194 protein-coding genes, 1 tRNA gene and 1 pseudogene (2 of these 196 running past the window's edge) are annotated in these 230,686 nt (G+C 34.1%); 77 read left to right on the forward strand and 119 right to left on the reverse strand.

The window, feature by feature from the left end:
• A protein-coding gene (locus ABD940_RS07200; RefSeq protein ID WP_345201603.1) for a 5'-nucleotidase, lipoprotein e(P4) family crosses the window boundary here: on the forward strand, positions 1 to 459 show its 3' portion. It extends 381 nt beyond the left edge of the window; only the last 459 of its 840 coding nucleotides appear in the window; its start codon lies off the left edge, out of view; it ends in the stop codon at positions 457 to 459.
• Between the two features lie 57 nt (positions 460 to 516).
• On the opposite strand, the gene ABD940_RS07205 is transcribed toward ABD940_RS07200, so the two are convergent.
• A complete protein-coding gene (locus tag ABD940_RS07205) occupies positions 517 to 1,509 on the reverse strand; it encodes an SDR family oxidoreductase (RefSeq protein ID WP_345201605.1) in 993 nt (330 codons plus the stop codon).
• 167 nt (positions 1,510 to 1,676) lie between these two features.
• On the opposite strand from ABD940_RS07205, the gene ABD940_RS07210 reads away from it, so the two are divergent.
• On the forward strand, positions 1,677 to 2,135 hold the full coding sequence (locus ABD940_RS07210) for a VOC family protein (RefSeq protein WP_345201608.1): 459 nt from the start codon (positions 1,677 to 1,679) through the stop codon (positions 2,133 to 2,135).
• A 5-nt stretch (positions 2,136 to 2,140) separates the two neighbouring features.
• On the opposite strand, the gene ABD940_RS07215 is transcribed toward ABD940_RS07210, so the two are convergent.
• The 5 genes from ABD940_RS07215 to ABD940_RS07235 all read right to left on the reverse strand — a co-directional run bounded on the left by ABD940_RS07215 (position 2,141) and on the right by ABD940_RS07235 (position 6,933).
• Positions 2,141 to 2,464, reverse strand: coding sequence for a winged helix-turn-helix transcriptional regulator (locus tag ABD940_RS07215; RefSeq protein ID WP_345201610.1), 324 nt, complete (start codon positions 2,462 to 2,464; stop codon positions 2,141 to 2,143).
• A gap of 85 nt (positions 2,465 to 2,549) precedes the next feature.
• On the reverse strand, positions 2,550 to 2,777 hold the full coding sequence (locus tag ABD940_RS07220; protein ID WP_345201612.1) for a glutathione synthase: 228 nt from the start codon (positions 2,775 to 2,777) through the stop codon (positions 2,550 to 2,552).
• A gap of 301 nt (positions 2,778 to 3,078) precedes the next feature.
• The gene (locus tag ABD940_RS07225) at positions 3,079 to 3,297 is read right to left on the reverse strand and encodes a hypothetical protein (protein WP_345201614.1); all 219 of its coding nucleotides are present in this window, start codon (positions 3,295 to 3,297) and stop codon (positions 3,079 to 3,081) included.
• A 118-nt stretch (positions 3,298 to 3,415) separates the two neighbouring features.
• The gene (locus ABD940_RS07230) at positions 3,416 to 4,027 is read right to left on the reverse strand and encodes an alpha-ketoglutarate-dependent dioxygenase AlkB family protein (protein WP_345201616.1); all 612 of its coding nucleotides are present in this window, start codon (positions 4,025 to 4,027) and stop codon (positions 3,416 to 3,418) included.
• A gap of 14 nt (positions 4,028 to 4,041) precedes the next feature.
• Positions 4,042 to 6,933 (reverse strand): AsmA-like C-terminal region-containing protein, encoded by a 2,892-nt coding sequence (locus ABD940_RS07235; RefSeq protein ID WP_345201618.1) that lies wholly within the window; start codon positions 6,931 to 6,933, stop codon positions 4,042 to 4,044.
• Between the two features lie 163 nt (positions 6,934 to 7,096).
• Here ABD940_RS07235 and ABD940_RS07240 point away from each other — a divergent pair, with 163 nt between their 5' ends.
• On the forward strand, positions 7,097 to 7,333 hold the full coding sequence (locus ABD940_RS07240; protein WP_345201620.1) for a hypothetical protein: 237 nt from the start codon (positions 7,097 to 7,099) through the stop codon (positions 7,331 to 7,333).
• 3 nt (positions 7,334 to 7,336) lie between these two features.
• On the opposite strand, the gene ABD940_RS07245 is transcribed toward ABD940_RS07240, so the two are convergent.
• Together ABD940_RS07245 and ABD940_RS07250 are read right to left on the reverse strand one after the other, a co-directional pair.
• On the reverse strand, positions 7,337 to 7,798 hold the full coding sequence (locus ABD940_RS07245) for an NUDIX hydrolase (protein ID WP_345201623.1): 462 nt from the start codon (positions 7,796 to 7,798) through the stop codon (positions 7,337 to 7,339).
• A gap of 7 nt (positions 7,799 to 7,805) precedes the next feature.
• Positions 7,806 to 8,609 (reverse strand): NUDIX hydrolase, encoded by an 804-nt coding sequence (locus ABD940_RS07250; RefSeq protein ID WP_345201625.1) that lies wholly within the window; start codon positions 8,607 to 8,609, stop codon positions 7,806 to 7,808.
• A gap of 514 nt (positions 8,610 to 9,123) precedes the next feature.
• Here ABD940_RS07250 and ABD940_RS07255 point away from each other — a divergent pair.
• The 8 genes from ABD940_RS07255 to ABD940_RS07290 all read left to right on the forward strand — a co-directional run bounded on the left by ABD940_RS07255 (position 9,124) and on the right by ABD940_RS07290 (position 23,366).
• Positions 9,124 to 11,376 carry a TonB-dependent receptor gene (locus tag ABD940_RS07255; RefSeq protein ID WP_345201628.1) on the forward strand — a complete coding sequence of 751 codons (2,253 nt, stop codon included), beginning with the start codon at positions 9,124 to 9,126 and terminating at the stop codon, positions 11,374 to 11,376.
• 10 nt (positions 11,377 to 11,386) lie between these two features.
• Complete coding sequence (locus tag ABD940_RS07260) at positions 11,387 to 13,678, forward strand: glycoside hydrolase family 3 protein (protein ID WP_345201633.1); 2,292 nt, start codon at positions 11,387 to 11,389, stop codon at positions 13,676 to 13,678.
• A 265-nt stretch (positions 13,679 to 13,943) separates the two neighbouring features.
• A complete protein-coding gene (locus ABD940_RS07265) occupies positions 13,944 to 15,542 on the forward strand; it encodes a DUF1593 domain-containing protein (protein WP_345201636.1) in 1,599 nt (532 codons plus the stop codon).
• Between the two features lie 271 nt (positions 15,543 to 15,813).
• A complete protein-coding gene (locus ABD940_RS07270) occupies positions 15,814 to 16,980 on the forward strand; it encodes an esterase (protein ID WP_345201642.1) in 1,167 nt (388 codons plus the stop codon).
• Between the two features lie 202 nt (positions 16,981 to 17,182).
• Positions 17,183 to 18,061, forward strand: coding sequence for an alpha/beta hydrolase (locus ABD940_RS07275; protein ID WP_345201647.1), 879 nt, complete (start codon positions 17,183 to 17,185; stop codon positions 18,059 to 18,061).
• 186 nt (positions 18,062 to 18,247) lie between these two features.
• Complete coding sequence (locus tag ABD940_RS07280; protein WP_345201650.1) at positions 18,248 to 19,276, forward strand: nucleoside hydrolase; 1,029 nt, start codon at positions 18,248 to 18,250, stop codon at positions 19,274 to 19,276.
• 12 nt (positions 19,277 to 19,288) lie between these two features.
• Positions 19,289 to 21,745 (forward strand): glycoside hydrolase family 3 C-terminal domain-containing protein, encoded by a 2,457-nt coding sequence (locus ABD940_RS07285; RefSeq protein ID WP_345201654.1) that lies wholly within the window; start codon positions 19,289 to 19,291, stop codon positions 21,743 to 21,745.
• A 202-nt stretch (positions 21,746 to 21,947) separates the two neighbouring features.
• Positions 21,948 to 23,366 carry a sugar MFS transporter gene (locus tag ABD940_RS07290; protein WP_345201658.1) on the forward strand — a complete coding sequence of 473 codons (1,419 nt, stop codon included), beginning with the start codon at positions 21,948 to 21,950 and terminating at the stop codon, positions 23,364 to 23,366.
• A gap of 67 nt (positions 23,367 to 23,433) precedes the next feature.
• Here ABD940_RS07290 and ABD940_RS07295 read toward each other — a convergent pair whose 3' ends face one another.
• The gene (locus ABD940_RS07295) at positions 23,434 to 23,784 is read right to left on the reverse strand and encodes a hypothetical protein (protein WP_345201662.1); all 351 of its coding nucleotides are present in this window, start codon (positions 23,782 to 23,784) and stop codon (positions 23,434 to 23,436) included.
• Positions 23,785 to 23,882: 98 nt separating this feature from the next.
• Positions 23,883 to 24,518 (reverse strand): hypothetical protein, encoded by a 636-nt coding sequence (locus tag ABD940_RS07300; protein WP_345201666.1) that lies wholly within the window; start codon positions 24,516 to 24,518, stop codon positions 23,883 to 23,885.
• Positions 24,519 to 25,328: 810 nt separating this feature from the next.
• Between ABD940_RS07300 and ABD940_RS07305 the strand changes: the two genes are divergently transcribed.
• Positions 25,329 to 26,036 (forward strand): DUF6261 family protein, encoded by a 708-nt coding sequence (locus tag ABD940_RS07305; RefSeq protein WP_345201669.1) that lies wholly within the window; start codon positions 25,329 to 25,331, stop codon positions 26,034 to 26,036.
• A gap of 36 nt (positions 26,037 to 26,072) precedes the next feature.
• Here the strand turns inward: ABD940_RS07305 and ABD940_RS07310 are convergent, their stop codons facing one another.
• The 8 genes from ABD940_RS07310 to ABD940_RS07345 all read right to left on the reverse strand — a co-directional run bounded on the left by ABD940_RS07310 (position 26,073) and on the right by ABD940_RS07345 (position 32,836).
• Entirely contained in the window at positions 26,073 to 26,861 is a 789-nt protein-coding gene (locus ABD940_RS07310) for an SDR family oxidoreductase (protein ID WP_345201672.1), read from the reverse strand.
• A 182-nt stretch (positions 26,862 to 27,043) separates the two neighbouring features.
• Positions 27,044 to 27,424 carry a putative quinol monooxygenase gene (locus ABD940_RS07315; RefSeq protein ID WP_345201673.1) on the reverse strand — a complete coding sequence of 127 codons (381 nt, stop codon included), beginning with the start codon at positions 27,422 to 27,424 and terminating at the stop codon, positions 27,044 to 27,046.
• A gap of 68 nt (positions 27,425 to 27,492) precedes the next feature.
• Positions 27,493 to 28,125: a nitroreductase family protein gene (locus ABD940_RS07320; protein ID WP_345201674.1), complete on the reverse strand. Its 633-nt coding sequence runs from the start codon at positions 28,123 to 28,125 to the stop codon at positions 27,493 to 27,495.
• 65 nt (positions 28,126 to 28,190) lie between these two features.
• On the reverse strand, positions 28,191 to 28,634 hold the full coding sequence (locus ABD940_RS07325; RefSeq protein ID WP_345201675.1) for a nuclear transport factor 2 family protein: 444 nt from the start codon (positions 28,632 to 28,634) through the stop codon (positions 28,191 to 28,193).
• Between the two features lie 112 nt (positions 28,635 to 28,746).
• A complete protein-coding gene (locus ABD940_RS07330; RefSeq protein WP_345201676.1) occupies positions 28,747 to 29,751 on the reverse strand; it encodes a VOC family protein in 1,005 nt (334 codons plus the stop codon).
• 114 nt (positions 29,752 to 29,865) lie between these two features.
• Complete coding sequence (locus tag ABD940_RS07335; RefSeq protein ID WP_345201678.1) at positions 29,866 to 30,444, reverse strand: Crp/Fnr family transcriptional regulator; 579 nt, start codon at positions 30,442 to 30,444, stop codon at positions 29,866 to 29,868.
• 108 nt (positions 30,445 to 30,552) lie between these two features.
• Entirely contained in the window at positions 30,553 to 31,365 is an 813-nt protein-coding gene (locus tag ABD940_RS07340) for a helix-turn-helix domain-containing protein (protein ID WP_345201680.1), read from the reverse strand.
• Positions 31,366 to 31,420: 55 nt separating this feature from the next.
• Positions 31,421 to 32,836: an aldehyde dehydrogenase family protein gene (locus ABD940_RS07345; protein ID WP_345201682.1), complete on the reverse strand. Its 1,416-nt coding sequence runs from the start codon at positions 32,834 to 32,836 to the stop codon at positions 31,421 to 31,423.
• Between the two features lie 653 nt (positions 32,837 to 33,489).
• On the opposite strand from ABD940_RS07345, the gene ABD940_RS07350 reads away from it, so the two are divergent.
• The 13 genes from ABD940_RS07350 to ABD940_RS07410 all read left to right on the forward strand — a co-directional run bounded on the left by ABD940_RS07350 (position 33,490) and on the right by ABD940_RS07410 (position 60,633).
• Positions 33,490 to 40,494, forward strand: coding sequence for an SDR family NAD(P)-dependent oxidoreductase (locus tag ABD940_RS07350; RefSeq protein ID WP_345201684.1), 7,005 nt, complete (start codon positions 33,490 to 33,492; stop codon positions 40,492 to 40,494).
• Positions 40,495 to 40,512: 18 nt separating this feature from the next.
• Positions 40,513 to 44,757, forward strand: coding sequence for a type I polyketide synthase (locus tag ABD940_RS07355; RefSeq protein WP_345201686.1), 4,245 nt, complete (start codon positions 40,513 to 40,515; stop codon positions 44,755 to 44,757).
• A complete protein-coding gene (locus ABD940_RS07360; RefSeq protein WP_345201688.1) occupies positions 44,745 to 45,044 on the forward strand; it encodes an acyl carrier protein in 300 nt (99 codons plus the stop codon). Before ABD940_RS07355 ends, ABD940_RS07360 begins: the two co-directional genes overlap by 13 nt.
• A complete protein-coding gene (locus ABD940_RS07365) occupies positions 45,035 to 45,817 on the forward strand; it encodes an alpha/beta fold hydrolase (protein WP_345201690.1) in 783 nt (260 codons plus the stop codon). Before ABD940_RS07360 ends, ABD940_RS07365 begins: the two co-directional genes overlap by 10 nt.
• Positions 45,818 to 45,822: 5 nt before the next feature.
• On the forward strand, positions 45,823 to 48,222 hold the full coding sequence (locus tag ABD940_RS07370; RefSeq protein ID WP_345201693.1) for a glycosyltransferase: 2,400 nt from the start codon (positions 45,823 to 45,825) through the stop codon (positions 48,220 to 48,222).
• 3 nt (positions 48,223 to 48,225) lie between these two features.
• A complete protein-coding gene (locus ABD940_RS07375) occupies positions 48,226 to 49,494 on the forward strand; it encodes a condensation domain-containing protein (protein WP_345201695.1) in 1,269 nt (422 codons plus the stop codon).
• Entirely contained in the window at positions 49,491 to 50,729 is a 1,239-nt protein-coding gene (locus ABD940_RS07380) for a condensation domain-containing protein (protein WP_345201697.1), read from the forward strand. Before ABD940_RS07375 ends, ABD940_RS07380 begins: the two co-directional genes overlap by 4 nt.
• A complete protein-coding gene (locus tag ABD940_RS07385; protein WP_345201701.1) occupies positions 50,726 to 51,274 on the forward strand; it encodes a hypothetical protein in 549 nt (182 codons plus the stop codon). Before ABD940_RS07380 ends, ABD940_RS07385 begins: the two co-directional genes overlap by 4 nt.
• A 185-nt stretch (positions 51,275 to 51,459) precedes the next feature.
• Positions 51,460 to 52,863 carry a glycoside hydrolase family 28 protein gene (locus tag ABD940_RS07390; RefSeq protein ID WP_345201705.1) on the forward strand — a complete coding sequence of 468 codons (1,404 nt, stop codon included), beginning with the start codon at positions 51,460 to 51,462 and terminating at the stop codon, positions 52,861 to 52,863.
• Between the two features lies 1 nt (position 52,864).
• Positions 52,865 to 56,428 carry a DUF4450 domain-containing protein gene (locus ABD940_RS07395; RefSeq protein ID WP_345201710.1) on the forward strand — a complete coding sequence of 1,188 codons (3,564 nt, stop codon included), beginning with the start codon at positions 52,865 to 52,867 and terminating at the stop codon, positions 56,426 to 56,428.
• A gap of 130 nt (positions 56,429 to 56,558) precedes the next feature.
• The gene (locus ABD940_RS07400) at positions 56,559 to 58,694 is read left to right on the forward strand and encodes a hypothetical protein (protein WP_345201713.1); all 2,136 of its coding nucleotides are present in this window, start codon (positions 56,559 to 56,561) and stop codon (positions 58,692 to 58,694) included.
• A 348-nt stretch (positions 58,695 to 59,042) separates the two neighbouring features.
• On the forward strand, positions 59,043 to 60,089 hold the full coding sequence (locus tag ABD940_RS07405) for a GntR family transcriptional regulator (protein WP_345201716.1): 1,047 nt from the start codon (positions 59,043 to 59,045) through the stop codon (positions 60,087 to 60,089).
• Positions 60,090 to 60,213: 124 nt separating this feature from the next.
• Entirely contained in the window at positions 60,214 to 60,633 is a 420-nt protein-coding gene (locus tag ABD940_RS07410; protein ID WP_345201719.1) for a nuclear transport factor 2 family protein, read from the forward strand.
• Between the two features lie 148 nt (positions 60,634 to 60,781).
• Here ABD940_RS07410 and ABD940_RS07415 read toward each other — a convergent pair whose 3' ends face one another.
• The 20 genes from ABD940_RS07415 to ABD940_RS07510 form a co-directional block, all read right to left on the reverse strand.
• Positions 60,782 to 61,933 (reverse strand): alpha-hydroxy acid oxidase, encoded by a 1,152-nt coding sequence (locus tag ABD940_RS07415; RefSeq protein WP_345201722.1) that lies wholly within the window; start codon positions 61,931 to 61,933, stop codon positions 60,782 to 60,784.
• A 3-nt stretch (positions 61,934 to 61,936) separates the two neighbouring features.
• Positions 61,937 to 63,322 carry an FGGY-family carbohydrate kinase gene (locus tag ABD940_RS07420; protein ID WP_345201724.1) on the reverse strand — a complete coding sequence of 462 codons (1,386 nt, stop codon included), beginning with the start codon at positions 63,320 to 63,322 and terminating at the stop codon, positions 61,937 to 61,939.
• A gap of 264 nt (positions 63,323 to 63,586) precedes the next feature.
• Positions 63,587 to 64,867, reverse strand: a complete 1,281-nt coding sequence (locus ABD940_RS07425; RefSeq protein WP_345201728.1) for a sugar isomerase — start codon at positions 64,865 to 64,867, stop codon at positions 63,587 to 63,589.
• Between the two features lie 90 nt (positions 64,868 to 64,957).
• Entirely contained in the window at positions 64,958 to 67,060 is a 2,103-nt protein-coding gene (locus ABD940_RS07430; protein WP_345201735.1) for a bifunctional aldolase/short-chain dehydrogenase, read from the reverse strand.
• A 318-nt stretch (positions 67,061 to 67,378) separates the two neighbouring features.
• Positions 67,379 to 69,436, reverse strand: a complete 2,058-nt coding sequence (locus tag ABD940_RS07435) for a RagB/SusD family nutrient uptake outer membrane protein (RefSeq protein WP_345201739.1) — start codon at positions 69,434 to 69,436, stop codon at positions 67,379 to 67,381.
• A gap of 10 nt (positions 69,437 to 69,446) precedes the next feature.
• A complete protein-coding gene (locus ABD940_RS07440) occupies positions 69,447 to 72,485 on the reverse strand; it encodes a SusC/RagA family TonB-linked outer membrane protein (protein WP_345201741.1) in 3,039 nt (1,012 codons plus the stop codon).
• Between the two features lie 357 nt (positions 72,486 to 72,842).
• On the reverse strand, positions 72,843 to 73,931 hold the full coding sequence (gene rhaT / locus ABD940_RS07445) for an L-rhamnose/proton symporter RhaT (protein WP_345201743.1): 1,089 nt from the start codon (positions 73,929 to 73,931) through the stop codon (positions 72,843 to 72,845).
• A 576-nt stretch (positions 73,932 to 74,507) separates the two neighbouring features.
• The gene (locus tag ABD940_RS07450; RefSeq protein ID WP_345201746.1) at positions 74,508 to 75,665 is read right to left on the reverse strand and encodes a glycoside hydrolase family 88/105 protein; all 1,158 of its coding nucleotides are present in this window, start codon (positions 75,663 to 75,665) and stop codon (positions 74,508 to 74,510) included.
• Positions 75,666 to 75,670: 5 nt separating this feature from the next.
• Entirely contained in the window at positions 75,671 to 76,447 is a 777-nt protein-coding gene (locus ABD940_RS07455; protein ID WP_345201748.1) for a rhamnogalacturonan acetylesterase, read from the reverse strand.
• Between the two features lie 10 nt (positions 76,448 to 76,457).
• Entirely contained in the window at positions 76,458 to 78,338 is a 1,881-nt protein-coding gene (locus tag ABD940_RS07460) for a rhamnogalacturonan lyase (protein WP_345201751.1), read from the reverse strand.
• A gap of 307 nt (positions 78,339 to 78,645) precedes the next feature.
• Entirely contained in the window at positions 78,646 to 79,449 is an 804-nt protein-coding gene (locus ABD940_RS07465) for a DUF4350 domain-containing protein (protein ID WP_345201753.1), read from the reverse strand.
• Positions 79,450 to 79,589: 140 nt separating this feature from the next.
• Complete coding sequence (locus tag ABD940_RS07470; RefSeq protein ID WP_345201756.1) at positions 79,590 to 82,361, reverse strand: glycosyl hydrolase; 2,772 nt, start codon at positions 82,359 to 82,361, stop codon at positions 79,590 to 79,592.
• A 117-nt stretch (positions 82,362 to 82,478) separates the two neighbouring features.
• Positions 82,479 to 83,801 (reverse strand): rhamnogalacturonan acetylesterase, encoded by a 1,323-nt coding sequence (locus tag ABD940_RS07475; RefSeq protein ID WP_345201758.1) that lies wholly within the window; start codon positions 83,799 to 83,801, stop codon positions 82,479 to 82,481.
• Positions 83,802 to 83,804: 3 nt separating this feature from the next.
• The gene (locus ABD940_RS07480) at positions 83,805 to 86,660 is read right to left on the reverse strand and encodes a glycoside hydrolase family 2 protein (RefSeq protein ID WP_345201761.1); all 2,856 of its coding nucleotides are present in this window, start codon (positions 86,658 to 86,660) and stop codon (positions 83,805 to 83,807) included.
• A complete protein-coding gene (locus ABD940_RS07485) occupies positions 86,660 to 88,036 on the reverse strand; it encodes a rhamnogalacturonidase (RefSeq protein ID WP_345201765.1) in 1,377 nt (458 codons plus the stop codon). The genes ABD940_RS07480 and ABD940_RS07485 overlap by 1 nt, the downstream gene beginning before the upstream one ends.
• Before the next feature lie 213 nt (positions 88,037 to 88,249).
• Positions 88,250 to 88,960: a 6-phosphogluconolactonase gene (gene pgl / locus ABD940_RS07490; RefSeq protein ID WP_345201770.1), complete on the reverse strand. Its 711-nt coding sequence runs from the start codon at positions 88,958 to 88,960 to the stop codon at positions 88,250 to 88,252.
• 18 nt (positions 88,961 to 88,978) lie between these two features.
• On the reverse strand, positions 88,979 to 90,460 hold the full coding sequence (gene zwf, locus ABD940_RS07495; RefSeq protein WP_345201773.1) for a glucose-6-phosphate dehydrogenase: 1,482 nt from the start codon (positions 90,458 to 90,460) through the stop codon (positions 88,979 to 88,981).
• 11 nt (positions 90,461 to 90,471) lie between these two features.
• Positions 90,472 to 91,890, reverse strand: coding sequence for an NADP-dependent phosphogluconate dehydrogenase (gene gndA, locus ABD940_RS07500; protein ID WP_345201776.1), 1,419 nt, complete (start codon positions 91,888 to 91,890; stop codon positions 90,472 to 90,474).
• Positions 91,891 to 92,205: 315 nt separating this feature from the next.
• Positions 92,206 to 92,787, reverse strand: a complete 582-nt coding sequence (locus ABD940_RS07505; protein ID WP_345201780.1) for a TetR/AcrR family transcriptional regulator — start codon at positions 92,785 to 92,787, stop codon at positions 92,206 to 92,208.
• Positions 92,788 to 92,860: 73 nt separating this feature from the next.
• Positions 92,861 to 93,616 carry an SDR family oxidoreductase gene (locus ABD940_RS07510; RefSeq protein WP_345201784.1) on the reverse strand — a complete coding sequence of 252 codons (756 nt, stop codon included), beginning with the start codon at positions 93,614 to 93,616 and terminating at the stop codon, positions 92,861 to 92,863.
• A gap of 669 nt (positions 93,617 to 94,285) precedes the next feature.
• Between ABD940_RS07510 and ABD940_RS07515 the strand changes: the two genes are divergently transcribed.
• The 5 genes from ABD940_RS07515 to ABD940_RS07535 are packed head-to-tail and all read left to right on the forward strand — an operon-like array spanning position 94,286 to position 98,446.
• Positions 94,286 to 94,954, forward strand: coding sequence for a MarR family winged helix-turn-helix transcriptional regulator (locus tag ABD940_RS07515; RefSeq protein ID WP_345201788.1), 669 nt, complete (start codon positions 94,286 to 94,288; stop codon positions 94,952 to 94,954).
• Positions 94,955 to 94,957: 3 nt separating this feature from the next.
• A complete protein-coding gene (locus tag ABD940_RS07520; RefSeq protein WP_345201792.1) occupies positions 94,958 to 96,427 on the forward strand; it encodes a phytoene desaturase family protein in 1,470 nt (489 codons plus the stop codon).
• Positions 96,428 to 96,432: 5 nt separating this feature from the next.
• On the forward strand, positions 96,433 to 97,269 hold the full coding sequence (locus tag ABD940_RS07525; RefSeq protein ID WP_345201795.1) for a phytoene/squalene synthase family protein: 837 nt from the start codon (positions 96,433 to 96,435) through the stop codon (positions 97,267 to 97,269).
• A 28-nt stretch (positions 97,270 to 97,297) separates the two neighbouring features.
• Positions 97,298 to 97,756: a sterol desaturase family protein gene (locus tag ABD940_RS07530; protein WP_345201798.1), complete on the forward strand. Its 459-nt coding sequence runs from the start codon at positions 97,298 to 97,300 to the stop codon at positions 97,754 to 97,756.
• Positions 97,757 to 98,446 carry a lycopene cyclase domain-containing protein gene (locus tag ABD940_RS07535; RefSeq protein WP_345201801.1) on the forward strand — a complete coding sequence of 230 codons (690 nt, stop codon included), beginning with the start codon at positions 97,757 to 97,759 and terminating at the stop codon, positions 98,444 to 98,446.
• 55 nt (positions 98,447 to 98,501) lie between these two features.
• Here ABD940_RS07535 and ABD940_RS07540 read toward each other — a convergent pair whose 3' ends face one another.
• The 6 genes from ABD940_RS07540 to ABD940_RS07565 all read right to left on the reverse strand — a co-directional run bounded on the left by ABD940_RS07540 (position 98,502) and on the right by ABD940_RS07565 (position 105,249).
• On the reverse strand, positions 98,502 to 98,960 hold the full coding sequence (locus ABD940_RS07540; RefSeq protein WP_345201803.1) for a MaoC family dehydratase: 459 nt from the start codon (positions 98,958 to 98,960) through the stop codon (positions 98,502 to 98,504).
• Between the two features lie 238 nt (positions 98,961 to 99,198).
• Complete coding sequence (locus ABD940_RS07545; RefSeq protein ID WP_345201806.1) at positions 99,199 to 99,393, reverse strand: cold-shock protein; 195 nt, start codon at positions 99,391 to 99,393, stop codon at positions 99,199 to 99,201.
• 55 nt (positions 99,394 to 99,448) lie between these two features.
• Positions 99,449 to 100,564, reverse strand: coding sequence for a DEAD/DEAH box helicase (locus ABD940_RS07550; RefSeq protein ID WP_345201808.1), 1,116 nt, complete (start codon positions 100,562 to 100,564; stop codon positions 99,449 to 99,451).
• Positions 100,565 to 101,044: 480 nt separating this feature from the next.
• Entirely contained in the window at positions 101,045 to 101,200 is a 156-nt protein-coding gene (locus tag ABD940_RS07555) for a helix-turn-helix domain-containing protein (protein WP_345202624.1), read from the reverse strand.
• The gene (locus tag ABD940_RS07560) at positions 101,170 to 102,975 is read right to left on the reverse strand and encodes a sigma 54-interacting transcriptional regulator (RefSeq protein WP_345201810.1); all 1,806 of its coding nucleotides are present in this window, start codon (positions 102,973 to 102,975) and stop codon (positions 101,170 to 101,172) included. The genes ABD940_RS07555 and ABD940_RS07560 overlap by 31 nt, the downstream gene beginning before the upstream one ends.
• Before the next feature lie 3 nt (positions 102,976 to 102,978).
• Positions 102,979 to 105,249: a histidine kinase dimerization/phosphoacceptor domain -containing protein gene (locus ABD940_RS07565; RefSeq protein WP_345201813.1), complete on the reverse strand. Its 2,271-nt coding sequence runs from the start codon at positions 105,247 to 105,249 to the stop codon at positions 102,979 to 102,981.
• A gap of 226 nt (positions 105,250 to 105,475) precedes the next feature.
• Between ABD940_RS07565 and ABD940_RS07570 the strand changes: the two genes are divergently transcribed.
• From ABD940_RS07570 to ABD940_RS07620, 11 genes are all read left to right on the forward strand, one after another.
• Positions 105,476 to 106,261 carry an alpha/beta hydrolase gene (locus ABD940_RS07570; protein WP_345201815.1) on the forward strand — a complete coding sequence of 262 codons (786 nt, stop codon included), beginning with the start codon at positions 105,476 to 105,478 and terminating at the stop codon, positions 106,259 to 106,261.
• A 31-nt stretch (positions 106,262 to 106,292) separates the two neighbouring features.
• Positions 106,293 to 107,303: an alpha/beta fold hydrolase gene (locus tag ABD940_RS07575; RefSeq protein WP_345201818.1), complete on the forward strand. Its 1,011-nt coding sequence runs from the start codon at positions 106,293 to 106,295 to the stop codon at positions 107,301 to 107,303.
• 274 nt (positions 107,304 to 107,577) lie between these two features.
• Complete coding sequence (locus tag ABD940_RS07580; RefSeq protein ID WP_345201821.1) at positions 107,578 to 109,347, forward strand: amidohydrolase; 1,770 nt, start codon at positions 107,578 to 107,580, stop codon at positions 109,345 to 109,347.
• Positions 109,348 to 109,372: 25 nt separating this feature from the next.
• A complete protein-coding gene (locus tag ABD940_RS07585; protein WP_345201823.1) occupies positions 109,373 to 110,380 on the forward strand; it encodes an MBL fold metallo-hydrolase in 1,008 nt (335 codons plus the stop codon).
• A 247-nt stretch (positions 110,381 to 110,627) separates the two neighbouring features.
• Positions 110,628 to 112,001 carry an alginate export family protein gene (locus ABD940_RS07590; protein ID WP_345201827.1) on the forward strand — a complete coding sequence of 458 codons (1,374 nt, stop codon included), beginning with the start codon at positions 110,628 to 110,630 and terminating at the stop codon, positions 111,999 to 112,001.
• A 41-nt stretch (positions 112,002 to 112,042) separates the two neighbouring features.
• A complete protein-coding gene (locus tag ABD940_RS07595; RefSeq protein WP_345201831.1) occupies positions 112,043 to 112,522 on the forward strand; it encodes a nuclear transport factor 2 family protein in 480 nt (159 codons plus the stop codon).
• Positions 112,523 to 112,625: 103 nt separating this feature from the next.
• The gene (locus ABD940_RS07600; protein WP_345201835.1) at positions 112,626 to 113,546 is read left to right on the forward strand and encodes a polysaccharide deacetylase family protein; all 921 of its coding nucleotides are present in this window, start codon (positions 112,626 to 112,628) and stop codon (positions 113,544 to 113,546) included.
• Positions 113,547 to 114,764: 1,218 nt separating this feature from the next.
• A complete protein-coding gene (locus ABD940_RS07605; RefSeq protein ID WP_345201838.1) occupies positions 114,765 to 116,006 on the forward strand; it encodes a porin in 1,242 nt (413 codons plus the stop codon).
• A 50-nt stretch (positions 116,007 to 116,056) separates the two neighbouring features.
• Positions 116,057 to 117,469 carry an inorganic phosphate transporter gene (locus ABD940_RS07610; RefSeq protein WP_345201841.1) on the forward strand — a complete coding sequence of 471 codons (1,413 nt, stop codon included), beginning with the start codon at positions 116,057 to 116,059 and terminating at the stop codon, positions 117,467 to 117,469.
• Between the two features lie 47 nt (positions 117,470 to 117,516).
• Positions 117,517 to 118,347: a universal stress protein gene (locus ABD940_RS07615; protein ID WP_345201843.1), complete on the forward strand. Its 831-nt coding sequence runs from the start codon at positions 117,517 to 117,519 to the stop codon at positions 118,345 to 118,347.
• 296 nt (positions 118,348 to 118,643) lie between these two features.
• Complete coding sequence (locus ABD940_RS07620; protein WP_486303706.1) at positions 118,644 to 118,832, forward strand: YWFCY domain-containing protein; 189 nt, start codon at positions 118,644 to 118,646, stop codon at positions 118,830 to 118,832.
• Positions 118,833 to 119,289: 457 nt separating this feature from the next.
• On the opposite strand, the gene ABD940_RS07625 is transcribed toward ABD940_RS07620, so the two are convergent.
• The 11 genes and pseudogenes from ABD940_RS07625 to ABD940_RS07675 form a co-directional block, all read right to left on the reverse strand.
• The gene (locus ABD940_RS07625; protein ID WP_345201846.1) at positions 119,290 to 120,228 is read right to left on the reverse strand and encodes an NADP-dependent oxidoreductase; all 939 of its coding nucleotides are present in this window, start codon (positions 120,226 to 120,228) and stop codon (positions 119,290 to 119,292) included.
• A gap of 4 nt (positions 120,229 to 120,232) precedes the next feature.
• Positions 120,233 to 121,036, reverse strand: a complete 804-nt coding sequence (locus tag ABD940_RS07630) for an enoyl-CoA hydratase/isomerase family protein (protein WP_345201850.1) — start codon at positions 121,034 to 121,036, stop codon at positions 120,233 to 120,235.
• Between the two features lie 33 nt (positions 121,037 to 121,069).
• Entirely contained in the window at positions 121,070 to 121,912 is an 843-nt protein-coding gene (locus ABD940_RS07635) for an alpha/beta fold hydrolase (RefSeq protein WP_345201854.1), read from the reverse strand.
• A gap of 69 nt (positions 121,913 to 121,981) precedes the next feature.
• Complete coding sequence (locus tag ABD940_RS07640) at positions 121,982 to 122,878, reverse strand: helix-turn-helix domain-containing protein (protein ID WP_345201858.1); 897 nt, start codon at positions 122,876 to 122,878, stop codon at positions 121,982 to 121,984.
• Between the two features lie 399 nt (positions 122,879 to 123,277).
• The gene (locus ABD940_RS07645; protein WP_345202626.1) at positions 123,278 to 123,742 is read right to left on the reverse strand and encodes an MFS transporter; all 465 of its coding nucleotides are present in this window, start codon (positions 123,740 to 123,742) and stop codon (positions 123,278 to 123,280) included.
• Positions 123,693 to 124,037 (reverse strand): annotated as a pseudogene (locus ABD940_RS07650) (MFS transporter); the annotation flags it as partial. The pseudogene ABD940_RS07650 and the gene ABD940_RS07645, both read right to left, overlap by 50 nt.
• 18 nt (positions 124,038 to 124,055) lie before the next feature.
• Positions 124,056 to 124,313: a hypothetical protein gene (locus ABD940_RS07655; RefSeq protein ID WP_345201862.1), complete on the reverse strand. Its 258-nt coding sequence runs from the start codon at positions 124,311 to 124,313 to the stop codon at positions 124,056 to 124,058.
• Between the two features lie 11 nt (positions 124,314 to 124,324).
• A complete protein-coding gene (locus ABD940_RS07660; RefSeq protein ID WP_345201865.1) occupies positions 124,325 to 125,164 on the reverse strand; it encodes an SDR family oxidoreductase in 840 nt (279 codons plus the stop codon).
• 75 nt (positions 125,165 to 125,239) lie between these two features.
• Positions 125,240 to 125,620 carry a nuclear transport factor 2 family protein gene (locus tag ABD940_RS07665; RefSeq protein WP_345201867.1) on the reverse strand — a complete coding sequence of 127 codons (381 nt, stop codon included), beginning with the start codon at positions 125,618 to 125,620 and terminating at the stop codon, positions 125,240 to 125,242.
• A 144-nt stretch (positions 125,621 to 125,764) separates the two neighbouring features.
• Positions 125,765 to 126,406: an aldo/keto reductase gene (locus ABD940_RS07670; protein ID WP_345202628.1), complete on the reverse strand. Its 642-nt coding sequence runs from the start codon at positions 126,404 to 126,406 to the stop codon at positions 125,765 to 125,767.
• Positions 126,357 to 126,746, reverse strand: a complete 390-nt coding sequence (locus tag ABD940_RS07675) for an aldo/keto reductase (RefSeq protein WP_345201870.1) — start codon at positions 126,744 to 126,746, stop codon at positions 126,357 to 126,359. Before ABD940_RS07675 ends, ABD940_RS07670 begins: the two co-directional genes overlap by 50 nt.
• A gap of 185 nt (positions 126,747 to 126,931) precedes the next feature.
• Here ABD940_RS07675 and ABD940_RS07680 point away from each other — a divergent pair, with 185 nt between their 5' ends.
• Entirely contained in the window at positions 126,932 to 127,828 is an 897-nt protein-coding gene (locus ABD940_RS07680) for a helix-turn-helix domain-containing protein (RefSeq protein ID WP_345201872.1), read from the forward strand.
• A gap of 209 nt (positions 127,829 to 128,037) precedes the next feature.
• On the opposite strand, the gene ABD940_RS07685 is transcribed toward ABD940_RS07680, so the two are convergent.
• Entirely contained in the window at positions 128,038 to 128,337 is a 300-nt protein-coding gene (locus ABD940_RS07685; protein ID WP_345201875.1) for an MFS transporter, read from the reverse strand.
• Between the two features lie 161 nt (positions 128,338 to 128,498).
• A tRNA-Ser gene (locus tag ABD940_RS07690) sits at positions 128,499 to 128,586 on the reverse strand.
• 298 nt (positions 128,587 to 128,884) lie between these two features.
• Between ABD940_RS07690 and ABD940_RS07695 the strand changes: the two genes are divergently transcribed.
• Positions 128,885 to 129,802: an IS1595 family transposase gene (locus ABD940_RS07695; RefSeq protein ID WP_345201877.1), complete on the forward strand. Its 918-nt coding sequence runs from the start codon at positions 128,885 to 128,887 to the stop codon at positions 129,800 to 129,802.
• A gap of 143 nt (positions 129,803 to 129,945) precedes the next feature.
• On the opposite strand, the gene ABD940_RS07700 is transcribed toward ABD940_RS07695, so the two are convergent.
• The 5 genes from ABD940_RS07700 to holA form a co-directional block, all read right to left on the reverse strand.
• Positions 129,946 to 130,281, reverse strand: coding sequence for a hypothetical protein (locus ABD940_RS07700; RefSeq protein ID WP_345201879.1), 336 nt, complete (start codon positions 130,279 to 130,281; stop codon positions 129,946 to 129,948).
• 115 nt (positions 130,282 to 130,396) lie between these two features.
• Positions 130,397 to 130,525: a hypothetical protein gene (locus ABD940_RS07705; protein ID WP_345201882.1), complete on the reverse strand. Its 129-nt coding sequence runs from the start codon at positions 130,523 to 130,525 to the stop codon at positions 130,397 to 130,399.
• Positions 130,526 to 130,594: 69 nt separating this feature from the next.
• Positions 130,595 to 131,491: a hypothetical protein gene (locus ABD940_RS07710; protein ID WP_345201885.1), complete on the reverse strand. Its 897-nt coding sequence runs from the start codon at positions 131,489 to 131,491 to the stop codon at positions 130,595 to 130,597.
• Positions 131,492 to 131,962: 471 nt separating this feature from the next.
• Positions 131,963 to 132,904, reverse strand: a complete 942-nt coding sequence (gene trxB / locus ABD940_RS07715; RefSeq protein ID WP_345201887.1) for a thioredoxin-disulfide reductase — start codon at positions 132,902 to 132,904, stop codon at positions 131,963 to 131,965.
• A gap of 150 nt (positions 132,905 to 133,054) precedes the next feature.
• The gene (gene holA / locus ABD940_RS07720) at positions 133,055 to 134,092 is read right to left on the reverse strand and encodes a DNA polymerase III subunit delta (protein WP_345201891.1); all 1,038 of its coding nucleotides are present in this window, start codon (positions 134,090 to 134,092) and stop codon (positions 133,055 to 133,057) included.
• Between the two features lie 7 nt (positions 134,093 to 134,099).
• Between holA and ABD940_RS07725 the strand changes: the two genes are divergently transcribed.
• Together ABD940_RS07725 and ABD940_RS07730 are read left to right on the forward strand one after the other, a co-directional pair.
• Positions 134,100 to 134,528 (forward strand): type I restriction enzyme HsdR N-terminal domain-containing protein, encoded by a 429-nt coding sequence (locus ABD940_RS07725; protein WP_345201894.1) that lies wholly within the window; start codon positions 134,100 to 134,102, stop codon positions 134,526 to 134,528.
• A 343-nt stretch (positions 134,529 to 134,871) separates the two neighbouring features.
• Complete coding sequence (locus ABD940_RS07730) at positions 134,872 to 135,615, forward strand: dienelactone hydrolase family protein (protein WP_345201898.1); 744 nt, start codon at positions 134,872 to 134,874, stop codon at positions 135,613 to 135,615.
• Positions 135,616 to 135,665: 50 nt separating this feature from the next.
• Here ABD940_RS07730 and ABD940_RS07735 read toward each other — a convergent pair whose 3' ends face one another.
• The 6 genes from ABD940_RS07735 to ABD940_RS07760 all read right to left on the reverse strand — a co-directional run bounded on the left by ABD940_RS07735 (position 135,666) and on the right by ABD940_RS07760 (position 140,706).
• Positions 135,666 to 135,896 (reverse strand): hypothetical protein, encoded by a 231-nt coding sequence (locus tag ABD940_RS07735; RefSeq protein ID WP_345201902.1) that lies wholly within the window; start codon positions 135,894 to 135,896, stop codon positions 135,666 to 135,668.
• 2 nt (positions 135,897 to 135,898) lie between these two features.
• Positions 135,899 to 136,267, reverse strand: coding sequence for a cupin domain-containing protein (locus tag ABD940_RS07740; RefSeq protein ID WP_345201906.1), 369 nt, complete (start codon positions 136,265 to 136,267; stop codon positions 135,899 to 135,901).
• Between the two features lies 1 nt (position 136,268).
• Entirely contained in the window at positions 136,269 to 136,793 is a 525-nt protein-coding gene (locus ABD940_RS07745; protein WP_345201910.1) for a GNAT family N-acetyltransferase, read from the reverse strand.
• Positions 136,794 to 136,796: 3 nt separating this feature from the next.
• A complete protein-coding gene (locus tag ABD940_RS07750; protein WP_345201915.1) occupies positions 136,797 to 137,402 on the reverse strand; it encodes a DUF2911 domain-containing protein in 606 nt (201 codons plus the stop codon).
• 233 nt (positions 137,403 to 137,635) lie between these two features.
• Positions 137,636 to 139,534 carry a hypothetical protein gene (locus ABD940_RS07755; protein WP_345201919.1) on the reverse strand — a complete coding sequence of 633 codons (1,899 nt, stop codon included), beginning with the start codon at positions 139,532 to 139,534 and terminating at the stop codon, positions 137,636 to 137,638.
• 20 nt (positions 139,535 to 139,554) lie between these two features.
• Positions 139,555 to 140,706, reverse strand: a complete 1,152-nt coding sequence (locus ABD940_RS07760; RefSeq protein WP_345201922.1) for an ABC transporter ATP-binding protein — start codon at positions 140,704 to 140,706, stop codon at positions 139,555 to 139,557.
• A gap of 118 nt (positions 140,707 to 140,824) precedes the next feature.
• On the opposite strand from ABD940_RS07760, the gene ABD940_RS07765 reads away from it, so the two are divergent.
• The gene (locus ABD940_RS07765) at positions 140,825 to 141,670 is read left to right on the forward strand and encodes a hypothetical protein (RefSeq protein ID WP_345201925.1); all 846 of its coding nucleotides are present in this window, start codon (positions 140,825 to 140,827) and stop codon (positions 141,668 to 141,670) included.
• Here the strand turns inward: ABD940_RS07765 and ABD940_RS07770 are convergent, their stop codons facing one another.
• From ABD940_RS07770 to egtD, 18 genes are all read right to left on the reverse strand, one after another.
• Positions 141,671 to 142,213 (reverse strand): hypothetical protein, encoded by a 543-nt coding sequence (locus ABD940_RS07770; RefSeq protein WP_345201928.1) that lies wholly within the window; start codon positions 142,211 to 142,213, stop codon positions 141,671 to 141,673.
• Between the two features lie 14 nt (positions 142,214 to 142,227).
• Entirely contained in the window at positions 142,228 to 142,656 is a 429-nt protein-coding gene (locus ABD940_RS07775; protein WP_345201930.1) for an SRPBCC family protein, read from the reverse strand.
• Between the two features lie 13 nt (positions 142,657 to 142,669).
• On the reverse strand, positions 142,670 to 143,218 hold the full coding sequence (locus ABD940_RS07780) for a hypothetical protein (RefSeq protein ID WP_345201932.1): 549 nt from the start codon (positions 143,216 to 143,218) through the stop codon (positions 142,670 to 142,672).
• 36 nt (positions 143,219 to 143,254) lie between these two features.
• A complete protein-coding gene (locus tag ABD940_RS07785) occupies positions 143,255 to 144,064 on the reverse strand; it encodes a tetratricopeptide repeat protein (protein WP_345201934.1) in 810 nt (269 codons plus the stop codon).
• Between the two features lie 113 nt (positions 144,065 to 144,177).
• A complete protein-coding gene (locus ABD940_RS07790; protein ID WP_345201935.1) occupies positions 144,178 to 144,663 on the reverse strand; it encodes a hypothetical protein in 486 nt (161 codons plus the stop codon).
• Between the two features lie 127 nt (positions 144,664 to 144,790).
• On the reverse strand, positions 144,791 to 147,970 hold the full coding sequence (carB, locus tag ABD940_RS07795) for a carbamoyl-phosphate synthase large subunit (protein ID WP_345201936.1): 3,180 nt from the start codon (positions 147,968 to 147,970) through the stop codon (positions 144,791 to 144,793).
• Positions 147,971 to 148,148: 178 nt separating this feature from the next.
• The gene (gene tnpA, locus ABD940_RS07800) at positions 148,149 to 148,595 is read right to left on the reverse strand and encodes an IS200/IS605 family transposase (protein WP_345201937.1); all 447 of its coding nucleotides are present in this window, start codon (positions 148,593 to 148,595) and stop codon (positions 148,149 to 148,151) included.
• A 14-nt stretch (positions 148,596 to 148,609) separates the two neighbouring features.
• Complete coding sequence (locus tag ABD940_RS07805) at positions 148,610 to 149,695, reverse strand: carbamoyl phosphate synthase small subunit (RefSeq protein ID WP_345201939.1); 1,086 nt, start codon at positions 149,693 to 149,695, stop codon at positions 148,610 to 148,612.
• Positions 149,696 to 149,786: 91 nt separating this feature from the next.
• Entirely contained in the window at positions 149,787 to 150,677 is an 891-nt protein-coding gene (locus ABD940_RS07810; RefSeq protein ID WP_345201941.1) for an aspartate carbamoyltransferase catalytic subunit, read from the reverse strand.
• 183 nt (positions 150,678 to 150,860) lie between these two features.
• On the reverse strand, positions 150,861 to 151,238 hold the full coding sequence (locus tag ABD940_RS07815; RefSeq protein WP_345201943.1) for a DNA-3-methyladenine glycosylase family protein: 378 nt from the start codon (positions 151,236 to 151,238) through the stop codon (positions 150,861 to 150,863).
• Between the two features lie 43 nt (positions 151,239 to 151,281).
• On the reverse strand, positions 151,282 to 151,527 hold the full coding sequence (locus ABD940_RS07820) for a DNA glycosylase family protein (protein WP_345201947.1): 246 nt from the start codon (positions 151,525 to 151,527) through the stop codon (positions 151,282 to 151,284).
• 17 nt (positions 151,528 to 151,544) lie between these two features.
• On the reverse strand, positions 151,545 to 152,057 hold the full coding sequence (locus ABD940_RS07825) for a methylated-DNA--[protein]-cysteine S-methyltransferase (protein WP_345201950.1): 513 nt from the start codon (positions 152,055 to 152,057) through the stop codon (positions 151,545 to 151,547).
• Positions 152,029 to 153,462 (reverse strand): MFS transporter, encoded by a 1,434-nt coding sequence (locus ABD940_RS07830; RefSeq protein ID WP_345201955.1) that lies wholly within the window; start codon positions 153,460 to 153,462, stop codon positions 152,029 to 152,031. Before ABD940_RS07830 ends, ABD940_RS07825 begins: the two co-directional genes overlap by 29 nt.
• Before the next feature lies 1 nt (position 153,463).
• Positions 153,464 to 154,027 carry a TetR/AcrR family transcriptional regulator gene (locus tag ABD940_RS07835; protein WP_345201959.1) on the reverse strand — a complete coding sequence of 188 codons (564 nt, stop codon included), beginning with the start codon at positions 154,025 to 154,027 and terminating at the stop codon, positions 153,464 to 153,466.
• 202 nt (positions 154,028 to 154,229) lie between these two features.
• Positions 154,230 to 155,792, reverse strand: coding sequence for an ABC transporter permease/substrate-binding protein (locus ABD940_RS07840; RefSeq protein WP_345201964.1), 1,563 nt, complete (start codon positions 155,790 to 155,792; stop codon positions 154,230 to 154,232).
• On the reverse strand, positions 155,792 to 156,691 hold the full coding sequence (locus ABD940_RS07845; protein WP_345201968.1) for an ABC transporter ATP-binding protein: 900 nt from the start codon (positions 156,689 to 156,691) through the stop codon (positions 155,792 to 155,794). Before ABD940_RS07845 ends, ABD940_RS07840 begins: the two co-directional genes overlap by 1 nt.
• A gap of 5 nt (positions 156,692 to 156,696) precedes the next feature.
• On the reverse strand, positions 156,697 to 157,878 hold the full coding sequence (gene egtB, locus ABD940_RS07850) for an ergothioneine biosynthesis protein EgtB (RefSeq protein WP_345201973.1): 1,182 nt from the start codon (positions 157,876 to 157,878) through the stop codon (positions 156,697 to 156,699).
• A 15-nt stretch (positions 157,879 to 157,893) separates the two neighbouring features.
• Positions 157,894 to 158,877 (reverse strand): L-histidine N(alpha)-methyltransferase, encoded by a 984-nt coding sequence (gene egtD / locus ABD940_RS07855; protein ID WP_345201976.1) that lies wholly within the window; start codon positions 158,875 to 158,877, stop codon positions 157,894 to 157,896.
• A gap of 344 nt (positions 158,878 to 159,221) precedes the next feature.
• On the opposite strand from egtD, the gene ABD940_RS07860 reads away from it, so the two are divergent.
• On the forward strand, positions 159,222 to 159,683 hold the full coding sequence (locus ABD940_RS07860; protein ID WP_345201980.1) for an Lrp/AsnC family transcriptional regulator: 462 nt from the start codon (positions 159,222 to 159,224) through the stop codon (positions 159,681 to 159,683).
• Positions 159,684 to 159,843: 160 nt separating this feature from the next.
• Here ABD940_RS07860 and argH read toward each other — a convergent pair whose 3' ends face one another.
• From argH to ABD940_RS07900, 8 genes are all read right to left on the reverse strand, one after another.
• On the reverse strand, positions 159,844 to 161,148 hold the full coding sequence (gene argH / locus ABD940_RS07865; protein ID WP_345201984.1) for an argininosuccinate lyase: 1,305 nt from the start codon (positions 161,146 to 161,148) through the stop codon (positions 159,844 to 159,846).
• A 388-nt stretch (positions 161,149 to 161,536) separates the two neighbouring features.
• Positions 161,537 to 162,619: a M20 family metallo-hydrolase gene (locus ABD940_RS07870; RefSeq protein ID WP_345201987.1), complete on the reverse strand. Its 1,083-nt coding sequence runs from the start codon at positions 162,617 to 162,619 to the stop codon at positions 161,537 to 161,539.
• Positions 162,594 to 163,388 (reverse strand): acetylglutamate kinase, encoded by a 795-nt coding sequence (gene argB, locus ABD940_RS07875; RefSeq protein WP_345201989.1) that lies wholly within the window; start codon positions 163,386 to 163,388, stop codon positions 162,594 to 162,596. The genes ABD940_RS07870 and argB overlap by 26 nt, the downstream gene beginning before the upstream one ends.
• A gap of 7 nt (positions 163,389 to 163,395) precedes the next feature.
• Positions 163,396 to 164,355 carry an N-acetylornithine carbamoyltransferase gene (locus ABD940_RS07880; protein WP_345201992.1) on the reverse strand — a complete coding sequence of 320 codons (960 nt, stop codon included), beginning with the start codon at positions 164,353 to 164,355 and terminating at the stop codon, positions 163,396 to 163,398.
• A gap of 196 nt (positions 164,356 to 164,551) precedes the next feature.
• The gene (locus ABD940_RS07885) at positions 164,552 to 165,691 is read right to left on the reverse strand and encodes an aspartate aminotransferase family protein (RefSeq protein WP_345201995.1); all 1,140 of its coding nucleotides are present in this window, start codon (positions 165,689 to 165,691) and stop codon (positions 164,552 to 164,554) included.
• A gap of 313 nt (positions 165,692 to 166,004) precedes the next feature.
• On the reverse strand, positions 166,005 to 166,985 hold the full coding sequence (gene argC / locus ABD940_RS07890; protein WP_345201997.1) for an N-acetyl-gamma-glutamyl-phosphate reductase: 981 nt from the start codon (positions 166,983 to 166,985) through the stop codon (positions 166,005 to 166,007).
• Between the two features lie 176 nt (positions 166,986 to 167,161).
• Positions 167,162 to 168,349 (reverse strand): argininosuccinate synthase, encoded by a 1,188-nt coding sequence (gene argG, locus ABD940_RS07895; RefSeq protein ID WP_345202000.1) that lies wholly within the window; start codon positions 168,347 to 168,349, stop codon positions 167,162 to 167,164.
• A complete protein-coding gene (locus tag ABD940_RS07900; RefSeq protein WP_345202003.1) occupies positions 168,321 to 168,920 on the reverse strand; it encodes a GNAT family N-acetyltransferase in 600 nt (199 codons plus the stop codon). Before ABD940_RS07900 ends, argG begins: the two co-directional genes overlap by 29 nt.
• A 160-nt stretch (positions 168,921 to 169,080) precedes the next feature.
• On the opposite strand from ABD940_RS07900, the gene ABD940_RS07905 reads away from it, so the two are divergent.
• The 13 genes from ABD940_RS07905 to nhaA all read left to right on the forward strand — a co-directional run bounded on the left by ABD940_RS07905 (position 169,081) and on the right by nhaA (position 185,357).
• Positions 169,081 to 169,497, forward strand: a complete 417-nt coding sequence (locus tag ABD940_RS07905) for an IS1/IS1595 family N-terminal zinc-binding domain-containing protein (protein ID WP_345202008.1) — start codon at positions 169,081 to 169,083, stop codon at positions 169,495 to 169,497.
• A gap of 137 nt (positions 169,498 to 169,634) precedes the next feature.
• Positions 169,635 to 171,014, forward strand: a complete 1,380-nt coding sequence (locus ABD940_RS07910; RefSeq protein WP_345202012.1) for a porin — start codon at positions 169,635 to 169,637, stop codon at positions 171,012 to 171,014.
• Positions 171,015 to 171,273: 259 nt separating this feature from the next.
• Positions 171,274 to 172,854, forward strand: coding sequence for an MFS transporter (locus tag ABD940_RS07915; protein ID WP_345202015.1), 1,581 nt, complete (start codon positions 171,274 to 171,276; stop codon positions 172,852 to 172,854).
• 43 nt (positions 172,855 to 172,897) lie between these two features.
• Positions 172,898 to 173,125 (forward strand): DUF6814 family protein, encoded by a 228-nt coding sequence (locus ABD940_RS07920; protein WP_345202019.1) that lies wholly within the window; start codon positions 172,898 to 172,900, stop codon positions 173,123 to 173,125.
• An 82-nt stretch (positions 173,126 to 173,207) separates the two neighbouring features.
• A complete protein-coding gene (locus ABD940_RS07925) occupies positions 173,208 to 173,402 on the forward strand; it encodes a hypothetical protein (protein WP_345202023.1) in 195 nt (64 codons plus the stop codon).
• The gene (locus tag ABD940_RS07930) at positions 173,395 to 176,094 is read left to right on the forward strand and encodes an ATP-binding protein (RefSeq protein ID WP_345202630.1); all 2,700 of its coding nucleotides are present in this window, start codon (positions 173,395 to 173,397) and stop codon (positions 176,092 to 176,094) included. The genes ABD940_RS07925 and ABD940_RS07930 overlap by 8 nt, the downstream gene beginning before the upstream one ends.
• Positions 176,095 to 176,103: 9 nt before the next feature.
• Entirely contained in the window at positions 176,104 to 176,463 is a 360-nt protein-coding gene (locus ABD940_RS07935; RefSeq protein ID WP_345202026.1) for a response regulator transcription factor, read from the forward strand.
• Between the two features lie 79 nt (positions 176,464 to 176,542).
• Positions 176,543 to 178,516 (forward strand): acetate--CoA ligase, encoded by a 1,974-nt coding sequence (locus ABD940_RS07940; protein ID WP_345202029.1) that lies wholly within the window; start codon positions 176,543 to 176,545, stop codon positions 178,514 to 178,516.
• A complete protein-coding gene (locus ABD940_RS07945; RefSeq protein ID WP_345202033.1) occupies positions 178,516 to 179,313 on the forward strand; it encodes a hypothetical protein in 798 nt (265 codons plus the stop codon). Before ABD940_RS07940 ends, ABD940_RS07945 begins: the two co-directional genes overlap by 1 nt.
• Positions 179,314 to 179,367: 54 nt before the next feature.
• Positions 179,368 to 181,275 carry an acetate--CoA ligase gene (gene acs / locus ABD940_RS07950; RefSeq protein ID WP_345202036.1) on the forward strand — a complete coding sequence of 636 codons (1,908 nt, stop codon included), beginning with the start codon at positions 179,368 to 179,370 and terminating at the stop codon, positions 181,273 to 181,275.
• Between the two features lie 212 nt (positions 181,276 to 181,487).
• Complete coding sequence (locus ABD940_RS07955; RefSeq protein ID WP_345202039.1) at positions 181,488 to 181,853, forward strand: hypothetical protein; 366 nt, start codon at positions 181,488 to 181,490, stop codon at positions 181,851 to 181,853.
• A 116-nt stretch (positions 181,854 to 181,969) separates the two neighbouring features.
• Complete coding sequence (locus tag ABD940_RS07960) at positions 181,970 to 184,180, forward strand: RelA/SpoT family protein (protein ID WP_345202042.1); 2,211 nt, start codon at positions 181,970 to 181,972, stop codon at positions 184,178 to 184,180.
• A gap of 1 nt (position 184,181) precedes the next feature.
• Positions 184,182 to 185,357, forward strand: coding sequence for a Na+/H+ antiporter NhaA (gene nhaA, locus ABD940_RS07965; protein WP_345202046.1), 1,176 nt, complete (start codon positions 184,182 to 184,184; stop codon positions 185,355 to 185,357).
• Here the strand turns inward: nhaA and ABD940_RS07970 are convergent.
• On the reverse strand, positions 185,354 to 186,370 hold the full coding sequence (locus ABD940_RS07970) for a YihY/virulence factor BrkB family protein (RefSeq protein ID WP_345202049.1): 1,017 nt from the start codon (positions 186,368 to 186,370) through the stop codon (positions 185,354 to 185,356). The two genes, nhaA and ABD940_RS07970, sit on opposite strands and share 4 nt — an antisense overlap.
• Position 186,371: 1 nt before the next feature.
• The gene (locus ABD940_RS07975; protein ID WP_345202052.1) at positions 186,372 to 187,394 is read right to left on the reverse strand and encodes a DUF4421 family protein; all 1,023 of its coding nucleotides are present in this window, start codon (positions 187,392 to 187,394) and stop codon (positions 186,372 to 186,374) included.
• A gap of 121 nt (positions 187,395 to 187,515) precedes the next feature.
• Between ABD940_RS07975 and ABD940_RS07980 the strand changes: the two genes are divergently transcribed.
• Positions 187,516 to 187,989 (forward strand): 23S rRNA (pseudouridine(1915)-N(3))-methyltransferase RlmH, encoded by a 474-nt coding sequence (locus ABD940_RS07980; protein WP_345202055.1) that lies wholly within the window; start codon positions 187,516 to 187,518, stop codon positions 187,987 to 187,989.
• A gap of 1 nt (position 187,990) precedes the next feature.
• On the opposite strand, the gene ABD940_RS07985 is transcribed toward ABD940_RS07980, so the two are convergent.
• From ABD940_RS07985 to secD, 10 genes are all read right to left on the reverse strand, one after another.
• On the reverse strand, positions 187,991 to 188,452 hold the full coding sequence (locus ABD940_RS07985; RefSeq protein WP_345202057.1) for a tRNA (cytidine(34)-2'-O)-methyltransferase: 462 nt from the start codon (positions 188,450 to 188,452) through the stop codon (positions 187,991 to 187,993).
• A gap of 36 nt (positions 188,453 to 188,488) precedes the next feature.
• On the reverse strand, positions 188,489 to 188,800 hold the full coding sequence (locus tag ABD940_RS07990) for a hypothetical protein (RefSeq protein WP_345202059.1): 312 nt from the start codon (positions 188,798 to 188,800) through the stop codon (positions 188,489 to 188,491).
• A 13-nt stretch (positions 188,801 to 188,813) separates the two neighbouring features.
• Positions 188,814 to 189,626: a tetratricopeptide repeat protein gene (locus ABD940_RS07995; protein ID WP_345202061.1), complete on the reverse strand. Its 813-nt coding sequence runs from the start codon at positions 189,624 to 189,626 to the stop codon at positions 188,814 to 188,816.
• The gene (locus ABD940_RS08000) at positions 189,623 to 190,189 is read right to left on the reverse strand and encodes a phosphatase PAP2 family protein (protein ID WP_345202064.1); all 567 of its coding nucleotides are present in this window, start codon (positions 190,187 to 190,189) and stop codon (positions 189,623 to 189,625) included. The genes ABD940_RS07995 and ABD940_RS08000 overlap by 4 nt, the downstream gene beginning before the upstream one ends.
• 1 nt (position 190,190) lies before the next feature.
• On the reverse strand, positions 190,191 to 190,526 hold the full coding sequence (locus ABD940_RS08005) for a Sec-independent protein translocase subunit TatA/TatB (protein ID WP_345202066.1): 336 nt from the start codon (positions 190,524 to 190,526) through the stop codon (positions 190,191 to 190,193).
• Positions 190,527 to 190,603: 77 nt separating this feature from the next.
• Positions 190,604 to 191,248 (reverse strand): SCO family protein, encoded by a 645-nt coding sequence (locus ABD940_RS08010; protein ID WP_345202069.1) that lies wholly within the window; start codon positions 191,246 to 191,248, stop codon positions 190,604 to 190,606.
• The gene (locus ABD940_RS08015; protein WP_345202071.1) at positions 191,220 to 191,750 is read right to left on the reverse strand and encodes a toxin-antitoxin system YwqK family antitoxin; all 531 of its coding nucleotides are present in this window, start codon (positions 191,748 to 191,750) and stop codon (positions 191,220 to 191,222) included. The genes ABD940_RS08010 and ABD940_RS08015 overlap by 29 nt, the downstream gene beginning before the upstream one ends.
• Before the next feature lie 16 nt (positions 191,751 to 191,766).
• On the reverse strand, positions 191,767 to 192,534 hold the full coding sequence (locus ABD940_RS08020; RefSeq protein WP_345202074.1) for a YHYH protein: 768 nt from the start codon (positions 192,532 to 192,534) through the stop codon (positions 191,767 to 191,769).
• A 138-nt stretch (positions 192,535 to 192,672) separates the two neighbouring features.
• The gene (locus ABD940_RS08025) at positions 192,673 to 193,905 is read right to left on the reverse strand and encodes a TCR/Tet family MFS transporter (RefSeq protein ID WP_345202077.1); all 1,233 of its coding nucleotides are present in this window, start codon (positions 193,903 to 193,905) and stop codon (positions 192,673 to 192,675) included.
• Positions 193,906 to 194,063: 158 nt separating this feature from the next.
• A complete protein-coding gene (secD, locus tag ABD940_RS08030; RefSeq protein ID WP_345202079.1) occupies positions 194,064 to 196,973 on the reverse strand; it encodes a protein translocase subunit SecD in 2,910 nt (969 codons plus the stop codon).
• Between the two features lie 215 nt (positions 196,974 to 197,188).
• On the opposite strand from secD, the gene ABD940_RS08035 reads away from it, so the two are divergent.
• Complete coding sequence (locus ABD940_RS08035; protein WP_345202081.1) at positions 197,189 to 198,553, forward strand: PQQ-dependent sugar dehydrogenase; 1,365 nt, start codon at positions 197,189 to 197,191, stop codon at positions 198,551 to 198,553.
• 82 nt (positions 198,554 to 198,635) lie between these two features.
• Here the strand turns inward: ABD940_RS08035 and hemN are convergent, their stop codons facing one another.
• A complete protein-coding gene (hemN, locus tag ABD940_RS08040) occupies positions 198,636 to 199,994 on the reverse strand; it encodes an oxygen-independent coproporphyrinogen III oxidase (protein ID WP_345202083.1) in 1,359 nt (452 codons plus the stop codon).
• An 89-nt stretch (positions 199,995 to 200,083) separates the two neighbouring features.
• A complete protein-coding gene (locus tag ABD940_RS08045) occupies positions 200,084 to 200,995 on the reverse strand; it encodes a sialate O-acetylesterase (RefSeq protein ID WP_345202086.1) in 912 nt (303 codons plus the stop codon).
• A gap of 390 nt (positions 200,996 to 201,385) precedes the next feature.
• Between ABD940_RS08045 and ABD940_RS08050 the strand changes: the two genes are divergently transcribed.
• Together ABD940_RS08050 and ABD940_RS08055 are read left to right on the forward strand one after the other, a co-directional pair.
• Complete coding sequence (locus ABD940_RS08050) at positions 201,386 to 202,564, forward strand: hypothetical protein (protein WP_345202088.1); 1,179 nt, start codon at positions 201,386 to 201,388, stop codon at positions 202,562 to 202,564.
• Positions 202,561 to 203,775 (forward strand): hypothetical protein, encoded by a 1,215-nt coding sequence (locus tag ABD940_RS08055; protein ID WP_345202091.1) that lies wholly within the window; start codon positions 202,561 to 202,563, stop codon positions 203,773 to 203,775. The genes ABD940_RS08050 and ABD940_RS08055 overlap by 4 nt, the downstream gene beginning before the upstream one ends.
• A 26-nt stretch (positions 203,776 to 203,801) precedes the next feature.
• Here the strand turns inward: ABD940_RS08055 and ABD940_RS08060 are convergent, their stop codons facing one another.
• The 4 genes from ABD940_RS08060 to ABD940_RS08075 all read right to left on the reverse strand — a co-directional run bounded on the left by ABD940_RS08060 (position 203,802) and on the right by ABD940_RS08075 (position 209,268).
• A complete protein-coding gene (locus ABD940_RS08060; protein WP_345202093.1) occupies positions 203,802 to 206,303 on the reverse strand; it encodes an Hsp70 family protein in 2,502 nt (833 codons plus the stop codon).
• A gap of 3 nt (positions 206,304 to 206,306) precedes the next feature.
• Positions 206,307 to 206,597, reverse strand: coding sequence for a hypothetical protein (locus ABD940_RS08065; RefSeq protein WP_345202096.1), 291 nt, complete (start codon positions 206,595 to 206,597; stop codon positions 206,307 to 206,309).
• A 42-nt stretch (positions 206,598 to 206,639) separates the two neighbouring features.
• Positions 206,640 to 207,611 (reverse strand): WD40/YVTN/BNR-like repeat-containing protein, encoded by a 972-nt coding sequence (locus ABD940_RS08070; RefSeq protein WP_345202098.1) that lies wholly within the window; start codon positions 207,609 to 207,611, stop codon positions 206,640 to 206,642.
• 130 nt (positions 207,612 to 207,741) lie between these two features.
• Positions 207,742 to 209,268, reverse strand: a complete 1,527-nt coding sequence (locus tag ABD940_RS08075) for an APC family permease (protein WP_345202101.1) — start codon at positions 209,266 to 209,268, stop codon at positions 207,742 to 207,744.
• A 165-nt stretch (positions 209,269 to 209,433) separates the two neighbouring features.
• On the opposite strand from ABD940_RS08075, the gene pnuC reads away from it, so the two are divergent.
• The 5 genes from pnuC to ABD940_RS08100 all read left to right on the forward strand — a co-directional run bounded on the left by pnuC (position 209,434) and on the right by ABD940_RS08100 (position 215,634).
• Positions 209,434 to 210,105: a nicotinamide riboside transporter PnuC gene (gene pnuC / locus ABD940_RS08080; protein WP_345202104.1), complete on the forward strand. Its 672-nt coding sequence runs from the start codon at positions 209,434 to 209,436 to the stop codon at positions 210,103 to 210,105.
• 4 nt (positions 210,106 to 210,109) lie between these two features.
• On the forward strand, positions 210,110 to 210,787 hold the full coding sequence (locus tag ABD940_RS08085) for a hypothetical protein (protein WP_345202110.1): 678 nt from the start codon (positions 210,110 to 210,112) through the stop codon (positions 210,785 to 210,787).
• Positions 210,788 to 211,090: 303 nt separating this feature from the next.
• Complete coding sequence (gene dapF, locus ABD940_RS08090; protein WP_345202113.1) at positions 211,091 to 211,858, forward strand: diaminopimelate epimerase; 768 nt, start codon at positions 211,091 to 211,093, stop codon at positions 211,856 to 211,858.
• Between the two features lie 26 nt (positions 211,859 to 211,884).
• Positions 211,885 to 212,910 carry an endolytic transglycosylase MltG gene (gene mltG, locus ABD940_RS08095; RefSeq protein ID WP_345202116.1) on the forward strand — a complete coding sequence of 342 codons (1,026 nt, stop codon included), beginning with the start codon at positions 211,885 to 211,887 and terminating at the stop codon, positions 212,908 to 212,910.
• A 168-nt stretch (positions 212,911 to 213,078) separates the two neighbouring features.
• Positions 213,079 to 215,634, forward strand: coding sequence for a TonB-dependent receptor domain-containing protein (locus tag ABD940_RS08100; protein WP_345202119.1), 2,556 nt, complete (start codon positions 213,079 to 213,081; stop codon positions 215,632 to 215,634).
• A 47-nt stretch (positions 215,635 to 215,681) separates the two neighbouring features.
• Here the strand turns inward: ABD940_RS08100 and ABD940_RS08105 are convergent, their stop codons facing one another.
• Genes ABD940_RS08105 through ABD940_RS08120 form a run of 4 tightly spaced genes read right to left on the reverse strand, consistent with a single transcriptional unit; the run spans position 215,682 to position 218,786 of the window.
• Positions 215,682 to 216,140 (reverse strand): adenylyltransferase/cytidyltransferase family protein, encoded by a 459-nt coding sequence (locus ABD940_RS08105; protein WP_345202121.1) that lies wholly within the window; start codon positions 216,138 to 216,140, stop codon positions 215,682 to 215,684.
• Between the two features lie 31 nt (positions 216,141 to 216,171).
• A complete protein-coding gene (gene galE, locus ABD940_RS08110) occupies positions 216,172 to 217,194 on the reverse strand; it encodes a UDP-glucose 4-epimerase GalE (RefSeq protein ID WP_345202123.1) in 1,023 nt (340 codons plus the stop codon).
• 19 nt (positions 217,195 to 217,213) lie between these two features.
• Complete coding sequence (locus ABD940_RS08115; RefSeq protein ID WP_345202125.1) at positions 217,214 to 217,657, reverse strand: hypothetical protein; 444 nt, start codon at positions 217,655 to 217,657, stop codon at positions 217,214 to 217,216.
• Positions 217,658 to 217,661: 4 nt separating this feature from the next.
• The gene (locus ABD940_RS08120; protein ID WP_345202127.1) at positions 217,662 to 218,786 is read right to left on the reverse strand and encodes a DegT/DnrJ/EryC1/StrS family aminotransferase; all 1,125 of its coding nucleotides are present in this window, start codon (positions 218,784 to 218,786) and stop codon (positions 217,662 to 217,664) included.
• Between the two features lie 86 nt (positions 218,787 to 218,872).
• Between ABD940_RS08120 and ABD940_RS08125 the strand changes: the two genes are divergently transcribed.
• On the forward strand, positions 218,873 to 220,483 hold the full coding sequence (locus tag ABD940_RS08125; protein WP_345202129.1) for a S8/S53 family peptidase: 1,611 nt from the start codon (positions 218,873 to 218,875) through the stop codon (positions 220,481 to 220,483).
• A gap of 47 nt (positions 220,484 to 220,530) precedes the next feature.
• On the opposite strand, the gene ABD940_RS08130 is transcribed toward ABD940_RS08125, so the two are convergent.
• Together ABD940_RS08130 and ABD940_RS08135 are read right to left on the reverse strand one after the other, a co-directional pair.
• Complete coding sequence (locus ABD940_RS08130) at positions 220,531 to 221,286, reverse strand: hypothetical protein (protein WP_345202132.1); 756 nt, start codon at positions 221,284 to 221,286, stop codon at positions 220,531 to 220,533.
• 26 nt (positions 221,287 to 221,312) lie between these two features.
• Positions 221,313 to 223,847: a phosphoenolpyruvate carboxylase gene (locus ABD940_RS08135; RefSeq protein ID WP_345202136.1), complete on the reverse strand. Its 2,535-nt coding sequence runs from the start codon at positions 223,845 to 223,847 to the stop codon at positions 221,313 to 221,315.
• 134 nt (positions 223,848 to 223,981) lie between these two features.
• On the opposite strand from ABD940_RS08135, the gene ABD940_RS08140 reads away from it, so the two are divergent.
• From ABD940_RS08140 to ABD940_RS08170, 7 genes are all read left to right on the forward strand, one after another.
• Complete coding sequence (locus ABD940_RS08140) at positions 223,982 to 224,647, forward strand: hypothetical protein (protein ID WP_345202141.1); 666 nt, start codon at positions 223,982 to 223,984, stop codon at positions 224,645 to 224,647.
• A 53-nt stretch (positions 224,648 to 224,700) separates the two neighbouring features.
• Complete coding sequence (locus ABD940_RS08145; RefSeq protein ID WP_345202143.1) at positions 224,701 to 225,105, forward strand: hypothetical protein; 405 nt, start codon at positions 224,701 to 224,703, stop codon at positions 225,103 to 225,105.
• Between the two features lie 33 nt (positions 225,106 to 225,138).
• Positions 225,139 to 225,717 carry a hypothetical protein gene (locus ABD940_RS08150; RefSeq protein ID WP_345202146.1) on the forward strand — a complete coding sequence of 193 codons (579 nt, stop codon included), beginning with the start codon at positions 225,139 to 225,141 and terminating at the stop codon, positions 225,715 to 225,717.
• Positions 225,718 to 225,935: 218 nt separating this feature from the next.
• Complete coding sequence (locus ABD940_RS08155; RefSeq protein WP_345202148.1) at positions 225,936 to 227,099, forward strand: iron-containing alcohol dehydrogenase; 1,164 nt, start codon at positions 225,936 to 225,938, stop codon at positions 227,097 to 227,099.
• 193 nt (positions 227,100 to 227,292) lie between these two features.
• Positions 227,293 to 227,757 carry a lipocalin-like domain-containing protein gene (locus tag ABD940_RS08160; RefSeq protein WP_345202151.1) on the forward strand — a complete coding sequence of 155 codons (465 nt, stop codon included), beginning with the start codon at positions 227,293 to 227,295 and terminating at the stop codon, positions 227,755 to 227,757.
• Positions 227,758 to 227,833: 76 nt separating this feature from the next.
• A complete protein-coding gene (locus ABD940_RS08165) occupies positions 227,834 to 228,490 on the forward strand; it encodes a GDSL-type esterase/lipase family protein (protein ID WP_345202154.1) in 657 nt (218 codons plus the stop codon).
• 11 nt (positions 228,491 to 228,501) lie between these two features.
• Positions 228,502 to 229,476, forward strand: a complete 975-nt coding sequence (locus tag ABD940_RS08170) for a tetratricopeptide repeat protein (protein WP_345202157.1) — start codon at positions 228,502 to 228,504, stop codon at positions 229,474 to 229,476.
• 31 nt (positions 229,477 to 229,507) lie between these two features.
• Here ABD940_RS08170 and ABD940_RS08175 read toward each other — a convergent pair whose 3' ends face one another.
• Positions 229,508 to 230,686 carry the 3' portion of a DEAD/DEAH box helicase gene (locus ABD940_RS08175; protein WP_345202160.1) on the reverse strand. The gene runs 174 nt beyond the window's last position, so 1,179 of the gene's 1,353 nt are visible here — the last part of the coding sequence; the start codon falls outside the window, past its right edge — the gene reads right to left on this strand; the stop codon is at positions 229,508 to 229,510.

Raw genomic sequence — 230,686 nt, forward strand, 5'->3', positions numbered from 1 at the left:
GCAAAGCCATTAAGTGGTTCTCAGGAATTTTATCAATATGCAGCGAGTAAAGGGGTTCAGGTTTTTTATATAACGAATCGTAAGGAGGAGGAACGTTCAGGAACTACAAAAAACTTAAAAAAATATGGTTTTCCACTTCAAAATGAGAACAACCTTATTCTTCGTCAAGATAGCAATAATAGTAAGGAAGATCGACGAAAAAAAGTTGCTAAAAATTATAACATAGTTTTATTCTTAGGTGATAATTTAGCAGATTTTTCAAGTTTATTTGATGATGATGCGAAAGAATTACAAAGATCTAAAGCCGTGAAAACTTTAGCAAATGATTTTGGTAAAAAATTTATAGTTCTTCCTAATACAGGTTATGGAGATTGGGAAAATTCATTTTTTAATTACGATAAGCTTTCAGACAGTCTAAAATCTTCTATGATTTACGATGCGGTTAAAACAACTCCTTAAAAATAAAAAGGCTGTCTTAAAATAAAGACAGCCTATATTTTATTAATAAATTTCAAATTATTTTTTTGATGAGCTTGTTTTCAGTAACATATAAGCTAATCCAAGTCCTACTCCTGCAAGAACAGCCATTTTCGTTTTTCTGGAAGGAACCGGAAGTATCGTTTCACCATAAATTCTGTGAGGTTCTGAGGAAGGTTCTAATACATTTCCTGAATCTGAAGGTGCATTTTTAACTTTCATTAATAACCTCATTGCTGCAGAAGCTGTATTAATAATCGGTTTTGGAAATAATCCGTACAGATTTTTCATCATCATGGAAGTAAAGTCCGGGAACAAATCTTTTCTTGGATTTTTTGCCAATTCAACCATTTTTGCTGCGGTATCTCTTGGATCGGCTGCAAAAGGCGGAATTTTAAAATCCAGTCCCGAATATTTTGCTGAATGCATATTTCCCGTAGAACGCTGAATTTGCGGATAAAGATTACAAATATGAATTTCCGGAAAATCTGAAATCTCGCCATGAAGACATTCCATCAATCCACGGATTCCGAATTTTGTTGAAGAATAAACGGCACTGTAAGGTGCAGGCATAAAGCCGCCAATCGAAACATTATTAATTAAAATTCCTTCATTTTGTTTTTTAAAGATCGGCAAAACACTGTAAGCTCCATGCATATAACCGAAAAGATTGGTCTTAATCACCTGTTCGTTCAGATCCATTGGGATTTCTTCGAATTTTCCGCTTGCCATTACTCCTGCATTATTTACCCAAATATCGATTCTTCCGTTAAATTGCAATGCTTTATTCGCCAGATTCTGAACATCAGAAGCAATTGAAACATCCGTCGGAACAGCCAATGCAGAAACATCTAAATCTCTGCATAAAGCAACCGTTTCGTCCAAGCCTTCTTTTCCTCGTGCTGCAACGACAATATTACATCCTTCCAATGCAAAGGCTTCTGCTACGGCTCTTCCTACTCCACTACTTCCTCCGGTAATAACGACAGTTTTTCCTTTCAGGCTCTTTTTTAATATAATATTTGATTTCATTTCGTGAATGGTTTTGGTTAATTACATACAATCAACCTATTATTATGCCATAAAGAATATTTTAAAGTTTAATTTCAAAAACTAAGAAATATTTTCATCAACTAACAATTTTGTAAGTTCTTTCTTTTCCACACAATGAATTTTACCTTTGAATAAAAGAAATTATAATGGAATTAACGGAAAATATTACAGCGTTTCACCACGTCTCAATAAAAGCACAGGATTTTGATACAACCATTTCATTTTATCAGAAATTAGGATTTGAAATAGTTCACGATTGGTCTTTGCCGGATTTTAACTTAGAAAAATGTGCGATGCTTTACAATAAAAACATCAATTATTATCTTGAAATATGTGATAAAAATTCAGACATTCCAACTCAGGGAAGAAAGCGTAAAAATGATGATGAATATATCGAAAATGCTTTACTTCACATTTGTTTCACAGTAAAAAATGCAGAAGAAGCAAGAAAAAAAGCAATTGAATACGGAGCAAAAGATCTAAGTGAAGGAGTTTTTCAACTGGATTTAATTAATAAAACTAAAAGCGTAACTGTAAAAAACAGCCTCGTTTATAGTCCGAATGGCGAAGTGATTGAATTTCTTGAAAATGTAAATTTTGATTAAAAATTTTAATCCTGAAAATCTGATAGCGAAGATAAAATATAATTCATTCTTCTGCCTTTTGCCGTCAAAGAATAAATAGAGGAAATTTTATCTTTTTCTTTGGAAATCAAACCATCAGTTTGCAATTCTTTTAATTGTTTTGAAAGAGTTCTATCACTCACTTCAGGCAAAAGAATTTTAAAATCTGAATAATTCGTATCCTTTTCAATCAGCTTAAATAAAATGGATAGTTTCCAACGACCGCTGATCATCATTAATGTTTTTGAAGCATTACAAAAATCTTTCAACACTTTTTCGTTGATTGAATTGGTAGAATTTTCCTTGCGCATGAGAATTTTGGATTAAATTATTGCGAATATAATAACCATCGTCTGATAAAACAAAATTCCCCACTGATAATAAGTGGGGAAATTTTTATTCGTCAAAAATGACTCTTCCGTCGAACGGTTCGCTCCAAAAAATAAAAATATTTTCTTCATGTCGCTTGATCTCGGCTTGTAAGGTTTCGTATTCTCCATCTTCTTTTTGTCTCTCTACAATCAGATCGGAGCCTTCTCCAATATTTCCTTTCTGAAATTCAATTTTATATTGTCCTGATTCGTCTTGTACGAAATCTTCTTTCTTAAAATTTCTGTGTGCCATGATTTTATTTTTAATATTACTAAAGCAACAGAATAAATTGTGCCAAGATCTAATATTATTATTTTTTCTTAAAAAATCTTAAATAACCTTAAAATTTTTTGTTCAGAAATGTAATGGCATAATATTTTAATACAATAAAGTAACTCATGTTTAATTTGAGTTTTCATGGTTATTAGTTTTTATCCTCAGATTCTCTCTGGGGATTTTTTGTTTTATAATTATCCAAATTTTAAAAAATTTTGCAATAAAAAAAGAACAACTAAAAAAGCTGTTCTCTTGTTATATCGATAAATAATGATTTCTAAATTGCATATGCTCCTCTATTTTGATAAACATTGATGCCCTCAATTTTATCATTCAAAGTATTATAAATGACTTCCACAGAAAAGTGTGAAACTTCATAAAGAACATATTTTATGGTGTTGACGGTTCTTTCATTCATTACACGTCCTTCATTGATCACAAAACTGCATTGCGCCTGATTTGGCATATTTTTAAAATCGTAATAAGAAATATTCATAGCCGCTGTTTTTTTAATAGTTCAATTATATATACACAATTTCTTTGCCAAATATTGTTAATTTTTTATATTTTCTTATAATGTGGTATATTTAATTTATTTTTAAGAATTATGTATACTATAATTCACGAATCAGACGAAAAGTAAGATTGATTCTGGGCTTCATCAGCTTTGTAGATTTTGCAATTCTATGTTCCCAATTTACCTGCAAATCGCCTTTCATTATTAATAATGAACCATTTTTCAAGGCTAAACTATATTTTCGCTGATGATCTTCAACATTCCGAAAATCAAAATTTCTGACTTGTCCTAAACTCACAGATGCAATGACGGGACGTTTTCCTAATTCGGTATCTTTATCACGATGCCAAGCAACAGAATCGTTTCCGTCACGATACAGATTCAACAAAACTGAATTGAATTTGTAACCAGAAAATTTTTCTATTTTAAGTTTCAAATTGAGTAATTCCGGCGACCACTGATTGACGCTGAATTCATTTCCGCCTAAATGATAAGCCTTACTGTTATTTCCGTACCAAGCCGTTAAACGCGGTGTGAGAACAGTTTTATCATACATTTTCTGTGTATTTTGCTTCCAGGGAGTTTCATTCAGTAATTTTTCTTCGAGTCTAGAAGCTTCTTTTTCAGATAAAAAATGCGGCGTATATTCCAACAGCTCTTCCGGAAACTGGTAATATTCATCGGAATTAAATAAACTTAACTGACTCACGTTTTCGACTGAATTTATTTTTCTTTAAGGTCTTTATTAATTTGTTTTTCAGCATTTTTTGCTTTCTGTTCCTGAGCTTCTTTTTCCTTTCGTTGCTGTCTTCTCGTTTTTTTCTCGGCACGTCGTTCTTCACGGATCACTTTGTTGGATTTTTTGTTATACAAAGCATCAATAATTCCCTGTCCTGTTTTACTGAAAATTTTAATTTTCGGCTTTTCGTGTGTTCCTGTGACAACAACCGGGAAACCAATCAAACCTCCGGGAAGAATTCCGACTCTGATTCTAAGATCAAGCAATCCATTAAAACTTGTCGTTCCGCTGATCGTTGGTCTTAAAATCGAAACTTTAAAAGTAAACTTATCAACATGAATCAAATTATTTTTGATGTGTGTTTCAATATTTACCCCTTTCATATTCGGATCGTTGAATGCTTTTGCTCCGATATTATCACCAACTGCGGAAAGCATTTTCAGATTCTTAACTTCTACGTCGCGAAGATTCACCACTCCTCCACCTTCTAAAGACGGATAGATCGGCTTCATATTCTGGTCGAAATCTCCTTTTAATTTATAGTCCAAAGATACGATTCCTTTTACATTTTTTGCCGCGGTTGCCATTTCACGAACCATATCAATTTCTTTATATGCTCTCTGAACATCAAAATCAAGAACTTTCAAAGCAACGTCATAATTCGCAGTCAATGGTGATTCATCCTGATAACGGGCATCAATATTCATGCGGCTTCCAACAATATCAAACGAAGTATTTTTAAGGTAAACCTGACCGGAATTTACAGATGCAAGTCCTTTTAAATGATTCAGATCTAAACCTTTAAATTCAACTTTTTTAGCATTCGCTTCCAAAGAAACATCCAGATTTTTCGGAATAATCACGACTCCGCTGCTCTTCGGATTTTCAACCTTTGCATATTCAACTTCTATTGATTTATCAGTATTATCACCATTTTTCAATGCCATAAATTCATCAATCAGAATATAATTTGAATTTAAAACAAATTTTCCGTGAAGTGTTCCTTTTCTTTCTATGAAATAATTAATTGTATTTAAAAGATAACCATTTAAAGCAAAATCAGACTTTCCATACGTTGCAAAAAACTTCCTGAACCACATTTTTTCATTTTCAAACTGAAAATTTCCTTCTTTAATGTAAAATGATTTCGGAAGATATTCTGTCGTTGCTTTTATATTTTTTAAAATTAAATTCCCTTTGTTATCCAATTTGCTATATTGTCCTGTAGTTGCATAACTTTGTCGACCGTTCAACGATAAATCCGCCATAATTAGACCACTCACATCGAATCCTTTTTTAGCAAAAACTTTATAAATTCTTCCGACATTTAGCACTCCTTTTGCCCGAACTTTATACAAAACATCTTCAAAATTCTGCAGATCTGCATTGATGAAAACAGGATTTCCTTCAAAATCGAATTTAAACGGATCAAGTTTTACTCCTAAACTCTTAAAAGTCCCATCAGTATTCACAATATTGGCAACAATATTAATATTTTGAATAGGATTAGGATAATATTTTGTTTTCAGCCAGCCATTTTTCAGATTGAGATAACCATTAGTTTTGGGGAATAATTTTTTATCTAAACTAAAAATTCCGTTTGCTTTAATATTGGTGTCCATCAAACCACGCACATCAATATCTTTCAAGCCTAAAGCCTGGCTCAAGGTTTGTAGATTCACAGCGCCTTTCACATCTGCATTGATCTGCATTACTTCTAAACCTTTGGTTTTCACGACCGCTTTGAAATTATTATTTGGACCAAGATCAAAACTTAAATTTTTCAAATCAAGACCTAATTGTTCTGTATTAAGATCAGGCAAATCCACATTTAAATCCATATTAAAATTATTCATCGGAACCGGTGCTTTTCCATTGGAAACAAATCCATCTTTTACTAATAATCTGGCTTTTAATCGAGGTTTTAGGTTTTTCGGTTCGCTAAATCTACCCTTTAAACTAAAAAATAAATCACTGTTTCCTTCAATTTTGGTATCTTTTGCCCAATCCAGATATTGCGGCGGGAGAACGGAAATCATATCACGGATCGTCGTTTTTTCTGAAGCCGCATTAATATCTAAATTATATCCATCTTTTAAAATACTTACAAAACCTGTAAATTTTAATGGTAATTCATTAATTCTCAGCTCATTTTTCCTCAAAACAAAGGTTAAGGCATTTGTATTAATTCTTGTAATTAAATCTGCATGTAATGTTTTCTGTTTTGCGTAATAGATTCTGTTTAAACTGAAATCCAGCTTATTAATATCAAGATTGGTTTCAAGATCGAAAATATCTTCGCTTAAACCACCTTTTCCTGTATAATTTAATCCTTTTGCATCAACTAAAACTCTGGCAGAATGGTCATTATATTTTATATTCCAGTTTCTTAATTTTATCAGATCAAGCTTAATTGAAGCTCCTATACTTGTTGTATCTTTCGGTTTATCAGATGGTTTTGCTATATAAACGTTGTAATTTGCTTCCCCTTTACTGTTTACAAAAACATTTCCATAAGCATCTGTCACGTAGATTTCATCAATCTTTACTTGACGGTCAAAAATCAAATTTTTCAAATTAATTCCTACTGCAACCTCTTTTGCAGCCAGTAAAGTATCATTTTCAAAAGGTTTTGATCCTTTCAACAAGAAATCATCGACAGCAACCGTAAGCGAAGGAAAGTGTCTGAAAAATGTAAGATGGGTTCTTTTATAATCGAGTTTCCCGGCAAGATGTTTATTCGCAAAGAGTTTTACCTGTTCAGAAATCGTTCCCGGAAATAAAATCGGAATGATAAACATTAGAAAAAGAATGGAAGCAATTGAAATTCCTGTCCATTTCAGAATTTTCAAAACTATTTTTTTAAGCCTTTCCATGATCCGATAATTTTGAGATTAATAAATTAAGAGTTATCTAAAATCAAGCCATTACGGATAAATTTTTCATAGAGGATCTCCAAAAATATTGATTATTACACTAATAATATATTTTATGGCATAGTTTATTCATTAACTCAAATAACTATTAAAAAATACTTTTATGAATTTTAAAGAAGCCAAAGCACACAAAAAAGATGCTGTAAAAAATGCAGATGAGTCTGTCTCAAATCTTTTCCACATCATTATAACACCTTCAAATACGGATGAAAGTGCAAAATTTATAACCGATTTTTTAAGATCTCCGGAAACTTTTAATGACGAAAGTTGTAAAGATTATTGTTCAGATGATGATTATGAAGTGGTGAGTTTTAAGAAGGAACCAACTGATGTTGATTAAAAACTATTTTGATTTCATTAATTTTTCAATTTCATTGATAAATTCGACTTGTGCGGGATTTATTCTTTTCTTAGCTTCTTCAGTTTCAAACCATTCCCATTGATCAACCTCTGGAATTTCGATTGTTTTTCCCGATTTCGGTGGCCATTGAAAACTAATGATATTACTTTGGAAATCTGACATTTCTAAATCGCCTTCCAAAGCCCATGCAAAAACGGTTTTTCCTCCTTTTTGTTTTATTGGTTTTAATTTAATAAAATCTCCGTCTACTTTTTTACCTGTTTCTTCATTGAATTCAATTAAGGCTCTGTCAATCAATTTTTCTCCTTCTAAAGCTTCACCTTTGGGAATTGACCAAGTGCCTAAATTTTTATTTTTCCAAAAAGGTCCGCCTGGATGAACAAGAAAATATAAATATTTTTCATTTTCCTTCTTAAATAATAATATTCCTGCGCTTATTTTCATGGTTATTTTACCAGCTATTTAAGCCATTTTCCAAAGCCTTAGTATAATTTTCTTTATCAAAAGAATAAAGATCAGGAGCTTTATGGGCACCTCCCATTCTTCGTTCATCCAGTTTTTTCAAAATTCCTAAATTTTTAATTTTTCTGTAAAAATTACCTCGGTTCAATTCTTTTCCGAGAATAACTTCATATAATTTCTGAAGTTCGGAAAGAGTAAACTTTTCAGGCAAAAGATTGTAGCCTATCGGTTTATGCGAAATAGTTTCTCTTAAAGTCAACAATGCTTTTTCTATAATTTCACGATGATCCATTGCCAATTCAATTTCGGGAAGCTTGCTTAAATAGATCCATTCACAAGCTTCACTGAATTCGTCAGTGATCAGATTAAATTTATCGGGATTATACAAAGCATAATATCCTATAGAAACAAATCTTTGTTTATGAAAAAGTGTTTCATCAAAATCTTCAAAATAAAATTCACTTCTGTTTTTTTTACCAAAAACCCCAAATTCCTGCAAATAAACATCTGCAACTACTCCTGCCCTGTCTTTCAGAATTCTCACAACTGCTTCATCAAGATCTTCGTCTTTTCTCACGTATCCTCCGGGTAAAAGCCACATTTTTCTGTAATTCATCTTTATAAGAAGTACTTTCAGCTCATTTTGATCAAAACCGAAAATTACGGGATCAGCAGATAAATGAGGCAAAAATATTTCTTTTGCTTCATTCGATTTGTTTATTAATTGTTGTTTAGAATCCATTTCAGAATTAGAAAAATCTTGATAATACAAATTTAATGATAAAATTCTCATAGAAGTTTAAAAAAGGCTTCTTGAGATACTTTTTGGGGGAAATTCTAAATGATTTTTATCATTGTTTCTATAAGAATCAATGAAATTTATATTTCAAACCTAAAAATATAAAACTGATTATCAATAATTTAATTCAATTATTAAATTTTATTAACATTTTTTTTGGTAAATCAAATGAAAGAATGTAGTATTGTAATGTTTCATATTGAAGCAATGAAATTAAACACTTTCTGGGATCAAATTACTTCTGATAAATGCTCTTTTCCAGAGCCAAATCGATTGAAAGACAACTAGTTTTAAATCGAAATATCGTAAAGTATTGTAAGAGTAAACTTACAGGTACATGACGATAAAATTAATGCTGATGATAAACCGGCTGTAAATAATCATTCCGGTATTGAGAAATAAAGTTTCATCCAACGATTTTTTGGATGCAGGATATTTTGTGTCTTTTTCAGGCGTCAAATATTAAAAAATTGATAAACAAGAAATTAAAATTATAACTAACTGTACGATGAGAAAATCAACTTTAAAAATTTCAGCATTAGGCTTAATGCTTTCCTTTGCCACAGCTTTTGGGCAGGAAACCGACAGCTTAACTGTGAAAAATGCTTTGAAAGAAGCTTCAAAAACTCAGGAAGGCGTGAAAACTGTTACTTCTAAAGAAGACAACAACAGAAATGTGATGCTTAATGCAGCCAACAACACGAGTCCAAGAGACGTGAATATCGGTTTACCGGCAACTGTTGGAGGTATTACAATCCTTGAAAACGATTTACCTTCTGTTTACTTTTTCTGGCCGGAACTTCCAAACAAAACATGGAGACAAAGTGTAAGTTTAGAAAGAACCGGACTTTTGAAAATGGACCAATTAGCAAACACAATGGGTGACCTTGGTTTTGCAGTTAATTCTTATTCTCAAACGGGAACCAAAGATTTTAAATTAAAAGGAAAGTTCACGACGAGTACTTTTGGTTGGTTGCAAGGTGATGTAAATGTTTCGGGACCAATTTCTAAAAATGGTTGGACTTATACGGTTGGTGCTTTTGCTAATTATGACCCAAGTACTTTCAAGTTAGGATTCAACAGAAATGTGGATGAAACCAAGATTTTCAGAGCGGGAGTTACTAAATATTTCAATGATGATAAAGGTAAAATCTCAATTTTATATAAATACGCAGATTCTTTCAACGTAGGAAACTACGCGGTTTTCCAATATGGAGCTGAAGGAAAAGTAACTGAGCTAGACAATTTCAGAATCGGTAGAGATTCTTACGTTGTAAATGACGGACAAATCAGAATGAAAGATATCCTTTCAGGACAGGATTATTGGGCTGGAATGAGCGGAAAAAACAACAGAACTTCTTCTCATAACATCGATATTTTCGGTAATTATTTATTGAACAACGGCTGGAATTTCAAATTCTCAACAAGAGCGCATTTTGCAACAGCTAGAATGTCAACCATTATTCCTTTGAGTATTTTCAATGCTGATGCTTCGGCGGGTTATACTTTACAAAACGGTCAGGCTTACTCAGGTCCGGTTGGAACTCAGTTGGCGATGCACACGCCTGAAACTCCGATTACCAATATCGCTGGTCGTTTTTCATTAAACAAACAAATCGGAAATCACAACGTAACGGTTGGTTTGTTGGAACAATATTATAACATCGATAAATTCACTTCAAACCGTTCATTCTTCTTCCAGACTGTTGGAGCGCAGCCTCAAAGATTAATTGGTCCAAATACAGACAGCTACGGATTCTACAATTACAACGTTGGTGGAGAATTCCACAGCGGAACAGAAAACAAACTTTCAGTGTATGCGAATGACGAATGGAAAGTTTCTGATAACTTCAACTTAAGCTACGGTTTACATTTAAGAAATCAAATCATTGACGGGCAATATTCTACGACACCAAGGTCTCCGAATTTCGTTTTCGGAGTTAATGATTTCCAGAATATCAAAGAAAACTGGTTCCACGTTGCAGGTAGTTTGAATGCAACTTATAACATCAACAAAAACTTCGGACTTTTAGCAAACTTCTTATATACCGAGGAAAACAGAAGATTAGAGAGTTATTCTCAGCCATTCACGCCGAATACAGGAAAAATCAAAAGTCCGCTGGGTGCGTTCGGCGTTTTCTGGAATACCAACTTTATTCAGTTGATTTCTCAGGCAACCTGGTTGACGAAAAACGGATATTTAGGAAGATACAACCTTGTAAATCCTAGTAACACAACACAAGTAAGCGTTGCACAAGTAGATTACAGCATCGAAACTTTGGGTTGGACAACTGATTTTGTTTTAAAGCCATTCAAAGGATTTAATTTACATTATTTATTGACGTTCCAAAATCCGGTTTACAAAGATTTTGCATTTGATGCATTTGGTGGAAATTACAATTACAGTGATAAAAACGTAGTTGGAGTTTCTAAAGTTTTAATGGAAATCGACCCTAGTTATACGATTGATAAATGGAGATTCTGGGCAAGTTTCAGATATTTCTCTAAGCAATATGCGAGTATTACCAACGCATTGTATTTCGCTCCAAGGTGGGAAACTTTCGGTGGTGTGAGTTATACAGTTAATAAGAATATCAACCTTGGCGCAACGGTTATCAACTTCCTGAACCAAAGAGGTGCAAGTGGAACGATTAACGGTGCCGAATTGATTACAGACGCAAGCCAATATTACGGAAGATTGTTGACAGGAACGTACATTATGCCATTAACAGGTCAATTCTCAGTAAGCTTTAATTTCTAAAATATATACAATGAAAAGAACGGTTTTAAATGTTGCTGCATTATTTTTTGGAGTAACAGCATTTTCGCAAAATATTCAGACAGTTACGAATTCTAAAGGTCCTGTTTTGGGATATTCCTCAGATTCAGGTATTAAAATTCTGACGGTTGGCGGAAATAAATTTAAAGATTTAAACAAAAACGGAAAACTCGATAAATACGAAGACTGGAGACTTCCTGTTGACGAAAGAGCGAAAGATTTAGCTTCAAAAATGTCTATCGAGCAGATTGCAGGTTTGATGTTGTACAGCGGTCATCAATCGGTTCCGGCTCCTGCAGACGGTTTCAGAGCAGGAAAATATAACGGAATGTTATACAAAGAAAGTGGTGCAAAAGCTTCTGACTTAACAGACCAGCAAAAGAAATTTTTAAAGGAAGACAACCTTCGTCACGTTTTGGTAACAACGGTAGAATCTCCTGCAATCGCAGCTCAATGGAGCAATAATATTCAGGCTTATATTGAAGGTTTAGGATTGGGAATTCCTGCGAATAACAGTACAGACCCACGACATTCTGCAACCGTAACTGCTGAATTCAATGAAGGAGCAGGCGGACAAATTTCGCTTTGGCCGGATGGTTTGGCAATGGGCGCAACTTTCGACCCTGAATTGGTTAAAAAATTCGGAAATATTGCTGCTCAGGAATACAGAGCATTGGGAATTTCAACAGCTTTATCACCACAAATCGATTTAGGAACAGAACCTCGTTGGTACAGAATCGCTTATGTTTTTTCTGAAAGTCCGGAGTTAACGGCTGATTTAGGAAGAGGATATATTGATGGATTTCAAACTTCAATCGGAAATAAAAACGGTTGGGGAAACAAAAGTGTGAATGCAATGGTAAAACACTGGCCTGGAGGCGGACCTGAAGAAGGCGGTCGAGACGGTCACTGGGCAATGGGAAAATTTGCGGTTTATCCTGGGAATAATTTCCAAAATCACGTAAAACCATTTACTGAAGGTGCTTTCAAATTAAATGGAGGGACTAAAGAAGCTTCTGCGGTAATGCCTTATTACACGATTAGTTTTAATCAGAACACGAAAAACGGCGAAAACGTTGGAAATGGTTACAGTAAATATTTAATCACAGATTTGCTTCGTGGAAAATACAAATATGACGGTGTAGTTTGTACTGACTGGCTCATTACAGCAGACGAACCAAAAACTCCGGGCGGATTTGCCGGAAAACCTTGGGGTGCTGAAAAATTAAACATCGCTCAGCGTCATTACAAAGTTTTGGAAGCCGGTGTTGACCAGTTTGGAGGAAACAATGATAAAGGACCTATTTTAGAAGCTTATCAAATGGGCGTAAAAGAACACGGCGAAAAAGCGTATCGTGCAAAATTTGAGCAGTCGGCAGTTCGTTTGTTGAGAAATTTCTTCAGAACAGGATTGTTTGAAAATCCTTACGTCAACGTTGAAGAAACAAAAAAAATCGTAGGTAATCCTGAGTTTATGAAAGCGGGTTACGAAGCTCAGGTAAAATCTATCGTGATGTTGAAAAACAAAGCGAATATTCTTCCTATTAAAGAAAGAAAAACGGTTTACATTCCGAAGAGATATTCTCCGGCAACGTTCAACTTGTGGGGGATTTACACCGCTCCGTCTTTGGATTTCCCTGTTGATATTAATCAAATTAAAAAACATTTCGATGTAACCGAAGACCCGACAAAAGCTGATTTCGCATTGGTTTTTGTGAAAAGTCCGCACAGTGAAGAAGGTGGTTACAGCGATATCGATGCTAAAGAAGGAGGAAACGGATATCTTCCGATTTCTCTTCAATATCAAACGTACACAGCGACAGAAGCTCGTGAGAAAAGTATTGCTGCAGGCGACCCGGTTGTTGCGCCAAATGTACACGACAGAACTTTCAAAAATAAAACTTCAACCGTTACCAACTTCACAGATTTGTTGACGATTGAAAACACCTACAAAGCAATGAACGGAAAACCTGTTATTGTTTCTGTAACGGCTTCAAAACCGATGATTTTCAACGAATTTGAAGGTCACGCTGATGCGATTTTGATGAATTTCAATGTGTCAAATCAGGCTGTTGTGGATATCGTGACAGGAAAATACGAACCTTCAGGATTGCTTCCTTTACAAATGCCTGCAAATATGGCAACTGTTGAAAAGCAGAAAGAAGACGTGCCTTACGATATGGAAACGCACAAAGATTCCGAAGGTCACAACTATGATTTCGGATACGGAATGAATTGGTCTGGTGTAATCAAAGACGCAAGAACAGAGAAATATAAAAAGTAATTGAAAAGATTCTGAGTCTGTATTGTACAGGCTCAGAATTTTATTTTTTGAATTAAAAACTGTTTGATTTTTAAACCACTAAAGTCACAAAAGATTAAAAGCTACAAATAATACTTTAAAAAAGCTCACAAAACTGAAAATCTTTGATTTTCAAACTAATGTGTTCTAATATTTTCAAAGCTTTTAAACTTAAATCTAATATGACTAATGTGTTAAAAAACTTTTTTGGTTAAGATTTAACAGTTATCAAACTAAAAGAAAAACAATGAAAATTAATTTCAAAACCTATAAAAAAGTTCAGAATCTTGCCGTTGGTTTCCTGATGATGAGTTCAGTTTTTGGACAGACTCAAACCGTTTCCAATCAGGAAAGGCCTAGAATTATCATCACAGCAGACCCGGAATTGGACGACAGCAATTCGATGATTCGTTTTTTGCTGTACAGTTCAGATTTGGATATTGACGGATTGGTTTACGCAAGCAGCGCATTTCACTGGAAAGGCGACGGAAAAGGCACCAAATGGTTTGTTCCGAGCAGAGAATATTCAAGATTTGGAACAGGGATTTGCCCTTGTGAATCCTGGAGATGGGGCGAAGATGAAAAATTCATTCACGATGCGGTGGATGCTTATGCTAAGTCTTATTCCAATTTAAAAATTCACAACCCGAATTATCCTTCTCCGAAAGTTTTAAAATCAAAAATCAAATACGGAAATATTGAGTTTGATGGCGATATTTCCAAAGATTCCGAAGGTTCCAAATTAATTAAAGCAGCCATTCTCGATGACAAACCCGGAAAATTGTACGTTACAGCTTGGGGTGGATTGAGCACAATCGCAAGAGCGTTAAAATCGATTCAGGAAGAATTTGAAAATACGACAGATTGGGAGAAAATTCAGACTAAAGTTGCTAGGAAACTAGTCATTTTACCTTCGGGCGACCAAGATGATACGTATGCTTCTTACATCAAACCGAATTGGCCAAAACTGGATTACAGAGAATTTGTGGATGGACCAAACTATGGTTACACTGCTCCTTTGAAAGCAAGTCTGGAAAATGCAAAGTATTTCTCAGCCGATTGGATGAAGAAAAATATTTCTAACAAAGGCGCTTTTGGTGAATTGTACAGAGTTTGGGGCGATGGAAAACAGATGGTGAAAAATGACATCGTAGATTTCTTCGGATTTTCAGGCGTAACTGCCGAAGAACTGAAAAAGCAAGGTTACAAAGTCTGGATGCCTTTACAACCGAAAGGTTCGTTCTTAAGTGAAGGCGACAATTTTACCTTTATGAATATGCTCGGAAATGGATTGCGTTCTTACGAGTCCGGTTCTTACGGCGGTTGGGGAGGAATTGAACCAGCGTCAAAAGCCAACTCCAATATGTTTTTCGACAATGCAGCTGACGGAAATAACAGCGCCGAAGCAATGGCCAATTTAATGGCTTCAAAAGAAAAATCGGAGAAAGAATTGGCTTTCCCAAACTTTTTACCACAAGCTATGAATGATTTTGCAGCAAGATTAACCTGGTCTACTACACCGACTTTTTCCAAAGCGAATCACGAACCAATTGTGAAAATTGCAGGTCCAACAAATATTCGTTCTTCAGCAGGTGAAAAAGTTCCTTTATACGGTTCTGTAACCGACCCGGATGGAAATAAAGTGACTGTAAAATGGTGGCAATCCAAACAAGCCGGAACCTATAACGGTGATGTTGAAATTTCAAAATCAGACAGTTTAAATCCTGAAATCATTGTTCCAAAAACAGTAAAAAGCGGACAAACCATTCATTTGATTTTGGAAGCAACCGACAACGGAACTCCTGCATTGACAAGATATCAACGTGTTATAATTACAGTAAGATAATCTCAAATCTTATTTAGAATTAAAGAAAAAATGATTCATAATTGATACTAATGAATGTCTTAAAACCGGACATTTTATTTAACTAAACCACAAAAGTCACAAAAGTATAGTAATGAAAATTTGAAATGCTTAAAAGTTCACAAAACTGAAAATCAAAGATTTTCAAACTGATGTGTTCTATTATTTTCAAGCTTTTAAAACTTAAATCTAATGTGACTAATGTGTTAAAAGCAAAAACTTTTGTGTCTTTTGTGGTTAAAAAAAATTTAATATGAAAATCAAATACACAATCTATTCATTAATGCTTGGTTCATTAACGTTTGCTCAAGAAAGCCTCGATTTCAGCGGAAAGAAAAATTTAGTTTCGCCGGAAATCGATGGAAAGAATGTTACGTTTCGTTTGCTCGCTCCCAATGCGAACAGCGTAAAATTGCAGGGAAACTGGTTCCCATCAAAAGGAATGGAACCGGGTTCTGTGGATTTACAAAAAGACAAAGACGGCGTTTGGAGTTTTTCAAAAAATGATTTCAATCCAGATTTATATACTTATTCATTCATTGTTGATGGCGTAAAAGCCAACGACCCGAATAATTCTTATCAGGTTCGTGATGTTTCGTCGGTGATGAGTATGATTTTAATTGATGGAAAACAATCTGAAAATTACAAAGTTCAGAACGTCCAACACGGAACGGTTTCCAAAAGATGGTACAAATCAAACGGACTGAAAGAAGACCGTAGATTAACCGTTTATACACCTCCGAATTACGAAAGTTCCAAAGAAAAATTTCCAGTTTTATATCTGTTGCACGGAATGGGCGGCGACGAGGAAGCTTGGATGACTTTGGGAAGAGCTTCGCAGATTTTGGATAATCTGATTGCTCAGGGAAAAGCAAAACCAATGATTGTCGTAATGCCAAACGGTCACACCAGCAATTCCGCTGCACCAGGCGAATCTTCAAAAGGTTTATACAAAATCGATATGAAAACTCCTGATATTTTCTCTGGCGATATGGAAACGTATTTCAAAGAAATTATGGATTTCACCGAATCAAATTACCGAGTAAAAGCAGATGCTAAAAACCGCGCGATTGCCGGACTTTCAATGGGTGGTTTTCATTCGTTGTATATTTCTGCCAATCAGCCGAAAACATTTGATTATGTAGGGCTATTTTCTCCTGCAATTTTTCCACCAGACGAAAAGAAAAGTCCGATTTATCAGAATCTTGACCAAAAACTGAAAACCCAGCAAACCAATTCATACAAACTCTATTGGATTGCTATCGGAAAGACAGATTTTCTTTACAAAAATGTAGAAGAATACCGTCAGAAACTCGACAAAATGAATTTCAAATATCAATACGTAGAATCTGAAGGCGGTCACACTTGGAGCAATTGGAGAACTTATCTGAATGAGTTTGTTCCGCAGTTGTTCAAATAAAATTTAAACAAAATAATAAACCACAAAAGTCACAAAAGCGTCAAGTTTAAAATAGTTCTGTTTAGAAGTTCACAAAATTGAAAATCTTTGATTTTCAAACTAATGTGTTCTATTGTTTTCAAAGTAGGAAACTTAAAACTAATGTGACTAATGTGTCAAAAAACTTTTGTGTCTTTTGTGGTTAAACCTAAAATTAGAATCAATGAAAAAATTCATTATAGCAAGTTTATTTCTTGCAGGATTAGCGAGCATCAATGCTCAAAAATCAATTCCACTATACAAAGGAAAAGCACCGGGAACAGAAAACTGGACACAGAAAGAAGCTCAACAATTCAATGGATTGTTTAAAACGGAAGTCGTTTTCAATGTAGCGCAACCTTCAATGTTATTGTTCGAAGCAGATAAAGCAAAAGCCAACGGAACGGTAATCTTAATTGCTCCGGGTGGCGGTTTCCAAAGCTTATCAATCAACCGGGAAGGAATTGATATGGCGAAAAAACTCGCAGAAAACGGAATCACAACAGTGGTTTTAAAATACAGATTATTGGAAACAAAATCCAATGACCCCGCGAAAGAAATGATGGAAAACATCAAAGACAGACCAGCTTTCGACAAGAGAACTGCGCCAATTAAAGTAATGGCAGGAGAAGATATCAAAACAGCAATTTCCTATATCAGAACTCACGCAAAAGAATTAAACATCAATCCAGAAAAATTAGGTGTAATCGGATTTTCGGCTGGTGCAAGTGTAATTCTGGAAAGCGTTCTTCACAGCAAAGATGCTTCAACATTACCGAATTTCGCAGCTTCCATTTACGGCGGACCAAGTCAGGAAATTTTAGATACAGAAATTCCAAAATCTCCGCTTCCGTTATTTATTTGTGCAGCAAGTGATGACCAGTTGAAACTCGCACCAAAATCAGTTTTATTGTACAGTAAATGGCTTGAAGCAGGACAACCAACCGAACTTCATATCTACGAAAAAGGTGGTCACGGTTTCGGAATGGGTGTACAAAATTCTCCGGTTGATAAATGGTCTGATGTGTATTTGGATTGGTTAAGATTCCACAAATTTTTATAAACCTTAAAATTCAAACCGCAAAAGTCACAAAAGATTAAAGTTATAATTAATGTTTTTGAAAGCTCACAAAAATGAAAATCAAAGATTTTCAAAACTTATGTGTACTTCTAAAAAGTAGAGTATTCAACTTAAAATTACTAAAGTGTTAAAAAACTTTTGTGCCTTTTGTGGTTAAACATAAAAACAATGAAATCAATTTTTAATATAGTTTCTTTTTTTGCAGCAATAGCTTTGCCCGCACAGTCTACTGCAGTGATTACAGAAATGGATAAATATGTAAAACCACGTTATCGTGTCATTGTTGACAATGATTTCGGTGGCGACCCGGACGGACTTTTTCAGCTCGTTCATCAGATTCTTTCACCTTCCGCGGAAATCAAAGGAATTATCGGTTCACATTTAAAACCGAATGACCCTTTTGATAAATCAAATATTACGGCTGAAAATGCTGTGAAAAGAGTCAACGAAACTTTAGAAGTAATGAATCTTAAAAATAAATTCAATGTTTTTCAAGGTTCAAATGAACAATTAAAAGATTTAGAGACTCCAAATATTTCCGAAGGTGCAAAGGCCATCGTTGCCGAAGCAATGAAAGCCGATGAAAAAAATCCTCTGTTCGTAGTTTGTGGTGCTGGTTTGACGGAAGTTGCAAGTGCTTATCTGATGGAACCCAAAATCGCTGACAAAATCGTTGTCGTTTGGATTGGTGGCCCCGAATATCTGGATTTATCAACTCCGCCTCCCGGATTTACACCTTTAGAATATAATCTTGGAATCGACATCAAAGCCGGAAAAGTTGTTTTCAACGAATCAAATTTAAACATTTGGCAAATCCCGAGAAATGCTTACAGACAGACTTTGATGTCTTATGGAGAATTGATTACCAAAGTAAAACCTGAAGGAAAAACCGGTGTTTATTTAACCAAGAAAATCGAAGATTTAATGGAAAGAGTGCAGAAACTTAATTTCCATATCGGTGAAACTTACATTATGGGAGATTCGCCTTTGGTTTTGGTGACGGCTTTACAGTCTTCGTTTGAAGCAGATTCTTCATCAAGTTCTTATGTTCTGAAAAATGCTCCGAAAATCGATGATAATGGTTTGTATCAATACAATTCTAAAGGAAGAAACATCAGAGTCTATACACAACTCGACACAAGATTGATGTTCGAAGATTTCTACACAAAACTAAAATTATTCAACAAAAAAAATTAAAAATATAGTATTATGAACAAGAACGAAACTACCTTGCTGATGCTTTCAAAAAAAGCAAAGTTCACAGGATTGTTCCTTGCATTATTAGCAGCTTCGCCTTTTGCAAAGGCTCAAAATAATCCGACCATTACAGTTGGCGGAAAAACATTCAAAGACCTCAATAAAAACGGAAAATTGGATGTTTGGGAAGACACAAGACTTTCGGTGGACAAAAGAATTAATGCCATCATCAAACAAATGACCAACGAAGAAAAAGTAAATCTTCTTATCGGGACAGGAATGCCCGGAATTGAAGTTCTGACAGGTCCTGTTGGAGATTCAAAACAAGGTTTGGTTCCCGGAGCCGCTGGTGGAACGGATTCTTTTGACAGATTCGGAATTCCTGCAACGATTGTTGCGGATGGACCTGCAGGTTTGAGAATTCAACCAACGAGAGATAATGATTCGAAAACCTATTATGCAACGGCATTTCCTGTGGGAACAGCTTTAGCGTCAACCTGGAATAAAACTTTGTTAGAGCAAGTTGGAAAAGCAATGGGAAATGAAGTGAAAGAATATGGTGTTGACGTACTTTTAGCACCAGCTTTAAATATTCAGAGAAATCCATTGAACGGAAGAAACTTTGAATATTATTCTGAAGACCCATTAATTTCTGGTAAAACTGCAGCTGCGGTCGTGAACGGAATTCAGTCTCAAGGTGTGGGAACTTCTATCAAACATTTCGCTGCAAATAACGAAGAAACAAACCGTTTGACAATCAATGCTCACGTTTCTGAAAGAGCAATGAGAGAATTGTATCTTAGAAATTTCGAAATTACGGTTAAAGAATCTCAACCTTGGACTGTGATGTCTTCTTATAACAAAGTGAACGGCGTTTATACCTCAGATTCAAAAGATTTGTTAACTCAAGTTTTGAGAAACGAATGGGGTTTCAAAGGAATTGTGATGACCGACTGGTTCGGCGGTTTCCCAGGATTTGAATCCATCAGAGACGGCGGAATTTCTGATGTTGTAAAACAAATGAACGCAGGAAACGACCTTTTGATGCCGGGAATTCCAGCGCAGAAAAAAGTGTTGTTGGAAGCTTTAAACTCAGGGAAATTATCTCAGGAAGTTGCCAATATTAATGCAAAAAGAATCCTGGAATATATTTTCAAAACACCAACTTTTGCACAATACAAATACAGCAACAATCCGAATTCTGTTCAAAACGCTGAAACGACAAGAAACGCAGCAGCAGAAGGAATGGTTTTGCTTAAAAACGAACAAAACGCTTTGCCTTTTGCCAACAAACAGAAAGAAGTTTCATTATTCGGAGTAACTTCTTATGCTTGGATTACAGGTGGAACGGGAAGTGGAAGTGTGAACAACAAGCACACAGTTTCTCTTCTGGAAGGTTTGAATTCTGCTGGCTACAAATTGGACAAAGAACTGGTTGATTTGTACAAACCTCACGCAGAAAAAGAAGCAGCTGCAGAATTAATTGAAAGAAAGAAAAAAGGAATTCTTGGACTTCCGGGAAGATTGTCTGAAATGAAAATGGACGATGCTTTCTTAGCTAAAAAAGCGGAAACTTCAGAAATTGCTTTCGTGACTTTGGGAAGAAACTCCGGTGAAGGCGGTGATAGAGTAGTGAATGAAGATTTCAATTTGGCAACAGAAGAAATCGAAATGCTGGATAAAATCTCAAAAGCTTTCCACGCAAAAGGGAAGAAAGTGGTTGTGATTTTAAATATCGGTGGAGTAATCGAAACCGCTTCTTGGAAAGATAAAGTTGATGGAATTCTTTTGGCTTGGCAACCAGGTCAGGAAGGTGGACATTCTGTTGCAGACGTGATTTCCGGAAAAGTAAATCCTTCCGGAAAATTGACGATGACTTTCCCAGTGAATTACGCAGACCACGCTTCAGCAAAGAATTTCCCTGGAATTCCTGCGGATAATCCGAAAGATGTAACTTATCAGGAAGGCGTTTATGTTGGTTATCGTTATTTCAATACGTTTGGTGTGAAACCTTCCTATGAATTCGGTTATGGTAAGTCTTATACGGATTTTGTGTATTCAAATATTAAAACAAATTCTAAAACTTTTAACAACAAATTAGAAGTTACGGTTGATGTAAAAAACACTGGAAAAGTTGCTGGAAAAGAAGTGGTAGAATTGTACGTTTCAGCTCCGGGAAAAAATATCGACAAACCAAAATCTGAGTTGAAAGCTTATGCAAAAACCAAAGATTTGAAACCAGGAGAATCTCAAACCATTACTTTGACTTTGAATCCAAAAGATTTAGCATCATTTGAAACGGCAAAATCAGCGTGGATTGCAGAGGCAGGAAATTATAAAGTTTCTGTCGGAGCATCTTCTTTAGACATCAAACAAACGGCAGAATTCTCTGTTCCTAGAGAATTGGTAGTGGAGAAAGTTCAACATATTTTGCCTGCGGATGAGAAGTTTGAGGATTTGAAACCGTAAGATGAGACACTTCGACGGGCTCAGTGTGACATCTCTAATACTAAATGTTTTTTAGAAATGTCACACTGAGGCTATCGAATCATTTTAAATGAGTTAAAAACTTATGTATTTAAATAATATGATAAGTAACAATAAATTTATTATCTCAATTTGAGATTTTATCAATAAAAGACTATCTTTAGGCACTTTTAAATGAATGATTATGACGAATGACGTACAATCGAAAAGGAATTACACTGTTCCGCTGATTACTATCACACTTTTATTTTTTATGTGGGGATTCATCACATGTATGAATGATATCCTTATTCCCTATCTGAAACAGCTTTTTAATCTGACATTTTTTAAATCGATGTTGGTACAGTTCTGTTTCTTCGGAGCTTATTTTATAGGTTCATTAATTTACTTTTTAATTTCTACCACACAAGGTGACCCGATCGATAAAGTCGGTTATAAAAAAGGAATTCTTTTCGGGATTTTCCTTGCTGCATTGGGTTGTGTACTGTTCTACCCTGCTGCGAGTTTTTCTTCTTATCCTTTGTTTTTAGGAGCATTATTTATCTTAGGTTTAGGATTTACCGTATTGCAAATTACTGCAAATGCGTATGTTTCTTTGCTCGGACCGGAAGATTCAGCATCCAGCCGATTGAATATGACTCAGGCTTTCAACGCTTTCGGAACAACGATTGCGCCGGTTTTGGGAGGACATTTGATTTTCGAATTATTCTCTTCTCCTGACGGATCTTTCTCTGCATCTGCAACTAAAATTCCTTATCTGATTTTTGCAGGAATTTTATTGTTGGTTGCTTTGTTGATTTCAAGAGTTAAGCTTCCTGATTTTCAGGTGAAAGGTGAAGAATTGGTAAAAGGTTTCGGAGCTTTACAGCACAATCATCTGAAATTTGGAGTTCTGGCGATGTTCTGTTATGTAGGTGGAGAAGTTGCGGTAGGAAGCTTTATCATTAGCTTTTTGGAGCAGCCACAGGTTATGAATCTTTCTGAAGTTGTAAGCAAAAACTATCTCTCGTTATATTGGGGAGGTGCGATGATCGGGCGTTTCTTAGGTGCGATTTCATTGAATCATTCAATTAGTCAGGGGAAGAAAGCTTTGTATATGTTAGGAGCGGCTGCGGCTGTTTTCCTTGTCATTTTCAGTATTGTTGATCTTACGTTTTCACAGATCAGTTTCTTCTTAGTATTTATTGCTTTGAATTTTGTGGCATTCTTCATCGGAAAATCAGCTCCGGCAAGAACGTTATCTATCTTTGCAGGAATCAATGTTTTGTTATTGATCTCAGCAATGTTGAATCATGGTGAAATGGCAATGTACAGCATCTTAGGAATCGGAATTTTCAATTCTATCATGTTCTCTAATATTTATACGTTGGCGATTTCAGGATTAGGAAAATATACGAGTCAGGGTTCGTCATTGGTTGTAATGGCAATTTTAGGAGGAGCGATTGTTCCTATTTTCCAGGGATATTTGGCGGATCATTTTGGTGTTCAGCATTCTTTTATTATTCCTGTGTTCTGTTATCTTTTGATTTTGATTTTTGGCGCGTATTGTACTAAATATTTAGGTCATGTGAAACAAGATTCTGATGCAAAATCGGGACATTAAAATATTTCAATCTTAAAATATAAAACCTGCTGTTGAGCAGGTTTTTTTTGTTTTATTCTTTATTAAACTACATTGATAGTGTTTTAGTTTTGGTATTATAAATAATCATATCCTCTTCATTCTTTTTCCCTGTTTTTTCTAAAGCATTAAGATGAATGATTTTTAAATTCTTTGGCTTATAAATTTTCACTTCGTTTGTTGCTTCTTCCACAATTACTTTTTCTGCATTTTCAAAAGTAAAAGCCTTTGAAACCAAAGAAACATTTCCTGTATAGATTACGGTTTTTTTCTGAAGATCTCTTTTTGCGTTTTCGCCTTTCAATTCAAATATATCATCATTCGATTTTTGTTGCGAGAAGATTGACTGTGAGCAAAGCATTAATAAAAACACTCCCAAAACTTTTAAATTTTTTCCCATTTTATATTATTTATATAGTTCAAGTTTGATTATTTAAGTTATACAAAAGAACAAATAAATTTAGTAGGGATTGAAAAAATAACATTTTTTAACTTTACTTATTCAACTACTTCAGAATCTTTCGGTGAGTCAATTTTATAATAAGTATATTCATCTTCACCTTTGTACCATCGGTAATTTATCTGTTTAAAACGAAGACTTGTTAACATCTCATTTAAAGTTTCCTGAGTATCCTTTATATTTTTATTTGCTGCAAAATAACCTGCAGTAAGATTTAAAATTGTATTTCTTTTTCCTCCAACAGTAACAGAGATATCATGTTCCCACAATTTACTTTCCATTAATTTATAATAGATTGCTCTTAATTTAGGGAAATTTTGTACTTGAGAATCTGATACTTTATTTTCCAACTGCTTTGCAAGATCTTTTTCTTCCTTATTTTTGCTTTCTTTACCTTTCGTAATAGTTATATGATATGATTTGTACAGAGCTAGAACAATTACAATTCCATCAATAGACTGTACATTTTCTGTTAAGTCATTACCTTTTTCTAAACCTTTTATACTATTTTGTAATTGTGTTTTTAGCGGTATTTCTGAAGTTTTAGTAGTTTCTATATCTTTTAAAGCTGAACTTTTATCTGATTCATTTTTATTATTATCATCACTTCCATATGCTATAATAAGAAAAAATGCAACTGCAATGACAGATAATAAATGTTTAATTTTTTTCATAGTATTTAAATTTTAAATTTTCACGTGTGAATATTAATGGCAGAATAAAGCCAAGAGCGTAAAATAATAAATCCAAAAAATCGAAAGTCCCTCTAATAATTTTCAATCCCTGACCTATTTCTGATATGATTGATATGGAAGGAACGATTAGAATCCAAATTAGACTTTGGAAATTTATTTTAAAATTCCAGATCAGCAATATCAGATTAACATAAGAAAAAATCCACAATCCGTCTGGAAGAGAAAATACAAACCAATCAGGAAACATATCTATTTTCGATATCATAAATTTTCTTAAATAAAAATTTGTAAAATCAATATTCAATATATCTATCCAAGAAAAAACATTTAGTGTTGAAACTCTAAACAATAAATAAATTATTGTCCCAAAACTTAAAGATAATATACTGCTGAAAAGCAATCTTAATTTCATTTTCTAATTTATTAACCAAAAGTATAATGTATTAAAATACTATTATTACGGTTTCCCATAATCTCAAAAATAAATATTCGGTAATTGAAATCTTTACGTATTTCTACGGAAAATTAAAACCTTCAAAACACCCGTTCTCAAACCTCACAACTTTGGCAGAAGTCACAAAACAAGTGTTTTGTAACCAAACAACTTTTACTTTTGTTTCAAATCAATTGTTTTTTCACAAAATACAATTGGTGGAGGTTTCCCACAGTTCGATTGAGACAAAACACAAATATGTTTTGTTTCCCACAAAATATTTGGAACAAATCAATAATTTATTTACATTTAAAACCTGTAATAAATGAATTATTAATAATTAAAACACATCTTGTATGAAAATTACATTATCAAAACTGAGTACCAGAGATCTGGCTACTTTTTCTCAGAGAATCATTAATTCTTCAGAATCTGGAAATTTTCCTGTAATCAGCAATCATCCCTTGCTCACAGAATTTAAAGCGATTTATGCAGATTATGATGAGGTCTATACCAAACAAATTTATAGTGGTAAAGGTGTAAATGTTGCCGATGCAGACAAAGAAAGAGATAACGCTTTTAGAGTGCTTAAAAACTTCCTGAATGCTTACCGAAAAATGACGACTTTATCCAACTATCAGTTTGCAGAAGATTTATATTTGATTTTCAAGCTTTACGGATTGGATATGGATAAAGAAAGTTATTCTACACAAACTGCCCAAATGAAAAAGCTAATCGAAGATCTGGAAAAGTCAGAAAATATTCAGAAACTCAATGCACTTTCCTTATCTCCGGCTTTTAATGAAATGAAGTCTAAGCAAAATATTTTTGAACAGATCTTTTCAGAACAGGCAAATGCAAACGCCAATCTTCGCCAGATGAAAAGCGCATCTGGAATTCGTAGAGATTTAGAGAAAATTTTAAAGTCTTTCCTTAATCTTATTACTGCTATGAAAGACATCACAGACTGGAAATTATTGTATGCAGATATTAATGAACTGGTAAAAGCGGCAAAAAATTCTACCAATACGGGTAGAGAAAAAAATAATGTAAGTCAGAACTAAGAAAAGAAAAAAGAGGTGAAAATTTTCACCTCTTTTTTAATATGTATTATTCAAACCACCATCCAAAGGAATGCTTGTTCCTGTAATATAAGAAGCATAATCTGAAGCAAGGAAAGAAACCAGATGACCGTATTCTTCAGGTTTTCCGAGTCTTTTCATCGGGATTTTATCTTCTCTACCTTTTTTTATTTCTTCAACAGATTTGTTGGTTTGTTGAGATTCGTGATCAATAAGATTTTTAATTCTTTCCGTATCAAAATAGCCCGTTAAAATATTGTTGATGGTCACATTATGTTTTGCCACTTCAATGGAAAGTGTTTTCGACCACGCAATGACCGCAGAACGGATAGAATTGGAAAGCGCAAGATTCGGAATCGGCTCTTTTACAGACAAGGAAGAAACGTTGATAATGCGACCTCTACCCTTTTTTATCATGTTGGGCAACGCAAGATTTGTTGTCTCGCAAACTGTTTTGAAAAGCAGATCAAATGCTTTCTGATAATCTTCAACGGTTTTATCGAAAGCCAGTCCCGGTTGTGGACCGTTCGTATTATTGACAAGAATATCAACTTCATTATGGCTGAAATATTCTGTAATGGTCTTTTTAAAACTTTCAAAATCCGAAAAATCTGCAACAAGGTATTGATGCTTTTGATTTTCATTAATTACAGGAAGTGAAGCCACAAAATCTTTTAATTTTTCTTCATTTCGAGCCATTACGGTTACGTTTGCTCCGCATTTTGCCAGTTCTGTGGCAATCCCCGCTCCTATTCCCTGTGTTGCAGCTCCTACTAAAGCATTTTTTGAATTCAGTTGAATATTCATGAATCTGGTATTTATTACAATTAATTGAGATAGATAAATTTAAGCAAAACAATCTTAACTATTGAATTTCATTAGGATGAATTAAATTTTAAAGATTATTGTATGGCAAAAAAATCCTTCAAACAATTTTAAAGGATTTCCATTTATTTTATTTAAAAATTATGTTGTAGAATTAATTTCACTTAAGAAACTTTTCCTCGGGGATCATCAATATATATTTTGGAAACATCATAACGAACGCCTTGTCTGTCAATTATTCTCACGTTTTTTACCACAGTACTTAAAGCTGTTAAAAATGTTTCCGAGTTTTCGTGACGTTCGTAAGCTTCCTGATTTTTCCATCCTTCCAACAAATGAAAAGTATTCTCATCCGTCAGATCCTGTGAAAAAGCGTAATAAATACAACCTTCCAATTTGTTAGCCGCAATCATTTCAGGAACAACGGCATCAATAAAAATCTGTCTGTCATCGGGATGAACGCGATAATAAGCACTCACAGTAATTTCTGTTGTCTGAGTTTTGTCATGACTTGTTGAGGTTGCTGTTTTTATAGAATTTTCCATATTTTTAATTATTAATTATGAAGATTTTGAAGATTTAAGATTTTTTTAATTCAAAATAAATTCACACTTTATAAAAAAGTCACGAATTCTTCGATTGGTTTTCTTACTTTTTCATTCTTCAGATTCCAGTCGTTTTCTGCATCACGATAACCAACCGCTAATAACATGGAACTTCTCAAACCTTTAGAAGGCAATTCCAGAAATTCATCAAGACCAGCAGGATCGAAGCCTTCCATTGGTGTCGTATCGATTCCTTCCGATGCAGCGGCAACAATGGCTAAACCTAAAGCTATATTTGCCTGTTTTGCAGCATGATGAAAATTTTCTTCAATGCTCATATTTCCAAAAAACTGTTTGGCGAAATTTCTTTGTCTCTCGTAAGATGCTGATTCTGAATTTCGTTTTGAAATCAAATGATCAAAAACATGATCAATTCTTTCTGTTGTATATTCATCCCAAACTGCAAACACAAAAAGGTGTGACGATTCTACAATCGGAGCCTGATTCATTGCAATCGGAAGAATCTGTTTTTTTATTTCCGGATCGCTGATAACAATTATTTCATAAGGCTGCAAACCGATTCCTGAAGGAGCCAAATGTGCCGCTTTCAAAATAGTATCGATTTTTTCCTCAGGAATTTTCTCACCGGTCATTCTTTTTACGGCGTATCTCCAGTTCAGAATGTCTATTATATTTTCCATTTTTTATATAAATTATTAAAAATCAGGGGTGAATGAAAATTTTTCTTCCCCTGATTTATTTTAAATTAAAAAATACCAAGCTGACCTAAAAGTATAGTTCCCGCACTGTAACAGTGGAATGATTTTATCTTACCATTTTCGATCTTGAAAACGTCACAACAAGGAACTTCTATTGTTTTTCCGGTAGGTTCTATCGTTCCGGAAGGCATTTGGAGAGGACCTTTATGTGTTCCGTTCAATGATAATTCTACAACAACTGTATTTTCGTCATCCAAAACATATAAGTCATACAATTCTCTGTGCATATCCGGAAAAGCCGTTGCATAAACATCTACCGTTTTACCAATATCTTCGCCGTAATATTTAGTTCCTGCAGAAACATCCCAAAAGTAGCCATCTTCTGCAAAAAGTTCTACAAATCCTTTTGCATCCTGTATTTCTGCAACTCTGTATAATTCACGGATTAATTTTTCGTTTTCTGAATTTAAATTGATTACTGAAGCTTTCATAATGATTTTTTATTTTAATTGTTATTGAAATATAAAGTTGAGGTTATGCTTTATGAACATTGATTTGCTCATAATTTTAGATTAACCGATAAATTTTAGTAAAAGTTTTGTATTATTTTTTGTCGTCTACAAAAACATATAATTTTTTCACTTTTCCGTTCTCGAAAACGAAAAGATCCATTCCTGTTGTAGCATCGGGTTTTTCAGAAGGTCCGTTTTGCCAGAAGAGACGGGCAATATTATGATGGATTTCAGCAGGCTTGATATGAGTAAATTTAGCTTTCGGGTTTCTGGATTGCAATACATCCACAAATCCGCTGATTTCTTTGTAACCATTTAAAATATCGTGTCTGTCGATCATTTCGATGTCATCTGCATAGACTTTTTTCATTAAAGCTTCGCGCTTTTTCAGATCGCTTTCATTCCATGTTGCAAAGTGTGTATCAATCAGTGAACGCATATCTGCTTCAGATAATATTTTTGAATTAACATCCGTTTTTGATGGGTTGATATTTTTTGGCGACCATAAAATTGTTGCGGGATTATTTTTTTCGTAACCTTTTCCATTGGGATAGGAAACCAATTCCATTTTAGAACCCCAAGGTGTTACAAAATATACCCAGCTTTCACCTTCAGTGTCTCCGGAAGGCATCAGAAACGGTTCTCCCAAAAACTCAACACCTTTGCTTTTTAAATATTCAACGCTTTGTTTGATATCATTTGTATAAAAAGCAATATGACTTGCTCCGATATCATCTCCACCTGGTTGCTGAGTACTGCCTTTATTATCTTTATATTCAAATAATTCGATGTTTGCTCCAGTTCCTGCTTTTATCATTTTTATAGTTACAGGTCCGGTTGCAGATTGCATGTGATTTGCTTTTTTCCAGACATCATCCAATGGAATCGGTCCCAAAGTTGTCACGGGAGAAAACCCTAATACATTTGTAAAAAATCCTACCGCCTGATTCATATCCGGAACATTAATTCCGACATGATCCACTCCTAGAATCCCTGCCTTTTGCTGTGCATCCATCTGAGAAACAGAAGTTGATAATAATATTGCACTGGCTACTGCGGTTGCATTTGCTTTAATTTGTTTTTTTAAATTGCTCATCTTTTTAAATTTTGTTGTTGTTTTGATGAAGCAAATTTCAAACATTTAGGAGCCTTTTTCCATTGATAAAAGCTTGAAAAAAAAGCAAACAAATGTCAATAGAAATGATGGTTTTTATTTCTTTACCATATTTCTACGCAGTCTGGTAAGTGTTTCCGGCGTAATTCCGATGTAGGAAGCAATCATATGCTGAGGAATACGATTTACAATGTGAGGATATTTTTCAAGGAAATTCTGATATTTTTCTTCTGCCGTAAAGCTTATATTAGCCAAAATTCTACCCTGCGAAACAATAAAGCTTTTCTGGATGATCTGATTAACCAATTGATTCAACGAAGGAATTTCTGCGCATATTCTTTCAAAATCCGTTTTCTCAATTAAAATTAACTCCGTCGGTTCTATGGCATCAATATTTAAACGTGATGGTGTTCCGTTAATAAGGCTTTCACGATCGCCTGTCCAATAATTTTCGGGAGCAAAATTGATAATATGTTCGGAGCCATTTTCTGCAATAGAAAAAGTTTTGACCAATCCTCTACAAATAAATGCATTGTAATACCAGATTTCGCCTTCCTGCATGAGGAATTGCTTTTTGCGAAGCTTTTTTAGTTTGCATACAGATTGTATTAATTGGATTTCCTGATCAGAAAGTTCTATTTTGTCGGTAAGATATTTTTGGAAAATCTCGAACATTTATTTCATATATATTATGGCAAATGTATGAATTTCAGGGAAAAATTGATTAAAAATCAATACCAAAAAAGCTTTTCATTAAGAGAATATTTTTAATATTTAAATATTTTAAACTTTTTCATCCCTTTCAATTTTTGTAGGACTGTAGCCAAATTGCTTTTTAAAAGTATAGGAAAAATGCGAAAGATCTTCAAAACCAAGGTCTACATAAATATCGGAAGCTGTTTTTTCTCTTTCTTTGATCAGAAAATGCGCTTCTGTCAGACGCTTCTGTAATATCCATTTGTGTGGTGAAGTGTGAAAAATCTTTTCAAAATCACGCTTAAAGGTAGCCAAACTTCTTCCTGTAAGATAGGCAAAACGCTCCAAATTAACATTATATCGATAATTTTGAATCATAAAAGCTTCAAGATCAATTTTATGAGGTTCCGAAAAGTCGAAAAGAATATTTTTTAATTCCGGCTGTGACTGTAATAGGATTAACAGAAGTTCTTTTATTTTTAAATCTGTTAATAATTTATTATTCAAACCATCATTTTCAATCATTCCCTGTAAAGAAGTTATATAATTTTTAAGCAAAATATTTACTTCAATAGGAATAAGCGGTTTGGTAGCGACAAAATGATCTGCATAAAAATCATATTCTTTGGCAATATTAAGTAAGTTTTCTTCACTTAAATAAATATTCATGCTTTCAAAAACTCCATTTTCAGGTGGATGCTTTGCAAACTTTACCAGCTGATTTTTTCTGATCAGATTAAAATCCCCTTCTTCTGCCCTATATTTTTCTTCACCATCCGACAACACAAAACTTCCCGACAATTGATACGAAAGTGTATGTTGGGGAACAAAATTTTCACCTTTCCGGCTCATCTCATGATAACATGAATAAACGATTGCCGATGTCTCTGTTTTCGCCATAGAATAAATACAAAGCGTCATCTTTATGACAACGCTTTATCAAATTTACAAATTATTATTTCAGAATTGCTTTTGGTTCAAGATAAGCCTGTAAACCGTAAGCTCCATATTCTCTGCCTATTCCGGAATGTTTAAATCCGCCAAAAGGAACCATCGGATCATGACTGAATCCGTTTATACAAACTCTTCCTGCGTCAATCTGCGATCCTACACGAAGTGCATGATTTTCATCTGTAGAACTTACATAAGCTGCTAAACCATAAGGAGTATCATTCGCAATCTGTATAGCTTCTTCTTCATTTTTATAAGGAATAATGGACAAAACGGGACCAAAAATTTCTTCCTGAGCAATTCTCATATCGTTTCGGACATTCGTAAAAATCGTAGCTTTTACAAAATTTCCGGCTTCCAGACCTTCTGGTTTTCCAATTCCTCCTGCTAATAAAGTTGCCCCTTCTTCCAAACCTAGTTTAATATAACTCTGAACTCTTTCAAACTGCTTTACACTAACCATAGGTCCTACATTTGTTTCTTCATTTTCAGGCAATCCAACTATAATTTTCTCAGCTACAGATTTTGCGATTGCATTTACCTCATCTATTTTATTTTCAGGAACCAAGAGTCTCGTTGGTGCGATACAAGCTTGTCCACTATTCATGTAAGCTCCGTAAACAGCTATTGGGATTGCTTTTTCCAAATCTGTATCCTCCAGAATAATATTCGGTGATTTTCCGCCTAATTCTAAAGTAACGCGTTTCATGGTATCGACAGCATTTTTAGCAATTAATTTTCCGACAGCCGTAGAACCTGTGAAAGAAATTTTAACGATGTCGGGATTATTGGTAAGTTCTGTTCCCACAATATTTCCAAGACCCGTCACAAAATTAACAACACCCTTGGGAAGATCAGCTTCATGAAAGGCTTCCATAAGAATTTGCGTCTGCAAACTGCTCATTTCACTGGGCTTTATAACAACCGTACATCCAGCTGCAATTGCTGTTGCTACTTTACTGGAAATCGAACTGTTACTCGCATTCCATGGAGTGATAATCGCCACAACCCCAACAGGCTGTAATTTTACGATAGAAGAATTAATATTTCTTTCAAATTCAAAATTTCGAAGAACTTCTATCATGCTGTCGAACCAGCTTCCTGTATGTTTACTGCTTAAAGTAACAAATTGTCGCGTTCCTCCATATTCTTCGATCATAACATCAATAAGATCTTTTTCTCTTTTCTGCATTGCATTTTTTAGCCTTTCTAAATATTGAATACGTTCTGAAATTGATGTTTTTGAAAATGTTTTAAAAGCTTCTTTTGCCGCAGTAACAGCATTTCTTGTATCGGTTTCATCAGCAAGAGTGACTTCACCAATCTTGATATTGTTTGATGGGTTGATCAAATCAAAAGTTTCTGTTCCGTGTGGCGTTACGAATTCGCCATTAATGTAAATTTTATTTACCTTTTTCATTTTATTTAATTTTAATGAGACAAAGGTAGATCAGTAAAAAGCAACAAACTTTGTAAAAAAGCTCAATGTACTTTGCAAAAAAGTTCACAATTTGTAAATATTAGAAAAACGGAAAATAAAAATATAAATTTATATCCTGTATTAGGGTAATAGAAAAAGTTGAGGAAAATCCTTAGATATCCCCATCAATTTTGTAGAATAATTTCTACGTGTACTTTAATTCCCAATACGTTAGAGTTATTATCAAAAAACATACCGCTTTCATTTCTTAAATTAACATAAATTATTTTTTGAACCAATATGCTTCAACAGAGATATTATATTTTTGTAATATTGAAAAATAAATCTCATATTATTGAAGTATTTTATTTTTATTTATATATTTGCTAAACATTACCTAATTATAAACATTTATAATTGTAATTTTTCATATTGTACCAATTTGTTTTTAAAAAAGGAAAAATAAATTATTTATTTTTAATAATAAATTAATATTTAATCATTTCTATTAAAAAATAGTTAAAAAATTAAACTTTAATTTATTAATAATTTAATTATTTTTATTTTTATTCTCTCATAATAAATGAAAATTTATCATTTAAATTTTAACATTTATTATGAAATTCCAGCTATCATTTGAATATATGAATGTTATGAAAAACTTGACAATTATTGGATTAACTCCATTTGAAAAACCGGATGTCAACCTTATGCCTAAGTTGCATCAGGCTGGCGCATTTCCTATTTTAAGCTTAGGATATGATGTAGCAATTGCCCAAAAAGCTTTGAATCAACTTGATCAAACCGACCTTCCTTCGTATGGCGTATATATACCAAACGATAAATTTGAATCAATTCAACTTTCAGAAAAGGTAAATTTTGCCATTTTACCGTTTAGTGTTTCGATTAATCCCTCTTCAGATTTATCTATTATTTATCAGGTAACTAATCTTGAAGAAGCTAAACAGGCCGAACAATCAGGCGCAAAAGGCATTATCATAAAAGGCAATGAAGCCGGAGGTTTAGTCGGCTATGAATCGACATTTGTATTGTTTCAGCGCGTCATTAAAGAAATTACCAATATTCCAATTTGGGTACAGGGAGGAATAGGACTTCATACCGCAGCTGCAGTGAAGGCTTTGGGAGCAACAGGTATCGTTTTGGATAGTCAATTTGCATTATTTCCTGAAAACAATATCCCTCAGGAAATAAAAGATCTATGCTCAAAATTAAACGGAACTGAAACCAAAATCATCACCGATTGTCGTGTATTAGTAAGACCAAACTCTCCTTCATTACCAGAAAATATAACGACAGAAGATCTTCAACAATATTTTACAGATCTTGACATCAGTAAGAGTTATATTCCTATGGGACAAGACATTTCATTAGCAATTGATTTGTATGAAGATTTTAAAACTCTGAAAAAATTAATCTTTGGATTTAAAGAAGCAATGTATGGTCACCTGAGACAGGCAAAAACGATACAGGTAATCGATCAGGATAATATTTTAGCTAAAGAATTAGGCATAAAATATCCAATTGCACAAGGACCTATGACCCGCGTAAGTGATGTTCCTTTATTTGCCAATGCGGTTGCAGAAGCTGGAGCTCTACCTTTCGTTGCCTTATCTTTATTAAAAGGCGAATCGGCAAAATCTTTAGTAATGGATACTAAAAAATTAGCCGGTGAAAAAACCTGGGGAGTGGGAATTTTAGGTTTTGCACCTCAGGAATTAAGAGAAGAACAGACATCTTATATATTAGAAGCCAAACCTCCCGTTGTTTTAATTGCCGGAGGAAGACCAGCACAGGCAAAAGTATTTGAAAAAGCCGGAATTACAACTTTTCTACACGTTCCTTCTCCTGCCCTTTTAGATATTTTTCTAAAAGAAGGAGCTAAAAACTTCATATTCGAAGGACGAGAGTGTGGTGGTCACGTTGGTCCGCTTTCAAGTATGGTTCTTTGGGAAAAACAAATTGAAAGAATTTTAAAAGAAGACCATCCTGAAAACATCAGCGTATTTTTCGCAGGAGGAATTCATAATGATTTTTCGACAGCATTTGTTTCCATTATGGCTGCTCCATTGGCTGCAAGAGGCGTAAAAGTCGGAGTTTTAATGGGAACCGCTTATTTGTATACGGAAGAAGCCGTTTCTTGTGGAGCAATTCAGGACGAATTCCAATTGCAGGCGATGCAGGCAAAAGAAACCGTATTACTGGAAACCGCTCCGGGACACGAAACACGTTGTTTAGACACATCATTCGCAAAATATTTCAATACAGAAAAAGCAAAACTTTTAGAAGCAGGAACAGATAAAAAAGAAGTTTGGGAAAAACTGGAAAAATTAAATGTAGGTCGTTTAAGAATCGCAGCAAAAGGCGTTGAACGTCAAGGAGATCATTTAGTTAATATTCCGAAAGAAAATCAATTGGATTTGGGAATGTACATGATCGGTCAGGTTGCAACGATGCATGACAAAGTAATTTCCATGGCAGAACTTCATGAAAATGTAGCAGTTAACAATTTTGAATATATCCAAAATGCATCATTGCCGGAAGAACCAACTTCGGTCGAAAAACCATTAGATATTGCTATTATCGGTATGGAATGTATTTTTCCTGAGGCAAAAAATCTTGAAGAATACTGGAGAAATATTATTACAGGAAAAGATAGCGTAACAGAAGTTCCGGACGAAAGATGGAATAAAGATCTTTATTATAAACCAGATTCTAACGAAGCCGATATGTCTCATTCAAAATGGGGAGGATTCATTCCGAAAATTGATTTTGATCCTTTAACATTTGGAATACCACCACAATCTCTTGCGGCGATTGAACCAACACAGCTGTTGACTTTATTGGTTGCAAAACGCGCAATGGAAGACGCGGGTTATGGCGAAAAACATATTAACAGAGAAAATATTTCTGTAATCATTGGTGCTGAAGGTGGTAATGATCTTGCCAACAGCTACAGCTTCAGAGGATATTACAAACAGGTTTTCGGTGAGCTTCATGAAGAAGTAAAAGAAGCTTTCCCTCATACAACAGAAGATTCTTTCCCTGGAATTTTAGCGAATGTTATCGCAGGAAGAATTACCAATCGTTTGGATCTTGGGGGAAGAAATTTCACTGTAGATGCAGCTTGTGCTTCTTCTTTAGCAGCCATCGAACTGGCTTGTCAGGAATTGATTTTAAATAAATCCGACATGGTTCTTGCCGGAGGAGCAGATTTACATAACGGTATTAATGATTATTTAATGTTTTCCAGCACACACGCGCTTTCCCGAAAAGGACGTTGTGCGACATTTGATAACGAAGCCGACGGAATTGCTCTTGGAGAAGGTGTTGCTATTTTAGTCTTAAAAAGATATGAAGACGCTTTGCGTGATGGCGACCGTATTTATTCTGTTATCAAAGGTGTTGGAGGATCCAGTGACGGTAAAGCTTTAGGACTTACCGCACCAAGAAAAATCGGACAAGTTCGCGCATTGGAAAGAGCCTATACCCAAGCAGGAATCAGTCCTGCATCCGTTGGGTTGGTTGAAGCTCACGGTACAGGAACTGTAGTCGGAGATAAAACGGAATTAAGCGCATTAACCAATTTATTCAGCCGTTCAGGAGCTTTGCCGGGACAGACTCATTTAGGTTCTGTAAAAACTCAGATCGGGCATACAAAATGTGCAGCCGGATTGGCTGGATTGATTAAAGCTTCTTTAGCAGTTTATCACGGCGTAAAACCTCCAACTCTTCATCTTCAGAAGCCTAATGCTTATTATAATTCACAAACAAGTCCTTTTGCTTTCTATGCAGAAACAGGATTGTGGAATGAGAAAAACCGTTACGCAGGAATCAGTGCTTTTGGGTTTGGAGGAACAAATTTTCATACAGTAATTGCCAATCATCCTAAAGAAGACGATTCTGCAGTATTACAGTCTTGGCCTTCAGAATTATTCGTATTCCGCGGAAATACTTATGATGAAGCAAAAATTCAATTGAATCAGATTAAATCTTTACTTGAAATCAATGACAGCATTTCATTAAAAGATATTGCATACAGTTTGGCAATCAGCTCAGAAAAACTAGTTCAGCTAAGTATCGTTGCAGACACTGCAGAACATTTGATGATGAACATCGAACTGGCTTTATCCGGAATCGAAAGCAAAGACACCTTCACAATCAATAAAAAAGAAGGAAAAGTAGCATTTTTATTCCCGGGACAAGGTAGCCAAAGAATTAACATGGCTCGTGAATTGTTTGTAGCCTTCCCAGAAATGCGAAAACTGATAGATTCACACCCCGAATTAGAAAAAGTAGTTTTCCCTTCAAAAACTTTTGATGAATCAGCTTTAAAACAGCAAAAAGAAACCATAAGAGATACACGTCTGGCTCAACCACTTTTAGGAATCGTTGATCTTGCTTTGGCTAAATTTTTACAATCCATAGGAATTGTTCCGGATATGTTGGCTGGTCACAGTTACGGAGAATTGCCTGCATTATGTTTTTCAGGTGTATTTGAGGAAGAAAAATTGGTTGAATTAAGCATCAAACGGGCACATTCAATTTTGAATTCCGTAGAAGGCGGAGATCCCGGATCAATGATTGCGGTAAGTTCTACAAAAGAAATTTTAAAGCCAATTTTAGATCAAACAGAAGGCTGTTATCCTGTTAATTACAACGCTCCGACTCAGTGTGTGGTTGCAGGAAGCACTGAAGCTATTAATAAATTAATGGAAGTTCTTAAACAAGAAAGAATTTCAGCCAAAAAACTGGAGGTTGCATGTGCATTCCACAGTCCTTTATTAGCAAAATCAAAAGGTTTGTATGCTGAAGTTTTAAAAGATGTTCCTTTCCAAGAAATGCAGATTCCGGTTTGGTCAAACACAACAGCCGAAGCATATCCTACGAAAGTTTCAGAAATAAAAGAAAGACTGACCGATCATTTGGTACAGCCTGTAAGATTCGTTGAAGAACTTCAGGCAATGTATGAAGATGGCGCAAGAATTTTTATTGAAGTAGGTCCTGGAAAAGTTTTGACAGGATTAACAAAATCTTGTTTAGAAAAAGACCAGTTAACATTATTTGTTGAAGATAATAATGGCAACAAACTTACACATCTTCTTTCTATGCTTGCTCAATATTTAGGTACAGGTAGAAGTTTTAATATTGATAAACTTTTCAACGGACGTAATGCTAAGTTAATTCAAATCGACCAGCCTGAACTTTACAAGAAAAATCCTGCAATTTGGCGTGTGAACGGACAAACAGCACATCCAACTACGGGTACACTTCCAAACAATGGTGCTTTACCAATCATAAATCCAATCCAAATGAACAATTTTACAAATAATACTCAAGCTCCTGCCATTGAAAGCCAATCTACTACGGAACGTATGTTGCAGGAATATTTAAACAGTATGAAAATGATGATACAGGCGCAACGTGATGTGATGCTTTCCTTCCTCGGACAGAATCCTCAGGTGAATCCTGCACCTGTTGTTTATGCTTCATCAGTTCCGGTACATTCAAACAATCAGGCTTCTGTCATCTCAACTCCACAAGGTGATGGCGCAGAAAAAAATATTATTATTTCTACGAAGCCTGTTGCTCCTGTAAAAGACATTAAGTCATTATTAATGCAGGTTGTAAGTGATAAGACAGGTTATCCTCAGGAAATGTTGGGCATGGAAATGGATCTTGAAGCCGACCTGAGTATTGATTCTATTAAAAGAGTCGAAATCATTGGAACGCTTAAAAACGAACTTGGAGGATTAAAAATCGATCAGGCAAACGAAGATACAATTATGGAACAATTAGCCGCTATAAAAACTTTAAGCGGGTTAGTTAATTGGTTTACAGAATATACTGGAGCTTCAACGGCTTCTCAAAAAAATACTATAGAAGAGGTTAAAACTTCAAATTCTCAAGATGAATCTAAAACTTTATTTCTTGAAGAACTTCAAACAGCAATTCTAGATATCGTAAGCGAAAAAACAGGCTATCCGAAAGAAATGTTAGGATTGGATCTTGATATGGAAGCTGATTTAAGCATCGATTCTATCAAAAGAATGGAAATTATCGCAGATCTAAAGACAAAGATCGGTTTCGGACAGGATTTGGAGCAAGCCGATGATCTGATGGAAAAATTAGCTGCCATAAAAACATTAAACGGATTAGCATCATGGATCAATGAAATGAGTGGAAACAACACGCCGGAACCACTTCAGAACAATTTATCCCGTCTTCGTTTTGATTTAACGCCCAATGAAATTTCTTCAACAGAAAATACGGAAACTTTAAAAGGAAAGCGTTTTGCGATTACCAAAAACAATTGCAAGCAAACTTCGGCTATTAAAAACGAACTTGAAAAATATGGAGCTATTGCAGAATTAGTCGATGAAACCAACGACCTTATAGAATTTGACGGATTGATTATTTTAGATATTTTCTCTTCTGAAATTAAAAACAGCATTATCGATCACGTCGATATGATCAAAAAAATGGATCTTGAAAAAGCAAAATGGATTTATCTGATATCAGATATTCCTGCAAATATTCAAGAACTTACAGATACTACCCTTTTGCGTCACTATAAAGGTCATCCCGGTCTTTTCAAAAGTCTGGCTCGTGAATTTGAACAGACAAATTGCAGGTTGATCAGCTTAAGCACTTCAGAAGAATTGGATCAAATCGCTGAAATTACTTTAAAAGAAATCTTAACAACCGATAAACCTTCCGAAATTATTTATAAAAATAATAGAAGACATAAAGTCGATATCATCCCTTCTCCTTTATCAAATAGTCTACAAGAATCTAATATTCAACTAGATAAAGAATCTGTTGTTTTAGTTTTGGGAGGCGCGCAAGGAATTACTTCTGAACTGGTGAAACATATGTCACAGACTTATCCGTGCAACTATATTTTGGTGGGACGTTCAAAAGATCCGAAAAATGAAATTTCTGAGTTTAAAGAACTTGAAATGATGAAAACAAAAGAGGAAATCAGAACTTTTCTTATTAAATCAGGAAAATTCACTTCGCCATCTGACATCGAAAAAGAAACGATTAAAGTTTTCAAAAACAATCAGATCTTAGGAACGATCCGAGATATGGAAAAATTAGGTAATACGGTTGTTTATCAATCATTGGATCTTTGTGATGAAGATGGTTTATCAGATTTAATTAATTCCATTTACGAAAAATACAATCGTTTAGACGGAGTTATCCATGGAGCAGGATTATTGGAAGATAAATTATTCAAGCAAAAAACAACAACTTCTTTCGGACGTGTTTTCGATACAAAAGTAAAGCCGCTTCGTGTTTTAGCTGAAAAACTTCATACGGACTGTCAGTTTGTAGTATTATTCTCGAGTATTGCTTCTGTTTACGGAAATAAAGGACAGACAGATTATGCAGCAGCAAACAGCGTTTTAGACGACTATGCGAATGCTTTGAATAAAAAATTAAAAGGAAAAGTAATTTCAATCAACTGGGGTCCTTGGAAAGGTGCAGGAATGGTTTCATCATCATTGGAATCAGAATACGAAAGAAGAGGGATTTCCCTTATTCCATTGGAGCAAGGAAAGGAAATTTTCCTTAACGAAATAAAATACGGAACAGAAAGTCAAGTACTTATTATGTCCGGAAATAACTGGTAATCTCTGTTTAAATTAAATATGAAAAAAACAGATGTTGCAGTAGTTGGTTTATCTTGTGTCTTTCCGGGGGCACAAGATGCCCAAACTTTTTGGCAGAATATTGTCAATAAAGTAGATTCTACCCAATTGGCTCCTGCCGATCGTATTGATCCTGTTCACTTTAGTGATCATACAGGTTCGGTCGACAGATTTTATTGCCAACGCGGCGGATTTATCCCTGATTATGAGTTCGATCCTACGGCTTTTGGAATTTTACCATTGGCTGTTGAAGGTACAGAACCTGATCATTTATTAACCCTTGATTTAGTACAAAAAGCCTTAGAAGATGCAGGAGTTTTCAAGAAAAATATTTCTTTAGAAAAAGCAGGAATCATCATCGGAAAAGGAAATTATACCGGGCCGGGCGCAACAAGAGCCATCGAAATTGTAAGAACAGGTGAACAAATTTCTTCTATATTAAAAGAATTATTACCCGAAGTTTCTTCCGCAGATATTGAAAAAGTAAAACATGCTTTTCAGGAAAAAAAAGGACGTTTTGCAGCCGATACAGCAATGGGATTAATTCCTAATTTAGTTGCTTCTTTAGTTGCTAATAGATTCAATTTAGGGGGTGTAGCTTTTACAGTTGATGCCGCTTGTGCAAGTGCTTTATTAGCAGTTGATCATGCCGTTCAGGAACTTCAGAGAGGTCGTTCCGATATTATGATCGCAGGTGGAGTTCATACCGGGCAAAATGCTGCATTTTGGAGTATTTTCTCACAACTAGGAGCCTTGTCTAAACAACAGCAAATCAAACCTTTCAGTAATGATGCCGATGGATTATTGATCGGTGAAGGATGTGGATTTGTTGTACTAAAACGATTGGAAGACGCCATAAAAGATCAGGATAAAATTTATGCTGTAGTTAAAGGTGTCGGAATCAGCAGTGATGGTAACGGAACCAGTGTAATGAGTCCTTCTGTAAAAGGTCAGCTAAAAGCTTTACAACAAGCCTGGAACAATGCAGATCTGGATGAAAAACAGATCGGCTATCTTGAAGCTCACGGGACAGGAACTCCGCTTGGAGATAAAACCGAATTGCAGACTCTAGCTCAGTTTTTCGGAAAAGAAGAAACAGCTCAGATTGCAGGAATCGGTTCTGTAAAATCAAATATTGGTCACGCAATGCCCGCTGCTGGAATTGCAGGTTTAATCAAAACCTGTCTGGCTTTGCATCATGATATGTTACCTCCAACTTTATATTGTGAAAATCCTACTTTAGATATGCAATCTACGAGATTCGAACCTGTACAGGAAGCAAAAAACTGGTCAAAAACCGGCTTACCAAAAATTGCAGCAGTGAATGCTTTCGGATTTGGAGGAATTAACGCTCATGTTGTTTTAGAAGGTTATGATATGCCTAAAAAAGACAAAGTTCTGATCTTGGCAAGACCAACACATGAAGAATTATTATCAGCTTTAAAAAATAATGAAACTACGGTAGGAGAAGGAAATTTCCGTGTTGCGATATTCGAACCAACCAAAGAAAGAATAGAAAAAGCGACAAAAATTGTTGCTAAAAATAACCCGTGGCGCAACAAACAGGATATTTGGTACACTAACACACCCTTACTTCAAAATGGAGAAAAAGTTGCCTTTGTATTTCCGGGATTAGACGGATTAGCGAAAGGCGAAATCGAAAGTGTAAGTCGTTATTTTAACCTTACAGCTCCAATAGAAACGGAAGGTGAAGGATTATTAAATGACGCTTTAAATATCTTTAATAAATGCAGCATTCTCGATAATTCATTAAAAAAGCTGGGAATTATTCCTGATATGAATGCAGGACACAGCTTAGGAGAATGGTTGGCTGGTTATTCTTCAGAATTGGCAGAAGTGAATTCCGTAAAAGCTTTAATTGATGTTTTAAATCCTGAAACTTTCGAATTAAAAGATTCAAAATTCATCGCCATCGGCTCCGGAATTGAGATTATTAAACCAATTATTGAAGAAATTCCGAACGTTTATATTTCTAATGACAATTGTCCGAATCAGGTAATTCTTTGCGGAAGTAATGCAGCGTTGGATGAATTGGTTCCGATTTTAAAGTCAAAACAGATATTTCACCAGATTTTGCCTTTCCAATCAGGGTTTCACTCACCGTTTATCGCTGATAAATTAGATGTAATCTTGGCCGGAATGGAAAAAGCACAGTTTCAAAAAACAAAAATTCCGTTATGGTCTGCAACTACTTTAGAGCCGTATCCTTCAGATCAGGAATCTATCAGAAAACTAAGTGCGGAACATCTTGTTGAGCCCGTTCGTTTCCGTGAACTGACAGATAAATTATATGAAGAAGGCGCAAGATTTTTCATTCAGGTTGGAACCGGTGGATTGATCGGATTTATTGACGATACTTTGAAAGGAAAAGCTTTCAGTACAATTGCTTCAAGTACGCCTGTAAGATCTGCATTGGCACAGTTACAACGTGTGGTTGCTGCTTTATTTGTGGAAGGAAAAACTGTAGCGCTGGACTTTCTAGATATTCAAAGTTCTTCGAAAAAATCATCCGGAAAAGGTATGAAACTGGAATTAGGTTCGCCAATCATCCGTGATTTTGCAGCAATTAAAAATTTAGTTAAAACTTTCGATACTCCAAAGCAAAAGAATATTTCTGTCGCTAAAACGGGTCATCCTCTTGTACAGGCATTTCAGGAAAATATCGCTGAAATGATCAATATGCAGGAAGAAGTTCTGACACTCTTCCAAAACCGTCCGGAAATTAAAATTTCAAAACCGGCACCGTCATCGATTATTCCTCAGGTAACCATTCCTGCGAGCAAAGATTTCTCAAAAACCTTATATGTTGATTTGGAAAATCATCCGTATTTAATTGATCACAGTTTATTGAGACAGCCAAAAGGTTGGTCAACGGTCGCAGATATGGAACCTGTAATTCCGATGACGATGATTTTTGAACAGTTGGCGGAAATTGCTCAGGCAGAAATTCATGGAAGCAAAGTTCATAAAATAATGAATGTAAGCGTTTTCCAATGGATGAACGTGGCAAAACCTTTTGAAAAAACAGTAAAAGGTGAATGGAAATCAACTAATCATGCGTATCTGGAAATTGAAAATTTCGTGAATGCGGAAGTTTTATTAACCTCAACTGACCGCCAAATTCCAGATATCAATCTTTCAGTTGGAGATTTGCTGCCAATCCAAAGAACACCTGAAGAAATCTACGAAATGCACATGTTTCATGGTGAAAAATATCAGGGAATTACGGAAGTTTCAAGGGTCGGAACGAAAGGAATTGTCGGAAAAATCAAAGGAAACGGAGGAAAAGGTTCTTTGCTTGATAACGCAGGACAATTATTCGGACTTTGGCTGCAATTAACTTTAACAAAAGACAGAATTGCATTCCCTGTAAAAATCAAAGACATTGAATTCTTCGGAAATATGCACGATCAGGAAGGAATTTTCGAATGTACCTGCAGTTTGACAGAATTAAATGACGAATTCGCGATCGCCAACATTGTTCTTAAAAAGGACGGAAAAGTATGGTGTATGATTTCAGGATGGCAAAACCGTCGTCTGGAAATTGATGCCGCTTTATGGAATGTCTCTATGTCGCCTCTGCATAACCGTCTTTCGGAGGAAATTGCTCCTGAAGTATTTTTCTTTCATCAGGCGTATTCGAGGGTGGCTTCGTGGGATTTTATTCTGAAAAGATATTTTAATCAAACCGAAAAACAGCATCATCAAACTCTTTTACCGAACAAGAGAAAAAGCTGGATGGTAAGTCGTGTTGCGGTGAAAGACGCAGTTCGAAATCTTCTTAAAAAGGAAAAAAATCATCCTTGCTATCCGATCACTTTTGAAATCGGGAAAGATGATGTAGGAAAACCTTATCTGATCGGTGATTCCACAGAAAATATTCATATTTCTTTGGCTCATAAAGGAAAGGATGCAGTCGGAATTGCAAGAAACGGAAAGCTGGTCGGAATCGATATGGAAATCATCGAAGAACGAAGCTCCGGATTTTACGATTTAGTCTTTACAGATCACGAATTAACTCTATTAAAAGATAAAGATCAGGCAGAATGGACAACCAAATTCTGGGTAGCGAAAGAGGCTTACGGAAAGTTTTTGGGAACCGGGTTAAAAGGAAACCCGAAACAGTTCGAAGTTGAAAAAATAACAGAAGATTCTTTATGGATCAACCAAACAGAAATCAAAACAATTAAACATAAAAATTATATCATAGGATGGACACAATAAACACTACAGCAAAATTGAATCACGAAGAATTATTCACTCTTTTAAAAGGTTTTATCACAGAAGTTATCGGTGAAGAATTTGCAGAGGAAATGGACATCATACCTGAAAGCTCATTCACAAAAGACCTTGAAATGGACAGCATTGAAATCGTGTCTTTTTCAGAGAAAATCAAGGCGCATTTTGGTGACCAGATCGATTTTACGGGATGGCTGTCTTCTATGGACTTAGACCAATTAATTGAGCTTGATTTAAGTATGATTATCAATTATATCTACGAATGCCAATAATCAACATCAATAATAAAAAAGTTCATATTCAGGAACTCAATAAAGGTGCCGAACAAACTGTGGTCTTGATCCACGGAATGTTCAGCAACCTGTCCATTTATTATTTCAATATTGCTCCGGTTTTAGCAAAAAAATTCCATGTGGTGATGTACGATCTGAAAAGTCACGGCATGAGCGAACGTTTTGAAGACGGCTATGATTTAGATAACATGTCTTCCGATCTGATTGCTTTGATGGATGAATTACAAGTTGAAAAAGTACATCTTGTGGGCTACAGTTTCGGAGGCTTAATTGCTTTAAAAACGGCTTTACAATATAAAAACCGTATCAATCAACTGGTTGTAATGGAAGCTCCCGATCCTCATGATGAAAAAGCGAGAGGTATTATCGATCAGTACAGCAAGGAATTTTTGGAGCATTATGTGGCTAATTTTACGGACACCACGAAAGTACAGATGGGCAAAAGACAGATGGAAAAAAACCATCGCATGTACGAGTTCCTTTTCAATAAAACCAGCATCAAAGCGGATATGATTAAGGAAAAAGATTTCCTGAGCAAGGCCGATTTATCTGAATTAAATATTCCGACATTATTGTTGTACGGTTCAGATTCAAATTGTAAACAAACAGGAGAATTTTTGAATACTCAAATCACTGATTCTCAATTAGAATTAATTTCCGGTGATCACAATATCCCGATTCAGGAACCGACTTTGATCGCAGAAACGATTGCTGATTTTTTATCTAAAACTTTATCAAAAACTTTGACATAAAAACCATGGCTAAATTTGTATTTGTTGTTCCACCTTTGACGGGACATGTCAATCCTACGTTAAGCATCGGTGCTACTCTTTTGGAAAGAGGGCATAAAGTAGCCTGGATCAGTCTTGACAAAAATTTAAGCACAAAACTTCCTGTCGGAGGAGAATTATTGTTGATCGAGTATGATCAAACCGACGAAGAAAAAAGAGAAAGCGAAAACTATCTCGATATTATTTCAAAAAAAGTAGTCTATGGAATCGACAGTATTAAATTTCTTTATGAAGAAGTTTTGATTCCTTTAAACAGACATTGCTATAACGGTATTGTAAAATTACTTGAGCTTTATCAACCCGATATGGTGATCGGTGATCATCAGTTGTTTGCCGCTGCTGTTGCCGCAAAAAAATTGGGACTTCCCTATTCTACCACAGTTACAGCTCCGGCTGCCATTAAAATTATGGATGAACTGCCGAAAGTTCATGAATGGGAAGAAAAACAGATCATTGCGCTTCAAAAGGAATTGGGCGTTGATGATAATAAAGCTTTGGATTGTTCAGATCTGTTGACTTTGGTCTTAACTTCAAAATATTTCTTTGGCGAAATGGATCTTCCCAGCAATTTCCAGTTTACGGGACCTGTTCTTACGGAACGTCGTATTTCCTGTGAATTTGATTGGGAAACATTTAATAAAAGTTATAAGAAAAAAATTCTTGTAAGCATCGGAACAACTTTCGATCATGATCATAAAAAAGCATTTTTCCAAAAAGTAATTGATGCTTTTAAAGATGAAGGTCTAACGGTTGTTGTAGTTTCAGACCCTCAACTTTTCGAAGAGTGGCCGGAAAACTTCATGGTGTATCAGCAGGTTCCTCAGTTGGATTTGCTTCCACATTTGGATGGTGTTGTTTCTCATGGAGGTCATAATACGGTTTCAGAAGCACTTTCCAACGGATTACCTTTGGTTGTCATCCCGATTGCTTATGATCAGTCGCACGTTGCAGGTCGCGTTGTTCGTACAGGAGCCGGTGAGCGTTTGAATTTTAATAGATTTAAAGCCAATCATTTAAATGAAGCCGTAAAAACAATTCTAACCAATCCAAGTTATCGTGAAGCTGCAGAAGCTGTCCGTGGATCTTTCTTAGAAGCTGGAGGTACGAAAACCGCAGCCTATTTACTTGAATTAGCATTAATTCCAACTATTGAAATGAAAAAACCTAAATCTAAATTTCTATTCGTTATTCCACCGTTTTTCGGACACATAAGCCCGACTTTGAGTGTTGGAGCAAGTTTAATTGCACGTGGTCACGAAGTAAAATGGTTCGGAATTACACCTTTAGATAACAAACATATTCCGGAAGGAGGAAGTTATTTTTACCCTGAAGAAGATCTTATTCCATATCAGGATAAAATTGCCAGAATTTTAAAAAGGCAAGACGATGGACCGGTTTGTTCAGGACCTGAAGTGATGAAACTGGCATTGGAAGAGACCTATGTTCCTTTTGCTAAAATGATGATGCCCGGTTTGGAAACTCTTACAAAAGAATGGCAACCAGATGTTATTGTAAATGACTGCATTACTTTTGGAGGAGCTCTTTTTGCTCGTAAAAATAATATTCCGTGTGTGACGACAACGCCTGTTCCGCCCGATGTGATGGGCGATACAGCGAACAGCGCACCAAAGATTTTTGAATGGCAGCAAAATTTAATTAAAAACCTTCAAAAAGAAGTCGGAATCGAAGAAGACGGAATTTTCATTCACTCTCATGAATTGAATTTGGTATTTACTTCACAAAAATTTGCTGATTTTGAAACTGTTCCTTCTCATATGGAATTTGTTGGTCCTGTAAAAGGTCGTCCAAATCCTGCACCTTTTAACTGGGATAAACTAAACGCATCAACAACACCGAAAATATTTGTTTCATTAGGAACTCTTTTGGTAGATATCAGAAAAGCATTTTTCGAAAAAGTGATTGCTGCATTTGCAGATCAGCCTGTGACAGTAATTGCAGCTACTCCACCGGAAATTTTTGAAGAGTGGCCTTCTAATTTTATCGTGAGCAGTTTTGTACCTCAGTCTGCGTTGATGCCACACATGGATGCGGTAATTTGTCACGGTGGCTTTAATACTGTTAATGATACATTTACGAATGGATTACCAATGCTGATCACTCCCATTGCTTATGATCATTTTCATATTGCAAAACTGATCGAAAAAGCCGGATGCGGAATCAGTATCCGATATAAAAGACTACGTGTTGAAGCACTTCGTCAAACGGTTTTTGAATTATTGGAAAATCCGATATACAGAAACGCTGCGAAAGAAGTTCAGACAAGTTTACTTAATGCGGGTGGAAACGACCGTGCCGTAGAATTGCTGGAAAATTTTGTTCAAAAAGAATCATTGGTTGAAATATAGCCTATGAAAAGAAAATTGCTATTTGGTGAAAGAATGTTATTGGGAGATGGTACAGAGCCTTTCAATACAGTAATTCCTTTCAGACTAAAAGGAACATTTGTCTTGAAAGAAATTCAGCATGCCTTAGACAGACTTCAGGAAAAACATCCGTGGTTAAAGGCCGTAATTAAACATGATGAAAAAAATGTTCCGTGGTTTGAAGTTTCGGAAAAAGCAAAAATCCCGATCAGAATTTTATCTAAAAAAGAAGAAAACGACTGGCTTGAAGAATCAAAAAAAGAATGGTACAAAATGTTTAATTACAAAGAACAGCCATTCATGAGATTTGTCTGGATCAAAGGCGAAGAAATTTCGGATATGATGTTTGTGTTCCATCATTGCTTATGCGATGGTGGTTCTGCAATGTCTGTTTTGGATGAATTTTTAAAAGTTTTGAATGATCCTTTAGCCGATATAGGCATTGAAAATCCGATTTTGGGAATTCAGGATGTGGTTCCTTCTAAAATTCTTTCGAGTTTTGGGCAGAAATTTAAAGCAAAAACAATCGGAAGACTGGCTGCAACGGCAATTAAGTTTGTTCCTGTTGGTAAAAAATCAGTTGACCGACAAAGTGATTATTTGATTCATTGGAAATTTAATCAGAAAACGAGTCAGGAACTTGTTTCTTACTGCAAATCGAATGAAGTGACTGTGAATACTTTTCTGAGTGCCGCCTTGCTTCAGGCGTTTAAAAAAGTGAGAGGTGAAGGAGCTTTCAACAAAGTTTCATGTCCGGTTGATATCAGACGTTTTGCGACCCAGATTAAAAATGATCACATTTTCGCTTTCGGATTGATGATCGTACTTTCTTCTGACCAAAAACTGAGTTTTACGGAAAATTTAAAACTAATGCAAAAATCAGCGGACAAAAAAACATCGAAACTCAATCCTTACATTACGATGATGGTGATGGAATCTGCGCATGATGCATTAGTCAATTTCACCAAATTATTAAAGAACGGAAAATCTTCCAACGATTGTATGTTTTCTAATTTGGGACGAATTCAGATTGAACATCAGTATAAAGAATTTTCGCTGGAAACGATTTTCAGTCCATCTGTAATTGGACCATTGGGAAATACGACAACGATGGTAACTTCTACTTTCAGAGGTGAAATGGATTTTTCTTTCATGGGAAGCGAGGGTTATTTACCTTATGTGGAAGCATTATCAATCCGTGATGAAATGGTGAAAATCGTAAAGCAACAACTGGAATATTTAGCCGTATCATGAGACAACTAATGATGGTGGAAAGGATCATGTATGTTGATGCCAAAACACCTTTAAACTGTGTATTTACCGCAAAAATAAGTGGAGAAATTCCTGAGGGAAATTTTAAGATTGCTTTATATAAAATTCAGCAAAAACATCCTCTATTAAGATCCAAAATCGATAAAAGTGAAAAATACCCGATTTTTGTAGAAGAAAAAGACATTGAAACTATTCCTTTTCGAATTGTAGAGCGAAAAACCGATGAAGATTGGCTTTCTGAATCAGGGAAAGAATGGTACCGTTCATTTGAAGATGATAAAAAACCATTGGCTCAAATTGTATGGGTTAAAGGAGAAAATACTTCAGAAATCCTTTGGGTGGTACCTCACTGCATATCCGACGGAACAACTGGTGTAACTTTGATGCGTGAACTTCTTTCTCTGCTGGATGATCCAAATATTGAGTTGGAATCTTATCAGGCTTTTAGTTCCATTAAAGATTTTCTGCCAACAGATTTAAATCTGAAAAAACAGAAAAGAAAAGCACGATTTTATCTGATGATGGCAAGATTATTTTTCTTAATTCAGAGTAAAAGTAAAAAAAGAAATCTTGGGGGAAATTATGCAATTCATAGAAAATTAAACTTGGAAACAACTGCTCAGATAGCAAAAAAATGCAAAGACAATGGTATTTCCGTTCATGCTCTTTTGTGCTCGGCTTTTATGCAGGCTTTTAAAGATGTTCAGGGTAAAAAAGCAAAAGGAAAAGTGATCAGTCCGGTAGATGTGCGTCATTTTATTCCTGAAATTAAAAAAGATCATGTGTTTGCTTTTGCTCCGACTGTTGAACTTTCGTTACAAAAAGGATCTCAGAATTTGCTGGAAAATGCTAAACATATCAAGAAGGATTTAGTTCAAAAAATAGAAAAAACAAACGCCAGAGAACTGTTGTGGATGGGTGAGCAAATGCATCCTATTGTTGAACGTATGATTTCTATGCTGAAATCAAGCAAAGGCGGACATGACATTACCCTATCAAATATGGGTAAGCTTGATATTCCGAGTGATTATAAAAACTTTAAACTGGAAACTATTTTTAGTCCCACTGTTGCTTTTCCGTGGCTGAATTCCAATACTTTGGTAGCAACAACTTTTAATCAACAGATGGATTTCACCTTTATGTCGAACGAAGATTTTCTTCCGAAAGAAGAAGCTGTAAAAATTAAAGATAAAGCTATCGAGCTACTGATTTCATGAAATTTAAAATAAAAAAAGTTCAACCAAAACCTCTGAAAAAAACCACTCTTAATCGCTTTTTAAGAAAGCGAATGCTTATCTATGCGCTTCCGAATATATTCTTTAATTTTATTATTGCATATGCGAGTTTTAATGAATTAGGATATACACATTTTTTCGCAGGAACACAGTGCTTAGCCAGATTAACTTTACCTATGGCTATATTTTTACCCGTTGTTCTTACTATTGATATTATTAAAAGAGTAACCGATGCTGCAAGTCAGAATGCTATTGAATTTGCTGTTGATGATCAACTGAATTTAAAAAAATTAATGACCAAACTAAGCATTTTGCACGGCTTGATTACGGTTTCATTAATACTATCAAGTTTATTATTTGCTCAGTATATTTTGTCTGAATTTTATAAGCTTGATGCAGCGGCGATGGCTTTCTTGGTTGGAATTTTGGCGGGCTTACTTTCTGTGGTGTTTACTTATTTGCCTATTTTACAACTAAAAAAATATTTGTACAAACCTATAATGATTTCGCCTAACGAAAGTTATTGACAAATAAAAGCCTTCATAATTACTTGAAGGCTTTTGTTTTATATTTTTGTTTGTTTTATTTTAAATTGGGGCAATCGATTGCAATCTTAATAAATAAAATAACTATCCCGACAGTGCAGGATAATTATTTATCATATTTATTTTAGATTGCGATAAAAAGAATCATAAATCATTAATCTGCCCTTATGAAAAAATATATTCTTCTCATTCTAGTTTCTCTGATATCCATATCATTATCGGCTCAATATAAACCATGGACTTCTGCAAAACAGCCTTTAAAAGAAATTGAGGCTCTAAAAAAGCAAATCAAAAAACCTGAATTCAGAAAAGTTGATTATTTGATAACAGATTTCGGTGCAATTGGAGACGGAAAAACGAAAAATACGGAAGCTTTCAAAAAAGCTATCGAAAAATGTAATGCTGAAGGCGGAGGAAGAGTTGTTGTTCCCAACGGAGTTTTTCTGACAGGAGCAATTTATTTAAAATCTAATGTCAATCTTCATTTAACAGACGGTTCTACGATTTTATTCAGTCAGGACAGTAAAGATTATCCTATCGTTTTCACGCGTTGGGAAGGAATGGAGTGCATGAATTATTCATCATTGATCTACGCTTACGAAGAAGAAAACATTGCCATTACTGGAAAAGGAACGTTAGACGGGAATTCTGATAATGACAATTGGTGGTTTTGGTGTGGTGCAAAACAATATGGTTACAACGAATCTCGTCCGGGAAGGCAAAATCCTGCCCGTGCAAAGCTTCACGAATATATGGCTGCGAGAAAACCTGCCAGAGAAAGAATTTTTGGCGACGGATATTATTTAAGACCAAATTTCATACAACCTTATAAATCCAAAAACTTCTATATGGCGGATGTTTTGGTTAAAAATTCTCCAATGTGGAATCTGAATCCGGTTTTGTGTGAAAATGTTTTAATTGAAAGAGTAAAAGTAATCAGTCACGGACCAAACAACGACGGTTTCGACCCAGAAGCCTGTAAAAATGTATGGATTAAAGATTCATATTTCGACACAGGAGACGACTGTATCGCCATCAAATCCGGAAGAGACGAGGACGGAAGAGACATCGGAAGACCTGCCGAAAACCACATCATCGAAAACTGCGAAATGAAAGACGGTCACGGCGGAGTTGTTATCGGAAGCGAAATTGCAGGTGGCGCAAAAAACATCTACGCCATCGGAAACGTAATGGACAGTAAAAATCTTGACCGAGCTTTAAGAATTAAAACAAGTTCAAGCCGAGGCGGAATCATCGAAAATGTATTTTTCTATAATACAAAAGTGGGTGCTTACAAAGAAGCTGCTGTTCGTTTCAATATGCATTACGAAAAGCCGGGAAATCATATTCCGACAATGAGAAATATCTGGGTGGAAAATCTAACGGTTGACAAAGGCGGAAAATATGCTATATTTTCTGATGCATATGAATCTTCCCCGGTAACAGATTTTACGATGATCAATGCAAAAATGACAGGCGTTGAGATTCCTTATAAAGTAGATTACCTGAAAAATGTGACTTTAAAAAATGTAACCGTTAACGGACAACCATTAACTGAGTTAAAACCATAAAATGCGAAGAAAAACCATTTTCGCCGGATTGATTGTTTTATCGGCATTCTCACTTTCATTTTCCCAGTCAAAACACTGGCAAGATAACGATCGTGAACTGCATTACAAAGAAGACAAAGGCGATTTTTTATTAGTCAACGGAAAATACAGATTCAACCGTGCGCTATATGGAGATAATCGTGCTTCGCGTGTGGAAGCTGGAGATTTGCCGGAATTTGCACTTTATCTTCCGGGAATGGGCGGAAATCTTCAGTTCGTTATTCAGAAAGGAAATTCAATTAAAAAATTAATTCAGGCGGATAAAATTGAGACACGTTACCGACCGGGAACGATGTTGTATGAAATCAAAGACCCTATTCTTGGAAGCGGAACTTTAAAACTTACCGTTTTGGCTCAGGCTACGGAAGAAGGTTTGGTTTTAAAAATGGAAACTGTCAATATAGATTCTTCAACAAAAATCTATGCAGTTTTCGGCGGTGCGAGTGGAACGACCTTCAGCAGAAACGGCGACATCGGCGCAGACCCGGAATCCGGATTTTATCTGTTGCCTGAATATTGTCTGAACAATCAATTTCAGGCATTAAAGAACCAATTTCAGTTAAATTATTTAAACAAGAAAAAAGAAGCTCAAATGGTAAACGGGAACTTTTCAAATGTTCCTTTTTTGCAAATGACTGATGCAGAAACATTGGAAAACCTTCCTACTTTTACTCAAAATAAAATAGTCAAATCTCCGATTATTTACGCTTCTTATTCTTCGCAAAAAAATCCGATTTATATTCAAATTGCGAAAGGAAAATCAGCTAAAAACTTTTCGGATGAAGATTTAAAAAACATATTTAACGAAGCTGAAAAAGCTCGTTTAACTTTAACCAATAGAATTCAGTTAAAAACTCCGGACGCAGATTTAAATAATTTTGGAGCGAATTTAGCAGTTGCAGCCGACGGAATCTGGGAAAGTCCGACCTTTCTTCACGGCGCAGTTGCTTGGAGAATGCGACTGAATGCTTGGAGAGGAGCTTACACAGCTGACGCGCTAAGTTGGCACGACAGAGCAAAAGAACATTTTGAAAGTTATGCGAATTCGCAGGTTTTAAAACCCGATTCTGCACCTGTAGAAATGGATACTTTGCTTCATTTGGCAAGAAGTGCAGAGAAAATGGGAACTTCGGTTTTTTCCAGCGGATATATTTCCCGAAACCCGAATGACAACACAAAACCGCATCATTACGATATGAATCTGGTGTTTTTTGACCAGATGTTTTCGCATTTCAATTACACGGGAGACAAAGAATTTCTGAAGAAAATGTGGCCGACGATGGTTCGTCATATAGATTGGGAAAAACGAAATTTCAAACGTGGAGATTTGTACGATGCGTATGCTGCAATTTGGGCAAGTGATGCGTTGCAGTATTCTGGAGGAAAAGTGACGCATACTTCGGCGTATAATTACAGAGCCAATCGTGAAATGGCAAAACTGGCGAAAATCATTGGCGAAAATCCTCAACCTTACGAACAGGAAGCTGATGCGATTTTGAAGGCAATGAAAAACCAGCTTTGGCTAAAAGATAAAGGTTATTTTGCTGAATACAAAGATGCTTTGGGCAATCAAATCGTTCACGACAAGCCGGGAATTTGGTCAATTTATCACGTTTCTGATGCTTTTATCTTAAATGAATTTGAGGATTATCAGAATTTACAATACATCAATAATCACACTCCAAAAATTCCGATTACGGTAAAAGGTGCAGACAATAAAGACTATTTTACATTAGCGACGACGAATTGGCAACCTTACGATTGGTCGATTAACAACGTGGCTTTGGCGGAAAATTTACAGACCGCTTTGGCGTATTGGCAAGCTGGAAGAAATGAGGATGCATACCAACTTTGGAAAGGAAATCTGGTTGAGTCGATGTATTACGGCATCAGTCCGGGGAATTTTGAACAGCTTTCTCATTACGATGCGTTTCGTGGAGAATTGTACCGTGATTTTGCCGACCCGATTGGTGTTGCTTCAAGAACCTTGACGGAAGGGCTTTTTGGAGTTTATCCGAATTTATTGGAAAATAAAATCAGCATCAAACCGGGATTTCCAAAAGACTGGAATTCTGCAGAACTGAAACTTCCGGATTGGGATTATCAGTTTAAAAGAACTTCAAAAAAGACGGAATACTTATTTAATTCAAAATATCAGAATCCAGTGTCGCTCGAAATGCAGATTCCTGTAAATTATTCCAACATCAAATCGGTGAAAGTGAATGGTAAAAATGTGGCTTGGAAGGTTAAATCTAATTCTATCTTACAGCCCATTATTGAGTTTGAAACTCAGGAAGGAAAAGATTTTAAAATTGAAATCAATTATTCCGGAATAGAATTAAAAAACGAACAGACAGATTTTACTAATTATATTTCAGAAAATCTTCAGTTGAATTTCGATTCAAAAAAGAAAATTAAAGAAGTTCTTGACCCGCAGGAATTGATTAAAACCAGAAACGGGAATCAATTTAATTTAATTCAGGAAGAAAGAAAAGGAACATTTTTCGTCCAAATAGAACAAAACGGTACAGCTTGGTGGCAACCTGTGAATGTGGATATCCGTTTTCCTTTGGAGACAAAATGGACAAATAAAAAATTGCAGATTCAATCAAAATCAGCAAATCAAATTAATGGAAAACTAAATGTTAATGGATTTAATAAAACATTTAGCATTCAAAAAAATCAAAATACATCGATTGAAATTCCATTAAACTATTTAAGCAAAGGAACCAATTCAATCGAACTTGATTATAATGGAATTAAGCAAAATATAGAAATCATAGACTGGGAAATTGAAAATCAAGGTCAGTTCAACAATATTTCATTGGCTTCAAAATATAACGAAAAAGTAACCGAAATATTCAACCAAAAATACCTTTCTCCAAGATTGGAAGTTCCGACTTTACAACTTCCTTGGCAGGGAATCGGAAACTGGTGTTATCCTTTAATCACTGCTCAAATCGATGACAGCGGATTAATGAACAAAAGAAAAAACGGCAAAGTTGAGTTTCTTGGAGTTCCATTTTTAATTGATAAATCCGATAAAAATATTGCGTTTGTGAGTCAGTGGGACAATTATTCTGATTCTCTTGAAATTTCGATTATGGGAAAAGGAAAGAAAATCTATTTCTTGATGGCTGGTTCAACCAATCCGATGCAGTCGCAGATTGTGAATGGGAAAATTACGGTTCAGTACGTTGATGGTTCAACCTCGGAATTAGAATTAAAAAACCCGACAAATTGGTGGCCGATTGAGCAGGATTTGTTTGATGATAATTTTGCTTTTGAAATTCAGGATGATAAAATTCCGTATCGGGTAAAATTGAAAACGGGAGAATTGTACAAAGGCGGAACTTTAACCAAATATTCAGGAATCAAAGGGTTTACAGACCGAGCTGTTGAAGGCGGTTCTGCGACGATTTTGGATTTGCCGATTGATCCGAACAAAGAATTAAAATCAATAAAATTAACAGCCGTGAGCAATGATGTTGTGATTGGAATGATGAGTGCGACTGTTTTGAAGTAATGATAAATAAAATATAGTTGACGGTTTGTCATTCCGAGGAGCGAGGAATCTATTAGAAAATTGAGATTCTTCACTGCACTTTGTTTCGTTCAGAATGACAAGCGTGAAAACATAAAATAAAAATTTAAAAATGAAGAAAATTGCAATATATCTGAGCCTTTTCTGCATCGGGTTTTCATCCTTAAATGCTCAGAAAATCGACCGAAAAAAAGTGGTTCAGCGACATAATATTGTCAATACCAAAGTTGATACTTTATCATCGTTAACGGTTGGAAACGGGAAATTTGCTTACACGGTTGACATTACGGGAATGCAGTCATTTCCAGAATATTATAAAAACGGAGTTTCTCTCGGAACTCAGTCAGAATGGGGGTGGAACAGTTTTCCGAATAAAGAAAATTACAAATTTGAGGAAACTTTAAAACCGTACGATTTCAATAATGATGGAAGAAAAGCTTTGTATTCTGTTCAAATCAAAGAGCCGGAAAGAAACAAAGGTGCTGTTGAATATTTCCGGGTCAATCAGCATCGTTTGCAGCTGGGAAATATCGGGATTGAACTGACAAAAAAAGACGGTCAGAAAGCGAAAATCTCAGATCTAACAAACATCAATCAAAAAATTGATTTGTGGACGGGAATTATTACAAGCGAATTTTCTTTGGAAGGAACTCCGGTAAAAGTCTGGACGGCTTCTTTTCAAAATTCTGATAAAATCGGGGTTAAAATTGAGTCTGATTTGATTGCTCAAAAAAGATTGAAAGTTTTTGCGCACTACCCTGCTCCGACCGGACAATTTTTGGATGATGCTGCTTTTTATGGAAATGAAAATGATCATTCTACAAAAATTATTTCATCGAATTCAACTCAGGGATTGATTGAACATAAATTACAAACTGCTGATTATTTTACTCAATTATATTTTACAGACGGAAAATTAAGCGAAATTGGAAAGCATAATTTCGTTTACGAACCATCCTCAAAAAGCAAAACAATAGAATTAAGTATTGAGTTTTCAGCTAAAAATCCAAAATCTGGTAAAACTTTATTCGCTGATGCTGAAAAAGAAAGCACTTCAGGATGGAAATCTTTCTGGGAAAGCGGTGCTGCCGTTGATTTCGAAGGAAGTACAGATCCAAGAGCCAATGAACTGGAAAGAAGAGTTGTTTTATCTGAATATTTAACAAAAGTACAGTGCGGAGGAAGCAATCCGCCACAAGAAACAGGTTTGACGTTCAACAGTTGGTATGGGAAACCACATACAGAAATGCATTGGTGGCATGGCGTTCACTACGCTTTGTGGGGAAGACCTGAGATTTTGGAAAAACAATTGGATTATTACTTTAGATCTTTTGAAAAAGCTAAAAAATTAGCCGAAAGACAAGGTTACAGAGGCGTAAGATGGATTAAAATGTCGGACAATGAAGGCAATGAAAGTCCGTCTTCTGTCGCCGCATTTCTGATTTGGGAACAACCACATTTGATTTATATGACAGAACTTTTATATCGCCATAATCACGATAAAAAAGTTTTAGAAAAATACAAAAATTTAGTTTTCGCAACGGCAGAATTTATGGCTGATTTTGCTACTTATGATAAAGAAAAAAACCATTACAATCTGGGAAAAGGCTTAATTCCTGCACAGGAAGTTTTTCCTGCAAAAGATACTTACAATCCAACTTACGAAGTGGCATATTGGGATTGGGCGTTAAAAACTGCTCAACAATGGAAGGAAAGATTAGGCGAATCAAGAGATAAAAAATGGGATGATGTGATTACAAAATTGGCTCCGCTTCCAATTCAGGATGGCGTTTATCTTTCGACGGAATCCGCAAAAGACTCGTTTACTTTTCCAAAATGGATGACTGATCATCCCGCTGTTTTAGGAGCATTAGGAATGGTTCCTGAGTCTCAGAAATTGGATAAAAAAATAATGAAAAATACACTCGACATCGTTTGGGAAAGATGGAATTGGGAACATACTTGGGGTTGGGATTTCCCTATGACTGCAATGACAGCAGCAAGATTAGGACTTCCGAACAAAGCTCTGGATGCTCTTTTTATGAATATTCAAACTAATACCTATCTGAAAAATGGTCATAATTACCAAGATGGAAGATTGAGAATTTATCTTCCGGGAAATGGCGGTGTCTTAACAACAGTTGCCATGATGCTTGAAGGTTGGGACAATTCTACCGGACAATTCCCAGGTTTCCCGAAAGATGGAACATGGAAAATAAAAGCAGAAGGTTTCGAAAAGATGCCTTAAAAAATACTTACATTCATATTACTGGAGTCTGTTCTGAAAAGGGCAGGCTTTTTTGTTGGGCTTCAGATTTGAGCATAGAGTTGTAAAATCCGAATCGTAATAAGCCTTGAAAGCTTTATATAAAGAAGGTTTTTCTAGTTTCGGATAAAAATTTGGGGATTTTAATAATTCAAATAACAAACACCATCAATAAATAACCAACTAATAACCAATTATTTAAAATTAATTTTAATATTAAACATGACGATTATCAGTTAATCTAAATTTTTGTATCTTTTAACAACCGTTTAAAATAATTATTTAAATTAGTTTTTATTGAACTAAAATAATATCCCGTATCCAAAAGCCATGGCAGAAACGTTTGAAATAAACATTAATGAACACTCCAGAGTTCCTAAATACAAACAGATCGTAGATTCTATTCTGAACGGAATTGACGGTGGAGAAATTAAAATCGGAGAAAAGATTCCTTCTATCAATGAACTTAGCGAATCTTGTTTCCTTTCAAGAGATACTGTAGAAAAAGCTTACAAAGAGCTTCGAAAAAGGCAGATCATTGAATCTGTAAAAGGAAAAGGTTACTACATTTCACGCATCAATAAGAATGACAGTATTAATATTTTCTTTTTGATCAACAAACCGAGTACTTATAAAATGATGATTTATGATTATTTTGTAAATGCAATCGGAAGTCACGGAAATGTTGAAATGTATATTTATCACTGCGATGAAACACTTTTTATCAATTCTTTAAAAAAGAATCTTGGTGGGTTTGATTATTATGTAATTATGCCCCATTTTCGTGATGAACAATCAAAACATACAAGCTCCACGCAGGAAGTGATTGACATTATCGAGAAGATTCCAAAGAATAAGCTGTTAATGCTTGATAACACAAAACCTAATATTTCAGGAGAGTATGGCTCTATTTTTCAGGATTTTGAACATGATATCTATAATGCTCTGAAAGAAGGTTTAGACAAAATTCAGAAGTACGAAAAGATCATTTTGGTTTATCCGGACAAAGATATTCATCCCTATCCTTTCCGTATTGCACGCGGTTTTGAGAAGTTTTGTAAAGATTTTAAGCTTGATTATGAAATTCTTGATGAGATTTATCCCGACATGGAATTACAGGATAAAGATATTTTCATTACAATAAGAGAGCGTGATCTGGTGAATTTGGTAAAACAGATCAGACAGAAAAATCTGAAACTCGGTGAAGACATCGGAATTATTTCCTATAATGAAACCCCATTAAAAGAATTGCTCGGAATTACTGTAATTACGACAGATTTTAAAGCAATGGGAGAATCTGCGGCTTATATGATTTTGAAAAATAAAAAAGAACAGGTAAATAATGTTTTTAAATTTATTCAGAGAGATTCGTTGTAATTATTATTTACTTTAAACAAAATTTATTTTAAACATCAACAAATGCAATCGATTGCATTTTCTTTAAAAATTTATTACTCAAAAAATATTTTATTTAATTATGATTAAAAAGTTAATTTTTGCCATGAGTTTTTTCATGGTTATTGCCGTTTCAGGACAGAAAATGAATGATAAAGATGCAGTTACTGCTGCAGCTGAAAAGTTGAGATTAGCCATGATTAGCGGAGAAAAACCGGCATTGGAATCATTGATCTTACCAGAATTAACCTATGGACATTCTGGAGGTAATATAGATGACGCAACCGAATTTGTTGAGAAGTTAGTCAGTAAAAAATCAGATTTTGTGACGATTGATATTACTAATCAAAATATCAATATCGTTGGGAATACAGCGATTTTGCGTCATCATTTTTATGCAACAACTGCTGATGCAGGAAAAACTCCGGGTGATGTAACTTTAGATATATTATTGGTTTGGGTTAAAATAAAAAACGACTGGAAATTATTAGCCAGACAAGCGGTTAAATCTGAAAAGAAAAAATAATCTATCAAAAATATAATAAATGAGAATTCGCAAATAAACTTTGCGAATTTTTTATTTTGAAATTGTCGATTTTGGCTAAAGCTAATCAAAATGAGCACAATAAAAAAACGGGCTAAAGCCCGTTCCTATTGATTGTAAACCTAAAAGGTTATTTTACTCTAAAATTCTGTAATTCCTCTGGCTTTTCACAACAAACCTGTTCCATCACCTGTCTGAACTGCATTTTAAGCATTTCAATAACATGATCGCCTCCTTTTTCTCCCAAAGCTCCGACTGCATACATAAAAGTTCTTCCCATAAAGGTAAATTCAGCGCCACAGCTCAAAGCTCGGGCAACATCAGGACCGGTTCTTACTCCGCTGTCCATCATAATTTTGATCTGACCTTTGTATTTTTCGCTGATATCTTTTACTACTGCAATCGTAGATTCTCCTGCATCAAGCTGTCTCCCGCCGTGATTGGAAATAATCATTCCATCAAAACCTAAGCGTACTGCTTCTGCTGCGTCTTCATCAGAAGCAACGCCTTTGATGACCAATTTTCCTTTCCATTTATCACGGATGGCTTTTATTCTGTCTGAATTTAATCTTCCTGAAAAAGTAGAATTCATGAACTGCCCGAGTTGTTTCACGTTCATGTTTTTATCCATATATTTTTCCATTGTTTTAAAACTTGGAACACCGTGTTTCAACATTTCAAGACACCATTGAGGTTTTGCCAAAGCCTGAGAAACATTTCTGAAATTCAGTTGCGGAGGCATCGCCAAACCATTCCTGATTTCTTTGGCTCTGTACCCAAAAGTAGGAACATCTGATAACACGCACAAAACATCATATCCTGAAGCTTCACAACGGTCAAGAATATCGTCTCTTAACCACTCTTCTCTCGGATGATACAACTGATACCAAGCTTTTCCTTCCGTCAATTCAGCAATTCTTTCGATACTGCTTGTTGTAACTGTACTTAAAATAAATGGAATATTATGTTTAAAAGCTGCTTTTGCTAAAATTTCTGGAGCATTGGGCCACATCAAACCTTGTAAACCAACTGGAGAAATTCCGAAAGGCGCGGAATATTTTACACCAAATAATTCTGTTTCCATATTGGCTTCCGCATAATTATTATTCAGGTAACGTGGACGAAGCAGAATATCTCTCAGTTCATTTGTATTTCTGTCTCTATTTATATTTTCATTACAGCCACCATCCAAATATTCAAAAGCGAAACGGGGCATCCTTTTTTGCGCTCTTTCAATTAATAATTCGAGCGAAGCATATTTTGTATCAAATGGAAATGCCATGTTTTAATAATTAAGAATTAATGGTTGAAGCACTTTCATCTGATAATGCTGCTGTAAAAAAGTTTCGTCTATTTTTTTATTGGAAATCACCATTGAAGCTCCCAAAGCAGAACCCAGCGGAGAATGTGTAGACATCACACTGTAGTGCTGAAAATGATGCGACATGAGTTTCATAAAAACATCATTATCTGTGAATCCGCCGTCGATATAAATGGTTTCGATAGCTGAGTTTCCAATAGCATTTTTGATGGTATGAATCTGTAAATCCATCAATTCGATCATTAACTGATGATAGGCTTCTTCGAAAGTTGCGAATGAATTTAAATCTGTCACAGTAATCATTTTTCGTTTTAAAATAATCCCTTCAAAACGGAAATAGATATTTTTATTTTTCATTAAACGCAAATATAAATCCTGATCAAACCGCACTTCTCTATGAAAACCATATTCTTTTCCATAATAAGCGCAAAGTTTTTCAACCTGAATTTTATATTCATTACCCATGAAAAAGCGGGATGCTTTTACACGTTTTCCATCGATTCGCATATAATTCAGACAGTTGTTTTCAATGTCTTCATCGGTTAAACTTTCATCATTAAATGGATTTAAAGAAATACTCCATGTTCCTGTTGAAAGTAGCAAAAATGGTTCTTTTTTACTTAAAATATAAGGTAAAAGTGCTGAAGAACTGTCATGAATTCCGACACCGATTTTAATTTTTTTATTTCTGTAAGAAGTATTTATACTTGCAGAAGTTGGTACAATTGGTGGTAATAAAGCATCAATTTCTTCTTCATAAACCCAATCGTGATAATCCGCTTTGTCGTAGTCCCACAAATTCGTATGACAACCGATTGAAGTAAATTCAGACACACAAATTCCTGTAAATAAATACGACAGATATTGTGGTAAATGAAGACTATATCGAATTTTTTTGAAAACTTCCGGGTGCTTATATTTTAACCAAAATAATTGCAACCCTGAGTTTAGCATTCCAGCTTGAGGTGAAGCTGTTTCACGGGCAATTTTTAGTTTTCCTCCATGTTTTTCGTAAAATAGATCAAGAATTTCCTGATCCATCGGTTTGGTATAATTGTACAAAGGCGTCAGAACATTTCCTTTCTGATCAAGATGCACAAAACTTGCTCCGTAAGTAGAAAAATTAATTGCTCTTACTTCATAATTTTCATCATCGAGAATGGCATTAAAATTATCTTTGATCCAGTTTTGTAATGCCGGAAGGTCTTCCGTCGGATAACCATCTTCATCAGTGGTGAGCGGTAATTCTGTATATTCCCGAACGACTTCCTGATAATTTTTATCAAATAAAAAGAACTTTTTATTGGTCTTTCCAATATCAAATACTATGGTTACCTTTTTCTTAGACATTCTTGCGATGAATTAAATTTTATAATGGAATGGAAATTAGTTTTTTAATATAATTTGTAACTATTTAAATTTTTAACACCATTAAGGAGTGTTTAGATATTAAGAAAAATAAGAAATAATCCACATGATTTCTTACGTAGCAATGCTTAAAATCTTAACCATCTAAACACTTTCAACCTTAATGATTAAAAATATAAGGATACATATAATTTAAAACTTTCGATTGCACTTGAAAGTCGAAATTATCTAATTTAAAAACAGGTTTTATAACCCTGTTGCTTTTACATTTAAACCTCTTTCAGAAATTAAATTCTCTCTTACTTTAAGGTTTCTATAAGCAGCGATTGGGTCTAATGCTGCACCTGTCTGTAATCTTGCAGCTTTTAATAATGGGCGAACATCTGTTCTGTATGCGTTCTGTAAAATTTCCTGCGCACGAACGACATCGTTATTCAATTGAGCATCTTTCAATGCTTTTTGATCTACTAAAAGAGCCTGAGCATAAGCAATTAAAATCGCTTCCAAAGACTGAATCAGATCTTCCAACGGATCTTTGATGTTGTGACTTGCATCAATCATCCAAGCAGGATAAGGGTTGTTTGGATTATTTTCAATTCCGTACACCAATTCATTAAAAATCAAGAACAAAGCGTAAGGTTTAATTGATCCAACTGTTAAATCATCATCGCCATATTTGCTGTCGTTGAAGTGGAAACCACCTAATTTTCCTTTGTACATTAAGGTTGCAACGATTTGTTCGATATTTGAATTAGGCAAATGATGACCTAGATCTACCAACGTATAAGCTCTTTCACCACAAGCATTTGCCAACATGAAAGACGTTCCCCAATCCTGGATTGTCGTTGAATAGAAATTCGGTTCGTAAGGTTTATATTCGATGAATAATTTCCAGTCATCCGGCATTCCTGCGTAGATTTCTTTTAAACTTTGTTCAGTTTTTGACAAAGCGGTCTGGAAATTCAACTGTCCCGGAAAACTTGCTCCATCCGCTAACCAAACGGTTAAGCTTTTTGAACCTAATTCTTTTCCGATTCTGATTACCTCTTTATTGTGTTCTACGGCGTAGGCTCTCGAATCTTCATTTGCAGCATTCAAAGAACCAAATTTATAAGATTGTTTTGCTCCCGGCTGATCCTGAAAAGTGTTGGAATTCATAGCGTCAAAAATCAATCCGTGGGAAACTGCTTTTTCTTTAATCGCCGCCACATCACTCGGAATATCCCAAGGAATATGTAATGAAATCGCTCCTGCAGAATGTGTTAAGGCATGAATTAAACCAACATCATCTAATTTTTGTTCTAAAGAAGAAGGTTCTCCTCCGTAAGAAAATCTTCCGAAACGAGTTCCTCCAGCTCCTAAAGCCCAACTTGGAATTGCCACCTGAAATTCGGCAATTTTGTTGACAATTTCAGCAACATTTGCTCCCGATCTTGTTAATTTATTTTGTAGAAAATCATAATCTATATTAAAATTTTCAACCTCATTTTTATTGTACTGTTCTATAATATCTTTTCCTATAATCATGATTTGATTTTAAATATTTAAAATTGAAAGCTCACAGAAAGCAAGCCTTCAATTTAACAAATTAAATAATTCTTTTTCAGCATTAAAATTTTATCTCGGAAAAGCATTTGCCATACCTCCGTCTACATTAATGATATTTCCTGTACTTTTATCTAAGATCGCAACACAAGCAAAAACTCCGTTGGCAATATCTTCAGGAAGAATAATTTCGTTTAATAAATTTCTTTTTGCGTAAAATGCAGGTAATTCTTCAACAGAAATTCCGTTGGCTTTTGCACGGCCTTCTGCCCAAGAACCTTCCCAAATTTTACTTCCTACGATAACTCCATCAGGATTTACAACGTTGACTCTAATTTTATCAGCTGCCAATTCCGCTGCCAATAATCTTGTCATATGTTGTTGAGCTGCTTTTGCAGTTCCGTAAGCGACATTGTTTGGTCCTGCAACCAAGCCATTTTTACTTGCAATATTGACGATATCTCCTCCTAAACCTTGCTTTTTAATGATTTCAACACCACTTTTTGCCATCAAAAACTGTCCTTTTACCAAGACATTTTCTAATAAATCCCAGTCTTTTGCTGTAGTATCTTCCAAAGATTTAGAAATTGCCAAACCTGCTGAGTGAACGATAATATCTACTCCACCAAAAGCTAAAACAGTTTCTTTAAAAGCATTGCCAATCGCTTCTTCACTTGTCACGTCACAAGGAATAGCTACCGCCTGATCTTTACTGTATTTTGCAGTAACTGAGTCTACAGCTTCCTGATTTAAATCTGTGAAAACAACGACTGCACCTTCCTGAACCATTTTGTCAGCAATTGCCTGTCCGATTCCACCTCCGGCTCCGGTTACAACAGCAATTTTTCTTGAAAGTGGTTTTTCTTTAGGCATTCTCTGAAGTTTTGCTTCTTCCAATAACCAATATTCGATGTCGAATGCTTCCTGTCTTGGTAAAGAAGTGTATTCAGAAATTGCTTCTGCTCCACGCATCACATTGATTGCATTTACATAAAATTCACTTGCAACACGAGTCGTTTGCTTATCTTTTGAGAAACTAAACATTCCAACCCCTGGGTAAATGATGATCACAGGATTCGGATCACGCATTGCAGGACTGTTTGGATGTTTGCAAGTCTCGTAATATTCTTTATATTCTTGTCTGTATTGTTCGAAAAGAGGATTTAATTTATCTAAAATAGCTTTAGAATCGCTTAAATCTTCATTTTTATCTAAAGTCAAAACCAAAGGCTGAATCTTTGTTCTTAAGAAATGATCCGGACAAGATGTTCCTAATGGCGCCAAACGTTCAAGATCATTACTATTGATGTATTCCAAAACCACATCGCTGTCCGTAAAATGACCAACCATTCTGCTTTCGGAAGAAGCTAAACCTCTTAATAAAGGCATAATCTGAGCAGCTTTGTTTTTACGTTCATCAGCAGGAAGAGATTCCACTTTCTGACCACCAAAAACCTGTCCGTTCTCTACGATTTTTTTAGCGATATATTCTGAAGCAGTTTCTATTACTTCTAAACTGTTGATATAACATTCATAAGAAGTGTCTCCCCAAGTAAATAATCCGTGACTGCCTAAAACAATTCCTCTGATTCCAGGATTATCGTTTAAACATTTTTCCAATTGTAATCCTAAATCGAAACCAGGACGTTGCCAAGGAACCCAACCCATTGTATCTCCCCAGATTTCTTTAGTGATTGCCTCACTGTCTTTTGCCGCAGCAACAGCAATCAAAGCATCCGGATGAAGGTGATCGATATGTTTGAATGGAAGTAAACCATGAAGAGGTGTATCAATAGAAGGCGCTTTGCTATCCAAATCGAAAATACAGTGATTGAACAATCCTACCATTCTATCTTCATCTGCTAAGCCCTGATAAACATTTTTAAGATTACGAAGTCTATCTGTGTACAAACCTGCGATTCCTTTTCTGGTTAAAGTTCCGATGTCGCCACCTGAACCTTTTACCCACATTACCTCAACTTCTTCGTTGGTCAATGGATCTTTTTCAATGGTTTTGCAACTGGTATTTCCTCCTCCGTAATTGGTAATTCTTAAATCTGCCCCTAAAATGTTTGATCTGTATAAAAATAAAGCAACCTGATCATCTCCAAAAGAAGCTGCTTTGTTTTCATCCCATAAATAGTCTACATATTTGAATGTTTTTACTTTTTCCATTGTTTACTTATATTTCTGAATTTTACCCAAAATTAGATTGTTATATTTTTTACAGCATCCCGTACTATACTGGTAAATGCCTTATTTAAAGAAGAATTAACGTTAAAAATTTTAACTAAATTCAACTTTATATCAATCTTCTTGGAGTTATTTATGATTAATATTTTATGATTGTGTGACTTATAAATTTTAAACATTGAAAAACTTAAAGGTTAATTAAAGAAAAATATTAAAACACTTTTAAAATGTTTATGTGATTATTTTCTTAATAAACTGAAAATTTCTCAATGTTTAAAATAAATTTAATTTGGTTATTAATTAATACCCCGGAAGTTGAGTCAGATTAGGATTATCGACTAAAGGATGACCAGCAGAAGCAGAAGCAAAAGGAAGCAACTCTGTTTTATTTGGCACAAACCCGTAGAAAAGACCTTCTCCACCACCTTCGATCCAGTTTGGATAAGTTCCTCCGTTTTCAGCAGAACCGGTTGGTTTAGTATATATAATTGCTCCAACTTGAATTGCGTTGAAACCTCCTGTAAATCCTACAGCCTTTCTTGCATTTCCATTAAAAGTACTTGTATAGGCTTCAAACATCTTAGTAGGATACCATTTGTCACCAGCAGCTACCGTTTGTCCGTGTGCTGTAACTATACTTGCCAAAGCAGTTTGATAAGCAGCATAATTTGCAGCAGCCGTAGGCACATTTTGAACGGTTGCAATTTCTGCAGGACTCGTTATATCAATATATTTAAGTGCTAAAAACGGATCTCCGTAAACCTGTGCATTTTTTTCAAATTTATAAAGACGCAATGCAACTGTATTTGCGTAAGCTCCGGTTTTATTTGATAAGTTTTTCATTGCCTGTTTTGTAGCTTCAATTTCGCTAGCAATACGATTCATTCTTATTAAATCAGTACGAAGATTGAATTCTCCAGCAAATTCCCACTTACGTTCTTGAACAATAGCACTTTCAAATGCCTGTTGACCACTTGGGGCAGCTAAAGATCCGATTCCAGCACGGTTTCTCACCTGCATCAACGCTGCTGTTGCAGCACCAGTAGGTCCACCATTTAAATAATTTTGAGTTTCTGCATACATTAATAAAACATCTGCATATCTAATAATCGGAATGTTTAGATTACGGGCATCTGCAGCTTGTGGAGCAACGCCCCATCCCATTCTGAATTTACCTGGTAAGATACATGAATAGGTAGTTCCTACATTCACCCAAGTATCTGTTGCTGCACCAGCATTTAAGAAATAAATACTGTATGAAGTACAAGAAACATCTCTACGTGTATCACCAGAATTAAATGACAGATAATAACTTGGCAAAATAAACTGTAATGCTTTACGTGAACCATATGTACCGCCACGAGATCCTTCCATAGCATAAACACCAAAGGATGAGTTTGTATTCGGTCCATATTCTGCTATGTGCCAAAGCATCTCCGGATCGCTTACTCCATATTTTCTTTGACAGAAATTGAACCATAAAGCTTCAAAACCACTTTTGCCACTTTGAGCCTGTACCAAACTATTTGTACCACCATTGATTACAGCCGCAGCTGCTGCATCTGCAATTTGATACAATTGCTGAACTCTTGTATTGTCAGGACGACGAGACATTGTTCCTGCTGCTCCGGTGTTAAGATCCCATCTAAGAGAATAGCCTGCTGCATACAAAGCAATTCTCGCCAGCAAAGCATTACCCGAAGCTTTTTTTAAGCGCTCATTTGTTCCGGTAGTCGGTAAATCATTTACCGATTCCTGCATATCAGCGATGATACGATCGTAAATTATATCACGGGAAGTACGTTTTGGATATAAAGTATTAGGATCATTAGGATCTGCTTCTACTAATGGAATCCAAACTGCTGGAACATCTCCGTAAACTCTGATTAAATTATAATAACAAAATGCACGAAGAGCCTTTACTTCTGCTAATAATGCATTACGTTTTGCACTAACAGGCATCTTGCTTAATCCGCTGATCGCGATATTAGTTCTCTCTATAGATGCATACATTACTGAATAGACCCCTGTAAGTGTATAAGGTGTTTTTGCATCATAGAAATAATTACAAATATTGTATTTGGAATTATTTGTTGTGCCATCTTCAGCAGAGTGAACCACTGTATCACCAGCTCCTAATTGATAATACATTTCAGTAGGAACTATACCTCTGTAACAACCTTGAACATAAATATCTGCAGTATCCAAACTTTGAAACACCGATTCTGTATCAGATGTATTAGTTGATGGCTGATTTAGAAAATCATTACTGCATGAATTAATACTCAATGAGGCGATAAAAAATGATGGAATTACTACTAAGCCTTTTATAAATGTGGATTTAATTATATTTTTCATGATCTAAATATTAAAAAGTTAAATTGATACCAAGAACATAACTTCTTGAACGGGGGTAGGCAGAGCTATCATATCCTGGTGTTATCGAAACACCTGTTGCTGCTGCTACTTCCGGGTCATAGCCAGAGTAACCGGTAATTGTAGCTAAGTTATTAACTGTAAAATAAATACGTGCATTAGTTACTGAAATTTTTTCTAGGAATTCTCTATTCAAACTATACCCAAGAGTTAACTGAGCAATTCTAAGATAAGATCCATCTTCCACATAATATGAAGAAGGATAAGTAATGTTGGCAGTATTTGTATTGCTTAAGCTCCAAAGACTTGAACTTTCATTAGGGTTAAGTTCTTTTAATCTTACTAAATTAGTAGTTGCTTGTCCTGTATTAGGATCAATCAAATGATAGTAATTATTTCCAAATTCTGAAGGTGTATTCTGATACAGTGCATACGGACTCAAACTTTGTTTGGTAGCATTATAAATATCTCCACCAACGCTGAATTTCATAAATACTGACAAATCAAAACCTTTGTAAGAAAAGTTATTACTGATACCCCCAATAAAATCTGGCGTACCATTTCCTATTTTTACCAATTTTCTTGTAAACTGATCTCCTGCTTCGTTATCAGCAGCAAATTTCATATCTCCTGGTTTTGGAGTTCCTGTTGCTGGTTTTACCACGCCAGGTTTTAGCGTCAATGTTCCGTTTGGTGCTTGGGTAAAATCATCAGTCGTGTAGATTCCTTGATAAACATATCCGTACATATCTCCTAACTGTTCTCCTACAGTGGCATAATAAGTTACCTGACCACCTCTGTTACTTCCTACTGTGAATGTTCTGAAGTCTCTTCCATTTTCAAGAGAAGTCACTTTAGACTTATTAAAACCAATATTAGCGTCTGTCGTCCATCTGAATTTCTCTGATTTTAAATTGACTGTGTTAAGTGTAAATTCGTATCCTTTATTAGTCATAGTTCCAACATTCTGATATTGGTTTGAATAACCTGTATGAGCTGGGAGTATGGTTAATAATATCATGTTGGTCACATCATTTTTATAATATTCTGATGTTAGTTTTATTCTATTATTGAAAAATGCTAAGTCTATCCCAATATTAGTCGATTTCATAGCTTCCCATTGTAGATCGATATTACCGTAAGTTGAGCTGGTTACATAAGCCGGATTACCTATTGTATTATTCAAAGGATAGTCTGTAAGTATGACATTGGTTCTCCACAAGTTGCTTGGAACATCATTGTTTCCAGTTTCCCCATATTCAAACCTTAATTTCAAATCGTTGATAATATTATTAATCTTATGGTCTTTCCAGAATCCTTCCTGAGAAACGCGCCATGCAGCAGCTCCAGAAAGAAACGTCCCATATTGGTTATCACGATAAAACTTAGAAGATCCGTCACGACGTATTGTACCTGTTAATAGATATCGGTTATCGTAAGAATAGTTTACACGTCCAAAGTAAGAAAGCAGAGTTACCGGAGCTGGTTTGTCTACACTTTTATCTCTTACTGTAGCATTATCGATTTGATCCAGACCAAAGTTTACAAATGGAGGGAATTTACTTAATGAAATAGTGTTTCCTTCAGATTTTCCATATATTGCTTCCGTACCGGCAAGAGCAGTAATCTTATGTTTTTCAGCAAGAGTTTTATTATAAGTTACTGTATTAGTAATCTGATAACTGTAAGATTCGGCATTGCTTATGCTTCCATTGATTCCTGTATTTACAGGATCTGTTAGGAATGCTTTGGAGTTTTCATCAGAAAATGCAGTTGATTTGCTGTTGTTAAAGGTATATTGTCCCGCAGTTCTGAATGTGAAATCTTTCAGGAAATCAATTTCCAAACCAACATTGGCTACAAATGAACGTGAACGTTTATTAGCTGTAGAAGCATTATTTTCTATATAAGGGTTTTCTGTATCATAAGAAGAATCATAAGCAGAAAAATCACCAAAGGTTTGCGTATTGTATAATTGATCTAATGAAAATTTGGTTCCACCATTGATAGGCTGTAGAAGTACTTTCTTCATTCCACCGAACGATCCTCCTCCATTCACAGAATTAGAAGTGAACATTGAACCAAAATCTACTCTTACTCCTTTATAAAGTTCGGATTTGATATTTGCACGCAAAGAGTTGCGGGTTTCATCATGATTGGCAAGAATACCTTGTTGTTTATTATAATTATAACTGATAAACACCTGAGTTTTCTCACTACCCGCAGAAATATTGAAGTTTTGGTTTTGAGTCAACCCTGTTCCGCCAAATACCTTATCCTGCCAATCCAATGAAGGAGCAGATGCGTAACGACTGTTGATCCTGCTATATACCCCTGTATAAAATCCCGGAGAATCTGTTCCCAAACTGTTATCATAAACATTACTCCACTGTGCTGCTTTCCCTCCGAGTTGTGCTAACTCATACTGATATTTCACATAATCTTCTGAATTGGAAAGCATATCCAGTTTCTTAGACAGCATATCAAAACTCATAAAAGAGTTATAATTAACCGTAACCTTTCCCTTCTTACCGCTTTTAGTTTTAATTATTATGATACCGTTAGAACCACGCGAACCGTAGATTGCGATGGCTGAAGCCCCTTTTAATACATCAATACTTTCAATATCATTAGGATTGATAATATTCAATGCATTATCCAACTGGAAACCATCTACAATATATAATGGATCTGTACCCTGAGTGATAGAAGCACCACCACGAATGGTTACATTGGCACCCGCTCCAGGAGCACCTCCTGCCGTGACAATATTCAGTCCGGCTGCTCTACCCTGTAAAGCCTGTAAAGCATTCATTGCTGGTGTTGCGGCTAAATCTTTTGCAGATACAGAAGATACGGATCCAGTTAAATCTGATTTTTTTACTGTTCCGTAGCCAATAACAACAACCTCTTCAATTTCTTTCGTTTTTGCAGAATCCTTAACTGTTTGCCCAAAGACAAAACCAGACGCAAGCAGAAATAAAGGTGCAATTAATGGCTTTAAATTCTTGTTTGTAATTTTTAAAGACATATATTAAGTTTTAGTAACATTAAATTTTTATTTAGCCAATGTACACTGTTATAGAAATTTCGGCATCCTGCAATATCCTGCATCTTAATTTTCATAATTTATCTTAATTAAATAGGAATATTTTATTTAAAAATTGAAAACTATAATAATTTGTTTATATAAACTAAATATAATTTAAAATCTATATTAATTCTCAAAACCATCTTTTCACGTTTGTTAATATTATTTTCAAAAAAGAAGATTTCATTAATATAAAAAAGGCAGCTGAAAAAAATCACTGCCTTTGGAGAGTTAAAATTCTAACTCTGAAACTATATGAATGAATAAAAAAGTATTGTAAATTTTACTAGAAAAGATCTATCTTAAAGAATTTCCATAACCAACAATCAAAATAGAAACAAACATTATAATCATTCCAATCGTGATTGTAGAAATGGTTTTCTTAGAAACACCTTTCCATTCTTTGATAATGACGCCCCATAAATTAGCAATCAAAATGATAAAGGCCATGTGTAATATCCACGAACTGGCTCCGTTCCCCATCTTACTTTCTCCCATTCCGTAAAAGAAAAACTGTAAAAACCACATTGTTCCTGCAAGCGCGCAAAAAATAATATTTTTTACAACAGGTACATTTCTTTTGGTATAATCTGAGTAAGATTTATTCTTAATAGATAAATAGAGACAGCCAACCAAATTCGTTGCCATTCCGCCCCAAAGTACAACGACATAGGTAACATTATTCTGAAAAAGAAATTCTCCCTGTCCGGGATTTGCAACTTTCCAAGCTTCATTGGCTATAACTGCCATCGGTTTTCCTGCTTCCAGTCCAAAATTGAAACAAGCACTTAGAACACCTGAAATAATAGAAACAATTAATCCCAATCCAAATTTATATTCTGTTTTCACCTCCGTTCCATGCGGATCTATTGAGTTGGTTTGGAGTTCTTTTTCTTTCATCATTCCTGCTTTTCCGCTAATGATAATTCCGACAACGCAAACTAAAAGTCCCAATAAAACCATTTGCCCCCATTTATTGGTAAGCAGCAAACCTATATTGTCTTTTCCTGTCTGAGGAGAAAATTCATAATAAATAGAAGGAACCAGCGATCCAAATACCATACAAAGCCCTAAAATAATACTGCTTCCAAGCGCCACACCTAAATAGCGAACGCCTAAACCATATGTAAATCCGCCAATTCCCCACAAAGCGCCAAACAAGAATGTTAATCCTAAAATAGAAGATGCTTCATTTTGTATAATTTCCCAAAAATTAGGAATAGTCAAAAATGCGGCAAGCGGCGGAACAATGATCCAGGAGAAAACTCCTCCAATCAACCAAAATGTTTCCCAAGACCATCCTCTTACTTTTTTGTATGGTAGATAAAAACTTCCTGAAGAAAATCCGCCTAAGAAATGGAACAAAATTCCTAATAATGCATTCATAATTTATCTTATGGTTTGAGTTTGAAAATTAATTATATGAAATCGATTGCGCATCTTGTAGTGTCATGCCTAAATCTCTGAAAAAATAAGAATTTTTTAAAGATTTCACACAAATATTGTAACTTCCTTTTTTATTGATAGTTGTGGGTGATTTGGTTAAGTTTTAGATCCCTTTCTTTTTTCAAAAATAAATGCAGAATTGTTATTTCTATCTTAATCTTAAATATTTTCAAGCTAGTTTTTTGTCTAGTTCTGCTTTTATTTATAGAATTTGTTCAACCATTTTCTGCTCTGAATTTTTATTCTCTGTCTAATATTGTCTAATGTTTAACAAATTGGCTGCAATCCTAGCCCCGATTGTCGCGGCATCCTTTTTTGTTGCGGGTGGAGCGAAGCGGAACCCGTAACAAAAAAGATATAGCAGAAAGCGGGAAAAAGCTCCTAAAAAAATCAACAGATTATAAAACTTCAAAAAGTTTAAGCAAATTCATAACAAAAGTACTCGCCTTAAACAAAACAAAGACCAAATATTAAAAATATTTAGTCTCTGAATTTTTATCAAAATGCTTTATAAAATTATTTTAACTTATAAACTTCACTCGCTGCAAGCAACAGACAGCCTAATCCATAATCTTCAAAATCAGGCTCTTTACTTATAGAAAGTGGTTGCCCGTCTTTGGGTTCTTTTCCTGTTCCCTGAACCCAACCCAAAAATCCATTCGGCTGAACAGAATCTTTTACAATTGCATTCCAAGCTTTAATGACAATCGGTAAATATATTTTTTTGTCAATCAATCCTTTATTCATTCCGTAAGACATTCCGTAAACGAAAAGAGCTGTTCCCGTCATTTCTTTTCCTCCGAAATTTGTCGGATCATGTAAACTTACATTCCAAAAGCCATCTTCCCTCTGCAGCGGAACTAAAGCCGACAACAAATCCTTATAATCCTGCAAATATTCCTTGTAATGAGGATCTGATTTTGGAGTATCTTCCAGAGTACGTGCTAAAGCAGCAACTACCCAACCGTTTCCGCGACTCCAGTAACAATCTTCACCATTCGGTTCTTTATAAGGCGGAACAAAACTTTTATCTCTCCACCAAAGTTTATCTTCTGGGTTGTACAAGCCATTTCCTCCATGCTTATATTTTGTAAAAGCATACATTTCGTAATTTTTATCAAAGTACTTTTGTTCACCCGTAATTCTGCCAAGTTTCGTGAAAATTGGCATTCCCATTTGCAAAGCATCGATCCACCACCAATCGTCCGATTTTTTGGAAGCAATCATGCTATCCATAGAAAGTTTTACAAATTTTATTCTCTCAGGATTTTTTTTACCGTCGATTTCGTAAAGATCCAAATAGGTTTGGCTACAAGCCTGATTGTCTGCATTTCTGGTATAAGTGTCGCGCATCATGTCCCAATTATGTTTTTGTGACCAGTCAATAGCATAATTGTAATATTCTTTTTTAGGATCTATTTTATAAAGTGCAATTAAGCCTTCATAATAAACAGCTCTCGTCCAAAGATTACTCGGCCAGACTTTTTTCCCGACAATCTCTTTTCCCGGATCAGGCCATTTATTCATAAAATATTTATTAGCCCGTTCTGCAACTTCTAACACTTCTTTTTTATTGGGAAGATTAACTTTTTTCGTGACTTGCTTTTGAGCCAGACAGGAAGTGGTTCCTCCTATAATTAATGCAAAAAAGCTTGCTGTTAATAGTTTTTTCATAATATTTATTTTATATAGTTTTTCAGTTCACAACCTTTTAATCCTTTAATTCCTTTAATGACTAATTCTGTATTGAGAATAGCTCCATCTTTGTTTGTATGAGTGTGATCTTTTGGAAAGAAAGCTTTCACTTTTTCAGCTCCCATTTTTTGATATTCATTGATAACCATTTGATTTAAATCAATGAAATAAGCACCTGTCTGCTTCGCTACTTCTTCAGCCCAAACTCCGTACTGATCTTTTTCTATTTTACCTTTTTCATCAAATTGATTTCTTGGAATTGGTGACACAATAATAGGAATAGCACCTTTAGATTTTGCCTCATTCGTATATTTCCTCATATAATAACCGTAAGTATAAACAGTTTCATTTACTTTTCGGATAGGATTGTAAATATCTTTTGTTTCATTTCCGATTCCTTTGATCGTACCTCTCGCTCTCAAAGTATCCGCCAATTCTCCACCATCATTATGCCCAAACTGCATCAAAACATAATCGCCTTTTTTAATGGTTTTCATAATAGAATCCCATCTTCCTTCCGTAACAAAAGTTCGGCTACTTCTACCTCCTTTTGCGTGATTTTGAATGTCAATTTTATTTTTATTTAAAAACAAATCCATAAAACTTCCCCATCCCCAAAGTGAATCAGCTCCTTTTCCGGAACCATTTTGAACCGTAGAATCACCGATAATATAAAGAACAGGTTTGTCTTGAAGCTCCTGAAATGAAACTCCTAAAAATACAACTAATACAAGAAGCGGAATAATAAACTTAATTTTCATTAAATGGTTTTTATTTATTGAGATTTACTGTAATAATATTAGGTTTTGGAATTTCTTTCACCGATTCATCCAAATAATAATCTGTATGCGGAGGCTGATTGTAACCCACATTTTGCCAAACAATACTCATACGATATTGCGGATTATGCATCAAAGTGTACAACCTGTGATTCGTCGGAAGTGTTGTAGAAAAAATTCTCAATTCCTGATTATCGGCTGTTCTGTACATCACTTCTTCGCGCCAATCTCCAAATAAATCTGCTACCAAAGATGGATTTTTCTTAGTCCCGTTATTTGATTCGCATTGGAAATCTTTTGCATCAAATATGACATTCGATTTTGAATTTTTCCAATCCCATTTTGAAATAACTGTTCCATCTAAAATTTCGTTTAAAAAGTCTCCATCCCAATAAATTCCCATATTAACGGCTGGGTTTTTATCACTAATCTTTTTTCCTTTCGCATCATAAAGTCCTTTCACTCCTGCTCCTGCTGCCCAACATTCTGAACCTTCGTAACGGGGATCAATATTTAAAGATAAACCTCTTCCCGGTCCCTGAAATTTACTTTTTGAGCTGTATTCTAAAGAAGGCAGTTTCCACAAAACTTTTCCTGTCTTACCATCTCTGAAATGTGCTCCCGCATCATCAAATCTCTCCTGAATATCAAAAATTTCCAATCCCGGATTTGACGGATTTAAATCTCCAACGTGCAACGCATCACCGTGACCGTAACCTGTGCTGTTCAATACTTTTCCGTCATCATCAACTGTCATTGCTCCGTAAACGATTTCGTCTTTTCCGTCATTATCAACATCGGCAATACTCAGATTATGATTTCCCTGTCCACGATATTGTTTGTTTTCTTCCGAACTTTCGGTGTCAAAAAGCCAACGAAGACTAAGTTTTTTATCTTTAAAATCCCAAGCTGCAATCGCAGTTCTCGTGTAATAACCTCTCGACATAATCACACTCGGAGTTTTTCCGTCGAGGTAAGCAACTGCTCCCAGAAATCTATCGATTCGGTTTCCTTTTGCATCGCCCCAAGTTTCGGTCATTTCTTCGTTGGTCGGATTCAAACTTCCTGCAAATCTTGGAACCTGATAATTTACTGTATTAATTTCCGCTCCGGTTTGTCCGTCAAAAACAGTTAAAAATTCCGATCCTGAAAGAATCATTCCGTTTTCGTTGACATAATTTTTGGTTGGATCTCCAATGAATTTCCCTTTACCATCTTTGCTTCCGTCGGCAGTTTTCATTACGATTTCCGCTTTTCCGTCTTGATCTAAATCATAGACTAAAAACTGCGTATAATGCGCTCCTTCTCTGATATTTTTGCCTAAATTAATTTCCCATAAAAACTGTCCATCCAATTTATAAGCTTGAATGATTGGCGGATCAGTTTCTCCTTTCTGACTGTTATCTTTTGATCTTCCCGTTTGATGAAGGATGATTTCGTATTCACCATCTCCGTCCAAATCAGCAACTGAAGCATCATTCGGAGTATAACCTTCAGGTGTTTTCAACGGAATTGAAAAATAGGGTTTTTGATTCGCTGTATATTTTGCAAAATCTTGGTCTATGTCTTGATTTTGCGTATTTGATTTTACGAAATAGGTATAATTCTTCCCTTTGTCAGCGGTTTTGTCTAAAAAATTGGTTTCGTTGAGTAGAGGTTTTTCATTCAGCTTTTTGGTCTGATTATTTTCTGTGCGGTATAAATCAAAATGCGTATTCTGAGCTTCGGTTCCCAATAATCGCCAACTTATAAAAACGCCCGAATCTGCAGAAATGGCAACGATCCCTCTTTTCAGGTGTTCCATTTGTCTTTGTGCAAAGAAGGTTTGCGAAAGAAAAATGGCTGATGTAATGAAGATATATTTGATTTTCATAAATCTTGTTTTTATAAGTTTTGGCTAAAGCCGAATTTGAAACCTCATCTTTTTAAACGGGCTAAAGCCCATTCCTATTGATTTTAGTCTTTCTTGATTCCAATCCTTGTCAAGGTTTTGAACCTTGACAAGGATTTTTGCATTGAATCGCTCGCAGCCCGACCTGAGTGGAGCTCTTTTTGTCGCAGCAAAGCGGAGACAAAAAAGCGGGAACGGAGGGCGCAAAAAGCTGCCCAAACCTAACAAAGTGGTTCGACGCAGTCAAATAATTCTAATTACACAACTTCAATCGATTGCACAGATTGGTTTATTTTTTGGAAACCTGCTTCAGCAACCACTTTACCCATTCTTCAGTTCCCTGATAATTGGTGAAATCTGCAGGAAGTTTTTTGCCGTCGATATATTCGTTGTAGCACCACGGGTCGCCTAATGCGAAAACGGTTCCCTTGCCGACTTTTGCAATCGCTCCGATGTTCTTGCCTTCTGCCATAAGCAATTCTTTAGCAGGACTTTTCACGGAAATTGTCGCCACTTCTTTCATATATAATTTTTGCTCGGAGAAAATCTCATTTCCAGCCGGAACCATCACTTTTCCTTGCTCAAATTCTCTTTTCTGAACGCGGTTATAACTGTCATCATTAAAATGAATCCCGAATTCTCCCGCCAATTTATTGAAATGTTCAAACTCAGAATTGCCATTGTCGTTGCTCATCAAAACCAAAACACCGCCTTTTTTCACCCATTCTGTAAGGTTTTTGATGGAATTGTCATCGATAAGATTGGCTTTTCCGCCGTAAGCTTCTTTGTCGATATCGGCATCAACGATGATGTAGATATTGGCTTTTTTTAAATCTTTTTTGGAAGGAGCAGTCGTCAAAGTGCTGATTTCTGCGCCTTGTTTTTGGAAGATTTCGCCCAGCAAAGAAAATCCGCCGTTGGAAGTGTCGTTCCACGTGTAATGCCAAGATTCTAGGACTTTGGTTTCTTTATTTTCCTTTTTCTCGTTGTTGAAAAAGTTGTCTAAAACGACTTTCGGTTTGTTTTGAGCATTGGAAAATCCGAATGTAAGGAGCGTTCCTAATGCTAATGTTTTTACGATATTTTTATTCATAAATTTTTATTTTTATTTCTAAAAGGCTTCGACAATCCTTCGACAAGCTCAGGATGACAACGCTAAATATAACATTTATTATTAGAGATGTCACACTGAGCTTGTCGAAGTGTCTCTATTGATTAATTCCCGTTTTAAAATTATTTTGAGAAATATACAGGAATTAATTGAATTTCGCCATCCAAACCTGAAGGTTGTACTTTCCAGTTGGAAGCGTCGAACGGCTTGTAGTCGATATTTACAAAATTAATTTCGTGGTAATTTCGCCACTGGATTTTATTTTGGTCCATATAACGGATTCGGTTCGCCGTCAGGTTTGAAACCTCAATCTGAATGGTATTTTTTCCTTTTTTCAAATATTTTCCGACATTGATTTCAAACGGAAGACTCCAGACAATACCTGCATCTTGTCCGTTGATAATGACTTTTGCACTTTCATATAATTTGTCGAATTTCAGTACAAAATCGTCGGCTTTTTTATTTAATTTAAATGAAGTTGTATAAATTCCTGTTCCTGAAAAACTCTCCGTTGAAGCATCTTCTGTAAAATTCGTCCAAGGTTGAAGTTTGTCTAAAGTTTTTGATTTCGGAAGTTCGGGACCGCCTTCTTTGAAAGTCAGTTGCCAAGGTTGGTTTAAAACAATCGGAGCTTCCGTTTTTTCAATATATTTCCATTTTGAAATTGAACTATCTGGAGTTTCTGAAGCTTTTATAATTAAAGATTCTCCTGATTTTAGTTGAACTTTTACCGAATTGTTTTGTGTTTCGGCAACTCCAAAATCACCATTTTCAGGATTCATCAGCGCCATTTGTTTTCCTATAAAATTCAAAGGAATATTTTGATTGATTTCCTTCGAAGTATGATTAACGATGTAATAATATTTTCCACCATCGAACTTTCTTCTGACAAATTTTAATCCTGTATCTGTTAATTTTTCTCTTTCGATTTTTAAATATTCCAAAGCTTTTTCGACGTCAGAACTTAAGACTATTTTTCCTTTCCCAAACGTTGCTGATTTTAAATTTCTTTCTTGCTGAAAAGGAATTTTAGCCCACAAAGATTGTAATTCGTTTCTTCTTTTTTCAAATTCAAAAAATCCCTGAACGTCTTTCGGTTCACTTTGGAAAATCACAGAAGCTCCATTTTGAGCTAAGTCTAAAATATTTTTTAGGGTTGATTCAGAAAAATAATTCAGTTGAGGAATAATTAAAACCTTGTAAGAACCGCCACTTTTAGAAACCTGAATATTTTGATTTTCAAACTTCGCTTCACCAATCATTTTATCCGAAATCATATCCAGAGAATATCCGGATTTTCCTAATTTCTCAAGGTTTTCATAAAAAACAGTCGGATGAAGCCACTTTTCAATATTATGAATTTTAAACGCCATATCTTTCCCTTTCGGACTCGCCCATTGGTCATATACTGGCCAGTACATTAGGATTTCATTGTCTGATTTTCCACTTTGCAAAACAGATTGAGTTCGCTCAATGTAAGAATTTAAACCTTTAATATTTGGCCACAAAGAATTTTCTGGAACAAAATTCGTCGAAGCATAAAACAACCACCCTGGAAACTGAACATCAGCGGGCGTGTAAGTCGTTCCGTGGTAAAAAATATGGTTGATTCCTGACAGAAAAATCTGTTCGGCTTCAGGTTTTACCTGTGACCAAGACGTTTTGAAATGTTCTGTGAGCCAAGTAAAAGACTCATTGGAAATCAAAGGTTTTCCGGTAATGTTTGCTGCCGAAGAAGCAAATTTAAGCATATTAATATCGGGAACTTCCTTTGTATTAATATCTTCCAGATTTCTTCTTAACCCTTGAATATCAAATTTTGTACTTCCAAAAGTTTCAGATTCAGGAATATCAACTGCAGCGTATAAATCCAATAAATTCCCCGGAGAACCGTGTGCCTGATTGATATTTTTGGAGTTTTTGGAATGTGCCCAATTCGTGAAATTATCCGTGAAATTATTCAGAATCAGTTCACTCATTGTTTCGCGGTAATCTGATTTTATTCTTCCGGCGATTTCACTTTCATCATCGCTCACCAGATATTTGATGTACTGACTTACATCGTACCCTCTTCTTTTCTTAAATTCTTCTTTAAAATTGGCAGTCCAGTCTGCGCCATAAACTTCATAACTATCATTGAAAAACGAGCGAACTCCATAGTTTGAATTTCCGAAAGCCTTATCAAAAGTTTTCAGATAATCCTTCGTCGCATCGGGAGAAAAATGGTCTAAAGTGTAGCCATCGCCACCAGGAGCCGCACGTTTCACTTTCTGTAAAGTTTTACCGATAAAAACTGCGTAGATTGTCCATTTTCCAGAGGTCAGTTTCCAGTTTAAAGTTCCATCTTGAGTCACTTTATCCGTTAAAACAATTGCTTCATTTTTCTCGTTGTAAGCTGTAACGATGTCAAGTTTTGTGGTTTTTAAATTCTTCTGTTTTTCGTCTTTTAAAACAATCTTTTCAGAAAATTTTTCATTCGGCTGAATGTCATAAGTCTGAACAATCATTTTTGTTGCAGCATCATTTTCATTAACTTGTGGACCTCCAATTGGCCAGCCTGTTCCGACCGCCATATCTACACCCATTTTCAAGCTTTTAGCTTTATCTGTAGTGAATTGCAACATTTTCATCCATTCCGGAGAAAGGTAATTGATATATTTGTTTTCAAACCCTTTCGCTCCGTAAATCGGGACTATTTCAACTCCCCCGAAACCTGCTTTGGAAAGGGTTGTTAATTGTTTGTCCAGACCTTTTTCGTCAACGGCACTTCCCATCCACCACCAACGAGTCCAAGGTTGAGCGGTGTTGGTCGCTTTTGGCCACGGATTTTGTGCGGAAAGATTTCCGAAGGCAAAACAGAGAACGCTTAGTTTGACTATATTTTTAATTTTCATTTTTTCAACTTTAAATTTAACCACAAAAGGCACAAAAGTTTTTTAATACATTGGATATTTTAAGAAAATGATTCGACTGCTTAGAAGAACACATTAGTTCTAAAAAATCAAAGATTTTTAATTTCCATCAGGTTTTAGAGATTCCATAAAAACAGATTCCGGCCAGTGGAATTTTTCTACATCATCGGGTTTATTTGGGTTAAAATCTTTATAATTTTTTGAAACAAATTTCTTCAAAGGTAAATTTTGGTCAACGATAGATTTCACGACACATTTCGCCAACTCATAAGCTCCGTAAGGATTAAAATGTGTGTCGTCTGCCAAAGCATTCGGTTGGTTTGGATAAGCGTTTGCAGGATAATGAACAAATGCTTTCTTCGCCTTTTCCTGCCCCATTGCTTCGAACAATGTTTTGCTTAATACATTTAAATCTATTAAATCAACTTTTTCTTCTTTTGCAATTTCTCGCATCGCATCAGGAAAGTCATCCAACGTATTAACAATTTTATTGTTTTCATCAAAAACTCTGCGGTTCATCGAGGTAACCAAAACCGGAATTGCTCCCAATTGTTTTGCTTTGTGAATCCATTCAGTCAATCTTTTTCTGTAACCTGATTTTGTGCTGTTTCCTGCTTTTTGGTCGTTATGTCCAAATTGGATAAATAAATAATCTCCAGCTTTCAATTTATTCCAGATTTTGTCGATTCGATGACGGTCTTCGAAGGCTTTTAAAGTTTCTCCGCTTTCGGCATAATTAGCAATCACAACTTCATTTGGAACGAAAAAGTATGGCAGCATTTGTCCCCAAGAAGCCCAAGGTTCGTATTGCGCATCGACAACGGTAGAATCTCCTGTTAAATAAATAGTTTTCGCCGTTTTGTTAGGTTGAATGATGACTGAACACACTTTCGGAGCTTTATCATTAAATTCAATCGTCAACAAATTATCCCAATGTAAATATTTTGTTTCTCTTGGTTTTAATTTTACAATTCCGATTTTTTCTCCGTTTTGATTTCTAATAATGCTGTCTTTTACATGAACTGTGATTTGTTTTTCGACAACTTCGCCCTGTTTTGTTTTAATATCACTTAACATCAATCGACGGTTTTCTACACGAACTGTTGTTTCCGAAATACCTTTTGTATCGCCTAAATTCAGTTTAACATCATAATTTCCTTCAGGAATCGCAACCGAAAAATAGAAAGGTTTGTCGCTTGTGATAAAATCTCCTGTCAAAGCATTTCCACCGTTGTCAACAGATTTCAAACCAGAAATATCCATAAAACCGTATCCGACCTTCTTGTCAAATTTTGAAGTTGAATTAATCAGAATGAAACCTTTTTCCACTCTGTCTCTGCCAAAATCAAATTTGAAACTGGTTTGCTGTCCAAAATAAAATGAACAGATAAATAGTATTAAAAATGACAGTCCTTTTTTCATAATTTAATCTGTTAAAATATTTTCTTTTGGCATTGTAAACTGTTTATTTTCATCGCCCAAATCCGGCAACCCGAAGTAGAAATACAAAGTTCTTTTAAAAATTCCGTTCAAATGATTCGGTTCGCTTTCCAATCCTAAAGATTCGGTTTTATCGTTAATGTTAAACGCCAAAACAGTTCCCAATGGCGGAATTGCATCTAAAAATGAAATATTTCCGCTTGGCAATTTCGGATAACCTTCTGCTCCGTAAATTCCGTAAAAATCGAAAAGTCTGACAAACATCTTTTCTTCCTTTGTTCCGACCGTAATTTTTCCTTCTGCTGTATCTAATTGCAACCATGAAACGTCATCAAAATAGCCTTTAAATTCAGGATAAATCCACGGTGATTGTCCGGTTCGTGTTGAGTTTTTTAAATTCTGCCAAACATTATAAGTCTGTCCCTGCAAACGGTTTTTCCAAACGTGATAAGGTCCTTTTCCAAGCCATTTTGCGCTGATGACATAATTTTCAGGATAATCGAAACTTACGCCCGAAAATTGATAATCTCCCGACAAAGAATATTCGTAATTGAGTTCTAAAATCCCGTTTGAATTGAGTTTCCAGATGATTTTATTTCCGTTTTTATAATTGACTTCAATCAGTTGATTTTTTCCTTCAGCAAAAGATTTAATAGAAGACAGCTCCATTGTTCCGTTTACGAAAACAGGGCCATTTTTGAAAGTCATTTTTTTGCCTTTTTTATCGACAATAACTGATTTTAATAAGCCATCTTTTTTACCAATGATAAATTCTTTTTCGTCTGATTTTAAAATAAGCTCATTTTCATTTTCAGCCACAGAAACCGGAAATTCTTTGATTAAAGATTTTGAAAACTGTTTTGAAATTTCATCATTCGACTTCAATTTCCAAGTCCACGTGTAAATTTCTTTTCCGAAAATATCGGTTGCCGTTAACAATAAACTTTCATTTTCTTTCCAATTTGAAGGAAGATTTAAATTGATATTTCCTTTTTCAGTTGGTTTAATATTGGGTGATTCAATTTTTCCCGTTTTAATAATATCAAAACCGGATTCTGAGGAAAATGGTGTTTTAAACTTAATTAGTTTCCATTCAAACTGACAATCCTTTAAATTTGTAAAATGATAACGGTTTTCAACAGGAATATTTCCGTTAAAATCATTTGGTAACGATTTCAAATCGATTTTTACAGGACTGTAAATTTCACGAATAGCATAAAAACTTCCCTCCTTTTCTCGATGCGGCCCCAAAACTCCATCCGGTGCGTTGATTGCGTTCACATCAATCTGGTTATTGAAATCTGTTCGCACCAAACCTTCATCCGCAAAAGCCCATAAAAAACCGCCCGCTGCTTTTTTGGAATTCCAGTGAAGTTCCCAATAATCGGCCAAAGAAGTTCCGCCACCACCGTCGTCCTGTGCGTGTAAAAACTCGGTTGGCATATAAATATTTTCACCTTCAAGGATATTTTTTGTGCTGTAATAATCTTCGTAATGATTGCAATCGATTCCGTTGAAAGCGTTTCCTGGTTTGTGATGAGCGTGAATTACGGGACGATTTGACAATTCGTATTTTGCAAATTCTGCATCCAAATCAAAATTATGCCCGCCTTCATTTCCGTTGCTCCAAAAAATAATCGAAGGATGATTTGCATCTCTCGTCACCATTTCTTTTACAAGCTTTTTCCCTACTTCGGTGCTGTATTTTTTTTGCCAACCCGCCAATTCATCCAAAACATACAAACCGAGCGAATCGCAAATTTTCAGAAACGATTTATTCGGTGGATAATGTGAACAGCGAACGGCATTCATATTCATTTCTTTGATGAGCTGAACGTCCATTAAATCGATATTTTCTGTAACCGCTCTACCCGTTTCCGGCCACCAAACGTGACGGTTGATACCTTTCATTTTCACTTTTGTTCCGTTGATGAAAATTCCGTCGCCTTTTCGGATTTCTATTGTTCTGAAGCCGAATTTTTCTTCGGTTTGACTGATTATTTTTTTGTTTTTATTTAAAGTAAATTTTGCTTTGTACAAATTCGGAGTTTCTGCCGTCCAAAGTTTTGGACTTTTAACGGAAAACTGAATCTGTTTTAAAGTATCTCCTTTTTGAATTTGAACCTGAGATTCGCCAACTAAATTATTTTTAACATCAAATAATTCTACTTTTATATTATTGGCAGAATTGATTTCATTTAAATAAATATTTGAACGAAAAGTACCGTCTGCTTTAGCCTGAATAGCTGTTGATGAAATATGTTCTTTCGGATTGGCTTCCAAATAAACAGGTCGAAAAATTCCGCCTAAAATCCAATAATCAGCCAAACGTTCTGCATTGTTGACGGATTTATCTGCCGACATTTTGGAAACTTTTACCTCTAAAATATTTTCTTTTCCGAATTGAATTTTATCTGAAATGTCATACTTAAATTCATAAAAAGCGCCCTGATGAATTGCTCCTGCTACTTTTCCATTGATTTTCACTTCTGTATCAGTCATTGAACCTTCGAAAACAATGTTGATTATTTTTCCTTTCCAGGAATTGGGAACGGTGAATTTATGTTTGTACAAACCCGTTTCGTCGTGAAATTTGAAGTTTTTACCATACGTTACATAATCGCGTCCGTAATTGTACGAACCGAAACCTTGTTGTTCCCAATGAGAAGGGACATTTATTCTGCTCCAGCTTCCCGATTTTCGTCCTGAATTTATCCAAAAATCCCATTCTTTTGTATGTTCAGCATCTTTCCCAGTTAAGAATTGAATTTCTTTAGACTGAGAAAATAAAAGCTGTGAACAGACACATAAAATAGCGAATATTTTGGAAGAAAAACTCATTATTTTGCAGCAGTGTCGGAGTCGTCTTTTTTATCGTAAGACTGCGTAAGAGAAGCTACTTTCGTCACATTGACTTTGGTTTGCTTTAAATTTTGAATCACATTTAAATTTTGTTCTTCAGGCTTTAAAGCTTTAATTTTCAAATTTTCAAAAGTAAAATCTTTCAATTCATACAAATCTGATTTTTCAATATCAAAAGCAGTTTCGCAACTGATATCGATATTTTTCAATATAATATTATTTGCTAATCTGGTTTTCGGTTTCTCTTCTCCTTTTAAATCAAAAAACTGGCTCCAACCTTTTACATATAAAAACGTTTTTACATTTCCTTTGATATTGTCGAGCGTGATGTATTCGTAATGTTGAGGCGTATCTGGACGCATTTTCAAGTGCAATAATCTTGATGCATCTTTCACTATAGAATTTCTGAAAACGATGTTGTAATTGTGAATCGATTCGCTTCCGCAAGTCAAAGCAGAATGGCAGAATCCGAAAGTATTGTCTTCGATAATGATGTTTCTGTTTTCTCCATTTTCAGGAGCTTTGTCTGCTTTTGGACCTTTCCCACCTTTCAAAGCGATGGCGTCGTCATTTACCGACATGTAACAGTTTTTAACCAGGAAATTTGAACAGGCATCAATATCAATAGCATCTGTACTCGGTGCTTTTACAGGTTCTTTTGGAGCTAAGATTGTTAAATTTAATAATTTTACAAATTCACTTTTATAATAATGTGTACTCCAGAATGGTGAATTTTTTACGGTAATTCCTTCAATTTGTACATTTTTGGAATTTGAAACATAGATGATTCTAGGTCTCATTTCGTCCATATTGGTGCATTTAGGATTCCATTCGCGTCTTTTCCAGAAGGATTTCCAAAATCGAAGTCCGTTTCCGTCAAGCATTCCTTTTCCAGAAATTGTGAAACCGTCTAATCCATCTGCATTGATTAAAGCCGGAAAATATTTTACTGTCTGACCTTCCATTCTTGTTGTCACGACAGGGAAATCGTTGATGTCGTCGCTTCCTTTTAATTTTGCTCCGTTTTCTAAATATAAATGGGTTCCTTGTTTGAAGAAAAGCGAACTGATGAGAAATGTTCCTTTCGGAATGATAATTACTCCTCCGCTTTTTGAAGCTTCATCGATGATGCTTTGAAGTTGTTTTGTCTGAAGAATTGTACTATCATTCTTCACGCCAAAATCTGTAATGATATATTTTTTGCCTAATTTATTAATATCTGTAGGTTTGTTTTCTTTAAACCATTTTGGAATTGTAGTTCCATCCGGAAATTTATCCTGACTTTTCACTTCCGCAGAAAATATAAAAAGAACAAATAGAGTTAATAAAAAATTTGATATGTTTTGAAATTTCATAATCTTTTTCAGAAAATCCTGAATTATTTTAATTAAACCAATTAACAAAAATAAAAATATACATTTTGGGAACTTACAGCATCCTGCTCTTTCATGTTAGTAGAAAGAGGGTGAAAAATAATTAAACATTAAAAATATTGAAATAAAAAGCAGCGTTATTAAAATTAACAACGCTGTTTTATTCTTTAAGAAAAGAATTTTTATTTATAAATCTTATCCTTTTGCTTTTTCGTCTGTAAAAAACTGAAAACCTTCTTTTTTCTTAATAAGCTGCAATGGATATAGTTCTGGATTGTATTCTCCATTCAAAACTTCATTCAAAGCATGTTTTTTTGATTCGCCGAACGCTACAACCAAAATATTTTCAGCTTTATTAATAACCGGAGCCGTCAAAGTAATCCTGAACATTTCCTGAGGTTTCAGATAATATGCATCTACCCATTTTTCATTTTCATGCAAAACAGGTTCACCCGGAAATAAAGATGCTGTATGACCATCATCGCCCATTCCCAGCAAAATGAAATCGAAAGAACCTTCATTTCCAAGAATATTTTTGATCTGCATCTCATACTCTTTAGCATAATCTTCAGGTTTTATTCCATCTTTATACATTGGAAAAATCTGATCTTTATTCACCGGAACTTTATCCAAAAGTGTTTCAAAGGTCATTTTTGCATTACTTTTTTCGTCTTCCAAAGAAACCCATCTTTCATCTACCCAAAAAAAATAGATTTTATTCCAGTCGATTTTTTGTGAATATTCTTCAGTCGCCAACAATTTAAAAATAGCTTTTGGAGAAGAACCTCCGCTTAATGCAACAACAAAGCGGTTGTGTTTATTAATAGATTTTTCTGAAAGATCAACAAATGTATCCGCTGCCTTTTTATATAATGTATCTAAATCATCAAATACTATGATATTCATTCTTTTAATTTTAATTAATTAAACCCACTTGTGACCTTGTCTTTCCACCAATGCAAAACTGTCTTCCGGTCCCCAACTTCCCGCTTCATAATTTGGAAATGATGAATCTTTGGTACTTTCCCAAGCTTCCTGAATTGTTTTTACAACATCCCAAGCTTCTTCCACCTGATCGGAACGCATAAACAATGTCAAATCTCCCAAAAGCGCGTCCAATAGCAAAGTTTCGTAGGCTTCCGGAGTATTTTCCTGACATGCGAAATAATCAAAAATCATTTCTACAGGTTTTAAATCTAATGAAAGTCCAGGCATTTTGGTCATAAACTGCAATCTGATATCCATCAATGGCTGAATATTGATAATCAACCTATTAGCAGACAATAATTGTGAGCTTTCTGAAAATGTAGAATGTGGAAGCGGTTTGAACTGAATGGTAATATAAGAATGTTTTTCGTGCATTTTTTTTCCTGTACGAACGTAGAAAGGAACATCCTGCCATCTTTCATTGTCCAGATAGAATTTTACCGCCGCAAAAGTTTCCGTATTTGAATCTTCAGCAATTCCTTCTTCCTGACGATAGCCTTTTACCTTTACTTTATTGATTGTCCCTTTTCCATATTGACCTCTTACTGCGTAATGATCTACTTTATCGGAAGAAATTCTGCGAATTGATTTTAAAACATCAACTTTACGATCTCTGATCTCGCCAGATTCTAATGAAGCTGGCGGTTCCATTGCAACCATACAAAGAATCTGCAATAAATGGTTTTGGATCATGTCTCTCAATGCTCCGGTTTGTTCGTAGAAACTTCCTCTTGTTTCAACACCTACTTCTTCAGCAACCGTAATTTGTACAGATTCAATATGTTTCTGATTCCATAATGGCTCAAAAATTGAATTTCCAAATCTAAATGCCAATATATTCTGTACCGTTTCTTTACCCAAATAATGGTCGATACGATAAATTTGTTCTTCTTCAAAAGCTTCCGCCAATAAACTGTTTAGCTCAATCGCCGATTGTTTGTTATGACCAAAAGGTTTTTCTATAATAATACGATCTTTCTGAGCATCAGAAGCTAAAGATGTATTTTTAATATGATTGGAAATAGTAGAAACAAAATTAGGCCCGATCGATAAATAAAACAATCTGTTTCCTCTTGTTCCGTAAACCGTATCGAATTTCTCTAATTTTCCACGCAGATTTTCATAAGAATCCACTTCATCCAACTGATGTTGAAAATAAGTGATATGAGCCTGAAAACCAGCCCAATCTTCTGCCGTTATTTTTTTTCTTGAGAAACCTTCCAGATTTTCTTTGATGTAATTTTTAAAATATTCATCGCTGTTATCTGCTCTTCCTAAAGCTATAATATTAAAACCTTTTGGCATTCTGCCATCAATGTATAAATTATAAAATGCCGGAAAAAGTTTTCTTTTTGCCAAATCTCCTGTTGCGCCAAAGATGATGATCGTCGTTGGCTTCAAGATTATATTTTCACTCATTTTTCCGAATTTTAATTATTTAGATTTTGCCAAGAGGTATGAAAAACACCTTCTCTATCAATTCGTTGATAAGTATGTGCTCCGAAATAATCGCGTTGAGCCTGAATTAAATTTACAGGCAGAGATTCTGTAGTATAAGCATCAAAATACCCTAAAGCTGTCTGAATTCCTAAGCTTGAAATTCCGTTTGAAACGGCAAAAGCTGCAGTTTTTCTTAGAGATTTAATTTTTGATTTTACGATTTCAGAAATTTCTTTATTCAGTAAAATATTAGATAAATTTTCATCTTGAATATAAGCCGAATAGAATTTCTCTAACAGTACAGAACGAATGATACATCCACCTCTCCAGATTTTCACAACATCTTTTAAAGGAATATCAAAACCATATTCTTCGGAAGCTTTTACCAATAAAGCTAAACCTTGTGCATAGCTGATCAAAGTAGCCAAATAAAGAGCTTCACCCACTTCTTTGATGAATAATTCTGTATTTTCAGGATTTGTAATCTCTTTTTCAGAATATAATTGAGAAGCTTTTACTCTCTCATCTTTATAGGCAGATAAAATTCTCGAGGTTACTGCAATATCAATAGTCGGAATAGAAACTCCAATTTCCATTGCTTGTTCAGAAGTCCATTTTCCGGTTCCTTTTGCTCCGGCTTTATCCAAGATCTGGTCAACTAAATAACCTTCCGTTACATCATCTTTTTGCTGGAAAATATCTCTTGTGATTTCAATTAAGAAAGAATTCATTTCGCCATTATTCCATTCCTTGAAAACTTCGTAAAGCTGATCATTATTTAAGTTTGCACCTCTTTTTAATAGATCATAAGCTTCGCTTATCAATTGCATGATGGCGTACTCAATTCCGTTGTGAACCATTTTCACATAGTTTCCGGCAGAACTTTTCCCCATATAAGCGGTACAAGCTTCTCCATCAACTTTTGCTGCAATCGATTCCAACATTGGTTTAAGCAAATTAAATGCTTCCAAATCTCCACCGGGCATAATACTTGGTCCTGTTCTAGCACCTTTTTCACCCCCGGAAACTCCCATTCCCATGAAATGAAGATCTTTTGAAGCTAAATCTGTAATACGTCTATCCGTATCTTTGAAATAAGAATTTCCTGCGTCGATAACAATATCGCCTTTGCTCAGAAGCGGTGTAATATTTTCCAAAACAGAATCTACAGGTTTTCCTGCAGGAACCATAAGGATAATTTTTCTTGGAATTTCCAATGCAGAAACGAAATCTTCCAAAGAACCAGTTCCTTTCACTTTCATGTTTGCGGTTGCACCTTCCTGCAATACCTTTACTTTCTCTTCATCAAGATCGAATCCAGCGGTAGAAAAACCGTTATCGGCTATATTGTAAAGGAGATTACGCCCCATTACTCCGAGACCGATGACCCCGTAATTATAATTTTCCATTTTTATTTTTACTAAGAATTTTATTTACAGAGAGTAAAATTACGGAAATGTAGATGAGGAAAAAAATATAAGGAAAAAGAAAATTTCTATTCCTTATATATTAGCAGTTTGCAATATCATAAAGATGATATATTTTTGTACTAAATTTAAACTTATATATTTAATCAGAACAAAACAAATACTATTTAAAAAATTGAAAATCAATTAATCATAAATCTAGATTTTATAAGTAAAAACCATGTCTTCATATATTTAAGACATGGTTTTTAAAATTTAGATAAAATTATTCTCTGAAATAATTATTGTAATTCAATTTTATAATACAGAGAACACGGCTTTAACGATATCATCATAAACTTGTTTATTCCTTTCTCCCGTACGAGCCAAAACTCTAATTCCTGAATAATTATTAAAAATAAATCTTGCCAAAATTTTCGCATCAAGTTTAGTAGAAATTTGTCCTAAATCCTGCCCTTTTTGAACAGCTTTTGTAAAAACCTCTTCCATAATCTGTCCGTTATTCTGAACAATTTTTTCAATTTCTTTATCATGCATAGCAAGTTCAACTGAAGAATTGACCATAAAACAACCTTTTGTAATTCGATCTTCAAGACTTTCGACAATTGCTTCTTTGAAAATACCAAGCAGTGTTTCTTTTATATTTTCTGAATTCTCGAAAAGATCTGCTATTTTATCCTGAGATTGTTGTTGATATCTTTTTAATGATTGTGCAAATAATTTTTGCTTATCGCCAAAAGTATCATATAAACTGGAACGGCTTAATCCAAGATGAGTTACTAAGTCCTGCGCAGAAGTTCCGTTATAGCCTTTGTGCCAAAAAATTTCAATTGCTTTATCTAAAGCCTGTTCTTCATTAAATTCTTTTGTTCTTGCCATGATTTCAAAATTTCATTTAAACAAAGATAAGAAAATAACGGAATAATCATTCCTGAATTAGTCAAAAAAAAATTTAAACTACAGGATTAACTGTTAAGCCTCCATCAACAACAATTTCAGTTCCTGTAATGAACGATGAGTCATCTGAAGCAAGAAAACCAACTGCTTTTGCTATTTCATGAGTCTGTGCGAAACGTTTTAATAAAATTTTCTGTCCTAAAACAGCTCCGAATCCTTCTACTTCTTCTTTTGCTAACCCTAATTTACCATAAAGCGGAGTTTCAACAGGACCAGGAGAAACAGCATTCACTCTGATTTTTCTTGATGCTAATTCTGCAGCAAAAACACGGTTTAAGGATAATATCGCAGCTTTACTCGCAGCATAAACACTTGAATTTGGCATACCTAAATGAGCATTCACGGAAGTATTAAAAATAATTGATGCCCCATCGTTCAGGATAGGCAAAAGTTTTTGAACCGTGAAATATGTTCCTTTAACATTCACATTCATAATACTGTCATAATGTTCTTCAGATGCTGAATCAACAGGAGCAAAGGCAGCAATTCCTGCATTTAAAAACACAATATCGACTTTACCAAATTGAGAAGAAACCTGCTCCACTAAGCTATCAATTGATTTTAAATCTGATTGATCAGCCTGAACCCCTGTTACATTTTTCAATTCATTTTCTGCATTTACCAAAGATTCTTTATTTCTTCCTGTTACAATTACTTTAGCACCTTGTGCTGACAATTCTGCTGCTGCTGCCAATCCTATTCCACTGTTTCCACCTGTAACGATTGCTACTTTGTTTTCTAAATTTTTCATTTTTAAATTGTTTTAAATTATTGATTATTAAAATTTGATGGGACAAAATTACAATAACGGAACGATTGTTCCAAAATTAAATATGTTAAATTTTTGTTAAAAATATTATCTCCTTATTATTCTAAACTCTGCTTAAGCTTTTTTTAGAGAAAAATTTTTAGAAAATTAGCAATTTTGAATTGCAATAAAAAAGATAGAATATTTTATTTGTTAAATTGGATGGAAGCCATACTCGAAGCCGTAGTCTTATATATTGAAGAGATTTTAAAAGGAATTCTGTATCGTTTAAAATGAGAAATACCTTGTTCATGAATTGTATAAAAGTAGGTTTAAAATAGAACAAAATATTAAATAAGTTCATAATTAAAATATTACAATTTCCATTATCAGATTTTTTTGAGATGATTCAAAGCAATTGAATCAGTTTGTTTAAACAATATTATCTCATACTTATCGATGTAAAAGTCATTTTTCTGTATTGATATATACAGTGAGCATTTCTCAACTTAAAATTCTACTTAGTCTGCATAAAAACTTATAACATTATACACGTTTTATGCAAATTCAGAGTTTAACAGATCTCATTTTTGGCATGAAAAATGATAATAAAAAGTATACTTATATACTAATTTAAAATTTAAAAGTATATTTATACAGTAAAATATTGTCATGAACTATACAATCACAAAAGAAGTTATCGGATTATTGGAACAGTTTGAAGCTGAAAATATAACAAATTCTTATTCTCACGATATCCAGGGTTTTAAAAAGTGGATAAGTGATAAGGAAAGCTCTGATAATAAATACAAAGACGAACCTTATTGGGAAGGAAAAGAAAACGGAAGAACTCCAGAAAGTGCTATTAGTACTTTACTTGTTCATTTAAACAGATATGCTAAAACCTACTCAAAATCGGCTATTGCAGATTCCGATTTTTCTACGCAGGAAGATTTTATTTATCTGATTAATTTAAAAGCTTTCGGAAGTATGACTAAAATGGAACTTATCAAGAAAAACATTCAGGATAAACCTTCAGGAATGCTGATCATTGCGAGATTACTGAAACATGGATGGATCGAACAATCTGAATCTGAAATAGATAAACGAAATAAAATCATCAATATTACAGAAAAAGGAATTGAAACTCTGGATAAACACATGCAAAAAATAAGAAGCGCAACAGAAATTGTAGCCGGAAATCTTACTCATCATGAAAAGATGGATCTTATCAATATCCTTAATAAACTTGACCGCTTTCATTATCCTATATTTTCCAGAAACATAAACAGCAAAGATCTCATCAAAACCGTTTACGAAGAATACCCATTTAAAAATTAAGGTATGAAAAAGAAAATTGCGGTCATAGGTTCGGGTTTTTCAGGGTTATCTGCTGCTGCTCATGCTTCAAAAGATGGTCATGAAGTTCATTTGTTTGAAAAAAATAATGATTTAGGCGGAAGAGCCAGAAATTTTAAAACTGAAAACGGTTATACTTTCGATATGGGACCCAGTTGGTATTGGATGCCCGATATTATTGAATCTTTTTTTGAAGAATTTGGCAGAAAAGCGTCTGATTTTTATACGCTTGTTCCGCTCGATCCGCAATTTGAAATGGTTTTTTCTAATGGCGTTATGGGAATTCCTCACAATTATGAAGAAATGAAAGATCTTTTTGAAAAAACCGAATCCGGTGCAGGAAAAATGCTGGATAAATTTATGGATGATGCCCAATACAAATATGAAGTGGGTATGAAAAATTTTGTCAACAAGCCCTGTCATTCTTGGTGGGAATTTGTTTCGCCTAAGATCGCAAAAAGTGCTTTAAAATTAGATTTACTATCGAATTTTCAGAGTTTTGTAAGGAAATATTTCACAAATCCAAAGCTGATTATGTTAATGGAATTTCCTGTAATCTTTCTGGGAGCTGCGCCAAAAGATATTCCCGCCTTGTACAGCCTGATGAATTACGGAGGTTATAAGTTAGGAACTTGGTATCCGATGGGTGGCTTTTCAAAAATTATTGATGCAATGAAGGAAATTGCTGAGGAAAATGGAACAAAAATTAATTGCAATTCCAACGTGGAGAAAATTATTGTAAAGAATAATCAAGTTTCAGGTTTGATAATTAATCAACAGGAGATTGATTTTGATGTGATTATCGCTTCTTCCGATTATCATCACACAGAATCACAACTTTTGCCTGAAGAATTCCGGAATTATGATGAAAAATATTGGGAGAAACGGACTTTTGCGCCTTCATGTCTTATTTATTATTTAGGATGTAAAGAAAAAATTCCAAAACTTAAGCATCATACCCTATTTTTTGAAAATGACTTAGATCTTCATACGGAAGAAATTTACACTGACAAAAAATGGCCTACAAAACCTTTGTTTTACGTGTGTTGTCCTTCGAAAACTGATTCTTCTGTAGCTCCCGAAAATTGCGAGAACCTTTTTCTTTTGATGCCGGTTGCAACAGGAATAGAAGATTCTGAAGAAACCAGAGAACTATATTTTAAAGAAATGATCTCAAGATTGGAAAAGCATACGGGAATTTCTGATCTGATGTCAAAAATTGAATATAAAAAAAGCTATTGCATCAAAGATTTTAAAGAAGATTACAACGCTTATCAGGGAAATGCTTACGGACTTGCCAATACGCTTTCTCAGACGGCAGTTTTAAAACCATCATTACGAAATAAAAAATTAAAAAATCTCTTTTATACAGGTCAGCTTACCGTACCGGGACCAGGAGTTCCCCCTTCAATAATTTCCGGAAAAATAGCTGCCCACGAAGCCACCAAAAATTGATTACTATGAAAAGATTATTTGACGAACTCTCTTATAAAGTCAGCAAAGAGACGACGAAACAATACAGCACCAGTTTTTCACTGGGAATTCTTGCCCTTGCAACCGATATCAGAAATCCAATTTATGCAATTTATGGCTATGTTCGTCTTGCGGATGAAATTGTAGACAGTTTTCACGATTATGATAAAGGAAAACTGCTTCAAAGATTCAGAAATGAAACTTGGCAGGCTTTGGATGAAAGAATTTCTTTAAATCCTATTTTACAGTCATTTCAGGAAACCGTTCATCAATATAATATCAATGTACAACTTATTGATCAGTTTCTAAGAAGCATGGAGATGGATCTTGAAAAAATTGATTACAATTCTGATTTATATAAAGAATATATCCTTGGTTCCGCTGAAGTAGTTGGCTTGATGTGTTTACAAATATTTGTCGGAGGAAATACAGAACAGTTTGAAAAACTAAAACCATTTGCCATGAAATTGGGTTCTGCATTCCAAAAAGTCAATTTTCTGCGAGATATGAAGGATGACTTTGATATTTTGGGAAGATGTTATTTCCCGGATCTTGATATTTCTTCATTTGATAATACCGTTAAACTTTCCATTGAAAAAGATATTGATCAGGAATTCAAAGAAGCTCTGGAAGGGATAAAAAAACTGCCAAGTTCATCACGTTTCGGAGTTTATTTAGCTTACCGATATTATATTTCTTTATTCAGAAAAATTAAAAGAAGATCTGCTACAAACATCATGAACGGAAGAATAAGAATCTCCAATGGAGCAAAAATCTCTCTGATGATGAGCAGTTATCTGCAATACAAAACCTCTCTTTTATAGAAAATATTTACTTTAAACAAATAAGAGAATGAACTTTCTAATCGTAGTTATCACCTTTTTCGTTATGGAAGGAATGACCTGGCTGATTCACAAATACATCATGCACGGATTTTTGTGGGCGTTGCATAAAGATCATCATGATCACAGCAATGAAGGTCATATGGAAAAGAATGATTATTTTTTTGTCATCTTTGCCGTTCCTACTATTATTTTGATGTATTACGGTACAATTCAGGGTTTTAACTATTGGTTTTATATAGCCGTTGGAATTGCGCTTTACGGGATGGCTTATTTTTTTGTGCACGATATATTTATTCATCAGAGAATCAAATTTTTACGAGATACTCAGAATCCTTATCTTTTGGCAATAAGAAGAGCTCACAAACAGCATCACAAACATACTGGTAAAGAAAGAGGTGAATGTTTTGGTTTTCTTTGGGTTCCTGTAAAATACTTCAAGATGTTCTTTAATAAAAATAAATCATAAATGCTTTCCTACACCTACCTTCTCATCGATTTTTTCACCGTTATTATATGTTTTATTTTTTCTTTTCATCATAAAATAAAATTCAACAGACATTTCGGAGCATTTTTCGGGGCGTCTTTACTTGTTGGCTTCGTTTTTATTGTTTGGGATGTATGGTTTACAAAAAATGGAGTTTGGTGGTTTAATGATAAATATCTTTTGGGAATCAGGATTTTAAATCTTCCTGTTGAAGAAATTTTATTTTTTATCTGTATTCCTTTCTCCTGCGTTTTTACCTATTTCTGTCTGGATAAATTTTTCAAACTGGACTGGAAACCTTTACCTGAAAAGATTTTTGTAATAATAAGTATTATTCTCGCATTAATTGTTGGAATTTCCTTTAAAGAAAAAATCTACACTTCATTTACATTCCTAACGACTTCAGCAAGTCTATTTATTCTTTATTTTTTATTGAAACAAAGGTGGATCGGTAAAGCTTCTTTCATTTATTTATTATTGATGCCTGGATTTTTACTGGTCAATGGAATTTTAACCGGAACCGGACTGGAATCTCCCATTGTCAATTACAACCCAAATGATTTTTTAGGAATAAGAATTTTAACGATTCCCATTGAAGATACAGTTTATGGTTATGAACTGATCTTGTGGAATATCTATTTATTTCAGAAGTTCAAACAGCCGAAAACATAATATCTGCAAAAGACTTTTCCCGATTATCAGGAAAAACTATATATCATTCTGTATATCAGGCAAAATGATAAAGAAACACAACATCTCCCGTATATGCGGGTTTTAATTGATTTTTAATAAGGAGTTTGGCTAAAACAACAACTTTTACAGTTCCTTTAAGATCTGTAACAGACTTAATTTTTGCCTGCAGACATACCTCATCATTAACTTTCACAGGCTGACCAAATTTAAAATTTTCGATTCCGTAATTAATTTCCATACTGATATTTCTAACCTCTGCAATTTGTTTCCAGAGATAAGGAATCAGTGAAAGTGTAAGATATCCATGAGCTATTGTAGAATGATAAGGGCTCTCATTCATTGCTCTTTGTTCATCGGTATGAATCCACTGATGATCCAGAGTTGCATCTGCAAACCTGTTGATCTGATTCTGATCTATGACGTGCCATGAAGAAGTTCCGACCAGCGTTCCTTCCAGCGATTTATATTCATCAAAATTGTTGATAACAATCATTTTAGTATGTATTTAATTGGAAGAATCTCATAATATATTTTAAAATCACTAAATAAAATTCTTTACATGATTAAAACCTCTCGCATAAAGCAAGAGGTTGATGAACATGAAAAAAAACGATGTAACCAACATCAATATTTGTTCAAACAATATATAAAATATTGAAGTGTAATATGAGTATGACAATAGTATTGCCCATACAACGATTTTTAACGATGTAATTTAAATGACTTTTGAATTATGCTAATTTTACATTAACAGCATTCAAACCTCTTTCGCTATTTTGAACATCAAAAGTTACTTTGTCATTTTCACGAATCGATCTTGAAATCAATCCAGAAGAATGTACAAATATGTCCTTACTCCCATCTGCAGGAGAAATAAATCCGAAGCCTTTTGCTTCATTGAAAAACTTTACTGTGCCTTGTTGCATTGTAATTATTATTAAAAATTGTATATTATAATCTGTAAACTTTACAGCTTTATTCTTAAAATGATCCGACAGGCATTGTAAAACCTATCAGATTCTGGATATTTTTTAAATCCATGTGTTCGTCTGCCGTACAAAATGAAATCAAAGAACCTTCACTTCCCAATCTTCCTATTCTTTCAATTCTTTGTATATAGGTTTGCGGAATATTCGGAAGGTCATAATTTACCATATTGAATAATTGATCTATATTAATTCCTTTTGCCGCAATATCCGTAGTGACCAAAATTTGAATTTTTCCGTTCCTGAAATCATCCAAAACACTATTTTTAGCAGTTTGAGATCTATTACCATGAATTGATCCTGTACTTATCCCTGCATTTTCCAGATTGAGCACCAGCTCATCGGCGATATACTTACTGTGTGTAAAGATCAACGAGCTTTCCGTTTTGTTGTTTTTAATCAAATCGATCAGTAACCCTGATTTATCTCTTTTTTCAACAAAATATACACACTGCGAAATATTTTCTATTGCCACTGATCCCGAATTTACAATAATCTCCACAGGATTTCTCAGGAATGATGAAACAGATTTTCTCACCTCATCTGAGGTCGTCGTACAAAAGACTAGTGTTTGTATATTTTTAGGAATCAGTTTATGAATATTTTTCACTCTGTTTATCAGAGTTTTTTCAAGCATTTTGTCTGCATCATACAAAACCAAAATCTCTAATTTAGAAAAATTGATCGGTCTTTTTTGAGCAATTTCCAAAAGCCCTTCAGGAGTTGCCACCAAAACATCTACTCTTTCTCTAAAAGCTGCAAGCTGACTTTCAGCCAATTCTTCATCATTAATACGAAGCTGTAAAAGAGTGAGGTATTTACTGCACAGTTTGATTTTATCTTCAATCTCGATAGCCACTTCGTCTGAAGGCGCAATGACCAAAACACGGATTTTTGTATGTTCTGTCGGATTTCTTTTTAACAACTGCAATATAGGTACTATAAATGCAGCAATCTTCCCGCTCCCTTTTGGAGCAGATGCCAGTAAATCTTTTCTCTCTAAAATAGTTGGTATTACAGCATTCTGTATCTCGGTCGGTTTTGAATATCCCGCTTCCGTGATTGCACGAATGATTGGATTGATTAATTGTAAATTTTTGAAACTTATCATAAATTTTGCAGTTTCCGGTATTTTCCGGCCAATGCATTTCTAAAAGAATTAATTGTTATAAGAATTATTATTAATTCTCTATGCTTAGCTCACACAAAACTTTTTTCTCTATTAAATTTGATTTTATAAATTGAAAGCCTTATTTTAGAGAAATTAGTTGACAATTGGGCAGCTGAAAAAGCAAAACTGAATGATAAAAATATGATTTAAATTATTGCAGAATAGCAAAGGCAGGAACCTGTTTTATTAATGCTTTGCAAATGTACTCCAAAACAATTTAATCTTAATAAATATAATTAACTGATTATCAAAATTATATTCATAACTTATGCACGCGAGTAAATTTCTTAATAAGTAAAATTAAAATCAGGAAAATTTAATCTCTATTTTCTTCAAACATAATTCAAATTATACCTTTTTACCTGATATTTATTGAATACTTTTAAAAAACGGTCATTTTAAATGGTAAAAATAATATTCCTAATAATGATTTCTTTTAATACCTAATTTAAGCATCTTAGAAGCAAGAGTTGTAGGCGGAACACCCAAAATTTTGGCAGCACCTTGCTCTCCTCTTATTCTTCCGTCGCACTTATTCAGAACATTCAGAATATGTGTTCTTTCGTTCTCTTCGATGGTTTATCCTGCCAAAGTTCGGTATCACTATCGTTGTTTTTTAGAGTAATCGTGACCGGCAATGGTGTTATCATAAGATCTTCACCTTTTGTAAGAATCACACTTCTTTCGATAAGATTTTCCAGTTCACGAATATTTCCGGGCCAGTTGTAAGTGAGTAAACTCTTCAGGGAATCTGCTGATAAACGCAACTCATTCTTTTTCAATTTTTCACAGAATTTTTTTGTAAAATACTGCGCTAAAATTCCAATATCTTCCTTCCGATCTCTCAAAGCGGGTAATCCCAATGGAAAAACACATAATCTGTAATATAAATCCAGACGAAATCGTCCTTCAGCAACTTCCTTTTCGAGATTACGATTAGTTGCAGCAATAATTCGAATATCAACTTTTATCGATTTGTTACTTCCGATTCTTTCGATTTCTTTTTCCTGTAAAACCCTCAATAATTTAACTTGAATTTCTAATGGGATCTCTCCTATTTCGTCTAAAAATAGAGTTCCGTTATTGGCTTGTTCAAATTTTCCTATATGTTGACTTAATGCTCCTGTAAATGAGCCTTTTTCATGCCCAAAAAGCTCTGTTTCAATTAAACTTGCAGGTAATGAAGCACAATTTATTTTTACTAAAGGCTGGTTTTTCCTCGAAGATAATGAATGGATTGCATTGGCAATTTTTTCCTTTCCTGTACCGCTTTCTCCGGTTATTAAAACTGTAGTGTCAGTCGGCGCAACCTGACTTATAAAATCAAAAACGCTTAACAGGGATGGGCTTTTTCCTATAATTCCTTCAAAACCATTCTCAGATTCCTGAATAATTTCAGGATTTCTTGAATTTTCATTTTGTTGGGCAATAATATTTTCAACATTATAAATAAAATTATCCTGCAATCTTTTGCAAATATCAAGATGCTCTTCATCAAAAATCAATGGATTTTTACTGTAAAAAGAAAAAATAAATTTCCCTTTTTTACTGATTGAGAGGGGAATTGGCAAGGTAAGATTCGATTTCATTCCAAGAAAATTTGCCGTGATCTTATGAATGGTCGGCTCACTTCTTTTCTGTTGAAAATCTTTGCCGTCATAGATACAAATATTATCTTCAGTAATAGAATTTTTTAATAAAAGCTCTAATTCATGAAGTTTTAAATCCGTTAATTCCTGAAAACCTTTTAGTGTAATTTTCTGATATTCATTAAAACCGGTTCGCAAAAAACCAAAAAGTATATTGTCTTTTTGTTCATCTGTCATGTAAAGAGAAATCATCAAATCAAATGGAATTAATGGCTGCAACGAAGTACAAATCTGTTGCAAATATTCATCCCAGGTTCCAAAATTTGAAACAAGATTTTTAAGCTGTCTCTGGAATAATTGTTCTTTTCTAATAGAAGATTCAATGTTATATTTTTGATGATAGCCCGCAATCTGCATCATGATTAGAAGGTCTTTTTCACGAAATGGTTTTACCAAAAACCCATAAGGATGAGAAGCTTTTGCCTCGCTCAAAATATCTTCACTTGAGTTTGCCGACAGATAAATAAAACCTATATTTTCTTCTTTTAAAAATTTAGCCAGATCAATGCCCGTTTCTTTTCCCATTAGGAAAATATCCAATAGAACCAAACCTGGTTTTTCTTTACGGATGTTTTCCTTTGCATCGGTTACACTTCGGGAAATTCCCAAGACAGAATATCCTGCATTTTTCAGCATCAGCCGCAAATGATTGGCTTCGATAAAATTATCTTCAACGATGAGGATTTTTGTATTTGTGTCCATCTCTTACATTGTAAAAATTAATTCGATTTTTGTTCCAGATTCATTAGAAATTTTAAAATCAGCCAGAATATCTTCGCTCAGTCCTTTCATTAGTTTTAAACCTAAAGATTGCGTATTTTCGGGATCAATCGTATCCGAAATTCCGATTCCGTCGTCACAAACCGTCAGATGAAATTTTCCGTTTTCCAGTTTTAAAATGATCGTTACGACGCCTTGTCTGTTTTCCGGAAAAGCATATTTTATGGAATTGGTTACAGCTTCATTTAAAATCAAACCGATCGGAACAGAATGCGACAACGGAAAATCAACTTTTTCAATATCAAGAGTAAATCGAATTTGTTTTCTTACATCAAATGAATCTGATAAATAATACGTTAAGTCCAAAATATAAGACGGCATATCGATCATCGAAAGATTTTCAGACTGATATAATTTGTCATGAATCATCGACATCGATTCTACTCTTCTCTGACTTTCCAAATTGGCATCAATAGCCTCACTTCCCTGCAAATATTCGGTCTGACTTGCCAATAATCCGACAACCATATGCAGATTGTTCTTTACTCTATGATGAATTTCCCGCAACAGCCATTCTTTTTCATGAATCGCGTTTTTCAAAGAAACATTACTTTCCCGAATCTGATCTTGCTGCATTTTTAGCATCAGATTATTTTTCTGTTTGGATTGGTAGGCTCTGTAAAGAAAATAAATAGACGCTAAAAGAATCACAAAACCCGCAAACATGATGTTTCGGATCAAGGATGCTTTTTCAAGACTGCCATTTTGAATGATCGATGCATTTTTTAGATTGGTAATGTATTTATCTTTCTTTTCGGTTTCGTACAGAACATTCAGTTTGTTGATTTCATTTGATTTTTTTTCATCAAAATATCTTTTGTTAAATCTTACATATTCTTTGTAATGTTCCAATGCAGGTTTTAGGTCACCTCTCGCAGAATCAATTTTATATTCCCAAAGATTATAATCCGCAAAATAACTGTCTTTATTAAGTTTATTACAAACTTTAAAATGTAAATCATTGTAATAATTTGCTTTTCCGTAATCTTTTACTGCTAAATTCAAATCAATTAAAGTGGTATAAATCAATGCTAAAACATCATAATCATGAACCTCATTAATATTGGAAATTATTTTCGTTTGATAAGGAAGCGCTTTTTCATATTGCTTTTTGTGAACATAAATTCTTATTAAAATACAATCTAGTTTGAAGGAGTTTTTTTCTTCGATTGTTGGATATTTCTTTTTTATATTATTAATGAATGTCAAAGCCTTATCATACTGTCCGATTTTAAGATAAGTGCGGGAAATATTCCCAACAATCGCTCTTATGTCTTCAATCGCTCTGTTAAATTCAATTGTGCTAAAATCTTCTGCCGTTTTCAGGGATTTTTCATAGTTCTGTAATGCATTATTATAATCGTTTATTTCCTCGTAAGCTAAGCCTATTCTGTTATAAACTACATAAAAAAGCTCTTTCTTTTCGTTCAGTTTTTCGGCAGTATCAAGAGCTAGAAATTCATATTTCAATCCTTCTTTATAATCTCCTAAAAAAATATAGGCAGCTCCGATAAGATCATAAAGATTATCCAGTCTTTTATAATTACTTTGTTGATAAAGAGTTAACGCTTTTTTCAAACAGACCAATGACTCATTTCCCTTTCCAAGCAAAAGATAAATATCTCCCATTTCCCTGTAACAATCTCCAAGACGCTTTTTGTTATTCGATTTAATGAAATAAATTGCGGCTTTTTTAAGGTAAAAAATACGATCTTCATACTTCAATCCCATTAAAGTTTTGCTCGACCAAACCATAACCCAGGCTTCACCCAACAAATCATACTCGTTGATTTCATTTAAAATACTGATGGCAGAGGTCGCATACGAATAACTTCTATTAAAATGATTATCATGCTGTTCCAACATCGAAAGCCACAAATAAGAAGTTCCCAATCCTTTTTTGTAGTGAAGCTTTTTGCTAAGTCCAAATGCCTGTTTTGTATAGGTTATTGATTTTGTAACGGGCTCAATATTATACTTATCTCTTTCAAAATAATATTTGCTTAAAGCCAATAATAAATCAACTTTATCCTCATCATTATTCTGGGATTTCAGTCGTTTTTCTGCCAAATCAGCGTCTTCATTGTTTTTTAAATTATTTTGAGAATACCCACAAAAGGAAATAGTTACGAAAATAAACGTAAGAAAAAATCGGCTTAAACCTAAGCACAGCGGTATCAGTTTTTTAAGGGGCATTTTTGAGGGATAAATACCGTACTAATTTACAACATAATCCCCTCTGATACAAGGGCAATCAGCTTTTTTTCATAAAACGAAATACCGCTATTTCATATCGTTTTTCGACGAAATATCGTTGGTTTAAAAATTCCAATAATCACATAAAAAACTAACTATCAACAACTTAAATATTAAGCCTGATTTTTGTCTCATACATTGCAAAAACAACCTAATAACGTTAAAAATGCAAACAGACAATCGAAAAACAATCCTTTTCATCACCGGAGCATTCGTCAGTAATGAATGCTGGAACGAATGGAGAGATTTTTATGATACAAAAGGTTACAAAACCATCGCTCCGCCTTGGCCTTTCAAAGACGCTTCACCCGAAGTACTCCGAAAAAGACATCCGGATCCGCAAGTGGCTTCTATCCGCTTAACACAACTTATCGAACATTACGAAAAAATTGCACAATCAATGCCTGAAAAACCGATAATTATTGGTCATTCAATCGGAGGTTTAATTGCCCAGATTTTGACTCAAAAAGGTTTGGCTTCTTCGGCGATTGCGATTCATTCTGTTCCTCCACAGGGAATTATGACTTTCAAATTTTCATTTTTAAAAGCAGGTTGGGGACCGCTCGGATTTTTTACTTCTACTAAAAAAACTTTTTTAATGAGCTTTTCGCAATGGCAATATGCGTTCACCAACGGACTTCCCATCGAATGGCAGGAAAAAGGTTATCAATTAGCAATTCCGGAGTCTAAACTTGTTGTGCGTGACACGATAACTTCAGCTGCAAAAGTGGATTTTAATGCTCCACACAGTCCTTTGCTATTGATTGCGGGTGGAAGTGACCATACAATTCCGTATCAATTGAATCATGATAATTATAAAAAATACAGCGACAAAAATTCGGTTACTGACTATAAACTTTTTCCCGGAAGAAATCACTTTGTTTTAGGACAACCTGGATGGCAAGAGGTTGCAGCTTACATTTTAGAATGGTTTCAGAAACAAAAAAATTAACAGAATCATTAACATATTTAAATTAAGAACTATGACAACAACCTTTACAACTGTTGGGCAAAAAAGCAGAATGTTTTTTTTAAGCCTGTTGACAATTATCTTTTTAATGCTTACTGCATGTAATAAGAAAGAAGAAACTTCAAAATCTGGAGCTCAAAAAACAGAAGAACAAACAACGGGTTCTGATGTAAAACCTGCGGATCCACCTGCGAATTTTAAACATCAAACGGCTTTGGTAAACGGCGTAAATATTCATTACGTAATCGGAGGAAAAGGTGAACCACTAGTTTTAATTCATGGTTTCGGACAAAACTGGTATATGTGGAATCGTCTTCTACCCGAACTTTCAAAACATTTTACAGTTATCGTTCCAGATCTAAGAGGTGTTGGCGAATCTGATAAACCTGAAGGTGGTTACGACAAAAAAACAATGGCGACGGATATTCATGAACTTGTAAAAAAATTGGGCTACAACAATATCAATCTTGCAGGACACGACATCGGATTGATGGTTGCCTACGCTTATGCTGCACAATACGGAAACGAAGTTAAAAAAGTTGCTTTAATGGATGCTTTGCTTCCAGGAATAGAGCCGGTTTGGTCGCAAGTTTCAGCTTCAGCTTGGTGGTTCGGGTTTTTTGCATGGCCAGCTTCCGGAGACATCGTAACTGGAAAAGAAAAAGAATTTTTAACTGATTTTTGGCCCGTTGTCGGACACGTAAAAAATCCTTTCACGGCAGAAGAAACTGCAGAATTTATCAGAGCATATTCAGTGAAAGATGGTGCAAAATCCAGCTTCAAATGGTTTGCCAATTTTCCTCAGGACGGAAAAGACAATTTGGTATTTGCAAAAACAAAACTTAAAATGCCATTATTGGCAATGGGCGGAGAATATTTTGCAGCGGCATTTCTTAAAGATCATTCCAAATTGGTCGCTGAAAACGTAACGGAATCTAAAATTGCAGGTTCAGGACATTGGCTGGTTCAGGAAAATACGGCTCAGGTTCAGAAAGATTTATTGGCATTTTTTCTTGCGAAATAAATATCACATAAAACTTTTTAAACTTTTATTTTAACCACAAAAGAAGCAAAAGATTATCACTTTAGTTATTTTCAGTTGATTAAAAAATTGCTAATAAGGACACATAAGTTTTTAAAAAATCTCTGATTTTTATTCTTTGGAAAACTTTTGCTTACTCATTAATTGAACTCTATAAATCAAGAATATCTTTTGATTCTTTTGTGGTAAAAAATTATTCAATTTTCAACAAATTTTTCTTCAATAAAAGTTTAAAAGACCAATTAAATCTAAAAAAATGAAACGAATACTTTTACTCCCATTATTTTTCTTTGGTCTGTTGATACAGTCTCAGGAAAAAGCAGACCTGATCGTTTACAACGGAAAAATTGCAACCATGCAAAAATCAGGTGAATTTGTTCAGGCAATTGCAACAAAAGACGGAATTATTCTAGCGACAGGAACTTCAAAAAGCATTTTAGATACCTATAAAACAACATCAACTAAAATTATTGATGCTAAAGGAAAAACCGTTGTTCCGGGCTTAAACGACAGTCATATTCATGTGATTCGTGAAGGACTGAATTATAATTCTGAATTACGTTGGGACGGCGTAAAAACCTTAAAAAGAGCTATGGAAATGCTAAAAGAACAGGCAGCTAGAACACCAAAAGGAGTCTGGATTAAAGTAATCGGCGGCTGGAATGAATTCGGATTTGAGGAAAAAAGACAACCAACAATTGACGAAATAAACGCTGCAGTTCCTGACAAACCTGTTTTCATCACTTATTTGTATGGCAAAGCATTTTTAAATAAAAAAGGAATCGAAGTTTTGGGTTATACGAAAGACACTCATTACGAAGGAAGCGTTCTGGAACAAGATAAAAACGGAAACTTAACCGGACTAATGTTCGCGAAAGAAACTCCGAAAGCCATTTATACAACGTTGGGACTAACGACAAAATTAACCCCCGAAGAAAGAATTAACAGTTCGCTTCAATTTAACAGAGAACTGAACCGATTTGGTTTGACCTCCGTTATTGATGCTGCGGGAGGTTCTCAAAATTTCCCTGCGGATTATGCAACTTCTATGGAACTGGCGAAACAAGGCAAGTTGAATCTTAGGATTTCCTATTATTTATTCGCGCAACAAAAAGGAAAAGAGCTTCAGGATTATGAAAAATGGGTTGCCGAAACGGTAATCAATAAAAATGATAATCTTTTAGTCGCCAATGGTTATACAGAGGAAGGCGCAGGAGAAAATATTGTGGCTTCAGCGGCAGATTTCGAAAACTTTTTGGAGCCAAGAATTGTTCTTTCCGATGAAATGGAGCAAGATTTAGAGCCAATCATTAGACTTTTGGTTAAAAACAGATGGCCTTTCCGATTGCATGCCACTTACGGCGAATCGATCGACCGAATGCTGAATGTTTTTGAAAAAGTGAATAAAGACATTCCATTTAATGGTTTGCGATGGTTTTTTGATCATGCAGAAACCATTACTCCGCAAGAATTAGAAAGAGTAAAAGCTTTAAATGGCGGAATCGCGGTGCAATTCAGAATGTATTTTCAGGGAGAATTGTATGAAAAATTGTATGGCGCTCCGAAAACACAACTTCCTCCGATCAAAAAAATGATGGAAATGGGAATTCCTGTTGGGATGGGAACTGATGCAACAAGAATTTCTACCTACAATCCTTGGATGGCGATGCATTGGCTGATTACAGGAAAAACATTAGGAGGAATGCAGTTCTGGCCAAAAGATCAGGTTTTAGATAAGTTTACAGCACTTCAATTATACACTTCTGGAAGCGCTTGGTTTTCCGGTGAAGAAAAAGACAAGGGAAAATTAATCAAAGGAATGTATGCTGATTTTTCGATTTTATCTGAAGATTATTTTGCAATCCCTAATGATAAAGTCCGAGAAATTGAGTCTGATTTAACGATCGTCAATGGAAAAATTGTTTATGGTGCGAGAGATTTTAAATCACTCGATCCTGCTATTGATCCCGTAATTCCGGAATGGTCGCCAGTGAAATATTTTGGTGGTTACATTCAAAAAAAATAAGAAAAATTTCAAAAACAACCCTCTTATGAAAACTCAAAATATAATTTCAATATTAATATTGCTCTTTTTCGGCAATATAGTGAATGCGCAATTTGCAATGCCCGATCACGTTCCAATTTGGGATGCCAATAAAGTGACTTTAAAACTGCACAAAATTTCAGAAAATGTGTACGCAGTTTCACCAAGCACAACCGAAACTGAAACCACAAAAGGAATTCCACAAGCGACTTCAGCAGGGTTTATTGTTGGAGATAAAGGTGTTTTACTGATCGAAACGATGTTGAGCAAAGGATTGTATGATCAGCTTTATAAATTGATACGATCTGTGACAACTAAACCAATCGTTTATGCCATCAATACAAGTGATCACGGCGATCATTGTTTTGGAAATTATCTACTTCCCAATGAAACGATTATCATTCAAAATGAATTCTGCAAAGAAAATCTGGCTAAAAATTATGATAATATTAAAAAATTCATGATTGGACTGTTCGGGAGCGGTCGCGGAATTGAAGAAAGTGTGTATCGACCTGCAGATGTTACGATTGCAGTGAATCAAACGATGAAAATCGATATGGGAAAAGGAAATATTGTCGAGGTTATCAATGTAGGAACTGCACAATCTCCAGCCGATCTTTTTGTCTATTTAAAGTCACCTTCAGGAAATGTTTTGTGGGCAGGAAATCCTTTTATTGCAGAGAGTCCGGCTATTCCGTGGTTGTTTGACGGCTATTTTTTAGAACCAGTTAAAAACCTCAACAAAATCTATAATATGATTTCTGATAAAGATATTGTGGTTCCCGGACACGGCAGAGTGACCAACAAAGCAGGAATTAAATATACCATTGATTACGTAGCAGCTTTGCAGACCAATGTAGAAAATGCCGTAAAAAAAGGGCTGACTTTAGAACAAACAAAAACATTTGTCACGATGAAAGAATTTGATAAAGGATATGAACTTTTCAATTGGCTCCATTTCAATTTCAACATTCCGAATGCGTACAAAGACATTAAGCAAAATGGTGTTAAATAATATTTTAATCATAAATGTTTAAACTTTTTATTTAACCGCAAAAGTTACAAAAGATTTGGATTTTTTATTAAAGTTTATTATAGAATCTCTTTAATAAGAACACATAAGCTTTTAAAAATCAAAGATTTTTATTCTTTGGGAAGCTTTGATTATCTAAGCTGTTTATCCCGAATATCTTTTGTCTCTTTTACGGTTAAATTCAAATTAAGTTTAAAATAAAAAATGGCTAATCTTTAAAAATTCAATCATGAAAAATATAATTCTAACATTAGCTTTATTGATTCCTTTCTCAGGCTTTGCACAGGAATTTCCGAACTTAAAATCTACCCGACAAGACGAAGATTACAGCTTTCTGAAAAATGACACTATTAATAAGAATTGGTATAAAACGATGAAATTTTTGCCGATTAATGAATCAAAAAGTGCTTATTTTAGTTTTGGTGGCGATATAAGATTTCAATATTTCTATGCTAAAAATGAAAATTGGGGCAACGGAGATCAGGATAAAGACGGATATGTTTTATCGAGATATTTATTTCATTCCGATTTGCATGTTGGAAAATATTTCAGGGCTTTTGTTCAGCTGCAAAGCAGTGTGGTTGGCGGAAGAATTGACCCGAGTCCTGTAGATGCGAATCCGCTTGAAGTTCATCAGGCTTTTGCAGATTTTAATTTCATCAATGAAAAAAGTAAAAAATTAATTCTGAGAGCCGGAAGACAAGAACTTTCGTACGGATCCCAACGTTTGGTGGCTTTACGAGATGGTCCCAATAACAGACAATCTTTTGATGGTTTAAAATTGATGACCGGAAAAGAAAATATGTCGGCAGATTTCTTTTTCACGCATTATGTAGCTGCTCGAGATGGTATTTTTGATGATAAATCCAATCAGGATCGACAATTTTGGGGAAGTTATTTTGTACTTAATAAAGTTCCTTTACTTAAAAATATTGATGTTTATTATTTAGGATATAAAAGAGCCAAAGCTAATTTTGATGATGCTACAGGAAAAGAAATCCGCCATTCAATGGGAACGAGAATTTGGGGTAAATCTGGAAACTGGCGCTACGACGGAGAAGCGGTTTATCAGTTCGGAGATGTTGCAGAAAAAAACATCAGTGCATGGACAACTTCCATTAATGGAGGATATCGTTTTAATTCAATAAAATTTCATCCTGAAATAGGTTTTAAAACTGAATTAATACGCGGAGACAAAACCAAGGATGATTCGAAATTACAGACTTTCAATCCGTTGTTTCCGAGAGGTGCTTATTTTGGGCTGGCTTCTGTAATTGGGCCTTCCAATCTTATTGATATTCATCCTTCCATTAGTTTTGAAATCACTAAAAACATCGACTGGATCATTGATTACGATATGTTTTGGAGATACAGCGGGAATGATGGAATTTACGCGCCAAATACTTCATTAATTTATCCCGGAAATACCACCACCAAAAAGAAAATCGGGAACCAGCTGGAGACGGAAATTGTCTGGGAACCGAATCCTTTTCTTTATTTCAGATTGGAAGCAACCTGGTTTCAGGCGAAAGATTATATCAAAGCTTCTGGAATGGGAAAAAATATATTCTTTACGGGAATTACGACGCAGATTCGTTTTTAAAGATTCAATAAAAATAATTAACACTAAAAACCCAATCAATCATGAAAACGATACAATTAATTATAATTATCCTATTTCTTGGTTTTTCTGCACAAATACAGGCGCAAAATTATTCCGATGAGGAAATTAAAACCAAACAAACTGCAGAAAAGTTTTTTGAATATGTAGGATCAAAAGATCCGGAAAAGATAGCTTCAGTAATCTCTGAAAAAGTAGACTGGTATATTTTCGAGTCTAAATATATGCCTTGGACAGGACATCGTTCTAAAAGGGAAGATATTTCAGAACTTTTCAAAACCCTCTTCACTTATTTTGTTGAAGGATCGGATAAGTTTGAAGCCCAATCTTTTTTATTGAGAGGAAATGAGGTGGCCGTTTTCGGATTTGTTGAAAGAACGGTAAAGAAAACCGGAAAGCATTTTAAAATGCCATTTGCCATGCATATGACGATTAAAGATCAACTTATCAGTCAGTTTGCGATGTATGAAGAAACGTTAATTATCGAAAAAGCATTTCAATAAATTTATTTGCTCCCGTTTCGTTTCAATTCATTAAATCAATAACCTTAACTCAAAAAAATTAAACAATATGAGCAATTGAAGAGATTTCATCAAGAAAAGCAGTTTGATCGGGGTTGCAGGACTTGTGGATCCAGTCACAACATTTGCTGCACCTGTACAAATAAATCAGAATCCTGAAACAAAAGTAGAAAACTCCAAATGGGCAGATGGCTCCCGTTTGATCGTTTCAGTTTCCATGCAGTTTGAAGCCGGTGGTCAGCCTGATAATGCGGAAAGTCCGTTCCCCAGAAATATGGAAAAAGGATATGTAGATTTGCCCTCCTCCACTTGGTATGAATACGGGTACAAAGAAGGAATTCCGCGGATGCTTGATAATTGGGATCAACTTGGAATTAAAGTAACATCGCACATGGTAGGAACTGCCGTTTTGAAAAATCCGGCTCTGGCAAAGGAAATTGTTGACAGAGGTCATGAAGCCGCTGCTCACGGAATGAGCTGGAATTCACAGTACAATTTATCATACGAAGACGAAAAAAAATTCATAAAAGATGGTGTTGATGCCATCAAAAAGACAACAGGCTTTAATCCTGTCGGATACAATGCGAACTGGCTTCGAAGAGGAGAAAATACTTTAAAAATTTTGCAGGAGCTTGGTTTTAAATATCATATTGATGATCTCAGTCGTGATGAGCCATTCATTATCAAGGTAAACAATAAAGATTTTGTGGTTGTGCCTTATAGTATTCGATGTAATGATATTGTTTTAATAGAAGGTAAAAATTTTTCTGTAGATCAGTTTATCAACCAAGTGAAAGCAGAATTTGATCAATTATACAAAGAAAGTGCAAATAAAAGAAGACAACTATCAATCAGCTTTCATGATCGTATTGGCGGTACTCCTCAAATGGTAAAAGTTACGGCAGATTTAATTAAGTATATGCAAAGTCATAAAGGAGTTTCTTTTAAACGGAAAGATGAAATTGCGGAGATGACGTATAGGGATAGAACTGTGGTGCGGGAATGATTTGTATAAGTTAAAAACATTAAACAACTATAGAAGTATTGTGATTTTATTTTTATCTATATTCCTTTTATCAGGATAAGAATATATTATAAATCTATTCTTTTAATTTTCCATTTTTTTAGTGTTTGACTTCAAAAACAGTAAAACAGAGGATCATCTTTAGGAGATTTGATGAGAGATATAATAGTCAATAATAATAATCGGTCTCTGAATTAACTGAGGTGGCTGAGAAAATATTATTCGTTTAATATACAGCATACTCTTAAATATAAAGGTTCTTAAAATTTTCTATTTTTAGATGAAGTTCGAAGCACTCTAGAACTTGCTTGCAAAAACAAGAAATCCTATACAGGATTCGTACAAGATTTATTTTTTATGTGGAGAGATGGATTTTGTAACCTTAATTCATCTCTTTATTGATAAACATTTAGCTATAATATCTTTTGAAAGGCTCTAAATAGGTCATTCACAAAAAATTTGTAAAATCCCAATTTAAATATTATCTTGATTCTGTCAGGGTCACCAACTTTTTGCTACTTATTTCATTGTAGACAATAAGTTGGAATTTTACCAACCGTAAATCTATTAAAGAAACAATTTTGTAAATTAGTGAACAAAAAGATCTTGGTTTCGCTTTTTTTGTGAAAAATAATATCTGCATTTTTCAGGATTTACTTTAATAATCAAAGAGCTTAAAGTATCTACTTTGTAAAATATGGTCAGTTTTGTAATCAAAATAATTAGAAAGGCTAGTGTTAATTTCAGAATTCACGAATAATTACATTGTCTGACAATATTTTTTTCTACAGAAAAACGACCACAAAAAAAGCATTAATTCAATTTGATTTTCAATCAATTACACCGATTAACAAGAGAGATAAATTCTGAAAACGTGTCAACAATATCTTTAGTGAAGTGATTCATTTATCTACTTTTACAAAAAAAAACATCCCAATCTAACTATTGATAAAACACAATTCTCATATTTCTATTATTATTTAATTCATGATGACGGAACTTTGAAGATGCAGGTTTAAACATTCATTTTTTCATTTTAGCTAATATCCTATTAAACATTTAGTAGGGTATTATTCCCTTTTATTGAATAGCTAAAAAGTAATCATAAAAAATTTCAATCATTTAAAGATTTATTAAAAATCACTTAACACAGATAACTAAAAAACAACATTTCTTTGCACAATCAATAAAAACATAAATGTGAAAAGAATTTTCTTAGCGTTACTAGCAGCTTTACCGATTATTGCTATAGCACAGAATAATAATGCTCCATCAAGTTACGATCCTCACGACATTAAAATCACAGGGTATCTTCAAACTCAATTCCAAAAGGCACAATCATCGGGTATAACTTCATTTTCAGGTGGTGACTTTCCCGCTAATTCTGACAATCGTTTTATGATTCGAAGAGGGCGTTTAAAAATAGACAGGGTTGATAAATATTCAAGTATTGTCTTTCAGTTGGATGCAACACAAGATGGAGTACAGTTAATGGATGCGTTTATTCAGATAAAACATCCTGATTATAAGGCTTTCAATCTTACAGCGGGGCTATTCAACCGTCCGTTTGGTTATTCCATTGTTTATTCATCGGGGTATCGCGATTTTCCGGAGCGTGCAAGAGTATTCCAGACGCTGATGCCGCGTGAACGTGATTTAGGTGTCATGATTGGCTATCGTCCACAAAAAATTGCCCAATTTTTAACCGTTGAATTTGCAGTGGTAAACGGTAGTGGAAAGAATGCAAAAGACTATGATAACAAAAAAGATATTATTGGAAACGTAGGCTTTAAATTTGATAAGCTTGCAGACGAAAAATTACATATCGGCTTCGGTGGATCATTCTACAAAGGTTCCGTAAGAAATAACACAAACACTTATTATACAACAAATAACGGTGGTTATACAGCTCACACTGATGATAATTTTGTTGGTAAAAACATTGACCGAAATTACTATGGCGCAAATCTGCAGGTTCAGTACGATACCAGTTTTGGAGCCACTTCCTTTAAAACGGAATACGTTGCCGGAAGCCAGCCGGGGGTTGCTGCTTTGGGACCCGATAAACTGGTTGGTTCTTACTCAAGCCAAAGTTTTGGAACACAGCCACTGGGTGATCTTTATCAGCGAAAATTCAACGGTTACTATTTTTGGCTGAGCCAGCAGATTGCAAAAACAAAACTTACTGCACTTTTAGCTTACGATGTTTATGATCCCAACAGGAAATTATCAGGCAAAACCATAGGAATGCCCGGTAATTTCACCAATGACGGAGACGTGAAATTCGGAACATTAGGCTACGGAATTGCATACCAGCTAAGTGAGCGGTTAAAGCTAACTATCTATAACGAGCATGTAAGAAACGAAAGCACAAGTCTTAAAAATTCCTCCGGTGATATTAAGGATGACGTTTTTACTACCCGTCTACTCTACAGATGGTAGATCAAATCATTTAATTTTCTAAAATCTAACTATAATTTAAAAAATACCTTATGCTTTTAAACATCGTTCTACCTTTTTTAGGTGAATCAGATTTAACGACAGGTCTTGCAATTGTTTTTGCTCTGTGTCTGCTCGCCGTGGTAGCTTTCGAATTTGTCAATGGCTTCCACGATACCGCCAATGCAGTAGCCACAGTAATTTATACAAAAGCTCTCAAACCTGCACTGGCTATTCCCTGGTCCGGTTTTTGGAATTTCCTTGGTGTTTTCACCGGTGGAATTGCTGTAGCCATGGGAATTTTAAAGCTTGTCCCGATGGATGCATTAATGACGCTTCCCATAGCCGTTGGTGCAAGTCTTGTTTTGGCCGTGTTACTTGCTGCCATTATATGGAACCTGGGAACCTGGTATTTAGGAATTCCTTGTTCCAGTTCTCACACACTTATTGGCGCTCTCATTGGAGCAGGTCTGGGTTTCACCTGGTATTATGGAGGAGCTGGTGTTAACTGGCATAAAGCGGAAGAAATAGGTCTTTCTCTCATACTTTCACCGATTGTAGGTTTTGGTCTGGCAATCTTATTAATGCTGTTTTTTAAATATGTGGTAAGATATAAAGCCCTTTTCCATATTCCTACCGGCGAAAACGATAAACCTCCTTTCGTCATAAGAGTGATATTAATAATAACCTGTACGCTGGTTAGTTTCTTTCATGGGAGTAATGACGGGCAAAAAGGTGTAGGACTTTTTATGCTGATCCTTATTGCTTTTCTTCCTGCTAAGTTTGCAGTTAATCATGATATTCCGAATGATAAAATCATTACGAATCTCAATCAAACCGAAACAGTATTGAAAAAGATTGCGTCATCTACCGGAAACACAGCTGAATTTACAGTTTTGAGTGAAAAAATTGAATCTGTAAAAAAACATCTTGCCTATAAAAATGAAAAAGACAAACAGGCAACATATAAATTTAGGAAAGAAGTTGAAGATCTTACAAAATCAATCAAAGATCTGAATGATGACAAAACTTTAAAAATTAATGAGGTCGATAAAATTGCTCTTGATAAAGAAGTATCCGAACTTAAAAAATTAACTGAATTTGCCCCTATCTGGGTTATTATCGCAATATCTGTAGCATTGGGTCTTGGAACAACCATTGGATGGAAAAGAATTGCAGTAACGATTGGCGAAAAGATTGGAAATGAACATTTGAATTATGCACAGGGCGTTTCAAGTGAGCTTGTGGCGGCTTCTACTATTGGGATGAGCACATTTTTAGGACTTCCGGTAAGTACGACCCACGTATTATCAAGCGGTATTGCAGGTTCGATGGTAGCTTCGGGAGGAAAAAACAATCTGAATCCTGCTACATTGAAAAGTATTGGTCTGGCTTGGGTGCTTACTTTGCCAGTATCTATTGTACTTTCTTTGGCATTATTTACATTATTCCATTTATTTATCTAGTCTTAGAACAAGTCTTTTGATTAACTTAAACCTATAAAAGCCAAAAAATGAAACAAATATTAGTTGCCTCAGATTTTTCCGTAAATGCAGAAAACGCATTATCTTATGCAATGTCACTTGCCAAAATTTTGAATATGGAAGTTGCTGTTCTTCATGCGATACACCCAACGGAAGGTATCAACAACAGTACCTATAATGCGATCTTCATCGAAGATTATTATGCCCGAAAAAGAGCTGCACTGAAAAGCTGGGCAGAAAAAATAAGCCGAAACGAAGAATATAAAGATATACCTGTGAGAACAGCCTGTGATGTTGGCCATTTACGAGCTGTAATCAATAAATATATTGAGTATAATGATGTTTCTTTCCTTGTAACTGGAATTACCGGTTCTACAGGAATTAAAGGAATAGTAGGAGGCAATACAAGTATGATCATAACTAAAATGAGAATCCCTACACTAATTGTTCCTTTAGAAAGCACATTAACGCAAAATCCTGTGGTAACACTTGCCGCCGATTATAAAACAACAAAATTATCCGTAAGAGATGTAAAAGCATTAAATCAGATACTGAAATCTTCCAATCCTCAAAAACTTGAAGTGCTTCACATTTCTGATAAGGAAATGGATCAAAAAATAATTAAAAGCAGCGAAAAGAAACTTCAGGAACAGATCAAGGCATCAGAGGTGAACTTTAATTATGTTGATGAAGATGGCAAGACATCCAACGCAATTATAGATTTTATTGATGAAAATAAAACCGATATTCTGTGCCTGGTAAAACGCAACCATAATATGATCTACAGATTATTTACAAGCAATACACTGGATGAAGTTTTGAACAAATCTGTTAAAGCTATTTTGGTGCTGCATGAATAGTTGCTCAATTTGTAAACTATAGAATATCTTCAAAGAGCTACCCTTTTTGGATTTGAGATGAACTTCTCGATTGATACACTTTAAAGCAAATCTAAAATATAAGGCTATCCAAATGGATAGCTTTTCTTTATCATTAACTAAATCACTCAGAGCTACTTTTTCCTTTGCTCCTCCGCTACTTATTTTCAAACATTAGATTATAAAAATACAAAAACCAGAAACTTCTTCAAAGCGCAAATAATAGCCATCTCACAATAAACCCCATAATATCTCTCTTAAACATAAAAATCTAAAATATGCAGGAAGAAGACGTTCTAAGAGGACTGGCTAAAATCATTGGATTTATGCAGGCAGTAAGTATTTTATTAGTGCTCATCCATCTTTATTGGTATTGCTATGGCTTTCTTTTTGAAATCAGTTGGAATCTTGATATTATCAATAAGATTCTGCAAAATTTCCAAAAGAACGCCGATTTATTTTCGTAAGAGCATCCCTGTAAATTTGGTGTACCAAGGTTAAAAATTTAGGTTAATAGTTAATAATCTCCAAGAGAGCTTCTTTAGGTATTTCAATTTAAGAAATAAAATTTCATCAATCACGATAATTCTAAATTTCTTTTAAGCATAAATAGGTATCAGCACAGGCATTCCTGAAGGCTTTATACATGGGACTATATAAAGAAAATACAAATCTTGCATTTACTATTAGAGCTAAATAATAGTAATAAGAATAATTCATTAGAGAACCGATTAATATTATTATGGCATATTCTAGGCATCAATTTCTCCTACATTTTTTTTTAAATCACTGAGAAAATGGTTCAAAAATTGTCCCGACAGGTCGCCAAAGAGGATTATCAAAATTGATTATCCTCTTTTTTTATTTGAATTATTCGGAAAGAATATTTTAAACTGTATTTAAAGTGATAGCATCAATATCTGTTTAAGAAATAACCACCACCACTTTTCCCACTGTCCTACCTGACTCCAATTGCAGATGTGCTTCTTTCATTTCGTTAAAAGAAAATATTTTAGAAATATGTGGTTTAATAGCTCCACTTTTTAAAAGAGAAGCTATTGCTTTCATATGTTCACCATTGGATTTTACTAAAATGAAATAGCCGTTAATGCCTTTTGATTTAGCTTTCTCGGTTATTTCTTCATTCAGTCCGGTAGGAATACTTATGATCGTTCCACCTGATTTAGTAACCTCAATTGAATGATCAATATTATCTCCGCCAACTGTATCCAATACAAAATCGTATTCAGGCTTTTGTTGTGACCAGTCGCAATTATGGTAATCGATGTAATGATCAACTCCTAAACTCAATACAAAGTCTTTATTTTTTTCAGATGATGTTCCGGTAACTGTTGCTCCTAAATATTTTGCAAGCTGCACAGCGAAATGCCCGACTCCTCCGGAAGCAGCATGAATTAATACATTTTGTCCTTTTTGAACTTTTCCGTTAACAACCAATGCCTGCCATGCCGTCAATGCCGCCAACGTTGAAACAGCAGCTTCTTCAAAGGTAATATTTTTAGGTTTAAGAGCTAGCTGAGAAGCGGGTGCAGCAACATATTCTGCGTAAGCGTTACCATTTCCGGGAAAATTAATCATTCCGAAAACTTCGTCTCCGTCCTTAAAATCTGAACTGTTACTTTTCTCCACAATACCCGAAATATCCCATCCTAAAATAAGAGGACTATCCTTTTTCATCAAGGCAAACATTCCTTCTCCTTTTCTGGTTTTTGCATCTACCGGATTGATACTAATGGCTTTTACTTTTACCAAAACTTCATCTGAACTGATCTCAGGAATCTGAACTTCTGTATATTCCAATTGGTCCACATCTCCGGGAGTTTTTAATATGATTACTTTCATTGTATTATAAATATTTGCCTAAGTTTAATTCCACATCACCATAAGTTTGCAATCCCTGATCCAGCAGAGCTTTGATTCTTCCTCTGGCTTCCGGTTCTGTAAGAGAAGCAAAAAATTTAGTCTGAGTTTCCATGATGTGTTCATTTTTTGGAATAATTACTCTCTCATTCATAATAGACTTGATGGTCGTAATTATTTTCTTATCAAAAGAAGCAATTCTGTTCGCGAGATTATTGACAAATCCATCTAATTCATTATCCGGAAAAGCTCTGTTAATCCAGCCGTAATCAGCCGCAGTTGATGCATCATAATCATCTCCACTCAAAATAATTTCCAACGCTCTTGCTTTGCCTGTCAGTAGGTGTAACCTCTCTAATCCACCGCCTCCCGGGAAAGAACCAATTCCTATTTCCGGCTGTGCAAAAAATGCTTTCTCTTTGCTCGCAAAACGCAGATCAAAAGCTTGAATAAACTCGCTTCCAAGACCTCTTGCTCTTCCTCTAATGGATGCAATACTTACAAACTGAGCTTGCTCAAGACGCTTTGCTACATCAGGCCAGGAAATAGACAGCCCTGTTTCTCCCACACCTTTTGGAAATTCAAAAATATCGATCAATTCTGCGTGTGCCACATAGAACTCTGGATTTGCACTTTCGAAAACCACCACCTTTAAGTTTTCATTGGCTTCCAAATCGTTCATTAATTCTCTTAACTGAACCGAAAATTTAGGATCGAAAATATTTACAGGAGGATTGTCTATTGTTACTTTCCAATAATATTCGCTTAGTTTGTTTGTTGTAAAAATCATAATGCTATTTTGTTTATATAGTTATATTTTTATTTAATTATTAAGAAACAGATTGATATAACCTGCCATTAATTTGGGTTCCTGATGCTGCAAACCATGACCTGCATCATTCAAGATAATATGCTGCATTGATGGTGCTTTTCTAAGTAAAGGAAACCAGTTTTCTACCGCAAAGCTGATATCGTGATCTGCAGAGATCACCAAAACCGGAATCGTGAGTGTTTCATAGCGACCACGGAAGTTCTCTTCATCTTTTTTCATCAATGCAGAACCATTAAAGTATTTTTGGAATTTATCGGGCGTTGATGGAATTTTGGAAGAATTCAATTTTCTTGAAATTCTATCGAATGATGCTTTGGCTGCAATCCTACTCTTTTCCGATGTTGGTTCGAAAAAGATAACCGTTTCGTCATCCAGATCATTGATTGGTTTTAAAGCTCTTTCAAAGAATGCAGGATCAAATGAAGTGTCATTATTTCCAGGCGGATTTGTACCAATAAGAACCGTTTTCAAAACTTTATCTTCATTCAAAAACATTGCAGCCTGTGCTACAAGCCCTCCGTAAGACCATCCTAAAACATAGAATTTTTCATAAGTCAAACAGGTCATCAGCTTGATCCCTACATTGGCTACTTCCAAAATATCTGATGACAGCTCTCCATCAGAATCGCCAATTCCGGGATAATCGAATAAAACGATGGAATGATCTGTTGCTAATGAATCTAGAAATAAAGGATCCCACGTATCAAGAATTCCTCGAAATCTGTTGTAGAATAAAATTGGTGTACCGTTCCCAAACTTTCTGTAAGCGATCTGTACACTGTCAATTATAATAAATTGGGTCTCGGAGTCTCCAAAAAATGAATTCGTAGTCATAGGTTTGTAATTGTAAGTTCAAAGTTAGATGAACAGACAATTTCCCTTTAACACGAATCACGGAATCTCTTATACTATTCTCTGATTGCGGATCTCAGTTGGCGAAATTCCTTTTACTTTCTTGAAAAATCTTGAGAAATAAGGAACATTGGAGAAGCCTAATTGATAGGCAACATCACTGATATTCAGTTCTGTTTGATGGAGAAGAATTTCTGCCTGCTCGACAATAAATTCCTGAATATAATTACTCGTACTCTTACCTGTTTCTGCCCGCATAAGATCGGTAAGGTAATTGGATGAAAGATTGAGTTCTTCAGCAATCGAAGAAACGGTAGGAATATTTTGAACCGGTTTAGAAAAATCGTTATAATGATTTTGCAATAAACTTTTTACCTTAGAAGTAACAGAAACGGCTATTGTAGCCTTATCCTTGAATTGTCTCTCATAAAAAACATCGGCATAGGAAAGAACAACATTTAACAGAGATAAAATGATATTGATATTCGCTTTGCTCTTATTTTCAATCAACTCCATATGGATTTTCGTAAAAAGCCAAGTGACGATTTCTTCTTCCTCCGCAGTCATAAACAAAGCATCATTGATCTCGTAACTGAAATATTTATATTGATTAATTTTAGCTGCAACAGGATTTTGTTTGATTAAATCGGGATGAAAAACAAATGCAAAACCGTCCCAAAAAGTCAGACTTTCCCAAGAAACAACCTGACCCGGTTCGCTGAAGAGCATTAGTCCATTTTCAGTATAATATTTATTATTTCCGTAATTGATATCTCCGGTGAAATTTTTCTTTAATGAAATTTTGAAAAGATTAACCTGTATCTCATCACTCGATTGAGGGAAATTCGGGATCGCCTGTTTGCAAACCCTGCTGTCCATTAATGGGTGTAATGGCTCAGAAAGATTAAGATATTTATTATAGCTAGTTAAATCATTAAAGGCTTTCATGTAACAAAAATGCGAAATTGTTTTTAATCGTAAATTGAATCGACTTCCAATACATATTAATTTTTGTATAAATAAGATCTTTGAAAACCAAGTAAGTTAAATAAAGATTAATAAAAACAAGCATGAGTGTTTTAAAATTATGGGGAGCTGAAAAGTTTTTTTTCGCTACCATTTTGACCACAATTTTTTTTTTTTGGTTATTTCATTTATAAAAATACCTATTTGATTATTTTTTTCTGAGTTTTTAATGAATAAAATGCTATGATCCCGGAACTCAACAAAAGTATAATTCCAATAATTAGAATTATTTTAAAATCGACATAATCAACAATATAACCCCAACTACCAGACATTAATGCACCCCCTGAAAACAATGCGATAGAGATATTTGAAAATATTTTAGTATAAATCTTTACTTCCAAAAATGCTTCTTAAAAGCAATGCCGTTTCCACTGTTATACCAGCATAGGCCCAGCCAAATAAAAACCTACCACCAGTAGGTACAACTATTCCTGATTTACCAAGTAATAATAAAATAAATCCTAAAATGTCTAGACTTATTGATGCTAAAATTCCAAATGATACATTTCGATCATTCAACCAACCTAATGCAACTTTTCCGATGGTGACACCTAGCATAATCGCAGATGCAACAAAAGCCGACTGTTCAACTGAATAGCCGATGCTAGTAACGTAAGTTGGTAAAAATAAATTGAGCGTCGAAACGGAGATCATAAAAAATGCGAAAACAATCAACGAGTAGAAAATACGGGACTTTATAGCAACCGAATAAGCTATTCCCGATTTTATTGTTTCAGCTTGTTTTTCTCCATAAGCTTTTTCTCCCCTTATCAGCAGGGTAATTTCTCAAGAGTATCGCCAGTAATGGTGTAACCAAAGCAAAAATAACAACTCCGAATGATAGGTAAGTTGTTCGCCATCCATAGTGAGAAATTAGATATCCTGCCAAAGGATTGAATAAAATGCCTCCAATCCCTGATGCGACACTACAAAGACCGATAAAAAAACCAACGCAGATATTGAACCAACGGTTGATCATCGTTGGATAACTGAGATACAGCAAAAATGCCAATGATAATCCGATGATTGAACTGGCAATATAAAATTGCCAAACAGAATTGAACACCGACATTATAAGATAAACTAATCCTAAAACTCAAGAACTCAAAGTTAACAGCCATCTTGCACTATATCTGTCCATCAATTTCCCAGCAACAGATAACATCAATGTTGAAAAAAAATAAACAAAAGTCATATATAGCCCAAAATCACCTAATGAAATACCCAGCTCTTTGCTAACAGGTTTATAAAAAATTCCAGCACAACTCATTACCAATCCTATATTGATTCCCATGATCAGACAGCAGCAGAAGACGATAATATATCCGTAATGAAATTTGGCAGAATTATTCATACTTTTTTTGTTTAATTCCTTTCAGGTTGTAGAGAACCGTAAAAATAAGATGCTGTTGCCCCACCATCAATCAAAAAATCTGAGCCTGTAATGAATGCTCCTTTTTCCGACATCAATAATTCAGCAACATTAGCTACTTCATCGGCAATTCCTGGGCGACCTGCAGGCGATTTTGCAAACATATTTTTATAAAAATCACCTCTTGAACCATTAAATTCGTCTAACGCCAACGGTGTTACAATAATTCCTGGTGAAATAGAATTTATTCTTGCACCACGTTCGCCCCATTTTACAGCTTCTGCCATTACCCTTTTTCCATTACAACGTTTTGCTATTTGGTAAGCATGTAATGTGTCTCTGATATTTTCAGATTGCAACATTTTCAGTTGTAATAATTCTTCTGTTGGAGTTGTTGCCAACAATCTGTCTTCATCAGCTGTCAAAGCAGGCATTCTGTAACCTGACTGACTCGAAATTGTAACACCCGTTCCTCCTTTTTTAATTACTTTTCCAAATTCTTCCAATAAAACTGATGTACCATACAAATCAACTTGCAGAATGTGTTCTTTTGTAGATTGGCTGGGAGAAAGACCTGCAGCATTGACCAACATTGAAACCTCTCCCTCTTTCTGTGCAACCCTTATAAGTGTTAAAATAGATTCTCTAGAAGAAATGTCTACTTTGAAAGGAATAACATCAAATCCAGCTTCCACTAATGTCTTTGAAATAGCTTCAGCATTTTCAATTTTCCAGTCTGCCACAATTATTTTATTTCCATAGGCTATTCTTCTGACTATTGCCATTCCCAATTGCCCAGCTCCTGTAAGAACGATTACATCTTTTGTATTCATTTTTTAAAATTTTATTATTTCTATTAATTTATTTATATCAATTAATGGTGATCCCCTGACTTTACATACTTACCATTAAAAAATGGAGGCTACTGAGTTCATTATAAACCATTTGCCTTCATGTTTTTCCAGATGCATTTTCTGCTGCAGGTGCCATTTATTTCTTGAGCCCCAAATTTTTGCATCTAGTATATTCTGACCAACAAAAGTAGCTTCATCACCTCTTATACTTACTGTAGTTTTTACTTCCGTATAAGAATAATATTTCATTTGTTCACTTTCTATTTCTAAAAACCATTCTTTTTTTGACTGTACGTAGCCTGTAATGTGAGTCAGTATAAAATTAATATCTAATATTTTATTAATTCCACTAATATCTTTTCGAATCATTAAATCTATCAATTGGCGGGTAACTTCTATTATTTGAAGTTCTTCGCTATGATTTTCTGTTTTCATATTATTTTCTAACCTGTGAAGAATAAGTATAAATTGTTATAAAAGATAATCAAGAATGATTTTATTAGCTTTTTTATTAAAAATGAAGTCTTCAAATGAAAGCAATAAAGAATCTGCAATATTGCTTTCATATATTTTTTTTAGCTATTCCTCAGAAATAGATAATAGTTCTTCATTTAATCTCGCACCATGAATCTGGATTTTAGATAAACCATCTTCAATTTCTTTCAGATCATTCTCACTTATATCTACCTGTGTCGATTTGATATTATCATCCAGATATATCAATTTATCCATTCCGGGAATCGGAACAATAAAAGGTTCTTTAGCAAGCAACCAAGCCAATGCAATTTGGACAGTTGAAGTTCCTTTTTTCGAGGCTATTCCATTAAGCATTTCTACCAAAGGCATATTTGCTTTTATGGCATCCGGTGTAAATCTTGGAAATACTGCCCTAAGATCAGTAGCGCTGTCAAATTTTGTATCAGCAGTGATATTTCCTGCTAAAAAACCAGTACCTAATGGTCCCCAAGGAACAAAACCAATACCCAGCTCTTTACAAATCGGAAGCACCTCTGCTTCCGGTTCCCTTGTCCAAATAGAATATTGATTTTGAACAGCCGTAACCGATTGAATTACATGTGCTTTCTTGATTGTAGCAGAGCCCGCTTCTGAAAGTCCAAAATATTTTACTTTTCCTTCCTTAATCAATTCTTTAACAGTTCCAGCAACATCTTCAATTGGGACGTTCGGATCTACACGATGCTGGTATAATAAATCTATAATAGTCTGTCTGTAATCTTTTCAAAGAATCCTCAACAACTTTGCGAATATGATCAGGACGACTGTTTAATCCCCCTTCTTCTGAAATCATTCCAAACTTTGTGGCAATAATAACATCTTTGCGAAATGGTTTTAAAGCATCACCTACTAACTCTTCATTGGTAAAAGGACCATAGGCTTCTGCCGTATCAAAAAATGTAATCCCTTTTTCGTAAGCAGCACGAATTACATGAATCCCTTCCGAAATATCTGTTGCCTTACCTGTACCAAAACTAAGGTTCATACAACCCATTCCTATTGCTGAAACCTCTAATACTTCGTTCCCTAATTTTCTCGTTTTCATTATATTTGAAATTTTAATATCGTTTTCTATTAACCACTTTGTTTTCTGATGTAAATTTCCGATGTATTCAGTGCTATATGCTTACACGAATTACTGCTTTCTTTACCATTATTACTGATAGGCTTTAAGAGATCGTTTTAAATAACTGATAATGTGTAATTTTACATTAATTAATCGGATAAATTATGGAAGAGATAGTAAAAATTGACACAGTAACAAATTATAACAAAATGCGTGGTGTGCAGACACTCCATCCACTAATTACAGTAATAGATCTAGCCAAGACAGATCCTATGCCGGCACAGACTTTTCGTTTTGGGCTATATGCAATATATTTGAAAGAATTAAAATGTGGAGAGTTAAAATATGGCAGAAACAATTATGATTTTCAGGATGGAACTTTAGTTTTTATTTCTCCAGGTCAGGTAATGGGTATACAACCTGGTGTACAAACGTTTGACCCTAAAGGCTGGGCGCTGCTTTTTCATCCGGATTTGATAAGGGGAACTTTTCTGGGGAAACATATTCAAGAATACTCATTTTTCTCTTACAATTCGAATGAGGCACTACATCTTTCAGAAAAAGAGCGTGAAATTATATTAGATTGTTTTTCAAAAATTCAATATGAAATGGAACAATCAATTGATAAACATAGTAAAACGTTGATTGCTTCTAATATTGAACTGTTTCTCCAATACTGCACCCGTTTTTATGACCGACAATTTATTACCAGAGATAACAGCATTAAAGGTATTTTGGAAAGATTCGAACATTTATTAAATGATTATTATGCATCAGAGAAACCAAATCTTATTGGTCTGCCTTCTGTTACTTATTGTGCTAATGAATTAAATCTATCCCCTAACTATTTCGGTGATCTGATTAAAAAAGAAACGGGCACATCTGCACAAGAATATATACAAGCTAAAGTAATAAATTTAGCCAAAGAAAGAATTTTTGATATTAATCAGTCCATTAGCGAAATCGCCTATACACTCGGTTTTAAATATCCTCAACATTTTACAAGGCTTTTTAAAGCAAAAACGGGCATGTCACCTCTAGAATATAGAAATCAAAATTAACCTTAGAATCCTTAACAATTACATTAAAATCACTAATGCTAAGCAAAAGTAATAAGGATTTTAAATATTAATCTAAATAGATCCAGTAAAATATCTTTCTTTTAAAGAACTCACATCATATAAAAATACGGCTTCAAATATTATTCTGAAGCTGTATCCTTTACTATATTAACGCAGTGTCTTATCATAATTCCATTTCCCTAGTTTCATCATAAATGCTGCCAATGTTGAAAAAACGGCAATGATACAGTACAGGTCATTGTCAATGGTGTTTCATTGCCGAAAAAAGTAAGTAATAATGTGGAAATAATACCACTTCCATATTGCATACTTCTCAGCAAAGCCGAAGCGGAACCAGCCATTTGCGGAACACCATCCAAAGCTGCTGCAGTAGTACAAGCAGCAATGAAGCCATTCATTGAAAAGAAGAAAAACACTCCAATAACAACCGTTGGCAAGCCTCCGAAAGCTAGCTTTATCATCAGCATCAGTACGATCCCGGAGATCATTGATACAATGGTGGACATTCTTAAAATATAATCGAGGCTGAAAACTTTAATCAATCTCCTGTTCAGAAAACTAATTTTGATTTTCCTTGATACTAGCGCAAAACAAAAAACGCTGTAAACATTGATATTTACAGCGTTTTAGCTTATTTTGGTTTCCCAACTGGCGGAGAAAGAGGGATTCGAACCCCCGGACCTGTTACAGTCAATAGTTTTCAAGACTATCGCAATCGACCACTCTGCCATTTCTCCAAAAACTCCGATTGTATCATTGTTTTTCAGTGGTGCAAATATAGAAAGTTTTTAATTTCTGACAAAATATTTTAATACAAATTTTAACAAAAATTAATAATCAACTAAAAATCAGATCAATTATTTTTGCTAAACATTGATGAATAATAGAAAAATTTAGATTAAAAAATAAAAAAACGCACCCGAAAAGATGCGTTTAATATTTTAATTGAAATAAAATTACGCAATTATATACTTTAGTGTACTAGCACTTTCCTTTTCTAACCTTCACGGGGTATAATAGTTACAAAAAACTAAAATGTCCACTACAAATTTACATCAAAATACATTTTTCAAGTCTATAATAGACATGATTGACAATCTTCAAACCGATGATGATTGCAGAATGTTTTTGGAAGAAATTAGATGGAATGGAGAACCTGAATGTCCTCATTGTGGTGTAAAATCAGAAAAACATTATAGATTGAATAAGGAAAATTTTAAAGGTCTTTATAAATGTAGAGATTGTAAGAAACGTTTTACTATAACTGTGGGAACTATGTTTGAATCTTCACACATTTCATTAAGAAAATGGTTCACTGCAATATACATATTTGCAAGCCACAAAAAAGGTATAAGTAGTGTACAACTACATAAAGACCTTCATATTACTCAAAAAACAGCTTGGTATATGCTAAATAGAATTAGATTTAATTTCAATCAGGAACACGTAGTTGTTTTTGATGGTGAAGTTCAAGCTGATGAAACTTATATAGGCGGTGAAGCAAGAAAGAAAAATAATGAACACAAGAATACGCAAGGAAGGTCTTTGAAAATCAAAACACCTGTGTTTGGTCTAATTTCCAATGGAACAGTTTACACCAAAGTAATACCTAACGCAAAGGGAACAACACTTAAATCCATTATCAGTGCAAGAGTACTAAAAGGAACTACATTGGTGACTGATGGTTGGCGAGGTTATAAAGGCTTAGGTGAAGATTATCGTCATGAAATCGTTGAACATAGTAAAGGAACTTACAAAAGAGGTCGATTTCACACTAACGCAATCGAAGGATTTTGGAGCATCCTAAAACGTGGATTAATTGGGATTTATCACTTCTGTTCGGTGAAACACCTTGGAAAATACTGCAATGAATTTTCATTTAGATTTAATACTCGTGATATGTCTGACGGTCAAAGGTTCGTAGAAGTATTGAAAATAGTAGAAACTACTTAAAATTATTCAAAATTTTTTTAGAAAATATCAGTTAAAATTGAAGCTCCATTATATAAAGAAGCTTGATATAATAGTATATTTTGATAAGAATGGACATGTATATAAAACAGTATATACATGTGATAACAAAAACATGTCAAAAGTTAGATTCGAGAAATCAGTCGCTTCAATGCTAATAGCGAATCGTTGTGATGGTAAAAATTTTCTTTAAAATCATCAAGCATAATACTATAAATAAAATCTTCTTTAAAATCAGACAGTAATATTGATTGTTTAATAGTAATGTTTTGCGGTATGACTAACTTAAAATCATTATTAGATATAAACTCTAATTTATATGATTCAAATTCAGTATTATATGAGGTTATTTCTATTTTCCTTAAAGTATATGGGATTTCTAAATTTGTATTTGTTATTTCTAAAATGATTTCAACATCTCCATTTTTTATTTTTCTTAAATCGACATTAAATTTTAACATGATTATTTTTCGCCAAAAATATCACTATTAACTCAGATAGGCAAAGAAAAACATCATTCAATTTGAATGATGTTTTTAGCTTTCTTTAAAATATTGCCCATGTAATTTAGAATATTTACTTCTTCTTTGGGGTGCTTTTAGGTTTTGGTTTAACAGTTTCCGTTACTGTTGTGCCTGGTCTTTTTTTCACTTCTTCTTTTTTTACGAATTGACCATTTCCTGCATCTCTATAAATTTTTGCCATAATTAATATTTTTTTGTTAAATAAATTTACAAATAATATTGATGTGCTAGCTATAATTATTGTTACTTTTTAATGTTGTGCTTGTGGTATTTTATATGGACTTGGCATGCCAACTGATGCTTGTGACCAATCTATTTCTTCGGAATTATTACGATTAAATGTTTCAGCTGATGTTAAGGCATTTAACCAATCGTGTTGTTTACTAAATACAATTCGGTATTTGTCGTTGTCTATGTGTACATTTTTGTTTTCAACAACCACAGGTATTTCAGTTATTTCAATATTATTTTCAAAAGGTTTGCTATAAGGAACAATAAAAGTACTTTTTATTGATGAATTATTGATGGTATAAAAAGTGTTTTTAAACGATAAATCTTCACGTATATCAAGTTTCATAATGTTTTTAATTTTCCCATCATTTGCTGAACCATAATAATAGCAATTACAATTTGCGTTATCATAGAAATAAAATTCACCTTCCAATTTTCCATCCTTAAAATTTACTGTGTATTTAGGAAATTTGAGATTATCATTAAAACTTGTTAATCTGCCTTCACTGTAACCTAAAACCAATTTTATCCATTTATTTTCATTATTTAAATACATAGATGCTTGAATACCATTAAAACTACCATTATCGCTGTAATTAAAAACTTTCTCTATTGTACTTCCATTCATAAAAGGTTGTGCAACATAGACTAATTTGTTGTTGTGATAATACCTGACAAGACCCACACTGGAATCGCTTCGATATTCAATGTTTATTCCATGTAATTGCCCCATTCCATTATATTCAGTAATATTAGTCACTCGTTTTGTAAAATTGTTTACATTTTTAACCGTTTTTGCTGGCTTAACTAATTTGGATTTATCGAAATATGGTAAATCAATATTGAATAGTTTTACTTGTGCTTTAGCACTTACCATTGATAAAACGATAGTTAGTGATAAGATAATTTTTTTCATAGTTTTTTGATTTTTAAGCACACAAAAGTATTTTACGAAATGTTGGTTTCCTTACGGGATTCCGTAATACTTTTGGGGTTCTTCTCACCCTCTATGAAGAAAATTATACTTGATTTAAAATAAGAAAGCGTGAGGGTTACTAACTTATTCTATCAGATAGGGTACTGGTATACCGCAGGAGTAAAATAAGTAGCAAAGCCCTCACGCCATATCATGACATGAGAGTTGCTAACATATTCCCCTCCTTTTAAAATTACCAGTTTCTATCTGAGAGAATTTTGTTAAACACTTTCGATGTTTATTCCGTTAAAATTTGAGAGCAAATGTAAAACATTTTTTAATACGAATACATAGAACATTAAAAATAAAAAATCCACTAACAGTAGGATGTTAATGGATTTTTAAAGTGTATTAAATTGATATACTTTCAGTTATAAAACGTAGTACATCAAAGTATATAAGTGCGTAAAATTAATGTAATTCTGCCAAATATTTTTCAGCATCCATCGCAGCCATACAACCACTTCCTGCAGCTGTGATCGCCTGTCTGTAGATATGATCCTGAACATCTCCTGCAGCAAAAACTCCTGGAAGATTTGTTCTCGAAGATCCTTTTTCAGTGTCAATATATCCATTTTCATCTAAGTCAATCTGACCAGCGAAAATATCTGTATTTGGTTTGTGACCAATAGCGATGAAGATTCCGTGAACATCAACCGTAGATTTTTCCTGAGTCTGGTTATTGATAACTACTGCTCTTTCTACCAAATTGTTTTCACCCTCAATACCAATTAATTCATGGTGAAATTTCACTTCAATATTCGGTGTATTCTGAACTCTGTGAATCATCGCTTTTGAAGCTCTGAACTCATCTTTTCTCACTAACATCGTTACTTTATTCACCAATTTTGCAAGATAAGTTGCTTCTTCTGCCGCTGTATCACCGGCTCCTACAACCACAACATCTTTTCCTCTGTAGAAAAATCCGTCGCATGTCGCACAAGCAGAAACTCCTCCTCCATTGTACTTTTTCTCGTCATCAAGACCTAAATATTTTGCTGTAGCTCCTGTAGAAATGATCACTGTTTTAGCAAAAATTTCTTTATTTCCTGCATATAATTTATGAATACCTCCTACTTCTTTAGAAAATTCAACCTTAGTGATCATTTCATAATGCACTTTTGTGTTGAATCTCTCTGCTTGTTTTTGCAAATCCATCATCATTTCAGGACCTGTAATTCCCGCTGGATATCCTGGAAAGTTATCAACTTCAGTAGTTGTAGTCAATTGTCCACCCGGCTCCAGACCTGTGTATAATTCAGGTTTTAAGTCTGCTCTTGCTGCATAAATTGCCGCTGTGAAACCAGAAGGTCCAGATCCAACGATCACACAATCTAAAATGTTTTGCTCCATAATTTGCTATTCAAAAGATTTAAAATTTACGTCTGCTAAGTTCGTAATTTTTAATATTTATTTAAAGTTATTTTAATGATACTTGTCAATATCAAACATGCGGATTGTCTATGATAATATAAAATTTAATAGATGAAATCTTTTAAACATCTATACTTTCATTTTGATCTTGTCTATGTTGATAATTTTGTAGACCAATTCTTTAATCAATTCTGCCTCGCTCATATTAACTGCTCCCAAACCTTTTCCTTTCATATCGAATTCTCTTAAAACTGAGATTACTCTCGTAGCATGTTTCAAAGGATAAAGCCTTGCAGATTCTGCATAATCTTTAATAAAATAAGGATTTACACCCATCTGAGAAGCAATAACTTGTGGTGGTTGCCCAATCATTGTATTATAAATGATAACATTAGAAAAATAATTATACAAACTTGATAACATCATCACAAACGGATTATTTTTAGGATTTTTACCCATAAAATGAGCAATTTTAAAAGCCATATCGGCATTTTTTGTTCCTAAAGCTTTTTGTAGTTCAAAAACATTGTACTCTTTGCTGATTCCGATGTGATCTTCAATGATTTTCCCGTCTAAAAGTTCGCCAGGTTTAAGAATGATTTTTAATTTATTCAGTTCATTGGCAATTCTGGAAAGATCATTTCCCAGATATTCTGCTAATAAATGAGAAATATTCGGGGCTGTTTTGATGTTTAATTTAATACATTCATCAGCGATCCATTTTGGAAGATTATTTTCCCTTATCGATTCGCTTAAAAATAATGCATTTAATTTATCTAAAGATTTCGTAACCCTTTTACGACTGTCTAGCTTTTTGTGTTTGTGTGCGAAAACTAAAACCGTGGACGGAACTGGATTTTCGATATAAGCTTCCAAAGCTTTTGTTTCAGGTTCATTGAGTTTTAAATCTTGCGCTTCTTTTACAATAAGAACCTGTTTGTCGCCCATCATCGGAAACTGTCTCGCCAATGAAAGAATTTCCTGATAAGTGGTATCTTTTCCATAGACGACAGTTTGATTGAAAGCTTTTTCATCTTCATTTAAAAAGTCGTGTTCGAGTGCTTTTACAGCAAGATCTATAAAGTAAGGTTCTTCTCCGTGGAAAAAATAAATCGGTAAAACTTCTTTATTTTTAATATTTTTGAGGATTAAATCTAATTCTTTCATCTTATAAATGGAACTTCCAAAACTGAATTTTCAGGAAACTTTTGATTTTAAATTCAAGAGAGACAAAGATAAGTTTTTTATTTATGATTTAGTTCGTAAAACTTACCTTTTGCTCACTCCTGAAGAATGGGTGCGCCAACATTGGATTCACTATTATCTGACCGTGAAGTCCTACTCTACATCTGCTTTAATTACGGAAAAAAAGATCGTTTTGAATGGTTTAACAAAGAGAATCGATCTTCTCATTACAGAAAAAACAGAGCCCATTATTTTAATCGAATGCAAAGCTCCAAAAATTAAATTATCTGAAAAAACTTTTGAGCAAACCGCAAGATACAATTCGATAATCGGCGCAAAAGAAATTATTTTAACGAATGGCTTACAACATATTAATGCATATTACGAAAACGAGCAATATCAGTTTTACAGACCTTAAAAATATTATAATATTCTATTAATATTGATTTTGAGTTATTTTCATTAATTTAGAGGAGGATTTATGTCATTGCGAGGAGCGAAGCGACGAAGCAATCTCTTAATACCGTAGTAGCTTTATTGCTTTTTCATTTCTAAAGTTTTTATCAGTATTTAGAAAAGTTTAAGTTAAGTTTAAACCTTATTTAAATGGGATTGCTTCGTCGCTTCGCTCCTCGCAATGACGAAACACTGAAATCCGACAAATGCCTAGCCCCGATTGTAGAGGAAATCCTTTTTTGAAAAAAAAGATTGCAGCGAAAAGCGGGAAATAGCTACAAATAAAAAATTAAATTACAAAATATATGATACGTTCAATAATATTATCAGCATTTTTAATGACTTCAGGAACAATTTTTAGTCAGAATTTAAAAACAGTTTCTTATCAGGATGGTTCTCAAAAACTGAATGGATTAGTAACATCGAATGCCGGAAAAAAACTTCCTGGAGTTTTGATTTTGCCGGCTTGGAAAGGAATTGATGATGAAGCAAAAACTGCCGCAACCGAACTTGAAAAACAAGGGTATATTGCTTTTGTTGCTGATATTTATGGTGAAGGAAATATTCCTACAGATGCAGATTCTGCGGGGAAAACAGCAGGTTATTACAAGAAAAATTACGAAGCTTATCAGAAAAGAATTTCTTTGGCTTTAGAACAGTTAAAGAAAAATGGAGCCATTTCAAATAAAATTGCAGTGATTGGATATTGTTTCGGAGGAACCGGAGCTTTGGAATCGGCAAGAGGAAGTTTGCCTGTTGTAGGAGTAGTTTCAATTCATGGGAGTATCGGAAAGGATCAAACGAGAAAAAACAATCCGATTTCGACTAAGATTTTAGTTGAAAATCCTGCAGATGACAAAGGAGTGACTCCAGAAGATTACAACAACCTCATCAAGGAAATGAATGAAGGGAAAGCTGATTGGCAGATTATTACATATGCTAATTCTAAACATACTTTCACAGATCCAAAATCACCTGATTATAATGAAGTGATGGCAAAAAGAGCATGGAATCATACACTTATGTTCTTGAAGGAAATCTTAAAGTAATTAAACTACAATAAAATAAAAACAACCTCAATCATTGAGGTTGTTTTTATTTATAAATCACTGATTGTACTACAATTAGAACACCACCAGTATTCTGTTTCTTTATCTTTCAACTTCGTTTTTGTTTTTTTCTCACAATTTTCACAGATACATTCATCACTCTCATTTTCCTTAGCTTCATAGTCGCAATTAAAACAACTCCAATTCGTTAAATGAGACTTTCCGCCGATAAACCAAGTAAAAGAATTTTCTTTACACTTTGGACAAATTTGTAACGCCATATTTAATTTATTTCTTCCTCTCTATTCACCAAATCCATCGAAAAAGCGGGAAGACAGATCGCAACATATTCACAAGGTTCCGAAAACGGATTGCTATAACGAACTCTTGCACCTTTTTCAATTAAAATACTTTGTCCTTTTTCTAAAGTCACAGTTTCTCCGTCGATCTCAAATTGTTTTTTGCCTGAAATTATTAATGTAAATTCATCAAATTCAGGAGTTTGATGCGGTTCGCTCCAATCTGGCGGCGCAACCATGTGAGCAATTGAAATATTCGAGTTTTGCGTTGAGTTTCCCCAATGCTCTTCAATTAATTTTCCGTCTGTTGTTGGAACTACAAAAGGCGATGTCTGGATTTTATATTTTTTCATATTAATGATTTTCTTTTTTGATTTCGTATACAAAATTAGTTCTTGTCGGCTCTCCGAAATAGGCAACTTCTTCTTCCGCTATTTTTTTTCCGCCAAGCCTTTCTAAAGCAATTTGGGAACGGTAATTTTCTTTTCCGATGTGAAAATGAACTGTATCTACAAATTGAAAAATATAATCAAGCATAATTTTTTTGATTTGAGGATTAATTCCTTTTCCCCAGGATTTTGTCCCGTAAAAAGTATATCCGATGAAAATACTGTTTTTATCTTCATCAAAATCATAAAAACGTGTACTTCCCAAAATATCACCGGTTGCTTTTTCTACAATTTTGAAAGCACCTTTACTTTCGATTGCCCCTTTAAAAAAGTTTTCGAAAACTTCTCTTTGATAACGGTCTTTGTTCGGATGCTGTTCCCAAACTTTCGGATCGGAAGCCACTTCATATAAAGACTCAAAATCCCCTTGTTGTAAGGGGATTAATTGATATTCGTTGTTTTCTAAAACAGTTTGAATAGAAAAGTTCATTTCTTAGCCTTTTGTTTTTGCTGCGTCGGATTCGATTTTCTTGATTTCCTTTAATTTATCTGCAATTTTAGTTACAGCATCCGGGCTTGAAGGTTTTAAAGCCACTTCAGCCTGAGCCATATCCCACTTAATTACCAAATTCCCTGTATTTTCGCCTGTCGGATTTAAAGTAATTTCAAACCATTCTTGCTTGTCTGCCAATTTATTAACGGGAACTGTAACGTCTACAACATCCTGTTTTGCATCGTAAGTATAAGCTCCCCATTGCTGGAAATCTTTGTTTAAGATTACTTTCCATTCTGTTTCAGTCGGAACGATGAACAGTCCGTAAGTTCCTGCAGGAACTACTTTTCCTCCGAAGTTTACAGATTGTCCGAATGTAATTTTCGTAGATGAGTTTGCTCCCGCTCTCCAAACCTGTCCGTAAGGAACTAATTCTCCGAAGATTTTACGTCCTTTTACTCCTGGTCTTCCGTAGTCAACAGAGATTTTAGACATAGAAAACTGTTGCTCTACTTTCTGACGCGGACTCGCTGCCGGTACCGAATAATCCTGAGCAAAACTGAAAACTGAAGCCGATATGCAAACTGCAAATAGTAACTTTTTCACGTGTAAATTTTTATTCAAAATTACAAAATCAAAAGAGAATAGCATTCTCCGATCACAATAATTTTTGTTTTCTCTGGATTCTACCCGCATAAATGATTAGTTCTCAGCTTTAGCATACTTATAGAAATTTCTATTAAAATAACTTCTTTTAAAACTCAACAATAATTAATTGAATTCAAATAAAAACCTCATAAGTTTGATTCTTATAGGTTTTAATGTTCTTTAATAAAAAATTACTGCGGCATCGATTTCCACTTTTGAAGAACAGAAGTGTATAAATACATAAATACAAATCCACAGATCAAAATAATATAACTTAAATTAAATTCTAATATTTCGATGATTGTCTTACAATTATTTGCCATAATATTGGCTTTATTACAAGCCCTGTCCTGATGTATACTAATTATAAAGAATATCAGTAAGATAAAAAGTACAAAACCATTCATTGAAAGGTTAATCAATATTGAGGAAATAAGCTTTTTAACTTTTTTCATCATTAACAACGGAATTAGTAAAATTATCAATCCAATGAAAAACACTAAATAAGAAATAAAGAATTCTATACCGTTTCTTCCATCTGCAATAGAATATAAAACCGTAATCAGAATAATTGCTAAAAACAGAACTCCTGCACTTATCACACTGAATAAAAGTGATTTTAATCCTGTAATTCTAAAGCTGAAAATAATTGTAGCTAGAAAAAAGGCAATCCAAAGATAAATATGAATATTTTCAGAAAAGAAATCAGTTGATTTTACCAAGTCTACATTTCGCAAAAGATCATTAAGATCATCTGTATAATAGTAATAATCCGTAAGATTATTTTTAAAATATTTTTCAGGAGAAAGCTGTTTCTTGATATCTGGATTAAAATCTTTAATCTGCACAGAATTATTATCAATAACACCATCAACAACCGCAGCCGCAGAGTCTACAGTTGCCACAGTAGAATCAATAGCTGTAGTTTCCGTATAGGCATAACTACCATTTTCATCAAGAGGTCTTGCATTCGGGTCATATTCTTCACTAGCCGGATTTTTATATTTTTTAATAAAATAACGGACATTAAAATCATCCGGAGCATATACCATTTTCACCCAGCTTTTGGCATCAAGATTATTTCTAATTCCGAAATCCTTTGAGATATTAAGAAAATTTTTCATTAATTTCTCAATTTCAGCGGGATTTTTTCTGTTTAATAATTCCGTTGTAATTCTGTTGATTTCAAATCTTTGTTTTTTTTGAGAATCTTTTGCAAATTCATCGTATCCTATATCATTATCTTCGGAAGAATAGCTTCTTAGATATCCTTTCTTTTTAAGATCATTCCTGTAAAATATTCCTGAAAAGTTATAATATGTTAAGCCTGTTGTTTTAATATAAGGCGACATATCTACAACATCTTTTTTGAAATAATAAGTAACAGAATTCTCCTTATTTTCTGTATAAGCTACATTATTTCTGTTTTCGCCCGCAGGAAAAAAATATTCACCGTATTTATCTTTTTTATATACCGTTTTAGAATATAGACTGTAATACTGATAAACCCTGTCGTAATAAACAAAATACTTCTGATTGCGGTTTATTTTTTCGATATCTGTTTCACAATATAAGTTATAAAACTGAGGAAAAGTCTTGTTATCTAATGTATAATTTTCCAAATCCTGAGAAATGAAAGCAGAAGCTTTATTGATAAGTTCTACATTTTCAGACATTTGTTTGTCGGGATATTTATTTTTAATAAACATCTGAAAACCTGTCATATAAGAGAAATAGAACGTTGTACAGACGAAAATGATAATAAAATACTGCAAAAACTGTAAAAACAATTTCTTTTTGGAAGAAGGATAAAAGTTTTTAAAAGCATTATTTTTAAACATCATAATGAGCCATCCTACAATCATCAGAACAGAGATAATCAGATGAATAAAGATCATCCCGTCTCTGAAATAATCGTCTCTCACATCATACTTCTGCAACGAAACAGGATCTGCATGAGAAACATAGCCGATGATAAAAAATAAAATATGAATAATGATACTCGCCAAAAGCATCCATACAATTTTGGTATTCCAGACTGTAGGATATTTTTCCAGTAAATATTGATTGAATTTATATATTTTTTGCATTTTTCTTGAATTAAGATGGTTTAGCTTACAAAGAATCTTCTCGTAGAAGATGAAATATTACGGATATAAATAATGTCTGTTTTCGCATTTCCAAGAGCAGACAAAACTTCATAAAACTCTGTATCTGCCGAAAAATATGCAACATACACACCTCCGTTGAAGTTTAGTTTTTCAAGAGTAAAGCTTTCGAAAACTTTCAGTAGCTCATCTCTCGAACTCGAACTGTCTATTTCTATAATTAAATGATTATTTTCATCATTCTTAAGCTCAGAATTATCTTTGTATTGACCATTTTTCAGGAAAATCACTTTATCGGAAACTTTTTCAACCTCATATAATTGTTGTGAACTCAGGATCAATGCAATCGGATTATTCACAGAGTTTGCAATTGATTTCAGATCTTCCAGAATAACCTGTTGAGCCAAAACATCGAGGTTTGCCAAAGGCTCATCCAACAGTAAAATTTCGGGTTTTCTTAAAAGTGTTCTAGCCAATTCAAAACGCATTTTGTAACCGGAAGAAAGTTCGCTCCATTTCAGATGCTTATAATTCCAAAGTCCGAGACGGGCAATCATCATTAATGTTCTCGTTTCGTTCTCTTCAGGTTTTACGCCATAATTTGAAAGGACAAATTTTAAATTATCCTTCAGACTTCCGTACCATTTTGACGTTCTTTGCGGAATGTAAACCAACTTTGTACGAAGATCATAATCATTTTTCGGCTCTTCATTAAAGGAATAATTCAACTCACCTTCATTGTAAGAGATCTCCTTTGCCAAGATCCTCAACAATGTAGTTTTTCCGTTTCCGTTCTCTCCTACCAAGCCATAAACCTGACCTTTATTAATTTCCATGGAAACCGGACCCAGCGAAAAGCGATTGCTTCCATAAGATTTTAGAATATTTCTGGCACGAAGCACCGATTTTTCTAGCGGATGTTCTTTTACGGGAATTTTTTCAATTTTCTGAAGAAGATTTTTTGACTTTTCGATGAGTTCTTCCGTGTATGTAGGAAATTGCTCTTTCCAGTCGGTTAACTCAATCGCTTCTTTATAGATCTCCATATTCTGAGTATCCATCGCACAGTCCAGTAATTTTCTAAATCCTAAAACAGTGTCTTTATTGTCAAAAAAATGATAGACTTCGGCTACTCTTTGCTGATGTTTCGTCATTTGGTTTTATAGTTATTAATTTCGATTTTTAAAGATATAAAATTTACGTTTTGAATTAAATTCTTTTAGTTAAAATAAAAACTAATTTTTAATTTTATATCAAATTAATAATCACTTCATGTCCAAAATATGTTTTTTATCGTTTTTATTGCTTTCAATTTTCTTTGTAAAAGCTCAGGAAACCATTCCATTTCGAATTACGAAACATAACAACATCATTGTCAAAACTTTAGTCAACAATAAAGATTCTTTAAATCTGATGTTTCAAATTGCGATGGAAGACGCTTCAATTTCTCCTGAACGAAAAAGAAATGCTGATCACATCATTTTTAAAGATGAAGTAAGTGATGGCAACTCTATTAAAATTGGGGAAAACAGCTATAAAAATATTCGCTTTTTTGATAATGAATTAACAGGTCATGAAGCCGACGGGAAAATAGGAACCGGAATTTTCAAAGGAAAAACTTTTAAAATCGATTACGACAACAATCAATTTGTGATTTATGATAAAACTCCTGATCTGAAAGGCTATCAGTCAATTCCATTATTTTCAGAAAACGGACAGTTTTTCATCATTGCTGATAATGTGATTGAGGATCAACAGCAGGAAGTTTATTTTCTTCTGCAGTCGGGCTATTCCGGTGGACTGATTTACAGCAATGAATTTGCAGACGGAAAAAATTTAGATCAAAAACTTAAAATAACAGGCGAAAAAACCATGAAAAATTCTGCAGGACAAAGCGTTACTACAAAACAAGGAATTTTACCTTTTATGAAAGTCGGAGATTTTATTCTTAAAGACGTTTCAGCCGGATTTTTTGTTGGCGATCTTAAAGTTCAAAAAGTAAATTATTTTGGAGCAGATTTACTACGAAGATTCAACTGGATTTTCGATGCAGATAGAAATAAAGTTTATATTAAGCCGAGTAAATACTTTAATGAATCTTATTATAAGATGAAATAATTATTCAGACAATTTCGAATCAATCACCATATAATTTTTAAATTGAAAACTTACATCTTGCTTAATCAGGCGAGGTAAATGTACTTTTTTATAAACATAATCACTTTCCTCAGGAGTTCCTACAAATTTTCCGGATTCATAAGCCAAAACAATAAATGTTTTTCCGACATAATCTTTTTCCATTTTCTTTATTTCATCTGAAGATAAGTCATTTTCAGCCTCTCTTCTGTAAACTTTTTTATAAAGTGCGAAATTTTCTATGGGAAATTCACCAGTTTCATCAATAAACTCCAGTGTAAATGGCTCTTTAAGAGAATTTCCATTAATTTCTTTAATTTTCATCAGATAAATGCCATTTAAAGACTTTTGTTTTAAACTTGCTCCATCAATAATTTCAAACTTTAATTTTACAAGAGTTCCAAATGGAAAAGCCAATTTTTCTTTTATTACAGAAGCCGGTTTTCCAGTTTTAATTTGTCCGAAAAACATTGATGAAATACACACAAAAAGAAAAAATGATATTGTTTTAATTGATTTCTGCATACATCTTTTATTTTTTAATTCAACTTCTTTTTAAGCTTTTCCAAATACTGCGACCACGCGCTGGAACAACCGTCAAAGCACTCAAATTGTGGAGTTAAACCCTTGTGAGTGAAAACAACTTTTGTTTGATTATCTTCTTTGGAAATATCAAAATTGATCCTTGTTCCCGTCCATTCATCTCTTTTTTTAAGAAATGTCAAATTACTGTCAATAACTTCCCAAACTATCTTTTCATTTGGAATAATTTCTATTAATTTTTGAACAGAATTGTGAGCTTTGTTTCCTGCACTGAAAGTGAATTCGTCATCTATTTTTTCAGAATTTCCAGTGATGATTTCATTGTGCAAACCGATCCACCAATTTTTAGGATCAATTAAAATATTGAAAACTTCTTTCACAGATTTTGAAGTTGTAAGGGTGTAGGAAAAATTTTGAGTTGACATATTTATTTGTTATTTAAGATTTTTCAAATTCAAATATCTTTCTGAGAATTTTCCGATCAGCGATTATATTAAAAGTTATCTTATCCTGATAATCACTATATCCGAAAATACATTTATCTTCCTTATCTATAATTTTTATTCCATTAAATCCCTCAATCTTTTCAGGATTTTTTAATTCATCAAAACCAAATGTATCAATAAAATAACTTACTTTCTCTTTATTAAGCGTAACGGATTTTGCAAAAGGATTTGATTGATAAGTTTTACTAAAATTAACATCAATAGATAAAGTTGTCGGAAAATGACCGACTGATTCGGTGTAGAAAAATTGGAGTTTACCGCAATTTTTACATTTCCATAACTCGGCACCATTCAATGGATAAGATCCTAAAAATATTTCAGAATCGTCATTTGATTTGAATTCAAGATAACTCAGATAGCCAAAACTATTATCGAAAACATCAAAAATCTTTTCATAATCTCTTAAAATAACATGACTGCAGTTAATATCTTTTATTGGATATTCATTGAAGAAATCATTAATATTTTCTAAGGTTACCATAAGCACAATTTGATATTGATATTCAAAAACTTAAAACTAATTACAATAAGTCTCCATATATGTATTCGATTCTCCTAACTTTTTCATTCTCAAATAATCTTTGCAGGCGCTCTCGCTGTCATGTAATTCTAGCTCGAGAGACATTCTGTTGGAAATTGCCTGAATATGATTTGGATCTTTATTAATTACAATTGTAAAATCTTCAATAGCTTCTTTATAATTTTTAAATACAGCTTTTACCTGTCCTCTTATATTATAGCCTCTGATATCCTTTGGATTTAATGATAGTGATTTTTCAGCATCTTCTCTTGCTTCTATATTATTTCCAACATTTATATTCATTATCGCTCTGTTAATATATCCATCTGCATTATTGGGATCGAGTTCAAGAGCCTTATCAAAATCACTTATTGCCTCTGAATATTTTTTAAATTCACCCTTACAATATCCTCTGAACAAATATGATTCAGCAAAACCCGGATTTAAACTTATACTTTTATCCAGATCATTCAAAGCATTCTGGAAATCTTTTAAATAATAAAAAGATACACCACGAGCATAAAACACTAAAAATTCATTTGGATTGATCGCTATTGACTTTGTATAATCTATAACGGCACCTTTGTCATCTTTAAGCAATGCTTTTGCAGCACCCCGATGATGATAAGCCAAATCACTATTCGGATTTATACTTATGGCTTTATCATAGTTTTTTATGGCTTCTTTGTATTGTTTCAATTTCATATTTTCCAATCCTTTTTCAGCATAATATGTTGCTGTTTTATTTTGAGAAAATATAAATTGATAGAATAATGCAAATAGTATTATAATGCTTTTTTTTATCACTGTTTTAGTTTAAAGTCAATATATATTTAATGTTTCTAAATTATACAATTTCTGTAAATAAGAAAATTTAAGTAATTAAGAGGAAATTATTTTAATTTTTAAGAAATCTAAATCTATCTTCCTGTTCCATCATCGAAGTACTCTAAACTCCATTTTTCTTGACACTCGCTACATTCATAAATATCACTGTAATAATAACCATCATATTCTTTTGTAATGAAACTTAATTTGTCGTGATTTGGCTTTTGTTTAAGCTCTTTTCTTATTAAACAATTGCAAGAATCTGCTTTAGCAATAATCTTAAATTTAAAATCATTAGTTTTTTGTATCAAATTTTTCTTAATAAAAAAAGAATTAACCACTCCATATATTTTACTTTTTATAGTAAGTAATGAGAATTTAGATTGATATGAAATTATTTCTTTTTGTATTTCATCAAAATTTGCCAACATAAAATCTTTATTTTCAAGAAGAATTTCATCAAATTCATCAAAAAGTTCATTCCATTTATCTAATTGTTTAAGCATATCGTTTATCCGATTGAAATCATTCCAATCATACGCTATAATTTTATTTAAATAATTTGCGACTGCTTCCAAGTGCGTAAAATATAAAACTAAATTACAAAATACGAATTGAATATTTTAATCATTAAAAAATTCAGTTAATATTAAATAAAAAACCTCGTAAGAAAACTTACGAGGTTCAAATATTTTAATCCGAAAATTACATCGTTTCCATTTTGAAACTCATGCTTTCGATTACTTTCAGGATTGCTTCAACCGTATCCATTGATGTCAAACAAGGGACTCCGTTTTCCACACTCATTCTTCTGATTTGGAAACCATCTCTTTCAGCTTGTTTTCCTTTTGTAGTAGTATTCACAACATACTGAACTTTTCCTTTCTGAATCAAATCGATCAGGTTTACACTTTCTTCTCCAATTTTGTATCCTATTTTACAAGGAATTCCTTTTTCTTCGAAGAATTTTGCTGTTCCTTCTGTTGCCCAGATTCTGAAACCAACTTCATGAAATCTCGCTGCCAAATCAGCCGCTTCCTGCTTGTGTTTATCAGCTACTGTGAACAAAATTGATCCGTGCATCGGAACTTTTCTTCCTGCTGCAACCAATCCTTTGTAAAGCGCTTTTTCAAGGGTTGTATCTTTACCCATAACCTCTCCTGTAGACTTCATTTCTGGTCCTAGAGAGATATCAACTTTCGTTAGTTTTGAGAAAGAGAACACTGGAACTTTTACAAAAACACCTTCTTTATTTGGAACCAATCCGTTTTTGTAGCCTAAATCTGTCAGTTTTTGACCTAAAATTGCTTTTGTAGCCAAGTTTGCCATCGGAACTTCTGTGATTTTAGATAAGAAAGGAACTGTTCTTGATGAACGTGGATTCACTTCGATTACATATACATTTCCTTCGAAAAGAACGTATTGAATATTCATTAATCCAATCACTTTCAAACCTTTAGCTAATCTTTGTGTGTAATCTACTAAAGTATCAACTTCGCTTTGTGAAATATTCTGTGGAGGATACACCGCAATCGAGTCTCCAGAGTGAACTCCTGCTCTTTCGATGTGCTCCATAATTCCTGGAATAATCACAGTTTCACCGTCGCAAATCGCATCAATTTCGATTTCTTTGCCGACCATATATTTATCGACCAAGATTGGCTGATCTGGACTTGCTTCTACCGCAAACTCCATATAATGAGCCAATTCTGCTTCTGTGTAAACAATTTCCATTGCTCTACCGCCCAAAACATAACTTGGACGAACCAAAACCGGATAGCCAATTTCGTTAGCAATCACAATCGCTTCTTCTTTTGAAGTCGAAGTTTTTCCTAAAGGCTGAGGAATTCCCATTTCCTGAAGAGCTTTTTCGAACTTATCTCTGTTTTCAGCTCTGTCTAAATCTTCTAAAGAAGTTCCTAAAATCTGAACTCCGTGCGCAGCTAATTTGTCAGCCAAATTGATCGCTGTCTGTCCACCGAACTGTACCACAACACCTTTTGGTTTTTCCAATTCGATGATGTTCATTACATCTTCTTCCGTCAACGGTTCGAAGTATAATTTATCTGAAATTGAGAAGTCCGTAGAAACCGTTTCAGGGTTGTTATTGATGATAATGGCTTCGTAACCCATCTCTTTGATTGCCCAAACCGAGTGAACCGTCGCGTAATCAAATTCAACTCCCTGTCCGATTCTGATTGGACCTGAACCTAAAACGATAATTTTATCCTTATCTGAAGCTACACTTTCATTTTCTTCTTCATAAGTTCCGTAGAAATAAGGTGTTTCAGATTCGAATTCTGCGGCGCAAGTGTCTACCATTTTGTAAACCGGCATTACTCGGTTTTCTTTTCTGAAATTAAAGATTTCACGCTCCGTTACATTCCAAAGAATTGCAATATTTATATCAGCAAAACCTAATTTTTTAGCTTCTAATAAAGTTTCTTTGTTGAATTTATTTTCAGCAATAACTTTTTCGAAATCAATTAATTTTTTGATTTTCCAGATGAAAAATTTATCGATTTTGCTCCATTCTACGATTTGTTCCCAGTCGTACCCTCTTCTTAAGGCATCACCAATGATGAATAATCTTTCGTCATCACAAACTCTGATTCTTCTTTCGATTTCTTCAGCCGTTAAAGCCGCTGCCTGCTTAGTTTTTAAACCAATATGTTTAATTCCAGTCTCCAAAGAACGGATTGCTTTTTGTAAAGACTCTTCGAAATTTCTTCCGATCGCCATTACCTCACCCGTTGCTTTCATCTGTGTTGATAATCTTCTGTCAGCCGTTTCAAATTTATCGAAAGGGAATCTTGGGAATTTAGTTACCACATAATCCAAAGCTGGTTCAAAACAAGCGTAAGTTTTTCCTGTAACAGGATTCATGATTTCATCCAACGTTAATCCTACCGCAATTTTAGCGGCAATTTTAGCAATCGGATATCCTGTTGCTTTTGATGCTAAAGCTGATGAACGGGAAACTCTCGGGTTAACCTCGATGATATAATAATCGAATGAATGTGGATCTAAAGCTAATTGTACGTTACAACCACCTTCAATTCCTAGTGCTCTGATGATTTTCAGTGAAGCATTTCTCAACAATTGATATTCTCTGTCAGAAAGCGTTTGAGAAGGCGCCACAACGATTGAATCTCCTGTGTGAACTCCCACCGGATCTATATTTTCCATGTTACAAACCACAATCGCGTTGTCGTTTGCATCACGCATTACTTCGTATTCAATTTCTTTGAAACCCGCAATTGATCTTTCGATAAGACATTGTGTAACAGGACTGTATTTTAGACCTAATTCAGCAATTTCTTTCAATTCAACCTCATTGGAAGCGATTCCACCTCCTGTTCCACCCATCGTGAAGGCAGGACGAACAATTACAGGATAACCGATCTCATCAGCAAATCTTAATGCTCCTTCAACCGTATTTACGATATCTGATTCAGGAACCGGTTCGTTCAATTCTCTCATCAATTCACGGAACAAATCTCTATCTTCCGCTCTGTTGATCGCTGAAAGTGTTGTTCCCAAAACCTCAACTTTACATTCTTCAAGAATTCCTGATTTTTCCAATTCTACCGCCATGTTAAGACCAGTTTGTCCTCCAAGAGTCGGTAAAAGTGCATCCGGACGTTCTTTTCTGATGATATGACTTACAAACTGAAGTGAAATCGGCTCGATGTATACTTTATCTGCGATTTCAACATCCGTCATAATCGTTGCAGGGTTTGAATTGATCAAAATTACTTTGTAGCCTTCTTCTCTCAAAGACAGACAAGCCTGCGTTCCTGCGTAATCAAATTCCGCCGCCTGACCAATGATAATAGGTCCTGAACCGATTACTAAAATTGTTTTTATGTCGTTTCTTTTCATTTTTTTTCTTTTTTATTGTTCCATGGATTTCATCCGTGGCTATTGTTGTTGAACCATTTCATGGTTCTTTGTCTTTTTGGACAGCCACGAAGTGGCTGAATCTTAATAGCCGTAGGTGAAACCTATGGATTGGATAATTAAATCATTCCGACAACCCATTAAATGGGTTGAATACTATTTACCACAGATATTTTTCTTCAAATTCAACTCCATGAGATTTTAGCAAATTTTTATATTCATCTTCAAAAGATTCATTTTTATGATGTTCTTTTTGATTTTTTATATAATTAATGATCACATCTTTCTCTCTTTCCGAATACGTGAATGCACCATAGCCACTCTGCCATTCTTCAAAATCAGGAAATAATCCGCTTTGCTTTATCCATAAGTTCGTTGAAACTTTGATATCTTTTACAAAACTGCTTAAAGAAACTGATGGATGCAGATCTGTAAATAAATGAATATGATCCGGCATTCCATTAATCCTATAAAGTTTACAGTTTTTATTTTTAACAATTCCCCAAATATATTTGTATAATTCATCTTCATGCTCAATATTCAACACAGATTTTCTGTGCTTTGTACTGAATACAATCTGATAATATATTTGGCGAAAAGTTGACATTTATATTTCTAAATTTATTGATTCTTCTTATTCTTAAAATCTTCCATCAAGTGAATGAAATCATCGAATAAATAATTCGCATCTTCAGGACCTGGACTTGCTTCCGGGTGATACTGAACTGAGAAACAAGGGTGAATTTTATGTTTCAGACCTTCGTTTGTTCTGTCGTTCAATGCGATGTGAGTTTCAATTAAATCTGTACCTTTCAAACTTTCCTGATCAACCGCATAACCGTGGTTTTGAGAAGTAATTGCTACTTTGTTTTTCTCTAAATCCAAAACCGGATGATTTCCACCTCTGTGTCCGAATTTTAATTTGAACGTTTTCGCGCCACAAGCCAAACCGATTAATTGATGCCCTAAACAGATTCCGAAGATTGGAACTTTTCCTAATAATCCGCGGATCATTTCCAAAGCCTGTTGGTTGTCTTCCGGATCTCCAGGACCATTTGATAACATAATTCCGTCCGGATTCATTAATAAGATTTCTTCTGCTGTTGTATCATGCGAAACAACGATGATATCGCAATTTCTCTGAGATAATTCTCTGATAATTCCTAATTTCGAACCGAAATCTACCAATACTACTTTAAAACCTCTTCCAGGATTGGCGTAAGGTGTTTTTGTAGAAACCTGCTCTACTTGGTTTGTAGGGAAATTTGTTGATTTTAATTCTGAAATGATTGCCTGATCATCCGTATCAGCGTTTACTATTTTTCCTTTCACTACTCCGGAGTTACGAAGAATTCTTGTCAGTCTTCTTGTATCGATTCCTGAAATTCCTGAAAGGTGTTTCTTTTTAAATAATTCATCTAAAGTAATCTGAGTACGGAAATTCGACGGCAAATCACAAAGTTCTTTTACGATAAGACCTTTGATAGCCGGCTCAATACTCTCATAATCATCTCTATTAATTCCATAGTTTCCGATAAGCGGATAGGTCATACAAACAATCTGACCGCAGTAAGACGGGTCAGAGATCAGTTCCTGATACCCTGTCATTCCGGTATTGAAAACCACTTCTCCTGCAGTTTCCAATTCTGCTCCGAAACCTTCTCCATGAAACACTTCACCGGACTCCAGTATTAACTTTTTCTTCATTTTTTAAATTAGATATTAGATTTTAGAAATTAGAAGTTAGACTTCTGCATTCTGTTATTTTATTTCTTATTTTTTCTTTAATTCTATTGGCTTATTTAAAAGTATATCCTTCTTTTTCCAAGGCTTCTTTTAAAATTGCCATTCTTGCGAAAACGCCGTTCTGCATTTGTTTGAAAACTCTTGAACGTTCGCATTCCACTAAGTCTGTATCAATTTCAACACCTCTGTTGATAGGAGCCGGATGCATGATGATGGCTTCTTTTTTCATTGCTTTTTCTCTTACTTTCGTCAAACCATATTTTCTATGGTAATCTGCCGCGGAGAAACTCATTTTTGCATCGTGTCTTTCATGTTGAATTCTTAATAACATTAAAACATCTACTTCTTTAATTAATTCATCAACATTTAAATAGGTTCCGTTGATTAAAGCACCTTCATCAAACCATTGTTCCGGACCTGAGAAGTAAACTTTAGCGCCTAATCTTCTTAATGCTTCTGCATTTGAATTGGCAACACGGCTGTGTTTTACATCACCTACGATTCCCACTTTTAAGCCTTCAAATTTTCCGAATTCCTGATAAATTGTCAACAAATCCAACATACATTGAGATGGATGGTTCCCCGTTCCGTCTCCTCCATTAATGACAGGAATTTTAATATCCTTTAATTCATCAAAATATCTGTCTTTCTTATCTCTGATTACTACAAGATTTACTCCTAAACTTTCGATCGTTTTTACAGTATCGTATAAACTTTCGCCTTTATTCACAGAACTGTTTGCTGCATCAAAAGGAACGACCTGTAATCCCAATTTTCTTTCGGCAACATCAAAACTTGTTTTTGTTCTTGTGCTGTCTTCAAAAAAAAGATTTGAGCAAAAAACTTCTCCTTCAATTTTGGCAGTTTTTCCGTTTGCAAAAGCCAGTGCTTCTGTTACTATACTGTTGATTCTCTCGGTGCTTAGTTCTGTAATCGTAAACATAATTTCTTAATTTTTGAACATAAAAAAAGCGAAGAAAATATCTTCGCTTAAAATAAATAAATATCGTAAAGGGCGTCTACGCCCGGTAATTCTAATGATATAAATACTGTGTTATTCATTGGGTGCAAAGATACAACATTTTTATAAATTGACAAAATCAAATTTGAAATCCTTTTTAAAAATCTATTGATTCTTTCTTGTAGAACTAGACAGGTAATAATGCCAAAGCATCATTGAAGCAACCGATCTAAAAGGTTTCCATTGTTCACTGATTTCAAGAATTTCTTCCTTAGAAGCTTTTGGCTGAAGCTGTTTCAAACGTTTTAAAGCATTTACTGCTGCTAAATCTCCGATCGGAAAAATATCTGTTCTCTGGAGGGTAAACATTAAATATACATCAACTGTCCAATTTCCAATACCTTTTAAGCTTACCAAGGTTTTTCGTGCTTCATCATTCGACATTTTTGAAAGCTGTTCAAGATCAATTTCATTGTTTACAATCGCGTTTGCCAAGCCTTTAATATAGACATTTTTCTGGCGGCTTACATAACATTCTCTCATTTCATCATCATTTAGCTTAAGAATATTTTCAGGAGTGATTTCCTTAATTTTTTCTTTTAATATTTAAAGTTGCTAAAGCCGAAGCCAAAGAAACCTGCTGTTCCAAAATAATATGAACCAATGTTTCAAAAGTATTTTTACGTGTCCACATCGGAGGATAACCGTGATTTTCTAAAATTAATTTTAAATCCTGATCCTGATTTGCCAAATGATCGCACAATTCATGGAAGTTTTCAAGGTTGAAAGTTTCAACTTCTTCCGGAACAATATTGTTTATACTTTTCTTCATTAATTTAAAATTTTAGTTTAAAATAAACTTGGCATTGTAAAACCCTGCTCCAAATCAAGCAAAATGGATTTATTTTTCAGTCCGCCTGCAAAGCCAACTAACTTTCCTGACGCTCCTACAACTCTGTGACAGGGCACAATAATGGAAATCGGATTTTTATTTAAAGCTCCTCCAACGGCGCGAACTGCTTTTATATCACCCAAAATTTTCGCTAATTCTCCATACGTTCTTGTGACGCCATAAGGGATTTTCAATAATGCTTCCCAAACTCTTAACTGAAATTCTGTTCCTTCGAAATCAAGAGGAATATCAAACGTTGTTCTTTTATTTTCAAAATATTCGTTTAATTGCTGTTTAGTCTGCAAAAGTATCGGATGATTATTTTCTTTTACAGGAACTGAAAGTTTTGTTCTTTTATAATCCTCACCTTCCCAAATAATTGCGACAAGTCCTTTGCCAGAAGCAATAATTCTTATTAATCCGACTGGTGACGGAATATCTTTATATATCAATAATTTCTGATCTTTCATTTTCTTCCGATAATTTTTTTGATGTTTCTGTTTTCATATTGGGAAGTAACTGAAGCATTAATCCAACCATCACAACACAAATTAATAAACAGATAATTCCAAAATGATAAGCTGTTTGCCAACCGTCTTTTGAAAAGTAGAAAAATACTCCTCCAATAATACTTACTCCCAATGCAGAAGCCGTTTGCTGGAAAGTTGAGTAGATTCCCGCTGCTGCACCCGCATATTGAGAAGGTACATTTTTTAATGCAATATTTAGTAATGAAGGAAGCACCAATCCGTTTCCGAATCCCCAAAGTCCCATTAATCCAATGATCAATGAAGTATTTATTCCCGGTTTCCAAAGCGTCATTTGTAAGTAAAATGCCATCAATAAAATGACAACCCCAACTTGTAATACTCTTTTTCCGAATTTTATGATTAATCGTGAAGCAATCACAGAAGATATAATGAATAAAATTCCCGGCAAGACAAAATATAATCCTGAATCTAATGCCGAAACTCCAAGTCCGTTTTGCAGGTAAACTGCACTTAGCAACAGATAAGCCGTGTGTAACATGAAGTGAAACAATACTGCAACTAAACCTATATTAAAGGATCTTATTTTAAATAATCGAACGTCAATTAGCGGATTTTCATTTTTAGAGAGCTTAATTTTTTGATTATAAATGAAAAATGCAAAAAGTAAAACCGATAAAATAAGCAAACCAAAGCTCCATAACGGCCAACCTGCTTCACGCCCTTGAATTAACGGATAAATAAGAGAAAACAAAGCGAAAGTTAAGATCAAAATTCCTGTGTAATCAAATTTTGTGCTTTGATGTTTTACGGTTTCTGTGACGTATTTATGTGTTGCCCAAAGCGTTATAATTCCTATTGGCAAATTAATAAAGAAAACCAATCTCCACCCTTCAATAAACCAATGTGTATCAGATAAATAACCCCCTAAAATCTGTCCAATGACAGCTGCAGTTCCCAATGTGATTCCGTATAATCCGAATGCTTTTGCACGTTCTTTTGTATCGGTAAATAAAACCTGAATAAATGCTATCGTCTGCGGAACCATAAATGAAGCACTTAAACCTTGGAAAAGTCTTGTGATATTGAGTTGAAAAGCTGTTTGTGACAATCCGCATAAACACGATGCAACGGTAAAAGCAAACATTCCCCAAAAGAAAACTTTTTTCCGTCCAAAATGATCTCCTGCTCTTCCTCCTGTGATTAAAAAAGCTGCATAACCAAGTAAATAACCTGCAATAACCAACTGCATCTCACCATCAGTCGCATGAATTCCTTTTTTAATGGTCGGAATGGCAACATTGATGATAAATACATCGATTACAGAAAGCAGCGGCGCTGATAAAACGATGATCAGCTCCAGCCATTTATTTTTTAATTCTTTCATTTTAGATCAGTTTTTTGATAATTTCTTTTGCAGATTGTATTTCATCGGCTCTTTTAAAAACGGAAGCGGTAACGATCGATCCTTCCAACATTACATAAATTGTTTCTGACAGTTCTTCATCCGACAATAATTTTTTATGATCTGAATTTTCAACCAGCATTTTTATAAATTCTTTGCTGTGAATCTTGGTTGCTTGTATTTCCGCCAAAAAACGTGGATCATCTGTTCCCGCTTCATCATTAGCTTTAATAAAAGGACAACCTCCAAACTGCCTGATTTCCTGTCGCTCTGTATGATGATCGAAAATTGCCAGTATTTTTTCTTTGGGATCTTCAACTTTATTCACCGCAGCTTCCAATCTGGAAAACCAAAGTTCATGGGTGCGCTGAACATACGCAACCAATAAATCGGTCTTTGTTTCGAAATGTTTATATAAAGATGCTTTTGCAATATCTGCTTCCTCAATAATCTGATTAATCCCAGTATTACTGTAGCCTTGTTTATAAAATAATTTATCTGCTGTATCCAGTATTTTGTCGATTACAACTTGCCCTCTCTGTTTCATGGGACAAAGCTACAAATTAAATAGACAATTTTGTCTATTTAATATTTATTTTGTTTATCACTTTTATAGCTTTCGTTTTTAAATGCTTTTCTTAAACATTAATGACACAAATATTTTCACAAATGAATAATCATCTGTGGAATCTGTGAAAGAAAATTTTAACCTAATATTTATTATTCAGTAGAAATGACAAAAAAGTAGATTACTTTTTATTCGTGTAAGTCTTCAAATCCGTTATTGATTGGATTTTAAGTTGATTAGCTTGCTTTCTTCGCATAACGAGAGCATAAGCATTATTGAATCCGATAGGTTTCAGCCAACGAATCTGGTATTTTTTTTCGAACTCAGTTTGTACAAATTGATAGGTAGAATCTGTACTTTTTGTAACTTTTTCAATGGTTGAATTATCCAGTTCCAGCAAAACTAATAAGCCGGTTCCTGTATATTCAGGGTAAAAATCGATAGCATCGTTCATTAAGGCATCAAAACAAATTTTTGTTCCGCCCAAACCTGTTTTTGTTTCAACTTTGTAATTCGTATTTCCTTCGATAAGCATTCTATACATTTCGGCAAGAATGTACTGTTCCCCAAATATTTTTGATCCGATTCGAATGGTTTCATTTCCCGCTTTATTGGGAGATTTGTATAAATTATTTTTAATCAAAAATTCTTTCGCCACCTTTTCAGGAACCTGATGAAGATAATCTGTTTTGTAGTTCATTTCAGTCATTACAAAATCATTAATTTTCCCCGCAAGAAGATTGATTGTTTTCTCAAGATCAGGATATTTTTGTAAAGTTTTTTCTTTAACAATCGGAGCTGCGAAATAAGGCGGAAATATTTTTTTATCATCATTAAGAACAACCAAATCATACGCTTTTATCCTTCCATCCGTAGAATAACCGCTGATAATGTCTAGTTTATTTTCATATAAAGCCTTGTACATCAAAGCATCATTTACGACCGAAGGATTTAAATTTAACTGATAAATCTTTTTTAAACCAATATCTCCATCTTTTCTTCCCATAAATTCGGGAGTAAATCCGGCTCGTAAATTTGTTGATGAATTTTTAGTCCAGAAATAAATTCCTCCTGCAATAATAAAAATAACCGGGAAAATCATCAATATTTTTCGGATTGTCTGATATTTTAAATTTCGAATGACAGCAATAATCTGATCAACAATAATTGCCAATAAAGCGGCAGGAATTGCTCCGGCAAGAATCATATTGGAATTATTAAGGGAAATTCCGCCAAAAATAAACTCTCCCAAACCTCCTGCTGCAACGAAAGAAGCCAATGTTGCCACTCCTACGTTAATAACAGCAGCAGTTCTGATTCCGGCAACAATAACAGGCATTGCTAATGGTAATTCGACCTTTAAAAGTAATTGACTTTTCGTCATTCCTAAAGATTTTGCGGCTTCGATTACATTACCGTTTACTCCTGAAATTCCCGTGTAAGTATTTCGGATAATAGGCAAAAGTGCATAAATTAACAATGCGACAATCGCAGGTTGCGGTCCGATTCCGAAAACGGGAATCATAAAACCGAGCAACGCAATACTTGGAATGGTCTGTAAAATTCCGGCGACAGTTAAAATCGGTGTGGCTAATTTCTTTTTTCTGCTGATTAAAATTCCCAAAGGTAAACCGATCGCAATTGCAAATAACAACGCAATAAAAGTCAATCCCAAATGCTGAATCACCTGAATAAATATCTTATGTTGCTGCTCAACAAGAAATTGCCATAAACTTTGCTGCATTAGGCTAACTGTTTTTGTCGGTATTCATTAAAAGAAGTCGTAATTTTATTGTAAAGTTCAACATCTTTCATATCTGTACTGAGATTTTGTAACACATCCCAAACATTTTGATCTTTATTAATTTCGTTGTCTGAAATATTTTGGAGATCTGAAATTTTAGTGATTTTATATTCTAAAGTCACTCGGTTATTGGCGAAGAAATTTTTAACAAATTCATTAATCGGGTGGTAAATCATTTCTTTCGGAGTTCCTATTTGAATGATTTTCCCTTTATCCATTAAGCAAATTCTATGTCCCAATTCAAAAGCTTCTGAAACATCGTGAGTTACCAAAATGATGGTTTTATTTTTAAGCTCATTCAGCGTTTTAAACTCAGCATGAATATCAGATTTTGTAATATTGTCTAACGCTCCGAAAGGTTCATCCATCAATAAAATTGGAGTATTTGCCATTAAAGCTCTTGCAATTCCGACACGTTGCTGTTGTCCACCGCTTAATTCGTGGGGGAATCTTTTTAAAATATCTTCGGATAAATGTAATTTTTGAATAAGTTCTTCAGTTCTGCTTTCGATTTGTTTTGAATTCCATTTTTGAAGTTTTGGAACGACAGCAATATTTTCGGCAACCGTATAATGAGGAAAAAGCCCTGAATTTTGCATCACATAGCCAATTCCCATTCTCAATTCCTCTACTTTTTGATCTCTACTATTTTTACCATCAATTAAAATTCTTCCCGAATCTGAATCGATAAGACGATTGATCATTTTTAGTGTAGTCGTTTTACCGCAACCGCTTGTTCCTAACAACACCAAAATTTCCTTCTCGTTGGCGACAAAGGAAATATCATCCACTGCGGGACGATTGTTAAAACTTTTAGAAACAGATTCTACAGCAATCATTCTAATTATTTAGCTAATCTCATTCCTGTAAACTGCCATTGAAGCTTTGTCTGAAAAAAATTTCTGTATGTTTTTCGGCTATGCCCAATTGGTGTCGCAACAGAAGAACCTCTTAAAACCATTTGGTTCACCATAAATTTTCCGTTGTATTCTCCTACTGCTCCGGCTTCTTTTGCAAATCCAGGATACGGAAGATAGGCACTTCCTGTCCATTCCCAACGTTTTCCCCAGTCAAATTTTTCTGAGGCAACTTCCCATTCTGCTTCGGTCGGCAAACGCAATCCTTTCCATGAAGCAAAAGCGGATGCTTCAAAAAAGTTAATGTGACAAACGGCATCATCAGGATTGATCTCTTTTAATCCGTTTAAAGTATAATACATCCATTTTCCATCAATAAAATGCCAATATAACGGAGATTTTGCATTATTTTCTTTTACCCAATCCCAACCTTCTGCATGCCAATGTCTGAAATCCTTGTAACCGTTGTCATTCATGAATTCGAGATATTCTGCGTTGGTTACCAATCGGTTTGAAATTTCAAAACTATTTAAATAAACCTTATGTCTGTTTAATTCATTATCGAAACAAAAACCGTCGCCTTCAAATCCTATTTCATAAATTCCTTCGGGAAAATTAATCATTTCTAAACTTTCCTGTTCCGGTTTTTCTGATGGAAAATTTTCGTCATAAGCCGGAAATAAAGGATTGTGTCCTAAAATATATTTAATATCTGTTAATAATAATTCCTGATGTTGCTGTTCGTGATTTAAACCTAATTCAAATAACTTTTTTAAGTCTTCACTTAAATTATAATTTGACAGAAAGTAGTCCATATTTTTATCGACATATTCAAGGTAACGGTAAATATCTGCAACAGAAGGACGACTCAGGTTTCCTCTGTCTGTACGGATTACACGAGATCCAATCGTTTCGTAATAGCTATTAAAAACAAAATTATATTGTGAATCAAAAACCTTGTAATCAGGAAAATTCGGAATCAAAATAAATGTTTCGAAAAACCATGTTGTGTGTCCCAAATGCCATTTTGGCGGACTTACATCTACGATTGGTTGTACTACATAATCTTCAATTTCAAGTGGTTGACAAATTTCTGCAGAACGATTTCTAATCGAATGATATTTTTCTTTGATTTGTTCCTGAGGTGATATTATTATCGGATTTTTCATAGTTTTAGATTTGAATTATACAACCTTCCAAATGGCGTCGATGAACCAATTTTTGGAATCTGAAATCTGTTGTAAAGGTGAAAAACCATTTTTAACAGCCATCGAATTCATGTCTTCCAAAGAATATTTTTGCGAAATCTCCATATAGATGGCTTCATTTTCTCTAAAGATAATCTGTTCATTTTCAATATTTACCCTCTGTTCTTTTAAACTAATCAGATAACTTCTGCAGGCTCCGGTTAACGGATCATAATTCTGATAATGCTGAAAATTATTTGTATTAAAGTCAGCATCCAATTCATTATTAATCCTATCTAAAAGATTGAGATTGAAAGCCGCTGTAATTCCTGTGGGATCATTGTATGCGTTTAAAATTGTATGAGGATTTTTCTTCAGATCAAAACCGATAAGAAGAATATCTCCGGGATTTAATTTTTGTCTTAATTCACTGCAAAAGTGGTGAGCTTCTTCAATTTCCATATTCCCGATATTGCTTCCGAGAAACAAAATTACTTTTCTTTTTGATGAAATTTCGTTGGCTTTGTCGAGCATTTCAAAATATTCGCCATTTAATCCAACAATATTCAAATCCGGAATTTTCACCGTTAAATTATCCTGCAATAAAGCAATAATATTTCCAGAAATATCAATCGGCATGTATGTAAAATCCGCATTTTGTTTCACGAGAAAATCCAATAAAAACGAAGATTTTGTAGCATCTCCCGCACCGAGTTCAATTAGATCAAACGGTTCTTCAAAAGCTCGAATTGCTTTCGCCAGTTTATCTGTTTTTTCAGTGAAAATTTCCAGTTCACAATTGGTAAGATAATATTCCGGCATATTCATGATCTGCTGAAAAAGATCGTCCCCTTTTTTATCGTAAAAATATTTGGAAAGTAAATGTTTGGGATTATCTTTTAACCCATTGATAATTTCATTTTGAAATCTATTCTGTGTTTCTGCGTAGGAAAAAGCCTCCATATCAATATTTCTCCTCATGTCTAGTTTGTTATTTGGTGAACAGATAACTACAATTATTTTGCCATTACCTGAATTGCTTTTATGAGAAAATTAGTTTTGTTACTTTCCCTAATTTAAGAGTTTTTTTGTATTAGATTAAATAACAGTAAGAAATTATTGTTGATGATTAAAATTTGTACAGAAAAATATTTTACTTAGATTTGAGAAATACTTTTGAAAATTTTCACTCATAATGAATATTTAATTATAATTTTCATTAAGAATTTACTTGAAAATAGTATTTAAAAATTGACACATTACCACAATTTAATAGATAATAAACAAATTACATTGTATATTTGTTAAAACCCAAACTAGGCTATATGGATTTAAAAGACAGGATGATTCTCAGTATTATTCAGGAAGATTCTACTTATTCGGTGAAAGAAATTTCAGAAAAAATAGGTCTTACCTTTACTCCGACGTATGAACGCATCAAACAGCTGGAGAAACAGGGAATTATTGAGAAATATGTAGGTCTTTTGAACCGCGAAAAATTGGGTTTAAACATTGTTGTTTATTGCAATGTCCGTCTCAAGGAACAATCTAAAAAAGTTTTGGAAACGTTCGAAAAAAACATCATGCAACATGATGAAGTTCAGGAAATCATCAGTCTTTCAGGAGAATATGACTACATGCTGAAAATTATAGCAAAAGATATTAATTCTTACAATGATTTTACGGTGAATGTAATTTCAAATATTCCTAATATCGGGCAATATCACAGCTCTATTGTGCTTCATGAGGTGAAAAAATCTACTAAGTTTAAGATTGATTTGGGATAAAATTTTAATTAAGACTAAATTTTTTCCTTTATAAATTAAAGATGCTTTGACAGGCCCCTGCATGACAACACTACAAATAAATCGCTAATAAAATAGTTGGTATTAGAGATGTCATGCTGAGCTAGTCGAAGCATCTAAGAATAGCTTTAGCTTAAAACTATCAACCCAATAATTTGTTTTTCAACTTATTAAACTGATATTCAATTTTATCTAAACACAAATTTCCAACGCTTCCCTGATGAGTATGATTTAAATTTTTAATTTCAAAATCAAATACATTATTTTCAATCTCCTGCCCTACTTTTACATACGCATCACGGAATGAACTTCCATTTTTCACCTCTTCATTGATTTTTTCTACACTGAAAAGATATTTATACTTTTCGTCTTTCAAAATACCATCTTTCACCTGAATATTCGGTAATGTATAATTTAAAATCTCCAAACATTCTTTTAATGAATCAATTGCTGGGAAAAGAATTTCTTTCGTCAACTGCATATCTCGGTGATAACCTGAAGGAAGGTTATTTGTCAACAAAATAAACTCATTCGGCAACGACTGAATTCTATTGCAACGGGCCCGAACCAATTCAAAAATATCCGGATTTTTCTTGTGGGGCATAATGCTGCTTCCTGTTGTAAACTCTTTAGGAAAACTGATAAAATCAAAATTCTGACTTAAATACAAACAAACATCATAAGAAAATTTACCTAAAGTTCCTGCCAAAGTTGCCATTGCCATAGACAACATTTTTTCTGATTTTCCACGCGTCATTTGAGCATACACCGAATTATAATTCATCGACTGAAAACCTAAATTATAGGTCGTACTCTCACGATCAATCGGGAAAGACGAACCATATCCTGCTGCAGAACCCAGTGGATTTTTATTAATGATATTTTTAACCGAAAATAACATTTCGACATCATCTAACAACGCTTCCGCATAGGCTCCAAACCATAATCCAAACGATGAAGGCATCGCAATCTGTAAATGCGTATAACCTGGAAGCAAAACATTTTTATGCTGATCCGCCAGCTTGATTAATATTTGAAAGAATTCATCGGTCAACGCAGTAATTTCACGGATTTCATCAACCAAATACAATTTAATATCCAACAAAACCTGATCATTTCTAGAACGAGCCGTGTGAATTTTCTTTCCTGTATCTCCTAATTTTTCAATTAAGATAGATTCAACCTGCGAGTGAATGTCTTCCGCAGTTTTATCGATTTCAAAAGTTCCATTTTCTATATCTTCTAAAATCTCTCCCAAAACAGACAACATCTGCTTTGATTCTTCATTCGAAATAATTCCTACTTCTGCCAACATTTTACAGTGTGCCATAGAACCTTTGACATCGTATTTTGCCAGACGCTCATCAAAGTCAAGATCTTTCCCGACTGTAAATTTATTGACTAATATATTGGTGGCATTGTTGTCTTTTTGCCATATTTTTTTCATAAAATTTCTTTTTTTGTTGGAAGATGGAAGCTGGGTGCTGGAAGTTTACTACCAACCGCTTTATCTTCTTTTTTATTTTATTCGCTTTGTCATTCCGACGAAGGAGGAATCTATTTTAAAAATGCAGATTCTTCACTTCGCTTTGCTTCGTTCTGAATGACAAAACTGTTTTTTTTATTATATATTTTCTTTTGTCTTGAAACAAAAGAAACAAAAATTCAAGACTGGAAACTTCCGCTAAAAAATATTTTTATTCTCTAAAAATCCCAAAACTCGTGCGAATTGAATATTGGTTCTTCGATTCGATATTTGTCTTGCACTCAAACAGTGGGATTTTCTTAACGTTCATAAAACTATTTTTCTTAACGCTTCATTTTCCTAGGTCGTTTTATAAAACTTTTTCAAGGATTTGAATATAAATATCAATCCCTTCTTTTATTTCATTTATATATATGTATTCATCCGCAGTGTGCGAGCGCCTACTGTCACCAGGACCGATTTTTACCGATGTACAAGGAATAATCGCTTGGTCAGATGAGGTGGGTGAACCATAAGTTGTCCTACCGATTTCCAAACCAGCCTGTACAAACGGATGTTCCATTTCGATTTTTGATGAATTTAATCTGAAAGACCTTGCCTTTAAAGTCGATTTCATCTGCGATTGAATGATCTCAAACGCTTCTTTATTGGAATATTCATCCGTAACTCTCACATCCAAAGTAAAAGCACACGATTCTGGAACGACATTATGCTGAACTCCGGCATGAATTCCCGAAAGTGTCACCTTGACCTCTCCCAAATAATCCGAAACTTTTGGAAATTTAAAGTTTAAAATTTGCTGCAGATCTTCCATGCATTTTATGATCGAATTATCGTCATTCGGATGAGCGGCGTGAGAAGGAGTTCCTTTCATTTCTCCATCAATGACCAAAAGTCCTTTTTCCGCAATCGCCAGATCCATCTGCGTTGGTTCCCCTACAATAGCAAGCTCCACATTCGGAAGTTGCGGAAATAAAGCTTCTATCCCATCAAATCCTGAAATCTCCTCCTCTGCCGTCAAAGCAATAACTAAATTATATTTCAATTTTTCTTTATCGAAAAAATGTAAAAAAACCTGCGCCATCGAAACCAGAGAAGCTCCCGCATCATTACTTCCCAATCCAAATAATTTCCCGTCTTTTTCAATTGGTAAAAACGGATCCAGCGTGTAAGCCTTATTCGGTTTTACCGTGTCATGATGAGTATTTAGTAAAATTGATGGTTTGAAAACATCAAAATTTTTATTTACCGCCCAAATGTTATTTTTAAAACGTTTTGTCGGAATATTGTTCTTTTTAAAAAAGTTTTCAATTTCCACAGACGTATTATATTCATCTTTGCTGAATGATGGAATTTCAATCAGTTTTTTCAACAATTCTACTGCATTATTCAGTAATTCTTCTTTACTATAAACAGATTTCAGTTCCTGCATGATGATTTTCTATATGGTTTTTTAGTGCGGTTTCCTTAATCAAGAATACCTTATTAACTTTATTTTTCACTGCTCCAAGAGCATTTTCTAATTTGGGAAGAATTCCTTTATGAAGCTTTCCTTCATCTTTTAAGGTTGAAAATTCATCTTCGGAAATATTTTTTATAACAGACTGAGGATCGTTCACATCCTCCAAAACACCCTCTTTATCAAAACAATACAATAATTCAACATCATATTTTACCGATAAAGCCTGCGCAATTACCGAAGCAATCGTATCTGCATTGGTATTGAAAAGATGCCCTTTTTTATCGTGAGTAATTGCAGAAAAGACAGGAACTAATTCAAGCTTCAATAACTTTGAAATCAATTTTCTGTTCACGCTTTTCTCTGTAATATCTCCTACAAATCCGAAGTCTATTTCTGCGTGTTCTCTTTTTTTGGCTTTAATTAAATTGGCATCAGCTCCCGAAAATCCCATTGCTTTACATTTCTTTTGCTGAAGTTTTGCGACAATATTTTTGTTGATTCCTCCTGCATACACCATCGCCACAATATCCAAAGTATCTTTATCTGTAATTCTTCGTCCGTTGACCATTTTTTGTTCAATGCCCAGTTTATCTGCTAAAGTTGTCGCCAATTTTCCGCCTCCATGAACCAAAATTTTCTTTTCTTTAATTTCAGAAAACTGCTCTAAGAATTGTTCTAATAATTCTTCGTCATCAATTAAAGCACCGCCGATTTTTACAACAAAAAGCTTTTCTTGCATGATTTAATTATTTAGAATTCAATTCATCCAAAATTTCAGAGAAAACAGCCTGAGCTGAGAAAATTCGGTTTTTTGCCTGTTGATAAATGATAGAATTTTCGCCATCCATCACCTCATCACTCAATTCTACATTACGACGAACCGGAAGACAGTGCATTACCTTTGCCTGATTGGTATTGGCTAATTTTTCGTTCGTCAACATCCAGTTTTCTTTTACTTCAGGCATTGCTGCATAATCATCAAAAGATGACCAATTTTTCACGTAAATAAAATCTGCATCTTTCAACGCTTCATCCTGATCATGAATTACTTTTATATCTTTTGTGAAATTTTCATCCAAATCATAACCTTCCGGATTCGCAATTATCAATTCGACATCCATTTCCTGCATCCATTCTGCGAAAGAATTCCCAACCGCATGAGCAATTGGTTTGATATGTGGAGCCCAGGTTAAAACCACTTTAGGCTTACGTTCTTCTTTCCAATTTTCTGTAATCGTAATGCAATCTGCCAAACTTTGCAAAGGGTGACGAGTTGCAGATTCCAAAGAAATAACCGGAACTTTTGCATATTGCAAGAACTGGCTTAAAATACTTTCATTAACATCATCTTCTTTGATCTTCATTCCCGCGAAACAACGAACTGCAATGATGTCACAATATTGATTTAATACTTCAATGGCATCTTTTATATGCTCTACAGTATCGCCATTCATTACCGCTCCATCTGCGAATTCCAGATTCCAAGCTTCCTGAGCTGCGTTTAACGTTAATACATTTAACCCTAAATTCTGAGCTGCAATCTGACTGCTTAAACGGGTTCTCAAACTTGAATTTAAAAATACAAGTCCGATGGTTTTTCCTTTTCCTTTCTCAGTTTCCGAAAGAGGGTTTTCTTTAATTTGTAAAGCTTTTTTTATAATGTCCTGTAAGTTTTTAACATCATTTACAGAGGTGAATTTTTTCATTTTGAATTGATTTGTTTTATCACAAAAGGCACAAAAGTTTTAACACATGAGTACACTTTAGAAGTTTATATTATTGAAAATATTTAGAACACATTAGATGAAAATCAAAGCTTTTTATGAGCTTTAATTCTCTTTAAAAAGTTTTATAGATTCTTAAAATCATAAAACTTTTGTGACTTTTGTGGTTAATTAAAATTTATAGATTTTCTAAAACAGTTTTTAAAGCACCGATAAACAGATCGGTTTCTTCTTTTTTAATATTAAGCGCCGGAAGAATCCTCAACACAGCTTTATCATTGGAGTTTCCTGTGAAAATATGATGATTGTACAACAGGCTATTCCTTACTTCTGAGCAATCCCTGTCGAGTTCAATCCCAATCATCAAACCTTTCCTTCGGATCGTTTTAATATGTGGAAAATCTTTCATTTCATTTTCAATATATTCGCCCATTTCCTGAGCATTTTCGATGAGATTCTCATCTTTCATTACATCCAAAACTGCAATTGCAGCTACGCAAGCTAAATGATTCCCGCCAAAAGTTGTTCCCAGCAAGCCGTTACTTGCCTGAAATTTCGGATGAATTAAAACGCCGCCAATCGGGAAACCGTTCCCCATTCCTTTTGCTGTTGTAATAATATCTGCTTCAATTCCAAATTCCTGATGCGCAAAGAAATATCCGCTTCTTCCATATCCTGACTGAACTTCATCTAAAATCAAAACCGCACCGTATTTTTCGCACAGTTCTTTGATTTTTGTTAAAAATTCAACCGTTGGAATCATAATTCCGCCGACTCCCTGAATTCCTTCAATAATTACAGATGAAATTTCGCTTCCCTGATTTTCAAAAACGGTTTCAAGCTGTTCAATATTATTCCATTTAGACTTAATAAATCTTTCGTCATAGTTTACCGGAGCTACGATTTTAGGATTGTCGGTCACAGAAACCGCTGCTGAAGTTCTCCCATGAAAAGAACCTGAAAAATACAGCACTTTACTTTTTCCGTTATGGAAAGAAGCCAATTTTAAAGCATTCTCGTTCGCTTCAGCTCCTGAATTACATAAAAACAAATTGTAATCTTCCAAATCTGACAGTTTTCCTAATTTATCTGCTAATTCAGTTTGCAATTCGTTCTGAACCGAGTTTGAATAGAAAGATATTTTATCTAATTGGTTTTTTAATTGAGTTTGATAGTGCGGATGGTTGTGTCCGATAGAAATCACAGCATGCCCCCCGTAAAAATCAAGATATTTTTGTCCTTTATCATCCCAAAGAAATGAACCTTGGGCTTTCACTGGATTTATATTGAATAATGGATATACGTTGAATAAATTCATTTTGTAGTTGATTGTTGTTGGTTGATAGTTGTTGGTTTTACAACTTCATCTTTTATTATATTTTTCTTTTGTCTTAAAACAAAAGAAACAAAAATTCAAGACTGGAAACTTCCGCTAAAAAATATTTTTGTTCTCTAAAAATTCTAAAACTTGCGCAAAGTCAATATCTGTTCTTCGATTGGACATTTGTCTCGCGCTTCGAACAGTAGAATTTTCTTAACGTTCACAAAACTATTTTTCTTAACGCTCCATTTTCCTAAGTCGGTTTTACTTTGAGTTTAAAAATTCATAATTAACTCATTTTCAATAGATATTAAAATGCGATTGGTTTTAAATTTAATCCTAAATTTTCTTCCCAGTTCATTGCAAGATTCATATTTTGAACTGCTTGTCCGGAAGCTCCTTTTAACAAATTGTCAATCGCTGAGTGAATGACCGCAACATTTCCACTCTTTTCTATATGAATCACACAGCGATTCGTGTTGACAACCTGCTTTAAATCAATTGCTTTCTCACTTACCTTTACAAAAGGTTCATCTGCATAAAAATCTCTAAACAATTGATTGATATCTGAAAGTTCTAAATCTGTTTTCACTGTGGAACTCGTAAAAATTCCTCTTGCAAAATCTCCCCTCCATGGAACAAAATTCAGACTGATTTCATTCGTATTAAAAGAAACTAATTGCTGCAAAATCTCATCCACATGCTGATGTGTCAGAGTTTTATATGCCGAAATATTATCATTCCTCCAGGTGAAATGGGTTGTTGCCTGTAAAGACTGACCGGCTCCTGTAGAGCCTGTAATTCCCGTTGTGTACACTTCATTCAACAAACCTTTTTGAGCTAATGGAAGCAAAGCCAATTGAATTGCCGTTGCAAAACATCCAGGATTTGCAATACTTTTTGCTCCTAAAAGTTCTTTTTTGTTGATTTCAGGCAGACCGTAGATAAAATTTCTGTTTCCGAAACTTCCGTCTAAGCGAAAATCATTTCCTAAATCGATTACTAATGTTTCATCTTTTATATGATTTTTAGCCAACCAATTCTGACTTTCTTTGTGAGGAAGACATAAAAATAAAATATCTACCTCTTCAGGCTGATCCGTTAAAACCATTTCACAAACCGTCGTTAAATCCGGGTACAGATCTGAAATTCTTGTCCCCGAATTTGAACGACTATATAAAAAACTCAAAGTCACATTAGGATGAAAAGCCAGCAGACGAACCAGTTCGCTTCCGGTGTAACCGTTGGCTCCGATGATTCCTGCTGTTTTTATTTCTTTTTGATTAATCATTTTTTCCAATAATTATTTTTGATGGGATTTTCATCCTACCCTGATTTAAGTCGTCCTTTCAGGACTTCTATTATTGCTACGAATTGCATGCAGCCCGACTTGAGCGGAAATCCTTTTGTGAGGAGGAACGACGAACAAAAGATTGGGAGCGGAAGGCGGATTAAGCTGCCCAAATCTTATTTATTGATCTGATGATATATATTTAAGGAATTACTTACGATTTTCGTGTAGCCTTTCACATCTTCACCCGTCCAAGCTCTGTTTGCTTCGCCATAGCTTCCGAATTTATCAGACATTAAATCATGTTTAGATTCAATTCCATTTAAGATAAATCTATAGGGATGAAGGGTTACAAATACTTTTCCGCTAACTGTTTTTTGAGAATCACCTAAGAAAGATTCGATATTTCTCATCACAGGGTCTAAGAAAAGTGCTTCATGAAGCCAGTTTCCATACCAATCTGACAATTGAGATTTCATCATTTGCTGATATTTTGAAAGCGTATGTTTTTCCAATAAATGGTGCGCTTTGATAATCACAGACGCCGCAGCTGCTTCAAACCCTACTCTTCCTTTAATTCCGACAATCGTATCTCCAACGTGGATGTCACGACCGATTCCATAAACAGAAGCTAATTCTTCAATCTTTTGAATTACATAAACAGAATGCTTAAAATTTTCACCGTTTACTGCTACAACTTCACCATTTTTAAACTCAATTTCCAATTCTGAAGGCTGAGTTTCTTTAATTTGAGACGGAAAGGCTTCTTCAGGAAGATAGTTTCTTGAAGTCAAGGTTTCTTTTCCACCAACTGAAGTCCCCCAAAGCCCTTTATTCACAGAATATTGCGCTTTTTGGAATTCCATTTCGTAACCGTGACTTTTCAAAAACTCAATTTCTTCTTCACGGGATAAAGCCATATCACGAATTGGCGTAATGATTTCTACATTCGGGCACATCACCTGGAAGATCAAATCGAAACGAACCTGGTCATTTCCCGCACCTGTACTTCCGTGAGCAATCGCATCAGCACCGATCTCAATCGCATATTTTGCAATTTCCTGCGCCTGAATCGTACGTTCAGCACTTACAGATAATGGATATGTATTGTTTTTCAAGACATTCCCAAAGATCAAATACTTTACGCAAGAATTATAATAATCTTCCTGAGCATCTACGCACCTGTATTCTTTCACCCCAAGATTGAAGGCTTTTTTTTCCAGTTCTTTTTCTTCTTCTTTAGAAAAACCTCCGGTATTTACAGTCACTGCATACACTTCATATCCAAGTGTTTCACTCAAATATTTGGCGCAGTAAGAGGTATCTAAACCTCCGCTAAACGCTAAGATTACTTTCTTGCTCATTTCTATATTGATTTTCGGGTTGATTACTTACAACACCATTTACTTTATTATTATCGGGAACGAAAAGCATTGCTGTACAAAGACAGTTCTTACGTTCTTTTTTCATTAAAATTTCATAATTCACGCAGTTTTTGCAACCGTTCCAGAATTCTTCATCCTGTGTCAATTCAGAATAAATTACCGGTTTGTAGCCTAAATCACTGTTGATTTTCATCACGGCAAGCCCCGTCGTTAATCCAAACACTTTTGCAGCCGGATATTTATCTCTGGATAATTGGAAAACTTTATTTTTGATTAAAGTTGCAGCTCCTCTTTCCCTAAATTTTGGAGAAACGATCAATCCTGAGTTTGCCACAAACTGACCATGCGACCAGGTTTCTATGTAACAAAAACCCACCCATTCCCCGTTTTCAGTGGCTACTACAGCATTGCCATCTGAAATCTTTTTACTTAAATATTCTATGGAACGTTTCGCAATACCCGTCCCTCTTCGCTGTGCAGAATCGTACATTTCCTGCTGTATTTCACTCACATACATCAGATGTATGGATGAGGAAATTTCTATTTCCATTTATTTATCTAAATTTTTTGGCAAATTTAAAATATAATAACTTTAAAAACCAAATTAAAAAGATAATTTTATTGAATTAATTTAATATACAGGCAATTTTATCTTTACATAAAATTAATATTTTGCTAAATTATTATATATTTGCTAAAAAAATATAGTTATGGAAAATCAATGCCCTAAATGCAACGGTATAAAAGTTGTAAAAAGCGGAATCGTTAATGAAAAACAACGCTTCCTTTGCAAAGACTGTAACTATTATTTTACTGTAAAAAAACTCGGAAAACAGATAGATGATTACTACGTAACAAAAGCTTTACAGCTTTATCTTGAAGGCTTAAGTTTCCGTGAAATAGAGAGAATTATAGGAGTTTCCCATGTTACAATAAGTTCATGGATCAAGAAATATAATATTATAAGACCACCACATTCTGAATTCCATCCCGTGTATAAAATTTTGAAACAAAACGAGTTAATTGAATATATGAGTAAAGAGGAAAATATTAAAAATTCAGGATTGATTATTACTCAGTTTGCAGACAAATATATGCTGATCAAATGGGAAAGGTTTAAGAAATGAATTCAATTATATTATTAAAAATCAATTATATAATAATAAAAATATATTATTACCATTAATATATATTAAATTTTTATAACTAAATTATTAATTACAATTTGGTCTTCATAAAAAAAAACTCCAAAAATTGATAATTTATGAAGAAATTACTCACTTTTATTGGATTGGCTTTAATCAGCAATTCTTTATATTCTCAAGGTTCGCCTGATTATGGAAGTGGACTGAAAATTAACTTAAATCAACAAGGTGATAAATACGTCAGATTTATTTTGTGGGATCAGTTTTGGTTAAGAAATACACAAATGAACCCAGGAAGTATGGTGGGTGGTGAGGCTACTGACAATTCATGGAGCCTGGAAAACAGACGTTTACGCGCTTTGACATATGCTCAGATTTCCAAAAGATACATGATTTTGGCGCATTTTGGAATTAATAATCAAACATTTATTAACGGTGGAGGTTCGGGAACTTCAGGAACCGGAGGCTATGGAAATGGCAAAAAACCACAGATGTTTTTCCACGATGCATGGAATGAATATGCGGTTTTATTACCCGGAGAAGCAGGAAAATTCAGTTTATCTTTAGGAGCAGGATTGCATTATTATATGGGACTTTCCCGTATGACTATGGCTTCAACATTGAATTTCTTAACAGTTGACTCTCCTATTTTCACCTGGCCCTTGATTGATAATTCCGATCAATTTGCAAGACAATTGGGAATGTTCGCGAAAGGAAAATACGGAAAATTTGAATATCGTTTTAGTTTAAACAAACCTTTTGCGACAGATTTAGTTCCGGTAAATGTTACAGATCCTTCAAAAGCTGTAGCAGTTGATAACAACGGAAATCCTAATTTTTCAAAAGCGGGATATGTAGAATATCAATTTTTAGATGAAGAATCCAATACTCTTCCTTTCAAGGTTGGTTCTTACTTGGGAACGAAGAAAGTTTTCAATTTGGGAGCTGGTTTTTATCATCAGAAAGACGGAACACGAACTTCCGTTAATTCAACAATAGAAAAACACGACATTACACTCGTTGCCGTGGATGCTTTTGCAGATATTCCCTTAGGAAATGCTAAAAACAAAATGGCAGTTTCGGCTTATGCAGGATATTACAACTATCAATTCGGTCCGAATTACATCCGAAATTTAGGAATTATGAATATTGCTTCCACAGATCCGAATTTCGTTGAAACTAAAGCTATCGCAGGAGCTGGAAATCTACAGCCAACCATCGGAACAGGTAATATTATCTACGCACAGGCTGGTTTACTTTTACCTAGTCAGGCAGAAAAACCGAAAATCAGAATCCAGCCATTTGCAGCTTATACCCACAAAAGCTTTGAAGCATTTGAAAAATCTTCATCACAATTTGACGTCGGAGCTAATTGGTTTATTGATGGTCATCATGCGAAAATTACGACACAATATTCAACAAGACCGATTTATACAAGTCCAACGGAAAGCCCTAAATCTAAAGGAGAATTTATTGTGCAGTTCCAGATTTATTTATAAGTATTAATTAAATCCTTTTGGGTTTGTTTAAAATCGCAAAGACGCAAAGTTTTTTTTAAACCTAAATATTTTTAAGGCGCAAGAAAATCATAGATTTTCAGCAAAAAATCCTATTAAAATTTTATCGAAGATAAAATCTTTGCGCCTTAAAAAAATACACAAAATATTCCTTGCACCTTTACGATTACCAACCAAAAGAAATTTTTAGAAAAATTAGAAAACTCAATATCAATTTTTAACTAACATTAAATCAAATAATATGAGCGAAAATCATCATGATGCCTACGAAAATATGACCGATAAGCAGAAAAACCGCACCATCTGGAGCGTCATCACTGCCTCTTCACTCGGTACATTAATTGAATGGTATGACTTCTATATTTTCGGAAGTTTAGCCATCGTTTTAGCAACCAAATTTTTTCCGTCAGATAATCCTACTGCAGCATTTTTATCTACATTGGCAACTTTTGCAGCCGGATTTGTGGTAAGACCTTTCGGAGCTTTGTTCTTTGGAAGATTGGGAGATCTTATCGGAAGAAAATATACATTTTTGGTTACATTATTAATTATGGGATTCTCAACATTCCTCATCGGATGCATCCCAAGTTATGAAACCATTGGATTTATGGCTCCTGTTTTAGTTTTAATCTTAAGATTATTACAAGGTTTGGCTTTAGGTGGAGAATATGGAGGTGCCGCAACTTATGTCGCAGAATATGCACAACCACACAGAAGAGGTTATTGGACTTCTTGGATTCAAACAACAGCAACAGCGGGACTTTTCATTTCATTAATTGTGATTTTAATTACAAAAAGTACACTTTCCACTGAAGAATTTGATAATTGGGGATGGAGAGTTCCTTTCTGGATCTCGATTTTAATGGTCGGTGTTTCTTACATCATCAGAAAAAATATGAAAGAATCTCCGCTTTTTGCGAAGGCTAAAAGTGAAGGAAAAACATCAAAAAATCCTTTAAAAGAAAGTTTTGGGAATAAATTCAACTTCAAATTTGTCTTATTGGCATTATTCGGAGCGGCGATGGGACAAGGTGTCATTTGGTATACAGGACAATTTTACGCCATGAGTTTCTTACAAAAAGTAATGAACGTTGAATCTGCACAGGTTGACAAATTAATGGCACTTGCTCTTTTATTTGGAACACCTTTCTTTGTTTTCTTCGGGTGGCTTTCTGATAAAATCGGTAGAAAAGCCGTGATGATGACCGGAATGCTGGTTGCGATTTTAGCCTACAGACCAATTTATGACAAAATGTTTAACAGTATTGATTTAAAATCAAAAACAGTTGCAGAAAGTGGTATTGTTGAAAAAAGAACGGCAAAAATTCATGATAAGATTGCGACAGACAGTTTAATTACTTTTCACAAAGAAACACTTTTCACAGACGGAACTTTAGCTAAAAAGGACAGCATTGTTCATTGGTCGCCGACAGGACCGGTAATAAAAGATGGTAAAGCTGAAGAACCGAAAGTTTCACAGGCTATTACAATCAACGGTCGAACCAATTGGCTATTAATCTCCCTTGTATTCATTCAGGTGATTTTTGTAACGATGGTTTATGGTCCGATTGCAGCATTTTTAGTGGAAATGTTCCCAATAAGAATCCGTTATACATCGATGTCTTTGCCTTATCATATTGGAAACGGTGTGTTTGGAGGATTACTTCCTGCAGTTGCAACCTATTTAGTAACAACAGCCAAGGAAGCGAAACATGCAACGTGGTATCTGGAAGGACTTTGGTATCCGATTGGAGTTGCCGCAGTCTGTTTACTGATCGGATTATTTTATCTTAAAAATAAGAACAATAATATTCATGATTAAGCACTCAATCACTTAAATTTTTATTAATTTTAAAACTACTAAAATGAACGGACTAAAAAAAATATTAGGCATTCTTTGGATTGCGGTTGCTTTTGTTGTAGGCTATTTCGGGATAACTGTTTTGGGAATTCCGAAAATCACCTCAGGAAAGCAGGAAGATTTGGTATTCGGTATTATCATTCTATTTGTACTGATGCCGATTATCTCAGGCGGAATGGCAATTTTCGGCTACTATTCTTTAACGGGAGAATATTCTGACGACAAAGTTTAATACATAAACGATGAATGATAATTGATGAATGATCCCAACATCTATTCATCAATTATCTTTTATCAATTATCAATTATCACTTATGAAAAAGAGACACGAACAAAAATTAATCATCCTGAGCATAGGACTCCTGATTGCCTTCAGCATTCCTGTTTCATTGTTATTCAACAGTGAAAAGGAGGTTTTCGGCTTTCCAATGATTCTGATTTATATTTTCGTTGTCTGGATAGTTTCCATCATTATCTCTTTTGTAATCGTAAAAAAATATGATGAGTAGTTTAGCATTATTTTTTGTGGTTTTGTTTTATCTGGCGCTTTTATTCTTAGTCGCTCATTTGGCGGAGAAGAAAAAAAGTAAGCTTTGGATCAACAATCCTTACATTTATGCTTTGTCTTTAGCGGTGTACTGCACAGCTTGGACGTACTACGGAAGCATCGGAGTTGCAGCAACAAGCGGACTCAATTATCTTCCGATCTACATTGGTCCCATCATGATAATTCCTGCATGGATTTACATTAATACCCGAATTGTAAGAATCGCAAGAGTGAATAAAATAAGCAGTGTTGCAGATTTTATTTCATTAAGATATGGTAACAGCCGAAGCTTCAGTGCTATTATTACTATTGTGTGTCTTTTGGCAATTGTTCCTTATATTGGGTTGCAGATTAAAGCTATTTCCGAGACTTTTCACTTGGTGACCGAAACAGCAATGTCAAAAAATATATTGACAGATAATGCCACTTTTATGGTGATCTTAATTGCCTTATTTGCGTCCTATTACGGCACAAAATATGTTGATGCATCAGAAAAACGTCTTGGAATTATCTCAGCAATTGCTTTGGAAAGTTTCCTGAAACTCTTTTTCATTATTATTTTAGGAATCTTTGTTATTTATTTTGTTTTTGGCGGATTTTCAGATATTTACGAAAAGGCAAGCAAATTTGATGATTTTAAACAAAAAAATACGTTCAATGGTATTGAAGGCGCCATGAACTGGATGGTTCTTTGTCTGATTTCAGGAACGGCGATTTGTATTCTTCCGAGACAGTTTCACACCGCAATTGTGGAGAACAGACAGGAAAAACATATCAAAACAGCGATTTGGTTTTTTCCACTTTACTTACTGATTTTCACCATATTTATCTTTCCAATTGCATGGGGAGGAAGACTGATTTTTAATGGTCAGAATATAAATCCTGAATTCTATTCTATTTTAATTCCGCAGCATTTTGGGAATACATGGATTACCGTTTTTGTTTTTCTTGGAGGCTTAAGTTCTTGTATTTCAATGATTATCATTTCGGCAATTACTTTGTCTATCATGCTTTCCAATAACCTGATTATTCCGTACGGTTTATTAGGAAAATTCAAATCAGAAAATGAAGTTCAGAACACCAGAAACATTACGAATATCAGAAAAATAAGCATTTTTGCATTGGTGATTATGGCATTTGTTTTCTATAAATATTTCATTCTTAAAACTTCACTCGATTCAGTTGGGTTGATTTCTTTTGTCGTAATCGGACAATTAGCACCCGCTTTTTTTGGCGCAATATTTTGGAGAAGAGGAACTTATAAAGGTGCAGTGATTGGATTGTTGGCGGGATTAGCAATTTGTTATTTCGGATTAATCATACCGCAATATTATTTTTCTTACAATCAGGAACTTAAAGGAATTTTACGTGAAATGTATGACTCTTTTGATTTCTTCAAAATTTCTTTTTTGGGAAGAATTCCGCAGATTTTCTTTTGGTCGATGTTGGTGAATACAAGCTTATTTGCCATCATTTCTGTCAGTGTAAAAGGAAATTATCGTGAAAGAAATTTCGCAGAATTATATGTTGATATTGACAAATATATTCAAAATCATGAAAACGCTTTCATTTGGCGTGGAACTGCTTATATTTCAGACATTAAAAATATTTTAGAAAGATTTTTAGGCAAAAATAAAACCGAACAGGCACTCAGAATTTTTAACTTAAAATATAATATTGATTCCCAGACAGAAACAGCTGATTCCAGATTTATAAAATTTTCGGAAAATCTTTTGGCAGGAAGAATTGGAACAGCTTCTGCAAAAATTTTAATTGAAGGCGTAACGAAAGAAGATAAAATTTCTTTGAAGGAAGTTTTAAACATTTTAGAAGAATCAAAAGAAAATATTACCCTTAACAAAAAGCTGATTGAGCAATCGCAGGAACTTCAAAAACTATCAAATGATCTGAGAACCGCCAATCAAAGTTTAATTATCAAAGACCGTCAGAAAGACGATTTTTTAGATTCTGTTGCTCATGAATTGAGAACTCCAATCACCGCGATTCGTTCAGCTGGAGAAATTTTAGCAGATGACGACGACATTCCTTTAGATATTAAAAGAGAATTTTTAAATAATATCATTACAGAATCGGACAGATTAAGCGAAATCATCAATGATATTTTGTATCTGGATAAACTTCAGCACGGCGAAATCGCTTTGAATATTCAGGAAAATAATATTATTGAAACCTATAAAAAAGCTTTAAATCCACTATTACATTTGATTCAACAGAAAAATATTCATTTAAGTGAAGTCAATCTTTTGAATCAATTTATATTTGAATATGATGAAGCAAGAATGATTCAGCTGTTCCAGAATATTTTGGGAAATGCATTAAAGTTCACAGACGATCAGGGAACAATTCAGACGAAATTGTCTGAAAAAGAGAATAAATTAGTCGTTACAATTTTTAATACCGGAAAACACATTCCCGAAGAAGATCTGGAAATGATTTTTGACAAATTTTATCAGTCTAAAAATCAAAATATTTTAAAACCAACAGGAAGTGGACTCGGTTTGGCAATCTCAAAGAAAATTGTAGAAGCACAAGGCGGAACCATAAAAGCAGAAAACAGCGGATTAGGAGTAACTTTCACAATTACCCTTCCCGAAAAAATAAAAGAGAATAAAAATGAAGTTGAACAAATTTAAAAACACCTTATGAAAAAGATAATTATTGCAGATGATGAACACAAAATATTAATGTCACTGGAATACAGTTTCAAAAAAAATGGTTACGATGTATTCATCGCAAGAGACGGAACCGAGGTTTTGGAATTTTTAAAAACCATGATTCCTGATGTCATCTTATTGGATATTATGATGCCAAATATTGACGGTTACAGCACATTGGAAATCATTAAACAAGACGAAAAATTAAAAGATACAAAAGTCATTTTTCTAAGTGCAAAAAACAATCCGAGAGAAATTGAAAAGGGCTTAGAAATGGGAGCCGATGCGTATGTCACAAAGCCCTATTCCATTAAAAAATTGATGCAGCAGATTGAAGAAATGTTTTGATAAACTTTACACGCTCGTCATTGCGAACAAAGTGAAGCAATCTCAAAACCATTAAGAGTTGATTTAAGTAATTAAGAGATTGCTTCGTCGCTTCGCTCCTCGCAATGACAAACCACATGAGGCAATGTTCCAAAACACAAAAATTAATATGAATACAGATACACTTTTTAAACAAAGCATAGAAGACAAAGAAAATTTCTGGAAAGAACAGGCTCAGGAAATCGACTGGTTTGAATTTCCTACTACAATTCTCTCAAAAGACAAAAAAAATTACACTCAATGGTTTTCCGATGGAAAGCTGAATATGTGCTATTTGTGTATCGACAAACATATTGAAGACGGTTTTGGAGAACAGATTGCAATTGTTTACGATTCTCCGGTTACGAATCAGAAGAAAAAATATACTTTTAATCAGGCAAAAGAAGAAATTTCAAAACTGGCGGGAGGTTTGTCATCTTTAGGCTTAAAAAAGGGTGATACTGCTGTCATTTATATGCCGATGATTCCACAGACACTTTTTGCGATGTTGGCTTGTGCGAGAATTGGAGTAATTCACAATGTCGTTTTTGGAGGCTTTGCGCCAAATGAATTGGTTGTTAGAATCGATGATTGTAAACCAAAAGCTTTAATTACAGCCACTGCAGGAATTGAAACTGCCAAAAGAATTCCGTATTTGCCGTTAGTTGAAAAAGCGATTGAACTTGCTCAGAATAAAGTCGATAATATTATCGTTTTCAACAGAAAATTAGTAGATAACCAACACGAAATGTTTGACGGATTGATTGATTATGAAGAATTGGTTCAAAAATCAGAACCTGTCGATTGCATTTCAGTTGAGTCAACTCATCCACTCTATTTATTATACACATCCGGAACGACGGGAAAACCAAAAGGAATCACGCGTGATACAGGAGGTTACGCGACCGCTTTGAAATTTTCCATGAAATATATTTACGGCGTTGAGCAAGGAGAAACGTATTGGGCTGCTTCCGATTTTGGCTGGGCAGTTGGTCATAGTTTTTCGGTTTACGGACCGTTAATTAACAGAAATACAACGATTATTTTTGAAGGAAAACCCATCATGACTCCCGATGCAGGAACTTTTTGGAGAATTATTTCGGAACATAAAGTTTCTGTGATGTTTACAGCTCCAACAGCAATTCGAGCGATTAAAAAAGAAGATCCGAACGGAGAATTGGTCAAAAAATATGATTTAAGCCATTTCAAAAAACAGTTTTTAGCGGGTGAAAGATGTGATGTGGCAACACTGGATTGGTTTGAAGAACACATCGGAGTTCCTGCAATCGACCATTGGTGGCAAACAGAATCCGGTTGGCCGATGTTGGGTTTAATGACTTTTGATGATAATTATAAGATTAAAAGAGCTTCAGCCGGAAAACCGATTCCGGGATATGATATTAAAATTTTTGATGAAAACGGCTATGAACTCGATGCGCATCAGGAAGGCTATTTAATTATCAAGCTTCCGCTTCCACCAGGATCTTTATTAGGAATTTGGAATGACAATGAACGCTTTCAAGACAGTTATTTATCGCAATACAAAGGCTATTATTTCTCTGGAGATGGCGCTATAAAAGATGAAGACGGCTATATTTTCATCACAGGAAGAGTTGATGACGTCATCAATGTTGCAGGTCATCGACTTTCCACTTCGGAAATGGAAGAAATTGTTTCGTCGCATCCCGATGTTGCAGAATGTGCCGTTGTAGGAATCGATGATGAATTAAAAGGACAAATTCCTTTCGCCTTAGTTGTTTTAAAGAATGGATCAACAATTTCAGAAGAAGAGGTCGAAAAAGATATTGTAAAATCAGTTCGTGAAAAAATAGGAGCTGTAGCCTGTCTTAAAAATGTAATGACTGTCAAGCGTTTGCCCAAAACACGTTCAGGAAAAATTTTAAGAAAACTGATAAGAACACTATTAGACAGGAAAGAATTTCAGATTCCGTCGACGATTGATGATGAAAAAATTATAGAAGAAATTCAGCAAAAAATTGAGGAATATAGAAATAAGAAAATCAGTAATAATTAATGAGTCGGAATACTGAAATTTATAGTTTTGATAAAGAAATAGCTTCAAAAGTTCTTTATCAGGATTTAGTAAGCAAAAAACTATTTGAAAAAACATTTGAAGAATTTATTAATGAAAGAAAAATTGAGATAGGAATCTCATATACTGAATCATACGAAAAGATAGTAGACATTGTAAAAGAAGATATTAATAGAATTACTGCTGATGAATTATTTGAATTAGTATACTTTTTAAATACAGAATTATTATATGGTAAACATTATGAAGAATTTAAAGTAAACAATGATGTTCAAAATCTTATTTATGGAAAATATGGTATAACGCTTTTGTATGAATTACCCGGAACTACAACCTGTTACAGTTATATGTTTCAATATGGAAATTATACAGAATACTATCCTATCGAAGAAATAAAATTTGATAAAGATGAGGAAGGGCGAAATATTGATGTCAAAGATTTTTTAAAGTTTAATGATTATATGATATTACTGATGAACCGTATTCTAAGCAGCGGCATTAATGAATATTATAATGATTCTGAAAGCTATCTCAATGAACTTGAGAAAACTATATTAGAACAAACAATTTTAAAATATCATAAAGATAAAGAGTTTCTTAAAATTATTGAAGAAGAGTTTAACTTTATTAAATCCACCCATGAAAGTACGAATGAAGTAGATTCAGCCACGGTAAATACAGTATATTGTGCGCACAATATTTTAACTACTTCAATAGAAATGAAATTAAAAATTAATCCGAAAAAAAATTCACGAATCGTTATTGTTGATTCTGTCTAAAAATACTCACAATTGTAAAATAAATATTAAAATATATTAAATAATAAAAAGGATATGAGAAATTACCAAATAGAAGATTTACCACATTATTTTGAAGAATATAAAAAGTCTATCAAAAATCCTAAAAAATTCTGGGATAAGATTGCCGATCAAAATTTTGTATGGTATCAAAGATGGAGCAAGGTCGTAAAATATGATATGAATGAAGCCAAAATTGTTTGGTTTAAAAATGCAAAATTAAATATTACCAAAAACTGTCTCGATAGACATTTAGCTGTGAGAGGCGAAAAAACCGCTATCATTTGGGAACCGAACGATCCAAAAGAGGAAGCTCAGCATATTTCTTACAACGAATTATACACGAGAGTTAACAAAACTGCCAATGTTTTAAAAGACATGGGAATCGAAAAAGGTGATAGAGTCTGTATCTACCTTCCAATGATCCCGGAATTGGCAATTACAATGTTGGCTTGTGCAAAATTAGGCGCTGTTCACTCCGTTATTTTCGCCGGATTTTCGGCTTCTGCTGTTGCATCCAGAGTGAATGACTGTGGGGCTAAAATGGTCATCACATCCGATGGAAGCTACAGAGGAAATAAAGTTTTAGACTTAAAAAGTATCGTCGATGAAGCTTTAGAAAAAACGCCGACCATTGAAAATGTTTTAGTTGTAAAAAGAACACACAACGAAATCAAAATGAAGGAAGGAAGAGATCATTGGATGGCCGATTTATACGAAAAAGCTTCCGCAGATTTCGTGACCATTATTATGGATGCAGAAGATCCTTTGTTCATTTTATACACTTCCGGTTCGACGGGAAAACCAAAAGGAATGCTTCATACTTCCGCGGGTTACATGGTTTATACGGCTTATACTTTCAAAAACGTATTTAATTATAAAGAAAATGACATTTACTGGTGTACAGCCGACATTGGCTGGATTACAGGACATTCTTACATTCTTTACGGACCGCTTCTAAATGGCGCAACAACCGTAATCTTCGAAGGAGTTCCTACTTATCCTGAACCGGACAGATTCTGGGAGGTTATTGAAAAACATAAAATTACTCAATTCTACACTGCTCCGACTGCTATTCGTTCTTTAGCTAAAGAAAGCACGGAATGGGTTGATAAACATGATTTAAGTTCATTGAAAGTGATTGGTTCTGTTGGTGAACCTATCAATGATGAAGCTTGGCATTGGTTCAACGATCATGTCGGAAAGAAAAAATGTCCGATTGTCGATACTTGGTGGCAAACTGAAACTGGAGGAATTATGATTTCGCCACTTCCTTTTGTGACACCTACGAAACCAACTTATGCTACTCTACCTTTACCAGGAATTCAGCCTGTTTTGATGGATGATAAACGTAATGAGATTTCCGGAAATCAGGTGACGGGAAACCTTTGTATCCGTTTTCCTTGGCCGGGAATTGCAAGAACAATTTGGGGTGATCATCAACGATATAAGGAAACGTATTTCTCAGCTTTTCCGGGAAAATATTTCACTGGCGATGGTGCTTTGAGAGATGAAGTCGGATATTACAGAATCACTGGTCGTGTTGATGATGTAATTATTGTTTCCGGGCACAATTTGGGAACGGCTCCGATTGAAGACAGCATCAACGAACACCCTGCTGTAGCGGAATCCGCGATTGTCGGTTATCCTCACGATATTAAAGGAAATGCTCTCTATGGATTTGTTATTTTAAAAGATTCCGGAGCGGACAGAAAACAGGAAAATCTGGTAAAAGAGATTAATCAGTTAATTTCAGATCAGATCGGACCGATTGCAAAATTGGACAAAATTCAATTTGTTTCAGGGCTTCCAAAGACTCGTTCCGGAAAAATTATGCGTAGAATTTTAAGAAAAATTGCAGAAGGAGATTTCAGTAATTTCGGAGATATTTCTACTCTATTGAATCCCGAAATTGTGGAGGAAATTAAAAATGAAAGAATTTAATTAAACTATATGAACTGAGTATCAGGAAGGCGGGCTTTTTAGTCCGCTTTTTTTATTTTAACATTAAATCAAACGACCGTTCAATAGACATTCTCAAAAATTTTAACTAAATATTATAGACAACACATTAAAATAAAACATTTATTAATAAATTGTTAAAATATGTGAAATTTTATTATTATCTTTAAGTAGAAATTTAAAACATATTGCTTATGTCAAATATATTAGCTGGATTATTTGAACATCACAGCGATTACAAAAAATTAGAAGCCGATCTTGAAAACTCGGGTTTTGAAAATTCAGATTACATTGTATATCTTAATGAAGAAAACCATCACTCGCAATATTTAGTGAGCGTTGCAGTGAAAGATAATAATCAAATTGATGATGCGCATCAGATTTTTAATCAAAATACGGTTTTAAAGACGTATCTATTTGAAAACATGAAAATTGAGCAGGCAAATTACATGAACCTCAAAAGATTCATTGATGCCAGAAACAAAGCAGACATTCATAACAGTCCAAATGTAAAAATCAAAATTTCCGCTACCGGAATGGATTCTGAAGTAAAGTTTTAAACAATTTAAGATAAAAATTAATAACCGAAAATCCGTAGAGCGTTTCTACGGATTTTTTTGGCTTTGAAAAGTGCGAAAAATTTCGTATTTTCGTTTAAATATAGGCTTTTACACAAATGAGTTACGACTTAGAACAGGAAAACAAAGAGATCCTTGCGAGGTATAAAGATCTGATCTCTAATACATACCGAACTTTAGATGAGGAAAATAACAAGCTCATCCGAAAGGCATTCGACATTGCATTGGATGCACATAAAGATCAACGAAGAAAATCTGGTGAACCTTACATTTACCACCCAATTGCTGTTGCTAAAATCGTAGCGACGGAAATTGGTTTGGGAGCAACTTCTATTGCATGCGCACTTTTGCATGATGTAATCGAAGATTCTGATTATACTTATGAAGATCTGAAGAAAATTTTTGGTGAAAAAATAGCCAACATCGTGAATGGACTGACGAAAATTTCCATCATGAATCATCAGAATATTTCGGTACAGTCTGAGAATTACAGAAAGCTATTACTTACTCTTTCTGAGGACTTTAGAGTAATTTTAATTAAAATTGCAGACCGTCTTCACAACATGCGAACGTTGGAAAGCATGGCTCCGGACAAGCAGAAAAAAATTGCTTCTGAAACGGTTTATATTTATGCTCCGATGGCGCACCGTTTAGGTTTGTACAATATCAAATCTGAGCTTGAAGATTTATCTTTAAAATATAATAATCCGGATATTTACAATGAGATCACGGAAAAATTGGAACTTGCCAAGGAAAACCGTGAGAGATATATTGAAGAGTTTAAAAAAGAAGTTTCTGAGAAATTAAATGAAGAAGGTTTAAACTTTAAGATCAAAGGTCGTGCGAAAGCTATTTCCTCAATTTACAGGAAAATGTTGAAACAGGGTGTTTCTTTTGAAGAAGTTTTCGACAATTATGCCATCAGAATCATCTATAAATCAGATGCTAAGAATGAAAAATTCCTTGCATGGAAAATTTATTCGATCGTAACGGATGTTTACCACAGCAACCCTTCAAGAATGCGTGACTGGATCACTCAACCACGTTCTACGGGTTATGAAAGTCTGCATTTAACCGTTCTCGGTCCTGATAAAAAATGGATCGAAGTACAAATCCGTTCCGAAAGAATGGACGAAATTGCTGAAAAAGGTGTTGCAGCACATTACAAATACAAAGAAGGTTACAAACAAAGCTCCGATGACCGTAATTTTGAGAACTGGGTAACAGAAATCCGCGACGTTCTGGAGCAGCAGCAGGATCTTTCGACGTCTGAACTTTTGGATAATATTAAGCTTAACTTATATTCAAAAGAGGTTTTTGTATTTACGCCAAAAGGTGAAATTAAAATTTTACCCACAAATGCAACAGCTCTTGACTTTGCGTTTTCTGTTCACTCCGATCTGGGAATGAAGTGTTTAGGTGCGAAAATCAATGGAAAATTAGTTCCGATTTCATATGTTCTGCAAAACGGAGATCAGATTGATATTCTTTCTTCTCAAAACCAAAAACCAAAATCCGACTGGCTGGAATTTGTAGTAACATCAAAAGCTAAGTCAAAGATTAAGAGTTATTTAAATTCTCAAAAAAATCAATTGGTAGAAGATGGAAAAGAAATTCTTCAAAGAAAACTTCGTCATGCGAAAATCAATTTCAATGATGAAGAGATCAATAAGCTTCAAAAATTCTTTAATCTTAAAAGTTCACAGGAATTATTTCTTAAATTCCAAAGTAACGAACTGGATGCAAGCAGCTTAAGAAAATATCTTGAAAGCAAAAACGTATTTAATAACTTACTTTCAAGGTTCAGAAAATCTCCAACGAAAAACACAGTTTATGTAGAACCGAAGGAGCAGAATCTGGATATGATCGTCTTCGGAAAAGATGAAGAAAAACTGAATTACAGCTATGCAAAATGCTGTACGGTAATTCCCGGAGATAAAATTTTCGGTTTCATCACCATTTCAGACGGGATTAAAGTTCACAGTGACAATTGCCCAAACGCAATTAATCTTCGTGCTCAATACGATTATCGTGTAATTCCTGCAAAATGGGTGAATGCAGAAAGCTTCAAAAACAGAGTAAAAATCGAGATTGAAGGGCTTGACAGAATGGGAATGATCAATGATATTACAACCGTAATCAGCGGTTCGATGGGAATGGATATGAAGAGTATGTCGATTGAATCCAACGACGGAATTTTCACAGGAAGCATAATTCTTGAGGTAAAAAATAAAAGCCAATTGGAACAGACATTTAAAAAGCTTAACGAAATTGATGGAGTTTCCAAAATAAGGAGATTACAGTCCTAAAATGAATTTAACACTATATTTTAAAAAATTTTTCAAAAGCAGCCAGTCTTCAGGGATTATTCTGATTTTCTGTGTTTTACTATCTTTATTGATCGCAAATTCTTCTTTAGCAGAAAGTTTTCAGCGATTTTTGGATACAGAAGCCGGAACTGAAATATTTCATTTAAAATACCCGGTCAGTATTTGGATCAACGATGGTTTGATGGCGATTTTCTTTCTTTTGGTTGGGTTAGAAATCAAAAGAGAAATGATGGAAGGAGAACTTTCATCTTTTAAAAATGCATCACTTCCTATTTTTGCGGCAATTGGCGGAATGATTGTTCCGGCAGTTATTTACACTATCTTCAATTTTGGAACGAAGTATGGAAACGGTTGGGGAATTCCGATGGCAACAGACATTGCATTTTCCTTGGCTATAATTTCGATGTTAGGGAAAAAAATTCCTAATTCTATTAAAATTTTTCTTGCTGCATTGGCAATTGTGGATGATCTGGGAGCAATTTTAGTAATCGCTGTATTTTATACGGAACAAATTCATTGGACATATTTATTACTGTCTTTTGGCGTTACAGCTTTATTATTTTTATTAAATTTTTTAAAGGTTACGAAAATTATTTTCTATATCATTCCGGGATTATTTTTGTGGTATTTTCTGCATCATTCAGGAATTCATGCTACGATTGCTGGAGTTGTTTTGGCATTTTCAATTCCAACGAATGTTTCTAATGTGGAGATTTCTCCATTGGAAAAACTGGAACACCAATTACATTTTCCTGTAAGCTTTTTGATTATGCCGATTTTTGCTTTAACCAATACAAATATCACTTTTAATAATGAAATGATTTCCGGATTGACAAGCACTTTAGGATTGGGAATTATAGGAGGTTTGGTTTTAGGGAAATTAATTGGGATTAATCTATTTTCTTTACTCGCTATTAAACTGAAATTAAGCTCATTGCCTCAAAACAGTTCGTGGATGCAAATGTTGGGCGTAGGATTTCTTGCCGGAATTGGTTTTACAATGTCGATTTTTATTGCGTTGCTTTCTTTTAAAGGAGAAATTGAAATTCAGGACAATGCTAAATTTGCCATTTTGATCGCTTCTTTTTTAGCTGCAACTTTGGGATATATTATTTTAAATTTAAGCTCTAAAAAGGAATTTCTAGAAGAAAATTAATCTTTTTTCTTTTGTTTATTAAATTCCCGCTTGTGTTCGTCATCACTTTCTAAATTTGGTTCAGAGTTTTGTGAATGATAGCTTTTCGCTTCTTTTTTAATCTGATCGGATAATAATTTTTCAATTCTTAATTTTCGAAGCGCCATATTCAGTTCGTTTCCGAAAAGGAGAAGCCAGACGTTTACATTTACCCAAACCATCAGAAGAATCATACTTCCAATTGATCCGTAAAGTACATTGTATCGTGCAATATTTTTAACATATAAAGCAAAAAGATAGGTTGTCACAACAAACAAAACTGTTGTTAAAATTGCACCCGGAACAGCCTGTCTGAATCTTGCAATTCTTACTGTTCCCAACCAATAAAATAATGTCAATAATATAAAATAAAATATAGGAAAATAAACAAATCCAATGATTTTTGAAAGGTTGTCGACAAGCCAGGAAATGTCATAAACAGGAGTAAATAATTTTAAAACAACCTCAGAATAATACACACCAAAAAGTGTCAAAAAAACAACTGTTATAAATCCGATCGTAATGAAAAATGAAAGAATAAATTCCTTTACATCAGTCATTTTTTCGTCTGTATTTTCGTTAAATCCATTAATTAACGAAAATGTCCCATTTGTTGCAAAAACCAATGCCAAAACCACTGTAAAACTACTGATTCCCTTCATATTAGGAACGATACTGCCTTCAATATAACCTCTTACATCATTTTCCATTTTTGCAGGAAAAACATTATGAATAAGAACCTCAAAAATATAAAACTGAAGCTTATCGTAATGTGGCATATAAGGCAAAACGGACAATAAAAAAAGAATGAACGGAAATAGACTGATGGTAAAACTCCATGAAATTGCAGCCGCCTTACGCCCTAATTTTCCTTTAAAAATCCCCCGAATATAGATCTCAAACATCTGCCAAAGTGATATTCCCAAAACAGGAATATGTATATCATCGAAGAATTCTTGAACTTTCAAGATGAAGTTAGGAAGTTTTATGCCCATTTTACTTTAAAATATTGTCTATTTTATCAAAGTTTCTGTTTACAAATTTAGGCGAATTAAATCGGAAACCTAATCCAATTCTAAAAAGCCACTGTGTTGTCGAATAAAAATTTTCATTGGAACTGTTGATCCAGTTCAGTTGAGTTCCGCCTCCGAAAAACCATTTTCCGTTATCATACCCAATTCTCGCATTAGAATACAATCCGACATTAAACTCATGAAAATCTTCATCAATTAATTTTGAATAATAAAATTCAGGATAAATTTCAACTATTGCGTACCAATTTTGTTTGATCATTTTTTGAACTCCACCACCCGATCGTAATGCAATTCTTACGTCTTTTGAAGGCGAATCGTTTTCATTTTCATTAAAAATTTCACCCTGATAAATCGTTTTATTAAGGTCACTCAGAATATTATATTGATAAAATAAACCAGTGCTTAATAGAAAGACATCTTTCAACGGTTGATGAGTCATATTATTGAAGCTTCTGTAATCCGTTTTATTTCCTAACCACAAATAGCTTGTTTCTCCTTTAAATGAACGGTATTTTGCATCAGGAAACTGCAAATAACCTTCTTCATTGTAATCGTTTCCGTACACCAATCGCATAAAGTCTTTTGTATCCTGAAAATATAATCCTTTTACCTGGCTAAAATAAACATACTGTCTAAGTTTTGGACTCAAAAAAAATGTAAATCCAAAATTGAAATACTTTGATTTTCCTTTTTCAGGATCATCGTTGTTGATTCTGGTAAATTTTGGAGCAAAGGAAAAGCTTACATCCAACCATCGATATCGCATAAAAAATTCTGTGTAGAAAGCATCATTCGGTCTTAATATAAAAATTTTGTCCTGATATCGTAAACCGAAAGTATTGTGAAGATAACTTAACCCTGCAACGACTGAAATTTTATTTTTATCCTCTTTAATATACTGCCTTATTTTCTCTTCATTAACTTCCTGACTGTAAGAAATTAATGAAGAGAATAAAAAAGTAAAAGAAAGGATTTTTGCTTTCATCGAATTGGTGTTATTACAAAAGTAATGATTTTTTTAAACTTGAAAACCTTCTTGAAACTCCATAAATTATGACTTTCCTTAATTTATGAATATCTTTGACATTTAAAACTTAAAACAGAAAATGCAGATCAATTTGCTTTGTATCGGTAAAACGGACGATAAGGAAATCACTTCTTTAATTAATTACTATCTGAAAAGACTTCCTAAACACTGGAATTTTGAGATTATTGAAATTCCTGACGTAAAAAATGCTAAAAATCTGTCGCCGGATCTTTTGAAAAAAGAAGAAGCAAAACTGTTCATGAATCATATTGACAGAACTGATCTCGTCGTAATTCTTGATGAAAAAGGAAAACAATTTACCAGTCGTGAATTTGCACAAAAAATTGATAACTGGATGAATTCTTCAGTGAAAAAAATTCATATTTTAATTGGTGGAGCGTATGGTTTCTCAGAAGAAATCTATACGAGAGCCAACGAAAAAATGTCATTATCTAAAATGACATTTACTCACCAGATGATCCGGTTATTTATCGTTGAACAGGTATATCGTGCCGATCAGATTTTACAGGGAAAGCCTTATCATAACGATTAAATTATATCTTAACTTTTAAATTAATCTGCCTTTTTGCTTCCCCAACCACGAAAGCAACGGAATTGGCGATATTAAAACTTCGGATAAGTTTAGACATAGGAATTGTTAAATGATTTTCAAAACGGTCTAAAACATCTTTACTTAAACCAACACTTTCTTTTCCGAAAACAAGCCAGTCTCCGTCCTGAAAATCTGTTTCAAGATAAGATTTTTCGGCATGTGAGCTCATCAAAAAAACACGCGATAAATCGGGAATATTTTTAATCCACTCATCTACATTTTCATATTCAGTAACATCAAGATGTACCCAATAATCAAGACCTGAACGTTTTAAATTTTTATCATTAATTATAAATCCGAATGGATGGATCAAATGCAATCTGCTTTCTGTTCCGACGCATAATCTTCCGATATTGCCTGTATTATTTGGTATTTCCGGTTCTACAAGAACAATGTTTAACATGAATAGATATATTTATTTAAAAATTTATGATAGTTATTAATCTTTCGTAGTTACCATGACAATTTGTATAATTCCTTTGTCTCTGAATTTTTTCTTGACATCATTACCTGTAAGAACCATCACATATTTTATATTTTCTGAAGGCACTTTTTTCACCGCATCGATATTCGTTTCAACTTTATTCAGATAAAAAAGAGAATTTGAGGATTTTGCGTCGGATCTTTTCAAGGCAGCTTCCAGCAGAGAATTTTCTTCAGTTTTTATTTCAGATTGCTGAGCATTGATGAAAGTCATTACTCCAAGAGTAAATACTGCGGTTACAAATAATTTTAGATTTGGTAATTTCATGTAATATACTAGTTTATTTTTTCTCACATTTAGCGTACTGCTCCAAAAGCAACGGTTTTTCGTAGCCCATACTTACAGCTTTATCCAGACTTGCACAGGCTTCTTTTATTTTTCCAGTTTCAAATAAAATTAATGCTTTGTTTACATGAGCTTGGGAGAACTTAGGATCGATAGCAAGAGCTTTATTTACGTCTGCAAGAGCCTCTTTATTTCTCTTTAATTTAAAATAAACATCACCTCTCCCACTGTATAAAAGTGACTCCGGTTTTTCAGCAATCAATTGATTATAATCCTTTAAAGCACCTTCCAGATCACCACTGTTTTTCTTAAGATTGGCCAATCCTGTTCTTGCGTAAATATTATCCGGAGCGAAAGTTAAGATTTGATTTAAATCTTTTGCAGCAAGATCTTTTTTACCTAAATTTTCATAAATTTTAGCACGTGTAAGATACATATCTGCATTTTCAGGCTCTAGTTTAAGACCTTGGTTCAGATAATCTATTGCGGCTTGCTTATTGCCTTTCTGTCCGTGAATAGAACCTAAATTGGCATAAACAGCTGCAGACATCGGATTTGCTTTCAATGCAGATTCATAGGATTTGAAAGCTGAAGTTGTCTTTCCCAATCTTCTTTGCGCCGTTCCTAGATTGTTGTAATATTCGGACTGTAATTTCTGGATTTTTTCACTTTGAGCCAATTTTAGATATTGCTCTTCAGCACATTTATAATCCGCTTTTTGAAAACAGTCTTCTGCAATTTTCTTGTCCTGAGCGTAAAAATATAATGATGAGAAAACTAATGCTGTAAATAATAAAGATTTTTTCATGAAGTTATTTTTTGTTTGTTGATTACTTTTTTCGCGAGCGCACCAAAAACCACTCCCAATAAAGATCCAACAAACGCCCCCACCAAAATATCTATCGGGAAATGCACTCCTAAATATATACGGCTGTATGACACTACTGCAGCCCATACAAATATAGCATAAGGAAACCATTTAATTTTATCTTTTAATAAAATAGTTAAATAAGTTGCCAGTAAAAATGTATTGGATGCATGAGCAGAGTAAAAACCGAATTCCCCGCCGCATTTCACAATTCTCATGTGATGCTCCAGTGTAGGATCATGACAGGGTCTTAACCTTGCTACTCCATATTTGAAAATACTTGCAACCTGATCGGAAACCGTAACTCCGATTGCTATAAATATCAGAATAAAAACTAAAGATCTTAGTTTATAATTTTTGAATAAAAAATAACAGAAAATAATGTAAAGCGGAACCCAGATCCAAGTGCTGGAAATCAGCATCCAAAACTGATCAAAAGGCGTGTCTCCCAAATTATTAAGAAACAAAAAGACCTTTTTATCTTCCTGAATAATTTCCTCCATCTTATCTGCTTACCGGTCCTTCGTAAGTTTCGTCTTCAGAAGGTTTCGGTTTTGGAGGTTCATTTGATGCTTGTGGCTCCGTTAAAATATCTTTTTGGATATCTTTCATTGGATTAAATTCTTTTGCAGCATCTTTTACTTTTTCAATTTCACGTTTAATCTCAGAAACAGGGTTATCAGTTTCTTTCATGATCTCAGTTTTGATGTCTTCCACTGCACCACGCATCTTTCTTACACCCGCGCCTAAGTCGCGTGCAATCTGAGGAAGTTTATCCGGTCCGAATAATACAACGATTGCTACAGCAATCAGTGCCATTTCTCCAATGCTTAATTCCATTTTGTAAAATTACGAAAGATATGTGAAACTGAATATGAAATATTGAGTTTTAATAAAATATTAAGTTTTGTAGGAATTTATTCCTTTTTTAACGTTTCAATATCTTTAATAAGCTGCTGAATATCAGTCTGCAAAGTTCCGTTATAAATTCCACGTATTTTTTTGTCCTGATCGGCTAAAATAATATGTTCTGTATGAAGGAATTGTGTACTGTCACGAGTAAATCCGAGATCCTCTTCAGCAAAATAAGACTGACGCGCCAATTTATAAATTTCACCTTTGTTTCCCGTAAGAAAATGCCAGTTGGGATTATTTATTTTATGTAATTCTTTAAAATCTTTCAGCTTTTGCGGATTGTCGATCCAAGGAGTTACCGAAAAAGATAATAAAAGAACATTCGGATCATTTTTAAATTTTTTATCAACCACACTTAAATTCTCAATTATTGTAGGACAAATACTACCACAAGATGTAAAAATAAAACTGGCAACATGTATTTTGTGATTTACAGCTTTATCCGTAATAATCTTATTATCTTGATCCCTAAATGAAAATGAATCTATATGATGAGTGATCTTTTCTGAAGCTTCATTTTTAGATAAAAACTGTGGTGTAAAATCTGGCGTATTGTAATAAGGCAAAGAATTATCTTCCCGTTTTTGGCAGGAAAACATCATTATCAAACCTAAAAAACTACTTCTGAAAAATACTGTCCGTAACATTTACACAATTTTTTGTTCCTAATAATCCGTAACGTTTTCCGTTTTTTACAATGTAATTAGATCTTATTTTTCCGTTATCGTAAAACTGTTTCTGACTTCCTTCTTCATAGCCTGATTTATAGTGCATTTCTTTTATCAATCTGCCATTTGGGTTCCATTCTTTATATTCACCATCATTTTCACCTTTCAGAAAAGAACCTGATATTTTCATCTTACCATTTTCCCACCATTCTTTCAAAGTTTTGATTTTTGTTCCATTTTCAAAAAAACGCTGTTGGTGTAGTTTACCATCGGGGAAAAACTGTTTCCACTCGCCGTGTTCTTTTCCTTTATTAAATCCTATTACTTCAGCCGTATCTTTTGTATTAGGATAAAAAGAATAGACAATACCGGAAAACGGCTTGTTATTCTGAATTACCAAACCATTATTATTTTCCAGATGAATATCATTAAGATTATAATATTTAAAGTTTTCTCGCTTTGATGACTCACATGAAATCAAAAAAAGAAATAAAAAATTAATTGCTAACAGTTCCCGGCGTTCCATAAAAACCATTTCCGTTGATGTAAGGATCACTGCTTGTAATGTGATAATGATAAATACCGTTGGGATAATCTGCTGTTACTGTAGTATGACCGTGATAAGCATCCAATGAAGCATTTGCAACCACTACTCCGCCTTCTTCAGGTCCATAAACAGGAAATCCATCCAATAAAAATCCTAATAATGCAGATTTTGAAGCTTTTACTGTTGTAAGATATTTCGGTTCCACATGATAGTGATAATCTCCGCCCGGAGCAGGATGTCCCCACCATTGGTCGAAAGAAACGATTTCACCAGACAAAGGCTGATTGGGTCCCGCATATTGATTAAAGAAAGGAACTCCATTCAAAGAAACTCCAATAGGACCAAGCGGTGTTGCAGAATGTGCAGAATTAACGGCTGGATTTAAAGGAATTTTAAAAGTATAATTTTTTGTAGAAATTGAATTCGGGTTTTTAGAAAATGTATAACCTCCGTAAGTTGTTCCGGAAAAATTTTCATATAAACTATTGGTAGTAGGATAATAAACACTTTTATGATCGGGCGTTCCTGTTGTTTTTATATAAACGTATGTTCCGTCTGAAGTAATGCTTGATGCACCATAAATTTTCTTATAAATAGCGGGAACTTCAGTATTGTTTCCGCTATTTGTGTCATTCTGACCGGTAGCGTCATCACTACTGCTACAACTAAAAAATAATGTTGTTGAAACTATCCCTAATAAGAACTTATGAATTTTCATATTTATGTTAATTTTGCCAAATATATAAAAATATCACAATACAAAATTCAATTAAATAAAAAATAATCATCTAAAAATTAATTTTTAAACAAAAAAGAAACGAACCAAAAATATGATTCGCTCTTTTTATTATTTAAATTAAATTTTTTCTTTTTTATTTTCTTTTCTCTGGAAATTGAAATAAGTAATTACTACACTTATTGCCATTAAAACAAAGGCTAAGAAGAAAGGCGCTCCCGGAAATTTAAAGAAAGCATCTTCTTTACTGAACTGATAGTATAAATTAGCCATTAACGGAGGTCCTATTGTAGCCGTTATACTCATCAAACTCGTTAAAGCACCTTGTAATTCTCCTTGTTCATTTGGAGCAACATTTTTTGTAATTACAGACTGAAGAGAAGGTCCGCAAATTCCTCCAAGACAGTAAGGAACAAGAATGGCAAACATCATCCAGCCTTCTGTAGCTAAAGAAAACAACAACATCCCTATTGCATACATTCCTAAACCTATATAGATACTTTTGTATTCTCCTAGTTTTGGAGCCGTCCATCGTATCAAAACTCCCTGTACCAAAGCCACCAATAATCCTACAACTCCTAATGAAACACCAACAGTAAATTCTGTCCACTTAAATTGTCCCATTGTGAAATAACTCCAGTTACTTTGCACAGCGTGACCTGCAATATAAACTAAGAAAAGTGTTGCTACCAAACCTGAAAGTTCAGGGTGTTTTAATAAAAATTTTAGTGAACCTATAGGATTTGCTCTTTTCCAATCAAATTCTCTTCTTTTATCTTTATCCAGACTTTCAGGAAGAATAAAATATCCATAAAGGAAATTCAATAAACATAAAACTGCCGCTGCATAAAAAGGAACTCTTGCTCCGAAATGCCCCAAAACACCACCAATAAGCGGTCCGATGATAAAACCTAATCCAAATGCAGCACCGATAAGTCCAAAATTCTTTGCGCGATCCTGATCCGTAGAAATATCTGCAATATAGGCGCTCGCTGTTGTAAAGCTCGCTCCCGTAATTCCCGCAATCACTCTACCTACAAATAAAAGCCATATACTCGGTGCCAAAGCAAGGAAAACATAGTCTACTGCAAAACCAAAAAGAGAAATCAAAATAATAGGTCTTCTTCCATATTTATCACTTAAATTCCCAATCACTGGTGAAAATATAAACTGGGTAAAAGCATACGCAAAACCAAGCCATCCTCCATATTTAGCAGCTTCTGTTACGCTTCCGTGAATAAGCTCTTCAATAAGCTTTGGAATAACGGGAATAATAATTCCCAATCCTATTACATCTATCAAAAGTGTAATAAAAATAAAACCAATAGCTGCTTTTTTCCTTGAGTTCTCCATAATTTTGCAAAAATAGTCAAATCAGGAAAAATAATGATTCTAAATTATTATTAAAGTGAAAGATAGATTCTGAATTATAAATTTTAAAATTAAAATTTTTGTTCACAAAAAAAGCCTTTCAAATTGAAAGGCTTTTTTCTTATTTATTGTAGTATAAATTATTTTGAAGTAAGAACTTCTTTGCTTGAAGTCGTTTTACCGTGTACTTCATCTTCTTTACCTGTTTTCAGGAAGTCATAAGCAATAGCCGATGCAATAAAGATTGATGAATATGTACCGAATCCGATACCTATTAACATAGCAAACATGAATCCTCTTAAGTTATCTCCACCAAAGATGAAGATCGCTAAGATTACCAGAATTGTAGTAAATGACGTGTTGAACGTTCTACCCAATGTACTAGAAATAGAGTCATCAAATAGACCTGCTAATGTTAATGATTTCTTCTCTCTTAAATACTCTCTAATTCTGTCAAAGATAATTACCGTATCATTGATCGAGTAACCTAATACCGTCAATATCGCAGCAACGAAATCCTGGTTAATTTCCATGTTGAACGGCATAAATTTATGAAGCAATGAATATGCTCCCAAAATAATAACCGCATCGTGGAACAACGCCGCAACAGCACCAAGAGAGAATTGCCATTTTCTAAATCTGATTAAGATATAGATAAAGATACCTCCTAAAGCTGCAACTACAGCAAGAATACCATGAGTTTTAATATCATCTGCAACAGTAGGTCCTACTTTTTCAGAAGAAATAATTCCTACGTGACCTTTTTCAGGAGCTTTGAAATCTTTCATCGTCGTGTTTGCAGGAAGACTTGTTTTTAAACCTTCATATAATTTCTGCTCAACAGTCTGGTCAGCTTTTAAAGATTCGTCATCAATAAGATAATCTGTAGAGATTTTCAACTGGTTATCGTTTCCGAAAGTTTTAGCCTCCACAGAAGAGTTTTTACCATCTTCAGTTTTGAAAATTGTAACCAATTTACCTTCGATATCTTCTGCATTAACAGCTTTATCAAATCTTACGATATAATTTCTACCCCCTGTAAAGTCGATACCGTATTTGAATCCGTGGATTGCAATAGATGCGATAGAAACTACAGTAAGAATAGCAGAAATAATGTAAGCATATTTTCTTTTTCCAATAAAATCGATCCAAGTATTTCTGAAAAGGTTTTTCGTAGCACCAGTCCAAACAGAAAGGTGTTTTCCTTTATTTAATCTTGAGAAGATCATCGCTCTTGAGATCAATACCGAAGTAAAGAACGTCATCAAGATACCGATTCCTAAAGTTAATGCGAAACCTTTAATTGGTCCTGTTCCGAAAAGGAAAAGTACTCCTGCCGTTAATAAAGTCGTTAAGTGACCATCAACAATTGCACTCAAGGCATGTTTGAAACCATCTTTGTAAGCTTCTAAAATACTTTTTCCTGCAAATAATTCTTCCTTGGTTCTTTCGTAAATAATTACGTTCGTATCTACCGCCATTGCCATTGTAAGAACGATACCCGCGATACCAGGAAGTGTAAGAGTTGCGTCAACGGAATCCATAATTCCGAAGATATAGAATAAGTTGATGATCATTGCAATTACAGCGTATACACCTGCACCACCGTAATAGAAAATGATATAAACTATAATTAATAAAAATGCAATACCAAATGACATTACCCCTGCATCAATAGACTCTTGTCCTAATGAAGGTCCTACAACAGTAGCCTGAACTACTTTTGCACCTGCAGGTAATTTACCAGCTCCTAAAACGTCAACCAATTCTTTAGCTTCTTCCTGAGAGAAGTTACCCGAGATTTGAGTTCTACCGTTAGGAATTGCATTTACAACATTCGGAGCAGTATAAACTCTTCCGTCCAATGTAACAGCAACCGGTTTACCAACATTTTTCTCAGTTAAAGTTTTCCATTCTTTAGCACCTTTAGAATCCATCTGCATATCTACTACTACTCTGCTCAACTCATCATAGCTGATATTAGCAGTTTCAACAGCACCGTCTACAGGAGCTTTTTGATTGATGTTACCTCTGATTGCATACAATACTAAACTTTCAGTATCTGTAGCTTCAGGCTTGTAACCCCACATGAATTGGGTATATTTAATGTTAGACGGACGTAAAGACTGACCTACTTTGCTGTTCAATATCTTGTTTACAGCAGCTGTATCAGAAAGTTTTACATTCGCAACACCATTTGTTCTTAATTTGTCAAGGTGTAAAAGATTCATGAAGTTTACGGTTTTCGCAACTCCCATAGAATCACCTTTTACAGCAACCATAGACGTTAAAGTCTGGAAATATGGTGCCATTTCAGGAACTTGCTGTACTTCCCAGAATTGAAGTTTTGCAGAAGTCTGAAGCATTTTCTTCACCTTATCGATGTCCTTCATACCCGGCATTTCTACAGAAATTCTTGCAGTTCCCGGTACTCTCTGAACGTTTGGCTGCACAGCACCCATTTTATCGATTCTCGTTCTGATCACCTCAAAAGCTGTTCCTACAGACGCATCGATTTTTCTTTTAACAATGCTTTTTACCTGATCATCAGGAGTGTTGTACTTCACCTCTGTAAGTGTAGTGTTTCCGAAAAGTTCCGGATCTGCCAACTTCAGGTTTGTACCTTTAGCTTTGTTAATTGCATCGAACTGATCGAAGAAATTGTCGATGTAAGGTTTTGTAGAATTCTTCTGAACTTCATCCGTTTTGTTTAAAGCCTCGATAAGAACCGGGTTGGTAGAATAACTTGTTAAATCATTCACCAAGTCTCTTTGGTTAATTTCCAAAAGGACATTGATCCCCCCTTTCAAGTCCAAACCAAGTTTCATTTCCTTGTCTTTGGCTTTAGTGTAATAAAGTTTTGTGAATCCTAAATTCAGAGTATCCTTAGAAAGTTTTGCAATTTCTTTCTGATACTTCTCCGGATTGTCTCCTGCAATAGCAGTCGCCTGCTTTTCAATTTTGCTGGCGTACCATGTTGGTAATAGCTCGTTTAAGCAAATCAACCCTAGTACAATAGCAACAATTGTAATAAGTCCTTTTCCTTGCATTTTGTTATAACTACGTTAAATTAAGTCGGCAAATATAATCATTTTATTGAGTTTTATGAATTTTTAACAACAGAAATCGTTTATTTTCAGATATATCGGCATTCTTATTTTTATTTAAGATTTAATAATTTTTCCGTGATATTTTAATGAATTTTTCAATACGTGATTGGTATGAAATTTTCATTCAGATTTAATACACTAAATATCAAAATATTATGAAAAAACTACTTTTTTGCGTAAGTATTTTTTCTTCCTTCATTGTTAATGCCCAAAGCATTAATGTGGGAGAATTTGCGACGGGACTTACCGCACCCGTAGAAATTGTAAATGCCAACGACAGCAGAATGTTCGTCGTCCAGCAAAACGGAATCATTAAAATTGTACAACCAAATGGAACAGTAAATTCTACTAATTTTTTAAACATCGGCTCAAAGATCACTTATGGAGGCGAAAGAGGGCTTCTTGGATTGGCTTTTCACCCACAATACTCGACAAACGGGTATTTTTTTGTTTATTACAACGACTTGGACGGTGACATCACAGTGGCAAGATACACTGTAAGCTCAGATCCAAATGTTGCAGATGTAACCACTGAAAAAATTATTTTAAATCAGGCAAAACCATTTGACAATCATAATGGAGGAAGTATCCATTTTGCTCCGGATGGTTATTTGTGGGTTGTTACTGGAGATGGCGGAAGCGGAGGTGATCCGAATAATAATGCTCAAAACAAAAATTCTCTTCTAGGAAAATTATTAAGATTAGACATCAATTCTACCGGACCTTACAATATTCCGCCGGGAAATCCTTTTGTAGGAGTTGACGGAGCAGATGAAGTCTGGGCTTACGGATTGAGAAATGCCTGGAAATTTAATTTTGATACGGTTTCAGGAAATGTAATGATTGCAGATGTCGGACAGGGACAAATTGAAGAAATTAACCGAATGCCATTGACGCAAGCCGGAATTAATTACGGATGGCGTTGTTACGAAGGAAATAATTCTTACAACACAGCAGGTTGTCCTGCTCAATCTACAATGACTTTCCCAATTGCTGCTTATGATCACTCAGGAGGAAAATGCTCGATTACAGGAGGTTATATTTACAGAGGAACACAATATCCGGCTTTACAGGGAAGATATATTTTTGCAGATTATTGTTCAACACAAATAGGAATTTTGAATTCAGATAATTCAATAACCTGGACTTCAGCATTTTCAGGAAATAATTTTTCAACTTTTGGAGTGAATAATCAAAATGAATTGTTTGTTGCAGCCGTAAATAGCGGAAAAATATTCAGAGTTACGACTTCAACAACTTTAGGAACTCAGGAAAATGATCTTTCAAACCAAATAAAGGTTTATCCGAACCCAGCTTCTAAAAAAGTCTTTGTTGAAGGAGTAAAAGACAAGAATACATCTGTTGAGATCATCAATTTTGAAGGAAGAAAAGTTTTAGAGCAAGGAAAAATTGAAGACGATAACAGCGTAGATATTTCAGGAATTCCTGCAGGAGTTTATTTTATTAATTTAAATTCAGGAAATCAGAAATCTTACAGCAAAAAAATAATTATTAAATAAAAAATAATTTTCAAACAGTTTCAAAAAAAGCCCCAATCAGTTTTATTGATCGGGGCTTTTCTGTATTAATTTAAATTATTACTTAGATCGTCATTGAGAAAATTCTCGTTTCCGGCTTATTTCTCATCATTCTAAGATCGAAAACCATTGCTACATTTCTTGTGAATGCTCTTCCTTTTTCTGTAATCTGAATGTGATGACCATTAATTTCAACCAATTCATCATTTTCCATTTCCTTCAGCATTTCAAGTGCATTTTCCAATTCAGGAAAAGAATTATTACTATCAAAAGTTGTTTCCAATTGACACATTAAATTTAAAATATGTCTTCTTACAGTCAAATCTTCTTCATTTAAAATATGACCTTTTACAACCGGAATCTCACCTTCTTCAACCATTTTCTGATACTCTTCCACTGTTTTTATATTTTGTGCAAAAGCATACCACGAATCTGAAATTGCAGACATACCTAAACCAACCATCAATTGGGTTTTGCTTGAAGTATATCCCATGAAATTTCTGTGTAATTTTTTCTGAATTAAAGATTGATACAAATCATCGTGTTCCAGAGAAAAATGATCCATTCCAACTTCTATGTATCCTAAATCTTCCAATAATTTTTTCCCATCTTCATACAATCGTCGTTTTTCTTCACCGCTCGGAAGATCATTTTCATCAAAACCTCTCTGTCCGACACCTTTTACCCACGGAACGTGAGCATAAGAATAAAAAGCTAAACGGTCAGGTTTCAATTCCATTGTTTTACGGATCGTATTTTCCATTGCTTCCCAAGTCTGGTGTGGAAGTCCAAAAACCAAATCATGGCTGATTCCTCTGTAGCCAATCTCTTTTGCCCATTCCGTCACTTCTTTTACCTTTTCAAAAGGCTGAATTCTGTTGATCGCCTTCTGAACTTTAGGATCATAATCCTGAACTCCGAAACTCACTCTTCTGAAACCTAAATCGTAAAGTGTCTGAAGATGCTCTTTTGATGTATTATTCGGGTGACCTTCAAAAGAAAATTCCTGATGTTCTGCAATTTCAACCGTTTCGAAAATTCCTTCCAATAAAGTTTTTAAATTTTTAGGAGAAAAGAAAGTCGGAGTTCCTCCACCTAAATGAAGTTCTTTCAATTTTGGCTTTTCATCAAATAACTGAAGATACAACTGCCACTCCTTCAAAACACTTTCCAAATATGGAATTTCTACGCTATGCTGTTTTGTAATACGTTTGTGACACGCGCAAAACGTACATAAAGCTTCGCAGAAAGGCAGGTGAATATAAATAGAAATTCCTTCCTCTGCATTAGTCTCCTTAAAGGTCCTGATCACGCTCTGCTTCCACAATTCGGGAGTGAAAGAACTTTCATCCCAATAAGGAACCGTAGGGTAAGAAGTGTAACGAGGTCCCGGAATATTATATTTATCTATTAAAGAATTCATTTAGGTTTAAATTTTTAAGATGAACTTCTCAATCGAAATTCACAATGCAAAATTAAATATATCTTATGGATTTTGAATCATGAAATATATTAGGGTCTTTTTTCGAAATTTATAATTAGTCTAAATACATTTTCGGCAAATTTTTCTCCTATATCGATATAACCCGCACTGTTATAATGCCACGGATCATCACCATAACCGTAGTTTTTAGTTGAGCGAACGATTGCTGCGTTTTTATCATTCAGCACAAATTTCTCCTGAGCATATTGTACCAACTCTCCCATTTTCCAGACTCTGCCTGATTTATCTTTCCCGGAATCTGAAATTTTCCCAATCACGACAGGGAGATCATCCGCCAACATTGTCGCTCTCATCTGATTCATTAAAGTTTTCAAATGATCGTAATATTTATTGGCAATTTCTTCGGTATAACTTGCATCGCCTTCACCCTGCATCCAAAGAATTCCGGAAGGAACGATTACATCTTTTTTGCCGTCTTTATCAATATCAGCTTCAGACAAAGCATTCTTTACTGTTTTTAAAAAATTATCATATTGATTTAATCCGTTTGTGCCATTGAAATCGGAATCCCAACATCCAAAACCGGCTCTCGCAACACTATCGATGGAAGTTCCTTCTCTCGCATATTTTATCAATGCAATCTTATCATTTGGAAAAAGTTCTTTCATTTTTTTAGCAAAAGACAATTCCAAACCGAATCTGTCTGAAAGTACATTTGTTTTACCATCGGTTTTAAAGCCTGTTCCATTTCCGGGTTTCAAAACGTCCCATTTTCCTACTCCTCCATTCACATCTCCGTCCGGAACAGAATTTCCCTGAAAAATATAAACATCTTTAAAAGATTTCAAATCATTCGTAAGATCTTTATTAAAACCGAAACCATTCATATTTGATTGTCCGGCGAGAATAAAAACACGAATCTTCTGAGTATAAAATAAAGTCGGAATCAATAAAATAAACAATATTTTCAGGTTTTTCATATAGCAAATTTAATCAAAGGTAGCGTGAAAATTTTTTTCTAAAAAACGAAATCTTCTATATTTCAGATTTAAAAATTTAATTTAAACCTAAAAATTTTATCATTATTAAAAAAATTGTTTCAACTTTTTATTTAACCACAAAAGTCAAAAAAGGTTTTATATAAAATATTTAAAGATTATTATTAAACTTAAAAAAGAAAACATAAGTTTTAAAAATCTTTGATTTTTATTCTTTTGAGCGCTTTGATTATATAATAAAAGCCATATACATAACTTTTGTGACTTTTGTGGTTAAATCTAAAATCAGTTTAAACAGTTTTAAAATAAAAATACGGTGTTTTCTCTGAAAATGTTTATTAATTTCTTTTATTTTGCAAAAACATTAAGATCATGATCAACTTCAGTCTAAAAGAATTTGTAGACGAAAATATTCAAAATTTCGATCCGCAAAATCCGCAGGACATAATTAAAGCTGAAAAGCTGTTGAAAGCCGAAAGTAAACTGAACAACACTTTTACTATCAACGAAATTGAAGAATTTTTAGAATATATAAAAAATCAGGAACAGAATTTTGACAATATTCTGAACCTTTCTGTTATCAAAAGTATTTACAACGACAAATATCCTGAAAACTTAAAGAATAAACCCGACCTAAGAAATATTTCAGAAAGTGAAATTGAAGAATTCCGGGAAGTTTTCATTCCTTTTCTGAAGGAATTTATTTCTGTAAGCGTTCGAAATAATCAGTGGCAGAATCTTATTTATTTTCAACATTTTTATGCCCAATTTTTCAGCGCAGAAAGTCTCGATTTTTATACTGTTTTGCTTCACGACAAAAACGATCTTATCATTGAAGGAATTATAAAGAATAACAATCTTACTTATTTAAAGAAAAATTATCCTTTTGCCGTTGATAAAAAATTCTATTATCTTCAGTCTTTAGTTGATAATTTTGAGTTTGATCGTGATATTTTAACAATCAATAATGTTGTTGCCGAACACCAAAAAACATCGATAGACAATAAAGTTGTTCTTGGAGAAATCCTTACCGCTATTTTTCATTTTAATGCCTCAAATGATCTCACAAAAAATGTCATCAGAAAAAACCAGGCAATTGCAGAAGACTGGAAAAATCAGAAAAAAGGGATATTGAGCAATCTTGCCTATCATATTGCTGCTTTTTTCGCTAAAGATCAAAATCCGGGACTTATTTTGTTTCTTTCAATTGTTATTTTCGGAGTTTACATTCTTAGTTTTTTCTTTGTGATTTCGATTGATCGCGAAGCACTTATGTTTTATGGCGTAGTAAATTTGGTTGCTATATATTTGGCGTACAGGAATTTTAAATATTATTTCAGTCTTTTTGATCATAAAAATTTGACGGATACTTTAGGAAAAATTTCTGCAACCTTATTAATTACGATGATCGTTGGTTTTCCTTTGATGTTAGTTGTAGGATTTGGGCTTGCCTATGTTTTTGATTCCGCCTCGGAAGGGAAATTTCCGTCAGGAATTATTGCTCCGCTTATCATTATCGGGGTAAGAATCTTTTTAAACAAGAATAAATGATCAATCTGCAATTACTGGACGTCATAAAAGAATCTCTGCCAAATTTTGACGGGGAAAATTCTTCTGATCTCATCAAAGCTGAAAAAATACTAAAAGCCCATCAAAAAATTGATCCGGAATTTTCATTAAATGATATCGAAAACTTAATGTCTTTTTTTAAAGAAAACGGTAACAAATTCAATGTTCTTTTTCAGGATGAAAATCTTTTAAAAATATTTAAAAATGAAGATTTTAAGATAAATTCTTCACACAATAGGATTTTCCCGAACATCATGCAAATAACGCCTGAGTTCCGAACATTTTGTGAAGAACATATTAAAAGATATATACAGGTTAATATTAAAAATAATAGCTGGGAAAATTTGAGGATTTTTTATAAAAACTATTTTCCTGTCATCAGTCCTTTAACCAAAGAATTTCTCATCGATCAGATCACTCAAAAAAATAAACTGGTAAGATCTGTCATTCCCGAACCGAATCATTACAATTATCTTCTTGCTCAATATAAACATGGAATAAATCCACATTTTTATGCTTTGCAATCCGATATTGATTCTTCTTATTTCCATAATGAAATTTTAGATATCAACAATGATGTTTCTGAACATCAAAATATTGACATTTTCTTCAGAGTATTTTTAGGAAAAATCTTAGTTGCTCTTGGACATTTTGATGCTAATACGGAAGAATTGAGAAGAATACTTAAAAAGAACTCGAGAATCGGCGCAGATTGGGCAAGTAAAGAAAATACATTCGATTCAAGGGCAATGGCTCAAAGATTTCTTCAGCAAGCAACCATTAATTCAAGATTTCTTGAAAGTAAAAAAAATGAAGCGACTACTTCAGAATGGATTACAACAATTGGTTATTATGCTATAATTTTCATGATTTTTGCAGTTTTGCTTAGCGTAAATAAATATGCATTTCTAATTGCTATCGCAGTAGAAATTATCGTTTTTTTCATTATTAATAACAGAATGAACAGACGCTATGAAACATTGTTCAGAGAAATAGATCACCTTTATTTGGGGAAACTTAAAAAATTTGGTCATAAACTGATACAGCTGCAATTGTATACTTTGGTAATCGGAGTCTTTATTGCAATTTTTGTCGGCACAGTATTATTATGTATAACAAAACCTATTTTAGGTATTCCATTAACTTTTATGTTGGCTTTTATTTTAAGAAAAGAATTTCAAAAATACAGATAAAGCACTCCTTTTCGAGTGCTTTTACATTATTTCAATCCTAAATTTCCATCCTGATCATCAAACAGACTTTTAGGCTTCACTTTCAATTGGTCATACATACTTGAAACCACAAACTTCAGTTCCTGATAATTTTTATTTTCTACCGCTTTATCTCCCGTTTCTATAAGCTTCTGAACTTTTTTCTGATCCTTATAATCTTCCGGATTTCTGAATTTATAGTGATAATAAAGATTTAGGTATGCTTCGTCACGTTTAAAATAAATTTCAGCATTCAATCTTTGAAGTTCCTGAGATTTTCTTTTGATGATTGCTTTTTCATTGGATTCCAAAAAGATCTTTTCATCTTTTATGATCTTATAAAACTGGTCTTTCTGCCTTTGTGTGGCTTCATCCAGCATATTTTCCAAATTACTTTTATTTTCTTTATATTCATCAATTTCATAGATCACATCGCGGAAACGGACTAATTTATCGTATTCCTGAAGCATTCTTCTTTTTCGCTCATCAAGCTGAAAAATTCTTTCCGTAGATTCATCTTCTTCGACTTCGATTAAATCAAACTTTATCCTGAAAAGTTCATCTTTAATATTTTTAAATTTTACCAACACTTTAAAATCCTCTTCATTGGAATCATCAATATTTTCAACAAAGCTTAATTCATATTCGATTTCATCAATTACCTTATCAATATCTTCCTGAAATTTATCTTTATTAATGCGCTTTGTATGAGGATTAAAAATTTCCTTTTTCTCAAAATCAATGGAACTGATATACACAGAAACAGACAAATCCCTCGATTCGCTCATATTGAATTTAAGCTCAATATCCATTCCTTTTAACAGATTGATTGGCATGTCTTTACTATTGACCTCGATGTATCCAATGCTCATATTGCTTGCAGGCAAAGTTCCCGATTTTCCCTCCAAAATATTGATAATCAATTTATCATCAGCTTCTTTATTAAAATTTTTGGAAGTCGTTTTATAAATCGTTTTGCTCAAAGGTAAAATATCGTTTTTCTTGAAGATCTTTTCAAGAAAAGTTCCTCCGAAAGCATCATCAACCTCGAGACAAATATCATTCGGCAAAGGCTGTCCGGAAATATTATAAATTCCGTGATTGATGAAAATATTATTTTTCTCAAAAACCTGATTTTGATTATGATCAAAAATTGTCAGCGTAAAATTATTCGCCTGCTTTGGCAAAACTTTAATGAACTCTGAAAATTTATTTCTGAAATTCATTAAACCCGTATCAAAACCACCGTCTTTTCTTATAATTCTGAAATATCCTTCAAAGTTTTCTACAACCCCAACCAAAAGCTCTTCATCGTCCTGGGTATTGATCTCGTAAATCAACTTTACATCGATCTTATTTTGATTCTGATGATTTTGGAGAGTTTCCTGTTGCTCTTCTTTTATCTCTACCGTTTCTTCTTTTGTTCCTGCAAAATAAGCTGCACCAACCATAACTGCCGTTGTCGGATCAATAGAATTGTCCGTCAGAATTCCGAAAGTTTCTTTCAGATATTCTCTGATGTAAGGAATATAAGTCGTTCCTCCAACCAAAATGATTCGCTCGATATCTTTTGCAGTTTTTTGATTTTCTTCAAGCAATTTTTTAATGAAAACTCCTGTTTCTTCAATCTTTTCAGCAATTACTTCATTAAAATCGTTTCTTGAAATTTCAAAATCGATATAATGATCTCCATCATTCAGTTCCAATTCCGAAATAACCGTTTCTTTTATGGAAAGTTCTTTTTTAATTTCTTCGGCTTTGTAGAGAAGTTCATAATATAGTTTTGTGTAATTATTATCCTGTTTCGACATCAGCTTTTTAAACAAGGATTCTTCATTTAAAACTTCCTCAATTTTCGGGATAAATAATTTTTCTATCATTAAATGATCAAGATCTACTCCACCCAAAAAATTGTTTCCTTCATGATCGATAATCTTCAATTCTCTTTCATTGATTTTCACCAAAGCAACATCGAAAGTCCCTCCTCCAAAATCATAAACCAACCAATTTTTTTCTTCCGTATGCTCAATATTCTGGAAGTTTGCATAAGCAAGACACGCTGCAATAGGCTCCTGAAGCAATACAACCTGTTGAAAACCTGCAGAAAGTCCCGCTTTTTTTGTTGCATTAGACTGAACCGTATCAAACGAGGCAGGAATCGTAATTACAATCGACTGTGGTTTTTCATCGGGAATAAAACTTAAAAGCTCTTTCAGAATCATTGACGAAAATTCTACAGGCGTTTTCTCTTCATTAATTTCTGAGATTTGATAAAGATGTTCCGTCCCCATTTTTCTTTTAAATGAAGCAAAAACATCGCGATTTCCAGACTTTAAAAGCTCTCTTGCTTTTTCACCAATGAAAATCCTGCCTTTTCTGTAAGCCACAATCGAAGGAAGCGTATCGCTGAATCCAACAGGATTTTTGTACACCACAACTTTTCCGTCGACAAATTTGCAGATCCCTGAATTTGTTGTCCCGAGATCAATTCCAAAATTTATATTTCCCATGTGTTATTCAGCTATTACGATGCCTTTTTGCAACAATACCAATTCGTTTCCGTCTTTTTGAAAAATCACAGGCTTCAGTACTTTTGTGATCAAAGGTTTTGAAGAATTCCCTACAACATTTGCATCGATAGAAGTATCTCTAGAATCGTAAATTTTCCCGATCGGATTATTAATAACAAATCCCATTTCTTCCAGTTCATAATTAATTCTTTCAAAATTTCTTTCAAAAATAGAAAGATTCTGATCGTTTGATTTTTTCTCTATTTCAAAAAGTTGATTGATGATGTTCAGCATAATTTTTTCTTAGAAACAGTTTTATTTTTAATTTAAAACTGATTAATTAATTTTCATTTTTAAAATTCGGTCTTTGCCTGCAAAAATAACGGTATTTTGATCTACCCATTCACAAACATAAAGATTTTTTTCATCCGAAATTTTCTTCCATGTTTTCCCAAAATCTGAGGAATAACTGATATGTTTGTCTCCAACAGAAATCATTTCTTTTCCTTTTGAATTTGGTTTTATTTTTACACATGTCGTATATCCCGCATTTTTTCCCGAAGCCTGAATCTGCCAAGTTTCACCGCCGTCATTTGTAGTAGCAATATTGTTGATGTTTGCTTCCTGTTTTGTGTAATCTCCGCCAACTGCAATCCCGAATTTATCTTCATAAAAATCTATAGAATAAATACCTTGCGAGGATTCTCCCTGAACGAAAGGCGTGTTATAAATATGTGATTCTAAAGATGCAAAATCACCTTTTATAATTCTTGATGCCTTTCCTCCTGTCGCCACCCAAAACTTAGTTTTATATGTAGCAATATTTGTATTACTTGCAGCAAAAGCTGCTTCTCCCTTATTAAATTTTATAAAATTATTTTTATCTTTTGTACTTGTTTGATTAAAGTCATAAATCTGTTGTGCTGGAATAAGTACCATTCCCAATTTCATATTTTGATCTTTATCCGGATCACTTAAAGCTAATCCCATTTCTTCATTAGCGAAAACAAATGTATCATAAAAAGCTGTCTTTAAAGTATCTGTATAAATACCAATTACTTTAAAATCTTTTTTATCTATTCTGAAAAATTCCGCTGGACTTTCGATATTAACAGTATAAAAAGCATTTTTATCCTGAGCCAAAGTTCGGAACTGCAGTTGCTTTTCAGATAATTTTATCTGCTTCTGATTTTTAGTGTCTTTTACATCAACAAATCCAAACTTAGAATCCGTTCCGCTGTACCAGACTTTGTTATCGTAGATTTCTAAAGCACGAATGCTTATTTTATCATTGAATATTGTTTCCAAACTTTCAATTTTTTGAGAAAACATAAATATTCCTAAAAATGAAAATAAAAATGGTAATAGTTTTTTCATAGTAACAAAAATAAAAAATCCACAGAATTCTGTGGATTTTATTTGATTTATTTATTAAATTTTAATCTAAATCTGGTTTTTCTAAAGGTTCCTGTTCTGCTTTGAAAGTTTCACCATAACCTCCGTTCTGAAGTTTTGAGTTTTTCTTACTATAAAGGAAGTAGATCACAAATCCGATTGCCAACCAAGCCAAAGAATATATTTGAGCTTCTTTACTCAAGTTGATAATCAGATAAACATTAATTGCAATACCACAACAAGCAACTACAGGCAATGCAGGAACTTTGAAGTTTCTTTGTAAATTAGGTTCTCTTACTCTCAATACCCAAACAGCCACACAAACCATTGTAAATGCGAATAGCGTTCCGAAACTTGTCATGTGAGCAAGATCGTTGATTGGTGTTAATGAAGCAATTACAGAGATTACAATCCCTAAAATAAGAAGGTTTTTTGAAGGAACTCCTGTTTCAGGATTTACTTTTGAGAATGTAGCAGGAATCAATCCGTCTTTTGACATTCCTAAGAAAATTCTTGACTGTCCCATGATCATTACCATCAATACTGAAATCAAACCAACTGTTGCAGCAATTGTAATGATATACCCAGCCCAAGCCTGACCTGCAATATCGAATGCGTAAGCTACAGGAGCTTTAATTGCATCAGGATATTTTCCAAGTGGATTGAAGTCTGTATAATGCATCATTCCTGTAAGAACAAGTGATACCAAAATATATAAAAGTGTACAGATAATCAATGAAGAGATGATCGCAAAAGGAACATCTTTTTTAGGATTGATGGCTTCACCAGCTTGTGTGGAAACAGCATCAAAACCTACATAAGCAAAGAAAATTGCGGACGCACCGGCTACGACACCTCCAAATCCATAAGCCGAGTGAGAAACCCCGTTTTCTGTAATAACAGTAGCTTCAGGAATAAAAGGATGCCAGTTTTCAGGGTTAATGAAGAAAGCACCTGCAATGATTACAAAGATAATCGCAGAAACTTTAAGCATTACAATGAAGTTATTTGCTTTTGCAGCTCCTTTTGTTCCTCTCAATAAGATTGAAATTACAAATAAAACTATAAAAAATGCAGGCAAATTCATGGAAAAACCAGAATTTCCGGCTGCAATATATGTTTGTGGGTCTGTTGTAAGATAATCTGGAAGGTGCAAACCAAACATTTTGAGGAGTTTTCCGAAATATCCCGACCAGGAAACGGCGACCGTCATAGATCCCATCGCATATTCCAAAATCAATCCCCATCCGATGATCCAAGCGAAAATTTCTCCTACCGTTCCGTACGCATAAGCATAAGCAGAACCTTCAACCGGAAGAATAGAAGCAAACTCTGCATAACACAAAGCTGCAAATACACAAGCGATCCCAGCAATCACGAAAGAAAGAGCCAATGCAGGTCCTGCATTATAGTAAGCTCCCGTTCCTGTAAGTACAAAGATCCCTCCGCCAATAATAGCTCCGATCCCAATAGCAGTAAGGCTCCATTTTCCTAGAACGCGTTTCAGCTGGCTCTTTTTGATATCAGCTTCATAGGCGCTCATTGGTTTTTTAACCCAAATTTTAGACATATTTTATTATTTATTAAAGATTTACGAAAATATAAAAAATTTAGAAACCTTAACGTTTATTAAATAAACTTTCAACATTTATTTTAAATAAAAAATTTAAAATCCTGATTTCCATAGTATTTAAATGATTTTCTAGTATCTGATTTTTTGTTTATTTTTGATCGCATGAATTTATACGATCTTTTCGTAAAACCGTACGAAAGCTACACTACACTACAAATTTTTCTGGAATCGTTTGCTACGGTCTTCGGAATTCTAAGTGTTTACTTTTCGATTAAAAAAAATATCTGGGTTTATCCTACGGGAATTATTTCAACTTTAATTTATGTTTACATTCTTTTCAACTTCGGATTGCTCGGAGATTGTATGATTAATATTTATTATACAGTGATGAGTATTTACGGATGGATTCTTTGGGCAAAAAATTCGAAAGATAATATTCACGTAGAAGTAACCTGGGCTTCAAAAAAAGAATGGGTCTATGGAATTTTACTTTTTATATTAAGTTTAATTCTGGTCACAATAATTTATTACTACAAACCTTATATTGATAATAAATTTTCGATGGAAGGAGCAAGCCTTGGTTTATACCATCTTGATTGGGGAAATTGGCTTGATGTGGTAACAACTTCAATATTTTTGGTCGGAATGTGGTTTATGGCAAAAAGACGCATTGAGAACTGGATTTTCTGGATCATTGGGGATTTTATTTGCATGCCGATGATGATTTATAAGGGACTCGGGATCACTTCGGTTCAATATTTGGTATTTACTATAATGGCGATTCAAGGATACGTCATTTGGAAAAAAAGTTATAAAGAAAAAAAAGTACAATAAAGTCATGAAAAATTTATTTAAAATAGCGTTCAGTATTATCGTTATGAGCAGTTTAACATCTTGTATGGTTTATTCAGATCCTTATTCAAGCGGATATGGAGATCCTTACTATGATAACGGATATTATTATGCTCCTCAAGGATACTACGGAAATGGTGGATATTATGGTAACGACGGATATTATTATAGAAACGATTACACTTATTATTATGATAACGGTCTTCCTTACTACTATCAGAATTACAATAATTCCAGAAGAAAAGTTTATCTTGAAAGAAGATCAGGATCAAACGGTACAACTTCTGCAAGACCAAATAATGGCTTCAGAGGTGGTGTAAATGACGGAACTTCAAATGGTGGTTTCAGACCGAATAATCAAAACAACCAGGGAGGACAAAGACCGAATAACGGCTTTAATAATCAACAGCAAAATACACCAAGACCTCAAAATAATAACGGAGGTTTTAGAAACAATTCGAACAATAATTCTGGTAGCGGATTTAGAAATAATTCTTCAAGCAATATCAATAGTTCGAATAGCGGAGGTTTCAGGAATAACTCTTCGAGCAGCAATTCAAACAGTGGCGGATTCAGAAACAGCTCTCCTCAACCACAACAGAGTTCTCCGCAGCCTCAGCAAACTGCACCTCAGCCAACAAGAAGCGGAGGCGGATTTAGATAAAACGATTATAAATAAGGAAACGAACAGCTAACACTGTTCGTTTTTTGTTTTAATTATAGTAATTTTGCATGTTCAATTTTAGACAAGCTTAAATCTTTTTTAACCGCAAAAGAAACAAAAGATGAGCACATTAATATTTTAAGTTCATTATTAACTTGTTGATAAGAAAACATTAGTTTAAAAAAAACCTTTTTTTTTATTCTTTTGAGAACTATTGTTTACTATTAATAAAATGCTGAAATATCTTTTGCTTCTTTTGCGGTTAAAAAATTAAACTTTAGACAAAATATTAGACTAGAATATATGGAATTTTACAAATATCAAGGTACAGGAAATGATTTTGTAATGATAGACAATCGTTCCGGAGAGTGGGATGATCTTTCGATCGAAAATATACAAAAGCTTTGCGACCGCCGTTTCGGTATTGGTGCAGACGGACTTATCAAAATAAACATTGCGGAAGGTTATGATTTTGAAGTTGATTATTATAATTCGGACGGTTCCAAAAGTTTCTGCGGAAACGGGGCTCGTTGTTCCGTTGCTTTTGCTTTTTTTCTTGATATTTTTGAAGGTAACTGTAAATTTATAGCCATTGATGGAGAACATGTTGCCGAAATCCACAACGGAATCGTGAAATTAAAAATGTCTGATGTTAACACAATTTCCAACGACGGAAAAGATACAGTAATGAATACGGGGTCGCCACATTATGTAAAATATGTTGAAGGCTTAGTCAATTATAATGTTTTTGCAGAAGGAAACGGCATCAGAAATTCTGAAAATTATCAGGAAAAAGGCATCAATGTAAATTTTATGGAAAAAATTTCTGATGATGAAATCTTTGTAAGAACCTATGAACGAGGCGTTGAGGATGAAACTTACAGTTGCGGAACAGGAGTTACAGCTTCCGCTTTAACTTTTCTTCAAAATAACAATCTAATCTCTGTAAAAGTTAAAACTTTAGGTGGAAATCTTAAAGTTTATGCTGAAAAAAGCGGTGATTCTTTCCAGAATATTTGGCTTGAAGGTCCCGCAAAACAGGTTTTTAGAGGAAAAGTAGATCTTATTTAAAAACAAAACTTTTAATCACCATTTAAATGAAAAAAGCAATTCTTCTCATCATCCTGCTTGTTTTTGTAGTAGGCGGATTTTTTGGATTTAGATTTTATAAAAAATATTACGGTAACAATATCGAAAAAGACGGATATGTTTTAATTCCTCACAATGCGAATTTCAAACAAATCTTAGATTCTGCTGCAAAATATGTTGACAATAAAGAATCTTTCGAAGCCGTAGCAAAAGAAAAAGATTTGGAAAAAAATTTCAAAGCTGGTAGATATCATTTTCGGAAAGGATTAGGAAATGCTAATTTGGTGAACATGATCAAAGCCGGAAATCAAAGTGAAAACAGCTTTAGAATTGGTGATTTTGGAGACATGTATCAAATGATTGGTAAAGTTTCTAAGAAAACAGAATTGGATTCTTTAAAATTTGTGAATGATCTTAATACTATTGCAGTAGAAAAAGGTTACAATAATGCAGAAGATCTGAAAAAATATTTCTTCATTGATACCTACAACTTTTTCTGGACAGTAACGCCGAAAGAGTTTTTCAAAAAATTTGATGATCAGTATAATGAATTCTGGAACAGCGAGAGAAAAGCAAAAGAGCAACAATCTGGCTTAACGAGAGATCAGATATATGCTTTAGCTTCCATTGTTTATAAAGAGTCAGGAGGTAAAAAAGACGAAATGCGAACAATTGCCGGATTATACCTGAACCGCTACAGAAAAGGAATGAAGCTTCAGTCTGATCCAACGGTAATTTATGCTATTAATAAACAGACAAACTTTAAAGAACAGATCAAAAGAGTTTTCTATAAGCATTTATCGACACCGTCACCATATAATACTTATGCTAACAAAGGAATTCCTCCGGGACCGATCTGTGTGGTTGATAAAAATTCTGTAGACGCAGTTTTAGACGCAGAGAAGAACGACTACATTTTTATGTGTGCAGATCCTGCGAGATTCGGATATCACAAATTTACGGCAAGCGCTGAACAACATGCAATTAATGCAAAAGCATATCAGGATTGGCTAAATTCTAAAAATATAAAATAGAAAATAAATTTAACTTTATTTTAACAATTTAATAATTAACATTTAGCTTATTTAAGCGACATATACATTTACAAATAATAAATTAACCTTACTATTCCGAAATTAACCCAATTAACAATTTCGTAATATTAAGAGAAATCTTTCACGATTTTACACAAAAAATACCTTATGAATCAGACGGAAATCATTAACATTTTTACAAAAAAAACCTTAGGGCTTACTTTTGTACTTTCAGCAGCAGCATTTGCTTTTGCGCAGGAGAAGGTAGGTATTTCCGGGTCGGTTGTCAATAAAAACAATCAGCCTGTCCCTTATGCTTCAGTTACATTCGGTAACAAGGCAAATAAATTATTAAGCGATGCTACACTTACCGACGAAAAAGGGCAATATAAACTTGACCTTGCTCCCGGAGCTTATGACATCACTGTAGAAGCAATCGATTACCAAAAAAGCGTTGTAAACAAACAAATTACAGCTGCAGGAAACATCGGCGCTCTATCTATCGAACCTGAGAAAAGCGCTACAAATCTAAAAACCGGAGATATTCAGGGAGTTGTGATAACGGCACCTAGTACAAAACCTTATAAAGTAGAACTGGATAAAAGAACTTATGATCCGTCTCAGGATATCGTAAGTAAAGGTGGAAATCTTCAGGATGTACTTTCTAACGTACCTTCAGTTTCTGTTGATACAGATGGTACGGTTTCCATGAGAGGAAGTTCGAACGTAAAATTCCTTATTAATGGAAAGCCTTCTGCTCTTCTTGGAATTGATGACGGAGCAAATGCTTTACAAAGTATTCCAGCAGATCAGATCGAAAAAATTGAGGTAATTACCAATCCTTCTTCAAAATTTGAAGCTTCCGGAACGGCGGGTATTTTAAATATTATTTTAAAGAAAAGTAAAAAGACAGGTTTCAACGGAAGTGTTATCGGAACGTTAGGATATCTTCCTCAAACCAATTTGAATGCAAACCTTAACTGGAGAAAAGGAAACTTTACATGGTTTCTAAATGGTGGCGGTGGCTACAGAGAGTCTAAAAATACCAGCAGAAATGATGATTATTTCAACAATGCTGTGTTAGCTGATGATTTGGTAAAAAGAAATACCAACTCTGAAACTAAAAGTAAAAACAATAATTACAATGCTTCCGCTGGTTTAGTATATGACATCACTGAAAGAACATCGGTAAATGCTTCTGGTACAGTAAGAACATTTGACAGTGAAAATTTCGGGAATATTGATTATGCTTACACTCCTTTAACAAATCCATTTTATACATCAAACAGAAGTACATTTGGCACAAACAACAACCTGGCTTTTCAGGGTGATTTTGGACTAGATCATAAATTTGATGACAAAGGACAAAACCTATCATTATCATTAAGTTTACAAAGAAGTAGATCATACAATGATACTAATATTGATGATACTATTAATAGTTTGAATGATATTATTAATCAAAATACTATCAATAAATCTGTTATTGCTAAAGCTGATTATGAATTACCAATTGGTGAATATTCAAAATTAGAAGCAGGATACAGAATTGACATCAATTCAAATGATTACAGCAATGATGTTCGTGAAAGCACAGCAACAAAGCCTTTAGACTTCCTTAAGCCATATACTTATGATGCGACATATAAAGAAACGTTCAATGCTTTTTATTTACAATTCAAAAGTAAAATCGGAAAATTAGGTTATCAGGTGGGTGTAAGAGATGAATTGTCGAATGTAGACATTAATTATCTGAGCCTTGATCCTACAAAAAATGCAGTAGTAACCACTAAAAATTACAATAATTTATTTCCTAGTGTTTATTTAAGCTATGAATTTGCGAAAGACAATCAGCTTTTATTAAACTACACAAGAAGAATAGACCGCCCAAGATCATTCTTTATGATTCCTAATCCGAATTATAGCGATAACCAAAATATCTTCGACGGAAATATTGATCTAAACCCATCTTATGTAGACTCTTTCGAATTCGGATACAGTATTTCTAAAAAGAAATTTACGCTAAATCCTACTTTATACTACAGACATCAGACCGATGACACAAAAATGTTGGTATACAATATTTTAGCTACTGATGATACTGGAGCTCCTATTGATCCGAAACGTATAGAATCTCACACAAAACCTATCAACTTAGGTACAGATGATCGTTTTGGTTTAGATTTTAACTTTAACTGGGATGCAACAAGTTGGTTGAAATTCTTAGGAAATGTAGATTTATTCGGATATAATACAAAAGGAAGTACATTATATGATACTTTTGATAAAAATGGAAATCCGATTCAGGCTGTTGCTGATTTTAATGGTAAAGGTTTCTCAACAAGAGCGAGACTTTCTTCAACAATTAAAGTTGATAAGACATTCAGTTTCCAATTACAAGGTTTCTATAGAGGAGGTCAGAAAACAGCTTATCAGGACAGAAAAGATATGTATGCTATCAACTTTGGTGCTTCAAAAACAATTTGGAAAGGAGATGGAACTTTAGCATTTAATATTCAGGATATCTTCAACACCAGAGCGATGCAATCTACAACTTACACAGCAAACAGTGTTAGAGAATCTTACATGCAATGGCAGCCAAGACAATTCTCAGTTTCTCTAACTTACAGATTCAAACAAGGAGAAAAAGTAGAACAAGTTAAAAAGAAAAAAGACATCAACTCCAACGCAACAGGAGACGATCAACAAGGAGGACCAATGTAATCCACCTTTACATCAACGAAAATCCCGAAATTACTTTCGGGATTTTTTTATTTTACAGTTTCTGTTTCAGCTCTTGCAATTTTTTCTAATTCGGCTTCATAGATTCTTTTTCTTAAATCACTTGAAGAAAACCTATGATCTCTTTTATTGTAAAAGATCTCGATTCCTTTTTCTTCGCAGTATTTTTTTCCTGTAAAGTCTCTGTCAAGATAATCATCCCCGATGATTCTTACATCAATTACAAAAGATTTTAAGATATCCAAAAGATCTTCTTCTGTGTAATAAGGAATAATTTCGTCAACAGCATCCACTGCCTTCAACTGAATATACCTTTCTACAATGGTCTGAGTCGGTCTATTTTTTGTAGGACGGTCATGAGAAGGATCGATCTGTAACCCAACGATAAGATAATCACAAACTGTTTTAGCTTCCTCAAGCATTTTAATGTGACCGGCATGTAACAAATCGAATGACGAAAACGTAATGCCTATTCTTTGTGTTTTCATATGAATAAATTCTTTTTTATGACTTAATTTTCTAAATGTTTCTTGTATCTAAATATTTCTGCCACTGCCAAACGGTTCTTAAAGCTTCTTCTAAAGAAGTTTCAGACTTCCAGTTCAATTCTTTTTGAGCTTTGTCTACATTGGCATAAGCAACTGTAATATCACCTTCTCTCCTATCACAAATCTGATAAGGCACTGAGACATTATTTGCTGTTTCAAAAGCTTTTACAACTTCTAAAACTGAAGATCCTTTTCCTGTTCCAAGATTATAAATATCAATCGTTGCAACATCAGAATTGCCTCCTATTAATTTCCTCAAAGCTGCAACATGTGCTTTCGCAAGATCAACAACATAAATATAATCGCGAACTGCCGTTCCATCTTGTGTTGGGTAATCATCACCCCAAATATTAAGCTTTTCACGAACTCCGGCTGCAGTTTGCATGACGAAAGGTACTAAATTATTCGGAACCCCAATCGGCAATTCGCCTATTTTTGCAGATGGATGCGCCCCAATTGGGTTAAAATATCTTAATAATGAAATTTTTCGGTGATAAGCCTTAGCAAAATCAATTAAAATCTCCTCACCCATCTGTTTAGTTTTTCCATAAACACTTTCGGGCATTTTTAAAGGAGTATTTTCATCGATTGGCATTTGATCCGCCTGTCCGTAAACGGTGCATGACGAACTGAAAATAAAGTTTGAAAGTCCTCTTTCTTTAAATTCCTGCAATATGTTAATTAAAGAAAATAAATTATTCTCATAATAATCAACCGGCTTTATCTGACTTTGACCTACAGCTTTAAATGCGGCAAAATTAATACATCCATCAATTGAATGAGCATCAAAAACCTGTGTAAGAAGTTCTTTTCTTTTTAAATCAAAAGGATAAAAAACAGGCTTCTTTCCCGTAATCTCCTCAATATTGTTTAAAATAAATCTTTCTGAGTGAGATAAATCATCTACAATAACAACATCAAAATTGTTATTTAAAAGTTCTACAACTGTGTGTGAACCAATATATCCTAAACCTCCCGTTACGAGTATTGCCATTTTTTAATTATTGTTTTTTTTAATCATTATGTGTTCCTATGTTTTCTATTTCATTTTTTGCAGGAGAATGTCTAAGATAATTTATAAATAATGTTGGAACTATTAAAAAAATGAAAAGTGTAATTAAAAAAGAATTAATATAAGTTTTCCAAAGTTCCCCATAATTCATATAAAAACTTAAAGAGCCTAAAATTATTATCAAAAAACCTGTAATATTTAAATATGCAAACATTTTTTTTGATTCCTTAAAAATATGTATAAATGTCACTATTAATAATACAAATACAATAAAATTCAGAAAATATGCAAAAAATCTGAATTCTACATATTTCTCAGATAATCTGTAACCTCTAAGTAAAATATTGATTGCAAATACACCATAGTAAATAATCCAGCCAAGAAGAAAAACTATTGTAAAAAAATAAGCAAACTTATTTTTTAAAATCCTTTCATCGTGAAGCATATTTTTATTTCATAAATTCCAACACAGCATCCGTAATATACTTCAACTGCTCATCATCTAGTTCTGTGTGCATTGGAAGAGAAATAACCTGTTCCAACAATTTATCTGTATTCACAAAATCAGCATCGTTGCTTTCCTGATAATAAGCTTTTTGCTTTCTTAAAGCTACAGGATAATAAATCATTGCAGGGATTTCTTTTTCCGTTAAAAATTTCTGTAATTCGTTACGTTTTCCGTTCAGAATTCTCAAAGTATATTGATGAAAAACGTGTGTAGAATTTTCTGCTCTTTTCGGAGTTAAAATATTTTCATTTCCGGCAAAAGCTTCGTCATAGTAATCCGCCGCTTTTTTTCTTGCTTCATTATAATTATCCAAATTCGGAAGTTTTTTTCTCAAAACTGCTGCCTGAATGCTGTCTAATCTTGAATTTACTCCCACCTCATCGTGATAATATCTTTCATACATTCCGTGGTTAACAATCCCTCTTAAACGGTGTGCCAATTCATCATTATTTGTGAAAATAGCACCTCCATCACCATAACAACCTAAGTTTTTAGATGGAAAGAAAGAAGTTGTTCCTACTGTTGCCATTGTTCCTGCACTTTTTACAGTTCCGTCTGAGAATGTATATTCAGAACCGATTGCCTGTGCGTTGTCTTCAATTACATATAAATTATGCTCTTCAGCTATTTTTAAAATTTCCTCCATATTCGCACATTGTCCGAAAATATGAACAGGAATAATCGCTTTTGTTTTTGGAGTGATCGCTTTTTTAATTGCTTCTGTTGAGATCGTAAATGTATCGTAATCCACATCAACCAAAACAGATTTAAGTTTCAGTAAATGAATAACTTCCACAGTCGCTGCAAAAGTAAAATCTGCTGTGATTACCTCATCGCCTTCTTTCAGATCAAGAGCCATTAAAGCAATCTGAAGTGCATCAGTACCATTTGCGCAAGGAATAACATGTTTTACGTCCAAATAAGACTCTAATTCATTCTGGAATGACTTTACTTCAGGGCCGTTGATAAAAGCCGCTGAATCCATTACATTTAAAACTGCATTATCTACTTCATTTTTTATTTTGTAATACTGACTTTGTAAGTCAACCATTTGAATCTTTTTCATAAATAAATATTTTTGTAAAAATAAGGAATTTAAAATCCTATCAAAAATTTTATTGATTTTGTTTTATCTTTATACAAAATAAATACATGAAAAAAACTTTACTATTTTGTCTTCTAGCGGGTTACTCTGTCAGTTTTGCACAGACATCCCTTGTTTTTGTATTTTTTAAAGACAAACCGAACAAGGCTGCATTTTACGCAAATCCCTTGTCAGAATTATCTCAGAAATCCCTTAACCGCCGCACTTCATTAGGAATTGCACTGAATGATCAGGATGCTCCGATAGAACAATCTTACATTACCAATATCCAGAGTTTAGGATTTACCGTTACGGATTATTCAAAATGGCTGAACGGGATTGCCGTAAATGCTACTGCTGCCCAAATTACTACTCTTCAGACTCAGAATTATGTACAGTCTGTCGAAAGTTTTGCTAAAAATTCTTCGGCTGGAACAAAATTGACACATCAGAATAAGTGGGAAAATCCAATAGATCCTGCAGGTAAAAATCTGACTGTTTTTGATTACGGATCCGGTTCTGAGCAGATTGATCAAATTAATCTTCGTCCGCTTCACCTGGCTGGCTACACTGGAACCGGAGTTACAATCGCGGTGATTGACAGTGGATTTCCATTTGTAAATACTGGTTCTGCCTATTCGAGATTATGGACAAACGGGCACATAAAAGGCGGATATGACTTTGTTACAAAAAGTACAGATATTTATAATACTTCACTTAACAATCATGGTGCTGCCATTTTAGGAGCAATCGGAGGCTATATCCAGGATACTTTTGTAGGTTCTGCGCCGGATGCCGACTTTTATCTTTACCGAAGTGAAAATGCTGCGGTAGAAGTTCCTGAAGAAGAACTGTACTGGATTGAAGCAGCAGAAGAAGCCGACAGAAAAGGCGTTGACATGATTACAACATCTTTAGGCTATGCCACTTTTGACGATCCGAAATACAGCTACACCTATGCACAATTGAACGGAACGACTTCTTTTATTGCAAGAGGTGCTGAAATTGCCGTTAACAAAGGAATTTTCACATTGTTTGCAGCAGGAAATTCAGGAGCTCAACCTTGGCATTATATCTTAACTCCGGGTGATAATGCAAAAGTTTTTACCATCGGAGCTGTAGATTCTGCAGGAGCTTCTTCAAATTTCTCTTCTTACGGTCCGAATTCTGCGGGCGTTATAAAACCTGATGCAAGCGCAAGAGGAACAGCAGCAACAAGTGTTATCAATAATAACTCAACGATTTCCGTAAGCGGTACATCGATCGCAACGCCGATTGCTGCAGGAGGAGTTGCTTGTCTTATTCAGGCTTTTTCTACCATGAACAGAGATTTGATGAGAACGCAATTAAGACAAACTGCATCGCTTTATCCAAGTCACACAGATCAGATGGGTTATGGAATTCTGAATTTCGGAAGTTTTTATAATAATGTTTTAAGCACTTCTGAATTAGTTAAGAAAAACAATATTGCCATTTTCCCGAATCCGGTTAAAAATATTTTAAATATCGCTTCCGAAAGTGAAGTTTTATCTTTGGAAATCTACGATAATTTAGGAAGATTAATTACAAAAGTTAATAATCAAAAATCGATAAAAGTCGAAGATTTTGCAAAAGGAGTTTATTACCTGAAAATCCAGACGAAAGGCAAGATTTATTATGAAAAATTCATAAAGGAATAAATTGAAAAACCTCTCGTATTGAGAGGTTTTCTTTTTATAAGATGATTTTAATAAAATTCAAGATCATCAAAATTTTTAATTCCGGAAAGAAAAATAGGTTTTTGAGATTTAATCTTTGTCCATGTTTCTTTGAAAACTTCATCGCCACTTTCAGCATTTGGGTTTGTATTTTCTTTAAACTGTTTCTTCCCCGTCAAAAAGTTAATACTTGTTTCACTCATCACTATCGGACCTTGATTATCACTTGAATCATATCCAATCAGCTGAAAATCAGAATTTTTGCATTTAAAAGTATACGTCCAATATCCATATCTTCCATGAGCATAATGAACATATAAATTATTTTTTTCAACTGAAACATCAAGTTCAGGTGCATAGTATACTCCTCCATCTTCGTTTTCTGAAGAGAAACATGTATTATTATCAGTAATTAATTCATAATCACCATTTTTAATTTTAAAAAGGATAATAATTCCGCGACGATTTCGGTCTAATTTTCCACGAGATTCATCGGTGATTATTTTATCTTTTTCTGTTCCTTTGATGATCAAAACACAATCTTTCAGCCCGTCATTATTCAAATCTCCTTCAATTTTAGAAAAAAGGACAAATGTTTTAGGAATAAAATCTTCAGGCTTTTTATTCGTGATAACCTCAACATTTTCAGACGATTCTTTCGGAATATTTTTATCAGATAAAACGGTTTTATTTTCCTTAGAAACCAAATCAGCTTTTCCTTCTTTCTTACAACTAAAAAACGTTAATGCCATAAAAATCGGCATAATCAGAAAATTCTTTTTCATTAAAAAATGATTTAATTAAAATTAATTTACGCCGAATTTCTACTCGCATTAATATTCCCAAACAAAGAACGCGTCACAAGTTTTCCATAGGCTTCCAAATCACCTTCTCCTTTTTGGATTTTCATCAATGCATACTGCTGAATACTCAACAAAGGCAAAACAATTCTTTCACGGATTTTCACCGATTTTCTTGAAAGCGGATCTTCTTCCTGAAGTATTTTAAAGCCTGTTAATTCAAGCATAATATTTTTAGAAAGATTATATTCATCAAACAAAACATTCCAGAATGCGCCGAATTTTGGGTTATTTTTAATATAATAAGTCAATGGGAAATAGGTCTTATTCATACTCATCATTGAATTCAGAACCAATGTTTTAAAGAAATCGGATCCTTTATACAATTCTCTTACTTCATCAAATCTTCCTTGCTCTTTCAACTGTTGCATTGCAAAACCAAACCCGAAAAATCCAGGAACATTCTGTTTCAATTGCGCCCAAGAACCTACAAACGGAATAGCTCTTAAATCCTCAAATTTCAGCTCACTTCCGCCACCTCTTTTTGAAGGACGGCTTCCGATATTGGTTTTTCCGTAATATTCCAACGTGCTCATTTCCTGCAAGTACGGAACAAACATCGGATGTGCTTTCAAATCTGAATATTTCTGATAACTGATATCCGCCAATTCGATAATTAAAGCTCTTTCTTTTTCCGTTAAATCTTTTTTAGCATTTTTAAAAACATCATTTTCAACTCCGGCTGTTAAAAGCTGTTCGAAGTTGTATTTTGCCTGTTCTTTATTTCCGAAAATACTTGTAATGGTTTGTCCTTGAATTGTTAATTCAATTTTATTATTCGCAATTGTTTTTCCTTGAGAAGCATAAAAATCGTGTGTTTTTCCACCACCTCTTGCCGGAGGTCCGCCTCGACCGTCGAAGAATACGACTTTAATTCCGTTTTGCTCGGAAAGTTTCGTTAAAACTTCTTTGGCTTTATAAATTTCCCAGTTTGCTTTTAAATATCCTCCGTCTTTTGTTCCGTCCGAGAAACCAAGCATAATTGTTTGTTGATTTCCTCTTTTTGCTAAATGCTTTTTGTAAATCGGGTTTTGATACAATTCATTCATCACATTTTCAGCATTCGCAAGACCTTCCATCGTCTCGAAAAGCGGAACAATATCCATATTGATTTCTTCATCCTGATAACCGCAAATTTTGAAAAATGCATACACATTCATCACATCTTTTACGGCATCTGAATTGGAAATGATGTAACGGTTCATTCCTCTCAATCCGTTTAATTGCTGGATTTCTGAGACTTGGGAAACCGTCAGTAAAGTATCTTTTACAATATCTTCAAAATCATCAGGATTTACTTTTTCTGAGATTTGAATTAACTGATTAAATTTTTCTTCTTGAGTTGCTTCACTATTTCCATTGATTTTAGCAAAAACCGTATCGATTACCTGCTGATGAATTCTGCTGTCCTGTCGAACATCCAAAGTCGCAAAATGAGTTCCGAAGATCTTCACGCGATCTTTGAAAGTGACCAACAGATCAAGGAATAACGAATTGTGCTGTTCAACCAGAATTTTTTCTGCTTCGTCAAGCCTTTTAAGAATATCTTCCGCCGTAATTTTTTCATTTCTGAAAATTGCAGAATATAACTCGTTGCTCAATTTAGTCAAAACATCAGAAACTCCTCTGAAACTCAATCTTCTTCGGACTGTTTTCAGATTGTTATAATAAGCCTTTAAAATTGCAGAATGAAGTTCTTCCGCTACTCTTTTCGTTACATCTGCCGTCACAAAAGGATTTCCGTCACGATCTCCTCCCGGCCAGAAGCCAAGCTGAATCAAATCTTCATGCAAGTGAAAATGATCGTTCCCAAATGTCGTTTTTATTTTAGTGAAAAGTTCACCAATTGTATCGTAATATACATATCTCAAATAATAAATGATGCTCAAAGCTTCATCAATCGGAGTCGGTTTTTCTTTATTGACAAACGGTGTTTTTCCCAATTGCTGCAACAACATATCAATATTCGTGATTGAATCTGTCGTGATTGCGTTTCTAAGATCATGAAGGATTCTCTGAACCGAATTGGGGTAAAATTGCGTCGGGTGAGCTGTAAAGACAATTTTCACCGCAAAATCTTTCAGCTTTTCACGAATTTTTTCGAGTTTATGATCCTGTAAAGAACGTTCGTACATATTGGTTACCGTTCCGTTATCACTTTCTGAGTGAAGGTTTGGAAAGGCAGCGTCTTCAATACTATCAAACAAAACTACCTGTCTTTCAATATATTGTATAATTTTAAAAAGGAGTTCGGTTTTTTGCTCTTCAGTTTGTAAATCTGTATGATTTTTAAAGAATTCTTCGACGATTTCCTCCGGTGTTTTTCCGGCTTCGTAGCCGATCTTACTTTCTTCGCAAAGGAAGGGAAGCAACATCCCGATATTCGTCATTTTATCATAAGGCAGGCTCATAAATAATGAATTGTAGATCTGGAACTTATTTTCCACGATCTGCCTGAATTTTTCTGCGCGTTGGTCGTGTATCATATAACAAATGTAGGGGATTTTGGGTGGAATTCAAATGGTGTTTAGTTTAAAATTATATAAATTTTATGATACTTTTTCGTAGAATAAAACATGTTTAAGTTTAAAATGTATCTTCGCAAAAATTTTAACCAAAGATGAAATTCGGAATTATATTTTATGCAATCTTAGGAATTTTAGCATTATTAATAGGTGTTTATTTATTACAATATTTCATTCCTCTGTCGATTATTTTTTTCATTGGTGCTTTTATTAATGGAGTTTTTATTCATAAAGAATATTCTATTCATAAAAGTGATAAAATTGAATATCATGAAAATTCTGTTCCTGATGAAGTGATCGTGAAATATTCTCGTTCGGGTAGAATTATTGCTATTGCAACTTACAGTATTTTTGTGATTTTAGGATTATTTTTTCTGTTAGGTCTTAAGTTTAAATTCAATGGAACTGCCATTGTTGTATTAATTATACTTCTTGGATTTACAGGCTATTTTATTTTTAAAATAATTTCAGAAATAAAAAAAATATCACAAATTATAATTTCCATCAACGGAAAAGGAATACAAATAAAGAATAATCCTACATATTTGTGGAACGAAATTCAGCTTGAAAAAATTATTGTAAAGCGTTTGGTAAGTCGTGAATCTAAACATGATTACAAACCTGAAGTTAACTATTTATATTTTTTTCACAACGATGAAAAAATAGAAATTAACATTGATGATTTTGACATTACAGATTATCAGCTTGCACAGGTTTTGAAAATATTCAGGGCTCGTTATAATAATTCAAGCTTATTATAATTTTGAATCCAAAATTTTATTGATTAATTTTACCAATCACAGAAATTAATCCAATGAAAAAAATATTCATATTCCTAGTAATAACTTTTCTTTTCACAGCTTGTGGTAAAGATTGTTATAATGCTCCTCAACCGATTGCTTTTAAATTCGTCGATTCCAATGATGAAAACCTTATTGCGAATGGAACGCTCACTACATATTCAATCCAAGATGAAAATAATGTCAGCGTACAACTCACCAAAACTTCTGATAATATGGTTATTTTAGAAAATGTGGGTGCTTATAACGGTACAAAAAATTATACTTTTAACTCCAATATTAAAACTTTTAAATTTTCAATCCAATCATCTGAATTTAAAGGAGGCTGTGACGGCTATCAAATCAATAAATTAACGTTTACAGGTGTAGGTATGGACGTAAAAGAGGAAAATGGATCATATAAAATCATATTCCAATAAATTTTACTTTGCTAAATTTGCAAAAACAACAGAATGAAATTATTATTTCCGACTTTAATATTATTATCCGGTTTAGTTTTCAGCCAGAAAACCATTCCTAATGATTTCAAAAAAATTCCGGAAATCTTAGACAATACCGAATTACTCTATCCTTTTATTGTTCCCGATAAAAAATACAATTATTGGTCTGTCCTTCGCAATAATCCAGATTCGGATGAAGCGATCATCTACGAAAGTCAGATGCCTGATTTCATGACGATCAATGATCCTGCTCCGGAAAAAGGTTTTTTTCAAAAATGTTTAGGAGAAAGTTGCTTTTCTTATCTTATTGCTTGTGAAAACAGTCAGTCCAGATATTTCTCGAACGAACAGCAATTAAGAGATTTTATCGGATCAGTTGATAATCTACCAGAAGCGATCTTAATTGCAAATACTTTTGGCTATACCGTTGACAGTACGAATAAACTAGGAAGTTCTTATAAAATGGAGGATCAATATGTGTCTATGTATCTTTCGAGATTTAAAAACAATTCTGAAATTAAAGAATCTTTTTTCATTAAGATTAATAGAAAAACGGGAAAATTGGAAATGAAAAATAATGGAACTTATTAATTTTCTAATATTTTAAATTTGAACCATTAAGCTTCAATTAAACGATTAAGAAATTAAGTTGAGATTCTTCAATCCGCTTCGCTACTTTCAGAATGACAGGAGTAAATAATAAACTTTCAATAGTTTTAATAAAATTCAATCATTATAATTTTAAAACTTTCTTAACTCAATTTTCATTAAGCAATGCGTAAATTTGGATTAAAATAAATTTAAGAACAATGCTTAATTTCGAATTTAAAAATCCAACAAAAATACTTTTCGGGAAAGGTGAAATTGCAAAAATTTCAAAAGAAATTCCTAAAGATGCTAAAGTTTTAATGATCTACGGCGGTGGAAGCATCAAAAATAACGGCGTTTACGATCAGGTAAAAGAAGCGTTAAAAGATCATGAAGTACACGAATTCGGCGGCGTTCCTGCCAATCCAGAATATGAAGTTTTGATCAATGCTTTAAGTTTTATCAAAGAAAAAAATATCACTTTTCTTCTGGCTGTTGGCGGAGGTTCTGTCATTGACGGAACAAAATTCCTTTCTGCAGTGGCAAACTACAATGGTGAACCTTGGGAAATTCTTACAAAACCTGTAAGAACTTTTGAAGGAGAAGGAATGCCTTTCGGAAGTGTTTTAACATTGCCTGCGACAGGTTCTGAGATGAATTCGGGATATGTAATTTCAAGAAGGGAAACTAACGAAAAACTTTCTACAGGCGGTCCAGGACTTTTCCCACAATTCTCGGTTTTAGATCCTGAAGTGGTAAGATCAATTCCGCCAAGACAGATTATTAATGGCTTAACAGATGCTTATACCCACGTTTTAGAACAATATATGACAGCTCCATCTTCGGCAGATTTACAGGAAAGAATTGCTGAAAGTATCCTGATTAGTTTACAGGAAACAGCTCCAAAAGTTTTGGCTGATGAATTTAATTATGATGCGGCAGGAAATTTCATGTGGTGCTGTACAATGGCTTTGAATGGATTAATCCAAAAAGGAGTAATTACAGACTGGGCTGTTCATGCAATGGGACATGAATTAACGGCTTACTTCGGAATCGATCATGCGAGAACATTAGCAGTTATTGCACCTTCACATTACCGTTATAATTTTGAAACTAAGAAAGGGAAACTGGCTCAATATGCGGAAAGAGTTTGGGGAATTAAAGAAGGAACTGTTGAAGAAAAAGCAGAACTAGGAATCCAAAAACTGGAAGAATTTTTCCATAGTTTGCATATACAAACCAAACTTTCAGAATATACGGAAGACTTCGAAGGAACAGCAGAAAGAGTGGAAAAAGCTTTTACAGAAAGAAACTGGCTAGGTCTAGGAGAATACAGAAAACTTACTCCGCAAGATGCTTATAAGATTGTGGAGATGAGCTATTAATGAGGAGTTAGGATATAGGATTTAGGGCTTAATTTTATTGTTTGAATTAGATATTTGGAGCTAATTCCTAAATCCTAATACCTAAACCTTATATCAAAATTATTTTTTCTACAAACATTCGTTTAAAAAAGCTTAATTTCATTAGAGATATTTCAAATTTATTTATATTTTAGCATATTCTAAATTTGTAAAAATGAAAAAACAATTACTTTTATTTGCCTTTTCAGCGTTAGCGCTTACTTCTTGTAAAAAAGATGATGATATCCAAGGTTATGAAATGGATATGATGAAAGGTGATTGGAAGATCAGTAAAAGAGAAGTTATATCCGGAAAAGACGATAAAACAGTAATTAGTACATCTACACCAACAGGATGTTCTGTAAAAGATAATCTAGAATTTAGAACAGATTACTTTACGTCTTACACAACATATGGAGGAACCGGAGCAGATTGTCAGGTAACCTCTAAGATTGATGGGACATATGATTATAATTCTGAAACAAAAGATTTAACAATTAAGTATACAAACGACAGTCCAAGAAAATACAGAATCGTTATTCTTACAAGTTCTGAAATGAGGATAAAGCAAATGTATGACAATATCGATCAAAATGGTGATCTGATTGTAGACGCAGAATACGTTTCTTACAAAAGATAAAAAATAAACTCTCGATTTTTTCGGGAGTTTTTTATGAAATAGAAAATTTTTAATATTAACTAAAATTATTAAAACAATGAAGAAGATGTTATCAGCATTTTTATTGCTGACTTTTGCCCTTTTCTTTTCACAGGAAAAAAAGCCGATGTTTTGGCAGGACATTCAGAATTTCAAAAAATTAGACCAGGAAAATGCTCCGCCAAAAGATGCAATTCTTTTAGTAGGAAGTTCATCTTTTACAAAATGGACAGATGTTGCGAATTATTTTCCTGAAAAAACAATCATCAACAGAGGTTTTGGAGGTTCTAGACTTACAGATCTTAATTATTATGCCAACGATTTATTAAATCCTTATCAACCAAAACAAATCATCATTTATTGTGGTGAAAATGATTTTGCAGATAATGCACAATTAAAAGCGGAAGTTGTTGTTGACAGGTTTAAGACTTTCTACAAAAAAATCAGGGCAAAATTTCCAAAAATTGAAGTTGATTATATCTCAATAAAATATTCTCCGAGCCGCGAAAAGCTTTGGCCACAAATGAAAGAAGCAAACAAACAGATTGCGGCTTTCATGAAAAAAGAGAAAAAATCAGAATTCATCGATATTACAAAAGTAATGCAGGATTCCAACGGAAATGTAAGGAAAGATCTTTTTGTAGAAGATATGCTTCATATGACTCCGGAAGGTTATCAACTTTGGACTTCTGTGATGAACCCTTATATGAAATAATTTTTTCGACCATGATAAAAAAACGAATAACCATTTTAATTCCGATCTTACTTTTCTCTTTGACTTTTGGTCAGAAAAATAAAAACGGATTTAACAAAGAAAAACTCATTCAGGAACTTTCTGATAATGCCTGTAAATGTTCAGATTCAATCCATTTGCTCAACAGAAGTAAGGATGATATTTTAAAAGATGTTCACAGCTGTATTGATAAACAAGCCGGTGCATTGCAAATGGGCAGTTTACTTGGAAGCGCAGAAGCTCTGGAGAAAGATGCTCCGGTTGTAAATGGTAAAAAACAGATTAATCTTACACTGAATACAGATAAAAATTCTCAACAATACATCGACAGTTATAACGAAATTGAACGATATTTGATGAGAAATTGTACAAGCGTAAAAAATATAGCGATAGTCTCTGAAACCCGGGATGAAGGTTTTTCAAATGATAAAGAAGCTATGAGTTTTTATCATCAAGGTCAGGAATTTGCAGATAAAGAAAACTGGAAGGAAGCTATCAATAGTTTTGAGAAGGCTGTAAAGAAAGATCCGAAATTCATTTATGCATGGGATGCTTTAGGTATTAATTACAGAAGAGCAAATGAATTAGACAAAGCAATTTCAGCCTACAAAAAATCATTAGAATTAGATCCTAAAGGAAAAATGGCGCTGCAAAATATACCGATTGTATATATTTATAAAAAAGAATTCCAGAAAGCTATCGATTCTTATATGGAACTTGACAAGGTATATCCCGGAGATCCGGAAGTTTATTATGGAACCGGTAATGTCTATTTTAATGCACTAAAAGACGATGAAAAAGGATTGGATTATATCTGTAAAGCATATAGAATTTATACCGATCAAAAATCTCCGTACAGAACAGATGCAGAAACATTGATGGGTTCTATTTACAAAAGCATGAAAGATAAAGGTAAAACAGAAAAATTTAAAGAAATTCTGAAAAAGAATAATATGAATTTCGAATAAATAAAAATTCCCTCAAATTGAGGGAATTTTTTTATTTTTTTCTCTTTGATTTTGAGATTGATTTCTGCTGAGCTCTGTTGGCTCCGAATTTCTTAGGCGCTTTTCTTTTCGAAGGTCCACCCCAGTTTTCTTTCTTATTTTTATCTTTCTTCTCATGGAAAGCTCCTCCACCGTCGTTCAATTTAACTTGGGCAGGATTTTTCATCACAATAACATCTTCTTCAGATACAATTTTCTTAGGATTGATTTTCACTTCTTCAGGGAAGTCAATGAATTTCAAATCTTTATCCATCAATAGTTCGATGTCAAGAATCAATGGTTCTTCTTTTTTCGTTACGAAAGTTACCGCTTTCCCATCTTTATCAGCTCTACCTGTTCTACCGATTCTGTGAATGTATTGCTCTGGAACTTCAGGAGTTTCAAAGTTGATAACGTGAGTAATATTTGAAATATCAAGACCTCTCGCCATAACGTCTGTCGTGATCAAACCTCTAATCTCCTCGTTTTCAAAGCTTTTCATAGCTTTCAATCTATAATTTTGAGATTTATTAGAGTGAATTACATCAAACTGATCAGGAAAAAGCTCATTAATTTTTGTAAATAATAAATCTGCGTGTTTTTTATTATTATTGAAAATCAATACTTTAGACATATCTGCATCATTTTTCAACAAATGCTCCAACAAATTGATTTTCGTATTGAAATTTTCAACTTTATAACCTCTCTGTTCAATTTTTTCAAGCGGAGTTCCTGATTTTGCCAATGAAATTTCTATAGGACCTGCAAAATATTGATCCAGCATTTCGTCTACTGCATCTGTCATGGTAGCTGAGAAAAGAATATTCTGTCTCTTCTCTCTCATCATTTCAAAAATATGCGTCAATTGTGGTCTGAAACCTAAATTAAGCATTTCATCAAACTCATCGATAATCAATTTCTGAACTTCTTTCAGGGAAATAGCATTATCAATTGCCAAATCCATTACTCTACCGGGAGTTCCTACTAAAATATCGCAACCGTTATTGAACAAAAGTTTTTGCGTATTGATATTTTTTCCTCCGTAAATCCCGATAACTCTTGCAGTAATATTTTCCGTTAACTTCTCAACAATTTCGGATACCTGAACTACCAATTCTCTTGTAGGAACTAAAATCAAAACTGTAGGATTTCCTGTTTTATTATATTTCCAAGTTTTAAGAACAGGCAGAAG

This window comes from Chryseobacterium ginsengisoli, assembly GCF_039542325.1.
Taxonomy (GTDB): Bacteria; Bacteroidota; Bacteroidia; order Flavobacteriales; family Weeksellaceae; genus Chryseobacterium; species Chryseobacterium ginsengisoli.

Coding starts and splice junctions, on each gene's coding strand:
- ABD940_RS07935 (WP_345202026.1), top strand. CDS start 176,104: ATGAAAAAGATAATTATTGCAGATGATGAACACAAAATATTAATGTCA.
- tnpA (WP_345201937.1), bottom strand. CDS start 148,595: ATGTCAACTTTTCGCCAAATATATTATCAGATTGTATTCAGTACAAAG.
- ABD940_RS07315 (WP_345201673.1), bottom strand. CDS start 27,424: ATGGAAAATTCTATAAAAACAGCAACCTCAACAAGTCATGACAAAACT.
- ABD940_RS07520 (WP_345201792.1), top strand. CDS start 94,958: ATGAAAAAGAAAATTGCGGTCATAGGTTCGGGTTTTTCAGGGTTATCT.
- ABD940_RS07465 (WP_345201753.1), bottom strand. CDS start 79,449: ATGAATAAAAATATCGTAAAAACATTAGCATTAGGAACGCTCCTTACA.
- ABD940_RS07975 (WP_345202052.1), bottom strand. CDS start 187,394: ATGAAAGCAAAAATCCTTTCTTTTACTTTTTTATTCTCTTCATTAATT.
- ABD940_RS07410 (WP_345201719.1), top strand. CDS start 60,214: ATGAGTTTTTTCATGGTTATTGCCGTTTCAGGACAGAAAATGAATGAT.
- ABD940_RS07205 (WP_345201605.1), bottom strand. CDS start 1,509: ATGAAATCAAATATTATATTAAAAAAGAGCCTGAAAGGAAAAACTGTC.
- ABD940_RS07900 (WP_345202003.1), bottom strand. CDS start 168,920: ATGGAAATAGAAATTTCCTCATCCATACATCTGATGTATGTGAGTGAA.
- ABD940_RS08150 (WP_345202146.1), top strand. CDS start 225,139: ATGAAATTATTATTTCCGACTTTAATATTATTATCCGGTTTAGTTTTC.
- ABD940_RS07235 (WP_345201618.1), bottom strand. CDS start 6,933: ATGGAAAGGCTTAAAAAAATAGTTTTGAAAATTCTGAAATGGACAGGA.
- ABD940_RS08170 (WP_345202157.1), top strand. CDS start 228,502: ATGATAAAAAAACGAATAACCATTTTAATTCCGATCTTACTTTTCTCT.
- ABD940_RS07835 (WP_345201959.1), bottom strand. CDS start 154,027: ATGAAACAGAGAGGGCAAGTTGTAATCGACAAAATACTGGATACAGCA.
- egtD (WP_345201976.1), bottom strand. CDS start 158,877: ATGAGGAGAAATATTGATATGGAGGCTTTTTCCTACGCAGAAACACAG.
- ABD940_RS07365 (WP_345201690.1), top strand. CDS start 45,035: ATGCCAATAATCAACATCAATAATAAAAAAGTTCATATTCAGGAACTC.
- ABD940_RS07335 (WP_345201678.1), bottom strand. CDS start 30,444: ATGTTCGAGATTTTCCAAAAATATCTTACCGACAAAATAGAACTTTCT.
- ABD940_RS07610 (WP_345201841.1), top strand. CDS start 116,057: ATGCTTTTAAACATCGTTCTACCTTTTTTAGGTGAATCAGATTTAACG.
- ABD940_RS07945 (WP_345202033.1), top strand. CDS start 178,516: ATGAGTCGGAATACTGAAATTTATAGTTTTGATAAAGAAATAGCTTCA.
- ABD940_RS07550 (WP_345201808.1), bottom strand. CDS start 100,564: ATGATAAGTTTCAAAAATTTACAATTAATCAATCCAATCATTCGTGCA.
- ABD940_RS07540 (WP_345201803.1), bottom strand. CDS start 98,960: ATGATTGTTATCAACAATTTTGATGAATATAAATCGCTGGAAGGAACG.
- ABD940_RS07305 (WP_345201669.1), top strand. CDS start 25,329: ATGAAAATTACATTATCAAAACTGAGTACCAGAGATCTGGCTACTTTT.
- ABD940_RS07275 (WP_345201647.1), top strand. CDS start 17,183: ATGAAAAAATTCATTATAGCAAGTTTATTTCTTGCAGGATTAGCGAGC.
- ABD940_RS08025 (WP_345202077.1), bottom strand. CDS start 193,905: ATGGAGAACTCAAGGAAAAAAGCAGCTATTGGTTTTATTTTTATTACA.
- ABD940_RS07455 (WP_345201748.1), bottom strand. CDS start 76,447: ATGAAAATTAAGTTTATTATTCCGCTTCTTGTATTAGTTGTATTTTTA.
- ABD940_RS07730 (WP_345201898.1), top strand. CDS start 134,872: ATGATACGTTCAATAATATTATCAGCATTTTTAATGACTTCAGGAACA.
- ABD940_RS07435 (WP_345201739.1), bottom strand. CDS start 69,436: ATGAAAAATATAATTAAATCCACATTTATAAAAGGCTTAGTAGTAATT.
- ABD940_RS07735 (WP_345201902.1), bottom strand. CDS start 135,896: ATGGCGTTACAAATTTGTCCAAAGTGTAAAGAAAATTCTTTTACTTGG.
- egtB (WP_345201973.1), bottom strand. CDS start 157,878: ATGAAAAATCCGATAATAATATCACCTCAGGAACAAATCAAAGAAAAA.
- ABD940_RS08120 (WP_345202127.1), bottom strand. CDS start 218,786: ATGAAAAAGATTCAAATGGTTGACTTACAAAGTCAGTATTACAAAATA.
- ABD940_RS07350 (WP_345201684.1), top strand. CDS start 33,490: ATGAAAAACTTGACAATTATTGGATTAACTCCATTTGAAAAACCGGAT.
- ABD940_RS07985 (WP_345202057.1), bottom strand. CDS start 188,452: ATGTTAAACATTGTTCTTGTAGAACCGGAAATACCAAATAATACAGGC.
- ABD940_RS07990 (WP_345202059.1), bottom strand. CDS start 188,800: ATGAAATTACCAAATCTAAAATTATTTGTAACCGCAGTATTTACTCTT.
- ABD940_RS07980 (WP_345202055.1), top strand. CDS start 187,516: ATGCAGATCAATTTGCTTTGTATCGGTAAAACGGACGATAAGGAAATC.
- ABD940_RS07260 (WP_345201633.1), top strand. CDS start 11,387: ATGAAAAGAACGGTTTTAAATGTTGCTGCATTATTTTTTGGAGTAACA.
- ABD940_RS07325 (WP_345201675.1), bottom strand. CDS start 28,634: ATGAAAGCTTCAGTAATCAATTTAAATTCAGAAAACGAAAAATTAATC.
- ABD940_RS07485 (WP_345201765.1), bottom strand. CDS start 88,036: ATGAAATTTCAAAACATATCAAATTTTTTATTAACTCTATTTGTTCTT.
- ABD940_RS07915 (WP_345202015.1), top strand. CDS start 171,274: ATGAGCGAAAATCATCATGATGCCTACGAAAATATGACCGATAAGCAG.
- zwf (WP_345201773.1), bottom strand. CDS start 90,460: ATGAGTGAAAATATAATCTTGAAGCCAACGACGATCATCATCTTTGGC.
- ABD940_RS07595 (WP_345201831.1), top strand. CDS start 112,043: ATGAAAACGATACAATTAATTATAATTATCCTATTTCTTGGTTTTTCT.
- ABD940_RS08035 (WP_345202081.1), top strand. CDS start 197,189: ATGAAAAAACTACTTTTTTGCGTAAGTATTTTTTCTTCCTTCATTGTT.
- ABD940_RS08050 (WP_345202088.1), top strand. CDS start 201,386: ATGATCAACTTCAGTCTAAAAGAATTTGTAGACGAAAATATTCAAAAT.
- ABD940_RS07905 (WP_345202008.1), top strand. CDS start 169,081: ATGGAAAATCAATGCCCTAAATGCAACGGTATAAAAGTTGTAAAAAGC.
- ABD940_RS07300 (WP_345201666.1), bottom strand. CDS start 24,518: ATGAAAAAAATTAAACATTTATTATCTGTCATTGCAGTTGCATTTTTT.
- ABD940_RS07740 (WP_345201906.1), bottom strand. CDS start 136,267: ATGAAAAAATATAAAATCCAGACATCGCCTTTTGTAGTTCCAACAACA.
- ABD940_RS07775 (WP_345201930.1), bottom strand. CDS start 142,656: ATGTCAACTCAAAATTTTTCCTACACCCTTACAACTTCAAAATCTGTG.
- ABD940_RS07290 (WP_345201658.1), top strand. CDS start 21,948: ATGACGAATGACGTACAATCGAAAAGGAATTACACTGTTCCGCTGATT.
- ABD940_RS08045 (WP_345202086.1), bottom strand. CDS start 200,995: ATGAAAAACCTGAAAATATTGTTTATTTTATTGATTCCGACTTTATTT.
- ABD940_RS07375 (WP_345201695.1), top strand. CDS start 48,226: ATGAAAAGAAAATTGCTATTTGGTGAAAGAATGTTATTGGGAGATGGT.
- ABD940_RS08145 (WP_345202143.1), top strand. CDS start 224,701: ATGAAAAAAATATTCATATTCCTAGTAATAACTTTTCTTTTCACAGCT.
- ABD940_RS07280 (WP_345201650.1), top strand. CDS start 18,248: ATGAAATCAATTTTTAATATAGTTTCTTTTTTTGCAGCAATAGCTTTG.
- trxB (WP_345201887.1), bottom strand. CDS start 132,904: ATGGAGCAAAACATTTTAGATTGTGTGATCGTTGGATCTGGACCTTCT.
- ABD940_RS07630 (WP_345201850.1), bottom strand. CDS start 121,036: ATGATTTTTACAACAAACAAACTAAGCGAATATTATTGGAAAGTAACA.
- ABD940_RS07210 (WP_345201608.1), top strand. CDS start 1,677: ATGGAATTAACGGAAAATATTACAGCGTTTCACCACGTCTCAATAAAA.
- ABD940_RS07655 (WP_345201862.1), bottom strand. CDS start 124,313: ATGAATAATTCTGCCAAATTTCATTACGGATATATTATCGTCTTCTGC.
- ABD940_RS07285 (WP_345201654.1), top strand. CDS start 19,289: ATGAACAAGAACGAAACTACCTTGCTGATGCTTTCAAAAAAAGCAAAG.
- ABD940_RS07380 (WP_345201697.1), top strand. CDS start 49,491: ATGAGACAACTAATGATGGTGGAAAGGATCATGTATGTTGATGCCAAA.
- ABD940_RS07340 (WP_345201680.1), bottom strand. CDS start 31,365: ATGGCGAAAACAGAGACATCGGCAATCGTTTATTCATGTTATCATGAG.
- argB (WP_345201989.1), bottom strand. CDS start 163,388: ATGCAAGAAAAGCTTTTTGTTGTAAAAATCGGCGGTGCTTTAATTGAT.
- ABD940_RS07820 (WP_345201947.1), bottom strand. CDS start 151,527: ATGAAGAAAAGTATAAACAATATTGTTCCGGAAGAAGTTGAAACTTTC.
- ABD940_RS07405 (WP_345201716.1), top strand. CDS start 59,043: ATGGCAGAAACGTTTGAAATAAACATTAATGAACACTCCAGAGTTCCT.
- ABD940_RS07760 (WP_345201922.1), bottom strand. CDS start 140,706: ATGACGAAACATCAGCAAAGAGTAGCCGAAGTCTATCATTTTTTTGAC.
- ABD940_RS07420 (WP_345201724.1), bottom strand. CDS start 63,322: ATGTCTAAGAAAAAGGTAACCATAGTATTTGATATTGGAAAGACCAAT.
- holA (WP_345201891.1), bottom strand. CDS start 134,092: ATGAAAGAATTAGATTTAATCCTCAAAAATATTAAAAATAAAGAAGTT.
- secD (WP_345202079.1), bottom strand. CDS start 196,973: ATGCAAGGAAAAGGACTTATTACAATTGTTGCTATTGTACTAGGGTTG.
- hemN (WP_345202083.1), bottom strand. CDS start 199,994: ATGAATTCTTTAATAGATAAATATAATATTCCGGGACCTCGTTACACT.
- dapF (WP_345202113.1), top strand. CDS start 211,091: ATGGAATTTTACAAATATCAAGGTACAGGAAATGATTTTGTAATGATA.
- ABD940_RS07870 (WP_345201987.1), bottom strand. CDS start 162,619: ATGCAGGAACTGAAATCTGTTTATAGTAAAGAAGAATTACTGAATAAT.
- ABD940_RS07625 (WP_345201846.1), bottom strand. CDS start 120,228: ATGAAAGTAATCATATTAAAAACTCCCGGAGATGTGGACCAATTGGAA.
- ABD940_RS07475 (WP_345201758.1), bottom strand. CDS start 83,801: ATGAAAAAAGGACTGTCATTTTTAATACTATTTATCTGTTCATTTTAT.
- ABD940_RS07245 (WP_345201623.1), bottom strand. CDS start 7,798: ATGAAAATAAGCGCAGGAATATTATTATTTAAGAAGGAAAATGAAAAA.
- ABD940_RS07525 (WP_345201795.1), top strand. CDS start 96,433: ATGAAAAGATTATTTGACGAACTCTCTTATAAAGTCAGCAAAGAGACG.
- ABD940_RS07840 (WP_345201964.1), bottom strand. CDS start 155,792: ATGCAGCAAAGTTTATGGCAATTTCTTGTTGAGCAGCAACATAAGATA.
- ABD940_RS07575 (WP_345201818.1), top strand. CDS start 106,293: ATGACAACAACCTTTACAACTGTTGGGCAAAAAAGCAGAATGTTTTTT.
- ABD940_RS07330 (WP_345201676.1), bottom strand. CDS start 29,751: ATGAGCAATTTAAAAAAACAAATTAAAGCAAATGCAACCGCAGTAGCC.
- argC (WP_345201997.1), bottom strand. CDS start 166,985: ATGATTAATCAAAAAGAAATAAAAACAGCAGGAATCATCGGAGCCAAC.
- ABD940_RS07560 (WP_345201810.1), bottom strand. CDS start 102,975: ATGGACACAAATACAAAAATCCTCATCGTTGAAGATAATTTTATCGAA.
- ABD940_RS07355 (WP_345201686.1), top strand. CDS start 40,513: ATGAAAAAAACAGATGTTGCAGTAGTTGGTTTATCTTGTGTCTTTCCG.
- ABD940_RS08100 (WP_345202119.1), top strand. CDS start 213,079: ATGAATCAGACGGAAATCATTAACATTTTTACAAAAAAAACCTTAGGG.
- mltG (WP_345202116.1), top strand. CDS start 211,885: ATGAAAAAAGCAATTCTTCTCATCATCCTGCTTGTTTTTGTAGTAGGC.
- ABD940_RS07215 (WP_345201610.1), bottom strand. CDS start 2,464: ATGCGCAAGGAAAATTCTACCAATTCAATCAACGAAAAAGTGTTGAAA.
- acs (WP_345202036.1), top strand. CDS start 179,368: ATGAGAAATTACCAAATAGAAGATTTACCACATTATTTTGAAGAATAT.
- ABD940_RS07585 (WP_345201823.1), top strand. CDS start 109,373: ATGAAAACTCAAAATATAATTTCAATATTAATATTGCTCTTTTTCGGC.
- ABD940_RS07530 (WP_345201798.1), top strand. CDS start 97,298: ATGAACTTTCTAATCGTAGTTATCACCTTTTTCGTTATGGAAGGAATG.
- ABD940_RS07565 (WP_345201813.1), bottom strand. CDS start 105,249: ATGCCCCTTAAAAAACTGATACCGCTGTGCTTAGGTTTAAGCCGATTT.
- ABD940_RS07270 (WP_345201642.1), top strand. CDS start 15,814: ATGAAAATCAAATACACAATCTATTCATTAATGCTTGGTTCATTAACG.
- ABD940_RS07880 (WP_345201992.1), bottom strand. CDS start 164,355: ATGAAAAAATTCACCTCTGTAAATGATGTTAAAAACTTACAGGACATT.
- ABD940_RS08010 (WP_345202069.1), bottom strand. CDS start 191,248: ATGTTACGGACAGTATTTTTCAGAAGTAGTTTTTTAGGTTTGATAATG.
- pgl (WP_345201770.1), bottom strand. CDS start 88,960: ATGAATATCATAGTATTTGATGATTTAGATACATTATATAAAAAGGCA.
- ABD940_RS07830 (WP_345201955.1), bottom strand. CDS start 153,462: ATGAAAGAATTAAAAAATAAATGGCTGGAGCTGATCATCGTTTTATCA.
- ABD940_RS07360 (WP_345201688.1), top strand. CDS start 44,745: ATGGACACAATAAACACTACAGCAAAATTGAATCACGAAGAATTATTC.
- ABD940_RS07510 (WP_345201784.1), bottom strand. CDS start 93,616: ATGAAAAATTTAGAAAACAAAGTAGCAATCGTTACAGGTGGAAACAGT.
- ABD940_RS07295 (WP_345201662.1), bottom strand. CDS start 23,784: ATGGGAAAAAATTTAAAAGTTTTGGGAGTGTTTTTATTAATGCTTTGC.
- ABD940_RS07680 (WP_345201872.1), top strand. CDS start 126,932: ATGGAAGAGATAGTAAAAATTGACACAGTAACAAATTATAACAAAATG.
- ABD940_RS07265 (WP_345201636.1), top strand. CDS start 13,944: ATGAAAATTAATTTCAAAACCTATAAAAAAGTTCAGAATCTTGCCGTT.
- ABD940_RS07395 (WP_345201710.1), top strand. CDS start 52,865: ATGCGAAGAAAAACCATTTTCGCCGGATTGATTGTTTTATCGGCATTC.
- ABD940_RS07255 (WP_345201628.1), top strand. CDS start 9,124: ATGAGAAAATCAACTTTAAAAATTTCAGCATTAGGCTTAATGCTTTCC.
- ABD940_RS07450 (WP_345201746.1), bottom strand. CDS start 75,665: ATGAAAAAACTATTAACAGCAAGCTTTTTTGCATTAATTATAGGAGGA.
- argH (WP_345201984.1), bottom strand. CDS start 161,148: ATGAAAAAAATATGGCAAAAAGACAACAATGCCACCAATATATTAGTC.
- galE (WP_345202123.1), bottom strand. CDS start 217,194: ATGGCAATACTCGTAACGGGAGGTTTAGGATATATTGGTTCACACACA.
- ABD940_RS07240 (WP_345201620.1), top strand. CDS start 7,097: ATGAATTTTAAAGAAGCCAAAGCACACAAAAAAGATGCTGTAAAAAAT.
- argG (WP_345202000.1), bottom strand. CDS start 168,349: ATGAGCAAGAAAGTAATCTTAGCGTTTAGCGGAGGTTTAGATACCTCT.
- ABD940_RS08000 (WP_345202064.1), bottom strand. CDS start 190,189: ATGGAGGAAATTATTCAGGAAGATAAAAAGGTCTTTTTGTTTCTTAAT.
- ABD940_RS08140 (WP_345202141.1), top strand. CDS start 223,982: ATGAAATTCGGAATTATATTTTATGCAATCTTAGGAATTTTAGCATTA.
- ABD940_RS07765 (WP_345201925.1), top strand. CDS start 140,825: ATGTCCAAAATATGTTTTTTATCGTTTTTATTGCTTTCAATTTTCTTT.
- ABD940_RS07480 (WP_345201761.1), bottom strand. CDS start 86,660: ATGAGTTTTTCTTCCAAAATATTCGCTATTTTATGTGTCTGTTCACAG.
- ABD940_RS07640 (WP_345201858.1), bottom strand. CDS start 122,878: ATGAAAGCCTTTAATGATTTAACTAGCTATAATAAATATCTTAATCTT.
- ABD940_RS08005 (WP_345202066.1), bottom strand. CDS start 190,526: ATGGAATTAAGCATTGGAGAAATGGCACTGATTGCTGTAGCAATCGTT.
- ABD940_RS08075 (WP_345202101.1), bottom strand. CDS start 209,268: ATGTCTAAAATTTGGGTTAAAAAACCAATGAGCGCCTATGAAGCTGAT.
- ABD940_RS08155 (WP_345202148.1), top strand. CDS start 225,936: ATGCTTAATTTCGAATTTAAAAATCCAACAAAAATACTTTTCGGGAAA.
- ABD940_RS07920 (WP_345202019.1), top strand. CDS start 172,898: ATGAACGGACTAAAAAAAATATTAGGCATTCTTTGGATTGCGGTTGCT.
- ABD940_RS07675 (WP_345201870.1), bottom strand. CDS start 126,746: ATGAAAACGAGAAAATTAGGGAACGAAGTATTAGAGGTTTCAGCAATA.
- ABD940_RS07545 (WP_345201806.1), bottom strand. CDS start 99,393: ATGCAACAAGGCACAGTAAAGTTTTTCAATGAAGCAAAAGGCTTCGGA.
- ABD940_RS08105 (WP_345202121.1), bottom strand. CDS start 216,140: ATGAAAACACAAAGAATAGGCATTACGTTTTCGTCATTCGATTTGTTA.
- ABD940_RS07955 (WP_345202039.1), top strand. CDS start 181,488: ATGTCAAATATATTAGCTGGATTATTTGAACATCACAGCGATTACAAA.
- ABD940_RS07580 (WP_345201821.1), top strand. CDS start 107,578: ATGAAACGAATACTTTTACTCCCATTATTTTTCTTTGGTCTGTTGATA.
- ABD940_RS07635 (WP_345201854.1), bottom strand. CDS start 121,912: ATGACTACGAATTCATTTTTTGGAGACTCCGAGACCCAATTTATTATA.
- ABD940_RS07370 (WP_345201693.1), top strand. CDS start 45,823: ATGGCTAAATTTGTATTTGTTGTTCCACCTTTGACGGGACATGTCAAT.
- ABD940_RS07505 (WP_345201780.1), bottom strand. CDS start 92,787: ATGGCAAGAACAAAAGAATTTAATGAAGAACAGGCTTTAGATAAAGCA.
- ABD940_RS07860 (WP_345201980.1), top strand. CDS start 159,222: ATGGATTTAAAAGACAGGATGATTCTCAGTATTATTCAGGAAGATTCT.
- ABD940_RS07615 (WP_345201843.1), top strand. CDS start 117,517: ATGAAACAAATATTAGTTGCCTCAGATTTTTCCGTAAATGCAGAAAAC.
- ABD940_RS07780 (WP_345201932.1), bottom strand. CDS start 143,218: ATGGTAACCTTAGAAAATATTAATGATTTCTTCAATGAATATCCAATA.
- ABD940_RS07590 (WP_345201827.1), top strand. CDS start 110,628: ATGAAAAATATAATTCTAACATTAGCTTTATTGATTCCTTTCTCAGGC.
- ABD940_RS07570 (WP_345201815.1), top strand. CDS start 105,476: ATGCAAACAGACAATCGAAAAACAATCCTTTTCATCACCGGAGCATTC.
- ABD940_RS07710 (WP_345201885.1), bottom strand. CDS start 131,491: ATGAAAAAAATTATCTTATCACTAACTATCGTTTTATCAATGGTAAGT.
- ABD940_RS07310 (WP_345201672.1), bottom strand. CDS start 26,861: ATGAATATTCAACTGAATTCAAAAAATGCTTTAGTAGGAGCTGCAACA.
- ABD940_RS07770 (WP_345201928.1), bottom strand. CDS start 142,213: ATGCAGAAATCAATTAAAACAATATCATTTTTTCTTTTTGTGTGTATT.
- ABD940_RS08130 (WP_345202132.1), bottom strand. CDS start 221,286: ATGAAAAAGAATTTTCTGATTATGCCGATTTTTATGGCATTAACGTTT.
- ABD940_RS07385 (WP_345201701.1), top strand. CDS start 50,726: ATGAAATTTAAAATAAAAAAAGTTCAACCAAAACCTCTGAAAAAAACC.
- ABD940_RS07665 (WP_345201867.1), bottom strand. CDS start 125,620: ATGAAAACAGAAAATCATAGCGAAGAACTTCAAATAATAGAAGTTACC.
- ABD940_RS07695 (WP_345201877.1), top strand. CDS start 128,885: ATGTCCACTACAAATTTACATCAAAATACATTTTTCAAGTCTATAATA.
- ABD940_RS07745 (WP_345201910.1), bottom strand. CDS start 136,793: ATGAACTTTTCTATTCAAACTGTTTTAGAAAACAACGAATATCAATTA.
- pnuC (WP_345202104.1), top strand. CDS start 209,434: ATGAATTTATACGATCTTTTCGTAAAACCGTACGAAAGCTACACTACA.
- nhaA (WP_345202046.1), top strand. CDS start 184,182: ATGAATTTAACACTATATTTTAAAAAATTTTTCAAAAGCAGCCAGTCT.
- ABD940_RS07685 (WP_345201875.1), bottom strand. CDS start 128,337: ATGATCTCCGGGATCGTACTGATGCTGATGATAAAGCTAGCTTTCGGA.
- ABD940_RS07225 (WP_345201614.1), bottom strand. CDS start 3,297: ATGAATATTTCTTATTACGATTTTAAAAATATGCCAAATCAGGCGCAA.
- ABD940_RS07845 (WP_345201968.1), bottom strand. CDS start 156,691: ATGATTGCTGTAGAATCTGTTTCTAAAAGTTTTAACAATCGTCCCGCA.
- ABD940_RS08085 (WP_345202110.1), top strand. CDS start 210,110: ATGAAAAATTTATTTAAAATAGCGTTCAGTATTATCGTTATGAGCAGT.
- rhaT (WP_345201743.1), bottom strand. CDS start 73,931: ATGAATGCATTATTAGGAATTTTGTTCCATTTCTTAGGCGGATTTTCT.
- ABD940_RS07440 (WP_345201741.1), bottom strand. CDS start 72,485: ATGTCTTTAAAAATTACAAACAAGAATTTAAAGCCATTAATTGCACCT.
- ABD940_RS07430 (WP_345201735.1), bottom strand. CDS start 67,060: ATGGAAAAAGTAAAAACATTCAAATATGTAGACTATTTATGGGATGAA.
- ABD940_RS08125 (WP_345202129.1), top strand. CDS start 218,873: ATGAAAAAAACTTTACTATTTTGTCTTCTAGCGGGTTACTCTGTCAGT.
- ABD940_RS07220 (WP_345201612.1), bottom strand. CDS start 2,777: ATGGCACACAGAAATTTTAAGAAAGAAGATTTCGTACAAGACGAATCA.
- ABD940_RS08160 (WP_345202151.1), top strand. CDS start 227,293: ATGAAAAAACAATTACTTTTATTTGCCTTTTCAGCGTTAGCGCTTACT.
- ABD940_RS07960 (WP_345202042.1), top strand. CDS start 181,970: ATGAGTTACGACTTAGAACAGGAAAACAAAGAGATCCTTGCGAGGTAT.
- ABD940_RS07705 (WP_345201882.1), bottom strand. CDS start 130,525: ATGGCAAAAATTTATAGAGATGCAGGAAATGGTCAATTCGTAAAAAAA.
- ABD940_RS08065 (WP_345202096.1), bottom strand. CDS start 206,597: ATGCTGAACATCATCAATCAACTTTTTGAAATAGAGAAAAAATCAAAC.
- ABD940_RS07460 (WP_345201751.1), bottom strand. CDS start 78,338: ATGAAAATCAAATATATCTTCATTACATCAGCCATTTTTCTTTCGCAA.
- ABD940_RS07345 (WP_345201682.1), bottom strand. CDS start 32,836: ATGAAAAAGGTAAATAAAATTTACATTAATGGCGAATTCGTAACGCCA.
- ABD940_RS07620 (WP_486303706.1), top strand. CDS start 118,644: ATGCAGGAAGAAGACGTTCTAAGAGGACTGGCTAAAATCATTGGATTT.
- ABD940_RS07515 (WP_345201788.1), top strand. CDS start 94,286: ATGAACTATACAATCACAAAAGAAGTTATCGGATTATTGGAACAGTTT.
- ABD940_RS07815 (WP_345201943.1), bottom strand. CDS start 151,238: ATGAGAGAATGTTATGTAAGCCGCCAGAAAAATGTCTATATTAAAGGC.
- carB (WP_345201936.1), bottom strand. CDS start 147,970: ATGAAAAGAAACGACATAAAAACAATTTTAGTAATCGGTTCAGGACCT.
- ABD940_RS08020 (WP_345202074.1), bottom strand. CDS start 192,534: ATGAAAATTCATAAGTTCTTATTAGGGATAGTTTCAACAACATTATTT.
- ABD940_RS07970 (WP_345202049.1), bottom strand. CDS start 186,370: ATGGGCATAAAACTTCCTAACTTCATCTTGAAAGTTCAAGAATTCTTC.
- ABD940_RS07725 (WP_345201894.1), top strand. CDS start 134,100: ATGGAACTTCCAAAACTGAATTTTCAGGAAACTTTTGATTTTAAATTC.
- ABD940_RS07425 (WP_345201728.1), bottom strand. CDS start 64,867: ATGATTATAGGAAAAGATATTATAGAACAGTACAATAAAAATGAGGTT.
- ABD940_RS07910 (WP_345202012.1), top strand. CDS start 169,635: ATGAAGAAATTACTCACTTTTATTGGATTGGCTTTAATCAGCAATTCT.
- ABD940_RS07320 (WP_345201674.1), bottom strand. CDS start 28,125: ATGGAAAATATAATAGACATTCTGAACTGGAGATACGCCGTAAAAAGA.
- ABD940_RS07700 (WP_345201879.1), bottom strand. CDS start 130,281: ATGTTAAAATTTAATGTCGATTTAAGAAAAATAAAAAATGGAGATGTT.
- ABD940_RS07390 (WP_345201705.1), top strand. CDS start 51,460: ATGAAAAAATATATTCTTCTCATTCTAGTTTCTCTGATATCCATATCA.
- ABD940_RS08135 (WP_345202136.1), bottom strand. CDS start 223,847: ATGATACACGACCAACGCGCAGAAAAATTCAGGCAGATCGTGGAAAAT.
- ABD940_RS07805 (WP_345201939.1), bottom strand. CDS start 149,695: ATGAAGAAAAAGTTAATACTGGAGTCCGGTGAAGTGTTTCATGGAGAA.
- ABD940_RS07660 (WP_345201865.1), bottom strand. CDS start 125,164: ATGAATACAAAAGATGTAATCGTTCTTACAGGAGCTGGGCAATTGGGA.
- ABD940_RS07755 (WP_345201919.1), bottom strand. CDS start 139,534: ATGCAAAAAATATATAAATTCAATCAATATTTACTGGAAAAATATCCT.
- ABD940_RS07415 (WP_345201722.1), bottom strand. CDS start 61,933: ATGGCATTTCCATTTGATACAAAATATGCTTCGCTCGAATTATTAATT.
- ABD940_RS08060 (WP_345202093.1), bottom strand. CDS start 206,303: ATGGGAAATATAAATTTTGGAATTGATCTCGGGACAACAAATTCAGGG.
- ABD940_RS07930 (WP_345202630.1), top strand. CDS start 173,395: ATGAGTAGTTTAGCATTATTTTTTGTGGTTTTGTTTTATCTGGCGCTT.
- gndA (WP_345201776.1), bottom strand. CDS start 91,890: ATGGAAAATTATAATTACGGGGTCATCGGTCTCGGAGTAATGGGGCGT.
- ABD940_RS08115 (WP_345202125.1), bottom strand. CDS start 217,657: ATGCTTCACGATGAAAGGATTTTAAAAAATAAGTTTGCTTATTTTTTT.
- ABD940_RS07810 (WP_345201941.1), bottom strand. CDS start 150,677: ATGTTTACGATTACAGAACTAAGCACCGAGAGAATCAACAGTATAGTA.
- ABD940_RS07400 (WP_345201713.1), top strand. CDS start 56,559: ATGAAGAAAATTGCAATATATCTGAGCCTTTTCTGCATCGGGTTTTCA.
- ABD940_RS07535 (WP_345201801.1), top strand. CDS start 97,757: ATGCTTTCCTACACCTACCTTCTCATCGATTTTTTCACCGTTATTATA.
- ABD940_RS07470 (WP_345201756.1), bottom strand. CDS start 82,361: ATGAAAATTAAAAATATAGTCAAACTAAGCGTTCTCTGTTTTGCCTTC.
- ABD940_RS07250 (WP_345201625.1), bottom strand. CDS start 8,609: ATGAGAATTTTATCATTAAATTTGTATTATCAAGATTTTTCTAATTCT.
- ABD940_RS07825 (WP_345201950.1), bottom strand. CDS start 152,057: ATGAAAGATCAGAAATTATTGATATATAAAGATATTCCGTCACCAGTC.
- ABD940_RS08165 (WP_345202154.1), top strand. CDS start 227,834: ATGAAGAAGATGTTATCAGCATTTTTATTGCTGACTTTTGCCCTTTTC.
- ABD940_RS07885 (WP_345201995.1), bottom strand. CDS start 165,691: ATGAATTTATTCAACGTATATCCATTATTCAATATAAATCCAGTGAAA.
- ABD940_RS08055 (WP_345202091.1), top strand. CDS start 202,561: ATGATCAATCTGCAATTACTGGACGTCATAAAAGAATCTCTGCCAAAT.
- ABD940_RS07925 (WP_345202023.1), top strand. CDS start 173,208: ATGAAAAAGAGACACGAACAAAAATTAATCATCCTGAGCATAGGACTC.
- ABD940_RS07995 (WP_345202061.1), bottom strand. CDS start 189,626: ATGAAAAAATCTTTATTATTTACAGCATTAGTTTTCTCATCATTATAT.